The organism is Phenylobacterium glaciei (assembly GCF_016772415.1).
Taxonomy (GTDB): Bacteria; Pseudomonadota; Alphaproteobacteria; order Caulobacterales; family Caulobacteraceae; genus Phenylobacterium; species Phenylobacterium glaciei.
This window is the reverse complement of sequence record NZ_JAGSGD010000001.1, coordinates 1,748,353-1,969,118: the sequence shown is the minus strand read 5'-3', so window position 1 is coordinate 1,969,118 and position 220,766 is coordinate 1,748,353. Positions and strand designations below refer to the sequence as shown.

Genomic DNA, 220,766 nt, shown 5'->3' with positions numbered 1-220,766 from the left:
GGCGCCCGCGGGCTGTGGCGCGCCACGGGGATGAAGGACGCAGACTTCGGCAAGCCGATCATCGCGGTGGTGAACTCCTTCACCCAGTTCGTGCCGGGCCACGTGCACCTGAAGGATCTCGGCCAGCTGGTGGCCCGCGAGATCGAGCGGGCCGGCGGCGTGGCCAAGGAGTTCAACACCATCGCCGTGGATGACGGCATCGCCATGGGCCACGACGGCATGCTCTACAGCCTGCCGTCGCGCGAACTGATCGCCGACAGCGTCGAGTACATGGCCAACGCCCATTGCGTGGACGCCATGGTCTGCATCTCCAACTGCGACAAGATCACCCCGGGCATGCTGATGGCCTCCCTGCGGCTGAACATCCCCACGGTGTTCGTCTCCGGCGGGCCGATGGAGGCCGGCAAGGTGATCCTGAAGGGCAAGGAAGTGGCGCTGGACCTGGTGGACGCCATGGTCGCCGCCGCCGACGAAAGCGTCTCCGACGAGGAGGTGGCGGTCATCGAGCGGTCGGCCTGCCCGACCTGCGGCTCCTGCTCGGGGATGTTCACCGCCAATTCGATGAACTGCCTGACCGAGGCGCTGGGCCTCTCCCTGCCCGGTAACGGCTCGGTCCTGGCCACCCACGCCGACCGCGAGCGGCTGTTCCTGGAGGCCGGCCACACGGTCGTCGACATAACGCGGCGCTTCTATGAGCAGGACGACGCCAGCGTCCTGCCGCGCTCGGTGGCCAATTTCCAGGCCTTCGAGAACGCCATGAGCCTGGACATCGCCATGGGCGGCTCCACCAACACCGTCCTGCACCTGCTGGCCGCCGCCCATGAGGCGGAGGTGGACTTCACCATGGACGACATCGACCGGCTGTCGCGCCGGGTGCCCTGCCTGTCCAAGGTGGCGCCCGCCAAGGCCGACGTGCACATGGAGGACGTCCACCGCGCGGGCGGGGTCATGGCCCTGCTGGGGGAGCTGGAGCGCGGCGGCCTGCTGCACACCGACACGCCGACCGTGCACAGCGCCACCCTGGGTGAGGCCCTGGACCGCTGGGACATCGCGCGGACCACCAGCGAGAGCGTTCACACCTTCTTCAAGGCCGCCCCGGGCGGGGTGCCGACCCAGACCGCCTTCAGCCAGAGCCGCCGCTGGGATGCGCTGGACCTGGACCGCGCCAGCGGCGTGATCCGCAATGTCGAGAACGCGTTTTCCAAGGACGGCGGCCTGGCGGTGCTGAAGGGCGACCTCGCCCTCGACGGCTGCATCGTGAAGACCGCGGGCGTGGATGACAGCATCCTGGTCTTCACCGGCATGGCCCGGGTGTTCGAGAGCCAGGACGCCTCGGTCAGCGCCATCCTCACCGGCAAGATCAAGGCCGGAGACGTGGTGGTGATCCGCTACGAGGGGCCGCGCGGCGGGCCAGGCATGCAGGAGATGCTCTATCCCACCAGCTACCTGAAATCGAAGGGCCTGGGGAAGGCCTGCGCCCTGATCACCGACGGCCGGTTCTCGGGCGGCACCTCGGGCCTCTCCATCGGCCACGTCTCACCGGAAGCCGCCGAGGGCGGGCTGATCGGCCTGGTGCAGGACGGCGACCGAATCGAGATCAACATCCCGCAGCGGAGCATCCACCTGGCCGTCAGCGACGCCGTGATCGCCGAGCGTCGCGCCGCCCAGTTGGCGCGCGGATCCGAAGCCTGGACCCCGGCCGCCAAGCGTGAACGCAAGGTCTCCATGGCCCTGCGCGCCTACGCCGCCTTCACCACAAGCGCGGCGCGGGGCGCGGTGCGCGACGTGGATCAGAAGCGGTAGCTGCCGCGCCGCGGCCCGGTCACCTGGCCGCGTCCACCGGATGGGCGGCGCGCAGGCCAGCCTGCAGGCGGTTCCAGAGGTTGATGACGCCGATGGCCAGGGTGAGGTTCACCTGCTCGGCTTCGCTGAACTGGGCCTTGAGGTGCTCGAAGTCCTCGTCTGGCGCGCCGGTGTCGGCCAGCAGGGTCAGGGCCTCGGTCCAGGCCAGGGCCGCCCGCTCCCGGTCGCTGTATAGCGGAGACTCGCGCCAGGCGTTGAGCATGTGCAGGCGCATCTCGCTCTCGCCGTGGGCGCGGGCGTCGGTGACGTGCAGGTGGATGCAGAAGGCGCAGGCGTTGATCTGCGAGGCGCGCAGCTTCACCAGCTCGATGAGACTGTGCTCAAGCCCGCTGGCTGCGATGCTGGCCTCGAGGGCGGTCAGGGCCTTCAGGCCGTCGGGCATGTGCTTGAAGTGCTGCTTCACGCGAGGGGTCATGGCAGGTCTCCTTGAGGGCTTGTGGTTGAGACGAAGCGGCGAAGCTCTAAGTGACATGATGCGGGGAAAATAGTTCGGGCTGCGCCGAGGCGACCCAAAACCCACGATCTGACCGAACATCGCTCCGCCAGATCGCGCTTGCCGGACCCCGATTATGACAGTCCTATTCCGCCGTTCAGGCTTGGAGGGATTGGGATGTCGAACCCGGAAACCGGTGGCGCCTTCGCCGCCGATCGTCGCACGCTGCTGGCCGGCGGCGCGGCCGCCGCCCTGTTCACACCTGGCCTTGCGCTCGCCGCCAGCGGCGACCTGCCAGCCATCCGCAAGGCCGCCGAGGCGGGCTACGCGGCGTCGGTGAAGCGCATCCAGGACTGGATCGCCCTGCCCTCCATCGCCGCGGAGAACCGCGACATGGACAAGGGGGCTGAGTACATGATGGCGCTCGCCAAGGACGCCGGGTTCCAGCACATCGAGAAGGTCCCCACCGACGGCGCGCCGGGCGTGTTCGCCACCCTGGACGCCGGCGCCAAGCGCTGGATGGGCATCTACTTCATGTACGACGTGAAGCAGTTCGAGCCGTCCGAGTGGTCCTCCCCGCCCCTGGAGGCGCGCATCGTCGACAAGCCGGGCTTCGGCAAGGTGATCGTCGGCCGCGGCGCGGTGAACCAGAAGGGGCCGGAGGGCGCGTTCCTCGCCGCCCTGCACGCCTTGCACGCGGCGGGAAAGAAATCCCCGGTCAACCTCGTCCTGGTCTGCGAAGGCGAGGAGGAGATCGGCAGTCCACACTTCCGCCAGATCGTCACCAAGCCCAACGTTCTCGCCGCGCTCAAGACGTGCGAGGGCGTGATCATCCCGGCCGGCTGGCAGAGCCCCAGCGACGGCGGCGTCACCGTCAACCTGGGCGCCAAGGGCATCGTCGAGCTGGAGCTGGTGGCGAGCGGCGCCAAGTGGGGCCGAGGTCCCAAGACCGACATCCACTCCAGCGAGAAGGCCCGGGTCGACAGCCCGGCCTGGCGGCTGGTGCAGGCGCTCACCACCCTGGTGACGCCGGACGGCAACACGCCGGCCATCGACAACTATTTCGAGAAGGTCCGCCCGCTGACGCCCCGCGAGAAGGAGCTGATCGCCTTGGCCGGCCAGCAGCTCAACGAGGCCGAGGCCAAGAAGGCGCTGGGGGTCGAGCACTTCATCGACGACCTGCCCTGGGAGAAGACGCTTGAGCGACTGGCCTCGCAGCCGACGGTCAACATCGAGGGCCTGGTCTCGGGCTATACTGGCCCTGGCGGCAAGACCGTGCTGCCCGGCCGCGCGGTGGCCAAGATCGACCTGCGCCTGGTGCCCAACATGACGGCCGAGGACTCGGTGGCCAAGCTGCGCGCCCACCTGGATAGGCGCGGCTTTACGGACATCGAGATCAATGTCAGCGGCGGCTACGACCCCACCGAGACCGACGAGAACAGCCGGCTGATCAAGGCCGAGCTGGCCACCTACAAGCGCAACAATGTGCCGACGACCATCTATCCGCGCCTGGCGGGGTCGTGGCCGGGGGGCGACCTTCACCTCCGCGCCCGTCAGCCTGCCCGCCGGCCAGTTCGGCCTGGGTCACGGCAGCGGCGCCCATGCCCCCAACGAGTACTACGTGATCGAGAGCAGCAACCCGAAGGTTCAGGGCCTGGTGGGGTCGACCATGAGCTATGTCGACTTCCTCTACGAGATCGCCGCGGCCAGGTAGGGACCGAGAGGCGGGCTGACCTGAGGGGCGCCTTGGATCGAAGCCCGCCCTCCCCATTTAAGGCCGGAGCCGCGACCGGGCTTGGCCTCGCGGGGTCGGGCTTCTAGGGTCGCCTTAACGAAGGAGAAGATCGATGAGTCAGGAACGTGCGGTGCTGGCAGGCGGCTGCTTCTGGGGCATGCAGGATCTGATCCGCCGCTATGACGGCGTGATCTCGACCCGGGTCGGCTATTCCGGCGGCGACGTTAAGAACGCCACCTATCGCAACCACGGGACCCACGCCGAGGCCATCGAGATCACCTTCGATCCGGCGAAGATCAGCTATCGCGCTCTGCTGGAATTCTTCTTCCAGATTCACGACCCGACGACCAAGAACCGCCAGGGCAACGACATGGGCATGAGCTATCGCTCGGCGATCTACTACACCGACGAGGCGCAGAAGAAGGTGGCGCTGGACACCATCGCCGATGTCGAGGCCTCGGGCCTGTGGCCGGGCAAGGTGGTGACCGAGGTCGAGCCGGTGGGCGACTTCTGGGACGCCGAGCCGGAGCACCAGGACTACCTGGAGCGCATCCCCAACGGCTACACCTGCCACTTCGTGCGTCCAGGCTGGAAGCTGCCGGTTCGCGCCTCGGCGTGATGGTGACGATGATCGGAGACAAAGCATGACCAAGACCCTGAAGATCGACTTCGTCTCCGACGTCTCCTGTCCCTGGTGCGTGGTGGGGCTGGGCGGCCTGGAGGAGGCCCTGCGCAACGTCGGCGACCTGGTCACCGCCGACATCCACTTCCAGCCCTTCGAGCTCAATCCAAACATGCCGGCCGGCGGCCAGAACATCGTCGAGCACGTCGGCGAGAAGTACGGGGCGACCGCCGAGCAGTCGGCGGTCAACCGCGCGGCGATCCACGCGCGGGCGGCCGAGGTGGGCTTCACGATGAAGACTGGCCCCGAGAGCCGCATCTACAATACCTTCGACGCTCACCGCCTGTTGCACTGGGCGGGCATCGTCGGCGGCCAGGCGGAGCTGAAGCGCGCCCTGTTCGACGCCTATTTCACCAACGGCCAGAGCCCGGCCGACCATGACACCCTGGTGGCGGTCGCCGAGATCGCGGGCCTCGACGGCGCGCAGGCTCGCGAGGTCCTGGCGTCCGGCCGCTATGCCGACGAGGTTCGCGCGGCGGAGCGCAAGTGGCAGATGGCCGGCATTTCCGCCGTCCCCGCTGTGGTGATCAACGACCGCTACCTGATCTCCGGCGGCCAGCCCGCGGCCGCCTTCGAACAGGCCCTGCGCACCATCGCCGCGGAACTCGAACCGGCCTGACCACCGCCTCGGCGGTTGACACCCCCGGCGCCGGACGTGATGCTTCGCTAATTGGTGAAGTATTCTGTGGAGAAGCCGAATGGGCGATCTGGTCCTGACCACCTACGATTGGGTGCCCGAGATGCCGCGCGGCTATGTGCGGGACCTGCGGGTGCGTTGGGCGCTGGAAGAGGCCGGCCTGCCCTACCGCGTCGAGAGTACGCCCTTCGAGGATCGGAAGGCCGAGCACTTCGCCCACCAGCCCTTTGGCCAAGTCCCGTGGCTGACCGACGGCGACCTCTCGATCTTCGAGAGCGGCGCGATCCTGCTGCACCTCGGCGAGCTCAGCGACAGGCTGATGCCCACCGATCGGCGCGGCCGCAGCGAGACCAAGGAATGGCTGTTCGCGGCGCTGGCCTCCGTCGAGGCCGCGAGCCAGCCCTGGTCCTTCTTCATGTTCTCCGGCGACACCGAGGAAACGCCCATGCGGAAGTTCTTTGAGTCCTTCCTCATGGACCACCGCCTTCCGCGCATGGAGGCTGTGCTGGCGGACCGCGACTGGCTGGCCGGGAGCTTCTCGATCGCCGACATCCTTATGGCAGACGTGCTGCGCCTGGTGGACCGCTTCGACGGGCTGGCTAACTCTCCCGCGTGTAAGGCCTATGTCGAGCGCGCCGAGGCCCGCCCGTCCTTCATCAAGGCCCACGCCGACCAGATGACCCACTTCGCCGCGGCGGACGTTGCGAGGGGCTGAGGGCCACCTGCCTTGATTGATCGTCAGTCCGCCCTTGCAGTCCTCCGATCCACCAGCTAACACTGAACCTAATGGTTCATCATATCACAACCCAACTCGACCGCTCCTTCGCCGCGCTCTCGGACGCCACCCGACGTGGGGTCCTGGAGCAGCTCGGACGCGCGGACGCCTCGATCACGGAGCTGGCCGAGAACTTCCACATGACCCTCACAGGCATGAAGAAGCACGTCGGCGTCTTGGAGCAGGCGGGACTCGTCACCACGGAGAAGGTCGGGCGCGTGCGCACCTGCCGGCTCGGCCGCCATAGGCTCGAGGACACGGTGATGTGGATCGAAAGCTACCGCCAGCTTTGGGACGCCCGCTTCGAGGCGCTGGACGAGGTTCTTGAAGACTTGAAACGGAAGGAAAAAGCCGATGCACCGCACGAATAGCCGCACCAAGGTCGAACGGAAATCCGAGCGCGAACTCGTCGTCACGCGGAGCTTCGACGCCCCGGCGCGCCTGGTGTTCGAGGCCTGGACCCAACCTGAGCTTATGATGATGTGGTGGGCGCCGAAGTCGTCCGGCGTGCCCCTGCGGTCCTGCGAGATGGATGTGCGCGTCGGCGGCGGCTACCGCCTGGAGTTCGGGCAGGACGCCGCCAACACATTCGCCTTCTTCGGCAAGTATATCGAGGTGGTCCCGGCCTCGCGCCTCGTCTGGACCAATGACGAAAGTGAGGACGCCGCGCTCACCACGGTGACCTTCGAGGACCAGGGCGACCAGACCCTGCTGACCTTGTCCGAGCTCTACCCGTCGAAGGCGGCGCTCGACGACGCCTTCATCGGGATGGAGGGCGGAGCGCCCGAGCAGTTCGAACAACTGGACGACCTGCTGGTCAGCCTCGCCGCCTGACGTCCCGCGCGCGGCCGTCCGCTATTCCCACTCGATCGTGCCGGGCGGCTTGCTGGTGACGTCGTAGACCACGCGGTTAACGCCCCTCACCTCGTTGATGATCCGGGTGGCGCAGCGGCCGAGGACCTCCCAGGGGAATTCGAAGAAGTCGGCGGTCATGCCATCGGTGGAGGTGACGGCGCGCAAAGCCAGGACGTCCTCATAGGTGCGGGCGTCGCCCATGACGCCAACCGTCTTGACGGGCAACAGCACGGCGAAGGCCTGCCAGATCTTGTCGTAGAGGCCGGCCTTGCGGATCTCGTCGAGATAGATGGCGTCGGCCTGCTGCAGGACGGCGACCTTCTCGCGGGTGATCTCGCCGGGGATGCGGATGGCCAGGCCCGGGCCCGGGAACGGGTGACGGCCGACGAAGGCCGGGGCCAGGCCCAGCTCGACGCCCAGCGCGCGGACCTCGTCCTTGAAGAGCTCGCGCAGGGGCTCCACCAGCTTCAGCTTCATGTAGTCCGGGAGACCGCCGACATTGTGGTGGCTCTTGATCACCGCCGAGGGGCCGCCGCTGGTGGACACGCTCTCGATCACGTCGGGATAGAGGGTGCCTTGGGCCAGGAAGGCCGCGCCCTCGATCTTGGCGCTCTCCTTGTCGAACACCTCGATGAACAGGCGCCCGATGGTCTTGCGCTTGGCTTCGGGATCGCTGACGCCGGCCAGCTCGCCGAGGAACAGGTCGCCGGCGTCCACGTGGATCAGCGGGATGTTGTAGTGGTCTCGGAACAGGGTCACGACCTGCTCGGCCTCGTTGTGGCGCAGCAGGCCGGTGTCGACGAAGACGCAGGTCAGCTGTGCGCCGATGGCCTCGTGGATCAGCACGGCGGCCACCGAGGAGTCGACCCCGCCCGACAGGCCGCAGATCACCTTGCCGTCGCCGACCTGGTCGCGGATCTTGGCCACCATCTCCTGGCGGAACGACGCCATGGTCCAGTCGCCGGAGAGCCCTGCGATGCCGTGGGTGAAGTTGCGCAGCATCTGGGCGCCGCGCGGGGTGTGGGCCACCTCCGGGTGGAACTGGATGCCGTAGAAGCGGCGCGCCTCGTCGGCGATGACGGCATAGGGCGAGCCCGGCGAGGAGGCCACGACTTCGAACCCAGCCGGGATAGCGGTGATCTTGTCGCCGTGGCTCATCCAGACGGTCTCGAGATCGCCGACGTTCCCGAGGTCGGCCAGCAGGGGCGAAGCCCTTTCGATCTTGATCTCGGCGCGGCCGAACTCGCGGTGATGGCCGCCTTCGACCTTGCCGCCCAGCTCGGCGCACATGGTCATCTCGCCGTAGCAGATGCCCAGCACCGGAACGCCCAGCTCAAAGATCTTCTTGGTGACGGCGGGGCTCTCGCTCTCGTGGACGCTGGCCGGACCGCCCGACAGGATCACCGCCTTGGGGGCGAAGTCGGCCAGCATGGCCTCGACCTTGTCGTAGGGGTGGATCTCGCAGAAGACGCCGCTTTCGCGCAGGCGCCTGGCGATCAGCTGGGTCACCTGGCTGCCGAAGTCGACGATCAGGACACGTTCGTGGGTGGGGGTCATGGGGCTTTGTCGGCGAGAGGTTGGGTTCGCTCCAGCACCGCGACGAAGAAGCCGTCGGTGGCGGCGGTGGCGGGGGTCAGGCGCAGGTAGCCTTCCGGGGTGAGGCGGGCGGAGAGATGTTCGTCGGACGTGGCGGGTTTCACGGCGAAACCCTCGGTTCGGGCCAGGAAGGCTGCGACCCGATCCTCGTCCTCCTCGGGCAGGACCGAGCAGGTGACGTAGATCAGCCGGCCGCCGGGCTTCACGAAGGTGGCGCCCAGGTCCAGCACCGCGTCCTGGTCGGCCTGCCTGCGGGCGAAGGTCTCCTCGCTCAGCCGCCACTTGGTGTCGGGGTGGCGGCGCCAGGCGCCGGACCCCGAACAGGGGGCGTCGATGAACACCACGTCCATCCTGGCTTCCAAGCCGTCCAGCGGCCCTTCGTTCACCGGCGAGCGGATCTGCAGGTTGCGGACGCCCGCCCGGTCGGCGCGGCGGATGGTGTCGGCCAGCCTGCGGGCCTCGCTGTCATAGGCGTAGATTTGGCCGGTGTTGCCCATGGCGGCGGCGAGCGCGAGCGTCTTGCCCCCGCCCCCGGCGCACAGGTCCAGCACCTGGGCGCCCTTGATCTCGCCGGCGCAGGCCGCGGCGATCTGGGAGCCGAGGTCCTGCACCTCGAACCAGCCCTTGGAGAAGGCCGGAATGGTCTCCACGACGCCGGCCCGGTCGGTGGCGGCGGGCGCGGGGATGCGCAGGGCGGTGGCCAGCTCGGGCACGGCGGCGGCGTTCAGCGGTTGGGTGGCCTTGAGCGCCCGGGCCGGGTCGCTCTTCAGCGTATTGACCCGCAGGTCGATGGGCGCGCGCTCGGAGAGCGCCTCGCCTTCCCGCGCGGCGGCGTCGCCGAAGGCGCGCGCGAAGCTTATCTCCAGCCAGGCCGGATAGTCGCCGCGAACCGACGGCGGGGCCTCGGCCAGGTCACGGGGGGTTTCCAGCGTGGCGATCTCGGCCTCGGTGAGCGCGCCGTGGCCGTGGGGCTCCTCGGTGACGGCGGCGGCGATGCGGTCGACCGGCCAGTCCCATTCGTATTTCAGCACACCGAGGACGGTGGCGCGGACGCTGTCGTCCCCCATCTTCCAGGCGATGGACCGCCGCCGCCGCAGGGCGTCGAGCACGAGCCCCGCGACCCAGGCGCGGTCCTTGGAGCCGGCATAGCGGGCGTCATTGCCCCAGGACTTCAGGGCCAGGCGCGAGGGGCGGTGGCGCTCCTCGACGTCGGTGAGAACCTCGATGGCGGCCGAAAGGCGCCCGCCGTCACGCAAGGAAGATCGCCGCCACGATCATGCCGACGCCGATCATGCTGACAAACCAGACCAGGGTGCGCAGGCCGGTGATCCCGGCTGCGTAGAGGGGGACATAGAGGATGCGCGCGCCCACATAGAGCAGCCCGCCCCAAAGGGTGAGCTCGCCGGTCTTGGCCACCAGATAGGCCGCGAAGGTGGCGGCCACAAAGAAGGGGAAGGTCTCCTGGAAATTCCGGTACGCCCGGTCCAACCGCCCCGACACACCGGTGAGAACCCGGTGCTCGTCGCGAGGGCCAGCCGCCCATTTGAGGTCCTGCTCGGGATGCATCCGCGCCGCCGCGGTCGCCCACAACAGCTGCAGGATCCCGACGATGATCGCCGCGCCGATCAGGAGAAGTTCAGGGGCTGCGCTCATGGTCTTAGACGGGGCTCGTATAGTTGGGGGCCTCACGGGTCATCATGACGTCGTGGACGTGGCTTTCACGCAGGCCGGCGCCAGTGATCCGGATGAACCGGGCCTTGTCGCGGAAGGCCTGCAGGTCGGCGGCGCCGGTATAGCCCATGGCGGCCCGCAGACCGCCTACCATCTGATGCAGGATCGCGGCGATGGGACCCTTGTAGGCGACCTGGCCCTCGATGCCCTCGGGCACCAGCTTGAGGGCCGAGACCTCCTTCTGGAAGTAGCGGTCGGCCGAACCATTGGCCGTCGACATGGCGCCCAGCGAACCCATGCCGCGATAGGCCTTGTAGGAGCGGCCCTGGTACAGGAACACCTCGCCGGGCGCCTCGTCGGTGCCGGCGAAGGCCGAGCCCATCATGGCCACCTGGGCGCCCATGGCGAGCGCCTTGGCCAGGTCGCCGGAGTACTTGATGCCGCCGTCGGCGATCACCGGGACGTCGGTGCCGGTGGCGGCCCGCACGGCGTCGGCGATGGCGGTCAGCTGGGGCACGCCCACGCCGGCCACGATGCGGGTGGTGCAGATGGAGCCCGGGCCGATGCCCACCTTCACCGCGTCGGCGCCGGCGTCGATCAGGGCGCGGGCGCCTTCGTAGGTGGCGACGTTGCCGGCGACGATCTGCACGCGGTTGGTCTCGCGCTTCAGCCGGGCGACAGCGGCGCCCACATCGGCGTTGTGGCCGTGGGCGGTGTCGATGACGACGACGTCTACGCCGGCGTCCACCAGGGCCATGGAGCGCTCATAGCCCCCGTCCCCGACCGTGGAGGCCGCGCCCACCAGCAGGCGACCCTGCGCGTCCTTGGCGGCGATGGGGTGGGCCTGGGCCTTCTCCATGTCCTTGACGGTGATCAGGCCGACCGCGCGGTAGGCGTCGTCGACAACGATCAGCCGCTCGATCTTGTGCTGGCGCAGCAGGGCGCGGGCCTCGTCCTGGGTGCAGCCCTCGCGGACCGTGATCAGGTTGTCCTTGGTCATCAGCACCTTGGCCGGGACCTCGCTGGAGCCCTCGAACCGCATGTCGCGGTTGGTGAGGATGCCCACCAACTTGCCGGTGCCGGGCTCGACCACTGGGAAGCCGGAGATCTTGCGGCGCGACTTGATGGCCAGGACCTCGCTGAGCGGGGTGTCGGGGTTGATGGTCAGCGGATTGATGACCATGCCGCTCTCGTAGCGCTTCACCTCGCGGACCTGCTCGGCCTGTTCCTCAGGCGTCATGTTCCGGTGCAGCACGCCCAGACCGCCGGCCTGGGCCATGGCGATGGCCAGCCGGCTCTCGGTGACGGTGTCCATGGCCGAGGACACGAGCGGTATGTTCAGACTGATTTCGCGCGTGAACCGGGTGGTCGTATCCACCTGGCCGGGCATCACATCGGATGCGCCGGGTTCGAGCAAAACGTCGTCGAAGGTGAGCCCTTCGCGAATCTCCATTGGAGTCTCCATTTTGCGAGCCGCGTATAAGGCGTCGGGGCGGGGGTGGGCAAGGGTTGCGTCCAGAAGGGTCATGTCGCGGGCTCCTTAGTGAGGCCGAAGGTCATGGCGAACATGACCAGGCAGAGGACCGCGCCGGTCGTCAGGGCTACGGACATCAGGCTGAAGACGAAGGTGGGGGCCAGCCGCAGATCGGCGGCTATGTCGTCGCCCATCACCCCCAGCAGGTAGAAGCTGGAGGCGAAGGCGATGGTCTGGCCTGCGCCCAGGGCCAGCATGATCACGGTCTGTGGGGGCTTTCGCGCCATGACAAGTCTATGCGCCGATTGCCCCATGGCGGAAATCGACATATTGGGAAGGAGATGTTCGAAAATCTCACATCACGCCCCCTGCCCTCCCTGAACGCCCTGCGCGCCTTCGAAGCCATGGCGCGGACAGGCCGGGCGACCCTGGCAGCCGAGGAACTGCACGTCACCCACTCAGCGGTCAGCCGCCAGGTGAAGGCCCTGGAGCAGAGCCTGGGCGCGCGCCTGTTCACGGGGCCCAAGCACCGGCTGGAGCTGACCCCGGCCGGGGCGGCCCTGCTGCCGGCGCTCACCGCCGCCTTTGACCAGATCGCCGGCGCCGTGCGCCAGGTTCGCGGCGGGGCCGAGGACCTGCACATCGCGGTCAACGCCAGCATCTCGGTGAAATGGCTGATTCCGCGCCTGTCGCGGTTCACCCAGGCTCATCCCGGCGTGCGGTTGCACCTGACCGAACTCGCACCCCAGGCCGTCAGCCAGCGCGGCGCCGACGCGGTAGTGCGGCTGGTCCCCACCAGCCGGCTGGCCGATCCCCTGGCCACGGCCTTCATGCCCAGCCACCTGGGCGCGGTGCTGTCGCCGGGCCTGGCCGAGCGCTTCCCCGACGCCCTGCGCGCGCCGCGCCTCGTGGCCCAGACCCACCCGCAGGGCTGGGCGATCTGGGCGGCCCTGGCCGGGCTGGAGCTGCCGCCGTCGCCGGAGCAGCCCTTCGCCCACCTGCACTTCGCCCTCGACGCGGCGATCGCGGGCCTGGGGGTGGCGGTGCTGCCTTGGCCGCTGGTGGCCGACTATGTGAAGAGCGGGCGGCTCGTGGCGCCTTTCGGGTTCATCCCAGCGCAGAGCGGCTTCGCGCTGCTGGCCGCGCCGGGGGTGAGCAGCCGGGCGCTGGATCAGTTCCGGGGGTGGCTGAAGGCGGAGGGGGCGAAGACGCCGGAGCCGCCGAGGGGCTAGGCTTTCCAACCCAGGTCTATCATCGACGACCAGAGCACGGGCCGGGATCGCGCGCCTCGTCACCCTTTGATCGTCATGGCCGGGCTTGTCCCGGCCACCCATGATCTCCGTGATGCAGCAAGCTAATCCGGCGGGCGCCGTGCGACCTGCGGCGAGGCGGAGATCATGGGTCCCCGGGACAAGCCCGGGGATGACGATCTTTGAAATTGGAGAGACGAGAGGCCTACGGCTTCGGCAGCTTCCTGTCGGCGCGGCAGACCTTGAGGGGCTTTTGCATCACGCTGTGGATGGTGGTGATGCGCTTCGCCTTCGGGTCGGTGGTCACGCGTAGGCAGGCGCAGCCATAGCCGTAGGATGAGCCGTTGGTGACCACCCAGTCGTGCTCGCTGAGATCGGGGATGAGGTCCATGCCCGGGGCCTGATAGCCGCCCTGCATACCGATCACCCACTCCGCCGAACTGTCGGTCAGCCACCAGTTGCCGGGCGTGGGATTGGCGATCCAGCCGCAGCGCATCTCGCCGACAGGCTTCTTCGGCGCGGCCTGGGACGGCGCGCCGGCGCCCACCAAGGGCAGCAGCACCGCGAGGATTGCACCGCCGCGGCCAAGTCGATTGCCGAGTGTCATGCGCGCGCCCTTGCCTGCCCGTCGAGGCCGGCAGGAGGCAGGCGACGGGCGCCAGCTGTCAAGGCGCGCCCTAGAACAGGCCGGCGCGCTGCCCGATCACGAAGATCGCGATGATGATCGCCACCACCTGGAGGATCCAGTTCAGGGGCGAGGGAATGGGCATCTTCTGGATCGCCCAGATGGCCAGGGCGAGCAGGACGACGACGACGACGATGAGGATGAGCATGGACATGCAGCGCTAACCTCCACCGTGGGCAAAGGTTCCGCGCCGCCCCTCGACAGGCGCGACCGGCTCGCTCATGACATCGGTATTGATCCGCGTCTGGAGTGAACCCGATGACTGACGCCCCCGCCCCCTGGGACCAGGACTTCCTGCCGCCCGCGCCGCCCTGGCAGGGGGCGAGCCAGGCGTTGTTGCGGGACGGGAGCGATCCCTGGGCGAGCGCCTTCGAGGCTGATCCGGAGCATGACTTCAGTCCCAACTATGTGGATACCCGGGCCTGGTTCGACCGGCTGGAGGCGGCCTCGCCCTGGATCCGCATCGAGGTGTTCGGGACCTCGCCGGAGGGGCGGCCGATCTATGCGGTGATCGCCAGCAAGGACGGCGACAAGTTCCATCCCGGCAAGCCGGTGCTGCTGGCCCAGGCGGGCATTCACCCCGGCGAGATCGACGGCAAGGACGCCGGCATGATGCTGCTGCGCGACATCTGTTTCTATGGGAAGGAGGGTCTGCTGGACGGGGTGAACCTGATCCTGGCGCCGATCCTCAGCGTCGACGGACACGAGCGGGCCTCGCGCTATTCGCGGCCCAACCAGCGGGGCCCGCGCATCCAGGGCTGGCGCAACACCGCCACCAACCAGAACCTCAACCGCGACTACATGAAGCTGGACCAGCCGGAGATGCAGGCGGCGCGAGGGCTGATCAACAAGTACAGGCCCGACCTCTATGTGGACATCCACGTCACCGACGGCCTGGATTACCAGTACGATCTGACCTTCGGGTACAATGGCGAGGCGGCCAGCTGGTCGCGGTCGCCGGCCATCGCCACCTGGCTGGACGGCGTCTTCAAGCCGGCCATGTACGCCAGCCTGGAGGCCGAGGGGCACATCCCCGGCGAACTGGTGTTCGGGCTGGACGACGACAATCCGAAGAAGGGCTTGTCGGACGGCGGCCTCGGCGAGCGCTACTCCAACGGCTGGGGCGCAGCGGCCCATGTGCCCACCATCCTGATCGAGAACCATAGCCTCAAGCCCCACGCCCAGCGGGTGTTGGCGACCTATGTGTTCCTGGAAACCGCGCTGAAGCTGATGGCCACCGAGGGCGCGGCCCTGCGCGGCGCCATCACCGCCGACAAGGCGCTGCGGCCGGCGGAGATCCCCGCCAACTTCGTCCAGGCCAAGGCGCCGGCCCGGACGCGGAGCTTCAAGGGCATCCGGTACGACACCTATGAGAGCGCGGCCTCCGGGCGGCGCGAAATCCGCTGGCTGGGGGAGGCGGACCCGGAGCTGTGGTCCCTGCCCCACTTCCTGTCGGAGCCGACCCTGACTCTGGCGCGACCCAAGGCCTATTGGGTTCCGGGCTATCGGGCCGACCTGATCGCGCGGCTGGCGCTGCATGGCGCGGCGATGGAGCCGGTGGCGGCGCCGAAGACGGTGAGAGTCGAGATGCTGCGCCTGGCCAAGCCGGAGATCGCCACCCAGGCGGCCGAGGGTCATGTGGCGATCACGGTCAAGGAGGTGACGCCGGAGCGCCGCGACTGGACCTTCATGCCGGGTTCGGTTCGAGTGTCGACCGACCAGCCGCTGGGGGACCTTATCGTCCTGCTGCTGGAGCCGCAGTCCAGCGAGAGCTTCTTCGCGTGGGGCATGATCCCCGAGGTGCTGACCCGGGTGGAATATATCGAGGCCTACGCCATCGCGCCTTTGGCCGACCAGATGCTGGCAAGGGATGGCGCGCTGAAGGCGGAGTTCGAGGCCAAGCTGGCGTCCGATGCGAAGTTCGCGGCCAGCCCGGGGGCGCGGCTCGCCTGGTTCTACAAGCGCACGCCGTTCTACGACGACCGCTACCTGCTCTATCCGATCGGGCGGGAAGTTTAGGGGTGTCCTCCCCTAACCCGCTCGTCTCCGCTTCAGATCGTCATGGCCGGGCTTGTCCCGGCCACCCATGATCTCCGAGGTTCAGTAAGACGGCGCGGCGTGCGCCGCACGATCTGCGGGGAGACGGAGATCATGGGTCCCCGGGACAAGCCCGGGGATGACGATTGGATTTGGAGTCGGCGCTGACCCATTTTTCGCCAGTCCCGCCGTTCGCGCCCCCCTGCGAGGCTGGGGCCTCAAATTGGGGAACAGCCATGCGGCGGATCGCGATCACGGCATCAATGCTGAGCCTGCTGGCCGGCGGAGCCCTGGCCCAGAGCGGGCCGCCCACCAAGCCGTGGGACCTGCGCAAGGCCCAGGCCTTCTCCAACATCTGCCTGTCGCAGGAGACCGGGGACGCGCGCGGCCTGCGGGTGTTCCTCCAGGCGCCGGGGGCCAAGCCGCTGGTCGTCACCCAGGTGGCCGAGGGCGCGCCGATGGCGCCCCAGGCCGCCAGCGGCGCCAGCGTGACCGGGACGGCGGTGAGTTTCACCACGGCCGGCGGCGAGACCTTCCGCGGGACCCTGTCGGACAAGGCCCTGACGCTCTCCAGCAAGCGGGTCGCCAAGCTGGTCCTACATCGGCGCAGCGACGCCAAGGGCTTCCCGGTCTGCACCGGCGCGGAGGGACAATCGTGATCCGCATCCTGCTGACCGCCGCCGCCCTGTTGGCGGCAGGCTCCGCCCAGGCCCAGGCGCCGGGACAGCCAAAGCCCGCCGGCACGCGCTATGTGGACTATGCCAAGGACCCGCACTGGGTGGTGGACCCGCTCTCCAAGTGCGCCGTGTACAACACCCGCCCAGACCCAGCAATTACCGTACGCTGGGCCGGGCCGTGCGTGAATGGCATGGCCGAAGGCAAGGGGATCATCGTCTATTCCCGGAACAACCGCTTCGCCGCCAAGTACGACGGCGGGGTGAGCGGCGGGGCGCGCAACGGGCGCGGGGTCTACTACACGGCCAATTTCGACCAGCTGTCGGTCAACTGGAAGGACGGCTTGGCCGAGGGGCTGGGCGAGTGGACCTATGGCGACAAGTCGTACTTGAGGGCCAGGTTCTATCGCGGCGAGGCGCGCGGCGATGTCCTCTACCGCCAGGGGGACTGGGATTATAACGGGCCACTCAACGACGTCGGGGCGGTGACGTCCCACGGCGGCTCACCGCGTCCCGCCCGGCTGGCCAATGTCCCGTACCAGCAGCCGAGGCTGCAGAACCCTGACGGATCGCCCTTCGGATTCTAGAGCTCGATGAAAGGCTGAAAGCCGCCATAAATCATCCGCTTGCCGTCGAAGAGTTCGACGGCTTCCTCGGACTTGAGGATCGGATCGGCCATGACCTTGGCGCTGACAGCGTCACGCTGTGCGCGATCCTCATAGACGATCCAAGAAAAGATCACGACCTCATCGTCGGTGGCCTGCACCGCCCGGGGGAACGAGGTCAGCTGGCCAATGGGCACATCCTCGCCGACACATTCGACATAGGCGAGCGCGCCGTACCCCTTCCAGACCGCGCCCGCCTTGCCGGCGAAAGCCTTGTAGGCCTCGAGCTTGGCCTTGGGGACCGCGAGTACGAAACCGTCGACATAGGGCATGGAAGACTCCTGCTGTTGTCCTGACCCTAAGGACGCAGGCCGGGGAATGAAACCGACACGCCGGCGCAAATTTGAACAGATCCGCCGTCACCAAACCAAGGGTCCCGCGTTGCGCAGGCAGACCACCGCTCAGGACCCTCGACATGACCAAGCCCAAAGACGCGCCCGCGAGCGCGGACACCTCGTACGTCGGAAACGGCGGCGAGCTGCACCAGACCGCCAGCGCGCCCGAAGCCCGGATGACCACCAATTTCGGCGTGCCGCTCGCCGACGACCAGAACTCGCTGAAAGCCGGCGCGCGCGGGCCCAGCCTGCTGGAGGACTTCATCCTGCGGGAGAAGATCCAGCACTTCGACCATGAGCGCATTCCCGAGCGGATCGTGCATGCGCGCGGCTCGGCGGCGCACGGCTATTTCGAGCTGACGGAGTCGCTGGAGACATACACCCGCGCCAAGATCCTCACCGAGGTGGGGGTGAAGACCGAGCTGTTCACCCGCTTCTCCACCGTGGCCGGCGGCGCGGGGTCTGTGGACACGCCCCGCGACGTGCGCGGCTTCGCCGTGAAGTTCTACACCAAGGAGGGCAACTGGGACCTGGTGGGCAACAACATCCCGGTGTTCTTCATCCAGGACGCCATCAAGTTCCCGGACCTGATCCACGCGGTGAAGATGGAGGCCGACCGCGGCTATCCGCAGGCGGCCAGCGCCCATGACACCTTCTGGGACTTCATCGGCCTGATGCCGGAGAGCACCCACATGATCATGTGGGCCATGTCGGACCGCGCTATCCCGCGCAGCCTGCGGATGATGGAGGGCTTTGGGGTCAACACCTTCCGGCTGTTGAACGACAAGGACGAGGCGACCTTCGTCAAGTTCCACTGGCGGCCGAAGCTGGGGACCCAGTCCACCGGCTGGGACGAGGCGGTGAAGATCGCCGGCGCCGATCCGGACTACCACCGCCGCGACCTGTTCGAGGCCGTCGACTCAGGCGCCTTCCCGGAATGGGAGTTCGGGGTGCAGCTGTTGAGCCAGGCGCAGGCCGACGCCCTGCCCTTCGACATCCTGGACGCCACCAAGCTGATCCCCGAGGAGATGGTCCCCATCAAGATGATCGGGCGGATGGTGCTCGACCGGAACGTCGACAACTTCTTCGCCGAGACCGAGCAGGCCGCCTTCCTGCCCACCAACATGCCGCCTGGGATCGATGTGTCGGATGACCCGCTGCTGCAGGGCCGGCTGTTCTCCTACCAGGACACCCAGCTGTCGCGGCTGGGCTCGGTGAACTTCCACCAGCTGCCGATCAACCGCGCCAAGGGCTGCCCCTTCCAGAACTTCCAGCGCGACGGCCACATGCAGACGGAGGTCCCCGTCGGCCGGGCGAACTATGAGCCCAACAGCCTGGCGCAGGGCGGCGAACAGGGGGGTCCGCGCGAGGATCCCAAGGGCGGCTTCCGCACGGCGGCCGCGACCGACAGTGGGCCGAAGGCGCGGCTGCGGGCCGAGACCTTCGCCGACCACTACAGTCAGGCGCGGCTGTTCTACGCCTCGCAGACGCAGATCGAGCAGGCCCATCTGGCCAGCGCCCTGGTGTTCGAGCTGTCCAAGTGCAGTTTCGAGCATGTGCGGCTGCGCATCCTCGCCAACCTGCAGAACGTGGATGCGGGCCTCGCCCAGCGGGTGGCCGACGGCCTGGCCATGGACCTGCCGGCCAAGTCCGAGGCGGCGGTCAAGCCCGTGGACATGGACCTCTCGCCGGCGTTGCGGATCGTCGGCAAGTATCCCGAGACCCTGAACGGCCGGGCGGTGGGCATCCTGGTCACCGACGGCGCCGACGGCGCGCTGATCAATGCGGTGAAAAAGGCGGCGCTGGCCGAAGGCGCCAGCGTCAAGATCATCGCCCCCAAGGTGGGCGGCGTGAAGCTGAAGGACGGCAAGCTGTTGCCGGTGGACGGCCAGTTGGCGGGGACGCCCTCGGTGCTGTTCGACGCCGTGGCCCTGGTGGTGTCGGAAGCCGGTTGCGACCAGCTGCTGATGGAGAGCGCGGCGACGGACTTCGTCGCCAACGCCTTCGTGCACCTGAAGGCCATCGGCTTCACCGCCGAGGCGCAAGCCTTGCTGGACAAGGCCAATGTGGAGCCGGACGCCGGGATCGTGGACCTGGCCGAGGGCGCCGAGGCCTTTATCCCGCCGGCCCGCACCCGCCAGTGGGACCGCGAGCCGAAGGTGAGGATGCTGGCTTAGGGTTACCCTCCTCCTTTGATCGTCATGGCCGGGCTTGTCCCGGCCACCCATGATCGCCGAGGCGCAGCAAGGGTCTGCGGCGGCGTCGCACCTGCTACGGCGAGACGGTGATCATGGGTCCCCGGGACAAGCCCGGGGATGACGATTGTTGGGCGTCGTGGTGATTTACCCCATCGCCATCATCAGGCCGAAGGCGCGCATGTCGCCGGTGGTGGTGGGGGCCATCTTGTTCATGGCGTAGGCGACTGTGGTGCGCGCATCCATGTCGATGATGATCAGCGAGCCGCCATAGCCGCCCCAGTAGATGGTGTTGGGGTTGCGCATGGGGACGGTGGCGCTCGGCAGGCCGAAGCCCATGCCGAAGCGGGCCGGGCCGCCGAGGATCAGGTCGGTTCCCTCCACCTGCAGTTCCAGGGCCTTGCGGCAGCCGGCCTCGGAGAGGATGCGCTTGCCCTTGGCGACGCCGCCATTGGCCAGCAGGACATGGATCTCAGCCACCGAGCGGGCATTGCCCGTACCCCCGGCGGCGGGGATCTCGGCGCCGCGCCAGGCCCGGGTACGGGTGGCCACCGGATCGATGCCGGGATTGCGGGACATGTTGGCCACCAGCTCGGACTGCTCGCCGTCGGCGATGCCGGCGCCCGGCGGCGGCGGGATCAGGTCGGCGACGCGGGCATCCTCGCTGGCCGGCAGACCGATATGGAAGTCGGCGCCCAGGGGCTCAGCGATCTCCTGGCGGAAGACGGTCCCCAGGGACTTGCCGGTGATGCGGCGCACCACCTCGCCCACCAGGTAGCCCTGGGTCAGGGCGTGGTAGCCCGGCGCGGAGCCCGGCGTCCAATAGGGCGCCTGGGCGGCCAGCAGGGAGGTGGCCTTTTCCCAGTCGTAGAGGTCCTCGGTGGTGATCGGTTCCTTCCAGCCCGAGAGGCCGGCGGAATGGCTCATCAGGTGGCTGACCTTGACGTCGGCCTTGCCGTTGGCGGCGAACTCCGGCCAATACTTGGCGACCGGGGCTGCGAAATCGAGCTCTCCGCGGTCGGCCAGCAGCAGGGCGGTCAGCGCCGTCATGGTCTTGGTGGTGGAATAGACGTTGACGATGGTGTCGGCTTCCCAAGGCCGGGTCTTCTCCGCGTCGGCCCAGCCGCCCCAGAGGTCGACCACCGTCTCGCCGTCGACCGTGGCGCAGAAGGACGCGCCGACGTCGGCGCCGGAGGCCAGGTTGGCCTGGAAGGCCTCGCGGACCTTGGAATAGTTGTCAGCCGTGAAGCCGCGCACCGAACCGTCAGCCATTGTCGCCTCCCCTTGTTTGTTGCGGGGAAGCTTAGAGCGCGGCATCGTGGATGGGGAAGCTACTTCCGCCCCTTGAACCCGGTCGCCACCAGGTAGGTCTCGGAACTGTCCGCGCGCGAAGCCTTGGGTTTCATGTTCTTCACCTCGGTGAAGTGGTGCTTGAGGTTGGCGATGACCAGGGAGGTTTCGCCGCCCTGGAAGGCCTTGGCGATGAAGGACCCGCCGGGTTTCAGCACGCTGATGGCGAAGTCCACGCCGATCTCGATCAGGCCCATGATCCGCAGGTGGTCGGTCTTGCGGTGGCCGACGGTGTTGGGGGCCATGTCCGACAGCACGACGTCGGGGGCGCCGCCCAGCATCCTGATCAGCAGCGGGCCGCATTCAGGGTCGGTGAAGTCCATCTCGATGATCTGGGCCGGCGAGATCGGATCGACCGGTAAGAGGTCGACGCCGACGATGTTGGTGACGCCGCGCTCGACGGACACCTGGGTCCAGCCGCCGGGGGCCGCGCCCAGGTCGATGACCCGGATGCCGGGTTTCAGCAGGTGCAGGCGGTCGTCGAGCTCGGTCAGCTTATAGGCTGCGCGGGAGCGGTAGCCGTGGGCCCTGGCCTTGGCGGCGAAGGGGTCATTGACCTGGCGCGACAGCCAGGCCTGGGAGGACGGGGTCCGCATCTTGGCGGTCTTCAGGCGCGCGGGCTTGCCGCGGCCCTCTTCGGTGCCGCCCATGGGCGGCTTGACCATGCGCTTGCGGGCCGGGGGGAGTTCGTCGGTCATTCGGCGGCCTGGGGCATGGGTTTGCCGCGACGGCCGCGGCGGCGTTTGCGGCGCTTGGCGCCGCCGCTTTCGGACATCAGGGACATCAAGATGCCCTCGCGCAGGCCACGGTCAGCGACACGGACGCGGGTGCAGGGCCAGAGTTCCTGCACCGCCTGGAGGATGGCGGCGCCGGCCAGAACCAGGTCGGAGCGGTCGGGGCCAATGCAGGGCTGGTCGGCCCGCTGCTGGGCTGTGAGGCCCAGCAGCAGATTGGCGGCGCCCTCGCACTCGGCCCGCGTCATCCAGATGCCGTCGACACGGGACCGGTCATAGCGCGGCAGGCGCAGGTGCATGCCGGCCAGGCTGGTGATGGCGCCCGAGGTGCCGATCAGGTGGGCGCGGTCCTCGTCGAAGATCGGCCGCATCGGGTCGGCGTGGCGGAAGGCGGCGAGGTCGAGCTTCACCCGGTCGACCATGGCCCGGAACCAGGCCTCGGTAGGCTCCGCGCCCTCCGGGAATTGCTCGGCCAGGGTGACGACGCCGATGGGGATGGAGAGCCAGGCCTTGATGGGCAGCTTGGAGGCCACGAAGGTGCTGAGCTCGCCGCCCAGGCCCTCGCCCTTGAGGTCGACCCAGGACAGCTCGGTGGAGCCCCCGCCCACGTCCACCACCAGGGCGGCGTCGGCGCTGCGGTCCAGCAGGTTCAGGCAGCCGGCGACGGAGAGCTGGGCCTCTTCCCGCGGCGCGATGATCTGCAGGCGCAGGCCGGTCTCTTCGAAGACACGGTCGATGAATTCCTGGCCGTTCTCGGCCATGCGGCAGGCTTGCGTCGCGATGGCCTTGAGCTTGATGACCCGGCGGCGGCGGACCTTTTCGGCGCTGACCTTCAGCGCGGCCATGGCGCGTTCCATGGCGACCTCGGACAGGCGGCCGCTGGCGCTGAGCCCCTCCCCCAACCGCACGATGCGCGAATAGGCCTCCACCACCCGGAAGCTCTTGCCCGACGGCGTGGCGATCAGCAGCCTGCAGTTGTTGGTTCCGAGGTCGAGGGCGCCATAACAAGGCGCATCACTCCCCGACCTTTCCCGGCCATTCGGCATGGCGCCGGGCGCGGACGCGCTTCCAGCCTGATCGCTCATTCAGGCGCCTGGAAAGCGCGTAAACCAAGAGGGGGAAACACGCGTAGCGTGTTTCTGCGCGCCTCAGACATGGACAACCTTAAGTCCTCGCAGACACCGGTACGGGCGCCTCGTTTCAAGGCGACTGTAGCAAGACCATTCGCCTGCCGGAAGGCGCGCTCTTGAACACGGACGCGTGAGCGTTACGTTCACCTCCCAGTTAGGTACGACGGTGTAGATTCTGTTCATGGACGCTCGACTCGAAAAGCCAAACGCTGGCCACTTGCCCAACCCCGCGGCGATCGCGGACGTGCGGCTGGCCAAGTTCGCCATCGGCGATGTCGTGAAGCACCGCGTGTTCGCGTTCCGCGGCGTGATCTTCGACGTCGACCCCACCTTCGCCAATACCGAGGAGTGGTGGCAGTCGATCCCGGAGCGTATCCGGCCGCGCAAGGACCAGCCGTTCTATCACCTGCTGGCCGAGAACGATGACAACTCCTACGTCGCCTATGTCTCCGAGCAGAACCTGCTGCCCGACGAGAGCGGTGAGCCGGTGGGCCACCCGCAGGCCCCGCTGATCTTCGAATCCTTCGCCGAGGGCCACTACACCCTGCGGCCGCGCATCAGCCACTAAGGCACGGCTGGGGGCTTTTCGCGCCCGCCGACGCAAGGTTTTCGCGGGCGACCCCCGAAAAACGGCGCAGTTCGAACGGAACTTTCGGTCGATTGGCCCCATTCTGCGCTCATGAGCGCTGACGGCTTCACCCCGCCTCCGGGCGCGCGGTCCGACTGGACCATCGACCAGGACTGGGCGGCCTATACGCGCGCCGAGCACCAGGTGTGGATGACCCTCTATGAGCGGCAGTCCAGGCTGCTGCCGGGCCGGGCCTGCGACGCCTTCCTGCACGGGCTGGACGCCCTGGACCTGCATCGCGGCGGCATTCCCGACTTCGCGCGGATCAATGAGGAGATGAACCTGCTGACCGGCTGGAGCGTCGTCGCCGTGCCGGGCCTGGTTCCGGACGAGGTGTTCTTCGACCATCTGGCCAACCGCCGCTTCCCGGCCGGCCGGTTCATCCGCAAGCCCGAGCAGCTGGACTATCTGCAAGAGCCGGACGTCTTCCACGATGTGTTCGGCCACGTGCCGATGCTGACCGACCCGATCTTCGCCGATTATATGCAGGCCTACGGAGAAGGCGGCCTGCGGGCGCTGGACCGGGGCCAGTTGCACAATCTGGCCAGGCTCTATTGGTACACGGTCGAGTTCGGGCTGCTGGAGACGCCGCAGGGTTTGCGGATTTACGGCGCGGGCATCGTCTCGTCCCACGCGGAGTCGATCTTCGCCCTGGACGACCCCTCCCCCAACCGGCTGGGGTTTGATCTGGAGCGGGTGATGCGCACCCCCTACCGGATCGACGACTTCCAGCAGGTCTACTTCGTGATCCCGTCCCTGCAGGCCCTGCTGGACGCGACCCTGCAGGACTTCGGGGCGCTCTATGGGCGTCTGGCGCGGTCAGGGGATATCCCCATCGCGGCGATCGAGCCCGGGGACCAGGTGTTCACGCAGGGCACGCAGGCCTATGCGGCGGCGAAGGCCTAGCGGGGTGTACCGGGGTCTTCCTTCTCCCCTTGCGGGAGAAGGAAACGGGGTTGCTAGCGAAGGTCCTGTTCCATCAACAACCTCAGCCCCCGATCCACCTCAGCCCGCTGCTCCGGCGTGAACAGCGGGTAGCGCTTGGCGGTGCTGCTGGCGGCGGCGACCACGTCCTCGTCGGTGACGTAGATGATCTGGCCCTGGTAGGCGCCGGTCATCGGGACCGTGTGCTTCAGGTGCAGGCCTTCGAGCTGGATGGCGCAGGCCTGGAGGGTCGGGACCTCGGTGCGCATGGGGCGGAAGTCCGGCTTGCCGTTCATGCCGTCCACGAGGCGCCAGCAGACGCCGGTGTGCAACGGGGGCTTGAGCGGCTTCTCGCAGGCCGCCAGCGCCAGCAAAGCCCCGATCAGCACCCGTCTCATGCTCAGTCCCTTCTTGTCGCGCGACGGGCGCCGAAACCGGTGTCCACTTTCGGCTGTCGCGCTCAGTAGTCCTTGCGCCAGCGCACGGCGAGCTTGGCGTCGCCCTGGCTGGCCAGCTTGGAGAGAATGGACAGGTTCTTGCGGACGCGCCACTCCACCTGGGCCGAGGGGCCTTCGCGCCCGCCGCCGGTGAGTTCCAGATAGACGTCGTCAGTCAAATACTTACCGCCGGAAATTGTCATGCCGCTTTCGCCGCCGCCGCCCACCGCGAGCCGGTCTAGGCCGGCGAAGGTGCGCAGGTTGCCGATCACATCGAAGCCGCCCCCGCCCGCCAGGGACGACAGGGCCGAGGCGAGCTGAGCCGCTTCAAGGGGCGACAGCTGCGAGGCCGAGCGGCCGAACAGGACGTTGGACAGCACCTCGTCATTGGGCAGGGTGGGCGTCGACGACAGGGTGATCTCCGGCTTGGCCGCTGTGCCGCGGATGCTGACCACGGCGGTGAGCGAGGGGTCGTCGCGGGTGGCCGAAAGGCTGAGGCGGATGTCCTTGGGCGAGGTGGCCAGATAGACCACGCCACGGTCGTCGAACTCGAACCGCTTGCCGGCGAAGTCGTAGTCGCCGCGCACCACGCGGGCGACGCCGGTCAGGGCCGGACGGCTGGTGGTTCCGCCCACATGGGCGTCCAGGGACAGCTCCACGTCCAGGCCCCTGCCCCGCAGGAACACCCGGCGCGGAGCCTTGAGGGTCACGTCGAGGGCGACAGATAGCCCCGCCCGCGTGGGCGTGAGCGCCCCAGCGCCGGCCAGGTCGACGGGCTTGTTGACCTCCGTGACCTCCATGGCGACCACGCCGGAGGGCGTGGGAGTTCGGGCGGAGACATCGGCCCGGTCGAGGGTCAGGGCGCCGGCCAGCCGGACCTTGCCGTCCACGGCGCGGTCAAGGGTGACGCGACCCGAGGCGGACGCGGTCGCCTGGTCATTGTCGATCAGCCGGAAGGCCGTCAGGTCCAGCTTGAAGGTGCTGACCCCGTCCTGGCTGATCCGGCCGGACCCTGAAACGCTGCCGCCATGGCCATCCACCCCTGTCGCCAGGGAGACGTTGATGACGTTCTCGGTGAGGGTCGAGCGCACGGTGACGTTGCGAAGGGTCAGGCCGGTGGCGCCGTCGGAGAACCGGCCGTCGTCGACGGAGGCCTGGCCGGTGGTCTTCACGTCGGCGAGGGAGCCGCCGATGGTCCCCTCCATTCGCACGCGCCCCGCCAGCTCCCGCTCGCCGCCCACCAGAAGGTCCCAGAGCGGCTTGACCTCACCATCGGCGAAGAAGCGGCCGCGAATGGGCTTCTGGCGGTTGATGGCGACGCGGAACGGCGCGGCCGAGGCCTCGGCCGGCAGGACCAGGTTGGCGGTGGCCTTGAGGCCGCCGGTGTTGGTGAAGTCGGCGTCGAGGGTCATGACGCTGTCGGCCAGCCGGGCCTTGAGCACACCATCCAGGCCCTGAGAGACGTCGGAGCCCTTGGCCCGGGCGTCCTCCAGCCTGGCGTCAAGCGTCCCGTCGAGGCGGGCGCCCTTGCCGGCCAGGTTGAGGTCGGCGTCGATCTTGCCGGTGAGGTCCTCATTGAAGAGGCCCAGACCCAGCTGGCGCAGCTGGGCGCGGACTTGGGCGGTGTCCCCGGCCAGCCTGCCGTCCAGGTCGATCTCACCACCGTCAGAGGCGGCCAGGCGCAGGCGCGCGCTACGCTCGGGGCCGCCGACCTTGAAGACCGCGGTCTCCAGGGTGTGGAGGTCGCGGCGGCCGTAGCGGCCCATGCCGTCGAAGGCGATGAGGTAGCCGGGCTTGGTCCCGGTGATGACGCCCTTGCCGTTGAAGGCCCAGGGTCCGTTGCGCGAGGCGCCCTTGACGTCGGCGGCGTAGGGCAGCCGGTCCAGCGGGCCGTCGGCGGTGACGCGCGCCGTGCTGATGGCCACCTGGGACCCGGGCAGGACGGCGTTTTCGGCCCGCAGGTCGAGGCTGGCGCGGGGGCCGCCCGAGGCGTCGACGATCTTGACCGCGCCGGTCACCTGGCCGGCGGCGAGGAAGGCGCCCTTCCCGAGCGCGATCTTGAGGTCGGCCGACGACGGCGTGGACCGGCGCAGGGCCAGATCGCCCGTGGCTTTCAGGCCGCCGGCGTCGATGGCCAGGTCGGTGAGGTCCACCCCACCCTGCGGGAAGCGGAAAGCGGCCTTGGCCGCCGCCGGCCCGTACTCGCTGGCGGCCGCGAGCGTCACCAGGCCGCTGGAACCGTCGGGGCGGCGCATGAAGGTCAGGGTCATGTGCGCGGCCTTCAGCGGCAGGCGCGGCACGTCGAGGGCGTCGAAGTCAGCCAACAGGTCGGCGCGGGGCTGGCTGAGCGTGCCGGTGATGGCGCCCGCCCCCTTGGCCTTGCCGGTGATCTCCACCGGGCCGGCGCGGAACGGGCCGTCGGCGGACCAGTCGAGCTTGAACTTCAGGGCGCCGTTTTCGAGGACGCCGGCGCTGGAGGCCTTCACGGCCGCGCCGGTGAGGTCGGCGTTGGCGAGCGAGATCTTGCCGCTCTGGATATTGCCCTTGGCGGCGAGGCGCGGCGAGGCGCCCAGAAGGCGGTCGAGTTCGGCGTAGCCCGACGCGAACTTGGCGCCCTTGGCGTCGGCGGTCAGGGTCCAGGGCGTGCCGGGGCCGCCTTGGGTGGCGCTCCAGGTGGCGCTGGCCGAGCCCTTGGCGCCGGTCCTGGCGGCGGCGAGGTTGGAGACCTCAGCCTTGCCCTTGAAGTTGAGGCCGCCGATCAGGCCTCGGCCACCGCTGGCCTGGACCTTCAGGCCGGCGCCGGTGGCCTGCAGGTCGCGCAGGGACAGCCGGCCATCGGCCAGGCGCTGGGCGTCGAAGCTGGCGGCAGGCTTGGCGCCGAGGATGGCGGCGAGCAGGCCGGTCCCCGTCCCGCCCGCGCCGCTGGCCTGGCCCTTCACGCCCAGCACCCCGGCCTTGCGGGTGAGCTGGACCGGACCGCTGACGCGGTCGAGGCCGTAGGATCCGAGCTTCAGGCTGTCGATGGACACCGTGCCGACGAAGCGGGCGTCGTCGGTCGTGCCGGTGAGGATGCCCGCGGCGCGCGCCGCGCCCATCTGCGGCCCGCCGCTGATCTTGGTGAGGTTGGCGGTGTCGAGGGTGAGCGCCAGGCCCTTGGGGCCGGTGCGGCGCTCACCGAGATTGCCCTTGCCCCTGGCGACGAGGGTCAGGTTGGCCGACTGCACGCGAGCGGTCAGATCATAGAGCTTGGGCTCGGCCTTGGCGCCGGTGATGACGAACAGGGCCTGGGGTCCTAGGCGGGCCGACAGCTTGCGAGTCAGGGTCGAGGCGGTGAGGTCCAGACGGCCATTGGCCTGGCCGCCCTGAGGGGTCCAGGCGCCCTGGATCTCCAGGGGCTTGGCGGCGCCGGAGGTGGCGACGGCGGTGATCCTGCCCTGGCTTTCCTTGCCGTCGGCGCGGGCCTTCACATCGAAGGCCTGGTCGGCGGGCAGGCCCGCCGCGCCGGCCAGCGCCCCGCCCTGGGCCTCGTGGACATCGGCGACCAAGAGCAAGGGCCGGGTCTTGCCCAGGTCAAACTGCAGGTTCAGGTGGTCGCCGGCGTGCAGGACGCTGGCGGCGGAAATCTTGCCCTGCTGGCCGCCCCCGCCGCGCTGGACGTCGAGATCGCCCGTCACGTCATAGACCCCGCGCCGGTAGCTGAAGGCCGGCTGCAGCTCCAGGCGGGTCTTGATCAGGTCGATGTCGAAGGAGACCGGCAGGCCGCTGGACTTCTGCTTGGGCGTCAAGGTCGGGCGCCGCAGCAGAGTGACCTGCTCGGCCGTGATCGCCTCGGCGTGCAGTTTTCGGGTCAGGAGTTCGGCGTAACGCCAGGAAATGTCCAGGTTCCGGGCCTCCAGCCAGACGCCCTTCTCGTCAGAGATAGTCAGGCGCCGCACGTTGAAATGGCGCCAGACGTCGCCCGACAGGCCCTCGACCCGCAGCTTGCCGAAGCGGCCGAGCTTCAGGCCATTGGCGCGGGCCTCGATCAGCAGCCGGCCCTGGGGCAGCAGCACGCCGTATCGGGTGGTGAGCAGCAGGCCGCCGAACACGATGGCGATGATCGCGCAGATGGCGACGATGGCCTTGGGCAGACTGCGGCTCCTGGCGACCGCCGCCACGGCCTCTTCCACCTCGTGGACGGCCTCCTCGATGTCCGAGGGCCCGCTCAAAAGCTCTGCCCGATGCTGAGATAGATCTGGAAGGGCGCGTCGCCCTGGCGCTTCTCCAGGGGGATGGCGATGTCGGCGCGGATGGGGCCAAAGCCCAGGTCGTAGCGCACGCCGATCCCAGCGCCCACGCTGAGGTCCTTGCCGCTGGGGATCTGATCGGAGCCCACGGAGCCGGCGTCCACGAAGGCCACCACCCCCCAACGCTTGCCGATCTTCTGGCGCAGCTCCAACGAGCCCTCGAACAAGGACAGCCCGCCTTCGGGGGTGTTGTCCGACAGGCGCGGGCCGATGGCCTGGTAGGCGTAGCCGCGCACCGAGCCGCCGCCGCCGGAATAGAAGCGGCGAGAGGCCGGCACCTCGGGGATCAGGCCGCCGATGATCGAGCCCAGCTTGACGCGCGCCGCCACCACGGTGCGGCCCTTCTCGTCGAAGGGGAAGTAGATCGAACCCTGCGACTGGGCCTTCAGGTACGGCAGGGTGTCGGCGCCGGCGATCAGGGTCGGCTCCAACCGCGCCTCCACCCGCCAGCCGCGCTTGGGGTCGAGGGGATCGTCGGAGCGGTCGAGCGCCATGGCGCCCAGCACCGAGGCGGTCACCAGCTTGCGGCCCAGGGACGAGAGCGTGACCGCCTGCAGTTCCTGCGTCTCGCTGTAGTCCAGCGACCCGCCGAGCGTGACGTGGGAGGTCTTGCCAAAGCGGCGCTCGACGTCGGCGCGGACGCCGACCCCGGTCTCATCATAGGCGTCGGTGCGCACGCGGTAGAGGCCGGCCTGACCCTTCAGGGTCTGCTGGGCGCGACGCCAGTGCGGCAGGGTCAGGTCGGCGCCCAGGCGGCTGTCCACCGTCGAGGCGCGGCCGTAGTAGGAGAGCGTGTCGGCGCGGCCCAGAACGTTGTAGCGGGTCCAGCGGGCGTCGGCGCCCGCGCCTTCGCTGGTGGAATAGCTGGCCCCCAGCTCGATGGTGCGCCGCTTGCGGTCGGCGATGCTGACGATGACCGGACGCAGGCCGTCCGCCGTCGCCTTCTCCTTGCCGGCCAGGGCGACGGTGACGCTGTCATAGACCCCGGTATCCAGCAGCCGGCGCTCCAGTTCGCCCACGTCGTCGGGATCGTAGGGATCGCCCGATTTCCAGGGGGCCAGGCGGCGCAGCCAGTCTGGGTTGGTGCGGCCGGGCGTCACCAGCTCGATGCCGTCCAGGCGCACCAGTTCGCCCGAGACGATGCGGAAGGTGGGGCGGACGCTGTGGTCGGCGTGGTCGACGATCACCTGGCGCTCGGCCGAGACGACGTCGGCATAGCCGCGCTTCTGCACCGCGGCCACGATGCGGCCCTCGGCGCCCAGGACATCGGCGGCGCGGCCCGCCTGGCCATTGGCCAGTCCCATCACCGCCTCACCGGCGAGCTGCACGCCGGGCGCGGGCTCGGGGGCGATCCACTCCACCTTGGGGTCCTGGAGGGTGAAGCGTTCGCCGGGGGTGACCTTCACCACCGGCTGGGCGGGCTCAGTCTCGGTGACGTCGGCCTCCACGGCGTTGGCGTAGTAGCCCTCCGAGCGCAGCACGGCGACGGCGTCCTCGGCCGCCTCACGGGCTCGCCTACGGGCCTCGAAGCGGTTCTCGATGGGCTTGTCGGTCTCGCCGACGGCGTTGGCGATGGCGGTGCGCAGGTTGCTCGAAAGCTCGCCCTGGACGGCAGCCTTCGGCGCCGCGGCGTGCGCGGAGCTGGCCGCCCCTTGGGCGCAAAGCGCCGCTGAGGCGGCGACGGCGAAGACCAGTCGTACCAAGGTCAAGAATCCCAGTCGCCCCCGCCCTGCGGTCTATAGCGGGTCGCCTTGGCTTGTCACCCCGCCGGACACACCGAAGGTGCTTTCAACTTGATCAGAAGCCTGCCCAAATAGTGAGCAGCAACAATCGACACCGCCGCCGATTCCGAAAAGCCACCCCTTAGGTCGGGGCGCTCCCTAGGGTCGGAACCAAGGTGAACCAGAAGGATTGTTGCAAACGTGGAGTGGGGCGTGGCGACGACGAACAGATCGGACACCAACGCCATTGAGACCTCGTTCGGGGCGATCCCCTATGACGAGATGCTTACTCTGGCCGGTGAAGTCCGCTCCCACTACACGGGACTGGACGAGCGGATCGCCACCCTGGCGTCCGAGGACATGGCCGAACGCCAGCGGACGCTGGAGCGGTTCTTCCTGCTGCAGGGTATCACCTTCACCGTCTACGGGGCCGAGAGCTCCACCGAACGGATCATCCCCACCGACCTGCTGCCGCGCATCATCCCGGCCGAGGAATGGGCGACCATCGAGAAGGGCCTGACCCAGCGCCTCAAGGCGCTGAACATGTTCCTGGCCGACATCTACGGCGAACAGCAGATCCTGATGGACGGGGTGGTGCCGCGCGACCTGGTGCTGATGGCCCCCTCCTATCGCCGGGAGATGCAGAACCTCTATGTGCCGCACCAGGCCTACGCCAATGTCTGCGGCTCTGACCTGATCCGCCAGCCGGACGGCGCCTTCGCGGTGCTGGAGGACAATCTGCGGGTGCCCTCGGGCGTCTCCTACATGCTGGCCAACCGCGAGGCGTCCAAGCGGACCTTCCCCGGCACCTTCCGCGCCTCGAACGTGCGGCCCATCGACCGCTATCCCGACCTGTTGCTCTCGACCCTCAAGGGCATGGCGGCCGACTGGCGGCCCAACCCCCAGGTCGTGGTGCTGACGCCCGGCGTCTACAACTCGGCCTATTACGAGCATGCCTATCTGGCCCGACTGATGGGGGCGCCCCTGGTGGAGGGCCGCGACCTCGTGGTCCATGACAACATGGTCTACATGCGGACCACGACGGGGCTGCGCCGCATCGACGTGATCTATCGCCGGGTGGACGACGACTTCATCGACCCCCTCACCTTCCGCCGCGATTCCGGGCTGGGGGTCGCGGGCCTGTTCAACGCCTACCGGGCCGGCAATGTGGTGATCTGCAACGCGCCGGGCACCGGGGTCGCCGACGACAAGGCGGTCTACGCCTACGTCCCGGAGATCATCAAATACTACCTGGGCGAGGACGCCATCCTGCCCAATATCGAGACCTTCCTCTGCCGCGAACCGGCCCAGCTGAGCCACGTCCTGGCCAACCTGGACAAGCTGGTGGTCAAGGCCGTGGGCGCCTCTGGGGGCTACGGCATGCTGATCGGACCGCACGCCAGCGCCAAGGAGCGCAGCGATTTCGCCGACGCCCTGCGCGCCGACCCGGCCAACTACATCGCCCAGCCCACCATCCAGTTGTCCACCGCCCCCTGCCTGATCGACGGCGAGATCGACCCGAGGCACGTCGATCTGCGGCCCTTCATCCTGTCGGGGGAGAAGATCACCGTGACCCCGGGGGCGCTGACCCGCGTGGCCCTGAAGAAGGGCTCCCTGGTGGTGAACTCCAGCCAGGGCGGCGGATCGAAGGACACCTGGATCCTGGCCGGCGACACCGAGGAGGCTCAGCCATGATGCTCGCCCGGGTGGCCGACAGCCTCTACTGGATGGGGCGCTACGTGGAGCGCGCCGAGCACATGTGCCGGCTGTCGGACGTGATGCTGAACGCCACCCTGGACCGCAGCGACGCCGCCACCCAGGTGGCGCGCATCGTGTTGGCCGCCGTCGGCGACAGCGATCTTGAAAAGGCCAAGACGCCCTATGAGGCCGCCCGCGCCCTGGCGCTGGACCGCGAGGACGGCCGGTCCATCACCACCTCCATTGCCCGCGCCCGCGAGAACGCCCGGCAGGTGCGCGACCAGATCACCACCGAGACCTGGGAGCGGCTGAACCTGATCTACCTGCGGGTCACCGGGCCTGGCGCGGCCAAGGCCTTCAACGACGGCTCCTCGGCCTTCCTGCACGACATCATCGCCGACCTGCACCTGTTCCGCGGGGCGGCCGACGCCACCATGAGCCACGGCGAGGGCTGGCGGTTCCTGCTGCTGGGCATGTACCTGGAGCGGGCCCAGTTGAACGGCCGGCTGCTGGAGGTGTTCTTCGGCGACGCTCGCAAACGCCCGATCACCGACCACTTCGCGCTCACCAGCCTGCTGCGGATGAGTTGCGCCCTGGAGCCCTATCTGCGGCGCTACACCGCCGACGTGCGGCCCGAGCTGATCCTGGAATTCCTGATGTTCGATGAGGACTTCCCCCGCTCGATCCGGTTCTCCACCGCGCGCATCGAGGAACACCTCTCGGCCGCCAGCCGCTATGTGGACGCCGGTCACGCCGGGCCCGAGCGCCTGGCCGGCCGCCTGAAGGCGCGCCTGCAATATGCCGATGTCGAGAACATAGAGCTGGGCGGCGCGGGCGCCCTGCTCACCACCGTGCTGGACGAATGCGCGGCGATCCATACGGCGATCTACGACACCTTCGTCGCCTATTCCCTCGAGATGCGGTTGCCAGCCTGATGCTTTTGGAAGTGCGCCACGTCACCCAGTACCACTACGCCGCCGAGGTGCGCGAAAGCGTCATGGAGCTGTGGATGCAGCCCCAGAAGGGTGTTCGGCAACGCCTGGTGAGCTTCGAGCTGGAGCTGGACCCGCCGGCCCAGCTGTTCTCCTACGCCGACGCCTTCGGCAACGCGGTGTACCATTTCGACGTGCCCCAGCCGCACGACCGGCTGAACATCCTGGCCCGCTCGGCGGTGGAGACCCAGCCCACCACCCCCCTGCCCAACGCCCTGGACACCGGCGAGTGGGACCGGCTGAAGAGCGACTTCGTGCGCGGCGAGAACTTCGACTTCCTGCACCACCACGGCTTCGCGGTGGAGACCCAGGCGCTGAAAGCTTTCGTGGCCGAGACGGGGATCGAGCAGCTTCGGGTCCGCGATCCGCTCAGCGCCGTGCGCGAGCTGTCGACCATCATCTACCAGTCCTTCGGCTATGAGGCGGGCGTCACCGACGCCGAGAGCCCCATCGACCTGGCGCTCAAGGCCAAGCGCGGGGTTTGCCAGGACTTCGCCCACATCATGATCGCCATCTGCCGGTCGTGGGGGATCCCTGCCCGCTACGTCTCGGGCTACCTGTTCACCGATCGCAAGGGCGGCGACCGCTCCGATCCGGACGCCACCCATGCCTGGGTCGAGGTCTTCCTACCTTCTCTGCGCTGGGTCGGACTGGATCCCACCAACAATGTGGAGGCCGGCGAGCGTCACATCGCCGCCGCCGTGGGGCGCGACTACAACGACGTGCCGCCGTCGCGCGGGGTCTATAAGGGCGAGGCCGAAAGTCAGCTGGCGGTGGGCGTGTCGGTGCGGCGCGCCAAGGCGGCCCTGACCGAACCGGAGTTCATACGTGTGGCCCAGCCGTCCTTCAGCCGCGCCGGACGCCGCCGCGGCCCGCCCGGCTCCCTACAGTACGACCAGCAGCAGCAACAGCAGCAATAGCGGCTAGACCAGGCGGAACAGCGTCCATCCGAGCAGGAAGGCGCCCACCGCCACGAAGCCGACTTCCACCAGCACGGCGCGCTTAGGCGACGTCCGCAGGGTCATCAGAAATCGGAGAAGATCATCCATGCGCGGCATAACGCCGCCAATTGGTGAATCTCTCGTTAAAGTAGAAGTGACATCTCTACGCGCTAAAGACGTATGCCTTATGAGCGGTCAGGCCGAGCTTGTCGCCGTTCCTCAGACCGTCCGCGGAGTTGCGCTCGAAGGCCGCCTCGATGCGCTGGCCGCCCGGCGTTCGACCCTCGATCTGGGCCACCGGGCCCTGCAAATTGATGCGATCGATGGTGATGAAGAAGCTTTCCTGGCCGGCCGGGGCGCGGATCAGGTCATGCGGCCGGATGAAGGCGACGGCGTCGCCGTCGGCGGTCCCCTGGGCCGGCAGCGCGATCTCGTCGCCCTGGAAACGCCCGGCCCTGACATCCCCCTCCAGGCGGGTGGCCTCGCCCACGAAGCCGGCCACGAAGGCGCCGACCGGATGGTCATGGACCTCCTGCGGCGTGCCCACCTGTTCGATGACGCCGTGGTTGAGAATGGCCACGCGGTCGGCCAGCTCGAGGGCTTCTTCCTGGTCGTGGGTGACGAAGATGGTGGTGACACCGGTGGCGTCGTGGATGCGGCGTAGTTCCTTGCGGAGCGACTTGCGCACCGTGGCGTCCAGGGCGCCGAAGGGCTCGTCGAGCAACAGGACGCTGGGGCTGACGGCCAGCGCGCGGGCCAGAGCCACCCGCTGCCGCTGACCGCCGGAGAGCTGGGCTGGGTAGCGTTTGCCCAGGCCCGGCAGCTCTACGAGGGCCAGCAGGTCCTCGACGCGCTTGGTGATCTCGGCCTTGGGCGGCTTGGCCGCGCCCTTGCGGACGTCGAGGCCGAAGGCGATGTTCTTGGCCAGGGTCATGTGGCGGAACAGGGCGTACTGCTGGAAAACAAACCCCACCTGGCGCGCTGCGGCGCTGGCATAGGTCATGTCGGCGTCGTCGAACAGGATCTGGCCCTTCTCGGGGAACTCCAGGCCGGCGATGGCGCGCAGCAGGGTGGTCTTACCCGAACCCGAGGGACCGAGCAGGGCCAGCAGCTCGCCGTCGGCGATCTCAAGGCTGACGCCATTGAGGGCCGGGTAGCGGCCGAAGGTCTTCTCCACCGAGCGGATGGAAATGGTCATGGGGTCTCTTGGTCAGTGACGGGCCGGCCGCGACTGCGGCTGAACCATCTCGAGCAGGGTCTTCAGGGCGAGCGTAACGATGGCCAGGGCGCAGAGCAGGGCGGCGACGGCGAAGGCGCCGACGAAGTCATACTCGTTGTAGAGGATCTCCACATGCAACGGCATGGTGTTGGTCAGGCCGCGGATGTGACCCGAGACCACCGAGACCGCGCCGAACTCCCCCATCGCGCGCGCGTTGCAGAGCAGGACGCCGTAGAGCAGGCCCCAGCGGATATTGGGCGCCGTGACGCTCCAGAAGGTGCGCAGGCCAGACGCGCCCAACGAGACGGCCGCCTCCTCCTCGTCCACCCCCTGCTCCTGCATCAGCGGAATCAGCTCGCGGGCGATGAAGGGGAAGGTGACGAAGATGGTGGCCAGGATGATGCCGGGGATGGCGAAAATGATCTTGATGTCGTGGTCGATCAGCCAGTCGCCGAACCAGCCCTGGGCGCCGAACACCATGACGTAGATGAGGCCGGCCACGACGGGCGAGACCGAGAACGGCAGGTCGATCAGGGTGATCAGGAAGCTCTTGCCCGGGAAGTTGTGCTTGGCCACGGCCCAGGCCGCGCAGACGCCGAAGAAGGCGTTGAAGGGCACGGTGACGGCGGCGGTGATCAGGGTCAGCTTAATGGCCGAGACGGCGTCGGGGTTCTGGATCGCCTCCAGAGCCGGCCGCCAGCCCCGGCGCAGGGCCTCATAGAAGACCGAGACCATGGGCAGCAGCAGGACGAAGGCCAGGAACAGGGCCATGACGGCCAGGATCACGACCTTGACCCAGGGGGCATCCTCGGTGGCGTTGCGCGGGGTCATGCCGACCGCTCCCGCGCCCAGCCCTGGATGCCATTGATGACGAACAGCATCAGGAACGAGGCGGCCAGCATGACCACCGCGATGGTGGCGGCGCCGGCATAGTCGTACTGCTCCAGCTCGATGATGATCAGCAGCGGCGCGATCTCGGACTTGTAGGGCATGTTGCCGGCGATGAAGATCACCGAGCCGTACTCCCCGATGCCGCGCGCGAAGGCGAGCGCGAAGCCGGTCAGCCAGGCGGGCGCCAGGGCCGGCAGGATGACGCGGGTGATGGTGTCGAGGCGGTTCGCACCGAGGCTGGCGGCGGCCTCCTCCACGTCAGCCGAGAGGTCACGCATGACCGGCTCGACGGTGCGCACCACGAAAGGCAGGCCGATGAAGGTGAGCGCCACGACGACGCCGAGCGGCGTGAAGGCGATCTTCCAGCCGAGCGGCGCCACCAGCGACCCCACCCAGCCATTCTCGGCATAGAGGGCCGCCAGGGCGATACCGGCCACCGCGGTGGGCAGGGCGAAGGGAAGGTCGATCAGGGCGTTGAGCACGCCCTTGCCGGGAAACTCGTAACGGACAAGGGCCCACGCGGTGATCAGGCCGAAGACGCCGTTGATCAGGGCGGCGATGAAGGCCGCGCCGAAGGACAGGCGGTAGGCGGCCAGCGCACGCTGCGAGAAGGCGGCGTCCAGGAAGTCAGGCAGGCTCTGTTGTGTCGCCTTGAGGCCGACCGCCAGCATCGGGATCAGGACGATGGTGGAGAGCAGGGCGATGGTGACGCCCAGGCTGAGCGCAAACCCGGGAATCGCCGACCGACGCCGAATGAATGGCCGGCGCGCCACGGCGGGCGTCGTCGTCAGGGCCTTGGCGGTCATGTCGCGCTCGGAGCCTCGGGATGCACACGAAAACGCCGCGCCGCAGGAATGGCTTCACCTGCGACGCGGCGATGCCGTGGAGTTAATTCCTAGCGCCTCTATAGCCAATGTAGAATTTCTGAGTCCGGGACCTGAAAGCCTGACCACAGGCGCGAGAAAGCCCCGCCCTCATTGAAGAGGACGGGGCTCCCGACGCCACTAGGTGCGCTTAGTGCCTAGCGACCGTATCCGTTGCTCAACACCTGAGCGATCAGGCCGTTAATCAGCGAGGCGAGTACATACTCGTTACCGGCACGCATCCATTGGTAGCCAGCTGGCGGCTGGCGCAGGCCGTAACGGCGGTAGTCGCTCACATAGTAGTTGGAATTGCGATATTCCCTCGGCAGGCGTTCGCCCCGGCGCCACGAATGGCCGCCGTTGTGGTGCTGATGACCATAGGCATGGCCATAGTGGTTGCCCCGGCGATCATCCCGACGGTCATGGTAGCGATCATCGCGGTCGTCGTCGCGATCATCGCGATTGTCGTAGCGACCATCGCGGTTGTCATACCAACCGTCGCCGTACCGGCCGCTGTCGCCGTCGTCATAGCGGTCGTCCTCAGAGCCCAGTTGATACTGGTTCTGATAGTCACCGCGATACTGCGACGGCTGCGCCATGGCGGCCGTGCCGCCCAGCAGGGAGAGCGCGAGGGCGGCGGCGATTGCGCGTTTCATGGGGTGTCCTTTCACGGAGCTTCAAACCGGCTGGCTCTCGGCGTTATCCCCAAAATGCGAGTTCCGCCCTGAACCTGTTTTGAACAGGCCTGGTCATCTCCGGTTCATCCTGACGGCGAGCACGACTTGCTCCCCGCAGGGACGCGCCCTATGGTCCGCGCCGCTTCGCCCGGCGCGCTTTTGCTCGCCGCGCAAGGGCCGGTAGCTCAGTGGTAGAGCATTCGACTTTTAATCGAATGGTCGTGGGTTCGACCCCCACCCGGCCTACCAACATATCGCCGCATATGTTGGTCCTCGCCTGCAACCGGCGGGCTTTCCAAGGTGAACCCCCAAGCTCTACTATTGGAGGATGCGCACGACACTTTGCATCCTCCCGATCCTGGCCGTGCTCGGCGCCTGCACCACGGCGCCGGCCGATGGCTCGCCGGAGATCCAGACCAGTTCGGCCGCCAACCGCGAAAGCGTGCGGGGCGCGGTCGCCTCGCCGCTGCGCGACGTCAATGTGCTGCGCACCAAGATTCCCCAGGTGCTGCTGGACGCCATGGCCGATCCCTACGCCCTGCCCAATCCCGCCAACTGCGCGCGGATCACCGGCATGATCCTGCCGCTGAACGGAGCCCTGGGCGCCGACCTGGACGAGCCCGCGCAGGACGAGGACGACCTGATGGTGCGCGGCCGCGGCGCGGCCCTGGGGGCGGTGGCCGGGGCGGCCTCGGACCTGATCCCGTTCCGGGGCTGGGTGCGCAGGCTCTCCGGCGCCCAGCGGCATGACAGCCTGGTCACCGCCGCCATCAACGCCGGCGCGGTGCGGCGGGCCTATCTGAAGGGCCTGGGGGAATCACGGAACTGCAAGCTGCCGGCCCGGCCGTCGCACGATCTGGTGGAGCGCGAAGCGCCGATGCCCGAGACGCTGAAGCCCCGCTACCCGATCCGCTAAAGTCCAGGTCCAATAGGCGTCGAGCCAGGCGGCTCCTTCTCCCCTTGCGGGAGAAGGTGGCCGGTCGGAGACCGGTCGGATGAGGGGTCGCACTCCCCTCTCCGCGTATTCTGAAACACCCTAGCCCGAGAGGCCTTTCGACGCCTCATCCGACCCTGCTCCGCAGGGCCACCTTCTCCCGCAAGGGGAGAAGGAAACGGGGCATCGCGAATTCGGAACTAAACCCTACGCCTGCTGGCGGCTTTTGAAGTCCTTCCGGAACTGCTCGAACCGGCCTTCCGAAATGGCGTCGCGCATGGCCTGGGTCAGGGCCTGGAAGAAGGCGATGTTGTGCCAGGAGAGCAGGACCTGGCCGAGGATCTCCTCGGACTTCACCAGGTGGTGCAGATAGGCCTTGGAATAGTGGCTCGAGGCCGGACAGGGATTGGTCTCGTCCAGCGGGGTGTCGTCCTCGGCGAAGCGGGCGTTCTTCAGGTTGACCGAGCCCTCCCAGGTCCAGGCCTGGCCGTGGCGGCCCGAGCGGGTGGGCAGGACGCAGTCGAACATGTCCACGCCCCGGGCCACGGCCTCCACCAGGTCGATGGGCTTGCCCACCCCCATCAGATAGCGCGGCCGGTCGGCGGGCAGCATGGCAGGGGCATAGTCCAGCACCTCGCACATGGCCTCATGCCCCTCCCCGACCGCCAGGCCGCCCAGGGCGTAGCCGTCGAAGCCAGTCTCGATCAGGCGCTCAGCGGACTCGCGGCGCAGGTGCTCGAAGGTGGAGCCCTGCTGGATGCCGAACAGGGCCTGGCGGTCGCGCTCGCCGAAGGCGGCCTTGGAGCGCTGGCCCCAGCGGGCCGACAGCAGCATGGCGTCGCGCGCGCGGTTCTCCTCGGCCGGCCAGGCGACGCATTCGTCCAGCTGCATGACGATGTCGGAGCCCAGCAAATCGGCCTGAATCTCGATGGAGCGTTCCGGGGTCAGGATGTGCTTGGAGCCGTCGATATGGCTCTGGAAGGCCACAGACTGCTCGGTGACCTTGGCGATCTTCGACAGGCTCATCACCTGGAAGCCGCCGCTATCGGTGAGGATGGGTTTATCCCAGCGCATGAAGTTGTGCAGGCCGCCCAGGCGCGCCACCCGCTCGGCGCCCGGCCGCAGCATCAGGTGATAGGTGTTGCCCAGGATGATGTCGGCGCCGGTGGAGGCCACCTGATCAACGGTCAGCGCCTTGACGGTGGCCGCCGTGCCCACGGGCATGAAGGCCGGCGTGCGGATGTCGCCGCGGGCGGTCTTCAGCACCCCGGTGCGGGCCTTGCCCTGCGTGGCGGTGATCTCGAAGGGGAAGGCGCTCAAGGCTCAGCCCTCCAGAGCAGGCTCGCATCGCCGTAGGAATAGAACCGGTAGCCCGTGGCGATGGCGTGGGCGTAGGCGGCGTGCATGGCCTCATAGCCCGCGAAGGCGCAGACCAGCATGAACAGGGTCGACTTGGGCAGGTGGAAGTTGGTCATCAGGCCGTCCACCGCGCGGAAGCGGTATCCGGGGGTGATGAAGATGGCGGTTTCGGCGGCGAAGGGGCGGACGACGCCATCCTCGCCGGTGGCGCTTTCCAGCAGCCGCAGGGAGGTGGTGCCGACGCAGACGATGCGGCCGCCAGCGGCGCGCGCGGCGTTGAGGCGGGAGGCGGTTTCCTCCGTCACTTCACCGTATTCGGCGTGCATCCTGTGGTGGGCCAGGTCATCGGTCTTCACCGGCAGGAAGGTGCCGGCGCCGACGTGCAGGGTGACGAACGCGATGGCCACGCCCTTGTCCCGCAGGCGCGCCATAAGCTCGGGCGTGAAGTGCAGCCCCGCCGTGGGGGCGGCCACCGAGCCGTCGTCGCGGGCATAGACGGTCTGGTAGTCCGCGCGGTCCTGGGCATCCTCCGCGCGCTTGGCGGCGATGTAGGGCGGCAGGGGCATGGCGCCGCGCTCGGCGATGGCGGCGTCGAGGTCAGGGCCCGCGAGATCGAAGGACAGGGTCAGCTCGCCGCCCTCCCCCTTCTCGGTGATGGTGGCGTCCAACACCCCCAGCAGGCAGGCGCGATCGTTGGTCTCGCCGAAGGCCACGCGGTCGCCCACGGCCAGGCGCTTGCCGGGCTTCATGAAGGCGGTCCAGCGGCTGGGGGACAGGCGGCGGTGCAGGGTGGCCACGCAGGCCTGCTGGTGCTCGCCGCGATAGCGGGTCCCCTTCAGGCGGGCGTTGATCACCCGGGTGTCGTTCAGCACCAGGACATCGCCGGCGCGGAGCTGGTCTGGCAGGTCCGACACCCGCAGATCGGCCAGCGGCGCGCCGGGCGTGACGCGCAGCATGCGGGCGGAATCCCGGGGGCTGACCGGCCGCAGGGCGATGTTGTCGTCGGGCAGGTTGAAGTCGAAGTCGGCAAGTTGCATGGCGAGGCGTGAAGGCCACGCGCGCCTTCACGCGTCAAGCGCCAGACCATGCTAGAGGCGCTTATGCGACTGTTCCGAATCGCCGTGACCGGCCTGCTGGCCGCCCTGATGTTCGCCGAGGGCCTGGCCAGCGCCGTGGCGGCCCTGGTCGCCCAGGCTGGGCGGATCGCGCCGCGGCCCGACATGCTGGCCCACTTCGCGCCGTTCTGGCTGATCGGCGCCGCCGTGGTCGTGGCCTATGGCCTGCTGTTGGCGCCGCGCGCGATGCGGACAATCTTCCTCACCGTGGGCGGGGTGGGGGTGGTGGCCAGCACTGCGCTGATCCTGCCGGAACTGACCCGGCCCATGAGCCCCCGCGCCCCGGCCGACGCGCCTCACCAGATCAAGCTGATCCAGTTCAACGTCTGGGCCAGCAACCTCGAGATCGACCGGACGGCCCAGTGGATCGCCGACCAGGACGCCGACATCGTCATCCTTGAGGAAGCCCGCCCCGCAATCCGCGACGCGGTGCTGAAACGCCACCCCTACAACGTGGTCTGCAAGACCTGCTCGGTGGTCATCTTCAGCAAGGCCAAGGCGACGGAGACCGACGTCCCCTCGGAGGTCCAGCACGGCCCCCGGCCCTCCATGGCGCGTGCGACCTTCCAGGACGAGGCAGGCGATTACACGGTCCTGGGCCTGCACTACACCTGGCCCACCGCCGACGGGATGCAGCAGGCCCAGGGCCGCATGGTCAGCAACGTGCTGAACCGGCTGCCCAAGGAGCGGATGATCCTGACCGGAGACTTCAACTCCACCCCCTGGTCGTTCTCACGGCGGCGGGAGGACGCGATGTTCGGGCTGGAACGACGGACCAAGGCGCTGTTCTCGTGGCCCGCCTATCTGGGCGCCAAGGTCCCCTTCCCGTTCCTGCCCATCGATCATGTCTATGCCGGCAAGGGCTGGCGGACGGTGAGCGTCAAGCGTGGCCCCCGGCTGGGTTCGGACCACTATCCGGTGATCGTCACCCTGGCGCGGGCCCTCTAGAGGGCGCGGCGGGCCTTGGCCAGGTCGCGTTCGGCGGCGCGGCGGGCGTCCTCGTAGTGTTCGGTTTCGGCGGCCTCGCGAGCGTCCAGAGCGGCGCGCTGAGCGGCCATCTCGGCGATGGCCTCGTCGTGCTCGGCTTCGACGCCCGCCAGCCGGGTCTCGGCCTTCTCGATCTGGCGCAAGGCCGCCTTGGATGGGCCCTTGGTTTTGACGGTGTGGGGCAAGGCGGCAGGACGCGCGTTGCTCTTGGCCGGCCGGCGCAGCACTTCGCCCGGCTGGGCCAGGGCGGCCTTCATCAACTCGGGGTCGTCGGTTTCGTGGGCCGCGCCGTTGGCGAACAGGTCCTGGTGGGCCTCCCAGGCGGCCAGGGCCTTGGGGCGTGAACTGGCGGCGACCACATAGTCGGCCAGGCCGTCAGAGGTGACGAAGACCTTTAGCTTGGCGGCCATCCCTGCTCCCTCAGGCCAGGGAGGCGATCTCCCGGGCGATGTTGGCCCGCGCAACGTCCTCGAAGAGGGCGCGCAAGGCCGGGTCGGGATAGATAACCGGGGCGTCGAGGAAGTGTTGCATGACCTTGGCTCGGCCGACGCGCCAGGCGTCGTCGGGCACATGAGCGTATTCGGCCCGCACCTGGCGGCTATAGGCGTCGTAGTCCAGAGGCGCGGCGGCCAGGATGGTCAGGTCGATGGAGACCAGGATCTCGCCCAGGCGGTCTTCTTCCTCCACCACGTGACCGGCGGTCAGGCGGATCAGCCGGGCCACTTCCTCGCGAGCATGGAGGGAGACGTCGAAGTCGCGGAGATCGCGCTTGGCCATCTCCGCGCTCTTGGCCTCGTTGTCCGAAGCGGTCGGGTCGTAGACCGCGTCGTGCCACCAGATGGCGTAGGTCAGCACCTGGCGTTCGGAGTCCATCAGGTCGGGAACCTGATCGAGCAGCGCCAGGCACTGCTCGATATGGGTCCGCGTATGGTAGCGCCTATGCGGCTGCGCGTAGGCGGCTTCCAGGTCAGGCGTCACGCGTCAGCCGCGACCTTCATGGAGACGATCTTGCCGGGCGCGCGCGGCGGCTCACCCTTGGGCAGGCCGTCCACCAGGTCCATGCCCTCGGTCACTTCGCCCCAGACGGTGTACTGGCCGTCCAGGAATTTGGAGTCATCGAAGCAGATGAAGAACTGGCTGTTGGCCGTGTTCGGCTGATTGGTGCGGGCCATGGAGCAGACGCCGCGGACGTGGGGCTCCTTGGAGAACTCGGCGGTCAGGTTCGGCTTCTTCGAGCCGCCCGAGCCGGTGCCGGTGGGGTCGCCGCCCTGGGCCATGAAGCCCGGGATCACGCGGTGGAAGACCACGCCGTCATAGAAGCCCTCGCGGGCCAGTTCCTTGATCCGGTCAACGTGTCCGGGCGCCAGGTCCGGGCGCAGCTTGATCGTCACCGGGCCGCTTTCCAGCGTCATGATCAGGGTATTTTCGGCGTCCATTACTTCACCTCTGAGGGAATTCGAATTGCGCAGGCCGTGAAATCGGCCCCCATCTCGCCACGCACATTGGCGATCTCGGCCTTGAACCAGGCGCTCGCGGGGTCGATCACCCGAACCTTGGGGCGTTCGGCGGCGGGGATATCCGCCATTACGCGGACCTTCAACATCTTATCGGGATCGGTCACCGGTTCGCCCACCTTGATGGCGCGCACGACCTCCAGGCCGGAGATCACCCGGCCGAAGGCGGTGTAGCGCTTTTCCAGGGACGGATAGGCCTGGCGCATCAGGAAGAACTGGCTGTTGGCGCTGGCCTCGGCCTCGCCGCGGGCCATGCCGGCGACGCCGGGGCAATAGAGGCCCCAACCGGAGATCTTGCCGTCCTTGGTCATGGGCATGAGCATCGAGCTCTGGGTCATGACCGGCAGGGCGCCGATGAAGCCGATCTCGGCCACCGTCTGGTCGGCGACCTGGACGAAGGGAGTCTCAGGCCCGCGGCGGAAGGTGAACTCGGCCGCCAGGTCCGGCTTGTCGGAATTGCCCTCGCCGGTGTCCTTGGGGTCGCCGGTCTGGGCCATGAAGGCGTCGATCACCCGGAAGAAGCTGCGGCCGTCATAGAGGCCCGAGCGGGTCAGTTCCTTCACCCGGGTCACATGGCTGGGCGCGACCTGGGGGGACAGCTCCACCAGGATCCGGCCCTTGTTGGTGTCGATCACCAGGACGTTGTCGGGATCGGGCGTGCGCCAGTCGGCGGCGGCCGGCGCGCCAGGCGCCGGCGGCACGACAGGGACGGCGGGAGCCTTGGCCTTGGGCGCAGCGAGCGCGGAGCCGGCGAGCGCCAGGACCGCCGTGGAGATCAGGAGTTTGCGGATCATCGCTCACTCCTAGCTGGGCGCGGCGAAGATCGCCACCCCGTCGGCGCGTCTCAGGCCTGTCCTGCAGCCACCTTGGCCATCAGGGCGTCCTTGACGGCGGGGCTGACGAACTTGCCCACCTCGCCGCCCAGGATGGCGATTTCCTTCACCAGCTTGGACGACACCGCCTGGTGACGGGGGTCGGCCATCAGGAACACGGTCTCGATCTCGCGATCGAGCTGCTGGTTCATGGCGGTCATCTGGAATTCGTATTCGAAGTCGGCCACCGCGCGCAGGCCCCGGACGATGATGCTGGCCCCGACTTCGCGGGCGAAATGGATCAGCAGGCCCTCATAGGGCTGGACCACGATCTCGATGTCCTTGGGCAGGCTGGCGGCCAGTTCGCTCAGGATGGCGACGCGCTCTTCCAGGGTGAACAACGGCCCCTTGCCGGCGTTGATCGCCACCCCGATCACCAGCTTGTCCACCAGCTTCACGGCCCGGCCGATGATGTCGGTATGGCCATTGTGGATCGGGTCGAAGGTGCCCGGATAGATCCCGACGCGGGTGGCCATTCGCCTGTATCCCCCAACTGTTCTTGCCTTCGGCTTTGGCCGGGCGGGCTCGCGAAGGCAAGCGCTAATTGCTCGGGGCGTGACCACCTGTAGGCGCCGCCAAGGCTTGTGGCCGATGGCGAAGGGGCAGAACCTCCGGTCGGCGCGACACTAGGCGGCCATGCCGGGCGACAGATCGCCGAAATCGGAGAAGCAGAATGACACAACCCAGCCTCGACCGCCGGTTCTTGATCGGCGGACTTGCCATGGCCGGCGTCGCCGCCGTGAGCGCAGCCTCCGCGCAGACCCCGCCTGCGAGCGCCCCGGCCGCCCAACCGCTCCCCTTCGACCCGAAGGGCGTGCCGGGTCTGTCGGAGAAGCTGCTCGTCAGCCATCACGACAACAACTATGTGGGCGCCGTGAAACGGCTCGGGGCCATTCGGACAGAGTTCGCCAAGCTCGATCCAGCGGCCGCACCAGGCTTCATGCTCAACGGGTTGAAGCGCGAGGAGCTGATCGCCTGGAATTCGATGATCCTGCACGAGGTCTATTTCGCGGGCCTCACCGGCGGCGTGGCGGCCAGCCCCGCCCTGGCCCAGGCGATCGAGCGCGACTTCGGCAGCCGCGACCGGTGGGCCGCGGAGTTCGCCGGCATGGGCAAGGCCCTGGGGGGCGGGTCCGGCTGGGTCCTGCTCACCTACAGCCGGCGCGACGGGCGGCTGGTGAACACCTGGGCCGCCGACCACACCATGACCCTGGCCGACGGCGCACCGCTGCTCGCCCTCGACATGTACGAACACGCCTACCAAATGGACTACGGCGCCAAGGCCGGTGACTACGTGAACGCCGTCATGAAGGCCGTCTCCTGGGGCCACGCCAACGATGCGTTCCGTCGCGCCAGCGCGCTCTGAACTCAGGGCTTACGCGCCTGTACAGGAACGCGCGGCCACCTCGTCCAGCAAGGCCTCGATCTTCGGGGCCAAAGCCGCGCGGGCCCCCTCATACTGGCTGTTCCAGGAGGGAATGTCCCAGGCCCGCGCCCTCTCAAGTCCTGGCGCCTGGGCCGCCTCGTCGAAGGCGATGACGATGTCGGCCTGGGCGCTGTCGCCGGTTTCCAGGCGCCTCAGAGCCTCAGCAGCCGGATCGATCCCATCAGCCCGCAGGTGCGCGGCCAGGACGGGGGAGGCGTGATCCTCGGGCGTGACTCCGCGGGATTGGGCAACCACCGCCAGGCCACGCCGGGACGCCGCGTGCTTGAGGGTCTCCCGGGCGATGGCGCTCTTCACCGACCCCGCCGGACAGACGAAGAGCACCCGAGGCGGTGGGCAGGGCTTTGCCTGGGCCGCCGCGGCCGGGCGCGCCAGCAGCAGCAGGGCAAGGACCGTGGTTCTGCGGGTGACGTCGGCGGGGGATAGGATCATCGCGCTTCCTCCATACGGAGTTGCGCGGTTCTTGGGCCTGAGGGCCTAACCGGGAAACCGCTTGATCCCGATGCCCGATCCTAGCCGACCGGCCCCGACGCCGCAAACGATGCGGCGCCGGTCTGGCGGTTCTTAGACTTCGTCTAGCCCGGCTTCGATCTCGGCGTCCGGCTCCTCGCCGCCGCCCTGATCGGCCAGGCGTTCGACCGAGACGACGTGCTCGTTCTCAGCGGTGCGGAAGATGGTCACGCCCGAGGTGTTGCGGCTGATGACCCGGACCTGGGTGACCGGGGTGCGGATCAGCTGGCCCTGGTCGGTGACCAGCAGGATCTCGTCGAACTCCTCCACCGGGAAGGAGGCGGCCAGACGTCCGCCCTTGCCCTTCTTGGTGAGGTCCTGGGCCAGCAGGCCCTGCCCGCCCCGGCCGGTGCGGCGGAACTCGTAGGCCGAGGTCCGCTTGCCATAGCCTTCGGTGGAGACGGTGAGGATGAACTCCTCGGCCGCGCCCAGGGCCGCGATGCGGTCAGGCGACAGAGCCTCGTCGCCGGCCTCTTCCTCGTCGTCGGGCGCCGCGGCGTCCTCGATCTCCTCGCCCTCGCCGCTGATGGCGCGGCGCATGGCGTTGGCGTGCTTCACATAGGCCGCGCGTTCGGCGGGGGTGGCGGTCACCGAGCGCAGGACGGCCATGGAGATGACGCTGTCGCCCTCGGCCAGGCGGATGCCGCGCACGCCGGTGGATTCACGGCCGGCGAAGACCCGGACCTCTTCGGTGGCGAAGCGGATGCAGCGGCCAAGCGCCGTGGTCAGCAGGATGTCGTTGGCCTGGGCGTTACAGACACCGACGCCGATGATCTGGTCACCCTCGTCCAGCTTCATGGCGATCTTGCCGTTGCGCTTGATGCCGATGAAGTCCGACAGCTTGTTCCTGCGCACGCCGCCGGAGCGGGTGGAGAACATGACGTCGTACTGATCCCAAGTGGCCTCGTCCTCGGGCAGGGGCAGGATCGAGGTGATGCTCTCGCCGGGCTCGATGGGCAGCAGGTTCACGAAGGCCTTGCCGCGCGAGGTGGGGGTGCCTACCGGCAAGCGCCAGACCTTGAGCTGGTAGACCTTGCCCCCGGAGGAGAAGAACAGCATCGGGGTGTGGGTGTTGGCCGAGAAGACGCGGGTGACCGCATCCTCTTCCTTGGTGGACATGCCCGAGCGGCCCTTGCCGCCGCGATGCTGGGTTCGATAGGTCACCAACGGGGTGCGCTTCACATAGCCGCCGTGAGTCACGGTGATGACCATGTCCTCGCGGGCGATGAGGTCCTCGTCCTCGACGTCGGCGTCGCCGTCGACGATCTCGGTGCGGCGCGGCACGGCGAAGGCGGCGCGCACCTCCACCAGTTCCTGGCGGACCACGGCCATGATGTTGTCGCGCGACGACAGCAGGGAAAGGTGGCCCTGGATGGCGCCGGCCAGGGTCTCGGCCTCGCCGAAGATCTCGTCCCGGCCAAGGCCGGTGAGGCGCGACAGGGTGAGCGCCAGGATGGCGCGGGCCTGTTCCTCGGTCAGGCGGATCAGGCCGCCCTCTTCCAGCACGGTGCGCGGGTCGGCGATCAGATCCACCAGCGGCATCATGTCACCCGCCGGCCAGCCCTTGGCCACGATGCGCTCGCGCGCCTCAGCCGGGTCCTTGGAAGACCGGATGATGTGGATGAACTCGTCGATATTGGCCACAGCGATGGCCAGGCCCACCAAGACGTGGCCGCGGTCGCGGGCCTTGGAGAGCTCGAACTTCTCACGGCGGACGACGACTTCCTCGCGGAACTCGATGAAGGCCACGATCATCTCGCGCAGACCCATCTGCTGCGGACGGCCGCGGTTCAGGGCCAGCATGTTGACGCCGAAGGAGCTCTGCAGCGGGGTGAACCGGTAGAGCTGGTTCAGCACCACGTCGGCCGAGGCGTCGCGCTTCAGCTCGACCACCACGCGCATGCCCTGGCGGTCGCTTTCGTCGCGCAGGTCGGCGATGCCCTCGACTCGCTTCTCGCGCACCAGTTCGGCGATCCGCTCCACCAGGCCGGCCTTGTTCACCTGATAGGGGATGGCGGTGATGATGATGGCTTCGCGGTCCTTGCGGACCTCTTCGATGGCGGCCTTGCCGCGCATGATCACCGAGCCGCGGCCGGTCATCAGGGCGTTGCGGGCGCCGGTGCGGCCGATGATCTCGCCGCCGGTGGGGAAGTCGGGGCCGGGAACGATGTCCAGCAGCGCGTCGAGGCCGATCTCGGGATCGTCGACATAGGCCAGGCAGGCGTCGACGATCTCACCCAGGTTATGGGGCGGGATGTTGGTGGCCATGCCCACGGCGATGCCGCCGCCGCCGTTGACCAGCAGGTTGGGGATGCGCGACGGCAGGACGGTGGGCTCATGCTCCGAGCCGTCATAGTTGTCCTTGAAGTCGACGGTGTCCTTGTCCAGGTCGGCCAGGATCGACATGGCCGCCTTGGTCAGGCGGCACTCGGTGTAGCGCATGGCGGCCGGGGGATCGTTGTCCACCGAGCCGAAATTGCCCTGACCGTCGATCAGCAGCTGGCTCATGGAGAACGGCTGGGCCAGGCGGACCAGGGTGTCGTAGATCGCGAGGTCGCCGTGCGGGTGATACTTGCCCATCACGTCGCCGACGACGCGGGCCGACTTCACATAGGAGCGGTCGGGCGTGTGCCCCTGCTCGCTCATGGAGAACAGGATGCGGCGGTGCACCGGCTTGAGGCCATCGCGCACGTCGGGAAGGGCGCGGCTGACGATGACGCTCATGGCGTAGTCGAGGTAGGACTTCTTGAGTTCGTCCTCGATGGCGATAGGGGCGATGCCCCCGCGCCGGCCGTCGTCCGGAGGGATAGTGCTGTCGTCGCTCAAGGGGAATTTTTCGCCGTTGGAATCGGACTGGAAATCAGGTTTGGATTGTTAACATCCCAGGACCCCCGAGGCCAACCTTCGTGAGCCTGGGAAGCGCCTTTGGAGCCGCCATGAAATATGCCGTCCTCGGCCTGATCGCCAGCGTGACCGCAACGGCCGCCCTGGCCGCAACACCAACCGCCAACCTTCAGATCAATCTCAAGAATTCCACCGGTGGGTCGGCGGGAACCGTGACCCTGACCGAGGCCCCCAACGGGGTGCTGCTGCGGCTGGAGGCCAAGGGGCTGACGCCCGGCTGGCACGGGCTGCATTTCCACGAGAAGGGCGACTGTTCGGCCGCCGGCTTCACCTCCGCCGGCGCTCACGTCCACGGCAAGGCGAGCGTGGTCCACGGCCTGCTGAACCCCAACGGCAACGAGGCCGGCGACCTGCCCAACCTCTATGTCGCCGCCGACGGGACCGGGACCGCCGAGCTGTTCTCCAGCTACACCTCACTGAGCGGCGCGGGGGCCCGCCCGGCCCTGATGGATACCGACGGTTCGGCCCTGGTGATCCACGCCAACCCCGACGACCACAAGACCCAGCCGATCGGCGGCGCCGGCCCCCGGGTGGCCTGCGGGGTTATTCCGAAGGGCTGACCGTTCGCCCCCGGACGTTCGGCGCCTTGCAAGCGCGGGCGTCCGGCGGCAAAGCTCTGGCATGTCCATTGTCGTGGGCGCGCTCGCGCCGCGGTTCGTCTGCCCGACGACCAGCAATCCCCGGTTTGTCTCCGCAGCGTTCGGCGGCCGTTACATCCTGCTGGGCTTCCTGCCGACGGACGGTGAGGCCCGGCGGGAGGCCCTGGGCCGTTTGGCCGACAACCGCGCCCTGTTCGACGACGTCAAGATGTCGGCCTTCGGGGTGCTGCGCGACGAGGCGGCGATCGGGATGGCCCGCGATCAGGCGGGCCTGCGCTGGTTCCTGGACCGCGATGGGGCGGTCAGCCGGCTGTTCGAGGCCCTGACCACCGACGGCGAGGCCCGGCCCCGCTGGGTGCTGCTGGATCCCGCCGAGTGCGTTCTGGCGACCGCCGAGATCGACAAGGCCGATGCGTTGTTCGCCCTGGTGCGCGCCCTGCCCGCGCCGCAGGACCACGCCGGCGTCCCCCTGCACGCCCCGGTGCTGATCGCCCCGCGCATCTTCGACGCCGACCTCTGCCGGCGACTGATCGCCTATTACGAGGCTGACGGCGGCACGCCGTCGGGGGTGATGCGGGAGATCGACGGCAAGACTGTTGGGGTGCTGGACAACTACAAGAAGCGCCGCGACACCATGGTCACCGACCCGGAGCTGGCCCGCGAAACCCGCGACGCCCTGACCACCCGCCTGCTGCCGCAGATCCAGAAGAGCTTCCAGTTCAAGGTCGGCTTCATCGAGCGCTACATGGTCGCCTGCTACGACGCGGCGGACGGCGGCTATTTCCTGCCGCACCGGGACAACACCACGGCCGGAACGGCGCACCGGCGTTTCGCCTGTTCGATCAACCTGAACGCCGAAGAGTTCGAGGGTGGCGACCTGCGGTTCGGCGAGTTCGGACCCAAGACCTATCGCCCGCCCACCGGCGGGGCGGTGGTGTTCTCCTGCTCCCTGCTGCACGAGGCGACCCCGGTGACCAAGGGGCGGCGCTACGCCTTCCTGCCCTTCTTCTACGACCAATCGGGCGCTGAGATCCGGCAGGCGAACCTGGCGACGTTCCAGACCGAAGCGCCAGCCGAAGCCTAGGTCTTCTCCAGATCCCGCTTCAAGCTGGCCAGCAACTCCACCGCATGGGTGGCGTAGGGTGAGATCCAGCGGTCGGAGATCGCCTTCACGGGCCCCGCGTTGAGATAGTTCCAGCGGGCGCGGCCCTCGCGGCGGGCGATGATCAGCTCGGCACGCTCCAGCACGCCGATGTGCTGCATCACGGTACAACGGTCCAAGGCCCCTTCGAAGTGGGCGCAGAGCTCCCCCGTCGTGCGCGGGCCGGCCTTCAATCGGTCAAGGATTTCCCGCCGACGGCGGTCGGCCAAGGCCTTGAAGACCAGGTCATCTGCGTCATCGGTTGACATGTTATATTTTCATAACATATTGAGCGGCGAAGGCAACGGGAAGGCGCTCCCATGGACGCGAAATTCGAGGTGCAGCTTAAGATCCGTAAGCCGGTGGCTGAGGTGTTCGAGGCGGTTGTGAACCCCGCCAAACTCACCGGCTACTTCCTCCAGACCTCCAGCGGGCCGTTGGCGCAGGGGTCCACCGTGACGTGGAAGTTCGCCGAGGTCGACCAGACCTACGACGTGGTGGTGGGCCAGGTGGTCAAGGACGAGAGGATCGCCTTCGACTGGCCCTCCGACGCGCCGGGCGGCGGGACCACCCATGTGGAGATGGTCTTCAAGGTCTTGGATGCCCACAACACCATGGTCCAGATCCGCGAGGGCGGCTGGCCCGAGACGGCGGCCGGCAGCAAGGCCTCGCACGGCAACGCCGGAGGCTGGATGCACATGATGTGCTGCCTGAAGGCCTATCTCGAATACGACGTCGACCTGCGGGCCGGCGGCGCCTTCTAGGTTAGGTCCTTATGCCCTGCGCGGGCCGGCGAGCAAGATCCCAATCGGCCAGCAGGGCTGCCGCCTGCCCCTTCGAGAGCGCTGAGCGCAAGGCCTCGGCGCGTACAATATAGGCTTCGCACCACACCCGGCCGTCGACTTGGTAGAGATTAATCGCGGCGTGAAGGTTCCGGTCGGCCTTGTCCTCGTCCCCCGCCAATGCCCAGGCGATGGCGGCCTCAAAGCATTGATGATGATCGCGTCTATGCTCGACCGTTTCACGTAGGCGCGCATACCCTTCCGGGGTGGTCAGCCCTTCAAGCCAAGGCAAGGCTTCGGCCATTATCGAACTCAGAAGGACCTGGGTCGACCGCTCGGCCTCGGCGGGCGACGAGGACGGCAACCAGAGATCGCCGCCGTCGGTATCTCGTTTCAGACGAAAGCCAGGGCTCAGGGTCGGAAAGTCGTGGGCGGCCACCAGATTGGCGCAGACCGTCGTGCAGAACTGGCGATCCCCGAAAGACGATACCTGAAAATAGAGCCGATGCACGATTGGCCCATGCAGGCGCAGAAGGTCGCGACCTCGCCCCCGCACGAAACCTTCCAACCGCAGGGCCGGAAGGATGACGCGCTTCAAAGCTTTGGCCAGTTCGTCGGCCGAACGAGCCAGGGGCCTCGCGCCTAGAACGGGATCTCGTCGTCCAGGTCGGCGGAGAAGTCCTCGCGCGGGCCCGAGCTCTGGGCGCGGGGGGCGCCTGACGAGAATCCACCGCGATCGCCGCTGCTGAATCCGCCGCCCTCTTCACGTTCGGCGTCGCCGCGACCGTCCAGCATGGTGAGTTCACCCCGGAACTTCTGCAGCACCACCTCGGTGGAGAACTTCTCCACGCCCGACTGGTCGGCCCACTTGCGGGTCTGGATCGAGCCCTCGATGTAAACCTTGGAACCCTTCTTCAGGTAGTTCTCGGCGACCTTCACGAGGTTCTCGTTGAAGATCACCACCCGGTGCCACTCGGTCTTTTCCTTGCGCTCGCCCGAGCTCTTGTCGCGCCAGGTTTCCGAGGTGGCGATGCGCAGGTTGGCGACCCGGTCGCCGGAACCGAGACTGCGAATTTCAGGGTCGGCGCCCAGATTGCCGACCAGAATGACCTTGTTGACGCTGCCCGCCATGATGCTTTTCCTGTCTTTTCCGTAGATGCGGACGCTCACGCCCTGGCGCGCAAGCTAGACGAGCAGGATCAGTCGATCAAGTTAATGTTCTTGTTCCGTTCACGGCTGACACCGGACCGTCCACAGGTCATTGCCGTGGCCTTCGGTCGCGCCACCTATTGACGGGGCATGGCGCCAGGAACCGCCAAGCGTCCGTCGCCGGTGCGGACCAGGGCCACGTAGCGGTGCGCCTCCAGGGACGGGGCGGTGAAGATCCCCTCCTTCTGGAGGAAGATGAAGTTGCCCTGGTAGGCGCCGGTGATCTCGTACTGGTTGCCGCCCAGGCTGAGGAAGCGGATGCGCATGGCCTCCAGCGCGGCGGCGCAATGCTCCAGGTCGCTCTGGGCGCCCGGCAGCTTGTTGTACTTCAGCGACCCGTCCTTCTGGGGCTGGACCATGTAGCAGACGCCGACATCGCCGGGCGGGACGGTGCGTTTCGTGCAGGCCCCGAGAGCGATCAGGGCGGCGCCGAGCAGGAGAAGATTGCGAACCATGAGCTAGACTACACAGCCTGATTGCGGCGCGCGAGTGGCCTTAGCCCACTGACGGGATGGCGCAGCCGCCGCCCTGGTCCACCAGGGTGCGGAAGCTGCGGTTGTCGCCCGAAACCTCGACCTTGCCAGGGACCAGGCGCAGGGTCTGAGTCATCCAGCGGCCATAGGTGGCGCCTCCGGGGCGCTCGCAGCGGCCGGCGAACAGGGCCTGGACGCAGGAATTGAGCGACATCTCCGACGGCAGCTTGGACCAGACGTTGCCGGCATAGCGCCAACAGGTCCCGGCCGGAGCGCCCGCGGCGGGCGCGACGGGGGCGGTGGCGGCGGTCGCGGCGGAGGGGGCCAGCGGCGGCGCGGACGGTTCAACAGCCGAGGTCTGCACCGGCGGCAGCGGGGTCAGGACGGTGCCAGCGTCATCGGCGGCGGCCAGGTTGCCGCTGGAGTCGACGCCCACGTCCAGGGCGCCGGTGGCCACGCCGTTCTTCTTGGCGCATTCGGCCAGGGTGACCTCGCCGACATACTGTCCGGCCACGAAGCAGCGCAGGGGCCGGGCGGGGTCGATGCCGCCGTCGTCGGCGGTGGTGGTTTCCACCACAAGACCGCCCTGCGAGGCGGGCGGAGCGGTGTGCCGATCATTTCGGGTCTTGGAGACCATGCCGATGGCGATGCCCAGCCCGGCCAGCAGCGCCAGGGCGCCGCCGATCAGGGCCAGCACGATCCGTCGGTCATTGAACATATCCATGGCCTCTCGCTAGACCGCGCGTGTGACGGTTTCAAGCGTTCGTGATCGGGAGGGACCTAGCTGGCGCCTTTCAGGCGGTCGAGGGCGGCCTGGTAGTTGGCGATCTGGCTGGTGAGATAGGCCGGGACCTTGCCGGTGGCCTTGGCTTTCTCCGCCTTCTTCTCGGACTCCGGCATGGCGGCTTCCTTCAGGTCCTTGTAGGCGGTGCGGATCACGTTGAGGGCCGAGGCCAGCTCGGCCTTGGTGTGGGCGATGTCCTCGGTGCTGCTGAGGTTCATGTCCTTGTCCATGCCCAGGCCGTAGAAGTTCCCCTTGCCGTCCGCCGAGGTGGTCTTGCCATCCTTGCTGGTGACGGTGGCGCGCACCACGCCCTCGGGAATTCCCAGCAGGGAGAGCGCGTCCTTGCCGGTCTTGCCATAGGCGAACTCCAGGATGGTGCGCGGATTGAGCGGCTTGATCTGCAGCTTGCGTTGGCCGTCCGAGGTCACGACGCTGACGTTGGCCTGATAGTTCAGACCGCGCTTGAGCTTGGTGACCAGGGTCTCCAGGGTCTCGCCCGCATCGATGGTGATGGTCTTGAAGGGCCCGGTGGCCGCGCCGCGCACCTGGAACTGGTCCCCGGGCCGCACCGCGCTGATGGCGCCGAGCTGGACGGAGTCGGTCATGTCCATCGTGCCCTTGGGCAGGCCCAGGCGATCCAGGGCGCTGGCCCCGGAATTGTCGACGGCGATGGCGGTGGGGGTGGCGTAGCCGCCGGTTCCGCTAAACCGGCGGGTGAAGCCGGTGGCGCCGGTGTCCAGGTTCAGTTCGGTGAGGAACCCGTCCTTCTTGGCCACGGCGTCGAGGCCCGGCAGGTCGGATCCGGCCTGGCCGGTGAGGTAGACGCGGCCCTCGGAGATCGCCAGGCCCGCGACCTTTTCGTCCCCGGCCCCGCCGTAATAGGCCAGCCGGTCGCCGGCGCCGGCGGTCAGGCTGGAGGAGATCCGCGCGGCGAAGGCGTCCAGGCCGGCGGTATAGGCGCGCGTGGTGACGCCCGCCGTCAGGCTGTCGCTGCCGGCCGAGCCCGCGATCACCAGCTGGCCGCCGTCCAGGGCCAGGCCAGCGATACTGCCGCCGGCCAGGTCCCCCAGGTCCCGCGTCGCGGTCTCCGTGGCCGTCCCGCCAGACAGGTCAAAGCGGTGGAGGACGGCGCGGCCGGCCTCGTTGTTGGCCAGGACCAGGGAATTGCCGTCCACCACCAGGCCGCCGGGACGGTCGGAACCGGAGGAGCCGACGTTCTGCACAAACAGGGTCGAGACCTTGTTCTTGGCGTCGGCCTTGAAGCCCTCGATGTAGCTGTCCCAGCCACCCAGGCCGGTGGTTCCAGGCAGGCTGGATTGCGCGCGGCCGGCGACATAGACGCTGCCGTCGGCGCCGAAGGCGATGCTGGTGGCCTCGTCGTTCTGGCGCGCTCCGCGGCGCTCGGTCCACTGCTCCTGGCCGTCGGCGTCCATGACGGTGACGAAGCTGTCGGACTGGGTGGCGAAACTGCCGGTGGCGCCGGAGTTCAGAGCGCCCTCCGCCGCGCCGCTCAAGTCCCCGGTGACCTTGCCGGCGATGGCGATCTTGCCGTCGGAGGAGACCGCCAGCGCCAGGCCACTGGCGCTATTGGCCGCGCCGAGGGTGCGGGTGAACAGCAGCTTGCCGGCGGAATCGTACTTCAGAAGAGCGACGTCCTGGTCCCCCTTGATCGCCTGGCCGGCGGTGCGGTCAGTGACGTCGGCCAGCACGTAGACTGAGCCGTCCGGCGCGACCTGGGTCGCATGGACCGCGCCCACCGATTTCTCCATGTCCTTCGACCAGACCCGGCCGTCGATGAAGTTGGCCACCCCGGTCGCCTGAGGCGGCGGGGTCACGTCGGTGGTGTCGGTCTGGACCTTCAGCAGCTGGCTGGTGATCACGCCGTCCTTGGTGGTGGACTTGCCGTCCGGATCGGGGTTTCCGACGCTCTGGGCCAGATAGATGGCCGGTTCGGTCTTCGGCGCGGAGAACGTCAGGGTGTCGCCGGAGTCGATGTTGAACTTCATCGCCCACTGGTCGGGATTGACGCCGACCTTGGTGGCCTTGCCGGCGATCTGGACCATGCGGTCGCCGCCGGGGATGCGCAGGGACGAGACGCTGGTGCCCACCTCGGCGTCCCCGAGCTTGCCGTTGATATAGGCTGTCACGTTGGCCATGTTGCGCGGCGTCGCGCCCATCTCGTCGAGATCGATGGCCACGTCGTGGATGGTGTTCACGCGCTTGATGGAGATGTTGAACTTCACATCGCCCTGGAAGGCGTCGACCGGGGCGTTGACGTCCCCAGACACCAGCGGCGGGGTGGTGTAGTCGGTCTTGGCGCGGCTGACGCCCACCGTTGACTTGGCCTTGTCGGACACCGAGGCGCGGGTCAGGCGCAATTGGTCAAGGTCGAGCTGGTCGGTATAGGCGGTGATCTCGGCCAGGCCCTTGGTGAACACCGACTGGATGCGGGCCTTGTCGGCGCTGTTGACGTTCTTAGCGCTCATCTGGTCGACCACGCCGGCCAGGGTGTCGATGCCCTGGTAGAGGGCAAACAGCTTCTTGTAGTCGGCGCTGGCCCCGGCCAGGTCGAGCTTGGCGGCGCTCTCGTCCACCAGCTTGTGGCCCAGCATGGCGTTCTTGACCGCCGTGGTCATCAGGGCCGGCGTATTGGAGGCGGTCTGGGCGCCGGGCAGCCACGGCGCGCTGGGGGCGTACTTCTTCACCGCCGCGTTCGTGGCGCCAGCGGTCGTCAGGGGCGCCCCGGCGCGGCCCTGGTAGTAGTTCAGCAGAATGTTGGTGTCGAAGGTGACCGTCATGACCCGCTGCCCGCGGACGCAGATCCGCCAGCAAATCTTCGCACGCAAGGGGATGACGAGGGGTTAAGCCCCAGCGTTAAGACGCGAAAAGCCCGAGCCTTGTGGGCTCGGGCCTCAAGACGGCTCCGGGGTGGGGCCGCCAGCAATTACTTGAACAGCGACAGGATGATCTGCGGCGCCTGGTTGGCGATCGACAGCGCCTGGGCGCCGAGCTGCTGCTGGACCTGCAGGGCCTGGAGGTGGGCGCTTTCCTTGGCGACGTCGGCGTCCACCAGGTTGCCGATCCCGGCCTGCAGCACGTCGGTCAGCTTGGAGACGAACTTGTTATGGTTCTCGATCTGCTTGGCCTGGGCGCCAAGCGCGCCGAGCGCCTGGTTGACGTTGCCGATCGACACATCGAGCTGAGTCAGGGCGGTTTGAGCCAGCGTCACCGTGGTGATCGACGACGTCGCGCCCATGGTGATGATCGCCCCGCCCAGGCTCATGTCCTGGCCCGACAGGGTGATGTAGGCGTTGGCGTCGGCGTTGGCGAGGAAGCGGATCGAAGTCGTCGTGCCGTCGAGAATGTCGGCGCCATCGAAGGAGGCGTTCTGGCCGACCTGGGCGATCTGACGCAGGATCGACTTGAAATCGGCGTCCAGGGCGGTGCGCGATGAGACGTCGAGGGACGGGTCCTGAGACGAGACCACCTTCTCCTTGAGTTGCACCAGCAGGTCGGAGATGGACTCACCGGCCGCCATCGAGACTTCGGCGATGGACTGGGCTCGGTCCAGGCTCATCTTCACCGCCGCGAGGGCGCCGATATCGGCGCGCTGCCCCTGGGCGATGGACCAGACGGAGGCGTTGTCCTTGGCGGTGGCGATGGACAGGCCCGTATTGATACGGTTCTGGACGTCGCTCAGCTCGTCGTTGGTCTTGTTGAGGTTCTGCAGCGCGACGAGCGCAGACTTGTTCGTATGAACGCTGATTGACACGACCCGGCCTCCTTGGCGCGCCCGCCCCCTTCAACCGGCTCTTCTGCGAGTCGGTGGGACCGGTCTTCCTGCGCTGGAAGCTATGGAATCATGGTGTCCAGAAGGTTAACGCCCATATGCGAGCGCCTGCCGACCGGTTTCCCGGGGCAGTAATTCCTTCGGTTTCAGAGGCGGTTACCCCCTGGATCAGACCTTGGCGCGGATGACCGAGCCGGCGGCGTAGTCGTCTTCCTCACGCATCTTCAGGAGTTCTTCCCTCGGATACTGCGCCACAATGTCGCCGGTCCGCCGGTCGACTGTCTTGTAGACGTAGGTGCCGCCCTGCTCCTCGATGATCAGCCGAATATCCGCCTGGTCTTCGGCCCCTTCGGCGATCTTGACCGCGCGAGGGGCGGCTTCGGGCGCGGCGGGATGCTGATGCGATTGCTGATTGAGGTTTTGGTCGGTGATGGCCGCCAGATTTGTAGCCTTGGTTTCCATGTCTCCCTTCGTTGACGGGACTGGCCCGTGAACGTCCCTGTTTGACCGAAATCGGCGGGGAGGATGTCTTCGCCCTCCCCGCCAGGTCCGGCCGGTGACGAGGCGTTTCCGCCTCGCGCGCCTGCCCTAGCCGCGGAAGAGGCTGAGCAGACCCGAAGAGGAGCTGTTGGCGATCGAGAGCGCCTGGACACCGAGCTGCTGCTTGGTCTGCAGCGAGGTGAGGCGTGCGCTTTCCTTGGCCAGGTCGGCGTCGACGAGGTTGCCCACCCCGGCGTCGATCGAGTCCTGCAGCTTGTTGATGAAGGTCAGGTGGGCCCCGATGGACTTGGACCCCGTGCCGAGCTTCGACAGAGCGGTGGAAACGGCGCCGATGGCGGTGCCGATGGTGGTGATCATAGCGCCCGCGGTGGTCTGCGTGCCGATCGAGGACGTCGCCGTGAGGCCAGAGCCGCCGCCCAGGATGGTGCTCCCGAGAGACAGGTCCTGAGCCGAGACGGTCAGCTTGGAGCTGCCGTCGTCATTGGCCAGGGCCGCGATGGTGGTGCCGCCCGAGTTGATCATGTTCACACCGTTGAACGTCGCGTTGGAGACCGACTTGCCGATCTGGTCGCGCAGAGCCTTGAAGTCTTCGTTCAGGGCGGTCCGCGAAGCGGTGTCGAGGCTGGAGTCGGAGGCGGCCAGGGCCTTTTCCTTCATCTGCAGGAGCAGATCGGACACGGCCTCACCGCCGGCGATGGCGACATCGACGGTCGATTGCGAGCGTTGCAGGGAGTCCTTGACCGCGTTCAGGGAGCCGGAGGTCGCACGCTGGTTCTGGGCGATGGCCCAGATGGCGCCGTTGTCCTTGGCGGAAGCGATCTTCTTGCCGGTGTTGATGCGGTTCTGGACCGTCATCAAGTCGGAGTTGGTCATGTTGAGGTTTTGCAGGGCGATCATCGCCCCGACGTTGGTATTGACGCTATTCGGCATCAGAGGTGTCCTTGTTCTCAGGTCACCGGTCTGCATTTTGCTGACCGTAGGCATTTTGCCCACGTGGTTAAAAGCAAGTTTCGGGCCACCTCAGCCGGAACGCCCACGGGCTATTGGCCCGCCATAAGATATTGAAATGGTTGGATTAAACCCTTGTTAGGGACGTTTGCGCTCGGCAGGACTTGCCTACCTCAACCGCGCTTGGGCAGAAATTGCCGACCTCATGCGGCAAACGGCGCCCAGCAGTTCAAAGAGCTCGCCGGGCGGGTTCCCCCTGTGGGGGGAGGGCCCGCCCGGCGCTGCGACCAACCTAACCGCCGCGGAACAGAGACATAATCGTCTGCGGCATTTGATTGGCAATCGACAGCGCTTGGACACCGAGTTGCTGCTTCGTCTGCAGCGAGGTGAGCCTTGCGCTCTCCTTGGCGAGGTCGGCGTCGACGAGGTTGCCCACGCCGGCATCGACCGCGTCCTGTAGCTTGTTGATGAAGGTCATGTGGTTTGCGAGCGACTTGGAACCCGTGCCCAGCTTTGACAGAGCGGTCGAGACATTCGCAATGGAAGTCCCGATCGTCGTGATCATGGCGGCCGCGCCTGTTTGGGTCCCAATTGAATCCGTCGCGATCAAAGCCACAGCGCTTGTGGGCGAGCCGAGCGACATATCCTGAGCCAAGACCGTGAGCCTGGATTGCCCAGACTCATCGGCGAGGGCCGAGATCGTCACCGCGCCGCCCACACCGGCTCCGTTCAACATATTCACGCCGTTGAACGCCGCGTTGTTGACAGCTTTCTGGATCTGGTCGCGCAGGGCCATGAAGTCTTCGTTCAGGGCATTGCGCGACGCGCCGTCCAGACTGCTATCGGACGCAGCCAGAGCCTTTTCCTTCATCTGAAGCAGAAGATCCGAAACCGTTTCCCCACCAGCGATGGCGACGTCGACCGTGGACTGGCTGCGTTGCAGCGAATCCCGGACGGCGTTCAACGACCCGGACGCCGCGCGCTGGTTCTGAGCGATCGCCCAGATAGCGCCGTTGTCCTTGGCGTTAGCCACCTTCTTGCCAGTATTGATCCGGTTTTGAGTCATCGACAGATCGGAGTTGGTCGCATTGAGGTTTTGGAGCGCGATCATCGCGCCCACGTTGGTATTCACCGAATTATACGGCATTTGGGATCCTTCCATTCTGGTCGGGAGAGAGTTTGCGGCTTTTGCCTGCGGGGCGGGTTTTTCGCCTTGCCGACACTCTCGCAAGCGGCGGGCCAGTTTGGGGTCCGCGTTCACTTTTTAAGCTGCTGTTTTTATTGATTAATATGAGCGGCCACCGAAGGCCGCATTAATCATACCAGGGATGATTTGCCGCCTCGGCACGACTTGCCGGGGGGAAACTCACGACCCGGTCGGCAGGACTCGATTCTGCCTAGTGGGGCAAGCGGCCGACGACGTTGGCGCTGTTTGGCCGCGGCGCGCCCGCCTACCAGCCCAGGTCGCAGTCGCCGTGGGGGCTGTCGATGCTGGCGTCGAAGACGTTCAGGTCGCGGACAAACAGCGAGGTGCACCACTCGATCTTGTTCACCGGACCGGGGCCGTAATAGTCGATGCGGCGGAAGCCGGCGGCGCTCAGCATCCGGTAGGCGCCGTTGTACTGCCAGCGGTCGGAGTTATCGAAAACGATGATGCCGCCGGGCTTGAGATACTGGATAGCCATCCAGGCGCTGAGCGCGCGCGCCATCCCATCCACGACGATGACGTCGAAATATTCCTTCGGGAACGCCATGATCTCGGTGGCGTAGGCGATGAAGGTCTCCGAGATCAGACCGTGCATGATGTTGTGCTCGTCGCTGTGCGAGAGCGGCAGTTCCGGGGGGGCGGCGAAGAACGGGGCCACGGCGTCGATGCGCTCGGCGTCGGCGGCCTCCCCCATCTCGCGGACGATGACCGTCAGGTTCGGCTGGGCGGCGTTGGAGACGTTTTCGCCCCAGGCCTTGTCATGCTCGACACTGGTGACCGCGGCGACATTGTTGGCCCACCAGAGGGACGAGCCGCCGCAGCCGTACTCGAACACCTTGAAGTCGGGGCGGATGATCCGCTTGAGCTGGATATAGGCTGGGTAGGTGATCCAGGGGACCACGCCCTCGTTATTGCGCGGAATGCCGCCCAGGCTCGCGAACCAGCCGCGCTTCTGCAGGTAGCCCTGGGCGAAGCGGTAGATGTCGGCGTTGACCGCGGCCTGTTCGTCGATGTTCATCCGCGCGTCCCGTCAGGTGCTTGGTTTAGGCCGCGCCGCTTTTCAGCAGGCCATCGAAATAGGCGATGGTGCGAGCCAGGCCCTGTTCCAGGGCGATGGTGGGCTGCCAGTCGTCCAGCAGGGCGCGAGCCTTGGAGATGTCGGGCTGGCGCTGCTTGGGGTCGTCCGACGGCAGGGGCTGGTAGGTTATGGTGGACTTCGACCCGGTCTGGGCCACCACCATCTCGGCCAGGGCCTTGATGGTGAACTCGCCGGGATTGCCCAGGTTTATCGGGCCGGTGATCTCGTCGCCGGTGGCCATCAGCCGGATGAACCCCTCCACTAGGTCATCGACATAGCAGAACGACCGCGTCTGCAGCCCCTCGCCATAGAGGGTGATCGGCTCGCCGCGCAGGGCCTGCATGATGAAGTTCGACACCACCCGCCCGTCATTGGGATGCATGCGCGGGCCATAGGTGTTGAAGATCCGCGCCACCTTGATCTGCAGCTTGTGCTGGCGGTGGTAGTCGAAGAACAGGGTCTCGGCGCAGCGCTTGCCCTCGTCGTAGCAGGAGCGGATGCCGATGGGGTTCACATTGCCCCAGTACTCCTCCACCTGCGGATGGATGGTGGGGTCGCCATAGACCTCGCTGGTCGACGCCTGGAAGATCTTGGCCTTCCGGCGCTTGGCGAGGCCCAGCATGTTGATGGCGCCGTGCACGCTGGTCTTGGTCGTCTGCACGGGGTCGAACTGGTAGTGGATCGGCGAGGCCGGGCAGGCCAGGTTGTAGATCTCGTCCACCTCGGCGAAGAGCGGGAAGGTCACGTCGTGACGCAGCAGCTCGAAGTTGGGATTGGCCAGCAGGTGGGCCACGTTGCGCCGCGAACCTGTATAGTAGTTGTCGACGCACAGAACCTCATGGCCCGCCTCGACCAGACGTTCGCAGAGGTGGGAGCCGACAAACCCGGCGCCCCCGGTCACCAATATGCGCTTCATGTCCATCCGGTCCGCTTGGAGGCTGCGAACCTAGACTGAGTCTTCCACCCGTGGGGCGGGTGTCACTCCGCCGCGGCGCCCTCCCCGGCCCCCTCCAGGCTGGAGGTGTCGAAGCCGTGGAACAGGGACAGGAAGCGGAACGGGTTGGCCTGATAGGAGGGATACATCACGTTATTGATGTCCGACGTGGTGTCGAAATAGGCGATGTTGGGGGCGGCCCCCCGGGCCATCAGGTGGTGGCGGGCGAAGATCAGGGCCACCTGGTCGATCCAGCGGGTCACGGCGGGCTTGGCCAGCTCGCGTTCCACATAGGCGCGCAGGAAGGCCAGGAAGACCTGGGCGTCAGGCGTCGGATTCACCAGCAGCAGGTTGGCCGTCAGCCGCGAGCCTGCGTTGAAGCTGATCTCATTCTCGTTGAACATCACATCGGCCGGAGCGGCGCGGGCCAGCAGATCGGAAACGCCGCGCTGCAGGATCAGGTCGATGTCGGAGACAAAGACCGGCCGCTCCAGGCGCGCCAACAGGGTTCCCAGACGCTGGAACCGCACGCATTGGAAATGGGCCACCGGGCGGGCGATGAAGCCCTTGGGCGGGGCGTCATAGACCTTGGTGGTCACGGCTTCCGCATCGAAGTCGTCGCCGGCGAAGATCAGGCGCTCGTCGGTAATGCCCACCCGCGCGGCGATGGCCGCCAGCTCGTCCTTGCCGCCGATCACATGGATGACGATCAGGCTCGGCACGTCGGAATACTTCAGCACCGAGAGCGCGTACCAGCGGGCGTAGAGGTCCACATAGGTCTCGTCGGCGGCGGCGAAGAACACCGCCTTGACCGCTAGCCGGTCGGCGGTGGCGCGCACGCTGTCCCAGTCCATCGCCGCGCCCGTCGCCGAAACGAAGGCGAGGTCGGATTCCGGGGCGGGCGTCGGGGTCGGCGCCCTTACGGCGGCGAGATCCACCGCGTCCAGTAGCAGGCGGTAGTGCTTATACCAGCCCTCCCATTCTGACTCCGGATCCACCACCACCTGCAGGGCGCCGGCCGCGGCCAGCATGGCCTCGATCTGCGCCTCGCTCTGGGGCGTCAGCGGCCGGCAGAGGATCAGGCTGACCACGTCGTGGATGTCGCGCAGACGCAGCAGCGGGTGCATGTCGCCGGGCGCCAGGGCCGCAGCCATCTTGTCGGCGATCTCCGCCAGGGCCGGATCGGCGGGCGGCGGGGGCGGCGCGGTGCGATTGGCGGCGGCCATCACGACCTGGGCTGTCGGGTTGGTGGGATCAACCTTCAGCAGGGCGCGAGCATAGCGCTCCACCTCGCCCCAACGGCGGAGCACCTGGTTGCAGCTCATCGCAGCCGTGAGCATCGGCTCGCTGTTGGGGATCAGGGCCACCAGGGCGGCGGCGTAACGCTCGGCCTGGACGGTCTCGCCGGCCTCCAGGTGGGCGTTGAACTTGCCGATCGCCGGCATGGCTCGCTCCTGGATCTCCGACAGCAGGCTGTCGGGGTTGCCGCGGCTGAGCCGGATGGCGCGCAGGGCCTCCAGCACCTCAAGGGTGCGGTCCTGGGTCGTGTAGATCTCGATCAGGGCCCGCAGCGCCGCCTCGTCCCGGGGCCGCAGGGCCACCAGATTCTCGAAGATGGTCAGGGCGGCGTCGGTACGCCCCTCGCCGACCATCGCCTGGCCCAACTCGAACAGGGCCTGGGTCGAGGGGGTGGCGCGCTTGGCGCGGCGCTCGAACAGCACGTCGATCTGCAGCAGGCCGTTCTCGCGCACGTCGTCGAGGCGGTGGAACTCAACGATCTCGGCGCAGTGGAAACCCATGGATTCCAGCTGGGCGAACACATCCTCAGCCTTGGCGCCGCCGATGTTGTACTCGACCATCGAGACCTCAAGGAGGATGTAGTCGGCCTCGGCCAGCACGCTGGCCCCGCCCTTGAGGACGTCGACCTCGGCGCCCTGCGTGTCGATCTTGACGAAGTCGAAGCGGCGGCCGGCGAACAGGTCGTCGATCCGCACCGTCGGCACGGCCTGCTTCAGCACCTTCTCGTCGCGGAAATAGTGGGTGTCCTCGCGATAGAGCGAGACGCCTGTGGACTGCAGCCAGTCCCGGCTGAGGAACAGCTCGGCCACGCCCGCCTTGTCGGAGGCCGCCACCATGTGGCGCTCAAAGCCCAGCTTTTCCAGATCGGGTTCGCAGAAGGGGTTGGGCTCCACCAGGATCGGCGCGCAGTCGGGGAAGACCTGCAGGAATTCCGCCGTGAAGCCGCCGATATTGGCGCCGACGTCCAGCAGGGTGGCCGGCGTATAGCCCTGGGCGCGGAGCTCTTCGAGAACCTTCCGAGTCATGCGTCTTCCAGTTCAGGCACGCGTAGACGCGCGCGGATCGGTCAGTCGGCGGCGGCGCGGCGCAGGCGGGCCTGGGGTTCGGGAACCGCCGGCTCACCGTCCGTCAGGGCGATGTCCTGAGCGGTCCAGAGCCGGTTGTCGGCCACCACCGGCCGGGCCAGATGGCGGCTTGCCAGCTTGGCCTTGTAGAGACCGTGGTAATCCTCCATCGCCAGGATCTCCTGACCCTCATGATCGTGGTCGACGCCAACCTTCATGTAGACGTCCAGGTTGGTGAGGTCGGGACGCGGCAAGGCGCCCTGCTGATAGTCCACCACCATGGTCGCGTAGAGGTCCTCCAGGCTCGAGACCAGCTTCTCCATGTTGAAGAGGTCGCAGGTGTCCCGGTTGGCTTCGAGCTGGGCCTTGTAGGCGGCGATCTGAGCCCGGTCGTGACCCAGGGTCACGGCGCGCTCCACATACTCGTCGGGGCTGGCGCAGACCAGGTCCACCAGGCCCGAGGCGCGCACCAGGCTGCCGCAGACCCGGGCGGCGAAGCTGCGTCCCGACAGGGTGACCATCGGCACCCCCATCCACAGGGCGTCCGACGCGGTGGTGTGGGCGCCATAGGCGGCGGTGTCGAGGAACAGGTCGGCCAGGGGATAGCGGGCCAGGTGCAGGGAATTGTGCAGCTTGGGGGCGAAGATCAGGCGCTCGGGCGCGACCCCCTGCCCGGCCGCATAGGCCAGCAGGCGGGCGTGAGTTTCCGGGGTGCTTTCCAGCAGCCACAGCACGCTGCCCTCCACCCGCTTCAAGATGGTCAGCCAGCGTTCGAAAGTGGCGCGGCTGATCTTCTGGGCGCCGTTGAAGCAGCAGAAGACGAAGGCGTCGTCCGGCAGTCCAGCCTGCGCCCGGGTCGGACGCTCGGCCGCCACGAAACGCTTGCGGTCGTTGGGCTGGTAGCACGGCAGCCGCACCACCTTCTCGGAGTAATAGATTTCCGAACCGGGCGGCACGATCCAGCCGTCAGCGACGATGTAGTGGTGGTAGGGGCTGCCCATGGTGCCGGGATAGCCCAGCCAGTTCACCTGGATCGGGGCCGGCCGCAGGGCGAAGACGCCGGTGCGGGATTCCCGTGTGTGGCCGTTGACGTCCACCAGGATGTCGATGCCGTCCTGCGCGATCTGCGCGGCCGCCTGGGCGTCGGTCATCGGACGGATATCGGTCCAGTGCTCCACCGCGCCGCGGGTGCGCAGGGTGAGCGCGTCGACCGAGGGGATGCCGCAGTAATAGGCGAAGACCTCGACCTTGGCCTTGTCATGCAGATCCCACAGCTCGGCCATCAGATAGCCCACGGCGTGGTCGCGCAGGTCCGAGGAGATGTAGCCCACCCGCAGCCGGCGGCCCTGAACATCCACCGGCGCATGCCGGCGGTCGGAGGCGGCAAGCTCCAACGGAGAGTCGGCGGTCATCTCGACATAGCGGCTGGCCGCGGCCAGCTGCAGCAGCGGGTCGTCGGTATAGGCCGCCAGCGAGAGGGGATGGGTGTTGGTCACCTGCGTCTGGGCGTCCAGGCCCGGCAGCGGCTCGACCACCGGCCACTTGCACTGGACCAGGCGCATGGCGAGGTACTGTTCGATCACGTCGCGCTGGGTAGGATCCAGAGCCAAGGTCTCGCGCAGGATGGCCTCGGCGGCCTCGATCTTCTGGGTGTCGGCGAGGATGCGGGCCAGCTGCTTCAGGGTCGACAGTTTGTAGTCGAACCCCTGTCCGGTGATGGCGGCGACCTTCTGCAGGCCGGTCTGCCACAGCGAGATAGCCTCGTCGGGCTGGCCGTTGCGCTCCAGCACCCCGCCCAGGTTGATGTAGCCGGGCATGAATTCCGGATCGAGGGTGATGGCGGCGGTCAGGGCCTCGATGGCGCCGGCCAGATCGCCAGCCTGGGTCTGCAGGCATCCGCGGTTAAAGTGGGCGACATAGAGCTGCGGATGCTCGGGATTAAAGGCCGCCCAGATCTTGTAGAGCTGCTGGGCTTGGTCGCCCGCGCCCGTGACGCTGAGCGTGTTGGCGGTGTTGATCAGCTCCGCCAGGCCAAGGGTTCCCGCCGTGGCCTTCTGCAGCGCCGAGAGGAAGAGGTCCTGGGACATTGTGGTTTCGCGCCTGCCCTTCCAGCCGTGCCGGACCCAAGCGGCCTGCGACTCGGCCAGAGGATTCCGTCAGCCCGTTGTGGCGCCTCTGAAGCCTGGATTCCAGACCGGGGATCGGAATGCGACCATCTGCGCCGGGCTCGAAAGCCCGGCGCAGGGGTGGCGTCCGCCGCGTTTAGGTCGAGGCGACGTAGGCGGCGATCTGAGCGTCGTCCAGGCTCTGGACCTGGGTGGCGGTCATGGCGTTCAGCAAGGTCGAGTTCATGCCGGAGATGTTGGTCACCGACAATCCGTCGAGCTGGGTGGCCGTCAGGCCCGTGATCTGGGTCGTCGCCAGAGCATTGGCCTGCGTCACCGAGAAGCCGGCGACCACCGTGGCGGAGAGCGCGCCCACCTGGGTCGAGGACAGCGCCGCGAACTGGGTGTCGGCCAGATCGCCGATATCGGTAGTGGAGAGACTCTTCAGCTGGGTCGTGGTCAGCGCCTTGACCTGGGTGGTGCTCAGCGCGCCGGTCTGGGTCGCGTTCAGGGCCGAGACCCCGGTTGCGGTCAGACCCGGGATCTGAGCCGCCGTCAGACTGCCCACCTGGGTGGAGCTGAACTCGCCGATATCCGTAGAGGTCAGGCCCGAGAGCTGGGTCGTGGTCAGCCCCTTCACCTGGGTGGTGGAGAGCGCCTGGAACTGGGTGGTGTCGAGCGACGAGATGTTCGTCGCCGTCAGGGCCCCGAGTTGCGCCGCCGAAAGGGCGTTGATCTGGGTCGAGGTCAGATCCCCGAAGTCCGTCGTACTGAGGGATTTCAGCTGGGTGGTGGTGAAGCCGCCCACCTGGGTGGTGGAGATCGCCTGAACCTGGGTGGCGTCCAGGGTGGAGAGGCTGGTCTGCGACAGCACCCCGATCTGCGCCGTGGAGAGGGCCCCGATCTGCGTGGTGTTCAGGGCTCCGACATTGGTCGACGTCAAGGCCGCGAACTGGCTGGAGCTGAGGGCGCCGATCTGGGTGTCCGCGAACTCCCCGATATCCGTCGTGGAGAGGCCAGCCAGCTGGCTGGTGGTCAGCGACTTCACCTGGGTGGTGGAGAGCGCCGCCGTCTGCGTGGCGTTCAGGGCCGAGAGGCCGGTGGACGTCAGCGCGGGCAGCTGAACCGTCGTCAGGGCGCCGATCTGGGTGGCGGTGAACTCACCGATGTCGGTGGTGAAGAGGCTCTTCAGCTGGGTCGTCGTGAGACCCTTCACCTGGGTGGTGGACAGCGCCGCCGTCTGAGTGGCGTCGAGGCTCGAGAGGTTGGTGGCGCTCAGGGCCCCGACCTGGTTGGCCGACAGCGCCCCGATCTGGGTCGAGGTCAGTTCACCGAAGTCAGTGGTCGACAGGCTGGCCACCTGGCTGGTGGTCAGGGCGCCGACCTGGGTCGTGGTCAGGGCCGCCGTCTGAGTGGCGTCCAGGGCCGAGAAGGCGGTGGCGCTCAGGGCCGAGATCTGGGTGGTGGCCAGAGCGCCCAGCTGGGTGGTGTCCAGGGTCTGGATGCTGGTGGTCGAGAGCGCGGCGATCTGAGCCGCAGTCAGCCCCCCCACCTGGGTCGACGAGAGTTCGCCGATGTCGGTGGTGTCGAGGCCCTTGAGCTGGGTCGAGGTCAGGCCCTTCACCTGGGTGACCGAGATCGCCGCCACCTGGGTAGCGTTGAGGGCCGAGATGTTGGTCGCCGTCAGCGAGCCCAACTGAGTGGGCGTCAGCGCCCCCACCTGGTCACCCGAAAGCTCGCCGATGTCGGTGACGCTGAGACCCGAGAGCTGGGTCGAGGTCAGGCCCTTCACCTGGGTGGCGGAGAGCGCCGCGACCTGGGTCTGGTTCAGGGCCGAGAAGGCGCCTGCCGTCAGGGCGGAGACCTGGCTGGCGGCCAGGGCGCCGATCTGAGTCGAGGTGAACTCGCCGACATCGGTGGCCGAGAGCGCGCTGAGTTGCGTCGTCGCCAGACCCTTGACCTGGGTTGTGGAGAGCGAGCTGACCAGGGTCGCATCGAGGCTGGAGATGTTCGTGGCGGTCAGGGCCCCGAGCTGGCCGGCGGACAGCGAACCGATCTGGGTGGAGGTGAGCTCACCGAAGTCGGTGGTGCTCATCGCCTTCAGCTGGGTCGTGGTCAGGCCCGACACCTGGGTGGTGGTCAGACCGGCGGTCTGGGTGGCGTCCAGGGCCGAGAGGTTGGTGGACGAGAGCGCGCCGATCTGGGCGGCCGAGAGAGCGCCGACCTGCGTGGAGTCGAGGGCGCCGATATTGGTGGCGGTCAGGGCTCCGAGCTGGCTGCTGGTGAGCGCGCCAACCTGGGTCCCCGTCAGTTGCCGGACGTCGGTGGCGTCCAGACCCTTCAGCTGGGTTGTCGTCAGGGCCTTCACCTGGGTGGTGGTCAGGGCCGCCGTCTGAGTGGCGTCCAGGGCCGCGATGCCGGTGGAGGTCACCGCAGCGATCTGGACGGCGCTGAGCGCCGAGATCTGGGTGGAGGTGAACTCACCGATGTCGGTGGCCGAGAGCGCGCTGAGCTGGGTGGTGGCCAGACCCTTGACCTGGGTGGTCGAAAGGGCGCCGACCTGGGTAGCGTTCAGCGACGAGATGTTGGTGGCGGTGACCGCGCCAAGCTGAGCCGCCGAGAGCGAATTGATCTGGGTCGAGGTCAGTTCACCGAAGTCAGTGGTCGACAGCGCCTTCATCTGGCTGGTGGTGAGGCCGCCCACCTGGGTGGTGGTCAGGCCGCCGATCTGGGTGGCGTCGAGGCCCGACAGGCTGGTGTCGGACAGCGCCCCGATCTGGGCGGCCGATAGGGCGCCGAGCTGGGTGGTGTCCAGGCTGGCCAGGCTGGTGGAGGACAGGGCCCCGATCTGGGCCGCCGACATCGCCCCGACCTGGGTCGAGGAGAGTTCGTTGACGTCGGTGGTGTCCAGCGCCCTGACCTGGGTCGCCGAGAGCGCCTTGACCTGGGTCACCGTGATCGCCGCCACCTGAGTAGCGTTGAGGGCCGAGATGTTGGTCGCCGTCAGGGCGCCGATCTGCGAGGGCGTCAGGGCGCCGATCTGGGTGTCGGCGAATTCGCCGATGTCGGTGGTCGAGAGGCCCGCCAGCTGGCCGGTTGTGAGCGACTTCACCTGAGTGGTGGAGAGCGCCGCGGTCTGGGTGGCGTTCAGGTTCGAGACATTGGTCGCCGTCAGCGAGGCCAGTTGCGTGCCGCCCAGCGCGCCGACCTGGGTGGAGGTCAGTTCGCCGATGTCGGTGGAGGTCAGGGCAGAAAGCTGGGTGGTCGCCAGACCCTTCACCTGGGTCGTGGAGAGCGCCGCGGTCTGGGTGGCGTCGAGGCTGGAGACGTTCGTCGAGCTCAGAGCCCCGATCTGGGCCGCCGACAGCGCCCCGATCTGGGTGGAGGTCAGTTCACCGAAGTCGGTGGTGGAGAGCCCCTTCACCTGGGTGGTGGTCAGACCACCGATCTGGGTTGTGGAGAGCAGCGCCGTCTGGGTGGCGTCCAGGGCCGAGAGGCTCGCGCTGGAGAGCGAGCCGATCTGGGCCGAGGTCAGGGCCGCGATCTGGGTCGCGTCAATGGCCGCCAGGTTGGTGGAGGAGAGAGCGCCGATCTGACTGGTGGTCAGGGCGGCGATCTGGTCCCCGGAGAAGTCGCCGATGTCGGTGGTGTCCAGACCCTTCAGTTGGGTCGTGGTCAGCGCTTTCACCTGGGTGGTGGAGAGGGCCGCGGTCTGGGTGGCGTTCAAGGCCGAGATGTTGGTGGCCGTCAGCGCCGCGATCTGGCCGTTGGACAGGGCTCCGACCTGGGTGGCGGTGAACTCGCCGATGTCGGTGGCCGAGAGCGCGCTGAGCTGGGTCGTCGCCAGACCCTTGACCTGGGTTGTCGAGAGCGACGCGACCTGGGTGGCGTTCAGAGACGAGATGTTGGTGGAGGTCAGGGCGGACAGCTGATTGGCGCTGAGCGCGCCGATCTGGGTCGAGGTCAGTTCACCAAAGTCGGTGGTCGAAAGGGCCTTCAGTTGGCTGGTGGTCAGGCCGCCCACCTGGGTGGTGGTCAGGCCGCCGATCTGGGTGGCGTCCAGGCCCGACAGGCTGGTGTCGGACAGAGCGCCGATCTGGGCGGCCGAGAGGGCGCCGAGCTGGGTGGTGTCCAGGCTGGCCAGGCTGGTGGAGGACAGGGCCCCGATCTGGGCCGCCGACATCGCCCCGACCTGGGTCGAGGACAGTTCGTTGACGTCGGTGGTGTCCAGCGCCCTGACCTGGGTCGCCGAGAGCGCCTTCACCTGGGTCACGGTGATCGCCGCCACCTGAGTTGCGTTCAGGGCCGAGATGTTCGTCGCCGTCAGGGCGCCGATCTGCGAGGGCGTCAGGGCGCCGATCTGGGTGTCGGCGAACTCGCCGATGTCAGTGGTCGAGAGGCCCGCCAATTGGCCGGTGGTCAGCGATTTCACCTGGGTGGTGGAGATCGCCGCGACCTGGGTGGCGTTCAGGTTGGAGACATTGGTCGCCGTCAGCGAAGCCAGTTGAGCGCCGCCGAGCGCGCCGACCTGGGTGGAGGTCAGTTCACCGATGTCCGTCGACGTCAGAGCCGAGAGCTGGGTGGTCGCCAGGCCCTTGATCTGGGTCGTGGAGAGCGCCGCCGTCTGGGTGGCGTCGAGGCTGGAGACGTTCGTCGAGCTCAGGGCCCCGATCTGGGCCGCCGACAGCGCGCCGATCTGGGTGGAGGTCAGTTCACCGAAGTCGGTCGTGGAGAGGCCCTTCACCTGGGTGGTGGTCAGACCGCCCACCTGGGTGGTGCTGAGGCCGGCGATCTGGGTGGCGTCCAGGCCCGAGAGGCTGGTGGACGACAGGGCGCCGATCTGGCCCGCCGAGAGGGCGCCGAGCTGGGTGGTGTCCAGGCTGGCCAGGCTGGTGGAGGACAGGGCGCCGATCTGCGCCGCCGACAGAGCGCCGACCTGATCGGCCGAGAGTTCACCGATGTCGGTGGTGTCCAGCGCCTTCAGCTGGGTGGAGGTGAGCGCCTTGATCTGGGTGGTGGTGATCGCCGCCGTCTGGGTGGCGTTGAGCGCCGACAGGTTGGTGGCGGTCAGCGAGGCCAGTTGGCTGGTGGACAGGGCGCCGATCTGGGTGTCGGCGAACTCGCCGATGTCGGTGGTCGACAGACCGGCCAGCTGGCCGGTGGTCAGCGACTTCACCTGGGTGGTGGAGAGCGCCGCGGTCTGGGTGGCGTTTAGGGCCGAGATGTTGGTGGCCGAGAGCGCCGCGAGCTGGGTGCCGCCGAGCGCGCCCACCTGGGTGGTGGTCAGCTCACCGATGTCGGTGGTGGAGAGGCCCGACAGCTGGGTGGTGGCCAGCCCCTTGACCTGCGTCGTCGTCAGCGCCGCCGTCTGGGTCGCGTTGAGCGACGAGATGTTGGTGGAGGACAGCGCCCCCACCTGGGCGGCCGACAGCGCGCCGATCTGGGTCGAGGTCAGCTCACCGAAGTCGGTGGTGGAGAGCGTCTTCAGTTGGGTCGTGGTCAGGCCACCGACCTGAGTGACGCTCAGCGAGCCCGTCTGGGTGGCGTCGAGGGTCGAGAGGCTGGTGGCGGACAGGGCCCCGATCTGGGCCGCCGTCAGGGCGCCCAGCTGCGTGGAGTCCAGCGAGCCGATATTGGTGGAGGACAGGGCGGCGATCTGGGTCGTGGCCAGGGCGGCGATCTGGTCGCCGGAGAAGTCGCCGATGTCGGTGGTGTCGAGGCCCTTCAGCTGGGTGGTCGACAACGCCTTCACCTGGGTGGTGGAGAGGGCGGCGGTCTGGGTGGCGTCCAGGGTCGAGATGTGGGTGGCGGTGAGCGCGCCGATCTGGGCGTTGCTGAGCGCGCCGATCTGGGTCGCGGTGAACTCACCGATGTCGGTGTTGCTCAGGGCGCTGAGCTGAGTGGTGGCCAGGCCCTTGACCTGGGTCGTCGACAGCCCCGCCACCTGGGTGGCGTTCAGGGACGACAGGTTGGTCGAGGTCAGCGAGGCCAGTTGATTGGCGCTGAGCGCGCCGATCTGGGTCGAGGTCAGCTCACCGAAGTCGGTGGTGGAGATCGACTTGAGCTGGGTCGTCGTCAGACCCCCCACCTGGGTGGTGGTCAGGGAGGCGACCTGGGTGCCGTCGAGGCCCGAGAGGCTGGTGGACGACAGCGAACCGATCTGGGCCGCCGAGAGCGCGCCCAGCTGGGTGGAGTCCAGGCTGGCCAGGCTGGTGGAGGACAGGGCCCCGATCTGGGCCGCGGACATGGCGCCGACCTGCGTCGAGGACAGTTCGCCCACGTCGGTGGTGTCCAGCGCCTTGATCTGGCTGTCGGAGAGCGCCCGCACCTGGGTGACCGACAGGGCCGCGACCTGGGTGGCGTTGAGAGCGGAGATGTTGGTGGAGGTCAGGGCGCCGATCTGGGCGGCCGACAGGGCGCCGATCTGGGTGTCCTTCAACTCACCGATGTCGGTGGTGGTCAGGCCCGCGAGTTGGCCGGTGGTCAGGCCCTTGACTTGGGTCGTGGAGAGCGCCGCCACCTGGGTGGCGTTCAGGGCCGAGACGGCGGTGGCCGTCAGCGCGGCCAGTTGGGTTCCGGCGAGGGCGCCGACCTGGGTGGTGGTCAGTTCGCCGACGTCGGTGGTGGTCAGCGACTTCAGTTGGGTGGTGGTGAGACCGCCGAGCTGGGTGGTGGTGAGCGCCGCCGTCTGGGTGGCGTCCAAGCCCGAGATAGCGGTCGCCGAGAGCGCGCCCAGCTGGGCCGCCGACAGGGAGCCGATCTGGGTCGAGGTCAGCTCGCCGAAGTCGGTGGTCGACAGGGACTTCAGTTGGGTGGTGGTCAGGCCGCTCACCTGGGTGGTGCTCAGCGAGCCCGTCTGGGTGGCGTCGAGCGCCGACAGGCCCGCCGGGGTCAGGGCCCCGACCTGCGCCGCCGTCAGGGCGCCAACCTGGGTCGCGTTCAGGGCGGTGACCTGGGTCGTGGCCAGGACGCTGACCTGGCTGGTGGTCAGGGCGCCGATCTGGGTGGAGGAGAGCTCCCCGATATCGGTGGTGCTGAGGCCCTTCAGCTGGGTGCTGGTGAGGCCCTTGACCTGAGTGGCGCTCAGCGCCCCCACCTGGGTGGAGTCGAGGGCCGAGATGTTGGTGGCCGAAAGCGCCGCGACCTGACCGGCCGAGAGGGCGCCCACCTGGGTGGCGTCGAGCTCGCCAATGTCGGTGGTGCTGAGACCGGCGAGCTGGGTGGTGGTGACGCCCTTGATCTGCGTGGCGGAGAGGACGGAGACCTGGGTGTCGTCCAGCCCCGAGAGATTGGTGGCCGACAGCGCCCCGATCTGCGTCGAGCTGAGGACCGCGATGTGGGAGGTGTCGAGCGCACCGAGCTGGGTGGAGGTGAGCGCCTTGACCTGGGGGGCGCTGAGAACCTGAAGCTGCTCGGTATCGAAGACCACGGCTGTGTCGAAGTGCGGGATCTGCGTCGCCGACAGCCCCTTCACCTGGGTGGCTGAGAGCGCCCCGACCTGGGTGGTGTCGAGGGCCGCGATCCCAGTGGTGTTGATCGACCCGACCTGGGTCGCGCTGAGCGAGCGGATCTCCGTCTGGGAGAGACTCTGTATGACGGTGACCGATAGGGCGCCGATCTGAGCCGCCGAGAGGCTGGAAATCGCCATGTGAGCTTCCTAGTCGAGAATTTTGAGCGCGGGTTCAGATCGGTCGAAACACAACAAGTCTGGGGAGCGCGATACTACCTGGACGCGTTTCCCCGACCCCACCCACAACAGAAACACTTACCAGTGTGTTACGATGATTCTTGGCCGCAGAAGCCGTTATCCCCGGGCTCCGGAAGTGTTGGGACAGACTAGAGGGCGGGGGGCAGGTGTTTCGCCACCATCTGGTCTTCCGTAACCGGAGAGACGACTCACCCGGACCAGGCGGCGACGCGTCGGTGTAGCCCCCTCCCTGGGGTGGGTTGCGGTGGCGGCGCCACTTTCTAGCCATGCGGCAGACACAATCGGCACTCGTTACGGGGCTTGGGTTTGCGCGATCCCGGGGATGCGGCCTCCCCTCCCCTCGCGGCCCAGCCGTCGGCGCGGCGTCCGGCTCGCGCGTGAGACGGGGAACACCGCGGGGCCTCGCGCACCACCGGTCTCGGCTCGGATATCCAGGGTCACCGAAAGCCGTGGAAACACCCCCCGCGACCTTAGCGCGCAGGCCCAAGATTTACTGTGAAGGTTCACCAAAGCGCCGCCGAAACAGGGCCCTTTTCGTGGTTGGGACCGGCCTCCAGAGGCGCAGCGTCGCTTGATTCGGCTGATTCGCCGGGCGGCTCAGGCGGCCTCGGCTGCACCGCCGCTGAGACCCTGCATGATCATGCGATTGATCTCGATCAGGTCCTGGATGTCGTCCTGGCCACGGATGACCAGGCTGGTGTGCTTGCCGACCCAGATGGCCAGCGAAATGATGGAGGCGCGCAGCGTTTCGGGCAGCGCGTTTTCCGGCGCGCCACAGTCGGTGGCGAAGGCCGACCACATGCGGCGGTTCCAATCGAGCGCGTCCATGCGGCCGCCCAGATCCGAGGGATCGAGCTTGGCCGCCTCCATGAGGGCGCGCGTGACCTGGCCGAAGAGACGATACTCCGTCTCCCGGGAGGTCTCTGCCCTAGCCGCGGTCTGCTGGTACGCTCGAAGCGACATTCGTCCCCAACCTCTGATCTTCGTACTCTATGAGCTTTCGGCAGAGCATCAGCGCCTTGTAGTATTCCCGTTCCATGCAGTGCTTTGAGATCGCCACGCACTCCGACAACACGGCGGGGTTCCGAATCACGCCCATGAACTCGGTGAGGCGGTGAACGAATTCGTCGTAGTAGCGGGCGGCGCCGGTCTCATCGAGGTACATCATCATCACCGGGAAGTAGATTCGGCGCGCCGGCGTGGTGACTTCTTCTTGCTGCATGATGTCCTTCTCTCGAAGGACAGAGGCTTTGTTCTGGAGAATCAGGACTCCACGGCGGTCGCCGTTCTGGACGACTGCGCCGTTGAGCACGAATTTCTCGCCGGGTTTCAGCGACAATTTCAGCGGCACGACGCGTTTCCTCCGAACAACCTGCGCCTTAGAGACGCGAATTCCTGAACTGGCCTGCCCCGGAGGCGAAACCTTCGTTCCGGGACCTAGGACGCATAACCGCATGTAGGTTAACGACGCCTTGCGACGGGATGCGACCTATGCGGCGGAAAGTCCCGCCCCGATCCGGGCTTAGCGCCAGATTAACCATGAACGCCTGTATCTGAGCCGATATCCTGCCCTATCGACTCGAAGGACCCCGGTTCATGCCGCGTTCGGCCAAGCCCACCGCCACATCGCCGCTCGCGCTTGAGTCACGGACGGCGCCGACCCCGGCGCGGCTGTCGGCCGAGGCCATGGGATCGGGGGCCGACCGCACCGCGCTCAACAAGCTCAACGCCGCCATCGGTGAGCTGAAGGCCTTGGCGGTGCAGCCCCTGCTGCAGAGCGCGGTGAACGCCCTGCGCAAGGAAGACCACCAGCGCGGTGCCGAATGGGCGATCAAGGCCCTGGAGCAGGACGAGCGGAGCGGGTTCGCCTGGTACATGCTGGCCATCGCCCGGGAGATGGCCGGCGACTTCAAAGGCTCCATCACCTGCTACGAGGCGGCGATCGCCCTCCTCCCAGACCATGCCGAACTGGCCAACAACCTGGGCCGGCTGGCCTTCCGGCTGGGGCAGACCCCCGTGGCCGAGCAGCTGTTCCGCCACTTCCTGGCCCGCTTCCCCGACCATCCGGAAGGCGCCAACAACCTGGCCTGCGCCCTGCGTAGCCAAAGCCGGTTCGACGAGGCCATCGCGGTGCTAAAGAGCGCCCTGACCAAGGACCCCAGCCATCCGATGGTCTGGAACACCCTGGGCACCGTGATGGCCGAACAGGGCGACCCGTTGAACGCCCTGATCTTCTTCGACGAGGCTCTGCGGCAGGACGAGAGCCTGGCCAAGGCCCGCTACAACCGCGGCAACATGAAGATGGCCATCGGCGAGATCGAGGCCTCCCTCGTCGACTGCGAGGCCGCCCTGGCCCAGGTGACGCTCGAATCCGAGCGCCAGATGATGCGCCTGTCGCGCTCCACCATCCTGATCAACCTGGGCCGCATCGGCGAGGGCTGGGACGACTACGAGGCGCGGCTGCACCCCCAGTTCGCCGACTCCACCCAGTTCATCACCGACCGCCCGCTCTGGACGCCCGGCGACCACCTGACCGGCAAGTCGCTGCTGGTGATCGGCGAGCAGGGCCTGGGCGACGAGATCCTGTTCGCAAACCTGCTGCCTGACGTGGTCGAGGCCCTGGGGCCGGAGGGCAGGCTGACCATCGCTGTCGAGCCCCGACTGATACCCCTTTTCCAGCGGTCCTTCCCCACCGCAGAGGTGGGCGCCCACGCCACCTTCACCCACGAAGGGCGCTCGATGCGGACCGTGCCGTTCATGGCCGGGCGTCTGGAGAGCGTCGACCTCTGCGTCCCCATGGGCTCGCTGCTGCGCCAGTTCCGCCGCGCGGTGAGCGACTTTCCACGGCGCGAACGGTTCCTGACCGCCGATCCGGCCCGCGTGGCCCACTGGCGAGAGGTGCTGACCTCCGCGCCGGCCGGCAAGAAGGTCGGTCTGCTCTGGAAAAGCGCTGTCGCCAGCGCCGGCCGTCACCGCTTCTTCTCGCCCTTCGAACAATGGGCCCCGATCCTGGCCACACAGGGCGTCTGCTTCGTCAACCTGCAGTACGGCGACTGCGCGCAGGAGATCGAGCAGGCGCGCCGCGAGCTGGGGGTAGACATCTGGACGCCGCCCGGCATCGACCTGAAGAAGGACCTGGACGACCTGGCGGCCCTGACCTGCGCCCTCGACCTGACCGTGGGCTTCGCCAACGCCACCTCCAATATCGGCGCGGCCTGCGGTGCGCCCTGCTGGCTGATCTCCACGCCGGGCGCCTGGCCCCGCGTGGGGACCGACCACTATCCCTGGTATCCGCAGATGCGGGTCTTCCTGCCGCCGGGCTTCCAGCAATGGGACGCGGTGATGGTCGAGGTCGCCGAGGCCCTGACGCAGTTCGCCGGGTCATGACGGCGCCACCGGACACCGGCCGGTCACGCCGCGCGATCCCGCCCGTCGTCCTGACCTACGGCGTACTGGGGCTGGCGCCCTTCCTGGCGCCCCCGCTGGTCGGCCTGCTTTCACCGGATCTCTCCAGGCTGGCGGCCACCGGGCTGGCGCTCTACGGCGGCCTTATCCTCTCCTTCCTGGGCGGCGCGCGCTGGGGGATCGCGGTCGCCGAGGACCAGCCTCGGGCCTCAACCGTCACCCTGGCCATGATCCCGACCCTCGTGGGCCTGGCCCTGCTGCTGCTCCCGCCGGCGGCCCAGACGGCGAAGCTGGTGGGACTGGCCGCAGCCCTCTCCTTCCATCTGGTTTGGGACCTGCGCAGCCTGGGCCTGCCGTCCTGGTACGCCGCCCTGCGAACCCTGCTGACCGCCGGCGCCGTGGTGGGCCTGGTCGCCGGGGCGGTCCTGTTGCGGGGCTGAGATGGCGGCGAGCCTGGCCATCGTCATCGGCGGCTCCGGAGGGATTGGCCGGGCGCTTGCCCGACGTCTGGGCGACAGCCCCGCCCATGATCTGGTTCTCTCGATCTCCCGGCGGCGGCCCGAGGGCTGGGTCGACACGCCGCGCCAAGCCTGGATCGAGGCCGACATCCTGGACGAGGAGAGCCTGGCCCGCGCCGCGAAGCATGCCGCAGGCCTCGGCGCGCCGCGCCGCATCCTGGTGGCCACGGGCCAGCTTCACGGGCCGGGCCTGGCGCCGGAAAAGACCATGCGATCCCTCGACCTCGCCGCGCTCACCGCCCTGTTCGCCATCAACGCCGCGGGACCGGCCCTGGCCGCCAAGCACTTCCTGCCCCTGACGCCCCGCGACCAGCCGAGCGTCTTCGCCGCGCTCTCAGCTCGGGTCGGCAGCATCGGCGACAACCGGCTGGGTGGCTGGTACGGCTACCGCGCCTCCAAGGCGGCCCTCAATATGTTGATCCGCACCCTGGCGATCGAGCACCGGCGAACCCGACCGCTCGGCCTATGCGTGGCCCTGCACCCCGGCACGGTCGACACCGACCTCAGCGCGCCCTTTCAGGGCGGCGTGGCGGCCGAGGCCCTCTTCTCCCCGGAGCGTTCGGCGCAGGCTCTGCTGGAGGTGCTGGACACCCTTGGACCAGACGACAACGGCGGGTTCTTCGCCTGGGACGGGACGCCTATCGCCTGGTGAAAGCGGCGGAACGGGCAGGCTGGCCGGGGGTTAAGGCCAGTGTGGAACGCCCTTTCCGGGCGTCCTAGGAGTTCAGCCCATGCCCGGCCCCACCGAGTTCGAGGATACCCCTGACGGCCAGGATCGGGCCGAGGCGATGGACGAGACCAATCTCGACGACCGCGAGCAGATCGGCGAGATGCGCACGTTCGAGGAACTGGCCGAGGTGCTGGACGTCACCCATGAGCCGCAGGACGACCAAGACGACGAGCTGCTGGCCGACAATGACGACGAACCCGGCCCCGACGATGTCGAGGGTCCCTTCGTCGTGCACGCCGGCGAGAGCGACGACGACCTCGACAAGCGGATCGACGAGGGGCTGAAGGAGAGCTTTCCGGCCTCCGACCCGCTTTCGGTGACGCGGCGTGAGGATTAGCCAGAACGCCAATTAGCGCCGGGCGCGACGTTCATGCCGCTTGAATGTCGCGGCTGTCCCTTTAGGTTGGCCGCAGGTTGAAACATTTGTTCGAGCGCGAGCGTCTTTTTACGCCCGCCCCTGGGGAGCCCAATTATGAGCGAGCGTCAGCGTTTTGAAGGCACCGACAATTACGTCGCCACCGAAGACCTCAAGGTGGCCGTCAACGCCGCCATCGCGCTTGAGCGTCCGCTGCTGATCAAGGGTGAGCCCGGCACCGGCAAGACCGTCCTGGCCTTTGAGATCGCCAAGGCGCTCGGCGCCGAGATGATCACCTGGCACATCAAGTCCACCACCAAGGCGCACCAGGGCCTGTACGAGTACGACGCCGTCACCCGCCTGCGCGACAGCCAGCTGGGCGACGAGCGCGTCAAGGACGTGAAGAACTACATCAAGAAGGGCAAGCTCTGGGAGGCCTTCACCGCCGACAAGCGCCCCGTCCTGCTGATCGATGAGATCGACAAGGCCGACATCGAGTTCCCGAACGACCTGCTGCAGGAACTCGATCGGATGGAATTCTACGTCTACGAGACCAATGAGACGATCAAGGCTGAGGTCCGGCCGATCGTGATCATCACCTCCAACAACGAGAAGGAACTGCCGGACGCCTTCCTGCGCCGCTGCTTCTTCCACTACATTCGCTTCCCGGAAGCCGAGACGATGAACGAGATCGTCGAAGTCCACTATCCCGGCATCAAGCAGAAGCTGGTCGCTGAGGCCCTGCGCATCTTCTACGACATGCGCAAGGTGCCGGGCCTGAAGAAGAAGCCCTCCACGTCGGAACTGCTCGACTGGCTGAAGCTGCTGATGGTCGAGGACATCGACGCGGCGGCCCTGGCCGAGAAGGATCCCACCAAGCTGATCCCGCCGCTGCACGGCGCCTTGCTGAAGAACGAGCAGGACGTGCACCTGTTCGAGCGCCTGGCCTTCCTGGCCCGCCGCGAAGGTGCGGGTTCGCGTCCGGGTCAATAACGCTTACGACGAATTCACTCGACCAAACCGAGGGCTCCGGTCACCGTTCCATGCGAACGGGATCGGAGCCCTTTTTTGTTATGAAGACCCTGCTGTTGCTGGCCGCCTCGGCCCTGGCGCTCGCCGCCTGTCAGAGACCCGCCACCGTTTCCGCCAAACTGGACTGCCCCCACAACGAGGGCGGCTTGACCCTGGTGAGCGCCGCCGCCAACGGACAAAGCTGCATCTACCGCGAAAGCGACGGCGCGGAGGTGACCCTGACCCGCATGGCCGTGAAGGGAAGCGCCATGGCGACCCTGGCCTCGCTGGAGGCTGAGTTGAAGGCCCTCGGCGGCAAGCCCATCGGCGCCTCCAGCGCCGACAAGGCCAATTTGGCCACGGCCGGTACGTCGGCGGAAGCCGCGCGCGTCGAGGCCGAAGCCCGCGCCGACGCCAAGATCGACGCGGCCGCCGAGGCTGGCGAGGTGAAGGGTGACCACCCGACGATCCAGGCTAAGGTTGAGGATAACGAAGACGGCAGCGAGCGCACCCAGGTCGACTTCCCCGGCCTGCACATCAAGGCTGACGGCGACAAGGCCGATGTCCATGTCGGCCCCATCCACATCGACGCCGACGGCGACAACTCCACGGCCACCATCAAGCTGTACCGGGACGTCCGCCTGCGCGGCGAAGCCCTGTCGCGGGTGAAGCGCGGCATGCGCGCCACCTTCATCTATGCGGGCAGTGACCTGTCGGGCGGCTACAAATATCTGGGCTACGAGGCCTCAGGCCCCAAGACCGGGCCGATCACGGTGGCCATCGTGAAATCGACCTCCGAAAGCCAGCAAAACGACATGTACGACGACGTCAAGAAGCTGGTCCGCCGGAACGGCGGCGCTTGATCCCGGCGTCGCAAGCCGGCGCCGACCTCTTCAGACCAACGCCTTACGCATAGCCCTTCGGGTATGCGAGCCCTGCCCGTTCCCGGCGCGGCGGCTCGGCTTCGCCATGGTGCAGAGGCCAAGTTCCAGACGGTGCTTGACCGACACATATCTCGATGGCTATACATTAATCCATAGCCACGAGGTTATCGATCCGACATGACGACCGCGCAGGACGTCCTCTTCAGAACCCTCGCCGATCCCACCCGGCGGGCTCTCTTCGAACGGCTGTGCCGCGAGGGCGAACAGACCGTGGGGGCCCTGACAGCCCAGGCCGGGGTCTCGCAACCGGCCGTCTCCAAACACCTGGGGGTGCTGAGGCGGGCCGGCCTGGTGCGCGACCGCCACGAAGGCCGCCAAACCCATTACAGCGCCCAACTCGACGCTCTGGCGCCCCTGGTCGACTGGACCAGCCAGATGGCCGGGTTCTGGGAAAGCCGGTTCGATGACCTGGAAGACCTGCTGAAAAGGATGGACCAATGACCAGCGCCGCCAACGAAAGGCTTTCCGTCGTCGTCGAGCGCGAGATCGCCTATCCGCCGGAAAAGATCTGGCGCGCGCTCACCCAACCGCACCTGATCGAGGACTGGCTCATGAAGACCGACTTCAAGCCCGTCGTGGGCCACAGCTTCAAGCTCAGCGCGAACTGGGGCGCCGTAGACTGCCAGGTGCGGACGCTCGAGCCGAACAAGACGCTCTCCTATAGCTGGGACGCTATGGGTCTGGAGAGCGTGGTCACCTGGACCCTCACCCCCACCAGCACCGGGACCCATCTGCGGATGGAGCAGGTTGGCTTCCGGCCCGATCAACAGCAGGCCTACAGGGGCGCCACGGCCGGGTGGCCGCGGTTCTTCGACGGATTGGAGCAGGTGCTGGCGCGGGCCGACTAGGGTCGGTCCATGGCGCGCCTCCAGAGGAGATCGGACTTGAACACCTGGATTCGACAGGTTCACCGTTGGGTGTGCATTGCCTTCACGGCGGGCGTCACCGCCAACATCGTCGCCATCTTCGTCCTGAAGCAGGCCAAACCCAACCTGTGGGTTGGGCTCTCGGCGCTCCTGCCGCTCATCTTGCTGCTGCTCACGGGCCTGTACATGTTCGTGCTGCCCTATGCCGCCAGGTGGCGCGCCCAGCGGCCCGCCGGCGGATCGGAGTGAAAGCGATGGCGACCACGAAGGCCGATGGAGGTGATCAGACCGAGGACGAAGGAAGCACCCCCTCCCAGCTCATCGATGCGCGGATCAAGGATCTGGGCGACTGGCGCGGCGAGATGCTCGCGCGGCTCCGCGACCTCATCCGCCAGGCCGACCCCGCCGTGGTCGAGGAGTGGAAGTGGCGCGGGGTTCCGGTGTGGTCGCACGCCGGAATCATCACCACCGGCGAGACCTACAAGGCCGTGGTCAAGCTGACCTTCGCCAAAGGGGCTGCGCTGGAGGACCCATCAGGGCTCTTCAATTCCAGCCTTGAAGGTAACACCCGCCGCGCCATCGATTTCCCAGAGGGTGCGGCGGTCGACGAGGAGGCGTTGAAAACGCTGATCCGCGCCGCCGTCGCGCTCAACGCCGCGCGGCCCGCCCGCGCGGCGAAGAAACCCAGGAGCGCCTAGAGCACGATGCGATTAGATGGAATCGTCTGATCGTTTAATCGTGCTTTAGATTCAAGAGTTTAGAGCCCAATTCAGGCTTCGAGAGAAGCCATCAGGCTCTAGGCTGGCTGAACCTCGACCACCTTGTAGGTCAGCGGGCGGCCGTCCTCGTCGGCGACGGTCACATATTCGCCCACGGCGAAGCGGTGCTCGCCCAGGCGGTGGACCGGCTCGTCGTCGGCGGTGTCGTCACTGTCATAGTCGAAGAACCAGCGTGCGCCCTTCTTGGCCAGGCGGCCGTCGGTGGCGTCCTCATCCGGCTGGAACCGGCGCACCACGCATTCGGCCTTGGCCTTGGCGTAGGCCGCCTCGTCGATGTGCCCGTCAGCGGTCAGCGGCGCGGTCAGCGAATAGCCGCGGTGGTCGTCGCCACCGGCGAACTCGGTGCCGGGGTTGCGGGCAAGCCGCATGACGATGCGCGAGAGGCTCATGGCAGATACGCTTTCGATTAGTGGGAGAGGAACAGGGACGGCTGGTCAGCGGCCAGCAGCGAACGGGTGGTGCCGCCGAAAATGAACTCCTGCAGACGCGGGTGTCCGAAGGCGCCGGCCACCAGAACGTCGGCGTCGGCCTTTTTTGTGGCGTAGAGCAGCAGGGGGGCGGCGTCGCCGGAGTCCGGCAGGATATCGATGTCGGCGGCGATGTTGCGGGCCGCGAAATAGGCCTGCAGGCGCGTGGGATCAAAGCTGCGCGAGCTGGCCTTGGGGGCCGCCAGGATTACCACCCGGGACGCCTTTTCCAACAGCGGCATGGCCAGGCGCGCGGCGCGGGAGGCTTCCTTGCCGCCATCCCAGGCCACGGCGATCACGCCGCCGGTCTTGAAGCCCTCGCGGGCGATCAGCACCGGGCGCTGCTCGTCGGCCACCATCTGTTGAAAGGCTTCGGCCAGCGGGCCACGGCCGCGCGGCGGATCGTTGGTGAAGACCACCACGTCGGAAAGCCGGCTCTCGGCCGACAGCCCGGCCCAGACCGGGGTCTGCAGGGAAATGAACGCGGCCTTGGCGTAGCCGCAGGCGTCGACGGCGGCGCGCGCCTTGACCTCGCCGGCCGCGGCGGCCTCCTTCAGGGACTCCAGCGCGGTGGACTGCACCCCGCCCAGGAAGCCCTCGCCCATCCAGGGCATCACATCGGCGACATCGGCGGGGGTGTAGACACAGGCAAGCTCGGCGCCGAAGGGCTCGGCCAGCAGGGCGGCGGCCTTCACGGCGGCCTTGTCGCCCTCGCCGCCGGACAGCGGCGTCATGATTCTAGCCCAGCTCATGTGTTTCCCCTTGGCGTTGATGCACGGTGACGACGACGATGGACCTGCACATTGATCTTTCTCAAGTCCTGGTACAGGTCACGAGCTTGAGTGTGAGGGGAACGCGTCGGTGAGGAAAGGGCTCCATAAGGCCAACAAAGAACCTCGCGCCTGGCAACGCATGTTGTCGGGTCGACGTTTGGACCTGTTGGACCCTTCGCCGATGGACATCGAGATCGAGGATATCGCCCACGGCCTGGCCCGGGTGGCGCGCTGGAACGGCCAGACGATCGGCGAGCACGCCTTCTCGGTGGCCCAGCATTCCGTCGTCGTCGAAGAGATCTGCGTCCACATCCAGCCCGACCTAGAGCCGCGCTGGCGGCTGGCGGCCCTGCTGCACGACGCCTCTGAGTACGTCATAGGCGACATGATCAGTCCGTTCAAAGCCGCGCTGGGCTATGACTACAAGCTGTTCGAGGAGCGGCTGGAGCATGCGATCCATACGCGGTTCGGATTGCCGGCGAAGGTGCCGGCGGCGGTGAAGAAGCTGATCAAGCGGGCCGACCGGGCCTGCGCCTTCTTCGAGGCGACCCAACTGGCCGGGTTCGCACTGGCGGAGTCGATCGAGTTCTTCGACGCCCCGCCGGAGGGCTACGACTTGCGCATCCAACCGTTGTCGGCGGCGCAGGCGCAGCTAGGTTACGTTCAGCGTTACCAGGCGCTGTCGCAGGCCCTTGAGGCGGAGTGAGCGTGACCTTCATCATTTGCGGACTGGCCGAGGTTCCCGCCGTGATCGCCGCCCGGGCGCCGTCACACATGGTCACCCTGCTGGACCCGGCCAGCATGATCGCCACGCCCGCGGGGATCGAGGCCGCCAATCACCTGCGCCTGGGGGTCAACGACATCGCCGAGCCGATGGACGGCATGATCCCCCCCGATGAGCAGCTGGTCCACGACCTGCTGGCCTTCGGGACGACGTGGCAGGGCGACGCGCCGATGCTGATCCACTGCTGGGCGGGCATCAGCCGCTCCACCGCCAGCGCCTTCGTCCTGGCGTGCGCGCACAATCCGGACGCCGACGAGCGGGCGATGGCCCAGGTGATGCGCCGGGCCGCCCGCCACGCCTCCCCCAACCGGCGGATCATCGCCCTGGCCGACGACATCCTGGGCCGCCGCGGCCGGATGGCCGACGCCGTGGCGGCGATGGGCGACTATGACTATCAGGCGGCCCGGCCCTTCGACTTCCCGGCCCGTCATTAGGATGGACCGCGCCGTTGTCATCGGGCTCTCGGCCGTGGTGGTCGCCATCCGCGATGGTCAGGCTGTGGTGCTGACCGTGCGGCCCCAGGGGCAGCAGGCGGGCCTGCCGTTTGGCCCCTTCGACCCCGACGGCCACCGGACGTTCGAGCTGGCCCTGCGCGCCTTCGTGACCGCACAGACGCGATTTGACCTGGGCTATGTCGAGCAGCTCTACACGTTCGGCGACAAGGGCCGCGACGCCCCCCTGGCCGACATGGGGGCCGGGACCGGGGCGGCGCGGGTCATCTCGGTGGGCTATCTCGGCCTGACCCCCCAGGCCGTCGAGACCCATGCCCCCGACACCGTCTGGGCCGACTGGAGCCGGTTCTTTCCCTATGAGGACTGGCGCGAAGGTCGTCCGGCGGCCCTGACGGCGCTGGAGCCGGCCCTGCGGCAATGGGCCAAGGCCGCGTCTGGCGCGGAATCCACCCGCCGCCGCGCCGCCGCGCGCCTGCTGTTTGCTTTGGACGACGCCCCTTGGAACGAGGAGCGGGTGCTGGAGCGCTATGAGTTGCTCTACGAGGCGGGCCTGGCGCCCGAAGCCGCCCGCGACCGGGGCGAACGCGCGCCCTCCCCCGCCCTGGCCGCGGCCATGGGCGAGCCAATGTTCTCCGACCACAGGCGCATCTTGGCGACGGCCCTGTCGCGCCTGCGCGGCAAGCTGAAATACCGTCCGGTGGTGTTTGAACTGATGCCCGAGGCCTTCACCCTGTCCTTCCTGCAAAGGGCGGTGGAGGCGATCGCCGGGGTTCCGCTGCACAAGCAGAACTTCCGCCGGGCGCTGGAACGCGCCGACATGGTGGAGGGCCTGGGCCGGGTGGACACCGACACTGGCGGCAGGCCTGCGGAACTGTTCCGATTCCGCCGCGAAATTCTCGGCGCGCGGCCGGTTTCAGGGCTCAGCCTGCCCCTCCTGCGGGACTGAGGGGGCGAAACGAGCGTCAGGCCCGAGAAAGGCGCGCGTGCGTGCCCCGCCAGTGACGGCAGGCGCAGTCCGATCCCCTGCGAGGCGCGTTGGCGGTGGCGACCAGGCTGGAGACCGGCCGTCCTCTACTGCGGCCGGCGGGGCAGGGTCCTGGCGCGCTCAACACAGGCCCGCAGACCCGGGCTCAAATCCGCCCGCAAGAGGGCGGCCTTGTCGGGCTGGCCATCACCATGCTTAAGGCCCGCGTACCAGGCCGGCAGGAGGTCGTCGAGAACGCGCTTGGCTGCCTCCGGCCCCACACGCTCGGCCATGACCTCGCCGTGATAAATGACGCGGTCGGCGATCTGGTAGACCTCATCCATCAGGTTCAGATCCGCCTGGCTCGGATGGTTGTCCGGCTTGGTCAAGGAGATGAAACCGCCGAGCCTAAGCTGGCAAAGATAATCGTCCCGCAAAGCCGACACAGAGGCGTCGTCAGCAGGCTGCGCTGAGGCCGGCGCGGCCCCCCCAAGCGCCACCAGCATGGCCGCCACCACGGCCGGAAGCGTTGAATCTCTTGTCACCATCGCAAACCCCCGTTTCGCCCTTGCCGCGCCGACCCGGCGCTGATCACAGCGAAAGTTTAGGCTCATCGGGCCCGACCGTCTAATCGGAGGTCCACGCCTGGCGGCCACGCACCTTTCCGCTGGGAGCGCGAGAATCAGACGTCGCATCCGGAGACCTCCTCCTAGGCGGCGACGTCAGGCCTGTTGGGCTTTTCAAGCGACGCCTCCCACTGGGCCTTCAAGGTCGCCGAGGTCTCGCGGGAGCCGTCGGGGCTCCAGCCGGGGGGGCCGAACAGGTAGCCGCCCACCTCGCGCAGCGACCGCGAGCCGGCTAGGTCCTTGGCGATGCCGCCCCACTCGTGAAAAGCCACCCGGATAATGTTGAAGTTGCTGAGGTTCTTGACGATCCCGTAGCGTGGCTTCTCCTCGTCCAGTTCCGGCTGGAAGGTGCCGAACATCCGGTCCCAGACGATCAGGATGCCGGCATAGTTGCGGTCGAGGTAGCGCGGGTTGCGGGCGTGGTGGACGCGGTGATGGGAGGGGGTGTTGAACACCGCCTCGAACCATTTCGGCATCCGCCCGATAGCTTCTGTGTGGATCCAGAACTGGTAGACGAGGCTGACCCCCTTCTGGATGGCCAGCATGGCCGGCGGGAAGCCCAGGAAGGCCAGCGGCAGCCAAAGGGCCCAGGTGGCGGCGAGGCCTCCGGTCCAGGTCTGCCGCAGGGCGGTCGACAGGTTGTAGTGCTGAGAGGAGTGGTGGTTGACGTGGGCCGCCCACCAGAAGCGCCGCTCGTGGCTGAGCCGGTGGAACCAGTAGTAGGTGAGGTCCTCCAGGAAGAAGAGCGCCACCCAGGCCCAGATGGCGGTCATGGGAACGTCGAAGACGCGGTGGTTCCAGACCCAGATCGTGGTGGCGACCGCGACGCCGCCGGTCAGCAGACCCGCGACATTGCTGCCCAGGCCCATGGCCAGGGAGGCCATGGTGTCCTTGGTCTCATAGTGGCTCTTCACCGCCTTGAAGCGGGTGAGCGCGATTTCCAGGATGATGGTGAGGACGAAGAACGGAACCGCCACGGTGACCGGATCGAAGGGCGCGTGCAGAGGATCCATCAGGCGGCTCCCGCCGGCGGCCAGCTGTCGAAGGCCAGGCGGGCGCGGGGCGCGGCGATGTCGGCCAGGTCGAGCTTCAGCACCCCGTCGCGGAAGCTGGCGGCCACGGCCTGGGCCCAGGGGATGTGGCGGGCGGCATAGCCGTCGCCCACCTCGCACAGCACCAGGGCCGAGGCGCCAGAGCGGGCGAGCGCCCCTCGCCCATCATTGGCGACCCAGAGGCCGTCCAGGACCTTGCCGGGGAACTCGTCGGCGAACAGGGCCCGGGCGCGGGCGTCGCTGAGCGGCGACATCGGCTTGGCGATCTTGGCCCAGGCGGCCAGCGCCACCAGCAGGGCCACGGCCGCGAAGGATCCAGCGAACTGGATCGCGAATTGTTTGTCCAAAGGCGTCTTCTCCCTGCGCCGAAGGTCCGCCGTGGGCGGACCAGCGTCAAGGGGTGTGGACGTCGCGAGCTACGCCGCCAGGGCGCGCCGCAGGCAGGTGACGATCTGATCGGCGTGGTAGGGCTTGGCGACGAACTCACTGCCGTCGGGCAGGCCGCCCGAGAGATCCGCGCCGCCGGTGGTCACCAGGATGCGGACGTCGGGCCAGCGGTCGTGGACCAGTTGGGCGAGGTCGATGCCGTCAAGGGAGCCCGGCATGTTCACATCGGTGAAGACGGCGCAGATGTCGTCATGGCTGCAGAGAATTTCCAGAGCCTGGGCCGCGTCGTCGGCTTCGATGACGGCGAATCCAGCTTCTTCGAGTCCGACGGCGGCGGTGAGGCGGACCAGGATTTCGTCTTCAACCAAGAGCACTAAGGGAGCCATGGAGACGCAACCTGTGGGGTCGGGGGAAGTTCCTCGCCGGCTGGCAATCAGGTCTCGGGCGGCTGGAAGAGATAGGCCCAGGGATAGCCGTGCGGCGGGGCCTCGCCAGAGGCCACGCGCAGAAGATCGCGGCGCGCCTTGGCGCTGAGGAACTGGGCGTAGGTGATCATTTCGGCCGTCGGCAGGTCGGCCTCGGCGGGGTTGGTGTCGGGAACCTCGGTTTGCATGGCGTCACCTCTGTTGCGACATCCGCCGCGATGACCGCCATGAAGCGCCCGCCCGCCTGAATGCTCGCGGAAGCGGGCCGTTGGCTGGCGTTCAGGTTTCCCCTTCATGGGCAGGACGCCATTTTGTTCTTGTTTCGTTCGCATGAACACGAAGGATGTGGCATAGTTGCGGGCTTCCACAACTGCCTCGGAGACAGCCAGCTTGGCCGGTTTCAGTGAACGTCTGCCGGAGGACGAACGGCGGGACGGCTATGATCGCGACCAGGTCGCGGACATCTGCGCGCGGATCGAGGCCGGCGAGAGCCTGCGCAAGATCTGCAAGGAAGAGGGCATGCCCAGCCCCGCGACCCTGCATCAATGGCGGCTGCGCTATCCCCTGTTCGCCGACCTCTATGGCGCCGCCCGGGCGACCGCGCGGCGCAACCAGATCGCGGCCGACCAGGACGCCCTGCTGCGCCAGAAGCGGCGGCGCAAACATCCCTGGGGCCGTCCCGACAGCTATACCGAGGAGATCGCCGCGGAAATCTGCCGCCGCCTCGCCGAGGGCGAGAGCCTGCTGTCCATCGGCGCCTCGCGCGACATGCCGGTGGTGCAGACCATCTACAAGTGGCTGCGCAAGCATGCCGACTTCCGGCAGGACTATGCCCGCGCCCGCGAAATCCAGGCCGACGTGAAGTTCGAACTGGCCTGGGAGATCGCCCGGCACGCCGCCCCGGAGACCGAACGGGTGGCGCGGCTGCAGTTCGACGTGATCCGCTGGCAGGTGGGGCGGCTGTCGCCAAAGAAGTACGCCGAGACCGAGCCGGAGGGGATCGAGGGCTTCGACCAGGACGTCTATATCCAGATCTTTGGGGAGACGCGCGCGCAGGACACTCTGCAGCTGGTGGCGGGGCCGAGCTTCGAGGCGATGAAGGCCAAGGCGGCGCGGGAGCCGGCCGGCGGGCGCTAGGTCTGGAGTTCGAGCGCGACCGAGGCGCCAGCGGTTGAGCCCACCATCCTTCTCGCTCGTTCCGAATGTCGGCTTCTCGGAACGGGATGCCAACGTCGGCTTATTGGCCCGGACTCCAACGGTGAGAATCGACCCGGAGCGGATGTTCGGTCTCTCTGCTTTCCGGACAGGGCGCCGTGCGTTTTGGAATGTCGCTCCACATAGGTCACTGACCGATGGTACCTTCCCCATCGGTGGGCCGTAGGGGAAGCGGGTGGAGGTGCAGAATTCGGCAGAACTGCTCGTACGTGGGGCGGCCATCGGCGTCTTCCTGCTGACAGCGATCAGGATTGGCGGAGGCGGCCTCTCGCCGGCGCGGATCACGGGTGTGCTGTTCTCCTTGGCTGCGGCGGGCCACACGCTTACGCAGTTCCCCGGCGCGCTGAGCGCCTTCGGCCTGATCTCCGGCACCGCTTGGGTGCTCTCGGTTGCCGGTGCCGGCCTGTTTTGGGCTTTCGCGTTGGAATTGTTCGGCGATCATCGCCGACTAACCCCCCTGCGTTTTCTTCCCGCTCTCGCCTTGCTCGGCATCGCCGTTGTCGCACGGTTCTACTCCGCGACGCCGCGTGACCTCTGGCTGGCGCACAACTTGGGCGGCGCGGCCTTGATGGTACACGTGCTGGCCGTCATCTGGCGCGGTTGGCGAGGCGATCTCGTTGAAGCGCGTCGGCGGCTGCGTGGGCCTTTGCTCGGCCTGGCGGCGGTGTACACACTGATCTTGGCCGCCGTGCAGATTTCCGAACTGTACCTTGGCCCGGCGACGGCGCTCTCGTTCCTGGCAGCCTCCAGCCTTTTTGGCCTCAGTATCGGGAGCGGACTGGTCTTCCTTCGTGATGACCCCCAGTTGTTCGCGGTCGCCGGAGCCAAAGGATCGCCCGGTCGCGTAAACCCGCGCGATGAACCCTTGCTGCAACGCCTGATGGACGCCCTGGACAAGGACGAGGTCTGGCGCGAGGAAGGCCTAAGCATCGGCGGGTTGGCGAGCCGTCTCGGCGTCGCCGAGCACCACCTACGGCGTCTGATCAATGAAGACCTTGCCTATCGAAATTTTGCGGCGTTCCTCAACGAGCGCCGCGTGGCCGCCGCGCAGGTGGCCCTAACCGACCCTGGCAAGGCTCGCGTCGCGGTTTCGACCATCGCCTTCGAAGTCGGCTTCAGCTCTCTCGCGCCATTCAATCGCGCCTTCCGCGATATCACCGGCAAAACGCCGACGGACTGGCGCCGCGCTCAAGGCTGATCGAATTCAAACGATCCTCCTCGAATTCGACGAAGGCTCCGCTTTTTCGCGAGCGAGGAGACGCGCGGTTCGGGATTGACGCCTTCTGCCTCCAACAACACGGAGGCGTTCATGTCTAACGATGCAATTTCGGCCCTCGGGGCCAACTGGCTACAAAGCCTGTCCATCGACATTATCCGATACGCGGTCTTCGCGATCGCGACCTGGCTCGTCCTCTGGGTGCTGCTTGCGGGGGTTTTGAAACACCGAAAAATCCGTGCGAACACGCCGCCGGCCCGCCATCTAATCGGCGAGTTCTTGATCTCGCTTCGGTCGATCGCTGTCTTCTCGACGGTCGGACTTTCAATGTTCGCCCTAGAGCGGGCAGGCCATCTGCCAGGGCCGTCCTTGGCCGCGCAATGGGGCGCCGTTTGGGGCGTCGTCTCGCTCGTCCTGATGATCATCGCACAGGACACCTACTTCTACTGGACCCACAGGGTGATGCATCGGCCTAAGCTCTTCCGCACCTTCCACCGGCGGCATCATCGCTCTCACAATCCATCGCCCTTCACAGCCTACAGCTTCGACATCGCCGAGGCCGCCGTGAACGCGGCCTTCGTCCCGCTTTGGATGATCCTGGTGCCGACGATCTGGCCTGTCGTCGGGCTCTTCATGCTTCACCAGATCGCCCGGAACACCCTGGGCCACAGCGGCTACGAGCTGTTCCCTGCTGGCCGCGACGGCAAGCCGTTGCTCGGCTGGCTGACGAGCGTGACCCACCACGATCTGCACCACGAGCAGGCAGGCTGGAACTACGCCCTCTACTTCACCTGGTGGGATCGAATGATGGGCACCGAGCACCCCGAGTATTTTGCGCGCTTCGCGGCCGCAACCCGCCAGAGCCGCGCGGCTGTCGCGGCGGAGGTGGCCTGATGAGAACTCCGATCATAGGTGCCTGCCTCCCGGCGGGTATGGCTATGGAGTTGCAGGGCTTCGCCTTCAACGTCGTGCGCCGAAATCAAACCTGGCGCCGTCCTCAGGACGTGCTCACCGCAGCACAGGTGCGGTGATGCGCCGTCCAGCCTTCATCGCCAAACAGGCCCGCCATGCACACGGCCCCCTAGGACGCCTAATCGCCTTCATCATGGCTCGGGAGACCTGGAGCCAGAACCAGCGCGCCATCGCCGCCCTAGAGATCAGCAACGGGGAGAACGTGCTCGACATCGGTTGCGGCCACGGACGGAGCCTCCCCGCTCTCTCGGATTTGACGCCGGATGGGTTAGTGGTCGGCGTCGATCCTTCCGAACTCATGGTCGAGATCGCGGCCAACCGAACGAAGATGCTGATTAAGGCGTGCCGGGCGGACGTAGCCCATGCTTCGGTTGAGAACCTACCCTTCGTGGCGGGTGCCTTCGACAAAGTCCTATGCGTTCACGTCCTCTACTTCTGGCCAGACCTGTCCGACGCGTTCAAGGAGATCGCTCGGGTGCTGAAGCCGGGCGGCCTTCTGGCGCTGCTGTTCCGAACCAGCGACGGGGCGGCGACCGCGAGCTTCCCGGCCGACGTATACCTTTTCCGCTCGTGTGAAGAGGTGGCGACCATCCTCACCAAAGTCGGCTTCAGCGTGGAAGCCGTCATCAACGTCGGCGATTGCGTCCTGCTTACCGCGCGACGGTCCGGCTAGGGCCGCCTGACGCGCTATCAGACCTACTCGCTCGCCTTCTGTCAGGGTGGTAGGTTCGATGACGCGGCGCAACGTCGTCGATGTCGGATGGGCCAACATGAGCGAAAAGTCGCACTGGGAAGAGGTGTACCGGACGAAATCGCCCAATCAGGTAAGTTGGTACACACCACATCTCGACGTGTCGCTCAGGCTGATCACCGAGGCCACACCCGACAGACGCAGTGCGCTGATCGATGTTGGCGGTGGCGAAGCGACCCTGGTCGATGATCTTGTCGGCCTAGGGTACAGCGATGTCAGTGTCCTCGACATTTCGGAAGAAGCGATTGAGGTCGCGAGGGCGCGGCTCGCTGACGAGGTCGGGTCCGTGACCTGGATCGCTGGCGACATCACGAGCTGCGACTTGCCGCCCAATCGCTACGACCTTTGGCACGATAGAGCGGTCTTCCATTTTCTGACCAGCCCAGCCCAGCGTGAGGCCTACGTCAGGCAGGTTGTACGCGCAGTGAAGCCAGGCGGGCACGTCATCGTAGCCACCTTCGGCCCTGAAGGGCCGGAGAAATGCAGCGGCCTCGACGTCGTCCGCTACGGCGCTGATGACCTGCATAGTGAATTCGGAGGGCAGTTTCAGCTCCTTGAACACCTCACCGAGGTCCACGAGACGCCTTGGGGGACGCCGCAGCAATTTGTGTACTGTTTCTGCCGAAAGAGCTGATCGGCCGGCGCGCGGCCGGGCAGGCTTCCACGCCCGCTTTTAGCCGTAGGACCAAGGTCCGCTTTCCACCCTGAGCAGACATTCTTGGCGGTCAGCTCGCGGCGATCGAAGCACCCTCCCCCCGCTCGGAACAGCCGAAACGAAAACAGGGCCGCCCCATGGGGACGGCCCTGTCTCGAAATCCGATGCGGGTGAGCCCGCGTGGACTTACTTCTTCTTGGCGGGCGCGACGCCGTTGACGGCGTCCTTGAGGCCCTTGGCGGCGCGGAAGCGCACGGCCTTGGAGGCCGGGATCTTGATCGCTTCGCCGGTGGAGGGGTTGCGGCCTTCACGGGCGGCGCGGGCGCCGACGTCGAACACGCCGAGACCCGACAGGCGGACGTCGCCGCCATTGGTCAGGGCGCCCGAGACGGTGGCGACCATGGCTTCCAGCACGCGGCCAACTTCAGCCTGGGTGGTCCCGGCGGCAGTGGCGACCTGTTCGATAAATTCAGATTGGGTCATGTGACCTCCGGTTGTCTTTGTTGCGCCTCGCGTTTCCACGCAGGGGAGGCAAGGGTTTGCGCAGATTCGCGGGCTATGGCGACCTTGACGCAAGGGAAACGGGGCCGCGAGACCCCGTTTTTGGGCAAAATAGCGCGCATTCGTCGCGGTAGAGAGGCGACTGAACCCTCAGGAGGGTTAGCGGGCGTCGCGCAGGTACACCACCTGGCTGCGGCCGGAGCTGATCATATGCCCCAGCAGGAAGCCGGCGGCCGCCGCGATAGCCAGGGCGACATAGGGCTTCTCACGGACCAGGACGTCGGTGTCGCCGAAGCGTTCGACGGCGCGTTCCTTCACCTTGCCGTAGACTTCCTGGCCCTTGGCCACCACCACCTCGGTCTTGCCTTCCAGCAGGGTGCGGGCGGCGCTGAGCAGGCTGTGGGCGGCCTCATTCAGCGCGGCGGGCGCCTTGCTCACCGCATCGGCGGCTTCGTTGAGAGAGTCGGTGGCGCTGGCCTTGGCGCTCTTGGCGGAGGCGGCGATGGGATCGAGGGCGGCGGTGGCGTCGGCCAGGCCGTTCGCCGCGGTTCCGTTGGCGGAGGAGGTCATCGGGTCGGCCATGGTGCTTCTCTTCGGATAGGGGATCAGGCCCCACGAGTGGGGGGCCGGGCGCGACATCAACGATGTCGGCCCGGCCGAGGTTCCGAAGCTAGAACTTGCGCGTGTAGCCGACCGCCCAGACGTCGGCGTTCTCGCTGGAATCCTTGAAGTCGTGGCGGGTGTAGTCGACCCGCACGCCATTCTTGTCGTCCAGGAAGTACTGGCCGCCGACGCCATAGTTCCAGCTGTCGCCATCATCGGCGGCGGAGGTCCCGGCGGCGGACGCCTTGATCTTGGAATTGCCGTAGCCGACGCGGGCGAAGAGGTCGGCCTGGGGTGAGAGGGGCAGATAGCCGACGCCGTAGATGGCGGCCTGATGCTGCAGCTTCACGTCCACCGAGGTCCCGGCGACATTGACGCTGTCCTCCTTGACGCCGGCGGCCAGCTCGCCCTCGACGCCGACGTATTGGCCAAATCGGGCGCCCAAGCGGCCCTGGACGGCGCCCAGGTTCACGTCGTCGATATTGGCGTTCGCATAGCCCAGCGTACCGTAGAAGGTGGTGGGCGACAGGGCCTGGGCCGAGGCGATGGCGGGGACAGCGAGGGTCAGGGCGGTCGTTGCCGCCAGTGCGATGAGAGACTTCATAGGTTTACTCCAACTCTTGTCTTCAGCTCCCCAGCTGCTCCCCAGTCGCCCCCAAACACGGCGGTCGAAGGTCGGTTCCTAGACATCCGGCGGAAACATTGTGGCCGCCGATCAACTGTGACTCGAAGGCCACAAGTCGGCTGACGGGAGGGCCTGGCGTGCTATCAGTGTTCCCTGAAAGCGTCGGCCGGTCCGCCCGACGCGCGTACCAGGAGACGACGCCTTGCACTCAGCCGTGATCGCGGCCACCGGCCTCTACACGCCGCCCCAGAGCGTCTCGAACGCCGAGCTGGTGGAGGCCTTCAACAGCTATGTCGCCAACTTCAACACCGAGCACGCCAAGGCTATCGAGGCCGGCGAGGTCGAGGCCCTGACCCCCTCCTCCGTGGAGTTCATCGAGAAGGCCTCGGGGATCAAGTCGCGGTTCGTGGTGGACAAGGCCGGCGTCATCGACCCCGCCGTGATGACCCCGCGCATTCCCGAACGCTCCAATGACGAGCTGTCGGTCATGGCCGAGATCGGCGTGGCCGCGGCCCGCGACGCCATCGCCCGCTGGGGCAAGGACGCCAGCCAAATCGACGCGGTGATCTGCGCGGCCTCGAACATGCAGCGCGCCTATCCGGCCATGGCCATCGAGATCCAGCAGGCCCTGGGCATTGAGGGCTTCGGCTTCGACATGAATGTCGCCTGCTCCTCGGCCACCTTCGGCATCAAGACGGCGGCCGACTACATCGCCACGGGCTCGGCCCGCGCGGTGCTGGTGGTCAATCCGGAGATCACCTCGGGCCACCTGAACTTCCGCGACCGCGACAGCCACTTCATCTTTGGCGACGTGGCCACCGCCGTCATCGTCGAGCGCGAAGACCTGGCCAAGCCGGGCCAGGGCTGGGAGATCCTCGGCACGCGGCTGAAGACCCAGTTCTCCAACAATATCCGCAACAACTTCGGCTTCCTGAACCGCGCCGCGCCCGAGGGGATCGGGGCAGCCGACAAACTGTTCGTGCAGGAGGGCCGCAAGGTGTTCCGCGAAGTGGTGCCGATGGTCGCCGAGATGATCGTCGACCATGCCGGGGCGCTCGGCGTCGATCCGACCGGGCTAAAGCGCCTGTGGCTGCATCAGGCCAACATCAACATGAACGTCATGATCGGCAAGCGGGTGCTGGGCCGCGAGCCGGAGCCCGGCGAGAACGTGATCATCCTCGACACCTACGCCAACACCTCGTCGGCGGGCTCCATCATCGCCTTCCATAGCGCCAACGAGGACTTCCAGGCCGGGGACACCGGCCTGATCTGCTCCTTCGGCGCAGGCTATTCGGCCGGGACGGTGTTCGTCAGGAAGCGGTAGGCCGCAGGGCCTTGGTCCGGAACCACTTGGAGATGATCCACTTCTCGCCGGAGGTCGGTGGGGAGCCCTCGTGCAGGGTGCGGGGGTCCATCTCGCCGTCGTCGGTGACGCTGTCGAAGATCAGCGCGCCACCGGGCGGCGGCCGGAACGCGGCCTCCAGGCGCGGGAACAGGGTCGCCCCGCCCTCGAAGCCGTCGTTGAGGTAGACCAGCAGGGTGCGGACCCGCTGGCCCATGGCGGCGAGCTGACGGGCGTTCTCCGGCGTGTCGGGGATGTAGTCCATGTGCGGGCGATAGCGTTCGCCCGGCGCGTAGTGCAGCACCCCCAACCCCTCGGCGTTCTCCGGCGGCATCTCGGCGGCCTGGGCGATGCGCAGGTTCACCAACTCCAGGATGACGTCGGAATCCACCAGGCCAAAGTGCATGACACGGTTCGAACGCTCGCCCTGCACCTGCTCGGTCCCGTCATCGGTCAGCACCAGGCCGCGGCCCAGGGCGGGCTCGGCCAGCGACATGGCGTAGGAACAGATCCAGGCCGGCAGCAGGTCGGGGATCGACAGGATGCGCGGGCTCTCGTTCTCCACCACCCGGGTGACGGGGGCGGCGAAGGCCGAGAGGTCGGCGGCCGAGGCCACGGCGTCCCAGTCGCTGGGCGCGGGCGCCACGCCACGGGCGCCGAGCGCCACGATGGCGGGCTCGAAGCCGGTGATCGCCGCGGCCGACAGGGCGGCGTGGGCCAGGGCCTCATCCCCGCAGAGCAGACCCAGCTGACAGGCGGCGCGGCCGTCCCCCAGCTGCGCGGCGCGGGCCAGCCAGTAGAGGGCGCGGCCGATATTGCGCGGCGTGCCGACGGCCCCGGAATCGACGATGGCGGCCAGGTGCAGGCCGAAGGGATCACCGGCCTGGGCCGCCTGGACGATCCTTCCAACGCCGAGCTGCGGCGCCTGGGGGGTGATGTGCCCCACCAGTTGCCACAGACCCAGGCGTGAGACGGCGGGCATCCAGCCGCCGTGGGCCGCGCGGACCATCCAGTCGAGGGCCGCCTTGCCCTGGCCCTGGCTGTCCAGGGCCTCGGCCAGCGCCATCTGGGCCTCGGTGTCGCCGGCGATCGCCGCGCGGCTGGCTTCGTCGTAGGAGAGGATGCGCTGGGTCAGTAGATCGGCTCACTCTTGGGCGGATGGGCGGCCTTCCAGTCCATCGCCCTGCGGACACGGCTGCCGACGGCGGGATGGTCGTAGAACATCACTTCCTCCAGCTGGGACGGCGTGGCGGCGCGGTATTCGATGGTCTTGACCAGGGCCTTGGCCAAACCGTCCGGCTCATTGAAGTGTTCCAGCGAGAACTGGTCGGCGTCGGTCTCGACCAGGCGCGAGATCGACGAGGTGATCGGCGTGGCCAGCAGGCCCAGCACCGCGATGATGATGCCGATCACCGGGAAGCCGGCGGGGTCGGAAATGCCGGTGACGCCGGTGGCCCCGACCAACCTGGCGACCGGGGCGAACAGCCGGTCCACCAGGAAGAACAGCACCAGGGCCAGCAGGCCGAAGGACGAGGCCAGCCAGATCGAGTGCATGTGGACATAGTGGCCCATCTCGTGGCCCACGACGCCCTTCACCTCGGCGAGGTCGGCGCCCTGCTTGAACATGGTGTCGCTCATGGCCACCCGGGCGGTGCCGAACAGGCCCGAGACGTTTGCGGTGTAGCGGTTGGACTGCTTGGAGCCGTTGTAGACATAGATCTTGTCGGACGGGACGCCGTTGGCGTTGGCCATGGTCACCACGGTGTCGCGCACCGGTCCGGGAGGCGCAGGCGTGTAGGTGTTGAACAGCGGCTCGATAAACACCGGGGCCAGGACCATCAGCACCAGGAAGGCGATGGCCACCAGGCCGCCGCTCCAGGCCCACCAGGTCTTGGGCGCCTTGCGGATCACGGCGTAGACGCACATGCCCAGGATCACGGTCATGACCACCGAGATCAGCATCATGCTGACCGTCTCGCCCAGCCAGCCGCCGAAGGGCTGGTCGGTGAGGCCGTAGCTCTTCTGCCGCCACCAGTCGGCATAGGCCGACCAGGGCAGGGTCAGGACGCCCTCGATGATGACATCGGCGCCCACGATGAGGCCCGCCGCCAGCCAGGGCCGGCTCTTCTTGGCCTCGACCCAGGACCGGATCTTCACCAGCACGCCGGACTTGATCACCAGCCAGGCGACCACGACGGCCACCAGGGCGGCCCAGAGCAGCACCCAGTGGCCGCCCTGCGTATAGGCCGTGGCCTTGGCATGGGCCTCCGGCGACAGAACTGCGAGATAGGCCTGCGTCGCCGCGGCCGGATCGAATTGGGCCATGCCCCTACCCTCCCGAATAAGGGGTGGAAAAGGCCAGATAACCCCCGGCTTGTCAGGTGAAATATGTCTCATCTTCCCGACGCGCGGGCGCCGGGCGATAAAGGCCGATGATCACGATCCTCGCCATCCACGCCCATCCCGACGACATCGAGACCCTCGGCGCGGGGACCCTGGCTGTGCTGGCGGAAAAAGGGCACGCCGTGAAGATCGTCACCGTGACGGCGGGCGACTGCGGCTCCAACGAGACTGAGCCTGCCGAGACGGCGGTTATCCGCAAGGGTGAAGCCACGGCGGCCGCTGCCCTCATTGGAGCCGACTATCGCTGCGCCGACATCCCCGACCTCTGCGTGTTCAATGACGATCCCTGCCGGCGACGGGTGACGGAGATGATCCGATGGGCCGCGCCGGACATCGTCCTGACCGCCTCGCCAGTGGACTACCATCCCGACCATGAGGCGGTCAGCGTCCTGGTCCGCGACGCCTGTTTCGCCGCCTCGGTGCCAAACTACCGGACCGGTGACGCGGAGGTCCTCAAGGGTATCCCGCACCTTTACTACATGGACCCCATCGGCGGGCGCGACCGCGAGGGGGGCAAGGTGGTCCCCGACTTCGGCTGCGATGTCGGCGCCGTCTTCGCCACCAAGCAGGCCATGCTGGCCGCCCACAAGAGCCAGGACAGCTGGGTCTCAAAGCAGCACGACATCAGCGACCACCAGGCCTCGATGGAGGCCTGGACGCGCCGCCGCGGCCGCGACTTCGGCGTGCCCCTGGCCGAGGGTTTCCGCCAGTACCGGCACCATCCCTATCCGCGCACCGCTCTGTTGCAGGAGCTGCTCGCTGAATCCCTGGTGACCCTGCCCGCCACCTGACAAAAAGATCGCGCTCGCTGTCGGGCGCGTCACGCGTGGATCGTCCTTGGGACAGACCCATCGGAAACAAGTGTACTGGCCATGACCAAGCTGATGACGATGTTGCTGGCCGCGGGCGCCAGCCTGGCCTTCGCAGGACAGGCCCTGGCCGCTGGCGGCGCCTGCCCGCCCGGTGTGCCCGCCGGCATCTTCTGCGGCGAGCCCGACGCCAGCCTGGCCCCGGCCGGGACCTACAAGATGGACGAGAGCCACGTCGGCGTCATCGCCCGCGTCCGCCATATGGGCTACTCCATCAGCATCTTCCGCTTCGACAAGGCCGCCGCGACCCTGGTCTGGGACCCGGCCTCGCCCGCCAAGTCCTCGGTGAACGCCACGGTGCGGACCGGGACCGTCGGCACCAATGTGGCCGGCTTCGGCGCCGAGATTTCCGACAAGTTCCTGAACGCCAAGGCCTTCCCGACCGCCACCTTCGTCTCGACGGCCTTCCGCAAGACCGACGCCACCCACGGCCAGGTCGACGGCAACTTCACCCTGATGGGCAAGACCAAGCCGTTGACCTTCGACGTCGTCCTGGTGGGCGCCGGCAAGGGCTTCGGCAAGCCACGCATCGGCATGACCGCGACGGCGACCCTCAAGCCCGGCGACTTCGGCCTGGCCCCGGTGTTCGCCGATCCTATCGACCTGGTGATCGACACCGAGTTCGAGATGCAGCCGTAGGGCGCGCCCGCCCTCCCCGACCTGGGGAGGGAGATTGCGGCCTACAAATTCTCGATCTCGCAGCCGAGGGTCTCGGCGATCGCCTCGGCCAGGATCTTGCGGTGACAGCCGCAGTGGTCGGCCTCGTAGCAGAGCAGGGCTGTCTTGCGGTCGGCGGCGATGGCGGTGGCCCGGGCCAGTTCGAGCTGGGCGGCGGGCTCGGCCATGTGGGCCTCGAAAATCTCCGTCATCTCGCCGATTCGGCCCTTGCGCGCGGCCTCCCGGCCGGGCTTCGGCGTGCCGAGTTGGCGCAGGTGGAGGTACTCAATTCCCGCCTCCACCAGGCTGGCGGCCAGCAGGGTCTTGGAAAAGCCCGCACGGCGCGAGGCGGCCACCGCGCGGACATCGATCAGGACAGCGACCTTTGCGGCCTTCAGGCGGGCGATGACCGCGTCCTGGGTCTGGCTCTCATAGCCGATGGTGGCGAGCGGGATATGGCTGGGCATTTCCGTAAAATAGAGGCGGCTGGTCAGATGGCCAGCGGCGCTGTTGCGAAAGGGAGATCGTGACTGCGGCCCCAGCCGAGGGGTGGCGATCCGAAAGTCGCTTCCCCTGCCCATCGGCGCGGAGCAGTCTGGGACGCCGTGCGCCTGGGGGGCTTACCGTGACCACATCTACCGAGGCTGCCGGCCTGCCGGACATCGGCGCTGCGCGCGACCTGATGGGCCACCCGAGGGGGCTCTACTTCCTGAGCTTCACCGAGGTCTGGGAGCGCTTCTCGTTCTACGGGATGCAGGCCCTGCTGGTGCTCTACATGGTCGACCAGGCCCTGCGGCCCGGCCACATTGAGGCCATCGCCGGGATGGCGGCCTTCCGGGCCGGCATCGAAAGCGTGTTCGGCCCCCTGTCGATCCAGGCCCTGTCGTCGCAGATCTTCGGCCTCTACACCGCCTTCGTCTATTTCACTCCGCTGATCGGCGGTTGGATCGGCGACCAGGTGCTGGGCCAGAGGCGCACGGTGATCGCGGGCGCGGTGCTGATGGGGATCGGCCACCTGCTGATGGCCTTCGAGGCCTCCTTCCTGATCGCCTTGCTGGTGCTGATCCTCGGCGGCGGCCTGCTGAAGGGCAATATCTCGGCCCAGGTCGGCGCCCTCTATGACAAGACCGACCCGCGCCGCACGCGCGGCTTCTCGCTGTTCAACCTGGCGATCAATATCGGCGGATTCGCCGCGCCGCTCGCCTGCGGCACGGTGGGTGAACTCTATGGCTGGCATTACGGCTTCGAGCTGGCCGCCGCCGGCATGGTGGTGGGCCTGATCACCTATCTGGCGGGTAGCAAGTATCTGCCGCCGGACACCCTGACCCCGCGCGGGACGGAGAAACGTCCAGGCCTCGCGCCTGGCGACGGCAAGATCATCCTGGCCCTGGTGGCCATGCTGGTGCTGGGGACCTTCTATTCCACGGCCTATGGTCAGGAGTTCAACGTCATGACCCTCTGGTATCGAGCCACCACCGACCGGCACATCCTGGGCTTCGAGACCCCGGTGACCTGGCTACCGTCGCTGGACGGCCTGTTCATCGTCGGCTTCACGCCAATCGTCATGCGGCTGTGGGCCAATCAGGCCGCCAAGGGGACCGAGCCCAGCGACCTGGCCAAGATCGGCTGGGGCAGCGTGATGGGGGCGGCTGGCATGGGCTGCCTGATGATCGCCTCGCTGATCTTCGCGGCCGGCGGCAAGCCCAGCCTGCTGTGGAGCGTGGCCTGTTTCGCGCTGTTCGGTCTGGGCTTCATCTTCCAGTGGCCGACGACGCTTGCCCTATGTTCCCGCGCCGCCCCGGCGGCCATCGGCGGGGTGATCATGGGCGTGGCCTTCCTGACCGCCTTCGTCTCCAACTATCTCTCGGGCTGGCTGGGCGGCTTCTACGAGAAGATGACCCCGTTCAACTTCTGGGGCCTGCACGCGGCGATCAGTCTGGCCGGGGCCGTCGGAATCCTGCTGTTCATCCGGCCGCTCAACAGGATCCTTCAGCCGACGCCGAGCTGAGCCCAGATGGCGGTGGGGTCGAAATAGGGCCGGTCGGCGACGATCTGGCCACCGCCCCAGCCCTCCCCGCCTCAGCGCGGCTGAACCGGCCGGCGCACAGTGATGGTGTTGGTGGGCAGGTTGGAGAGCACCTCCAGACGCTGCAGCTCGGCCACGGCGGTCTTGATCATCTCCTCGGCCTGCGCCTCGTCGGCGGCGATGTTGCAGCCGGCCAGTTCGCCATCCTTGAAGATGGCGATGATCATCGGCAGGCCCTCGGAGGGCGCCGGATAGATCGCGCCGTGGATGCGTGCGGTCATGTCAGGGCTCCTGGGGTTCGCCGTCGAGGACGGTCAGCTTGCCGACGACGAGTTCGTCGATCTCGAGACGTTTGATGCGGCCCCGGCCAAGCGCCAGACGGCCGATGGCGAGCGACCCGATCGCAAGGGCCCCCACGGCCAGAGCGCCCACGGCGAACGCGCCCAGGGCCAATGTGCCCACCGCCCCAGCCGTCAGGGCCCTCGGGCGGACCTGCACGACGACGGGGAGCGGGCGTGATTTCCTTGTCACCGGTCCTTCTCGCGCTCGCCGATGGCGGCCTGGGCAGCGGCCAGGCGGGCGATCGGCACCCGGAAGGGCGAGCAGCTCACATAGTCGAGGCCGATCTTCTCGCAGAACTCGATGGAGGCCGGGTCGCCGCCATGCTCGCCGCAGATGCCGAGCTTGATGTCGGGGCGGGTCTTGCGGCCGCGCTCGACGGCGATGCGGATCAGGTCGCCAACGCCTTCCTGGTCGAGGGTCACGAAGGGGTCGCGCTCGAAGATGCCCTTGTCGATATAGGCGCCCAGGAAGCGGCCGCTGTCATCGCGACTGATGCCGAAGGTGGTCTGGGTCAGGTCGTTGGTGCCGAAGGAGAAGAACTCGGCGTACTGCGCCAGGTCGTCGGCGCGGATGGCGGCGCGGGGCAGCTCCACCATGGTGCCGACCCGGTAGTCGATGGTGACGCCCTTCTCGGCCATCACCTGCTGGGCGACCCGGTCGGTGAGTTCGCGCAGGAACTTCATCTCCAAGCCTTTGGAGACGAGCGGGTGCATGATCTCCGGGATCGGCGCGGCCTTGCCGGACTGAACCACCTCGATGGCGGCCTCCAGGATGGCGCGGACCTGCATCTCGTAGATCTCAGGATAGGCCACGCCCAGGCGGCAGCCGCGGTGGCCCAGCATGGGGTTCACCTCGTGCAGCTCCTTGGCGCGGGCCAGCAGCTTGGCGGCGTCCAGGCCGGTGGCCTTGGAGACCGCTTCGACGTCCTCGGCGGTGTGGGGCAGGAACTCGTGAAGCGGCGGGTCCAGCAGCCGGAAGGTGACCGGCAGGCCCTCCATGATGGAAAACAGCTGCACAAAGTCCTCGCGCTGCATGACCAGCATCTTGGCGAGCGCCTGTTCACGGCCCGGGCGGTCGTCGGCCAGGATCATCTCGCGCACGGCGGCGATGCGCACGGCGTCGAAGAACATGTGCTCGGAGCGCACCAGGCCGATGCCCTCGGCGCCGAACTGACGGGCGGCGGCGGCGTCGGTGGCGGTCTCGGCGTTGGCGCGGACCTTCAGGCGGCGGATGGCGTCGGCCCAGACCATCAGGGCGGCGAAGTCACCCGTCAGCTCCGGCTCGATCATCTGCACGGCGCCGGCCAGCACCTCGCCCTTGGAGCCATCGATGGTGATGATATCGCCGGCCTTGAAGGTGCGGTTGCGGGCCCGGAAGGTCTGGGCCGCGTCGTCGATATAGAGCTCGCTGGCGCCGGAGACGCAGGGACGCCCCATGCCGCGGGCCACCACGGCGGCGTGGCTGGTCATGCCGCCGCGCGCCGTCAGGATCGCCTTGGCCGCGTGCATGCCGTGGATGTCTTCGGGGCTGGTTTCCTCGCGGACCAGGATCACCGCCTCGCCGGCGGCGGCCATCTTCTCGGCCTCGTCGGCGTCGAACACCACCTTGCCCGTGGCCGCGCCCGGCGACGCGGGCAGGCCCGAGGTGATGATGTCGCGCGGGCTCGCCGGATCGATGGTGGGGTGCAGCAGCTGATCGAGCGACCCGGGCTCGATGCGCATCACCGCCTCTTCCTTGGTGATCAGGCCCTCATTGGCGAGATCCACCGCGACCTTCAGCGCGGCCTTGGCGGTGCGCTTGCCGTTGCGGGTCTGGAGCATGTAGAGGCGCCCCTTCTCCACGGTGAACTCGATGTCCTGCATGTCGCGATAGTGCTGTTCCAGCTTCTCGACGACGGACTTGAACTCCGCAAAGACGTCCGGGAGGGCCTCCTCCATGGACGGCGACTTCTCGCCCATCTCCTCGCGGGCGGCGCGCGTCAGGGCCTGGGGCGTGCGGATGCCGGCCACCACGTCCTCGCCCTGGGCGTTGATCAGGAACTCGCCATAGAGGCGCGCCTCGCCGGTGGACGGGTTGCGGGTGAAGGCCACGCCGGTGGCGCTGCTGTCGCCCATGTTGCCGAACACCATCGACTGGACGTTGACGGCGGTCCCCCAGCTTTCAGGGATGTCGTGCATGCGGCGGTAGAACTTGGCCCGGTCGTTCATCCAGCTGGCGAACACCGCGCTGATGGCGCCCCAAAGCTGGGCCTGCGGATCCTGTGGGAAGGGATGGCCCAGCTCACGCTCGACGGCGGCCTTGTAGGCGCTGACGACCTTCTCCCAGTCCTCGGCGGAAAGGGCGGTGTCGACGCTGACGTCGAGGCGCTCCTTCTGTTCGTCGAGGATGTCCTCGAACATGTGGTGGTCCAGATCCAGGACTACGGCGGAGTACATCTGGATGAAGCGGCGATAGCTGTCGAAGGCGAAGCGGCGGTCACCGGCCAGCTTGGCCAGGCCCTCCACGGTCTGGTCGTTGAGGCCGAGGTTCAGGACAGTGTCCATCATGCCGGGCATGGAGGCCCGGGCGCCCGAGCGCACCGAGACCAGCAGCGGGTTGGCGGCGTCGCCGAACACCTTGCCGGTGATCGCCTCGACCTTGGCCAGGCCCGCCACGACCTGTTCCTTCAGGCCTTCGGGATAGGCCTTGTCGTTGGAATAGTAGTGGACGCAGGCTTCAGTGGTGATGGTGAAGCCGGGGGGCACGGGCAGGCCCAGGGAGGACATCTCGGCGAGGTTGGCCCCCTTCCCGCCCAGCAGGTTCTTCATGGACGCGTCGCCGTCGGCGCCGCCCCCGCCAAAGGAATAGACCCAGCGCGACTTGGTCAGCGTATCGGTCGGCATCCTTGAGGTCTCCTAACCCGTCACCAGAGAGAAGTCCGCGACGCGACCCATCGCATCACGCACCTGCGCCAGAAGCCGTAGACGGTTCTCACGTTCCGCCGCGACCTCAGAGTTCACCAACACCTTCTCGAAGAAGGCGTCCACGGGCGCGCGCAGTCCCGACAGGGCACGCATCGCACCTGCGAAATCTTCATTGTGCAATGCACGCGCCACCGCGGGTTCCGCAAGGGAAATCGCCCCGATCAGGGCGGTCTCCTCCGAGGTCGCGCCGGACATGGCCACGGCCGGACCCGCAGGTAAGGGGCCCTTCTTTTCCTCGGCCTGGAGCAGTTGTCGGGCGCGCTTCTCGCCGGCCAGCAGGTTCTTGCCGTCCTCGGTCTTGAGGAAGCCATCCAGGGCCTCGACCCGGGCGACGATACGCACCAGGTCGTCGTCGCCGAGGGCGAAGACCGCGTCCACCAGGTCGTGGCGCTTGCCCTGGTCGCGCAGCACCACCTTCAGGCGGTCGGCGAAGAAGGCCATGACCTCGTCGGCCACCACGGCGTAGGGGCGGAATTCGTAGAGCACCTCGCCCTCGGGCGCCTCACCGGCCGCGGCCGAGCGGTCGAAGCGGATGTCGAAGTCCGCCTCGGTGGCCACCACATAGGGTTTGCCTTCAAGAAGCGCGTCCTCGAACTCCTCGACATAGGTCTCGAAGACCTCCGAGGGGCTGCGCGACAGCGGCCCCAGATAGCCGGTGGTCCGCTTGGTGGAGACGTAGAGGGCGCGGCCCGGATCGACGTAGCAGCGCAAGGACCGATACCAGTCGCCCACCAGCTGGCGGACGGGCGCACGCGCCTCCGAGCCCAGCAGGATGCGGATCACCCCCAGCGCCGCGCGGCGCAGGGCATAGGGGTCGCGCGACCCGGTGGGTTTCTCATTGATGGCGAAGAAAGCCGTCAGCGTGTCGAGCTTTTCGGCGAGGGCCACGGCCATGGTGACCGGGGTGTCGGGCGCCTCGTCATTGGCGCCGACCGGGCGGTAGTGGTCGCGGATGGCGTCGGCCACCACGCCGCTGATCTTTTCCTCGCGCGCGTAGTAGCCGCCCATCAGGCCCTGCAGTTCGGGGAACTCGCCGACCATGCCCGTGCCGAGATCGGCCTTGGCCAGGCGCGCGGCCAGCACCGCCTTGGCGACATCGGCGCCGACCCGCGGCGCGATGGCCTTGGCCAGGATCTCCAGCCGCTCGACCCGCTCATAGAGGCTGCCCAGCTTGGCGTGGAAGGTGACGCCCTTCAGCTTTTCGAGGCGGTCTTCCAGGCTGATCTTGCGATCCTCGTCCCAGAAGAAGCGGGCGTCCGACAGCCGGGCCGAGAGAACCTTGGCGTTGCCGGCGGCGATCACCTTGCCCCCGTCGGCGGCTTCGATATTGGCCACGGTCAGGAAGTGCGGCGCGAGCTTGCCCGTCGCCGGGTCGCGGACCGCGAAATACTTCTGGTGGGTGCGCATGGAGGTCCGGATCACCTCCGGAGGCAGGTCCAGGAACACCGGGTCCATGTCGCCCAGGATTGGGGTCGGCCATTCGGCCAGGCCCGAGACCTCGTCCAGCAGGCCCTCGTCGTCCACCAGATCGAGATTGCGCGCGAAGCACAGGGTCTTGGCGCCCTCCAGGATGCGGTCCTTGCGCTCCTCGGGGTCGAGGATCACGAAGTGCTTGGCCAGCTTCTGCGCATACTCGTCGAAGTCACGCACCTTGAAGGGCTGGGCCGAGCCCATGAAGCGGTGGCCTTCGGTGACATTGCCGCTCTCGATGCCGTCGATGGTGAACGGCACGACCTCGCCGTCGAAGACGCAGACGATGCGCTTCAGCGGGCGCACCCAGCGCAGGGTCCCCCGCCCCCAGGTCATGGACTTGGGCCAGGGGAAGTCGCGGACGATCTTGTCGACCATCTCGGCGATGATCTCGGGCGTCGGACGGCCCTGTCGGTGGATGTGGGCGAACCAGACGCCGTCCTTCTCCACCAGCTGCTCGCGGGTCAGGCCGGTGGAGCGCAGGAAGCCGTCCATGGCCTGGTCAGGGGAACCGACGCGAGGACCCTTGCGGTCCTCATGGCGGTCGCCCTGGGTCGCCGGCAAACCCTCGGCCACCAGGGTCAGGCGCCGCGGCCCGCCGAAGGACTTCACAGCCTCCGGGATCAGGCCTTCGCCCGCCAGGTGCTCGCGGGCCAGACGTTCGAAGTCGCGTGCGGCCTGGGCCTGCATGCGCGCGGGAATCTCTTCGGAGAACAGTTCGATCAGCAGCTGGGGCATCAGTGAACCGAAGGCTCGAGGGGGGTCGGCGCCAGGAGGGCTTCGGCTTCCTTACGCTGGGCGGCGCTGATGCGTGGCGCCATGGCCCGGGTGGTGAAGGCGCCGTAGAATTTCTCGTCCTTGGCATACATCCAATCGGAGATCCTCGCCGGATCGACGCGGAACTCCGCACCGGCCTTCATGGCGCGTACGTCTTCAGGATCGTTGTCCAGGCGGCCCATGATCATCGCGCCCGAATGGCTAAGAACCTCGACCCAGACATGCTCGACCCCGCCGTGGTCGGTCGGGAGCCCCACCTTGACGTAGAAGTTGGTCCTCGTCGGCTCATGCGCGTCGAACTTGGCCCAGAAGTCCGGCAAGGACCTGAGAGACTCCGCCGTGGCGGCCTTCATGACCGCGTCTTCCCCGTCGGTCCAAAGCACTTCGTCTCGCGGCGCGCAGGCAGCCATCGACGGCGCCATCGCCGACAACGCGACGACCAGGCCCAGGGTCGAAATGAAGGTCCGGCTCACGCGTTTCCCCCCTCGTTCTTCACCCACGCTTGGGCGCACATCTTGGTCAGGTCGCGGATGCGGCCGATGTAGCTTTGGCGTTCAGCCACGGCGATGGCGCCCCGCGCGTCCATCAGATTGAACAGGTGGCTGGCCTTCAGCACATGGTCGTAGGCCGGCAGGACGATGGCCTGGCCCTGCGGCCCGGTCATGGCCAGCAGGCGCGGGACCTGGATCTCCATATCCTCGAACTGGCGCTTCAGGGTCTCCACGTCATAGCCGTGGAAGTTGGCTTCCGAGTGCTGGCGCTCGTTCTCCAGGAACACCTCGCCATAGGTCTTGGGCTCGGGGCCGTCGGGATCGTTGAAGGCCAGCTCGGTGAAGTGGTCCACGCCCTGGATATACATCGCCAGGCGTTCCAGCCCATAGGTCAGCTCGCCGGCCACCGGGAAGACGTCCAGGCCGCCGACCTGCTGCATATAGGTGTACTGGCTGACCTCCATCCCGTCGCACCAAACCTCCCAGCCCAGGCCCCAGGCCCCGACGGTGGGGTTCTCCCAGTCGTCCTCGACAAAGCGGATGTCGTGCAGCCGGGTGTTGAGGCCGATGGCCTCCAGGCTGCCCAGATACAGCTCCTGCAGGTTGTCGGGGTTCGGCTTCAGGATCACCTGGTACTGGTAATAGTGCTGCAGGCGGTTGGGGTTCTCGCCGTAGCGGCCGTCGCCGGGCCGGCGCGAGGGCTGCACATAGGCCGCCCGCCAGGACTTGGGACCGAGCGCGCGCAGCACCGTGGCCGGGTGCAGGGTCCCTGCGCCGACCTCAATGTCGTGCGGCTGCAGAATCACGCAGCCCTGACGGCTCCAATAGTCGTGCAATTTCAGGATAAGGCCCTGAAATGAAAGCGGCTTGTCGGCGGGCATGTGAGCTGTTTCGCAGGCGCAAAAAAAGTCGGCGGACCATAGGGCCCGCCGACTTCCGCTTCAACCCACGTAGGGCTGAAGTGTTTAGTTACCCTTGGGGGCCGAGCGATTGCCGGCGTGCGACAGGGGCTTGTACTTCGCGCGGTTCTCCGGGGTGTCGGCGACCGGCCCGTTGGTCACCGTGGTGGTGGTGACGGTGGCGGCGGTGTCGGTCGTGGCGCCGGTGGTGGCCATCGGCGTCGTGACGCTGGTGGAGGTCGTCCCGTCGACCGAGGTTTCGGTCGTCGTGGTGCTGTCCATACTCGGCATGGGGTCACCGGCCGGGGTGGTCATGGGGGCCATGGTCGAGTCCGCGGGCTGGGTCATGGTCTGGGCGTGGGCGGCGCCGGCCATCAGAGCGGTGGCGGCGGCGGCGGCGAGCAGATGCTTGAGGTTCATGGTGGTTACTCCTGGTGGTTCCTGAAGGAATCCCGGCGACCGAAGGCCGCCGGGCAGCCCCGACTAGTTCTTCTTCGGCAAGACCTGGGTGGCCGGCAGGGTGGTCGGCTCCTTGGCCGGCGCCGGGCTCGACGACATGGCGGGCGCGGTCGCCGAGGCGGGCACGGCGGTGTTGGCGGCGGCCATGGCGCCCGGCGGCATCAGCACCTTGTCGACGACGTGGATGATGCCGTTGGTAGCCATGATGTCGGCCTGAACGATGTCGGCGTCATTGACCTTCAGCCTCGCCCCGCCCGACAGCTCGACGGACGGACCGGCCACAGTGGCGGCCTTACGGGTCGCGCCCTTGAACTCGCTGGACGGCACCTTGGCGTTGATGACGTGGTAGATCAGCACCTTCTGAAGCTGGGCCTTGTTCTCGGGCAGCATCAGCTTGTCGAGTTCGCCCGCCGGCAGGGCCGCGAAGGCCGCGTCCGTGGGGGCGAACACCGTCAGGTTCTTGTTGTCCTTCAGCAGGGTGGTGAGGTTCGTGGCCTCAGCAGCCTTCAGAAAGGTGGTGAACTGGCCCGAGGCCTTGGCGGTCGCAACGATATCGCCGGCGGCGACAACCTTGGTGGCTGAGGCGGCCGCAACGTCGCTGGTCGCGGCCGGGGCGGGCGTGGCGGTCGTCGATTTCGCCGTAGATTCGGCGGCGGCAGGGGCCTTGGCGGCCTTGGTGGCGGTCTGGGCCTGGGCGGCGCCGGCCAGCAGGGCCAGGGCGGCGGTCGTGGTCAGAATGCGGTTCAGATACATCGTATCCTCGTGACGGGGTGAATGGAGCCCCCACTCGCCGAGCCTTGAGAGAAGTTCGGCCTGTCGGGCTCAACAGCGCGCGGCGGCGCCTGCGGTTGCCCTGATCACGGGTTCGTGAAGGACCGTGATCCCCCGTCTTCGGACCCCAGCTTCACAACGCGAATGCGTATTGTGGAGGCGCATTCTGCGCAACGAATGAACAATGACCAGGGGATATGCCCGAAAAGCAGGCGCCCAAGGTCTTTTCCTTGATCAGAAGTTACCGGGCGTCCGCCGTCGCCTGCGTGTCTCGATAGCGTCGCCTTGCCGTCGAGGGGGCTGAACTCGCGACGGGTCGGGAATTCACCACGGGCGTGCCGATCTTTGGGGCTGCGCAGGAGCGAGCGATGAAACTGATCATGGCGATCGTCAAACCCTTCAAGCTGGACGATGTGCGCGAAGCGCTGGTCGCCGCCGGCGTCGAGGGGCTGACGGTCTCGGAAGTTAAGGGCTACGGCCGGCAGAAGGGGCAGACGGAAATCTACCGGGGCGCTGAGTACCAGGTGAACTTCGTTCCCAAGGTGAAACTGGAAGCCGTGGTCGACGACAGCGCCGCGGCCAAGGCCGTGGAAGCCGTCAAGGCCGCCGCCGCCACCGGCAAGATCGGCGACGGGAAGATCTTCGTCCTCAATGTCGAGGACGCGGTTCGCATTCGGACCGGCGAGTCCGGCACTGCGGCGCTTTAGAGCGCAGCACGAACTCATCGGGACAAGGGGATAGCACATGAAAACATTCGGATTTAAGCGGCTGGCGGGCCTGTTGGCCGCCGCCACCCTGGTCGGGGCGCCGCTGGCGCTTCCGGCCTTCGCGCAGGACGCACCCGCCGCAGAGGCCGCCGCGCCCGCGCCGGAAGCCGCGGCTCCGGCGCCTGAAGCGGCGCCCGCCGCTGAGGAAGCCGCGCCGGCAGCCGCCGAGGCCGCCGCGCCTGCGAAGCCGCTGATGGCTCACCAGGTGAAGCTGGAGCTAGACGGCTCCGGCGCGGCCTGGATTCTGACCTCAACGGCCCTGGTCCTGATGATGACCATTCCGGGCCTGGCGCTGTTCTACGGGGGCATGGTCCGCCGCAAGAACGTCATCGCCACGGTCGCCCAATCCTTCGCCGTCACCTGCGTGGTGACGATCGTCTGGATGGCCATCACCTACGGCATGTCCTTCGGGGTCAACCCGGACGAGACCCTGAACAAGTACATCGGCTCCTTCGATGTGCTGTTCCTCAACGGCGTCACCACCGAGACGGCCTTCTCCGCCGCCAAGGGGCTCCCGGAGATGCTGTGGATCGTCTACCAGATGACCTTCGCCATCATCACCCCGGCCCTCATCGCCGGCGCCTTCGCCGAGCGCCTGAAGTTCTCGGCCCTCCTGCTCTTCACCACCTTGTGGGCGATCTTCGTCTACGCCCCCATCTGCCACTGGGTCTGGGGCGGCGGCTGGCTCTCGGGCGCTGGCGTCCTCGACTTCGCGGGCGGCACTGTCGTTCACATCAATGCGGGCGTCGCCGGCCTGATGTGCGCCTTGGTCCTCGGCAAGCGTAAGGGCTACGGCGCCGAGAACATGGCTCCGCACAACCTGGTCTTCACCATGATCGGCGCGAGCCTGCTGTGGGTCGGCTGGTTCGGCTTCAACGCCGGTTCGGAATGGGCTGCCGACGGCATCGCCTCGGCCGCCATGCTCAACACCCAGATCGCGGCCGCCGCGGCCGCCCTGGCCTGGATGCTCGTCGAGTGGGTTGAGCGCAAGAAGCCCGGCATGCTGGGCCTGGCCTCGGGCGCGGTGGCGGGTCTCGTCGCCATCACCCCGGCCGCCGGCTTCGTGAACCCGCAGGGCGCCCTGATCATCGGCATCGTCGGCGGCGCGGCGGCATACGTCGGCGCGGTCTGGCTGAAGCGCCTGCTGAAGTACGACGACAGCTTGGACGCCTTCGGCGTGCACGGGATCGCTGGCATCGCCGGCGCCCTGCTCACCGGCGTACTGGCCGACCCGGCCATCAACAGCCTGGGCGAAGGCGCCAGCCTCATGAAGCAGGTCCTCGGGATCAGCGCGACCATCGTTTGGTCGGGCGTGGTCACCCTGATAATCCTCTTCATCTGCAAGTTCACCACCGGCCTGCGGGTCTCGGAAGAGGGCGAAGTCGAGGGTCTGGACCTGTCGCTGCATGGCGAAGCCCTGCACGAATAGTCCACGTCACTTCCACGCGTTGGGAACGGGGGTCCTTCGGGGCCCCCGTTTTCGTTTGGAGCTAGCGCCAGTCGGCCCGGGTGATGGCGTACTCCACCTCCCCCTGCTCCGCGCCCGGCAGGGGATCGGCCCACGCCAGGTGGAAAGTCCGCAGAAAGCGCAGGCCGGCCTTCTCCATGACGCGCCGCGAGCCGGTGTTCACCGCCATGGTCTGGGCATGGACGCGGGCAAGACCCAACTCCCCGAAGGCCAGATTCACCAGGGCTCGGGCCGCCTCGGCGGCATAGCCCTGCCCCCAGGCCGACCGCAGCAGCCGATAGCCAAGCTCGGCCCCATCGCCCTCCAGCCGAAGCGACGCCCAGCCGACGAAGGCGTCCGACCCCTTGTCGCGAAGAGTCCAGGTGCGCCGCTTCAGGAGTTCGGGGAGGCTCTCACGCTCCACCACCTCACGGGTCTCGCCCACCCCGGTGATGAAGGCCATCACCTGGTGATCGCCGTGCAGGGTGACCAGGTGCTCGAGGTCGTCCTGTGTCAGGGTGCGCAGACGCAGACGCGCGGTCTCCACCGCTACCCCCAGGGACCGCCGAGGCGGCAGCGCTGGACCCACCAGTCGGGTTTCATGGCCATGATGCGCTCGGCCAGGCTCTCGGCCTCCACCTCGCTCTGGCACAGGGCGAAGCAGGTAGCGCCGGAGCCGGACATGCGGGCGATCAGGGCCTCGGGTTCATCGGAGAGGGTGGCCAGGACGTCGCCGATGGCCGGGGCCAGGGCCACGGCCGCCGCCTCCAGGTCGTTGCGGGTGGTGGCCAGCCAGCCAGCCAGTTCCTCGACGCTCTCGAAGGCCTCGGGCATGGGCGGCGGTTCGACGTCACCGAAGATCCCGGCGGCGTCGAAGGCAGCGTAGACGGCGGGCGTCGAGACCGAGACGCCCGGATTGACCAGCACAGCCTCCAGGACTGGCAGGCCGGGCGCGGGCGAGAGCCGCTCTCCCCGCCCCTGGGCCAGCACCGGACGGCCCCAGAGGCAGGCCGCGCCGTCGGCGCCAAGGCCGGCGGCGACGGACTCCAGCTCGGCATCGTCCAGGCGCGGGGTCATGTGCTCTCGCAGGAGGCGCAGGGCCGCGCCGGCGTCGCTGGAGCCGCCACCGAGCCCCGCGGCCACCGGCAGGCGCTTGTCCAGGGTGAAGGCGCTCAGCGCCTGGGGTCCGCGGGCCTTGGCCAGCAGGGCGCGGGCGGCGCGCAGGACCAGGTTGTCGCCCTCCCCCGCCAGCTGGTCGGCGAAGGGGCCGCGCACCTTGACCACAAGGGCGTCGCCCTCGTGCAGGCTGACCCGGTCGCCGGCGTCGGCGAAGACCATCAGGCTGCAGAGCGGGTGATAGCCGTCGACGCCCGGCGCGCCGACGTGCAGGAACAGGTTGATCTTGGCAGGCGCCAGGGTGTCGCCGGCCACCCGCCTACTGCCCGGCGACGCGGGGGCTCTGGGCCGGCCCCGTGGGGCCGAGGCCCGAGGCCAGCTTGGTTTCCGCCTCGGTCTTGGTCTTGGCGTCGGGGTTGAGGGTCAGGACCCGCTTCCACTGGAACGCCGCCTCGGCGCGGCGGCCGATACGCCAGTAGGCGTCGCCCAGGTGGTTGTTGATGTCGGGGTCGCCGGCCTCCAGCTCGATGGCTTCCTCAAGCTTCTCGACGGCCTTCTTGTAGTCGCCCAGGCGATAATAGGCCCAGCCGAGGCTGTCGATCATGGCGCCCGACTTGGGATTCGACGCCACGGCCCGCTGCACCATGGCCAGGGCCTCGGGCAGATGCTCGCCGCGGTCGATCCAGGAATAGCCGAGATAGTTCAGCAGCTCGCTGTCGTCGGGACGAATCTTCAGGGCGGCGCGCAGGTCGGTCTCACCGTCGGCCCAGCGGCCTGAGCGGTCATAGGCGACGCCGCGGGCGTAGAGCAGGCGCCAGTCGCCGGGACGCGCGGCCAGGACCTGCGTCAGGATCACCGCGGACTCTGCGAACTGCTCGTTGACCCGCAGCATATCGGCCAGCGTCACCTTGGCGTCGAGATCCCCGGAGGCGGCAGCCTCGCGGGCCATCTTCAGCGCCGTCTCGCTGTCCTTGGCGTTCTGGTAGCTCCAGGCTAGCTTGGAGCGGGCCGCCGCATATTCCGCCGAGCCCGGCTTGGGCTTGGAGAAGGCGTCGCGGGCGGAGTCGATGTCGCCGGCGGTCTCCATCAAGCCGCCGACCATCAGCCAGGCTTCGTTGCGGTTGGGGTCCAGCCGCAGGGCCAGGCGCAGATAAACGAGGCCGATCTGGTCCTGGTTGGCGGCCAGCATGCTGGCGGCCGGCGCCATCAAAGCCTGGGCCGCACCCTGGCGCAGAGTGAGCATCGGCGGCGCGCCCTTGCCGGTCGCGGCGCGGGCCTTGGCGGCCAGCAGGGTGGTGTTGGAAGGCTCGGCGGCCAGACCCTTGTCGTAGACGGCCACGGCGTCCAGGCGCTTGCCCCGGCGCTCCAGGAAACCGCCATAAGCCAGCAGGACCATGTCGCCGGGATTTTCGCCCGCGGTCAGCGCCTTGAAGTCGGTCTCGGCCTCGTCATAGCGCTTGGCCCGCTCAAAGAGGTTGGCCTGGCCCAGCAGGCCGAAATACTCGACCACCTTGTCGTTGCGCAGCTCGGGCCGCACCGTCGCGCCCTCGGCGTCGCCGGCCATGGCCGAGGCCCAGGGGGACAGCAGGGCCGCCGCGCCCTTGTGCGGGAAGCCCATGCCCTCCGGCGCCAGCAGCCCCTTGGCCGCCTTGCCCTGGTTGTTGGCCATGGCCTCGACGGCCTGGACCATCCGACCCAGTCGCTTGGAGGCCTCCGAGGACTCCGCGCCGGTGGGCGCCAGGGCCGCGGCCTTGGTGATGTCGCCGGCCATGACCGCGGCGGTGAAGGCCCGCTCGGAGATCAGTTCGTCTTCCCCGCCCCCGGCCTGGGCCTGCTCGAAGTAAGCCGCCGCCTGGGCTCCGCGCCCGTCGTTCAGCGCGCCCTGGCCCGCCAGGAACAGCCCATAGGACGACCCGCCCAGGTCATCGAGACTGGCGAGATCGTCGCCCGGCTTGGTGGCGCAGGCGGCCAGGAGAACGAGAGGGGCGACGCAGACGAGCAGTTTACGCATGGGGTCGAACCTCACCGCTTTCCCTCCGCGCCGCAAGCGTGGCCGAGGGCCACGCGCCGATTTGCCCTACATATTCGGGTAGTTCGGCCCGTCTCCGCCCTGCGGCGTCGTCCAGTTGATGTTCTGCGACGGGTCCTTGATATCGCAGGTCTTGCAGTGGACGCAGTTCTGGAAGTTGATCTGGAACTTCGGGTTCTGGCCGGCCTCGTCGTAGAGCACCTCGTAGACGCCCGCCGGGCAGTAGAGCCGCGCGGGCTCGCCGAAGCGAGGCAGGTTCACGTCGATCGGAACCGTCGGGTCCTTCAGCTTCAGGTGGGCCGGCTGGTTCTCGTCGTGGTTCGTGGCCGACAGGAACACGCTCGACAGCTTGTCGAAGCTGAACACGTTGTCGGGCTTGGGATAGACGATCGGCTTGTAGTCCTTGGCCAGGCCGGTCGACTCGGCGTCGGTCTTGTCGTGCTTGAGCGTGCCGAAGAACGAGAACCCGCCGGTCAGATGGGTGACCCACATGTCGAACATGCCGACCGCGCCGCCGAAGAAGGTGCCCAGCTTGCCTAACAGCGGCTTGGCGTTGCGAACAACCTTCAGCTCCTTGGCGACCCAACTGTTGTCGAAAGCGGCCTGATACTCGACCAGTTCGTCGCCGGCGCGGCCCGCGGCCAGGGCCTTGAAGGCCTCCTCGGCGGCCATCATGCCGGTCTTCATGGCGTTGTGGCTGCCCTTGATGCGCGGCACGTTGACGAAACCGGCCGAGCAGCCGATCAGCGCGCCGCCGGGGAAGGTCAGTTTGGGGATCGACTGATAGCCGCCCTCGGTGATGGCCCGCGCGCCGTACGAGATGCGGCGTCCGCCCTCGAGATGCGGCTTGACCGACGGGTGGTGCTTGAACCGCTGGAACTCGTCGAACGGCGATAGCCAAGGGTTCTTGTAGTTCAGGTGCGTCACATAGCCGATCGACACGTAGTTATCGCCGAAGTGGTACATGAAGCTGCCGCCGCCGGTCTTGTCGTCCAGCGGCCAACCGGTGGTGTGCTCGGCCAGGCCCGGCTGATGCTTCTCGGGCGGCACCTGCCACAGTTCCTTGATGCCGATCCCGTATTTCTGCGGCGACTTACCGACCGACAGGGCAAACCTTGCGATCAGTTGCTTGCTCAGGGAGCCGCGCACGCCCTCGGCCATGAACACGTACTTGCCGTGCAGTTCCATGCCGGGCTGATAGTCGGCGGTGGGCTGGCCGTCCTTGCCGATGCCGACCACGCCCACGACGACGCCCTTCAGCGAACCGTCGTCGTTCCAGACCATCTCGGAAGCGGCGAAGCCCGGATAGATTTCTACGCCCAGTTCCTCGGCCTTGCCCGCCAGCCAGCGGCAGACATTACCAAGCGAGGCGATATAGCAGCCGTGATTGTGCATGAACGGCGGCAGGGCGAACATCGGCAGCGACAATTCGCCCTGCGGACCCAGGATCAGGAACCGGTCTTTGGTCACCGGCGTTTCGAGCGGCGCGTCGCCCTGCCTCCAGTCCGGGAAAAGTTCGTCCATAGCCTTGGGATCGATCACCGCGCCCGACAGGATGTGGGCGCCGACCTCGGAGCCCTTTTCCAGGACCGCGACGGTGATTTCCGTGCCCGCGGCTTCGGCCAGCTGCTTGAGGCGGATGGCGGCCGACAGGCCCGAGGGGCCGGCGCCGACGATCACCACGTCGTACTCCATGGCCTCGCGTTCGATGACGTCGCTCATGATCCCCGTAGCTCCTCTGGGCCGCGCGTCAGGGGGTCCCCTCCCCTTGCGCCACGCGGCGTTGATCCGTTCGCCGACTTATCGGAAGCTTGCCGGTCGCCGGTCAAGGGTGAACTCCGTCGCAACAACGATTACAAGGACGCATGAACCCCGCCTCGCGTGACATCGCCGCCGAAAGCCTGCTCGCCTTCTGGGCCGAGGCCGGCGTCGACGCCATGCTGCTGGACGAGCCCTTCGACCGCATCGAGGCCGGCAAGATCGCCCCGATCCGTCTGCCGGAGAAGCCGGCAGCCGCGCCGATCGCGATCCGCGCTGCCCCCGCTGCTGGCCCCGACGTGTCCCAGGCCGTCGCCGAAGCCAGGCGCCTGGCCGCCGCCGCGCCTACCCTGGAGGCTCTGAAGGCCGCCATCGAGGCCTTCGACGGCTGTCCGCTGAAGTTCGAGGGCGCGGCGCGCCAGTCAGTCTTCTATCGCGGCTCAATCACCGCCCCCCTGATGGTGATCGGCGAAGGTCCGGGCCAGGAAGAGGACGCTCAGGGCGCGCCCTTCGTCGGCCGGGCCGGGCAGCTTCTCGACAGGATGTTCGCCGCCGCCGGCCTCACCGACCAGGTGTTCATCACCAACTCGGTGTTCTGGCGTCCGCCGGGCAACCGCAACCCGTCGCCGGGCGAGCAACGAGTCTGCGCGCCCTTCCTGGAGCGCGCCATCCAGCTGCTGAAGCCGCGCATGCTGCTGCTGGTGGGCGGGCCGTCTTCGAAGGCCATGCTGAAGCGCGAGGAAGGCATCCTGTCTCTGCGCGGGCGCTGGTTCGAATGGAAATCAGAGGACGGGGCCGTCGAGCTGCCGGCCATGCCCACCCTGCACCCGGCTTTCCTGCTGCGGCAGCCGGGGGCCAAGAAAAAGGCGTGGAGTGACTTGCTGACGCTCACCGAACGCCTGAATCGGCCAGAACGTCCTTAACCGGACCTCCTGCGACGCGAACGCACTTTCTCTTCATCAATAAGGGTTCTAAACGTCTCCGGTCATTGAGAAATAGGGTCACGCCAGACCAGCGAAGACGCGGCGGTGTGAAAGTGGGCATGACGCAGACCAAGCGCGTGCGGATCGCGGCCCTGGCCCTGATCTGCGCCACGATCGCGGGAAAGGCGCTGGCCGGCAGCCCGCAAGTGCTGACGCCCGCCGACGCCCAGAGCTACGCCCGGGCCTTCGAGTCCGTCGATCGCGGCGACTTCATCGACGCCACCATGCAGACCCTGGAGATCAGCGACCCCTCGCTCTCCGGCTACATCACCTATCGCGGCCTGATGCACCCGACGGCGCACAAGTCGAACTTCGACGAGCTGTCGGGCTGGCTGTCGCGCTATGCCGACCTCCCGGTGGCCGAGCGCATCTATACCCTGGCCAGCAAGCGCAAGACGCCCGACCTCGCCGCCCCCACCGTGCCCGGCCTGATCGGGACCGACTGGAGCAAGATCGAGCTGGTGGCGCCCGGCTCCGGCGGCCCCTTCGACGCCGACAACGCCCGCCTGGCCCGCGAGGCCTTCTATTCCGGCGACTCCAAGCGCGCCCTCGACCTGGCCCGCGCCGTGGGCGAGCGCTGGATCGCCGGCATGGCCGCCTACCGCCTCCGCCGCTACGACCAGGCCGAGGCGGAACTCTCGAAGCTGGCCCAAGACACCGAGGAAGACATCTGGGTCCGGGCCGGCGGCGCCTATTGGGCGGCCCGCGCGGCCGAGGCCGGCGGAAATCCCGACCGGGCGGCGACCTACCTGCGCCAGGCGGCCGGTTCGCCCCAGACGTTCTACGGCATGATCGCCGAGCGCCAGGTGGCCCTGCGTGGCCTGGGCCCCGCCCTGCCGCTGTCAGAGGCCCAGGCCTACCAGCCCCGCGCCCGCAACGTCATCAAGGCCTCCTATGGCGGCCCCACCGCCGACGTGACCCGCATGATGCGCGACGACGTCCGCGCGCACCGCGCCGCCGCCCTGGCCCAGATCGGCCGCGTGCCGGAAGCCGCCCAGGAGCTGCGCGCAGGCCTGGCGCTGGCTGCGACCGCCCAGGACCGTGACCACTGGATGAAGCTGGCCGCCGTGATCAATGAGGGCCTGGCCCAGGACATGGCCGCCGCCGGACCCGCCCGCCGCCGGGGCGAGCCTGACTATCCGACCCCGAACCTGAACCCCCGCGAGGGCTTCAAGGTCAGCAAGGCCCTAGTCTACGCCATAGTGCGCCAGGAGAGTCGGTTCAATCCGGGCGTGGTCTCGCCCGCCGGCGCCGTGGGCCTGATGCAGCTGATGCCCGACGCCGCGGCCCACGCCACCGGCAACGCCCGGCTGCGCGACGACATGAGCCCGCTGTTCGACCCCGGCTTCAACCTCAAGGTCGGCCAGGACTATCTCGGCTGGCTGATGGGCGAAGGGGTCGGCTACGACATCCTGCGCACCGTGGCGGCCTATAACGGCGGACCTGGCACCCTGCAGAAGACCGCCCAGATGCTGGGCGACGACGACGAGAGCCTGATGGTCATCGAGTGCATGCCGGCGCTGGAGACCCGCAACTACGTCGAACGCGTCATGGCCGCCTACTGGACCTATCAGAAGAAGTTCGGCCAGGAGTCGCGCACCCTCGACGCGCTCGCCACCGGCGAGAAGTACATCGACGCCCGCTGGGACGCGCCACAGCCCGCCCCGACCCTGATCAAGGCCGACGCCTCCGACGATGAGGACGCCGCCGCCAAGGTCCCGGCCAAGACCGACAAGAAGGCCAAGCGCGGCAAGCGCGGCTAAGGCCTCGCTTCGTCCTCAATCTACGACTAGCTCTGTGCGACGCGGCCAACGCCGACACGTCCACGGAGACCGACTTGAGCGACGCCCCCCGCAAACGCCTGCCCCTGCGCTTCCTGACCCTGGCCGAGATCGTCGGCGTGGTGGCGGTGGTGGTGGCCGTCCTCGGCTATTGGGACAGCCACCGCGAGCGCACCCAGGAAGCGCGCGAGAAGGCCCTGGCCGCCCGCGAACGCCAGGTCGAGGCCCGCGCCAACACCCTGAAGCAAGCCTTCCTGATGACCGGCGCGCCGGAGGGTTCGGGCGACCGCATCCGGCTGTCGTCCCTGCGCGACGAACAGGTGATCCAGACCCAGACCATCTGGTTCCCCAAGGATATCCGCGCCGCCAGCGTCGAGACCACCGGTAATCCGCGCCTGGAGGTGAGCTGGATCGAGGACGGCCTGCGCAAGGCCAGGACCAAGGAGGGCCGCGTGCCGGTGGGGGTGCTCACCGTCTTCATCGAGGACGGCCAGACCAAGACCGACCGGGCCGTCTATCAGGTGGGCTACAGCCTGCACGCCCGCACCCTGCGCAAGGCCAAGGTGGAGCTGGACGGCCTGTCGCTGGCGCGGCGCGGCGTCACCGGGGACCTGCAGGCCGCCGCCGACAACCTCTGGACGGCGCGCTAGTTACTTCAGGGTCGCCAGCCGCCCGAACTGGCGGCGCAGGCCCGCGAGGTCGGCGTTCGGCGCCAAGTTGCCCAGCTCGCTCTTGCGCACCAGCAGGCCCCAGGGGCTGGGCTTCAGCCGGTCTATCAGCCAGCCGCCGTCGCTCTGCCCTTTCAGCCCCGCCGACCGCCCCTGCTTGATCCCACGAGCCACCCGCTCGGCCCAGTCGTGGGTCAGGCGGATCTCTGGCGGCAGCAGCAGGATCCAGTCCTGCTTGGCGCGCTTCATGGCCGAGGCGATCCCGTCGGTGACCACCTCCACGCCCGCGTCGTCGCAGATCATCAGGGTGGGATCGGTGGAGCCCTCATCGGCCGCCATCACCTCGCGCACCAGCCCGTCCACCGCCGCCGGCACCAGGACCGGCAGCAGGTCCTGCAGGTGCGTCGACGAATTGAAGGTCGGGATGATCACGCTGAGCATGGCGCCAAAAGCGATGCGTCGGGCGCGGTGGTCAAGCCGTCGCCGCCGCCTGGCGCCGCCAGCTCGTGAATAGTTCTTGTTTTGTTCTACCGCGTGCGCTTGGATGAGGCCATGTCCACCTTCACCCAGCAGGTCCACCCTCCCCCGCAGGTCCGCGGACGCGGCGCGCGCACCAACGCCTCGGGCCGATACGAGGCCCAGGCCCGCGAGGCCTTTGACGACGGCTGGACCCCCGACGACGTCGACCCCGTGAAGCTGAAGACCACCCTGACCGCCGAAAAGGCCCGGGTGATCATCTCCAGGAACACCAGCCCCGACGTCGGTTTCAGCCGGTCGATCAATCCCTATCGGGGCTGCGAGCACGGCTGCATCTACTGCTACGCCCGGCCGGCCCACGCCTATATGGGCCTGTCGCCGGGCCTGGATTTCGAGAGCAAGCTGTTCTTCAAGCCGGAGGCGGCGAGCCTTCTTGAGGCCGAGCTGTCCAAGCCGCGCTACCAACCCATCGCCATCCACATCGGTGGCAACACCGATCCCTACCAGCCGCAGGAACGCACCCTGCGCATCACCCGGTCGATCATCGAGGTTATGGCGCGGTTCCAGCATCCGTTCTCGATCATCACCAAGTCGGCCCTGATCCTGCGCGACCTGGACCTGCTGGCGCCGTTGGCGCAGGCCAATCTGGTGCGGGTGGCGATCTCGGTCACCACCTTGGACCGCAAGCTGGCCCGCAGCATGGAGCCCCGCGCCGCCACGCCCGAGAAGCGGATCGCCGCCATCAAGGGGCTGGCCGACGCCGGGGTGCCGGTGATCGTCATGTTCGCGCCGGCCATCCCCGGCCTCAACGACCACGAGATGGAGGCGGTGCTGGAGCGCGCGGGTCAGGCCGGCGCGAAGGGCGCGGGCTATGTCGCCCTGCGCCTGCCCCTGGAGATCAAGGACCTGTTCCGGGAATGGTTGGCCACCGACCATCCCGACCGGGCCAGCCGCGTCATGTCCCTGGTGCGCCAGATGCGCGGCGGCAAGGACTACGACGCCGATTGGGCGACCCGGATGAAGGGCCAGGGGCCGCTGGCCGACCTCATGCGGGTGCGCTTCCAGGCCGCCCGCAAACGCTACGGCCTGGACTTCTCCTTCGACGGGCTGGACCTCGACAAGTTCAAGGTCCCCGCCAGGGCGGGCGACCAGGGTGACCTGTTCAGCTAGCGCGTGAAGACCCCCACCAGCTCGACGTGGGGCGACCAGAGGAACTGATCCACCGGCAGGACGCGGTCCAGGCTGAAGCCCGCATCGATCAGCACCCGGGCGTCGCGGGCGAAGGTGGCCGGGTTGCAGGAAACGCCGATCACCTTGGAGACGCTGGAGGCCGCGATCTCGGCGGTCTGCTCCAGGGCTCCGGCGCGTGGCGGGTCGAACAGCACGGTGTCGATCTTCTTGAACTCCACCGCCAGGACCGGCCGGCGCGCCAGATCCCGCGTCTCGGCGGTGATGCCCTTCAGCCCCGGCGCGGTGGCGATGGCCGAGCTCAGTGCCCGGATGGCCGGCGCATGGCCATCGGCGGCATAGACGGGAGCGATCTGCGCCAGGCGGAAGGTGAAGGTGCCCACGCCGCAATAGAGGTCGGCGATCCGTTCGGCGCCGTCGGCCTGCGCCACCGCGAAGGCGGCCATGGCCGCCTCGGCGGCGGGCACAGCCTGCAGGAAAGCCCCGGCCGGCAGGGCGACGATGGCGGGTCCCACGCGGACCAGGGGCTGGCGCGCGCCATACTGCACCTCGCCGTCCATGGTCACGCGGGCGAAGTCGACCTCTGAGGCGATCTGGCCCAGCTGCATGCGGGCGTCGGCGGAAAGACCGCCGCCGCTCTTGCGCTCCACCCCGGTGATCTCGATGTCGAGGCCTTCGGAGGTGACGGTGACGTGCAGGGTGGGCGCCGACTTCGGGTGCTGTAGCAGCGGCGCGGCCAGGCGGCGCAGGGCCGGCAGGGCGGCCTCGATCTTCGGATCGGCGATGGGGCAGACGGAGATGTCGATGACATCCCAGGACTTGCGGCCCTTGTAGCCCAGGCGGGCCTGTCCACGGGAGCCTGGCCGGGCGTGCAGGGCCACCCGGCGGCGCGACGCCGGCGGTGCGGCGAAGGGCGCCAGGAGCTCAGTCTCGATGCGCTGCAGGGCCAGGGTCTTGCGCAGCCGATCAACTTTCCAGTCGAGATAGGCGCGGTGGTCCCAGTGCTGCAGCGCGCAGCCGCCGCAGACGCCGAAGTGCGGACAGGGGGGCGTCACCCGATCAGGGCTGGCGACCAGCACGGCGTCCAGCTCCCGGCGCTCGCCGCCACCCGTGGCGCGCACAGTCTCGCCGGGCAGGGTGAAGGGCACGTAGATCGGCCCCGGCGCGACGCCGTCGCCCTCCCCGCCAATGGTTTCGATCACCACCTCGACAGGCGGACCCGACGGCTTGGGGGGTTCGGGGCGGCGGTTGGAACTTCGCATGACAGGGATCATTTACGGTTTGGGGTCGGATGGTAGCTTCACCATACGCACCGGGAGTCGGGAGAACGGTCGTTTGTGTCTGTTCAAGACCCGTTCAGGTTCGATCCGTCAAACCTCATCTCCGAAAGCGGGGCCCCGGCGCCGCCGGAGCCTACGAAGGAAAAGACCATGAAGCGTACGTTCGCCATCGCCGCCGCCGCCGCCGTCCTGGCCACCAGCCTGGCGGTACCGCAGTTCGCCGCGGCGCAATCCACCCGGTCGTACGGCTCGGGCGACATCTGCCGTGAGGCCCGCCGTGACTCCGGCCACAAGGGCGCGATTGTCGGTGGTGTCCTGGGCGCCGTGTTGGGCTCGCAGGTCGCCGGCCATGGCGCCAAGACCGAAGGCGCCGTGCTCGGCGGCGTGGTCGGCGCGGCCGCCGGCAACCAGGTCGGCCGCAATCGCATCAACTGCAAGGGCTATCCCCGTCGCGTCGCCCAATCGTCCTACAGCCGCAACAACTGCCAGTGGGTCAGCGAGTCCTATGGCGGCCGGGACCACAGTTTCGAAGTTTGCCGTGGGCGCGATGGCGTCTGGCGGCCGAGCGGCCGCTCGTAAGAGCAAGCACTGACCTTTCATCAAATCCCTGAGGGGGACCATTCCAATGACCAAGATCTTCGCCAAGTCCGCCCTGGCCGGTGTCGCCGGCATCATGGCGCTCAGCGCCGCCGCCGCGATCCCGAGCTTCGCCTCGGCCCAGTCCGGCTACTACGGCCAGAGCTATAGCCAGGGCTACGGCCAGGGCTACGGCAATGGCTATTACGATCCCTGCCGCCGGTCCTCCTCCAACCGCAGCACCACCGGCGGCCTGATCGGCGCGCTCGCCGGCGCCGCCATCGGCTCCAACGTGGCGGCCCGCAATGCGCGGACCGAGGGCGCGGTGCTGGGCGGCCTGGTGGGCGCTGTGGCCGGCTCCAAGATCGGCAAGGACTCCGCGGCCTGCACTTCCAACCGCCAGAGCGGCTACTACGGGAACAGCCAGTACGGCTCCAACGGCGGCTACTACGGCGGGTCCAACGGCTACTATGGCCAGTCCACCGGCTACTACGGCGGCAGCAACTACGACAATGGTTATGCCGACCGCACCTACGACTACGACCGCACGGGATACTACAACGAGCAGGCCTATGACCGGCGTGGCAACAGCTACAACGTCTCGACCCGACGCGGTCTCGGCGCCGATGGCTGCACCCTGGCCGAAAGCCCGATCTACCTGCCCGACGGCCGTGTCCAGAAGCGCTTCGTGCGCGTCTGCCAGGACGGCCAGGGCCGCTATCAGGTCGTCGACTAAGACCTGAGCGACTGAGATCGACGAAGCCGTCCGGTTATGCCGGGCGGCTTTTTCGTGCGTGCAGCAGGTATTCGGAATTGCCGTCGCCGCCCTGGATCGGGCTGTCGGCGGTGTCGCGCACGATCCAGCCCGAGGCGGTCAGGAAGCTGGCGACGTCGGCGAGCGCGCGGGCCCGGGCCTGGGCATCGCGGACGATGCCGCCCTTCCCCACATGATCCGGCCCCACCTCGAACTGCGGCTTCACCAGGGCGATGAGGTCGGCGTCCGGCGCGGCCAGGGCCAGGGCGGCCGGCAGCACCTTGGCCAGGCCGATAAAGCTGGCGTCGCAGACCACGAGTTGCGGCGGCTCGGGGATCAGCTCGGTGGTCAGGGTGCGGGCGTCCACGCCCTCCAGGACCGTGACACGGGGATCGGCGGCGAGTTCGGGGTGCAGCTGCCCTCGGCCCACATCGACCGCGTAGACCCGGCTCGCGCCACGCTCCAGGCAGACCTCGGTGAACCCGCCGGTGGAGGCGCCGACATCCAGCACCACACGGCCTTCGACCGCGACCGGCCACAGTTCCAGGGCATGGACCAGCTTCAGCGCGCCACGCCCCACATAGGGATGGGCCGCCTGGGCGGTCAGCGCGCAGTCCTCCTCCAGGGCTTCGGAGGCCTTGGCGACGACCTTGCCGTCCGCAGTGACCCCGCCCGCGGCGATGGCCGCCTGGGCCTTGGCGCGGCTGTCGGCCAAGCCGCGCGTCACCAGCAGCAGATCGGCGCGGACCTTGGCCACTACAAAAACCCGCTCACCCCGGCGAAGGCCGGGGCCCAGATCATAAGGCTCCGAGTTGCCGGAGAGGTCGCCTCATGATCCGCCAGCGAGATCTGGCGCTCTACGACCTGGGTCCCGGCCTTCGCCGGGATGAGCGGCTGAGAGCCCATGCCAAGTCAGGCGGTCGCCGCGTCCTCTTCGAACAGCTTCTTCAGCTCGTTCTTGAGGATCTTGCCATTGGCGTTGCGCGGCAGGGTCTCATGCCAGAACTTCACCTTCACCGGCACCTTGAAGGCCGCCAGGTGCTCGGCCACGTGGGCGCGCAGTTCGGCCTCGGTGGCGGTCGCGCCGGGCTTGAGGGTGACCACGGCGCCGGGTTCCTCACCGAGCGTCCGGTGGACGATGCCGACGACGGCGGCGTCCATCACCGCAGGGTGGTCGTAGAGGACGTTCTCGACCTCGATGCAGTAGATGTTCTCACCGCCGCGGATCAGCATGTCCTTGGCCCGGTCGATGATGAAGCAGAAGCCCTCCTCATCCACCCGCGCCAGGTCGCCGGTGCGCACCCAGCCATCAACGAAGGTCTGGGCGGTAGCCTCGGGCTTGTTCCAGTAGCCCTTCACGATCTGAGGGCCATTGGCCCAGAGCTCACCCACGACGTTGGGCGTCAGCACGGTCACGCCGTCGGCGGGATCGCGAATCTGCAGTTCGCTGACCGGCACGGCGGGACCGCAGCTGTCGGGGCGATTGGCGTAGTCCTCGGCGCCGTGAGTGGTGACCGTGGCGCAGGTCTCGGTCATGCCCCAGCCATTGCCGGCGGCCGACTTGGGGAAGGTTTCCTTGATCTTGCGCACCAGTTCCGGCGCCGAGGGCGCGCCGCCATAGGCCACGCTCTCCAGGGACGACAGGTCGTACTTTTCGCGCAAGGGATGCTCGATCAGTTGCCAGGCGATGGTGGGCACGCCGCCGGCCGACTGAATCTTCTCGCGCTCGATCAGCTCGAAGGCGCGGATCACGTCCCACTTGTGCATCATCACCAGCTTGGCGCCGCCGATCAGCGACGGGTTCAGCACGGCGAAACAGCCTGTGGCGTGGAAGAACGGCACCGAGATCAGCGAAGATCGCTGCGGCGCGCTGGGATCGGGCGCCGGCGCGGTTTCGCCCCGGCGCAGGAAGGCGCGCGCGCCAGAAGCCGCGCCGGCCATGATGTTGGAATTGACCGCGCGGTGGGTGGCCAGCGCCCCCTTCGGCTTACCGGTGGTGCCCGAGGTGTAGAAGATGGTGGCGTCGTCGTCGGTGTCGATCTCCGCGGGCGGGATCGGCTGGTTGGGCAGCTTGATCCAGTCGTTGGCCGCGCCGATCACGGTCTCCAGCTTGGTCACCTGCGGATGGGCGATCTCGTCGATCTCACGGCTGACATAGATGCGCTGCAGGTCGGGGCAGTTGGGCAGGTGCTCCACCAGGCGGCCGTAGCTGCCGGTGTCCAGGATGGCGAACCTGGAGCCCGAGTCCGTCAGGCCGTATTCCAGCTCAGGCCCGGTCCACCAGGCGTTCAGCGGGGTGACGATCGCGCCCATTGAGGCGGCCGCATAGAAGGCCACCGGCCATTCCGGCAGGTTGCGCATGATGATGGCGACCCGGTCGCCCTTCTTCAGGCCCTGGGCCTGGAGCTCCAGGGCGAACCTGGCCACCGCGCGGTAGAAGGCCTCGTAGGTGACCCGCTCGTCCTCATAGACCAGGAACACCTTGTCGCCGTGGATGCGGCCGGCCTCGACGACCGAGCGCAGGGTGGGCGGCAGGTTCTTCCAGGTCTTGGTCTTGATCCCGCGAATGACCACCTCCTCGACCTCCGCCGCCGAGCCCGGCGCGGTGATCAGGGCATTGGCCTGGGCGATGGACATGGCGGGCCAGCCGGCCGGCGTCGCATCCTGGGTCATGAGCTTTCTCCACTAAGGTGCGCGGCTTGATCCCGCCGCGTCGTCCTAGGTGAACAACCATAACCTAAGGGCGGACGCAAACGTCCGTTGGGAGAACGCCGTCACCCCTGAGGGGCGCTGCTCCAGGCGGGGCCCGACACGGTCAGGGCCTCGACGCCCAGGTCCGTCATCGCCGCGATCTCCTCCGCCGTCGCCACGCCCCAGACGCCCACGGCCAGGCCCAGGGCCTTGGCCTCGGCCACCCGCTCGGGGGTGATATCGGAGATGTGCGGCGACCATTCGCGGCCGCCATGGGCCTGGATGGCCCGCAACTCCGAGCCGCCGTGATGGCGGGGATCGCAGCCGTCGACCCAGGGAGAGTCGCCATTGGCCAGCAGCCTGACCTTGGGCTTCATGGCGTCGGGCACGGTGAGATGGGCGGTCGCCATGTCAGGGGCCTTGGCCGCGAGATCGCGCAGCACCGACCAGTCGAAGGCGATGATCTTGCTGGCGGCCGTCCAGTCGGCGGCGCGCAGGTCGCGCAGCACGGCGTCCAGCAGGGCCACGGGATCGGCGGACTCCCGGTAGTCGGCCGGATCGGTCTTGATCTCGACGAACAATTTGCGGCGGGGACCGGGCGCCTGGGCCAGGGCGGTCAGCAGCTCCGGCAGGGTCGGCATGAAGACGCCGTCCATTCCCGGCCTGTCCGGATAGCGCCGGGCATAGGACGAGCCCGGCTTCGGGCGACCCAGGTCGTAGGCCTTCAGCTCGGCCAGACTGGCGTCCCGCAGCAACGGTCCGGGAGTGTCGAGGAACGCCCCGCCCAGTCGGCTATGATCGGCGGCGATGCGATAGTCGTGGTGGGCCACCACATGGCCGTCGGCGGTCAGGTGGACGTCGATCTCCACCCCGTCCAGCGGCGCGGCGTTGCACCCAAGCAACCCCTCGATGGAGTTGGCCGGCCAGACGCCGTAGCCCGTGGCGCCGGCGATGATCTGGGGTGAGGACATGGGACGCTCCACAGAAGATTCGACAGGCTTATGCCGCTGGGATGTCGCCCTCGCGACAGGCGGTCAGACGACCGCCTGCAGCCTCGCCAGCGCGCCTTCCAGCTTGATCTTGGCGGCTTCGGATTCGGCGAGGCGCTCGCGGTTCTCCTCGACCACCTCCTCCTTGGCGTTGGCGACGAAGGCCGGGTTGCCGAGCTTCTTCATCACATGGGCCATGTCGCTGGCGTGGGTGGCGATCTCCTTGGCCAGGCGCGCCTTCTCCGCCTCCAAATCGATGAACTCGGCCACCGGCAGGGCGAAGGTGACGCCCTGCACCACGAAGGGGATGGCCCCCTGCGGCGCGGTGTCGGCGATCTGCACCTCAGAGGCCCGCAGCAGCTGGGCCACGATGGCCCCATTGGCCTCCAGCACGGCGCGCTGGGCGGCGGTGGCCTCCAGCACCAGCAGCGGCGGACGCGCCGAACCGGGCACGTTCAGCTCGGCCCGCACGGAGCGGCCCTCGGTGATGGCGGCCACGATCAGGCCGATCTCGGCCTCGGACTTGGGGTCCACCAGGCTGGCCGGCAGGTCCGGCCACTGGGCGGAGATCAGCATGCCTTCATCGCGCGCGGCGCCCAGGTCGGCGGTCTGGGACCACAGCTCCTCGGTCAGGAACGGCATGATCGGGTGCAGCAGCTTCAGGATCACGTCGAGCGCCCAGGCGGCGGTGGCCTGGGTCTCGGCCTTGGCGGCCGCGTCCTCGCCCTTCAGAAGGGGCTTGGAGAGCTCGACGTACCAGTCGCAGTAGGTGTTCCAGATGAAGCGGTAAAGCGCGTTGGCCGCCCCGTCGAAACCGCAGGAGGCGATCGCCTCGGTGACCGCCTGAGCGGTCTTCTGCGTCTCGCCGACGATCCAGCGGTTCAGGGGGTTGGTCACCGCCGCGGGGTCAAAGCGCTCTGCACGGACGCATCCGTTGAACTGGCAGAAGTTGGCGGCGTTCCACAGCTTGGTGCCGAAATTCCGATACCCCTCAATGCGTTGAGTCGAGAGCTTGATGTCGCGACCCTGCCCCGACATGGCGGTCAGGGTGAAGCGCAGCGGGTCGGCGCCGTACTGGTCCACCAGGTCCAGCGGGTCCATGACATTGCCCTTGGACTTGGACATCTTGGCGCCCGAGGCGTCCCGGACCAGGGCGTTGAAGAACACCCGCTTGAACGGGACCTGCCCCGTGAAGTGGAGGCCCATCATCATCATCCGGGCGACCCAGTAGAAGATGATGTCGAAGCCGGTCACCAGGGTGTTGGTGGGGTAGAAGCGCGCCAGGTCGGCGGTCTCCTCCGGCCAGCCCAGGGTGGAGAAGGGCCACAGGCCCGAGGAGAACCAGGTGTCCAGAACGTCTTCGTCCTGGCTCAGGGGTTCGTCGCGGCCGTAGAACTCACGCGCGGCGGCGCGGGCGGCCTCCTCGGTCTCCTCGACGAAGATCTTGCCCTGCGGCCCGTACCAGGCCGGGATGCGGTGCCCCCACCAGAGCTGGCGCGAGACGCACCACGGCTCGATGTTGCGCATCCACTCGTAGTAGGTCTTCTCCCAGGTCTTGGGCTCGAGGACGGTGCGCCCCTCCTCCACCGCCTTGATCGCGGGGCCGGCCAGGGTCTTGGCGTCGACGTACCACTGGTCGGTCAGGTAGGGCTCGACCACGGAGCCTGAACGATCCCCGTGCGGGACGGCATGGCGGGTCTTCTCCACCTCGCGCAGCAGCCCCAGTTCCTCGAAGGCGGCGATCACCTTCTTGCGGGCCACGAAACGGTCCAGGCCCTGATAATCGGCGGGGCCGTTCTCGTTGATCTTCGCATCCGGGGTCAGGATGTTGATCTGCGGCAGATTGTGGCGCTTGCCGACCTGGAAGTCGTTGAAGTCGTGGGCCGGCGTGATCTTCACCGCGCCCGAGCCCTTTTCAGGGTCGGCATACTCGTCGGCGATGATCGGGATCGGCCGGCCCACGATCGGCAGGTGCACGGCCTTGCCGATCAGGTGCTTGTAGCGCTCGTCTGTGGGGTGCACCGCGACGGCGGTGTCGCCCAGCATGGTCTCGGGCCGGGTGGTCGCCACGACGATCTCGCCTGAGCCATCCTCCAGCGGATAGGCGAAGTGCCAGAAGTGACCGTCCACCTCCTTCTGCTCGACCTCAAGGTCGGAGATGGCGGTCTGCAGGGCCGGGTCCCAGTTCACCAGCCGCTTGTCGCGGTAGATCAGCTTCTGCTTGTGCAGGGTGACGAACACCTTGCGGACGGCGGCGCTCAGGCCCTCGTCCAGGGTGAAGCGCTCGCGGCTCCAATCGCAGGAGGCGCCCAGGCGGCGCAGCTGGTTGGTGATGGTCCCGCCGCTTTCAGCCTTCCATTCCCAGACCTTGGCGACGAAGTCCTCGCGGCCCATGTCGCGGCGGCTCTGGTTGCCGGCGGCGGCCAGCTGGCGCTCCACCACCATCTGGGTGGCGATGCCCGCGTGGTCGGTGCCGGGCAGCCACAGGGCCGCCTTGCCGCGCATGCGCTCGAAGCGGATCAGCACGTCCTGAAGGGTGTTGTTCAGCGCATGCCCGATGTGCAGCGAGCCCGTCACGTTGGGCGGCGGGATCACGATGGAGAACGGCTCGGCGGCCGGGTCCGAGATCGGGGCGAACGCGCCCGAGCTCTCCCACGTCGCATAGAGGCGAGGTTCGGCGGTTTTCGGATCGAAGGTTTTTTCAAGCATGCTGGCTGCGGTGCATATACGGGCAGGACCGGTGTCGCAAATCTACGACTCCCCAAACCCCACAATCGTCATCCCCGCGCTTGTCCCGGGGACCCATGATCTCCGTCGTCGTCCAGATCGCCAAAGCGGAACCGCATAATGCGGTCTTCGCCATGGAGATCATGGATGGCCGGGACAAGCCCGGCCATGACGATCAATGGAAGTGGATTGGATTTATACTCGGCCGCCGCGCGCGATGCGCTCGACTTCCGACTGGACGGTGTCCTGCACGATGCGCGGCAGGTTGTCGTCCAGCCACTGCTTGAGCAGGGGGCGCAGCAGTTCTCGCACCACGTCTTCCAGGGTGCGGCCGTCGCGCGGCATCAGAATCTGCGAGGACAGGTGGCCGAAGGCGGCGGCGGCGGCGGCGGCGGCGGGATCGCCCACCAGGCCGGCGCCGGGGCCAACGTCGGGCGCGTCATCGGCCCAGGCGGTAGGCGCGGGCGGCGGAGTATAGGCCGGCTCGGGGGCGGCGGCGGCATAGACGTCGATGTCGCCGTGGGTCTCGACCCTCTCGGTCAGCTCCAGGACGCCGTCATCCTCCTCGGGCTCCTCCTCGGGCGGGATAGGAATCTCTTCGGAGACGACCTCTTCCGCCGGCTCCTCAGCAGGCGCGGCCTCGGCCCCCGGCGCGTCATCTTCTGAGATGATGCGGCGGATAGAGGCGAGGATCTCCTCCATTGTCGGTTCTTGAGAGGTCTGGTCAGACATTTTGAGCCGTCGCTGGAGCGAAGAGAGAATCCATCAGCGCCAGCCTAGGCGCGACGGACTGATCCTGCAATTTCCACCAAGCTGCGCAAGGGCGGATTCGCGTCGCAGGCGAAAGGTCGCGCTTCCGTCGGGCAACGCCGCCGCCTATTGGCCGGCAGGGGCCGGCCTGGGGGCGGGCTTTTCCACCGGCTTGGGCGTGAACACCGAATCGACGATGGCGATCGGCTCCTCCCACGGCACCCAGCCCCAGGTGATGCGCAGCTTGCCGAAGTTGGCCTTCGGATCGTAGTGCGCCACATTGGGCGTCAGGTAGCTGGCCTGCAGGTGGCCCATCTGGGCCAACACGCTGGCGGCGGCGACATACTCGTCGTGACGGGCGCTGACCTGGGCCAGTTCGGCCGAGCGCAGCTCCTGCTCGGCGTTCAGCACATCCAGGGTGGTGCGCAGGCCCACCTGCTGCTCCTGGCGGGTGCCTTCGGCCGCGATGCGCGCGGCGCGCACCTGGGTGTTGGTGGAGCCGATATTGGCGCGGGCGGCGGTAAGTTGGCTCCAGGCCTGGGTCAGGTTCTGCAGCACCACGCGCCGGGCGGTCTCGACCCCGATGCGGTCGACATTGTTGCGCTCGATGGTCTGGCGCACCCGCGAGCTGGTCAGGCCGCCGCTGAACAGCGGCAGGGTGAAGGTCGCTCCGCCGGTGACGTTGCGGGAATAGAGATCGGTGTCGAGGGGGCTGGCTCCGCCGGTATAGCCTAGGCGGGCGGTCAGACCGATGGTCGGCATGCGCTCGGCGCGAGCGCCGGCGACGCGGGCCTTGCTGGCCTGTTCGGTGTACTGGGCGGCGCGGATCTGGGCGTTGTCCACCTGAGCGGTGTCGAAGGCCTGGTCCACCGAGGCCGGCAGCAGCGCGGCCAGGGACGGCTCCGGCGCCAGGTCACCGGGGCTCTGACCCACGGCGGCGACATAGTTGGCGCGGCTGATGGCCAGCTGGGCCTCTGATGACTGGAACAGCGACACGGCCGCGGCGAGGCGGGATTCCGACTGGGCGACGTCGGTGCGGGTGATTTCGCCCACGTCAAAGCGGGCCTTGGATTCCTCCAGCTGGCGCTCCAGCACGCGAACGTTCTCCTGCCGGATGCGCAGGGCTTCCTGGTCGCGGCGGGTGTCCACATAGGCGGTGATGACCGTGCCCAGCACCTGGGTCTCGACCCGGCGAAGGTTCTCACGACCGGTCAGGATGTCGGCCTCTGCGGCGGACACCGCGGCGGCGACCCGGCCGCCGGTATAGAGGGGCTGGTTCAGCGACAGGGCGGCGCTGCCCGAATTGGCTTCCCGAATGCCCGAGCCCGCGGCGTCAGGAACACCGTCGCCGTTGGTGTCGATGCTCAGCCCACGCGCCGCGGCGGGCGTACGGATTTCCTGGTAGCTGGCGCTGGCCGAGGCGGTCAACGAGGGCCGGTAGCCTGACCGGGCCTGGACATAGTTTTCGTCCAGGGCGCGTTGGCTGGCCCGCTGGGCCTGCAGGGTCGGGTTGGAGTCGTAGGCAAGCGCGATCGCGTCGGCCAGGGTCTCGGCGGCGGCGGGACCCGCGGCCAGGCCGCAAATCAGGCCCGCGCTGCAGACCGCGGCGAGTAAACCTCCGCGACGGCTATTGAACATGCTTATCCCCGAAATCGACGTAAGATATCGGAGCCTATATGGCCGCCGAATTGAGATCACGCCAGAGGGCGCAACCTTAAGCTTTTTTCACACCCAGATTTCGCGGGTGTTTCAGGCGATCAGAAGGCGAAGCCGTGTTGCGCTTCGAAGCCGGCCAGCATCGGCGGCGTGGCGTCGAACACCGTGCGCCGGCCGATCTCGTCGTCAGCCCGCACATAGAGGGCGGCCTTGCCCACCGGACCGTCGCGCTCCACCACCGCCAGGCGGCCGCCCGGGGCCAGCGCCTTGAGCCAGGCTTCCGGCGCGCGGGAGACGGCGCCCTCGACGACGATCAGGTCGTAGTTGGAGCCCGGCACGGTCTTCAGGTCGCCGTCGTCGAGGCGGTCGACGACCACCTCCAGCGCTTCCAGGATCGCGGCGGCGTAAGGCGCGGCGATGGCCAGGGCGCGTTCGCCGGCCACGGGCTTGGCCATCTGCAGCAGCTTGGCCACGTCGCGGGGCTTCAGCAGCGAGCGGCCCGGCGCGTACTCCACCGGCCCGTCGGTATAGGCCAGGTAGCCCTTGCCGGCGGGAACGAAGTCCTCACGCGGGATGACGCGCATGGCGTCGTGGATGCGGATGTCGGTGACGTCGCTGGGACGCACCTGGCTCTCCACCATGTTCGAACGGGCTTCGGCGAGATCGGCCATGATTCCCCAAACCGGAAATAGCAATTTGCGCGCTTATAGGTCCGCCCTTAACCCGAACGCAATGCGACCCTGCGACAGACGTTGCCCGAGGCGGGGCGTTCTGTTAGCCATCCGCCCTTCCAAACACCCGGCGTGTTCAAAAACGTCGCGGCGGCCTGATGGCGGAGTGGTTACGCAGCGGACTGCAAATCCGTGCACCCCGGTTCGATTCCGGGTCAGGCCTCCAAACTTTCCCGTCACCTAGAACAGTGAATGTGTTGGTCGCTGCAGGCTGCCTGCTCGTTTCTAGAGATCATCTGTCATCAACGACCGACCACGGGAGCGTAAGCAGGTCGCTCTGCCGCTGGCCGGCCCCCGCGACCAGTGTGTGATGCGCTCAGCCCCATGATCAGTGGCGAAGAGCGCGCCTCGACTTCGGTTTTGAGCCTAGGCGTGTTGCGAGCTATCAAGGCGCGATGTTGGATGTTTCTGAACTTGAGGCGGCTTGCTATGCCCGGACCGGCGACCGCGTCGTAGCCGTCCTCAGGATTCTCGAAGGGCTCATCACTGCGCGGGAACTGTCCGACCCTGACCAAATCCGGGGTTATACCCGGCTGGCCGCCGCTGTGGGCGCGGTCCTGGCGGACCCGGCCGTTCAACCGACGCCCGACGAAATGGCCAGTCTGATCTTCGCGCAGGGGCCGATGAGCAACCTGTTTCGAGCCAGCGCCTTCGGCGGTTCGGATCACTTGCGAGCGCTGCTGTCCGACCAGCTCCTGTCATTGCTCTCGATCGACTCAGAGTCGCCGATGGATATCGGCGAGAGGCTGGAGAAGGCCGGGCCGCTTGCCCTGCTGGTCGCACTGACCGCCGTCGCGACCGTACCCCTGCTGACGGCGCAGGGAGAGGAACGGCGTGAGGACGCCCTCGCCCGGATCGCCGCGGGCGATCTCGGCCAAATCCCGGCCAAGCTGAGCAGCCTAAGCCTGGCCAGCAACGGGTGGATGCTTTGCAGCTACGCCTTCGACGCCGAGAAGCATGACATCAAGCAGGTCCTGAACCGCGCGTTCCGTGACCTTCTGGTCCGTCTGTCGATGTCGGCTGCGCCCCTCAGCCCGCGAGCGCCTCTCAAGGACCGCCCCACCCTGGTGTTCTGCGCCGAGGTGATCCACTCGACACACGTCCAGTACCGCTACTACGGCCAGTACCTCCGGCAGCTACGCACGCGCTTCCGCCTGGTGTTGATCGCGCCCGAACTGCACGCAGACCCGGCCGTACGATCCTTGTTCGACGAGGTCGTGGTGTTCACCGAAACGCCGAAGGGCGAGCATCTCAACGTGATCCTGGCCGCGATCAAGCGCGCCCAGCCCGACATCCTGTTCTGGCCAAGTCTCGGCATGAGCCATTGGGGGCCGCTGATCGGCAATCTCCGCCTCGCGCCAATCCAGGTGGTCGCCATCGGCCACCCCGCGTCCACCTTCATTCCGGAGATCGACTACATGATCCTGGAAGAAGGTTTCGTCGATGAGCCGGAGGTGTTCAGCGAGCGCTTGATCCTGCTGCCCGATGAGGCGCTGCGGCTCGAGCCGTCGCCGTCCTACAGGCCGGTTCGCCCGAATTTGCGACCCACCGCCGATCCGGTCCGGATCGCCTTGCCCTGCAATATGATCAAGCTGAACCCGACCTTTGTCGCCCTGCTCGCGCGGTTACGGGAACGGGCCGCCTCTGGCGGGCGGGTCATCGAGTACCATGTCTTCCCCAACGCCTCGGCGCTCCAGGTCGCCGCCTTCAAAGCCGTCAACGACCTCCGCCTGGGCGATCCCATCATTCACGGCAAGATGTCGCCCAACGCCTATCTCGAACGGCTGAATGACTGTGACATTGCCCTCAGTCCCTATCCCTTCGGCGGGTTCCACAGCGTGATCGACTGCCTGCGTCAGGGCCTTCCCGTGGTCGCCATGGACGCGCCAGGCAATCCCGTGAAAACCGACCGCATGCTTCTGAGGTTGCTCGGTATGCCTGCATGGCTGGTCGCGACCACCGAGGCGGCCTACGAGGAGGCGGCGCTGCGGATTGTCATGGACGACGACCTGCGGGTCGAGCTTGGTGAACAGGCGCTCGCCGCGCGGATCGACGAACAGCTGTTCGCCGTTGGCGATCGTCCAATCCGAAGTGAGGTGGCTGACGCCATGTGGGCTCTTTATCAACATCACGAGGCGATCCAGGCCAATCCGGCCCGGGTGTTCACGTCGCGCGAGCTCGCGGCGCTTTGACCGCAAAACAACCCCACTTCGTCGCCGCGCCGTGTCCTGTCTGCGCGCACAGCGTGGCGGTGCCGTTCTTTGACGGCGGCCAGCAGCCGCTGGCGACGCTTGGCTGGCCGGCCTCGGCCTCCGAGGCGATGGCCATGGAACGCCTTCCGCACGACTTCGTGCAGTGCCCGGTCTGCACGCACGTCTGGAACCGCAGCTTCCGCTATGACGCCGTTCCCTATCGGGACAGCCCCAATCGCATGTTCAACAACGGAGTGATCTGGCAGGGTCACCTCGCGGATAGCTGCGACCGGCTCGTTCGCCGGATGCCGCCACACCCGACCTTGGTGGAGATCGGCTGTGGCGAAGGGCATTTCCTGCGGGCCCTGGCCAAGGCCTCCGGCGGCGACGCGAGGATCCTTGGATTCGACCCAAGCACCCACCCGGAAACCGGGCAGGGCTTCGAATTCCATGCCCGCCTCTTCGAACCCCTCGCTGATGTGGTCCGGTACGCCCCCGACGCGATCGTCATTCGCCATGTGATCGAACACTTGACCGACCCGGCGGCGCTGATTGAAGCGCTGGCCTGGGGCGCGTCGCAGCTGGACAAGCCCTGCTGGCTGTTCGCGGAGTCGCCCTGCATTGATCGTGTGTTCGCCACCGGCCGGCTCGCAGATTTCTTCTACGAACACACCTCCCACTTCACGACGAACTCCTTTCGGACGCTCATGGCGCGAGCGGGAGAAGTCTTCGAGCTGGCGCATGGCTATGATGGAGAGGTGGTCTACGCCCTGGTGAAGCTCGGCGTTCCGGCCGCAATCGCAGCCCAGGCTCAGGCGGCCGAGCGCTTCATGGCCGAGAGCCAAGATCACCGCGTCGCTATTCGTCGGCAGATCGATGACCTTGCGGCGGGCGATCGCTCAATCGTTGTCTGGGGCGGAACCGGCAAGGGCGCCGCCTTCATGCATCAGTTCGGGCTGGACGCTGAACGATTCCCCCTTGTCGTGGATTCCGATCCCTCGAAGGTCGGAACCTTCGTCCCCGGTACGGGTCAGCCAATACAGTTTCGCGATGTCTTGAAGGCTCGCCCCCCCGAAGTCGTGATCATCCCGATGCAGTGGCGGGCCGCGGACATCGTGCGAGAGATGGAAACACAGGGGATATCGGCGGCCCTGATCCTGATCGAACACAACGGTCGCCTCATCGACTTCAACCGCGAACGGCATCCGTATCGATGATGCGGCCCATAGATGTGCGCCGTTCCCCATCATCGGAGTCATGCCGGGCGACCAGCGCGCGCTGGAGAATCGCCCACCCCGGTTCGATTCCGGGTCAGGCCTCCAAACTTTCCCGGAACGTGATGACTAGTGCGCCAGCACCGAGGACTTGGGTCCCGTGACCTTGGCGACGCGCAGGGCGGTGACCTGCGCCGGCTGCACCGGCTTGCCCTTGTTGCCCCATGAGGAGCGGACGTAGGTCAGGACCTTGGCGATCTCCAGGTCGCTCAGGTCGGCACCAAAAGCCGGCATGCCGCCCCTCCCCTTCAGAACCCGGGTGACGGGCTCCTTGGGGTCGCCCTGGGCCACCTTGCTGCCGGCCAGGGCCGGGAAGGCCCCGGGAATGCCCTTGCCGGTCAACTGATGACAGGCCGAGCAGTTGTCGGCGAACAGCTCCTTGCCGTCGGGGGCGGCGAAGGCGGGAGCCGCGCACAGGACAAGGACCGCTGCCAGCGGGATCGTAAGACGCATCGGTAGAACTCCGGTCAGGCCGCTTGGGCGCGTTTGTGCAGCTTGGCGATCTGCTGCCAGGCGCTTTCGATCCCCCCGGCCTGCCAGCCGGTCAGATAGGATAGGTGTTCGCCGGCCAGGTACAGCCGGCCGTCGGGTTCGCAGAGGATCGGATAGGCGTCGCGGCGGCCTTCCTCGCTCCACTCGGCCCAGCCCCCGAGGTTGTGCTCGATCCGGTGCCAGGCGGCGGAGAACGAGGTCTCCACGTTCTGCGCATATTCCGGGAAGGCCACCTGCCCGCCCTGGGCCGCGAGCTCCTGCCGGGCCTTGGGGCTCAGCGCGCTGACCTTGGCCGCCGAGGCGCCGAAGTTGTAGTAGCCCAGCAGCACGCCCTTCTGGCTCTGATAGCCGGTGGACGGCACGGTGATCGTGTTGATCTCCGGGTTGTCGGTGTAGACGTGGCCGCCGTAGATGAAGTGCTTCTCTTCCCAGAAGCGGGTCTTCATCTGCAGGCCGATCTTGCCCACCAGGGCATAGGAGACCGCGCCGATCGCCGCCTTGAACTTGGGCGACACACCCATGTCCATCTGGCGCAGCACCGACAGCGGAATGGTGCAGATGCAGTAGTCGGCGCTCAGGGTCTCGACCTTGCCGTCGGGACCGGAGACCGTGACCTCCACGCCCTTCTCGTTCTGGCGATACTTCTTCACCAGGGTCGAATAGCGGATCAGCTGGCCGACATGGCGTTCGAAGCCCTTGGCCACCTGGTCCATGCCGCCGACCGGCTGGAACATGGTCCGCTGCTGCTCGTAGCCGGCGACCGAGGTCAGGGTCCGCCAGGCGTTGGAATGCAGGACGTCGGTCAGCGGATAGGGGGTCGATTCCTTGCCCGGGCCAGGAACCATGCCGGGGCCCGGATTGACGTCATAGCCGCGACCGTCCGTGCCCTTGTAGGCCAGGTCGGCGGTCAGGTAGCCCTCGTGGGTCAGGTAGGCGAGGAACTTCTCGCGGTCATCGGCGGTCATCTGCTGGTCGAGCGCACCCTGCTTGACCTGCTTGGCCAGGATCTCGGCGGCCGAGCCACGGGCGTCGGCGGCGATCTGGCCCTTGCGGATGGCCTTGCCGGCCAGGGGGCCCGTGCCCTTGGTCATGGCCACGTAGGAGGCGTCGTTGTCGTTGACGAACATCTCCAGCGGCACGTTGAAAAGCTTGGTGTAATGCAGGGTCGAGCGGTGGTGGTAAGGGATCCGCCACGGGCCGTGGTTGATATAGAGCCCGTCGTCGAAATCGCACTCTTGGGTCTCGCCGCCCAGCTCGGTCAGCTTGAAGCCCTTGCGCGCGGTCTGGCAGCGGCCGCCGGCGAAGGCGCGGGCCTCGATCACGGTGACCTCGTAGCCGGCCTTGGACAGTTCATAGGCGCTGGTCATGCCCGCGACGCCGGCGCCCAGGACGATGACCTTCTTGCCCTTGCCGCCCGCGCCGAGCTCCGGCGGAGCCGCGTTGGCCGAGGCGATGTCGAAGCCCAGAGCGGTCATGCCGGCCATCAGCAGGGCCGAACCGCCCATGCCGCCCAGGCTCTCCAGGAAGCTGCGGCGCGACAGGCCGCTCCCGTTCATCAGGTCCCGATTCATCACTTAATCCCCGCGCGATACTGTTGGCGGGCAAGGGAGCGGCACGGGGTGGGGGTTACAATCGCCATTCTGACAATACCCATATGAGCGTACGAAAAGTGTCCGACCGTGCCTAATGCGTGGGCGGTGGACGGTGGTTTCGGGCGCCGGGCGAATAATTGCGCGGCGAAGCGCCACGTTTAGCGGCCGTGGAAGTCCGCCGGCCGCTTTTCCAGGAACGACGTCATCCCCTCCCGGAAGTCCCCCGTCCGGATCAGTTGCAGGAACTGCAGATAGACGTGGTGGACGTGGTCATTGAACGTTTCGTTCAGGCCCATGCGCATCAGCCGCTTGGCCGATTGCACCGCCAGCGGCGCATTGGCGGCGATCTCGTCGGCCAGCTTGCGCGCTTCGGTCATCAGCTCGGCGTCCGGGACGACATGGGTCGCCAGGCCCATCTCCAGACTCTCGGCGGCGGAGAGCGTGCGGCCGGTGAAGATCAGCTCGGCGGCCTTGGACCAGCCGATCAGGCGGGGCAGGAACCAGGTGCCGCCCGATTCCGGCACGATGCCGCGCTTGACGAAGGCGGCGGCCAACTTGGCGCCCTGGGCCATCATGCGGATGTCGCAGCCCAGCGCGGTGTCCAGGCCATAGCCGGCAGCCGCGCCGTTCAGGGCGCAGATGGTCGGCTTGTTCATGTTGAAGATCACTGTCGGCGGGGCGGTCTTCAGATCCAGGTCGACGGAGATGCTGCTGACCTGGGATTCCGAGCCGATGCCCGAGCCCTGGGTCGCGCTGACCAGGTCGAGGCCGGCGCAGAACGCCCTGCCCGTCCCGGTCAGGATGACGCAGCGCACCTCCGGATCGGCGTCGGCCTGCAGCAGCAGCTTCGACAGCAGCGACAGCATGGGGCCAGAGATGGTGTTCAGCCGCTCGGGCCGGTTCAGGGTGATGATGGCGACGCCGCCCGCGACGTCATAGAGCACCTCGTCCGACTGATCGGCGCGCGCCTGGGCGAGAGTTTCACTCATCCGCCATCTCCCACTTGTCTGTTTTATCGTTGGGGACAGCTAAGGACCGTTGTGGGTCCGATGCAAGGGCTATGGCGGGCGACGCCGCACCCGCCATCCGCCCGTCAGAAGAACAGCTTGCGGACCGTCAGTTTCACCGAGCGACCCACCGGGTCGAGCAGGTCGGGCTGGTAGCTGATCGGGGTCACGCCGGTTCCGTCGCGCACCTCCTGGCGGCTGTCGAACAGGTTGTCGATGGAGAGCGTCGCCCGCGCCCCGCGCAGCCACGGGTGATCGCGCGCGATGGGTTGCGCGCCCAGGTCGGCGAACAGCCGCAGGTTCACCGTGGTCTGGTCGGAAAACTCCAGATCGTCGGCGGTCGGGCCGCCCTCGACCCGGGTGGCGGCCTGCCAGTTGGCGTTCAGCGCCGCCCCCAGGCCTCCCTTGGTGTAGTTGGCCTGCACGTCCACCTGATGGCGGGGCGAGCCGCCGCCGGAGCCGATGGCGGCCCCATCCAGCAGGTCCAGCTCCGGTAGGCCGGGACGGATCAGGATGTCATCTCGGAACGCCACCGTGTGATAGACGCCCAACTGGAAGACGCCGCCGCGGGGACCGCCGCCGCCGAAGCCACCAAAGCCGCCGCCCGGACCGCCCCGGCCGCCACCGCCACCGCCACGGTACCCGCCGCCCGGCCCCATGCCCGGAGGCGGAGGACCGTCCGGCCCAGGCGCACCGCCCTCAGGCCCCGTCTGGCCACCCGGGGCGGGCTGACCCGCAGCGCCCTTCGCCCGCGCGCCCTGGACGCCGTCGCGGGTGCGCTCGGCGTCGCGGAAGCGCTGGCGCATCGCCGCCATCTGCTCGGGCGTGGGCTGAGGTCCGACATTGCGCGAATAGGTGAAGCCCCAGCGCAGCTCGTCGCGCGACTCACGCGCGAAGTTCACCGGGCGGGCGTCGATCTGCACCAGCCGGCCGCTGGCGTCGCGGATGAAGCGTTCCGGGAACGCCGCCTCCACCTGCGTCGAGGCCGAGGGGAAGGACGCCACCGTGTCCTCGGTGCGGCTGGAGACGTAGTTGGCCTGGAAGGTCAGGTTGGTCTTGGTGAAGGGGGTGTAGGTGACCCCCAGCTTGAGAACCTCGCGCTGGCCGCCGGTCAGGTTGGGCGCGCCGCCGCTCACCCGGATCACGTCGGCCGTCTCGCCGCGGGTCAGGTCGAACACCCGCACGCCCGGCGTCGCCACCACGGGGTCGCCCAGCTGATTGATGGTGGGCGCCTGGTCGGTGCGGCTGACCGAGGCCAGCAGGCGCAGCGGCTTGACCGGCATCCAGTTGAGCCCCGCCCCCACTGTCTCCAGGTCGCCGTAGTCCGACAGGTGCTGGTAGCCGAAATTGATGTTGCTGGAGAGCTTGCCGATGGTCTCGCCGAAGCCCTCGCCGGCCCGGGTTATGGGCACGTCGAAACTGGCCTGTAGCTGGCCGATGTTGCGGGTGAGGTCGGTGTTGGTGTTGACCCCGGCGCGCAGGGCCTCGCTCTCCAGCTCGGTGGTCGAGACGCGGCCCGTCAGGGTCGCGCCAACATGGCCGGCGGGCAGGTCCAGGAAGGCCCGGTTCAGCACGATGTCGGACTGGGCCGAGGTGGTCACCGACCTGGTGAGGTCGGTAGAGGCCACGGCGCCCAGGGCGCGGTCGTTGAAGGACTTGGCCACATTGCGCGACACCCCGCCGGTATAGGACCACTGCCAGCCGGCATAGGCGCCGCTCATGGCGCCGGCCAGGCTGGCGTTGTCGGCGGTGGAGCGCCGGGTCAGGGCCTCGGTTGAGAATGGCGACAGGCCGAGCTTGGATTCGGTGTCGGTGGATTCGTAGGTTCCGTTGAGGGTCCCCGACACGCCATTGCCCAGAGGCCGGGCGTAGACGCCGTTGAACACCACATTGGTGGTGTCGGGCTGCAGGCTCCGGTAGGGGCTGGCGCCGATCACGTCACGGTCGCTCTCCAGGATCGGATCGGTCTTGGTGGCCTTGGCGTCCAGGGTCAGGCGTTGGCCGCGTTGGATGCGCAGATAGGCGGCGTGCCCGGCCACCGTCGATCCGGCGGACCCCTGGGTCGGGGCCTGGACCGAGCCCTCCGCCAGCTTGGCGCGGAAGCGCTGGCGCAGGACCATGTTCACCACCTTCTGTTCGGCGGGATAGCCGTACTTCAGCGACACCTCCTCGGGCAGGATCTCCACCCGGGCGATGGCCTCGGTGGGCAGGTCGCGGATCTCGGCGAATCCGGAGGCCCGAGCGCCGTTGATCAGCACCACCGGGCGACCGCCGCCCTGGCCGCTGCCGGTCTGGGGCGCCAGGGCGGTCAGCAGCTCCGAGACGCTGGCGGCCCCATAGGCCCGGATCTCCCGGGCCGAGAGGGTGACCTCAGGGGTGATGTCGCCCGCCACCGAGCCCCGCAGGGTGCGCGCCCCGGCCACCACCACAAGTTCCTCGACCTCGGTCTCGTCGTCGAGCGCGGGGTTGAGCGCCGCCGCGGGGGCCTTGGCCGTCTGGGCCTGGGCCGCGCCAGTGCTCAAGGCGATTGCGGCCGTGCCGGCGAGCAGTCGAAGGACGGCCGCGGCGCGGTTGGGGGCGGGGGAGGAATTCAAAGCTTTGACCCTGTGCAGAGAAGAGGTGGCATCGTTCCGGGCCAAGAGCTCTGTTCGACCTGAACGGGCGGTGAGCACGAGATCCGCCGTTTTTTCGGCGCGCGATATGACCGGGCGATGTCGTCGCCGTAACGACGCCTGTAATACGCGCAACCTCCGCCGGGGCTGCTTCACGATGGGTTTCTCTCCCAGGAGTGGACGGGGGTGAGACGATCCGACATCAAGTGCGTTTACTGCGGGTGGTTAGCGGACCCGGCGTCGTCGTGATAATCCCCCCGCAACGCCACCCGCGGGTGGCCATGTTCTGGAAATTCGTTCCGCGTCAGAAGGGGCACAGATGAGTAGGGTGCTTGTTATCGGCGCTGGCGGCGTGGGCTCTGTCGCCGTCCACAAGATGGCCATGAGCCAAGACGTCTTCTCGCACATCACGCTGGCCAGCCGCCGGCGCAGCAAGTGCGACGCCATCGCGGCCTCGGTCAAACAGCGCACCGGCGTGACCATCGACACCGCCGAGTTGGACGCCGACGATATCGCGGCGACCACGGCGCTGATCAAGGCCGTGAAGCCTGGCCTCGTGGTCAATCTCGCCCTGCCCTATCAGGACCTGGCGATCATGGAGGCGTGCCTGGCGGCCGGGGTGAACTATCTCGACACCGCCAACTACGAGCCGCGTGACCAGGCCAAGTTCGAATACAGCTGGCAGTGGGCCTATCAGGAGCGGTTCAAGGCCGCCGGCCTGATGGCCCTGCTGGGTTGCGGCTTCGATCCCGGCGTGACCTCGGTCTTCACCACCTATGTCGCCAAGCGCCTGCTGGACGGCATCGAGACCCTGGACATCCTCGACTGCAACGGCGGCGACCACGGCCACCCCTTCGCCACCAACTTCAATCCCGAGATCAACATCCGCGAAGTGACCGCGCCCTCGCGGCACTGGGAGAACGGGTCGTGGGTGGAAGGGCCGCCCCTGGCCCAGAAACAGACCTTCGACTTCGATCAGGTCGGCCCGCGCAACATGTACCTGATGTACCACGAGGAGCTGGAGTCGCTGGTCCGGTTCTATCCGGAGATCAGCCGCATCCGCTTCTGGATGACCTTCGGAGATTCCTATCTCAAGCACCTGGAAGTGCTCACCAATATCGGCATGACCCGCATCGATCCGGTCATGTTCGAGGGCCGCGAAATCATCCCCCTGCAGTTCCTGAAAGCGCTGTTGCCCGAGCCGGCCTCCCTGGGCCCGGTCACCAAGGGCAAGACCAATATCGGCGTCATCGCCACGGGCACGAAGGGTGGCGCAGAGAAGACCGTCTACGTCCTCAACATCTGCGACCATGAGGAAGCCTATGCCGAGACCGGCAACCAGGCGGTCAGCTACACCACCGGGGTTCCGGCCATGATCGGCGCGGCCCTGATGCTCACCGGCCAATGGACGGGCGCAGGCGTGTTCAACATGGAGCAGCTCGATCCCGACCCGTTCATGGACATGCTGAACCGGCACGGGCTGCCCTGGCAGGTCAAGGACCTGGCCGCCCCCCTGGCCTTCTGAGCCCATGCAAACCCAGGCCGGCGATCCCGGCGCGTTTTCCCGGTTCGACCTGGCCCGTGTCCCCTCCCCCTGCTTCGTCGTCGACGAGGCGGCGGTGCGGCGCAACCTGGCCACCCTGAAGGACGTCGGCGACCGCAGCGGCGCACGGGTGCTGCTGGCGCTGAAGGCCTTCTCCATGTGGGCTCTGGCCGACGTGGTGGGGGAGTACCTGGACGGCGTCTGCGCCTCGGGCCTGTGGGAGGCGCGGCTGGCCCGCGAGCACTATCGCGGCGAGCTGACCACCTATTCGCCGGCCTACAAGGCCGGCGACCTGCCGGAGATCCTGCATCTCTCCGACACGGTGATCTTCAACTCACCGGATCAGATCGCCCGGTTCGCCGGTGAGATCGCCAAGGCCCGCGCCGACGGCGAGGTGTTCGAGATCGGCCTGCGCCTCAACCCCGAGCACAGCGAAGCCGAGGTCGCCAAGTACGACCCCTGCCAGACCGGCTCGCGGCTTGGCTTCCCGGTCTCCCAGCTGCGACCGGAACACCTCGACGGCGTCGACGGCCTGCACCTCCACGCCCTCTGCGAGCAGGGCTTCGAACCCCTGCACCGCATCTGGAAATCCCTGCAGCCGAAGCTCGAAGCGATCCTGCCGAAACTGAAATGGCTGAACCTCGGCGGCGGCCACCACATCACCCGCGCGGATTACGACACCGAGGCCCTGGTGACCCTGCTGCGCCAGATCCACACCCAGTACGGCGTCGAGGTCTATCTGGAACCTGGCGAGGCCATCGCGCTCGACACCGGCATCCTGGTGGGCGAGATTCTCGACACCTTCGAGAACGCGATCCCCGTCGCCGTCACCGACATCTCGGCCACCTGCCACATGCCCGACGTCATCGAGGCGCCTTACCGCCCGGCGATGCTGGGCGAGGCCGAGACCGGTGTCGCCACCCGCCTGGGAGGCCCCTCCTGCCTGGCCGGCGACATCATCGGCGACTACGTGTTCGCGAGCGCGCCCGCGCCCGGCGACCGCATCGCCTTCCTCGACCAGGCTCACTATTCGATGGTCAAGACCAACACCTTCAACGGCGTCCCCCTGCCGGCCATCGCGCTCTGGAACAGCGACACCGACGCCCTGCGCCTGGTGCGCCAGTTCGACTACGCCGACTTCCGCGACCGGCTGTCCTGACGGCTACCGCCCCGCGGGCTGGACAGTCATCTCGACGGCGATCCGATCCCCCGCCGTCACATTGGCCTTCTTCCGGACCGCCGCCTTCAGGGGCAGGTAGTAGGTGCCGTCCTTGGCGAACATGGCGGTGGTGAAGGTCACGCCGTTCAGCTGGACCTCCACCGGGATCATGCCCCAGCCGTAGGTGACCCCCTTGGAGATGCGCCGCACCTCCTCGGCCTCCGGGGCCGGCAGCGGGGCGTAGAAGAAGGGCGACGGGCCGCGCCAATAGATGACCTCGGCCTCGAAGCTGAACTCCATCCCTACAGCCCCGTCCGCACCTGGAACAGTTCCGGGAAGAATGAGCCCTCCAGGGCCTTGGCCAGGTAGCTGGCGCCCGACGAGCCCCCGGTGCCGGGCTTGAAACCGATGATGCGTTCCACGGTCTTCAGGTGGGCGAAGCGCCATTGCTGGAAGCGGAACTCCAGGTCCACCAGTTTCTCGGCCAGTTCGTAGAGGTCCCAGTACTGTTCAGGGTCGCGGTAGACCACGGCCCAGGCCGCCACGATGGCCGGGTCGGCGACGTGGACCTCCGACCAGTCCCGCTCGGCCGGCACGTCGAACCCGCGCCGCTTCAAAAGCCGCACGCACTCGTCATAGAGGCTGGCGGCGGCCAGCGCCGCGGCCAGGTCGGCGTGGGCGGCCGTGCCCTCGTGGACCGCCAGCATCGCCGCGTCCTTGGCCCCCATCAGGAACTCCAGCATCCGGTACTGGTGCGACTGGAAGCCCGAGCTCTGGCCCAGGTGCGGGCGGATGGCGTGGTATTCGCTCGGCGTCATGGTGGCCAGCACGTCCCAGGACTGGATCAGCTGGCCCTGGATGCGGCTGACCCGGCTGATCATCTTGAAGGCGGGGCCGAGGTCGTCCCGGGCGATCTGCTCACGCGCCGCCGCCAGCTCGTGGATCGACAGCTTCAGCCACAGTTCCGAGGCCTGGTGGATGACGATGAACAGCAACTCGTCATGCTCGTCCGAGCGCGGCCGCTGGGCGCTGAGGATCTGGTCCAGCGCCAGGTAGTCAGCGTAGCTGATGTCGGGCCGGGTGTGGATCGGCTCGCTCATGTCACCGCCGCCACCTGGTTGAAGCGGGGCTCCCGCCATTCCTCGCGGGCCATCACCTGGACGAGGTGTTCGACGGCGTCCCAGACATCGACATAGCGCGCATAGAGCGGGGTCAAGCCGAACCGCAGCACGTCGGGCGCCCGGAAATCCCCCACCACGCCGCGGGCGATCAGGGCCTGGACGATGGGGTAGCCGTTGGGATGGGTCAGGGACACCTGGCTGCCGCGCTTGGCGGAGTCGCGGGGACAGGCGACGCCGAGACCCGGGCAGCGCTCTTCCACCAGATCCAGGAACAGGTCGCCGAGCGCCCGGGACTTGGCGCGCAGGGCCGACATCGCCACGCCGTCGAAGGCGGTGAGCGCCGCCTCCAGGGCGGTCAGCCCCAGGACCGAGGGCGTGCCGCACAGGGCGCGCAGCATCCCCTGCCCCGGCACGTAATCGTCACTGAAGGCGAAGGGCGCCGCGTGGCCCATCCAGCCGGTCAGCGGGCTCTGGAAGTCCGCCTGATGCCGCCGCGCCACGAACGCGAAGGCCGGCGCCCCGGGGCCGCCGTTCAGGTACTTGTAGCCGCAGCCGACGGCGAGGTCGGCGTTCGCGCCGTTTAGGTCCACCTCCAGGGCGCCGGCGCTGTGGCTGAGGTCCCAGAGCGCCAGGGCCCCGACCTCGTGCGCCCACGTGGTCAGCGCCTTCATGTCGTGCAGTTGCCCGGTCTTGTAGTGCGCGTGGGTCAGCAGCAGCAGGGCGACGCTGTCGTCCAGGGCGTCGGGCAAGCCGCCTGGCTCCACCAGCCGCAACTCGATCCCCGGCATGAACTGGCCCAGACCCTGCAGGATGTAGAGGTCGGTGGGAAAGTTGCCGGGCTCGCTGAGAATGACCTTGCGCCCGGGCCGCAGGGCCATCGCGCCCGCCGCCAGCTTGAAGAGGTTCACCGAGGTGGAGTCCGCGGCGATCACCTCGTCCGGGGCGGCCCCAATCAGGGCGGCGATCCTGGCGCCCACCCGGCTGGGCAGGTCGATCCAGTTGGCGTCGTTCCAGGAGCGGATCAGGCCCCTGCCCCACTCGGCCTCGACGGCTTCAGCCAGCCGGCCCTTCACGGCCTTGGGCAGGGCGCCCAGGGAGTTGCCGTCCAGATAGATCAGCCCCTCCTCCAGCTCGAACAGGTCGCGCCGCGACGCCAGGGGATCGGCGCGGTCGAGCGCGAGGGCCTCTTCGCGGGTCATCGGGCCGACGAATAGTTGGGCTGGTCGATGGCCACCTGACCCTGGGCGTTGGCGCGCAGGGCGGCCAGCAGACCGGGCGTCTGCGCGTCCAGCTCGCCGGCCTGAAGTTTGGCGCAAAGCTCAGCAGTCAGCTCGGCATGACCACCGCCATGACCCAGCAGGCCCGACATCCGCTCCACGGCGTCGGCCTCGGCGGCGGGACCCAGGGTCAGCTCGCGCTGCACCACCCCCAGGACATTGACCGCCACCCGGGCCAGGAAGGCGTCGCGGGGCGCCAGCGCCGGGCGGATGGTGTCGATCCAGCGGGCCACGGCCTCCACCAGTTCCTCGGTGCGTGGATGGGTGATCACAGGCCGGCCTCCAGCAGGTTGGCGAGATCGATCTCGGTCTCCGAGACCCGGCGGCCGATCATCGGCCGCTCCACCGAGCTCTCGGCCCCGGCGGCGTAGCTGGAATACATCATCAGGCACATGACGCCCCACTTCAGCGACCCCAGGGCCTGCCAGTAGCGCACGCGGGACAGATCCACCGGAACCCCGCCCGCCTGCGCATATCCCGCCAGCAGGTCGGCATAGTCGCCGAACCCGCCCACCGGCTTGTCGCTGCGCCCGAAGCGCCAGGAATTGACGCACAGCCAGCCCAGGTCCTCGGCCGGATCCCCCAGGTGGGAAAGCTCCCAGTCCAGAACCGCCGCGACACCTGTGTCAGGGCTGATCATCAGGTTCCCATTGCGGAAGTCCCCGTGCAGCAGCACGTCGGCCACCGGCGTGGGCGTGTGTTTCTTCAGGTGCTGGAAGGCCAGTTCCAGGATCGGCCGCTGGGCGCCCGACTGGCGATAGACCTGCTCGTAGCGGTCGAGTTCCTCGGCGGCGTCCGACCGCTTCAGCGGGATGCCCTTGGGTGAGGCTGAGTGGATCTGGGCCAGGATCTGGCCGCACTGCCGGGCGAGCCCAGGACGAACCTTCTCAAAGCGCGGATCGGTGACGATCTTGCGGCCCAGGGCCTCGCCGCCGATGCGGGCGGTGATGTGCGCCTCGCCGATCCCATCCTCCGGCTCGCACAGCCGGATCAGCGGCGCGACGGGCGCACCGACCTTGGCGGCGGCCTGGATCAGGGCGGCCTCGGTGGCCAGGGAGGTGGAGCGCGAGGTCTCCTCGTCGAAGGGCCCAGGACGCCGGCGCAGGATCATCTCGCGTGGCCCGACGTCACCCGTCAGGGTAAAGGCCCAGGTCTCCATGCTCGCGCCGCCCGACAGGCGTTGGACGGCCTCGACGCCCGTCCCCCCGAGGGTCGGCGCCAGGCGCGCAAGCGCTTGTGCGATATCGACTTCCATGACGTGGCGGAACCTCAAGCTGACTCAGGCTTGACGATCTGCGGCCCTCAGGGTCGGCTTGTAAATCGCCAAAATGATCGGCCACCCGGTTCCAAAAACAGGCCGAAGGGAAACGCCATGGACTTCAACCTGCCCCCCGAACTCGTCGCCTATCTGGCGGAGCTGGACAGCTTCATCGAGGCCAAGATCAAGCCGCTTGAGCAGCGCGACGACAACATGCGCTACTTCGACCACCGCCGCGAATACGAGCGCACCGACTGGGACGCCGGCGGCCTGCCGAAGAAGGAATGGGAGGAATTGCTGGGCCAGGCCCGCAAGCTGGCCGACGAGGCCGGGCACCTGCGCTACGCCTGGCCGCCGGAGATGGGCGGCAAGGGTGGCTCCAACCTCGACATGGCGGTGATCCGCGAGCACCTGGCCGCCCGGGGCCTGGGTCTGCACAACGACCTGCAGAACGAACACTCCATCGTCGGCAACAACCCCTTCATCCTGATGTTCAAGGAGTTCGCCACCAACGCCCAGTACGAGCGCGACGGCGCGAACCTGCTGGCCGGCAAGATGCGCACGGGCTTTGGCCTCACCGAGCCGCAGCATGGCTCCGACGCCACCTGGATGGACACCACCGCGGTGCGCCAGGACAAGGACGGTCAGCCCGGCTGGCTGATCCAGGGCGAAAAGATGTGGACGACCGGCATGCACGTGGCGACCCACGTCATGGTCTTCGCCCGCACGAGCGGCAAGGACGGCGACGCCACCGGCATCACCTGCTTCATCGTCCCGGCCGACACCCCCGGCGTGAAGGTCGAGGAGTACCTCTGGACCTTCAACATGCCCACCGACCACCCCCGGGTCAGCTTCACCGAGGTCTGGGTGCCGGAGGACAGCTACTGGGGCCAGATCGATCGCGGCCTGGGCCTGGGCCAGAGCTTCGTGCACCAGAACCGCATCCGCCAGGCGGCCTCGTCCCTGGGCGCGGCGGTCTACTGCATCGAGGAGAGCGTGAAATACGCCCGCCAGCGCAAACCCTTCGGCAAGCCCCTGGCCGACAACCAGGCCATCCAGTGGCCTCTCGTCGAGCTGGCCACCCAGTGCGAGATGCTGCGCTGGCTGATCCGCAAGACCGCCTGGGACATGGACCACATGGAGCACAAGGAGATCGAGCGGCAGATCTCCGACAAGGTCTCGATGTGTAACTACTGGGCCAACCGCCTGGTCTGCGAGGCCGCCGACCGGGCCATGCAGGTGCACGGCGGCATCGGCTATTCGCGGCACAAGCCCTTCGAGCATATCTACCGCCACCACCGCCGCTACCGGATCACCGAGGGCGCCGAGGAAATCCAGATCCGCAAGGTCGCCGCCTTCCTGTTCGGCTTCCTGGGGCCGAAGAAGAAGGTCTATGCCGAACTGGGGCTCTAGCCCTGCGGCGTCCACCAGGGCTCGCCGGTCTCCTGGGACAGGCGAGCCAGGTGCTGCATGATGCTCATGCTGCCGGCGAAGTGCAGGAAGTAGGCCTTGGAGAGCTCGTTCCTCAGGTGATTGATCAGCCGGGGCATGTCCGGGTGCTCGACGGTCTCGATGTCGGCGAAGTCAAGAAAGCGGCGCTCGTGGATCACCCAGTTGAAGCGCGGGGTGATGGGGGTCAGCAGTCCGCGCCGCGCGATCTCCCGCGACAGGCCCGGCTGCTCGTAGAGGCGTGAGGCCGACTCCGTGGCGTAGATCTCCTTGAGCAGGGCGTTGTGGTGTTGCGGGCTCATCACCAGCACCCCGGTGTTGAGCATCGGGGCGCCCTCCCCGTCGATCTCGGATTCGGCGTAGCCGTTGTCCTCGGTGAAGCGCCAGGCCAGCGGCGCCAGCTGCGGGTCCACCGTCACATTGTGCAGGCGCTCGAAATAGATGTGCTTTTCGGCTTCGGAGAACTGAGCGCCGGAGATCGAGGCGCCGATCTTCGTGGGGTCCGGAACCTCGCGCAGGATGTTGGGGGCGTCGCCCGCGATGACGATGTCGGCGTCGATCCAGACGATGCGGTCGTAGGCGGCCGACCAGGGCTGATCCAGCACCAGCAGCTTCTGCCAGGCCGGCGACCGCGCCTGGCCGCGCGGCGACATGTCGGGCCGGTGAGCGATGCCGATCAGGTCGAAACCGTGCCGGTCGGCATAGGCCTGCCAGTTGGACTGGCACATGACCCGCCACACCTGCTCATAGGTCTCCCCCACCAGGACCGTGACGATGGCCTGGCGGTGCGCCGGCGCCACCTCGTCGGCGGGAGACGCCAGGAAGAACATCAGCTGGCGGCGATCTCGTGGGCCAGGACGGCAGGGACCTTGGTCTGGTCGGGCGCCGTCAGGTCGGTTCCTTCGGGGCCGGTGATGGGCCTGGCCTCGGTCCAGGTCGCGCCGGCGTCGGTGGTGTCATAGCGGAACCAGGCCAGCGGCTTGCCCTCGCGCTCGGCCTTGGCCACCAGCCCGCCCTTGCCCTTGGCGTCCAGGGACAGGCTGACGAACTCCGGATGCTCGGCGGGCGCGTTCAGCCCCTCCGGCGAGGCCAGGCCGACGCAGGTCAGGGCGCCGCCGCCAACGGGCAGCAGGGTGATCCCCAGGGGCCCACCGCCCTCGCGGGTCACCTTGGTGATCAGGTAGACGCCCGCCGCCCCGTAGCGCACGGCCTGCACCTGCGAGATGGGATCAAGCATATAGCCGGCCCAGCCGGCGCCGGACTTGCGGAACACCGTGGCGCCCGTCGCCCCACCCACCACCACCGGCCCCGGGAAGCCGGCCGGCGAGACGACGAAGGCCTCGGGGGCCTCCACCAGGAGCCGGCGCATGTTCTGGTCGAACAGCGCGGGCGCTGAACAGTCCCACTCGCCCTCGTGGGTGCTCAGCGCCTCGCGGGCGGCGTCCTGCTGCGCCTGGGTCAGGGCTGCGATCGCAGGGGTCGGCGGCGGGGCGGGCTTCTGGCACGCAGTCAGAGCCAGAGCGGCGGCCAGGGCGATCAGCGGCAGGCGCATGGGCGATCCTTTATCCGTAGAGGCGATCCATCACCGCCGGCAGCCTGTCGGGCAGGCCCAGCAGCGGGCCGGAAGATAGCAGCAGGACGATCTCGTCGCCCTTCAGATGGGAAAGGGATCCGATCACCGCGTCCGCGCTGGTGGGCCCCTCCACGGGGACGCCGGCCTGATAGACCCGCTCCAGGATCTCGGCGTGGGTGGACTGGTGATGGGTCTGCGCGCCATGGCCCGGCGGCGGGATCAGCAGCACACGGGACACCCCCGCGAACACCGTGTCGTACCAGGCGAGCGCATCCTTGCTGCGCCAGGAGAAGGTGTGGGGTTCGAACACCACGATCAGCGGCCGCTCGGGATAGTGCAGCTGCAGGGCGTCGATGGCCGAGCGGGCCTTTTCGTAAGACGAGCCGAAGCCCTCGATCAGCGGGACCTTCGAGGTCTTGGTCAGACGGTCCAGCCGGCGGCGGATGCCCTCGAAGCTGGCCAGGCCTTGAGCCAGGTCGGCCTCGCTCACCAGATGACGCTCCAGCAGGAAGGCCGAAACCCCGACGATGTTCTCGATGTTGTGGGCGCCCAGCAGGGTGGTGGTGAGCGCGATGCGCTCCCCGTCCGGGCGCACCAGTTTGAAGCTGGTGGTCTCGCCATAGGCCACATCCTCGCTGAACCAGCCGTCGCAGGGGACGGTGTCGTACCAGACCACGTGAGCGTCGGTTTCGGCGGCGATCTTGTGCACGGCGGAGTGGTCGCGGGCCACCATCAGCCCGCCCTTGGGCAGGTCGTGCATCAGCGCGATGAACGGCGCCTCGTAGTCGTGGAAGGTCGGGAAGACGTTGACGTGGTCGTGGATCAGCGAGGTCAACAGCAGGTGGCGCGGGTGGTACAGGGCGAACTTGGACCGGGTGTCGCCATTGCCGACGATGTACTCGTCCCCCTCCAGCACGATCTCGTGGCGAGTCCCCCAGTGGCCGGTGGCCGGCAGGGAGGGCGAGATGGCGCCGATCATCCAGCCCGAGTCGTGGCCGGCCTCGCGCAGGATGTGGGCCATCAGCGCCGTGCAGGTGGATTTCCCGAAGGAGCCGGCCACCACGATGTTCTCGCGATGCGCTGTCTGCTCTCCCACCAGTTCGGCGAAGGTGGTGATGCGCACGCCGCGCGCCCGGGCGGCCGCCACCTCGACATTATCGTCGCCCCCCAGCTTGGCGCTGGTTCCCAGCACCAGGACGTCGAGGCCGTTGGGCAGGTTGGCGACGTCAAAATGGTAAGTCACCGGGAAGCCCAGCCCCGCCACATAGGTGGACATCGGGGGGAAGACGTCTTCGTCGGAGCCGGAGACCTCGTGGCCCGCGTCGCGCATCATCAGCGCCACCGCGCTCATGCCCGCTCCGGCTATGCCCGTAAAATGAATGCGCATGCGATTCCGCCTGAGACCGGCCGTGAGTTAACCGAGGCCGCCCGCCCCCGTCGAGGGCGCCTGGGGAACTTCCAGTTAAGACCTGATTAACCATAAGAGCCGACTCTGCAGTGGTCTTCCTTGAAGACACCCCACCATCACCACTTCACAGCCCGGCTTCGGCCGGGCTCTTTTTTTGGCTCAGCCCCGGATTGGCTTGGCGGCCCCGGCGTCAAGGCGCGCAGGCTCCTGGCAAAATCGCGTGTGGAGGATGCGCCATGGCCAAGGCCCCGACCGGCTTCAAGACCCGTCTGGAACCCCAGGACGAGTTCACCCACGATCCGGGTGACGTCAAAAACTACAACGAAAGCATGTACTTCAACGTCTTCGATCCGAAGACCAAGACCGGCGGCTGGTTCCGCATCGGCAACCGCGCCAACGAGCATTACGCCGAGATGACCATCTGCCTGTACCTGCCCGACGGGCGGGTGGGCTTCATGTTCGCCAGGCCCGCCATCACCGACAATTCGGAGATGAACGCCGGGGGACTCAAGGTCGAGGTGGTCGAGCCCTTCAAGCACCTCAAGGTGACCTATTCGGGCAAGGCGCTGATTCTGGAGCGGCCCCATGAGATGGCCGACCCGAAAAAGGCCTTCCGTGACAATCCGTCCCTCCCCTGCACCATCACCCTCGATTACGAGGGCGTCTCGCCCATGTACGGCGGCGAGACGGTCCGCGAGGACGGGGTGGCCATCGAGATCGATCCCGAGAAGTCCTTCGCCAAGGCCCACTACGAACAGCACTGTTCGGCCAAGGGCGTCTTCACCATCGGCGACGAGCGGTTCGAGATCGAGGGCTACGGCCTGCGCGACAAGTCCTGGGGCCCGCGTCACTGGCAGGCCATCGACTGGTATCGCTGGTGCCCGATGAACTTCGGCCGCGACTTCGGGATGATGCTGTCGGTGATCGGCGACGGCAAGGGCGGCGCGCGCCAGGGCGGCATGGTGTTCGAAGGCGGCGCCTACGACCTGATCTCCGAGTGCGTGATCGATAGCGACTGGGACGAGCGCGGCTACCAGACCGCCCTGCGCGCCAAGGTGAAGACCCACGGCGGCAAGAGCTACGAGGTGACCGGCAAGGTCATGTCCCTGATCCCCCTGCGCAACCGCCGCACCACGCCCGAGGGTCAGGAGCTGCAGACCCGCATCACCGAGGGGATGACCGAATACCGCTGCGGCGACCTCGTGGGCTATGGCCTCAGCGAGTACCTGGACCAGATCGTCGACGGCCAGCCGAACGGCAAAGCCGCAGGGTACTAAAAGAGGGCTCAGACCGACTTGCACCGACGCGCGGGCCATCGTATACGCCCGCCTCCAACGGTGATCCCGGATAGCTCAGCTGGTAGAGCAGTCGGCTGTTAACCGACTTGTCGCAGGTTCGAGTCCTGCTCCGGGAGCCATTGGAAATCGGGACCTTCGAGGTCCCGCGTCACCCACATTGTCAGTCTTCGACGGAACCGCCGCCGCGCGCCGGCTTTCCCTGGATTCAAGCGGAGCCATGACATGACCACAAGACCCCTGGGACGCAGCCTGGCCGTCGTGCTGGCCGTCGTCGCCGCCATCGCCATTCCCGCGATCCAGATGACCCAGCACATAGGGCTGTCGGCCGCCGAGTTCTCCGGCCAGGGCGACCAGACCCTGCGGGCCGCCGGCTACGCCTTTTCCATCTGGGGCCTGATCTATTTCGGCCTGGCCGCCTACGCGATCTATCAGCTGACCGTGGCTCCCGAGACGCCAACCCTGGGCGCCGTCGCCTGGCCGTCCGTCGTGACCATCGCCGGCTGCGGCGCCTGGATCCTGGCCTCGGCCTTCAATCAACAGTGGCTGAGCGTGGCGATCATCGTGATCTCGGCGGCCACCATGGTGGCGGGGCTGATGCGCGCGCGGGCCGACGCACCCACCCCGGCCTTCCGCGACAGGCTGCTGATCGTCTGGCCACTGTCGCTGCTCGCCGGCTGGCTGACCATCGCCTCGGCCATCAACATCCTGACGGTGCTGACCGCCCAAGGCGTCATCGGCCCAGACCTGCCCTGGGCCTTGATCGGCGTCGCCGCGGTGCTGTTGGTGGGCGGCTTCGTCGGCTGGCGGCTCGCCTCTGCGGTCTACCTGGTTCCGATCATCTGGGGCCTGGCCGGCGTCTATGTCGCCGAGCAGGCCGACAAGCCCAGCGCCGCCTGGCTGGCGGCCGGCGCGGCCCTGCTGCTGGCGGTGGAAGCCCTGCGCCTCGCGCGCCGCCGCTAGGCCGCCACCCGGCCGAACACACCAACAATCGTCATCCCCGGGCTTGTCCCGGGGACCCATGATCTCCGCCTCCCGGCAGGCCGCGCGGCAGAAGCCCCGGACGCTTGCTGAACCCCGGAGATCATGGGTGGCCGGGACAAGCCCGGCCATGACGATCGAGATCGAAGAGCGCTAGGCCGCCACCCGGCCGAACCGCTGGCGGTATTCGCCGGGCGTGATCCCCACCCGCTTCTGGAAGGCGCGGTGCAGGCCGTCCAGGCTGCCGAAGCCTGACCGCTCCCCCACGCGCGCCAGGGGCCAGTCGGAGGTCTCCAGCAGGGCCTTGGCCCGGTCGACCCGGGCGATCTCCACGAAGGCGGCGGGCGTGGTCCCGATCTCTTTCTGGAAGACGCGGGAGAAGGTTCGCTCGCTCATGCCGCTGCGCCGGGCCAGTTCCGGCAGACTGAGGTCGCCCGCCGGATCGCCGGTGATCTGCGCCACCAGAGTGCGCAGCTTCGGCGTCGCAGCCGCCTGCACCCCCAGGCCCGCGCTGAACTGGGTCTGACCGCCGGGGCGGCGCATGAACAGCACCAGGTTGCGCGCCACAGCCAGGGCCACCTCGGCGCCCAGGTCGGCCTCCACCAGGGCCAGGCAGAGGTCGATCCCCGCCGTCACCCCGGCCGAGGTGTAGAAGGGCGGATCGGCCACGAAGATGGCGTCCGGCTCCAGCCGCACCGCCGGGCGGAAGGCCCGCATGGCGTCGCAGGAGTCCCAGTGGGTGGTGGCCCGGCGGCCGTCCAACAGCCCGGCCTCGGCCAAGACGAAGGCGCCCGAGCACACGCTGCCGATCCGGCGCACGCTCTCGCGGCGCGCCTGCAGCCACTCCACCAGCCCGCTGCCGCGCATGGAGAGCAGGCCCGCCTCGTCGCCGCCCGCCACCAGCACGGTGTCCAGACCGTCAGGCAGGTCTGCGACAGCCACGAACCCCGCCAGCCGCAGGCCGGAATTGCAGGTGATCTCCCCGCCCTCCAGCGACGCCAGGAGGATGTTGTAGGCCGGCGCGCCGGCGTAGCGGTTGGCCATGGAGAACACCTCCAGCGGCCCGACGAGATCGAGGGACTGGGCGCCGTCATAGCCGATGAGAGCGATGTTTCGGAGAGGGAGCGGGGCTGAGGTCATGGCGTAATTTGCGATACTAATGACATTTTCGCCAGAACTTTCGACGCCTAAAGTCGCTTCATCAACCACCCGATGAAGGACACCTGTGATGACCAACCCCTGCTCCAACGACAACTGCAGCTGCCAGCCCTGCGCCTGCGGCCCCACCTGCGCCTGCGGCGAGACTTGCGCCTGCAACGCCCCCAGCCAGGCCAGCGCCCCGGCCTCCGCCACCGACGCGAACTGATATGCGCACCCTCGTCCTCGCCGCGGCGGCCAGCGCCGCGACCCTCGCCTTCCTGCACCCGGTCGCGCCCTTGGCGGCGACGGGGCCGAGCGTGGCGCTCATCGCCCCCGACGGTCTGACCCTTCCCGCCCCCAAGGCGGGTCGGGCCAGGCCGCTGGTGGTGGTCCTGGCCGATAGCGCCGGCGCCGAGACCACCGACTTCACCATCCCCTATGGCGTCCTGAAGGAGTCCGGCGTCGCCGAGGTCCGCAGCGTCGCCACCGGCGCGGGTTCCATCAAGCTGAGGCCAAGCCTCAGGGTCCTGGCCGACCAGACCACCGCCCAGTTCGACAGGGCCGAACCCGCCGGCGCCGACATCATCATCGTGCCCGCCCAGGTGAAACCCAAGAGCCCGGAGCTGGCCGCCTGGCTGCGCGCCCAGGCCGCCAAGGGGGCCACCATCGTCTCGATCTGCGAAGGCGCCCGGGTGCTGGCCAACGCCGGCCTGCTGCACGACCGCCGGGCCACCACCCACTGGTCGGCGCTGAAGGGCCTGACCAAGGCCTATCCCGACACCACCTGGGTCCGCGACCGCCGCTATGTCCAGGATGGCGCGGTCATCTCCACCACCGGGGTCTCAGCCTCCATCCCCGCGTCGCTCGCCCTAGTGGAGGCCATCGCCGGCCGCGCCGCGGCCCAGGCCACCGCCGACCGGATCGGCGTGCGCGAGTGGGGCGTTGAGCATCGCACGGCCGACTTCCAGGTGACGGGCGCCGACTATCGCCACGCTGTCGCCTCGCTCGCCGCCTTCTGGACCCATGAAGCCGTGGAGGCGCCCATCACCGATGGCGCCGACGAGGTGGCCCTGGCCCTGCGCGCCGACACCTGGTCGCGCAGCTACCGCACCAAGGTGGTCACCACCCGGGTCGGTCTCGCCCCCGTCCGCTCACGCCACGGCCTGACCATCCTGCCCGACGCCGAGCCGCAGGCGGGCCGCTATGTCCTGCCGGTCCAACCGGGTCCGGCCGCCGCCCAGATCGACGCGAACCTGGCGGCGATGAGCAAACGCTATGGCCCGGAGGCCGCGCGGCTGGCGAAACTGGGATTGGAGTACGACCCGCCGAAGGCGGTCGCGCGCTAACCGAACGTCGCCATCGCGATCTTGGTCAGCCAGACCGCGAGCAGGGTCAGCAGGGTCCCGGTGAGGAGTCCACGCGCGAAGGAGCCGTGGCGCTCCCACCAGACTCGCCGCGCCCGAAACCGCTGAGCGCGATCAATCCGTCGTTTCTGCATCGCCATGCGCGCGTCTCTGCGCCTCGAACGAGTCCGCCGCAAGACCCGATCCGGACCTTTGATAGGCGCCGCGCCTCAGGCCTGTGGATGGTGTCCCACCCGACCCACAAAGTCGGAATGGGATTCAAACTCGCCGAACTCGGCGATCTGAGGCGCCAGGGTCGCGAGATCGGCGATCCAGCGCTCGGCGTCGGCGAAGCGGTCGCGGCGGTTGAAGCGCAGGGTCCGCCCGATCATGGCGCGGTAGAGCAGGCTCGCCGCCAAGGGATAGCGTCCTTCGAGGGCCAGGGCCGCGGCTTCCAGTCCGTCGTAGTCGTCGCCGTCGATCTCGTGGCTGCGGGCGAGCACCAGGGCCGAGGCCTGGCTGAGCGCCGGCCAGGCCAGGAAGAAGCGCAGGGCGGCGGGGAAACTCTTGAAGCCGGCCACGAAGGCCAGGGCCCTGTCCTCGGCCACCACGTCGTCGAAGTCGGGCAGGCGCTTGAGATAGGCGCGCAGCCGGTCGGCCGACAGCCGCTGCTCGAAGGCGGTCCAGCGTACGGCCTGGGCGGCCTCGGTCTGGCCGTCGGCCTCGAGCGCGTCGAGATAGGCGTCCTCCCAGGCTTTCAGGCTAGGCGCCGAGGCCACCACCCGGGCCTGGGAGCGGGCCAGGTCGGCGAAGGCGGGCGGGGCCGAACGCTTGAGGGCGGCGAGCGCGTCGGCCGGCCGACCGGCGGCGGTCAGGCGGCTGGCGATCTGGGCGCCCGTCCAGGGTTGCAGCGCTTCGCTGGCGGTGATGGTGGCGATGAAGCCGTCCACGTCGCCTTGCGCGTCGGCGAGCGCCTGGACAGCGGCGCGCAGCGCGGGTTTGGGCCGTCCGCGCCGGGCGATGGCGGCCTCCAGCAGCAGCCGCAGCCGGGCGATCCCCTCGGCGTCCAGGGCCGGCAGCAGGATCTCCACCAGGCGGACGAAGATCTCGTCCTCGTCGGTCTCCAGGGCCTGGAAGGCGCGGTCGGCCAGGGCCGTGGTCGAACCCTTGGCGGCGACGGCGATGGGCCCGAGGTCCTCGACGGCGCCCAGGAACACCGCCTCCACCTCGCCCTTCTCGTCCTTGGTCAGGCGCAGCACGCCCTCGGCCATGTCGAGAAACCGCCAGAGGAACTCCAGCGCCAGGGCCGGCTTCTGCTGCGCCATCTTGCCGGTGATCATCGCCCGCTGCAGCGACAGGTCGCGGACGAACTCCTTGTACTTGCGCCAGTGGACGCGCGAGCGGCGCGTCTCGATGGCCGCCAGCCGCTTGCCGATCTCGGTGGCCAGGTCCTCAGGCCCGACCTCGCCCGCCAGCTCCATGCGCAGGCGGCGCTTGATGGTGGGCTGGGCCTCGGCCACCTCCACCAGAATCTCGGCCAGCCGCGCGGCGCCCAGGTCGGCCAGATTGGCGGCCGTGACGGTCTTGCGGGATCCGGGACGCTTCAAGCTAAACTCCGAGCGCGGCGCAACCGCATCTATCCTGTAACGCTATGCTGACTCGCTCGCTCAAGCGCCCGGAGAGAAAATGCCGATAGATCAACTCGAAGCCGAAGCCATCGTGGCCTCCCGCCCGTGGTGGTATCATCGCTTCGAGATCTTCCCGGGCGTGGTCACCCCTGGCGTCTACGATCCCAGCGGCACCCTGGAGATGCTGGACCTGCCCGCCGACATGACCGGCATGAGCGTCCTGGAGATCGGCCCGGCCGACGGCTACTTCACCAAGGTGCTCACCGCGCGGGGCGCCAGCGTCACCGCCGTCGACTACGCCGCCAAGGACTTCTACGGTTTCGCGGCCATGGAGAGGCTGGCCGAGCGGCCCTTCAAGTTCATCCGGGCCAATGTCTATGAACTGGACACCCTGCCCATCGAGCCCTTCGACGTGGTGATCTGCCTGGGCGTGCTCTACCACCTGCCTGACATGTGCAAGGCGCTCTGGTCCCTGCGCCAGTTCACCAAGAGCCGCCTGATCCTGGAGACCCTGGTCAGCCGCAAGCACGAGGACGAGCCCTTCGCCGAGTACCTGCCGGCCGACTCCAACAACGCCGACTACACCAACTTCTGGGCGCCCAATCCCAAGTGCTGCGAGATGATGCTGGCCGACGCCGGCTTCATCGTGGAGTCCAGCTGGATCAACGACAGCCGCGGCATGTTCCACTGCGCCGTCCACCCTGAGGAATGGGCCACCAAGAAGATGCGGGTGGCGTACGACTACCTGACGGTCTGACTTCATGACCTGACGCGTAATCGCGTCGCCGCCGCCGAGGGCTCACCTTTCCCGCATCAACACGGGGAAGATCGATGAACCGACGCAGCATCCTGGCGCTTGGCGCCACAGCGACCGTCCTGCCGCTCCAGGCCCAGGCCGCCAAGCCCAGACCTCACCGGGCCGTCCAGGTCGTCGCCCGCGACGGCACGCGGCTCTTCCATCGCGACTGGGGCGACGGCGCGCCGATGGTCTTCATGGCCGGATGGACCTTGACCTCCGAGGCCTGGGCCTATCAGGCCGCCGATCTTTCGGACCAGGGGGTGCGCTGCATCGCCTATGATCGCCGGGGTCATGGCCGGTCGGCGGATCCTGGCAGGGGCTACGACATCGACACCCTGGCCGACGACCTGGACTCGGTGCTCACCGCCCTGGACCTGACCGGCGTGACCATCGTGGCCCACTCCATGGCCTCGGGCGAGATCACTCGCTACCTGACGCGGCATGGGCAGGGCCGGATCGCGCGGGTCGTGTACCTGGCGCCCACCACGCCCTTCCTGACCCGGACCGCGGACAATCCGCAGGGCGCGCCGGCGGCCTATTTCGAACAGGCGCGCAAGACCTGGAAGACCGACTTTCCCCGGTGGCTGGACGACAACACCGACCCCTTCGTCACATCGCAGACCTCGGCGGGCATGAAGGACTGGATCAAGTCGATCATGCTCACCTGCTCGATGCAGGCGCTGGTGGAATGCAACAAGGCGATGGTCGGCACGGACTTCCGCCAGGAGTTGACGAGGCTCGCCGTCCCCTGCCTGGTGATCCAGGGCGACAAGGACATGTCCGCGCCCCTGGCCCTGACCGGCCGGCGCACTGCCGAGCTGATCCCGGGTGCGAAGCTGGTGGTCTATGAGGGCGCCCCGCACGGGCTGTTCATCACCCACATGGATCGCCTCAACGCCGACCTGCTGGCCTATGCGCGGAGTTAGCCGAACTTGGCCGGGTCGGGGCCGATGCGGCCGTCGGCGGCGTCCAGGGCCGCGATGGCCGCCATGTCCGCCGCATCCAGGCTGAAGCCGAAGACGTCGAGGTTCGACACGATCCGCGCCGGGGTCACCGACTTGGGGATCACGGTGAGGCCCAGGTCGACGTGCCAGCGGATGATCACCTGGGCCGGGGTCTTGCCGTGCTTGGCGGCGATGCCGGCGATCACCGGGTCGTCCAGCAGCTTGCCCTGTCCGAGCGGGCTCCAGGAGGTGGTGACGATGGCCTTCTCGGCGAGGAAGGCGCGCAGCTCGCCTTGCTGGAAGCGCGGATGCAGTTCGATCTGGTTGGCGGCGGGCGTGACGCCGGTCTCGCCGATGATCCGCTCCAGGTGTGGAATGGCGAAGTTGGAGACGCCGATGGACTTGGCGCGGCCCTCTTCGCGCAGGCGGACCAGGGCCTTCCAGCTATCGAGATAGAGGTCCTGGGTCGGGGCCGGCCAGTGGATCAGGTAAAGATCCACATAGTCCATGCCGAGCCGCTGCAGGCTCTTGTCGAAGGCCGCCAGCGCCGCGTCATAGCCCTGGTTCTCGTTCCACAGCTTGGTGGTGATGAAGAGCTTGTCGCGGGCAACGCCCGAACGCTTCACGCCCTCCCCGACCCCGGGCTCGTTGCGATAGGCCGAGGCGGTGTCGATGGCCAGGTAGCCGGCGTCGAGCGCCGTGGCCACGGTGTCGGCTGTGGTGTCGGCCGGGCTCTGCCAGACGCCGAGGCCCACCTGGGGCATGGGCCGGCCGTCATTGAGCTTCAGGAAGGTCTGGGCAGTCATCGGAGAAACTCCGGCGGAATGGCGTGGCGACTACATAGGCCACCACGCGCCAGGGCCAAGCCCCGCCCGGCTGTTATTCCGCCGTCACCAGGCGCCGACGTTGGGCATGGAGAGCCAGGGCTCGGCCGGCGCTTTGGACGGGCCCGCCTGCAGCAGCTCCACCGAGATGCCGTCGGGCGAGCGGACAAAGGCCATATGGCCGTCGCGGGGCGGCCGATTGATGGTCACCCCGCCGGCCTGCAGCCGGGCGCAGGTCTCGTAGATGTCGTCCACCGCATAGGCCAGGTGGCCGAAGTTGCGGCCGCCCTGATAGTCCTCGGGATCCCAGTTGTAGGTCAGTTCCACGGTGGGGGCGCGGTCGCTCTTGGCCAGCTCCTCGTCACCGGGGGCGCACAGGAAGACCAGGGTGAAGCGGCCCATTTTGTTCTCCGCCCGGGAGACCTCCTTCAGACCCAGCTTGTCGCAGTAAAAGGCCAGCGACGCATCGAGGTCGGCCACGCGGACCATGGTGTGGAGGTATTTCATCGAACCGCTCTCTCTAAATTCAATCCAGGGTAGGCGCTGAAACTCGGCTGTCTCACCGGGCATGGCGTGCCGCGATCCTGCGGCTTCGCGGGCACAATATGCGGCCATACAACATCCTGTCCGCGATTTCATTTGCGCTCGCAGAACGGTGGCATCAAAAGCCGCTGCAACCTATCTACATAGGACTGGGGCGAGCGACCGATTCATATGCGGTCGCCCAATGACTGCTGCGCTCGGGGAAACGGCTGTATGCGCGTAAAATCTTCTTACCTGTTTGCCGGCGGCCTCCTTCTTGTCGTTGCGCTGTTCTTCATCGTCGGCTCCCTGTTTGGCGGCGACAAGAAGAAGGCCGAAGCCAAGCCCGCGCCGGCCTCCGCCCTGCCCTCCGTCCAGGTTGTCCTGACGCCGGAAAGCCAGCACGCCTACGACGTGGTCATCCGCGGCCGTACGGAATCGGCGCGCACCGTGGTGGTGAAGTCGGAGTCGGCCGGGACCGTGGCCTCGACCCCGTCCACCGAGGGCAGCTATGTTCAGAAGGGCGCCGTGCTCTGCCGCCTGAACGTCGACGCCCGCCAGGCCAGCCTGGACCAGGCCCGCGCCAACCTGCGCTCGCGCCAGCTGAGCCAGCAGGCCTCGGTGGAACTGGCCAAGAAGGGCTTCCGTTCCCAGACCCAGGTCCTGCAGGACCAGGCCAACCTCGACAATGCCTCGGCCCTCGTCCGCCAGGCCGAGATCGGCGTCGAGCAGATGAATATCCGCGCGCCCTTCTCCGGCGTCTTCGACAAGCGCGAGGCCGAGGTCGGCACTTACTTGGCGCCCGGCCAGGCCTGTGGCGCCATGATCGAGCTGAACCCGCTGCTGGTGGTGGGCGACCTGCCCGAGAGCGAGGCCGGAAAACTGCGTGTCGGCGCCCCCGCCTCGGCGGTGCTGCTGTCGGGCCAGAGCCTGAGCGGCCGCGTCCGCTACGTCTCGCGCGACGCCGACCCGCAGACCCGCACCTATCATGTGGAGGTCGCCGTCGCGAACCCGAGCATGAGCGTCCGCTCGGGGCTCTCGGCCACGGTGAAAATCTCCGCCGGCGCCGGCCCTGCCCACCAGGTGCCGGTCTCGTCCCTGGTTCTGGACGCCGCCGGACGTCAGGGCGTGCGTTATGTCCTGCCGACCAACCAGGTGGCCTTCGCCCCCGTCACGGTGATCGAGGAAGACCCCGGCGGCGTCTGGGTTTCGGGCCTCGCGGGTCCCGTGCGCATCATCACCGTCGGTCAATCCTATGTGGCTGAAGGTCAAAAGGTTCGGGTCGCCACCGCGCGCTAAGCGCCGGCGCCCCTGGAGACAAAGACGATGATCGGACCCTTGATCGACGGCGCGATTAAACGGCGCAAGGTCGTGCTGGGCGTCACCCTGATCGCCAGCATTTTCGGCTTCATGGCCTACAACGCGATGCCGCGGGAATCGAACCCCGACATCACCATCCCCTTCGTGTCCGTGGTGGTTCCCTATCCGGGGGTCAGCCCCGAGGACGCCGAGCGGCTGCTGGTCAAGCCGATGGAGACCGAACTCCAGAGCCTCGAAGGCATCAAGCAGATGAACGCGGTCGCCCGCCAGGGCGTGGCGATCGTCAACCTGGAGTTCGAGGCCGACTTCAACAAAGACAAGGTCATGGAGGACGTCCGGGCCAAGGTCGATCTGGCGCGCGGCAAATTCCCGCCGGACGCCGAGGAACCGATCATCGAGGAAGCCAACTTCTCTGGCGACCCCGTCATCGGCATCGTGCTGTCGGGGGCCGCGCCCGAGCGCGAACTGGTGCGCATCTCGCGCGACCTGCAGGACCGCCTGGAGACCGTGCCCGGCGTGCTGGAGGCCAGCCTCAGCGGCGGCCGCGAGGAGTTCCTCGAGGTCACCATCGATCCGGTCCGCATGGAGGCCTATAACGTCACCACCGGCGAGCTCGCCCAGGTGATCGGCCGCAACAACCAGCTGGTCCCGGCCGGCGACCTGCGCTCCGGCGCCGGCAAGTTCGCGGTCAAGGTGCCGGGCGTGGTGGAAAAGCCCTCCGACATCCTATCCCTGCCGATCAAGAAGAACGGCGACCGCCTGATCACCATCGGTGACATTGGCGACGTGCGGCGCACCTTCAAGGAAGCCAGCTTCATCAGCCGCTTCAACGGCCAGCCCGCCTATTCCCTGGACGTCTCCAAGCGCTCCGGCGCCAACGTCCTGGAGACCGTGAAAAAGGTCCGCGCCGTCGTTGTCGAGGAGCAGAAGCGTTGGCCCGAGACGGTCAAGGTCTCCTACATCTTCGATGAAAGCGACTTCATCGGCCGCACTCTCATCGTGCTGGAAAGCGGCCTGATGTCGGCGACCCTGCTGGTGATGATGATCATCGTCGCCAGTCTCGGAATCCGTCAGGGCCTGATGGTGGGCCTGGCGATCCCGGCCTGCTTCATGCTGGCCTTCCTGATGCTCAACGCCCTGCACATCACCCTCAACCAGATGGTGATGTTCGGCCTGGTGCTGGCGGTCGGGATATTGGTCGACGGCGGCATCGTGGTGGTGGAGTACGCCGACCGGAAGATGGCTGAGGGCATGGCCAAGGGCGAGGCCTTCGCCGCCGCCGGCAAGCGCATGTTCTGGCCGGTGCTGAATGGCACCCTGACCACGCTCTGCGCCTTCCTGCCCTTCATGTTCTGGAACTCGATCCCCGGCAAGTTCATGAGTTTCCTGCCGCTGACCCTGTTCTTCGTGCTGGGCGCCTCGATCTTCGTGGCCCTGATCTTCACACCGGCCCTGGGCTCCATCGTCGCCCGCAAGGCGGCCGTCGACGCCGAGCACCTGGCCGAGATCGAGAAGTCCGAGCGCGGCGATCCGCGCGAGATGAGCGGCTTCATGGGCTGGTATGCCCGCAATATCAGCTTCCTGGGCCAGCATCCCTTCCGGGTGATGTTCGCGACCCTGGTGATCATCGTCGGCGTCTTCTACTGGTTCGGCCACACCAAGCACCGCACCGAGTTCTTCCTCGACCAGGATCCGGAATTCGTGAACGTCTACGTCAAGGCGCGGGGCAACATGTCGCCCGAGGCTCAGGACGTGCTGGTGAGCCAGGTCGAGCGCAGGCTGCAGAACATCAAGGGCATCAACTCGATCTATGTCCGCAGCGGCAGCGGCGGCGGCGGCGGCGGCGGCCCCAACGGCCCGCCCAACGACACCATCGGCCGCATCTCGCTGGACTTCGACGACTATGAAGACCGCAAGGCCCTGGGTCTGCGCGGCAAGGACATCGCCACCGAGATCCGCAAGCGCGTGGCCGATGTGCCGGGCATGCAGATCGAGGTGCGGGAGCCACAGGGCGGGCCGCCCACCGGCAAGGACATCCAGGTCCAGCTGCGCGGTAACAACCCCGCCGAGCTCAACAAGGTGGCCAACATGGTCAAGGCCAAGCTCGCCACTGACCCCCAGCTCATCGAACTGGAAGACAACCGCACCTCGCCGGGTATCGAGTGGAACCTGACGGTCGACCGTGAGGCCGCCGGCCGCTACGGCGTCGACGTGCTCACCGTCGGCCAGGCGATCCAATACACCACCGGCGGCGTGCTGGTGGGCCGCTTCCGTCCCGACGACGCCGAGGACGAGCTGGACATCCGGGTGCGCTTCACCCCCGAAGGCCGCAACGTGGCCGCCTTCGAGACCATGAAGATTCCCACGGCCCAGGGCCCCGTCCCCGCAAGCTACTTCATCAAGCGCGTCCCGGCCCAGCAGGTGACCAGCATCCAGCGCCGCGACAGCCAGCGCCTGGTGCTGATCCAGGCCAACACCATGGAAGGCGTGGCCGCCAACCAGAAGATCACGGAGTTGAAGAGTTGGCTGGAGAAGGCCCCCATCGACTCATCCGTCCGCTGGAAGTTCACCGGCGCCGACGAAGAGGGGCAGAAGGCGGCGATCTTCTTCGCCACCGCCATGTCGGCCTCGCTGTTCATGATGGGCATCATTCTGCTGTGGCAGTTCAATAGCTTCTATGGCGTGCTGGTGACCCTGTCGGCGGTGGCGCTGTCGACCGTGGGCGTGCTGCTGGGGGTGCAGATCAACCTGCTGCACACCTTCGACTACATCTCGGTGATCATGCTGGGCACCGGTATCGTGGCGCTCGCGGGCGTCGTGGTGGGCCACAACATCGTGCTGGTGGACACCTACTACCAGCTGCGGCGATCGGGCTACGAAGCCGACGACGCCGCCGTGCGCGCCGCCACCCAGCGGTTCCGCCCGGTGATGCTCACCACCCTGGTGACCGTGGTCGGCCTGCTGCCCCTGATGTTCCAGATCCACCCGAACTTCCACAACGCCCATATCGAGTACAAGGCGCCGGGGTCGGAGTGGTGGGTGCAGCTCTCGGGCGCCGTGGTCTGGGGCCTGTCCTTCGCCACCCTGCTGACCCTGATCCTGACGCCGGTCCTGCTGGCCGCCCCGAAGATCTTCGCCCGCCGCTTCAGCTGGCTCTGGGCCCACACCCTGGGCCGGGGTCGGCCGCCGCGCGACCGCAAGCTGGTCTTCAGCGACGACGTGCCAAAGGCCGCGGAGTAAATATTAGGATCGTCATCCCCGGGCTTGTCCCGGGGACCCATGATCTCCGCCCCGCCGCAGGGCGAGCGACGCCGCCGCAGAGTCTTGCTGCGCCACGGAGATCATGGGTGGCCGGGACAAGCCCGGCCATGACGATCAAGTTGGTGGCTTAGCGCTCCAGATACGCCTTGGTCAGCGCCTGATAGGTCTCCATCGGCGGCGACTCCGGGAGCTCGGCCGGCGTACTCACCCGCGGCATCGGCCCTCCCAGGGCAGGTCGGGTTGGCGCATCACCTACTCTCTCAAGGTTCGAACAGGCTGTCGTCGACGGGCTTGCGCTTGGGCGCCTTGCGCGGCCGCACGAACATCACCCCGGGATAGCCCTTCAGCGGCGCCATGGCCTCGCCGCGCCAGGTCCAGTCGGCCATCTGCGCGACGCCGCCATGGTAGCGGGGTTCGCGGCCCGTCCGTTCCGCGAACAGGGCGCGGGGGATGTTGACCATCTTGGGCGACCGGGACCGCTCGTAGAACAGCGGCGTGCCGCAGCGGGCGCAGAAGCTGCGCGCCGTCTTGAGCTCCGGGTCCTCGTAGCGGCTGATGTGCCCCTCGCCGGCCAGGATGCGGAACCGGCTGCGCCAGCTCCCCACATAGGTGGCGTAGGCCGCCCCCTGGGCATGGCGGCTGGCGGTTGAATGATCATGCCAGGCCCAGACCGCCGGCACGTCGATCTCCAGCCTGACCGCCCCGCACACGCACCGGCCCTCCGACTGGACGGCGGAGGCCTTGGGTTTTGGCGCGGCGGGCTTTCGCATCTCGTTCCTCCTATCCACCAGATCGTCATCCCCGGGCTTGTCCCGGGGACCCATGATCTCTGTCCATCCGCAGATCGCGCGGCGCCCGCCGTGGATGCCTGCTGAACCAAGGAGATCATGGGTGGCCGGGACAAGCCCGGCCATGACGGCCAGATTTCAGTGCTCCCGCGTCTGCCGCCGCCACAGCGCCGCATATTCCCCGGCCTTCTCCAGCAGTTCCGAGTGGGTCCCACGCTCCACGATCTTGCCCCGCCGCAGCACCACGATCTGGTCGGCGTCGACGATGGTCGACAGCCGGTGGGCCACCACCAGGGTGGTGCGTCCCGCCCTCACCTTGCGCAGCGTCGCCTGGATCGCCTCTTCGGTGCGGCCGTCGAGGGCGCTGGTGGCCTCGTCGAGGATCAGCACCCGGGGATTGGCCAGCAGGGCGCGCGCGATGCCCACCCGCTGGCGCTCGCCGCCCGACAGCTTCAGGCCGCGCTCGCCGACCATGGTGGACATGCCATTGGGCAGGCCGTCGATGAAGGCCCCCAGCTCGGCGTCTTCGGCGGCCTTGCGCACCTCGTCGGGGGTGGCGTCGGGGCGGGCGAAACCGATGTTGGCGTAGACGGTGTCGTTGAACAGGGCCACGTCCTGGGGCACCAGGGCCACGGCGCGGCGCAGCGAGGCCTGACGGACCTGGCGCAGGTCCATCCCGTCGAGGGTCACCCGGCCCGCCTGCGGATCGATCAGCCGCAAGGCCAGCCGCACCGCCGTGGTCTTGCCGGCGCCCGAGGGCCCGACGATGGCCGTGGTGGTGCCGGGCGGGGCCACAAAGCTCACCTCGCGCAGGCCGGTGGAGCGCGCGTCGTGCTGGAAAGTGACGGCGTCGAAGACCACCTCGGCGCCATGCACCGCCGAGGGCGGCAGGTCGCCGGCGTCCGGCGCGTCGACGATGTCGGGCTTGAGCGCCGTCAGGCTGACCATCTGCTCCATGTCGATGAAGGCCTGGCGGATTTCTCGGTAGTTGAACCCCAGCATGTTCAGCGGCTGATAGATGCCGGTCAGCAGCAGGATGGCGGTGGTCACGTCGCCGATCCGCATGCGGCCCTGGATCACCTCCAGCCCCGCCAGCACGGTCATCAGCGCCAGGCCGATGTTCAGGATCACCGACTGGATGCCGTTCAGGAGCGACAGCGAGGTGTTGGCCTTCACCGAGGCCACCACATAGTCGCCCATGGCGCCCTCGTACTGGCGTACGGTGCGGGTCTCCGACCCGAAGGTCTTGACCGTCTCGTAGTTCAGCATGGCGTCCACCGAGAGCCCCGCCGAGCGGCTGTCGGCCTCGTTCAGCTCGCGCCGGTGGCTCAGCCGCCAATCGGTGATGCGGAAGGTGACCACCGTGTAGATGACGATGGTGGCGAACGTCGTCGCCGCGAACCGCCAGTCCAGCCGCAGCACCATCACCACCAGGGCCATCACCAGCTCGACCGCCGTCGGGCCCAGGTTGAACACCACGCTGCGGATCAGGAAGTCAGTGGAGCGCGAGCCGCGGTCGATGATGCGGGCCAGCATCCCGGTCTGCTTGGACTGGTGGAAATCCAGGGATAGGGCGAGCGCGTGGGCGAAGGTCTCCACCGCCGCCTTGGCCATGGTGGACTGCGACACCGTGGTGAACACCGCGTCGCGCACATAGGGGGCGCAGGCCGAGACCAGCCGCAGGGCCGCGAAGGCCAGGGCCAGGGCCACGAAGTCGGCGCCGATGGCCACAGCCGAGCCGGCCGCCGGCGACAGGGTGTTGATGGCGTCCCCCAGCATCACCGGGGCGGTGACGCCCGCCAGCTTGCCGACGAAGACCATGACCAGGGAGACGGGCAGCCGCCAGGCCAGGCCCTTGGCGCCCGAGCGCATGACAAGCCGCCAGAGGTCGGCCATCGAGGCCCAGAAACTGAACTTCACCGCCGGGTCCGAGACCGCCCCAGGCGTTGCGAACCGCCGGACACCGCCGGCGTTCATGAATGACACGTGGAAAATGCTCCGCCTAAATACCTGAATTTATTTGATGATCACTGTAGATTGCACGCCGCCTCCCGGCGTCATCCAGTCCACCCGCAAACCTGCGGCCGTGCTGCTGCTTCGAAAAGGTCCCTCCGCCAAGGGCGCGGCGGGCGAGGTGTCGATTGTCGCCGAATTTTCGGCGCCGTCGTTGAAAATCTTGATGGTGTGGACGCCGGGGCTCAGCGGCTGGGTCAGCGAGATCGCAAAGCGGCCCTCGGCGCTGGCCCGTCCGTCGGCGCTCTGGCGGCCATCGGCGCGCACGGTGATCGCCGTCCCGGCCTGGGCCACGCCCGAGACGACGGCGGCCCCCTCCCGGTCGAAATCGAACGCGGTGATGGCCGGCGCGGCCACCGCGCCGACGCGGATCGCCCCGGCCCCGGCCCGCAGCTGATAGGCCAGGTCCTGCGGAGTGAGCAGCAGATAGCCCTGGGCCTGGATGGTGCGCTTGCCCTGGATGGTGGACAGCCCGAACAGACGCGGCGAGGGCGACGGCGCCATGGTCAACCGCCAGAGCCCCTTGCCGTCCGCCGCCGCCGAGAGGCTCGCCCCGTCCGGACTGGCCAGCCGCACGGGCGCGCCCGCCGGCGCCGAGCCCGTCAGGATCACGCCCGCCGCCGTAGTCTCAATGCGGGTCACCATGGGGGGGGTGACATAGCCGGCCTCCGCCGCCGGCTCCTTCTTGGGGGCGATCGGCACGCGCGGCGCCTGCGCCCCACAGGCGCTCAGCAGCAGGGCTGCGACGATAGGAATCGGGACACGGACCACGGCTTGCTTGAAACTCCCTCGTCCAGACCCTAGCTAAACCACCCCGCGCGCCAGAAACTGTCAGCAGCGCGACCTTGAGTCCTTTTCCGGAGCTTACCGCCCATGGGGCAAGACCTCGCCCCCCTTTCGAGCGCCTGCGTGTTCTGCGGCTCGTCCGACCTCGCCGATCCGCAGTTGCTGGCCGACGCGGCTCAACTGGGCCGTGACCTGGCGGCCGCCAAGCTGAAGCTGATCTATGGCGGCGGCGGCGTCGGCCTGATGGGCGCCTGCGCCATCGCCGCCCACGAGGCCGGCGGCGAGGTGCTGGGCATCATCCCCCACTTCCTGAAGGTCCGAGAGCGCCGCCTGGACGTGGTGGAGACCATCGTCGTCTCCTCCATGCATGAGCGCAAACAGATCATGTTCGAGCGCTCCGACAGCTTCATCGTCCTGCCGGGCGGCATCGGCACCCTGGAGGAGATCGTTGAGCTGCTGTCGTGGCGACGCCTCGACCTGCACGCCAAGCCGGTGGTCTTCTACAGCCCGAACGGCTTCTGGGAGCCGCTCTATGCGCTTTTCAAGCACACGGTGGACAACAAGCTGACGCCGGCGGAGTTCATGGACAGCTGGATCTCCGTCGACCGCGTCGCCGACATCATCCCGGCGCTGAGCGGCGTGCGTCCCACCGAGCCGATCCCGGAGAGCGTCGTCGCCTCGATGACCTGAGGAACTAGCCAATCCCTCACGGAATTGGCTAGGCTCCATCGACCGTTCAGTGGGAGCGCCCATGTTCAGCAAACGCCAGGCCCCGTCCGCCCGCGACAGCGGCTTTGACCTCCTGCAGCACGAGATGGCCGGCGAGGCCGCCGCCGCCCTGGGCCGCATCGGCGGCAAGATGGAAGCCGCCCTGGCCGCCCTGCGCGCCCACGACGCCGGCGAGGACCAGACGGAACCCCGCGACGTCCTGCTCAAGGCCGCGGCGCGGGCCACCTGGATGTTCTTCGTCCAGCGCGAGTCGCTTGGCCTGCGCGACCAGCGCCCGGTCATCGCCCACCACCAGATCCCCCGGGAAGTCCTGCTGCGGCTGGGGGCGTCCTAGAGCGCCTTGCTCATGTTCACCCGCACCGAGTCGCCGATCGGCTCCTCGCTGTCGATGCGATAGCCTAGGCGGCTGTAGAGCCTGATGTTCTCCTCGAACCTCTGGTTGGTGTAGAGCCAGATGCGGCCGTGGCCGAGCCCGCGTGCGACCACCTCGGCCTGGGCCATCAGCCGGGTCCCTAGCCCCTGCCCCTGATGGCTCGGAGACACCGCCACGTTCTCCACCAGCAACTGGTCGCCCTCGTCGAGGGTCTCGATCAGGGCCGCCAGTTCGCCCGCCACGTACAGCAGATCGAAGCGGTGCTTGCGCACGGCGGCCTCATAGTCGGCCAGCATCGGCTTAGGCTCGCGGCCGATCAGCGGCACCCACTTGGCATAGGCCGCCCGCGTCAGGTCGCGGATCGCCGTGGCATCGTCCGGGACGGCGGTGCGAAGGGTGCTCTGGCTCATCTGCAACTCCCCCTCTCCCACCTGTGGGAGAGGAAAAGAGCGTCCCTACTTCTTCTGACCGCGCGCCAGGGCCGCCTTGGCGTCGGCCAGGTTCTGCGCCCGGGCCAGGCTCTCGTTGACGGCATTGTCGGGGGCGGGCGCCAGACGCTGGGCCTGGCGGTAGAGGCTCAGCGCCTTGCCGTAGTCTCCGGCGCTCTCGGCGCAGACCCCCAGGTCGTAGACGGTGTCCAGGTTCCCGGGCTGGGCCGCGTTGATGCTGGCCCAGGCCTGGCAGGCCGAGCCCATGTCGCCGCTGGAAGCGGCCTTGGCCGCGGCGGTGAACTGCGCCTTCAGGACATCGCTCAGCCCCACGCCCTTGGTCTTCAGGGTGGCTGACAGGGTGGTGTTGTAGGGGGCGATGTCGCGGCGGATGTCGCCGAGGATGTCGCGCTGGGCGTCGGTCACCATCGCCAGGTCGCCCGTGGACGGCGACTCGTTTCCGCACCACGAGGTGTTGCGGCTGGCCCGCTTCTGGGCGGAATAGACCACCCGGCCGCTGGCCACGCTCACCAGGCTGGGGGTCACGATCAGATCGACGTTCCGGCGCCAGCAAGGGATGGGGAAGGACTTGTATTCCTTGCACTTGTCACCGTCCCAACGCACGCAGCGGCTCTCGCTGCCCTGGTAGGACGAGGTGTTGAAGTCGGTGCCCACCGTGCCCAGGATCACCCCCTGCGCGCCCACCGAGCGGCCATAGCCCGCCGCGGCGCCGGGATTGCTGGGACCGCCGGTGGCCACCACGTTGAAATAGGGCCGGCCGTCGAAGGTGGCGGAGAACAGTTCGGCCTGCAGGGCCGACTGAAACTCGCGCCCGCCATAGCCGTCGAAGTCGGCGACGGCTATGTTGCGGATATTGGCCGTCTCGGCATAGCGCGCCGGGAAGCGGGCGCTGATATCGACGGTGGTGGCGCAAGCGCTCAACACCATCATCAAACCGGCGCAAACCGCCAGCCGACCGATCAGACGCAAACCCATGGCCGTCCCTCCACCCAGAATGGGGGCAACAGTAACAGCCAAGCTTGAAACCGCAATCCAGAGTCGAGACGGCGACCTACTTCGTCACTGCGTCCCTAAACCCATTCACGATGGGATAGCGCCGATCGCGGCCAAACGCGCGGGGCCCGATCTTCACCCCCGGCGCGGCCTGACGGCGCTTGTATTCGGAATTGTAGAGCAGCCGCTGCACCCGCTCGACCGTCTCGGGCGCGTGGCCACGGCTGACGATCTCGTCGAGGGTCGCCTCCTCCTCCACCAGCCCATGCAGGATGGCGTCGAGTTCGGCGTATTCGGGCAGGCTGTCCTGGTCCTTCTGGTCGGGCCGCAGCTCGGCCGAGGGCGCCTTGGTAAGGATCCGCTCGGGGATCGGCGAGACCGCCACGCCGTAGGGGTCGTTGGCGTTGCGCCAAGCGCAGACCTCATAGACCTGGGTCTTGTACAGGTCCTTCAGCACGTTGTAGCCGCCGCACATGTCGCCGTAGAGGGTGGCGTAGCCCACCGCCATCTCGCTCTTGTTGCCGGTGGTCAGCAGCATGGAGCCCAGCTTGTTGGACAGCGCCATCAGGGCCAGGCCCCGGGTGCGCGCCTGGATGTTCTCCTCGGTCAGGTCGGGCGCCCGGTTCTCATAGAGCGGGGTCAGCATCTGCGCGAAGGCGTCCACCGCCGGCGAGATGGCGATCTCATCCAGCCGCACCCCCAGCCGCGCCGCGCAGCCGGCCGCATCGTCCAGGCTGTCCTGGCTGGTGTAGCGCGACGGCAGCATGAAGCAGCGGACCCGGTCGGGACCCAGGGCGTCGGCGGCCACCACCGCGACGATGGCCGAATCAACCCCGCCGGAAAGTCCAAGCAAAACACCGGGGAATCCCGACTTGTTCACGTAGTCTCTCAGGCCCAGCACCATGGCCCGGTAGACCTCCTCGGGCCCCGAGACCCAGTCGTCCATCGGCGCCTCGACGCAGACCCAGACCCCGTCGTCGGCCTTTTCCCAGACGGTCAGGGCCAGCGCCTCCTCGAACATCGGCAGACGCATGACCAACTGCCCGGTCGCCGACAGGGCGAAGGAGCCGCCGTCGAACACCAGCTCGTCCTGGCCGCCCACCTCGTTGACATAGACCATCGGCAGGCCGGTCTCGGCGACCCGGGCGCTGGCCACCCCCATCCGCTCGGTGTCGGCCAGCCGGCGGAACGGCGAGCCGTTGGGCACCAGCAGGATCTCGGCGCCCTGGGCCTTCAGGTCGGCGCAGACACCCGCCGCCCAGATGTCCTCGCAGACCGGGACCCCCAGCTTGACGCCCTTCCACTCGAACACCGACGGGCCGAGGCCGGGCTCGAACACCCGCTTCTCGTCGAACACGCCGTAGTTGGGCAGGTCACACTTGAAGGCCACGCCCTTCACTTCGCCATCGGCCAGGAAGGCCAGGGCGTTCCGGGGCTTGCGACCAGGGCCTTCGGCGGGCCAGATCAGCCCCACCAGGGCCGCGCAGCTATCCTTGGTGACGAGCGCCAGCCGCTCGACCGCAGCCTTGCCGGCGGCCCACAGGGCAGGCTTCAGGGCCAGGTCCTCCGGCGGATAGCCGGTGAGGAACAGCTCGGAAAACAGCGCGATGTCCGCCCCGGCCGCGTGGGCCTCAGCTATGCGCTCACGGGCAAGTTTTTCATTGGCGGCGATGGCCCCGACCGTGGGGTTGGCCTGGATGGCGGCGATGACGAGACGATGGGTCATGCTTCGTCATGTAGCCGCGCCGCCCGCCCCTCGCCACCCCGGAAACTCAAGCTCCGTCAGCGAACGCAAGGCCGACGCATCCCTCCGCTCATCCCGGCGAAGGTCGGCGCGCCAGCCCGCTACGCCCCCGGGTGCAGGCCGGGCGCTTCCTGGCCTGTGCGGGACACGTATTCTGTATAGCCGCCGTCGTATCGATGGACGCCTTCCGGCGTCAGTTCCAGCACCCGGTTTGACAGCGCCGCCAGGAAATGGCGGTCGTGGCTGACGAAGAGCATCGTGCCCTCAAAGTCCGCCAGAGCCGCGACCAGCATCTCCTTGGTCGCCATGTCGAGGTGGTTGGTGGGCTCGTCGAGCACCAGCAGGTTCGGCGGATCGAACAGCATCTTGGCCATGACCAGGCGCGCCTTCTCGCCGCCGGACAGGACGCGGCAGGGCTTTTCCACGTCATCGCCGGAGAAGCCGAAACATCCCGCCAAGGTGCGCAACGAACCCTGCCCCGCCTGAGGGAACGCGCCATCCAGAGACTCGAAGATGGTCTCTTCGCCGTCCAGCAGGTCCATGGAGTGCTGGGCGAAATAGCCCATCCTCACGCTGGCCCCGATGCCGACCGTGCCCTGGTCAGGCGCCGTCGCGCCGGCCACGAGCTTCAACAGCGTCGACTTGCCGGCGCCGTTCGCGCCCAGGACGCACCAGCGCTCCTTGCGGCGCACCAGCAGATCGAGGCCCTCATAGATCGGCTGGTCGCCGTAGCCCTTATGGACATTGCGCAGGCTGATCACGTCGTCACCCGACCGAGGCGGGCTCCGAAACTCGAACTGGACCGACTGGCGACGCCGCGGCGCCTCGACGCGTTCGATCTTGTCGAGCTTCTTGACCCGGCTCTGGACCTGGGCGGCGTGGCTGGCGCGCGCCTTGAACTTCTCGATGAACTTGATTTCCTTGGCCAGCATGGCCTGCTGGCGCTCGTACTGCGCCTGGCGTTGCTGTTCACCGAGCGCGCGCTGCTGATCGTAGAAGTCCAGATCGCCCGCATAGGTGATGAGCGAACCGCCGTCGATCTCCACCACCTTGCCGATGATGCGGTTCATGAACGCGCGGTCGTGCGACGTCATCAGCAGCGCGCCGTCGTAGGTCTTGAGGAACGCCTCAAGCCAGATCAGGCTTTCCAGGTCGAGGTGGTTGCTGGGCTCGTCCAGCAGCATACCGTCGGGCCGCATAAGCAGGATGCGGGCCAGCGCCACGCGCATCTTCCAGCCGCCCGACAGCAGGCCGACGTCGCCGTCCATGCGCTCCTGGCTGAAGCTCAGGCCCGCCAGCACCTCGCGGGCGCGGGCGTCCAGGGCATAGCCGTCCAGTTCCTGGAAGCGCTCCATCACCTCGCCGTAGCGCTCCATGGTGGCGTCCAGCTGATCGGCCTGGTCCGGATCGACCATGGCGGCTTCGAGGCTTGCCATTTCGGTGGCCAGGGCGCTGACGGGCCCGACGCCATCCATCACCACGGCGACCGCGCTCTGGCCCGACATCTCGCCGACATCCTGGCTGAAATAGCCGATGGTCATGCCAGGATCGATCACGACGAGCCCGTCGTCGGGCTGCTCCTGACCGGTGATCATGCGGAACAGCGTCGTCTTGCCGGCGCCGTTCGGACCGACCAGTCCGACCTTCTCGCCCTTCTGGACCCCCATCGAGGCTTCGATGAACAGGATCTGGTGGCCGTTTTGCTTGGAAATATTGTCGAGGCGGATCATGCGCGGTCTGCTAGCCCGGCTCGGTGGCGAAGGCCAGCCTCAGGGCCACCCGGGAATTCGTCGCGTCCAGAAAACCATTCACGTCATCCCGGCCGCAGCGAAGCGGAGAGCCGGGACCCAGGGGCCAAGCCCGTCACCTGGGTCCCGGGTCTCCCCTACGGGTCGCCCAGGATGACGGTCTTATTCTGACAGCGGAGTGCGCCCTCTCATCCGGCGCGTCAAACCGCATCCCCTCTCCGCACGGAAGACGGGGCAGCCCAACCCGAACCTCGAACAGCTAGTCGTCGCGGTGAACGCGTTCCCGGCGCTCGTGGCGTTCCTGCGCCTCGAGGCTGAGCGTCGCGGTCGGCCGCGCGTCGAGACGGGCGATGCCGATCGGCTCGCCGGTGTCTTCGCAATAGCCGTAGGAGCCATCGGCGATGCGGCGCAGGGCTTCGTCGATCTTGGAGATCAACTTACGCTGGCGATCGCGGGTCCGCAGTTCCAGGGATCGGTCGGTTTCCGACGTCGCCCGGTCCGCGAGATCCGGATGGTTCTCGGTTTCGCTCTGCAGGTGGACGAGCGTCTCGCGGGATTCCCGCAGGATGTCGTCTTTCCACGCTTGGAGCTTCTGCTTGAAATACTCAAGCTGACGCTCATTCATGAAGGGCTCGTCCTCGGAAGGAAGATAACCCGGCTTGTCAGCCATGACTGCGGCTGTGGTCATTTACGCCTCACGCCCCCTGGAGTACCGCCCCTTAAGACACGCTGGGCGCTTATACCAAAACGATTTAACGATTCAACGCGGCTCGCGCGTCGCGCACCATTAAGCCGCACGTTTCGCGCATTCGAGCTTGGCCAGCTCTACCGCGGCCCGGGTTTCAATCTCGTCAAGAACCCCTTCCAGGCGAGTATCCTCGGTAGCTTCCCGCTCATCGCGGATGGCGGAACGCAGGGCATCCAGCTTGCTTTCCGACATGTCGCCAGACAGCAGGCCCAGTTTCACCTCGTCCAGCACGTCCAGCAGGCGGCCGGCCCGGCGCACCGCGCGGCGGCGGCGTTCCAGCGGTCCGCCCATCTCCTGCAACGCTAGGATGGCGTCCACGTTCATGACGCCCGAGAGGCCCGTGGCGCGGGCGGCCTGGACCGGGGCCGAGGCCGCGCCGGCGGTCGGCAGGCGGAAACCCTGCCCATCTGCGCCGCGGGGCTTTGACGCCCCGTTCGCCGATCCCACGCCGCTTGTTCCGTTGACCTTCATGGGTGAGTCGAACTCTTGACCTGACGTTTCGCCCTCAGTCATCGGCCCGGCATGCTTAGGGTATGGTTAATGCCGGGCAACTTCTGCCGCCACGGCGCCGTCTGCCGCGCGGCGCGAATCGACAACCCCTGGAATCATTAGGGTTTTCACCGGGTCCGGCTGGCACGTCCGTCGCATAGGCAAGGACGAGTTCTTTCCGTCTGTTCGCCCCCGGGGTTCCATGCGTCGACCGCTTCGCCTCTTCAGCGCCGTCCTGATGGCCACCGCCCTCGCCGCCGGCCCGTCCTTCGCCAAGTCGCGGATCAAGGACATCGTGGAGTTCGAGGGCGTCCGCGAGAACATGCTGGTGGGCTACGGCCTGGTCGTCGGTCTGAACGGCACGGGCGACAGCCTGCGCAACGCTCCCTTCACCAAGCAGAGCCTGGAAGCCATGCTGGAGCGTCTGGGGGTCAACACCCGCGACGCCAACCTCAACACCAAGAACGTGGCCGCCGTCATGGTCACCGCCAAGCTGCCGGCCTTCGTGGCCACCGGCTCCCCCATCGACGCCAGCGTCTCGGCCCTGGGCGACGCCAAGAGCCTGCAGGGCGGCACCCTGCTGGTCACCCCCCTGCTGGGCGCCGACGGCCAGGCCTACGCCGTGGGTCAGGGCACGGTGCAGACCGGGTCGGTCTCGGCCGGCGGGGCCTCGGGCTCCTCGATCTCCAAGGGCGTGCCCACCGCCGGCCGCATCGCCTCAGGCGCCATCGTCGAACGCGAGATCGGCTTCCAGCTGGCCAGCATGAGCCAGCTGCGCATGACCCTGCGCAATCCCGACTTCACCACCGCCAAGCGCATCGCCGACGTGATCAACGCCAAGTACCCGGGCTGCGCGCGGGCCGACAATCCCACCATCGTGACGATCCAGCCCAACGAGGGCGCCAACATGGTGGGCTTCATCTCGCAGATCGAGAACCTCAGCGTCGAGCCCGACGACGCCGCCAAGGTGGTGATCGACGAAGTGGCCGGCGTGGTGGTGATGGGCGACAACGTCCGCATCTCCACCGTGGCCATCGCCCAGGGCAACCTGACCATCAACGTCCAGGAGAGCCCGGCGGTCAGCCAGCCCGCCCCCTTCAGCCAGGGCCAGACCACCGTGGTGCCCCAGTCCAACGTCTCGGTCGACGAGGAGAAGGGCAAGAAGCTGATCACCCTGAAGGAGGGCGCCTCGCTCGCCACCCTGGTGGCCGGCCTCAACGCGCTCGGGGTCACGCCCCGCGACATGATCTCCATCCTGCAGGCCATCAAGGCCGCGGGCGCCCTGCAAGCCGACATCGAGGTCATGTGATGGCCGACATCGCCGCCCCCGCGCTCAACCTCACCCCCCCTGCCCCCGCGCCGATGAGCGCGGCGGAAATGGCCAAGCGCGGCCAGATCGCCAAGACCGCCAAGGACTTCGAGAGCTCGTTCCTGTCGGTCATGCTGGGTCAGATGATGAAGGACGTGAAGGTCTCCGAACCGTTCAGCGGCGGCCAGGGCGAGGACGCCTTCAAGTCCTTCATGAACGAGGCCATGGCCAAGCAGGTCGTGAAGTCCGGCGGGCTCGGCATCGCCGACGACGTCGCCAAGGAAATGCTGAAGCTTCAAGGTCTGAGTTAGGAATTACACGATGGCCCTTTCCGCTCTGGACGCCGCCGACCGCGTCGAACAACTGGTGATCCTCACCGAGCGCCTCACTGAGCTTGTGGCCCTGGAGGCCCAGGCCTTCGAGCAGCAGCGCCCGCAGGAGGCCATGGCCTACATCGAGGAAACCTCTCGCCTGGCCAATATCTACCGCCACGAGTCGGCCCGGGTCCGCGCCAACCCGGCCATGGTGGCCTCGGCCCCCCTGGCCCAGCGCACCCGGCTGATCCGCGCCACCGAGGCCTTCGACAGCGTGCTGGCCCGCCAGGGCCGCGCGCTCGACGCCGCCCGCACGGTCACCGAGGGCCTGGTCCGCACCATCGCCAACGAGGTCGCCGCCCAGCGCACCACCGGCTCCGGCTACGGCCTCAAGGGCGCTCCCTCGGCCCCCGGCTCGGCCACCAGCATCACCCTGAACAAGCGCGCCTGATCCGCAACACCGCCGAGCGCCTCGTCCTCGCGCCACGAGAACTTGACCGCGAAAGTGACGCCCGCGTCATGATAGACCTTGCCGAACGCTGTTCAGACGGCGAGACCTGGGGTTAACAGGTCTCCAAAGGCTTGGCCAAAGCGAGGAACACCCCATGAGCGAGAGCGCCACCCTGGACGCCGCCACCGTCAAGACCGCCCGCGACGAGGTCTATGCCCTGCCGCTCGAGAGCCTGAACGTGGCCAACTCGGCCCTGTTCAAGAACGACGCCATCTGGCCCTACTTCGAGCGCCTGCGCGCCGAGGATCCCGTCCACTGGCAGCCGGCCAGCGACTTCGAGCCCCACTGGGCGGTCACCCGCTACAACGACATCATGGCGGTCGACACCAATCACGCGGTGTTCTCCTCCGAGGGCGGCATCAGCCTCGGCCCCAGCGAAGAGATGATCGCCAAGCTGGTGGCCAGCGGCGCCCAGATGACCGGCGGCGCCTTCGGCGGTCCCACCGGCGGTCCCACCATGTTCATCGCCATGGACCCGCCCAAGCACGACGAGCAGCGCAAGACCGTCAGCCCGGCGGTCTCGCCGCACAATCTGAAGATCATGGAGCCGCTGATCCGCGAGCGCGCCGGGATGATCCTCGACAGCCTGCCGATCGGCGAGGCCTTCGACTGGGTCGACAAGGTCTCCATGGAACTGACGGCCATGACCCTGGCCACCCTGTTTGGCATGCCGCAGGAGGACCGCCGCAAGCTGACCCGCTGGTCGGACACCGTGATGTCGCGTCCCGGCGACGGCGTCATCGACACCTGGGAGGAAAAGCGCGCCGAGATGGGCGCCTATGCCGGCTACTTCCTCAACCTGTGGAACGAGCGCAAGGCCAACCCCATCGACGGCGACATGGTCTCCATGCTGGCCCACGGCGAGGCCACCAAGGACATGAACCAGTTCGAGTATCTGGGGAACATCATCCTGCTGACCATCGGCGGCAACGACACCACCCGCAACACCATCTCGGGTTCGGTCTACGCCCTGAACAAGCACCCCGACCAGTACGCCAAGCTGCGCGCCAACCCTGACCTGATCCCCTCGATGGTGTCGGAAACCATCCGCTGGCAGACCCCGCTGGCCCACATGAAGCGCATCGCGACCCAGGACTTCGAACTGGGCGGCAAGATGATCAAGAAGGGCGACAATGTCGTCATGTGGTACGTCTCGGGCAACCGGGACGATAGCGTCATCGAGAACCCCAACGCCTACATCATCGACCGCGACCGCGCCCGCCAGCACCTGTCCTTCGGCTTCGGCGTCCACCGCTGCGTCGGCAACCGCCTGGCCGAGCTGCAGCTGAAGATCATCTGGGAAGAGATCCTGGCGCGCTTCCCCGACATCCAGGTCCTCGAAGAACCCACGCGCGTCCCCTCCACCTTCGTGAAGGGCTACAAGTCCATGCAGGTGATGATCCCGCGCCGGCTCTAGGCGCGCGCTCGGCCTTCAGAACAACCACCGCTCATCCCGGCGAAGGCCGGGACCCAGATTCATCCAGAGCGGCTGGAGCGTGTCCCTAACTGAGTCCGGACCTCTCGTGAGATCGGAGGGGGTTTCACCTGGGTCCCGGCCTTCGCCGGGATGAGCGGATGTGCCAGTAAGGGATGCCGGAGATTCCGGTGACACCTACCCGCCCGGCAGCCCGCTGAGCGCCGAGGCCACCGCCTCCAGCACCGCGCCCGAAAGCGGCAGCAAGGGGCGCGGCGGATCGCCGGCGGAGAGCTCGAGCAGCGCGCTGATGGCGTAGCTGACCCGCAGGCCGCCGTGCGCCCGGCACAGGGACCACAGGGGCTGGAACGCCGCGTCCAGCCTGGCGGCTTCCTGCGCCTCGCCACGCCGCGCGGCGCCGGCCAGGGCCACCATCGGCGCGGGCAGGATCCCGGCGACGCCGCTGTAGAAGGCGTCGGCCCCAGCCAGCAGGGCGGGCGCCGTGCCCCAGTCGGCGCTGTAGCCGATCTTGAAGTCCTCCGCCGTCGCCGCGCGCAGCCGCGCCAAGTCTGCCCCGACGTCGCCGTCCTTGGGCAGCGGCATCTTCACCGCGGCGACGGTGGCCAGCCGCGAAAGCCGGCCCAGCAGGTCGTCGTCAAGCACGACATGGGTCGTGGTGGGATTGTTGTAGACGCAGATCGGCAGGCCGGTCGCCTCGGCCACCGCCGCGTAGTGCCCGAACACCTCCGTCGGGGTCGGCGGCGTGTAGGAAACCGCCGCCAGCAGCAGGCCGTCGGCGCCGCGCGCCTCGGCGTCGCGGGCCAGCGCGATCGCCCCGTCGGTCCGCAGCGTCCCGACGCCGACGATCAGCGGCGTGCGGCCGGCCACCGCCTCCACCGCCGCGGCCACCGCGCGGCGGCGCTCCGACGGCTCCAGATAGGCATAGATGCCGGTGCTGCCCAGCAGTCCGATGGAGTCCACGCCGGCCGCCACCAGGCGCTCCAGCAGCGCGCCCAGCGCCTCGACATCCACGACGCCGTCGGCGCTGGCCGGAGTGAGCGGAAAGGCCGACAGGCCCTGGAAGATGCTTCGATCCATGGCCCGTGAATATACGAGCCGGCGCCCGCTTCCCACCCCAGCGGGTTCCGATCCGCGAACCGACCTCAGAGATCGCCGACCAGGGCCGAGGCCAGCCCGACATAGGTCGCCGGCGTCAGCGCCAGCAGGCGGGCCTTGGCCGCCTCGCCGATATCCAGACCGCGCACGAACGCCGCCAGCTCCGGCCCGCCGACCCGGCGCCCACGGGTGAGCTCCTTCAGCAGGGCGTAGGGGTCGGTGATCTGCGAGCGGCCCGCCGTGATCTCGGCGCGCACCACCGTCTGGATCGCCTCGCCCAGCACTTCCCAGTTGGCGTCCAGGTCGGCGTCCAGCACCTCCTGCGCCAGCGACACCTCGCCCAGCCCGCGCTGCAGGTTGTCCAGGGCCAGCAGGGAGTGGCCGAGCGCCACCCCGATATTGCGCTGGGTGGTGGAGTCGGTGAGATCGCGCTGCAGGCGCGAGGTCACCAGGGTCTGGGCCAGGGTGGCCAGCAGGCCGCCGGAGATCTCCAGATTGGCCTCGGCGTTCTCGAACCGGATCGGGTTGATCTTGTGCGGCATGGTCGAGGAGCCGGTCGCCCCGGCCACCGGGATCTGCGCGAAATAGCCCATCGAGATGTAGGTCCACATGTCGGTGGCCAGATTGTGCAGGATGCCGCCCGCGTGCCGGACGCGGTCGTACAGCTCCACCTGCCAGTCGTGGGACTCGATCTGGGTGGTGAGGGGATTGAAGCCGACGTCGAGGGACTCGATAAAGGCGCGCGTCAGGGCCAGCCAGTCGACGTCCGGCTCAGCGGCCAGGTGCGCGCCCCAGGTGCCCGTGGCGCCGGAAAACTTCGCCAGGTACTCCGAGCCTTCGATCTGCCGGGCGACCCGTTGCAGCCGCCAGGCGAATACGCCGATCTCCTTGCCCATCGTGGTGGGGGTGGCCGGCTGGCCGTGGGTGTGGGCCAGCATCGGGGCGTCCCGGTGCGCCGCGGCCAGGGCGCTGAGCATCTGCGTCACCGCCTGCAGCTTGGGCAGCCACACCCGCGTCACCGCCCGCTTGACGGTCAGGGCATAGGCCGTGGAATTGATGTCCTCGCTGGTGCAGGCGAAGTGGGTCAGCTCGGCCACCGCGCCCAGGCCCAGCTGCTCCAGCCGGTCGCGGACCAGGTACTCCACCGCCTTGACGTCATGGCGGGTGATCGCTTCGCGCTTGGCCAGCCAGTCGATCTCGGCCTGGCCGAACTCGGTATAGAGGGCCCGCAGCCGCGCCTTGTCGGCCTCGCTCACCGGCGAGGCGCCGAACAGCGAGCGGTCGGTGAGCGCGATCAGCCACTCCACCTCGACCTCGACCCGGGCGCGGTTGAGCCCGGCCTCCGAGAGGTAGTCCGAAAGCTCGGAGACCGCGGCGAAGTAGCGGCCATCCAGCGGGCTGAGCGGTTGAGGCGGCAGAGAGGTCACGGGAACTCCGGGAAAAGATCACCCCGCGGACCGGTCGCGGGCTCGACCCCCATATACACGGCGCGCGCCGGAAAGTGACCCAAAGCAACCGCGTCGAAAGACAGCTTGAGTTGTCGTCGCCCTCCCCGCGTGACGCCGGAAGGCGCGGTCGTTCAAGCGACCTCGGGCAATGTCCGCTTGCCGTCGCCACGTCACAGGCCGCTGACGACCCGTTGCAGAAATTTGCAGGGTCCGGCTCCGGGTAGCTGCCCTCGTTTTGGCCGCCGATCGACGAGGATGATGGGAGCGCGGGAAGGGTCAAGTTCGGCTTGTAACCGTTCGGCGCCATCGCAACTCGAGGCCTGGGCATCTTGGAGGGGGGCCCCTTGGCGGAGCTTATGGCCAAGGTGCGCGTTGGAGATAGTGCGACCTACCACCAGGCGCATCGTTCTTGTCGGTCCCACGCCACGCTGCAGCAGAGCTCCACATTCCCAAGCATGTGCATCGTCCAGTTTCCTGCTCCCGAAAAGGTAGTCCCATGTTGTCGCTGAAGTCCCTCACCGCTGTCGCCGCCTTCGCCGTAGCGCTGTCGCCGGCTCCCGGAGCTCTAGCGCAGACCAGCAATCAAGACCGCTTTGGACAAGTGCTTGAGGCGTTGCTGGGCCAAGGGAGCTCGCTGGACGCTCGGTGGCAGCGTGGCGAGAGGCCGCTGAGCGAAGCTCAGAGTCAATTTCAGGCGCGGCTCGATAGCGATGTCCGATCCGGCGCACTGACTACAGTTTCCGCGAACCGTCTGAGAGCGGACTTTTCGAACCTCGTCATGCTAGAGAATCAGTATGCCGTTGATGGGCGTTTCACGGCACAGGAACGCGCAGACCTGGCCGAACGCTATGGCGCCATCACACAGCGGCTCGGCCAGCCCGGTGAGGCTGGAGACGATACCGGCCCGAGCGTTGCTGAAGGTCGGGCGGACTTCGAAGCGAGGGTAAACGCCGCCGTCGCAGCCAGACGCATCACACGCACCCAGGCGACGCGTTTGCGCGCGGACTACGTGGCCTTGATCCAGCTTGAAGCGGCAAGCGCACGAGATGGCATAAGCGCCAGAGAGCGGGAAGACCTCGATGCGCGTCTAGACGCCCTGGACGAGCGCCTTGGCGACGGTCCTCAGGCTCAAACCCAGGCGATAAGCCCGCGAGCCCGTCTGGCTGATATCCTTGCTGTGGTGGCCGCCAATGAACGATCGGGCGCCATCACCCGGCCAGAGGCATTGGACATCCGTGAGGCGCACGGCGATCTCGCCCACCTCGAAATCGCTTACGGTCGCTCGGCGGTGTCCGCCGAAGACAGCGCCTATCTGCTGCGCCGGATCAGCGAGCTAGAAGCGCGAGCCCGCATAAATCGGCGGTGACATCCGATGACGAACTCGTCGCCGAGTTTACAGTCAAGGATGGGGACGCGTTCACGCTGAGGCGAAGCGATTGAGGAGGGATCAAGAACCTGGCTCCACAACCGATAGCTCACGTCGGGATCGGCTGCCTTTGGGCGGAAGGCTGAGTTTGGCCGAACCGTATCCGCTTCGCTCCTAGTCGTCGTTGGCAAAGTCCGGATTCGGGCTTGAGCATCTTCGCTTGGCAACGGCACGTTCGCGGCGCGGACCCAACGGGCACAATCGACCCTTAGCCGACGCTTGGGATGTCCGCTCGTGGGCGGTGGGATTAGAACAGGTTGGGACTACCGATACGGGTCCTAGCCGGTTCACGCGGGAGCCTACACCGGCACCGAGACGTGTTTGCCGCCGAATACCGCCTGCCAGTTCTCGATCTCGCTGACCACAATATCGTCGGTGGCGTGGGCGAGTTCACTGACACGGCCGTAGTCGAGGGCGGCATCAGGAGCTGCCAGTAGCAGGCGAATGCGGGAATGGACGGCGTCAAGCTTTTCGGCGCTGACCTGAGAAATGGCCGAGAACCGCTCAAAATCGCCGAAATAGCGAATGCCCGCCACCGCCGCGCCGAAGGTCGGCAGCATCACCGCAAGCCAGGTCGAGGCGTTAGAAATGGCATGGGGGACGGCCTCGGAGACAAGCTTAAGGGCCGCCGCACCCTCCAGAGCAAGATAGAGGGCCACCACCGCCACGGCTAACGTGAACAGAATTTCCGATAGCCGGTCGAGATTATGCTGGGCGGCGGCCAGACGCGCGGCCTTGTCCCGGTGATAGTCTCGTTGACTGGTCACGTGGTCGTCCAGCAGGGCGCCGAGCGCCAATCGCAGATAGGACGGCGTGATGGCGACCGCCGGCAGGCCGACCTCGCGCAGGGCTCTTCTGGCATACCACTCCGGCCAGGATGTCTCCGCACCACGGGGCCAACGGCCCGCCGCTCGCGCCGCGCCGAGCAGTAGCAGCATGGGGCCCTGGCGCAGATATTCCGCCGCCCGCCGCGTCTCGAACCAGCGGCCGTGCCAGCGGGCCTTCTGGCCCACCAAGGTGATGCCGACGATGGCACAGAGCAGGCCGAACTCGAAAATCTCGAACAGCCACTTCCACTGGGGCGCGTCCAGAGCTAGCCACGCCAGTCCGCCGACGATGGCGAGGGGTGACATGATAAAGCTCGCCATCATGCCGCCGCGATAGGTGTCGGACAGATACGCCGACACCCCGTCGGTCCAGGAAAACCGGCGCAGGACGGCCGCTTCCAGTCTGTCGGCAAAGCTTCCGTCCAGGCCCGGCAGCGCGCGTGCATGGGCCAGCATGGGGGCAGCACTCCCCGCCGCGATGGCGTCCGGAGTTTCATAGGTCTGCCTCAGGCTGCGCAGACGGCCCTTCCAGCTGTCAGCGCCGAACAGCGCCTCGATGCGGCGATAGCCGTGAGCCAGTGGCCGGCTGCGCCCAGGCCAGCGTTCGTGGGTCAGCGCCGCAATACCGCCGGGCGCCGTAGCGCCACGCTTACGATGGCGGGGCTCGGCGGGACGAAGAGCGTCGGCGACCAGACTGGCTAGGGCGGCGTCGCGACCGTCCTCGACCTCGCCTAGCGCGGCAAGGCCGGCGAGCGATTCCGGGGCCCGCAGAATACGCCAGGCCTCCGGTTGCCGGGCGTCGATCCAGATCACTGGACAGCCCAGGTCGAGCGCCGTGCCGATGGTGTGGCCGGTGCCGCCGACGAAGGTCTGGGTCGCGCCGTCCCAGATGCCGATGACGATATCCGACTGCTCCACCAGCACGCGGCCGGCCAGCGCCACCCTCTCGCAACAGGCCGACGCAAAGGCCTGGGCCTTGGGCACGTGGGTCGGCGCTTCGGCTGAGGCCAGGAACAACTCGGTGATCACTTCGTCCCGCTCAGCCAGTTCGAAACATTGGGCTGCCTCGGCCAGGCCCGCGATGGCAGCGGCGCGTGCGCGGGTGGCGGGACTGGCCCGTCCCCTACCCGTCAACAAAGCCGCGGCTTCGCCGCCGCTCGCCGGCCGGGCGTTGATGGCGGCGTTCAGGATCCGGCCAAAGGGCAAAGGCGCGACGAGCTCCCACCCTCGCGCGAGCGCCGCCCCCGCCGCCAGCTGATCGGCGCCGTCGGCGAGCAGCGAATGCATGCGGGCGGTCGCCACGACGTCCAGCGCCTTGCATTGGCCGGCCACAGCGGTCGCGACGGCATCGAGAATCTGATCCAGCACAGCCTGAATCCGAGCACGATTGGCCGCGAAGGCGGCATTGTCCTCCCGGTGCCCCGTGACCCCGAGATTGAGCCTGGCGGTAGGAGGTGCAGGGGCCAGGGTCAGAACGCGAACTCCAGCACGGCATCGGCGAAGAACTCACGGGACTCCACGAACGTCACGCTGCAATCGACATAGGCGCTTGCTTTCCGAAACGGCGCATCGTCGCTTTGATACGAAAATCGTCGTTCGCCGCCGGGCGCAGGAAATGGGTGTGCTGATAGACCGCGCCCTTGCCGGGCCGAGCAGTAGTTTCGGTCGCAATCGACGCCGCCGTATCTATCGCCGCCATGAGCGCTTGTCCGCACACCGCGCCAGAGAAGAACCTCAGCCGGTCGTTCATCGGCAGGCGAATCGAGCAGAAACCCTCCCGCACCACGAAATCCGTGAACCCCATCTCCTTGATCGAGGGCGCGAACACCCAGTCGAACGCCGCATGTACGGTATAGTGAGTGATGGGGAATAGGCCTTCAGGCGGTGTTGTCATGCGACGAACTTGTCCTTCGGGTAGTCGCGATACTTCTCACACTCACCCTTGAAGTCGTAGGGGACGGTCTCGGCGCAGTCGGGCCATTGCTGAGTTTCGTGCCAGTACTCGACCAGTCCCAGTCGCGCGCACAACTTCACGAAGCGGGGATTGGCGCGCAGCTGAGTATAGGCGGCGGGGAAAACCATGTGACTGCGATAAGCGTTGATGCCCAGCGTATCGCCGGGCTCGCCCGCAGGGCCAAGTTTCGCGGCATCCAGGACGTCGAACGCCTCGTCGGCGAAGCCTAGTTCCGCAGGCCACACCAAGGCGACGTGATCCAGGTGGCCCGTTTTCGCCACCCGGTTCTTCACCATGTCCAGGATGATGCGCCGGGTTTCTGGCGTCGGAGATCGCAGCAGCCCCACCACACCGATAACGGTCGAATGCTCGCGCAGGGGGAACTGTTCCAGGCGCTGTGGATCGAGCAAGGCGTCGACGGCCGCCCAGTCCTGCTGGTGGGCGCAGGCCAGGATTAGGAGTGCCGCCGTGTGATGATTGTCAGGCCAGAACTGCAGGTGAACCTCCATCGCCGCGCGCCCTTCGGCGAACTGGCCAGCTCTCCACAAGCTCTGAACGTAAAGGGCGTCGGCGACTGAGTTCTTGGGGTCGAGATCACGCAGGCGGCGCGATGCTTTGACCGCCTCACGGTTTCTTCCGACGCCTTCGAGATGATACCCTAAGCCGAACTGGGCGTTGGCCGAGTTCGTGCCAATCTCGCTGACTCGCCGCATGATCTTTTCCTGCGCCAGGTAGTCGCCAAATGGATCGCACATGGCCCAATTGGCGTCTGCCCCCATCACACTGTCCGGATCGAGCGCCAAGCATCGGGCAAGCTCGGCTTCAGCCAGGGCCCTGTGCCTCGCGCGGCCGGCATACGGCAACAGCGTGATTGTAGCCATCCGGGCGTGGGCAAGGCTTGCCCACCCATCTGCGAAGTCAGGCGCCAAGCGCGTCACAGTCTCCAATGTCGCGATGTTGCGGGCAGCCTCTGCGGGATCGGGGCTGGAGCTCTTGGCGCGCAGGTAGAGGTCGTAGGCGATCGGATCGATCGCGGAGGTCTTTCGCGGAAGGAACGCCGTATTCAGCGCCTTGGCGATGGCCTCCGAGATTTCATCCTGGACGGCGAAGATGTCATCGAGACTACGGTCGAACTTGTCAGACCATACGGTCGTCTGGCTGTTGGTCTCGGTCAGGTGAGCGGCGATGCGCACCTTGGCGCCCGCCCGTCGTATGGAACCGTCAAGTATGTGGGTGGCGTTCAAGACCTGGGCCGCCTTCGGCTTATCGAGGCCGCGGAACTGGAAACTGGAGGTGCGGCCTATGACCTTCAGCGTCGATCCCTGAGTGATCCGGCCGAGAATGTCTTCTGACACCCCGTCAGAGAAAAAGGCCATCTCCGCGTCGCTGGACAGGTTGTCGAACGGCAGCACGGCCAGCAGGGTCTCACGCGGCGGCGCTGGGTCGGGGACGATCTCGGCCAGCGTCTGGGCCGCCGCGAAAGCCGCCCCGTTTCGCTCAACCAAGCGACGAACGTCGGCGACGAAGCCCTGCCAGACCCGATCTTCCGCGCCGCCCTGCCAATGCGCCAACTCAGCGGTCTGAGTAAGCTCGAACATGAGCGGCCGCTCGCATGGTTCGATCATACAAGGGACGAGGGTCTTGTTACGGTCGGCCAGGGTGGCCTCGGCCCGCACCCACCGCGACATCACCGAACGCGGCGACCATAGCACCACCACAGCCCTGGCCATGCGAAGCGCCGTCTCGGTCACCTCATCATAGGCCTCGCCCGACTTCAGCGTCGCATCCCACCAGACGTCAAAGCCCTGCCCCGCAAACGCCTCTGCGAACCGGCGGGCGACGGCCTGATCCTCGCGGCTATAAGATAGGAAGATGTCGGGCAGCGGACGTCCCCAGTCCTGAACGCAAGACGAATACCGGATGCCTAAGCCGAGGTCGATGCCGGTGCTTGATGGCGACAACCCTTTAGGTCCGCTCCCCACCCGTCTCAGACATCGAGAGGGTCCGCTTTGCGGCGGGCTCTCGGGCGGTTAGCTTACTGGCGATACACCCAGCCAGCAGAGGTCAAACCGCCTTTTGGCCAAGGCTCGCCTTTGTCCTGGCGAGCTGGGCTTTCTTCAACGCTGCAATGACGGTCTTCAGCTCCGCCTTTACCGCGACGCGCCGCCGCCAGGGGCGCCATGAGTCTTTCGGGCCCACCGGGTCGCCGATGTGGAACGTCGCCACCAGCGTGGCCAACGGCTTTAACGGCACGGCAGGGATTGGGCGAAGCCGGCAGTGACCCTCGGCGCGGAGCCGTTCGATGGCAGGACCAATGCCGCCGGCGATCCGGACGGTTTCGTCAAACACCGCATCGCCGCAGCCCAGCCAGTGCGAAATCAGCCGGGTGCGCATGGCGCGGATCGCGGCGCGAGACTGTGTCCGGTTTGACCCCATGGGCTCGATCGACAGATCACATTCGGTGTCGAGACCAAGGGAGCGGTTGTTGATGTTGGCCGATCCAATCCGCAGCAGGACGTCGTCTATGATGGCGAGCTTGGCGTGGACGATAATGGTGCGGCCAAGGGTCGTGACCGGGCTGTAAATGCGAAAGCGCCCATGTTCATCGGCCGCCGTCAGCCGCTTGATGAAGAACGACCGGGTCCGGTCCATGGTCATTTGGTCAAAGTAGCTCGGCGCGTGCTCGGTTGAGACAAGCACAACCTCAGGACCGTCAGGCTCGGCTAGCCTTTGGGCGAGCGCCTCGGCGATGACAGAGGACGTGAAGTACTGGTTCTCGAGGTAGATGCACGACTTCGCCGCCGCGATGGACGCCAGGTAGAGGGCTTCGATTTCACGCACCTGTGGCGCCTTGCGCCAGGCCGACGCCGCCCGAGAGATGCCGACCCGAACGTCTCGGAATTGTGGGATGACCCCCTCAGGCCAGGGATCGGTTTCAGGTGGGACGTCAGGTCGTGGCAGGCGTTCGTCCGTCGCTCGAAACCACCGGTCTCGAAAGAGCTCGCCCAGGGCTCCCGCAGCGCGTCCGTCGACCGCGCTCATGACCTCATGGCGTGGGGCGAAACATGGCGGTGCGCCAGGCTTGGCGGCCCGGCGAAGGTTATCGTCCTCGTGATCGCAGGTATCCCATCGATCCGGACCGAAATCGCAGCCCCCACAGAAGGCGACCGCGTCATCCACCACAACGACCTTTTGATGATGGCTGGCGCCGACCGGCAGCCTGCCGTCGAGGTGGTAGCCGATCGTCGTGCCCCGAAACTCCTTGGCCGCGCGCTGAGGATAGAAATCCTGTGTCACCGCGATCGGCAGTGCGGCTTTCCAGCAAAGAATGCGGATGTCGAGTTCAGGGCGCTTGAGGGCTGTGGCCTTCAAGAATTCAGCGATGCGGCTATTGTCGGCGTCGGCGCAATCGATCTGAGGCTCGAAGGCGGTCATAGGGTGGAAGGCCCAGCCCAACACATGCACCGAGCGCGTGGCCTTGGAGATGGCCGACATCACCGCTGAGAAATAGTCTTCCACGTCGACGAACACGGCGGCTCGGGGGGTTGTCTCCGTACGCCAGCAAGTGGTTCCCGGCTTTAACAACATGCGCAGTCTCCCGTGGCGGCTTGCGGCGGAGCCCGCAAGTTTGATCAATATTTCCGCGCACAACCCGTCCGCGCCTGCCTCAACGCAAAGCTATGCTTGAGGCTCCGTCGGCCGGCAGGTCACGACGCGCCACGGCGTCTCTCAGAGGGCGCGGAACCCCCCGACGTCGGCGACGCGCCAGGAGCAGACGTTAAGAGGCCGCCGGAGACTCGCCGTTTAGGCCTGCCGGGCCAGGGCGCCGGGAAGGGAGAGTTTCGGCCGAGATCCCAACGGGAAAAACGACCCTGAGCAGACTCTCGACGTTGTCTGCGCCATGTTGTTCCGGGAAAGCGGAAACAGGAAGTTCAGTGCCAGAAGAGCCCACGCCTTTGCCTCAGGACGCCTTTAGGCCCTTCCAGACAGCCGTCGTCCCTGGAGTCGATGGCTTGCATCGCGCGATGCGGTCGATCCTCGATACCGAGCTTAGCGCCGGTTCGACGATCCTGGTTGTGGGCGCTGGTGGAGGACGCGAGCTTCAGACCCTTGGCGCGTCGCCAGCCAACTACCGCCTGGTAGGTGTTGATCCCTCTGCCGAGTTGCTCAGCTTGGCCAAGGCCTATGTCGCCGCGGACCACCTTGATCTGAGAACGACCCTGGTGGAGGGCGTCGTGGACAACCTCACAGAGGATCCAGTGTTTGACGCGGCGACGGCCCTCTTCGTGATGCACTTTCTGCCGGACGACGGGTCCAAGCTAGGTTTCCTCACCAGCATCCGTAAGCGGCTCAAGCCTGGCGCACCCTATATCCACGTCGATGTCTGCTTCGACAATGCCGCTATGTATGAGCGAATGGAGCACGCCTATGCGAGGCACGCCATATTGGGCGGCTTAGCCCCTGACGCAGCCGCTGACGTGGCGTCCAAAGTCGGCGCCATGCCTATCGTCTCCGAAACCGTCATCCGTGAGCGCCTGACGCAGAGTGGCTTCAAGATTGTTGCGCCGTTCTATCGAGGGCTTTGGTACGCCGGCTGGTGGGCCGAGGCCCAATAGGACGTCACGTCCGCTCACCACCCATCGCGGTCACTCCGGGAGTCCGGTCTCAGCCGCTCCAGAGGGCTTGAAACGGCGTTGAGAAGCCGCGACCCTCCCCCCTCGGAAGGACGTCGCACCATGACCTTGCCGCACCGCCCCAGCGCCGTGATCTTCGACATGGACGGCCTGCTGTTCGATACCGAGGCGCTTTGGCAGGAGGGTCTCCTGGCGGCCGCCGCCGAGGCGGGGCACGCGATTCCGGCCGAGGTCTATGATCAGTCCATCGGCGTACGCCGCTCGCAATGCGGGCCCCTGTTCCGCGCTCACTTCGGCGACGATTTCCGCTTCGAGGATTTCCACGCCGACTGGCGACGCCACTTCTGGCTCGTGGCCGAGAACAGGCCCGCGATGAAGCCCGGGGTCCCTGAGCTGCTGGACCTCCTGGACCAGCTGCGCCTGCCGCGCGCCATCGCCACCTCGTCGTCGCGGCCGACCGTCGAGCGTCACCTGACCGCCCACGGCCTGACCGATCGGTTCGACGCGATCATCTGCCGGGGCGACTACGAGACCGGCAAACCCGCGCCCGATCCGTTCCTGAAGGCCGCCGAGCGGCTGGGCGTCGCGCCGCGCCTCTGTCTGGCCCTCGAAGACTCGCACATCGGCGTCCGTTCGGCGGCGGCGGCCGGCATGATGACCGTGATGGTCCCCGACCTGCTCGAGCCCACGCCGGAGCTTGCCGCCCTGGGCATCGTTGTCGCGGGTAACCTGCATGAGGTCCGCGATCTGGTCCTGGCTGCTCCCTAGGGTTTGGACTCAATTGCGCGACCAGCTAACTGCGTCCTTCTCCCCTTGCGGGGTCGGGAGCGGGGCCGAGACCGGTCGGATGACGGGTCAAGCGCCGCTCTCAGAATGATAGCCGTCATCCCGGGCGACCCGCAGGGGAGACCCGGGACCCAGGGGGATTGGTTGTGGCCCCTGGGTCCCGGCTCTCCGCTTCGCTGCGGCCGGGATGACGCAGGGGGTTTGCCGGATAGGCCTTTCGACCCCTCATCCGACCCTGCTCCGCAGGGCCACCCGCAAGGGGAGAAGGAAAACCGAGGGCAAATTCATTGCGCGCGAGCCCTAGGGTTTGGAACGCTCGTCGAAATAGCGGACGTCGGGTTCGTCGCGGTCCCAATCGGCCCGCGACCCGCAGAACAGGTGCGTGCGGACGCCCTTGCCGAGCGGCGTATCGAGGGTGCCCGCCGTCACATAGACATTCGTCGCGTCCGTCTCGGCCGGCAGCGGCGTGCCGCAGGTCTGGCAGCGGGTGATCGGGTATCCCGAAGGCCGGGCGAAGGTGACGCCGTGATCCTCTCCCCTCACCCAGCGAAAGCGATCCCGCGGCACGATCAGGATAGCGTTGCCCACCGAACCCGACGCCTTGCGGCACAGCGAACAGTGGCACATCCAGACGCCGTCGAGCTCACCCTCGATCTCATAGGCCCTGGCCCCGCAAAGGCAGCTGCCGGTCAGAACGGTCATGGGCTTCCTCCCCAGACCGCCCCTGTTCTTCGGGGCGGCCCGCACCTGGCAGAGGAGCTTGAGGCGCGCCGGAATGCAACGCCTGGGCGGCCTCAGGCGACGCCCAGCTTCCCGCGCTCGCCGTCGCGGGACGTGGCCAGCTCCTCGGGCGTCAAGAACTCGGCGAGGTCGGCGGCCTCGTAGAACGGCCGTATCTCGATCTCGCTCTGGCCCGGCATGAAATTGGGATAGCGCCGCACCCAGGCCACGGCCTCCTCCATGTCCTTGACCTGCCAGATCGAGAAGCCGGCCACCAGGTCGCGGGTCTCGGGAAACGGCCCTTCGGTGATCGTGCGCTCGGCGCCTTCGCAGACGATGCGCCTAGCCTGACCGCTGTTCTGCAGCCCGGCGGCGGCCACGAAGACGCCGGCCTCCACCAAGGCGTCGTTGAACCGGTCCATCGCCGCGAACGCCTCGGCCGTGGGCGGCGCGGCGTCTCCGCTGGTCTCAGAGGCCTTCCCGAACACCATGACCCGCATCGCCTGTCTCCCTGTTTCGCCCCGCCCGCTTGGCGGCGCATCAGGATGACGAACGGGCTTGGCGCGAGCCGACATCGGCGCTGGAAACTTGTTCGCCCGCGCCCCCCCGCGTTACGGTGACCCATAGGTCGGAGCCAGCCGGCCACCAGTTGGGAGCGAGACATGATCCAGGGACCCGTCACCGGCGGCGCGCACGGCTGGGCGTTCAACCGCCCGCTCATCGACCTGGCCGCCAAGGGCTTCGTCGAAGAGGAGTTCTTCCTGACCGGGGACGCCAACCTCTACACCCCGGTTCCCGGCGCCGAGCTCGGCCGCGACGGCAAGTGGGCCGTTCAGCCCAAGGGCAAGGTCGCCTTCAAGACCCGCTTCCTGGTCTACCGCCCCGCCGACCCGGCGACGTTCAACGGCACGGTGGTGGTCTGCTGGAACAACGTCACCGCCGGTTATGAGCTGTTCTTCGGCGAAGGCCCCGAGGTGCTGGAGGACGGCTACGCCTATGTCTGCGCCACGGTGCAGAAGGTGGGCGTCCACGGCTTCGAGGACAATCCCCAGGGCCTGGCCGCCTGGGACGCCGAGCGCTACGGGACCTTGAGCATCCCCACCGATGACGCCTCCTACGACATCTTCTCCCAGGTCGCCCGCGCCGTGGGCCCGGGTCGCGACACCTCGGTGGACCCGATGGGCGGGCTGGCGGTGAAGCAGGTCATCGGCCTGGGCGCCTCCCAGTCGGCCGGGCGCCTGTCGACCTATATCAACGCCGTCCATCCCCTGCCTGCGGAACAGGGCGGTCACGCCTTCGACGGCTACATGCTGCAAATCTATTTCGGCAGCGGCACGGCCATCGAGGGCAGCGATCCCCCGGTCCGCGTCGCCCCCGGGAACGCGCGGCCGCTGCCCCGCGGCCAGAACCTGATCCGCGACGACCTCGATGTCCCGGCGATGATCGTCAACACCGAGCTGGAGGCCAAGGCCTGCCTGAAGGTGCGCCAGCCCGACACCGAGCGCTTCCGCACCTGGGAGGCCGCCGGCCTCACCCACGTCTCCTACCAGGCCCAGCTGACCCGCAATGAGAAGTTCCAGCGTGATTTCGGCACGACGCCGGCCGCGCCCTCGGAGCAGATGAACCGCATCTACCTGCAGCCCTTCTACGACGCAGCCCTGCACCACATGAACCGCTGGGTGAGCGGCGGCGCCCCACCCCCCAGCCAGCCGCTGATCGAGTTCACCGAGGACGGCCAGGTGATCCGCGACGCCCATGGTGTCGCCAAGGGCGGCGCCCGCCTGCCCCAGGCTGCGGCCCCCGTCGCCATGAACAGCGCCACCCCGGTCACAGACGACTTCGCCGGCCGTCTGAGGGGCTCCAACAAGCCCTTCGACGCGGCCAAGCTCGACGCCCTCTACGGCGACGAGGCCGGCTACCTGTCGAGCTTCCGAAAGGCCGCCGACAGCGCGGTCGCGGCCGGTGTCCTCATGCCCCGCGACGTCGAACCGGCAGTCGCCGAGGCGGCGCAGGAATACCGGCGGGCGCGGGAGGTCACGGCGCGCGAACCTGCGGCGGCGGGCTGAGGGGAGCCCCCGGGCCTAACCGCCGCGCGCCACAGGGGCGGCCACCTCGTTGCGGCGCAGGAAGGACGGGGTCCAGGGCGGGTCGTAGAACCAGGCGGTGGGCGGCCCTGTGACCCGCCAGCCCTGACCGGCCAGGGCCTGCGTCAGCTGGCCGGTGCGGCGCTCTACCGCGCGTCCGCTCCGAGAGCCGGAGAACCGCAGGACCGCGTAGTCCTGGGCCGGCAGCTCGACGATCGTGACCTTGTCGCTGGTGGGGACCGGCAGGGTCTCGCGGGTGTAGCGGGCCGGCATGATGAACTGCACCTTCCAGGAGGCGGGCCCGTCGGCGGTCTGCACCACCGGGGCGGTCATGGCGATGGACTGGGACCGGCCCGCCGCGCTCTGGGCCACCGGCGCGGTCATGGCGATGGAGGCCTTGGTGGTGTTGGCGCCGAAGATGTAGCCCGCCACCGCCTCGAACCCGGCGCTGCGGGCCGCTGTGGCCGAGCCGGAGACCGTGGCCTGGGCCGCCAGCCGGGGCCCGTAGTGGCGGATCTCCACCTTTCCGAGCCGCTCCACCAGCGTGTAGCGGGGCTGTTCGGTCCCCGCGCGGATCCCCACCAGGGCGCCCAGTCCGCCCAGGATCGCGGCCCCCAGTTCCCACACATTGGCCATCGGCTCATCTCCTCGTCTGTGACGCCTATGCGGCGGCTTCGACCGCGGATGCGCGGGGCGCCTGCACCAGGTCCCCATAGGCCCTCCAGCTGGCCAGGCCCAGCCAGGGGAAGACGATCACCAGGGCCAGGAAGCCGGTCAGCACGGTGGAGAGCGTCAGGACCGCGATCAGCAGGGCCCAGACGATCATCGGCCCGAAATTCTCCGCCACGGTGCGGAAGCTGGTGATGGTGGCCACGAAGACGCTGGTCTCCTGGTCGAGCAGCATGGGGGCGGAGACCACCACCAGGCTGTAGGTCAGGAAGGCGATCGCCCCGCCGATCAGTGAACCGGCGATCAGCATGCCGTGCCCCTCGGGGGTGGTCAGCGCGAACCGCACCAGGGTCTCCACCGTGCGGTAGATGACCCAGGTCGACAGGCCGTAGACGATCTGGGCGATCTGCAGCCAGAAGAAGAACATCATCAGCAGGGCCAGGCCCAGGATGGCGACGTCGGACGACAGCGCCCGGGGCACGAACAACATGCGTGCGAGGGTCGGGCGCTCGCCGCGGGCCAGCAGGGAACCGGCCTCGTACAGACCCATGGCCAGCATCGGCGCCACGAAAACGAAGCCACAGGTGAGCGCGAACACCCAGAAGGCCCCGCCGGTGGCCACGAAGCTCAGGCTGATCCAGAGGCTGAAGGCCGCGAGCGCCAGGCCGTAGGCCAGCAGCGGCGGCCAGGCCCGCCACAGATCGCCCCAGGCGCCCCGCAGCCAGCGGAACGGCGCGCCCACGCCGATCCTGTTCACGCGCGGCAGCCCGCCCGATGACCCCATGGTTCCCTCCCAGGCCGGCCACGTCGTTGCGCGCCGGCGCCGCCAGGATCAGCTGCGGTCGGCCCGTCCGCCTTGCGCCAGATCAAGCCGGTCCGCTAGGCCAGCCCCGCCATGACGATCAGCCGCGCCACGGCTAGGGCTCGCCGGTCTCGTCGCCGATGGCGTCCTTCACCAGCTGGCGCCAGGTCGGGTCGGTGTCGTCCACCAGGTCGACGTCGTCCAGCAGGGCCACGCCGCCGCCGCCGTCGGGGAACACCAGGCCCAGCACCTCCATGGTCTCGCCATCCTCGGTGTCGTGGACCTCGGCCTGGACGGCGATGGCCGCCTGCTCTCCGTCGTCGCTCCACCAGATCAGCGGCTGCGGCAGCGGCATCTGCAGCACCCGCGCGTTGCTGGTGTCGGCCAGGGCGAAGATCGCCGCCTTGGCCTGGACGTCCTCCAGGGTCGCGACGCCCGACGCAAACGCCTTCAGCCGCCCCCAGTCGTCGACGTCATAGCCGCCCTCGTCGTCGTCGCTCATGGTCACCATCCAGATCGTCATCCCCGGGCTTGTCCCGGGGACCCATGATCTCCGTCTGGCCACAGATCGCACAGGCGTCACCGCCTCGCCAACCCACCACCCCGGAGATCATGGGTGGCCGGGACAAGCCCGGCCATGACGAAAGGAGGGGGAATCAAAACACTTGTTTGAACCCACCCCTTGGGTCTAGCCTGAGGCTATCGCCGGGCTGTTCCGGCGGACGCGTTCTCAGGGCGGGGTGAAAGTCCCCACCGGCGGTAATGCCGACCGACCTCGCAAGGGGAAACGTCGGACGAGCCCGCGGGCGCCTGTGGGGCCTTAGGCCACGCAGGGACAGCAGACACCGGTGTGATCCCGGGGCCGACGGTTAGAGTCCGGTTATGAGAACCACTGTTGATGGGTCGCCACGCCTCCGCGCGTGGACCTAACGATCCGTCGTCAGTGTGCCTCCCTGAGTCGTGGTTGAACCACCTTAGGGAACCGACCATGACCCAAACCACCCAGACCCAAGTCACCTACGAAGTCCCCACCGCGAACGGCGCCTATCGCCCCGCCCGCATCGCCTTCGTGCAGTCCTCCTGGCACCACGCCATCGTCGACCAGGCCCGCAAGGGCTTCCTGGCGCAGATGGCCAAGCTGGGCTTCCCCGAGCACATGATCGATGTGTTCGAGACGCCGGGCGCCTTCGAGATCCCCCTTCACGCCCAGACGCTCGCCAAGACCACCAAGTACGCCGCCGTCGTCGGCTGCGCCCTGGTGGTGGACGGCGGCATCTACCGCCACGAGTTTGTCGCCGAGACGGTGGTCTCGGCCCTCATGCAGGTGCAGCTGAAGACCGAGGTGCCGATGTTCTCGGTGATCCTCACCCCCCATCACTTCCACGAGCACGACATCCACCAGAAATTCTTCGCCGAGCACTTCGTCCAGAAGGGCGCCGAGGCCGCCATCGCCTGCGCCAAGACCCTCGAAGGGTTGCAACGCGTCACGGCGGCGGCGTGATGGAGGCGCCCACAGGGTTCGAACCCCATTATCGGAAAAGCCCCCTCACCGACCCGTGGGAGCCGCTCTACAGCCGCAAAACCGACGGCGCCGTGGTCCTGGGCCTGGAGGTCACCGCCGCCCACACCAACAGCCGCGGCTTCGTCCACGGCGGCCTGATCAGCGCGCTGGCCGACAACGCCATGGGCCTGTCCTGCGGCCATCGGCTGGGGGACGGCGCCCGCCTGGTGACGGTGAACCTCACCCTGGACTTCCTGGCCTCGGCCCAGGTCGGCCAGTGGCTGGAGTTCGACACCATCTTCGTCAAACCCGGCGGCAGCCTCTGCTTCGCCCAGGCCTTCGTCACCGCCGACGGCGAGCCCTGCGCCCGGGCCAACGCGGTGTTCAAGGTGGTGCGCAAGGTGAACTGACCCTCCCCCAACAACCGTCATCCCCGGGCTTGTCCCGGGGACCTATGATCTCCGCCTCCCCGCAGATCGCGCGGCCCACGCCCAGCCATCTTGCTGGGCCACAGAGATCATGGGTGGCCGGGACAAAGCCCGGCCATGACGGTCGGATGGGTTGTCATTTTCGTCGGGTTTGCAAAGCTCAACCATGCACACCGAGGGCTCAAACGCCGTCTACATCCTGGCGAGCCGCAAGCACGGCACACTCTACATCGGCGTCACCAGCAACCTGATCCAGCGGGTCGGCGAACATCGCGACGGCCTGCGCCCGGGGTTCACCACGACCTACGGCGTGAAACGCCTGGTCTGGTACGAGCAGTTCGACGGCATCGCCGAAGCCATCCAGCGCGAGACGTCGCTGAAGAAATACCGGCGAGACTGGAAGATCAACCTGATCGAGACGGCGAACCCCAACTGGGAAGACCTTTATGAGAGCCTGTTCGCCGAGCCCAGGGGTCCGCTGAGCCCGTAGCTAACCCCCCTGATCGTCATGGCCGGCCTTGTGCCGGCCCCCCATGATCTCCGTGATCCAGCAAGCCGCCACGTCGCCGCCGCGCGACGTGACCCCCAACTCACCCTCAGACCGTCATGGCCGGGCTTGTCCCGGCCACCCATGATCTCCGAGAGTCAGCAAGCATCCCTGGCGCCCGCCGCGCGACCTGACGCCCACCTTCCCCTCAGACCGTCATGGCCGGCCTCGTGCCGGCCACCCATGATCTCCGAGGTTCAGCAAGCCGCCACGGCGCCGCCGCGCGACCTACGGCGAGACGGAGATCATGGGTCCCCGGGACAAGCCCGGGGATGACGAATCTAGGGGATGATGGATTAGGGGAGAAGGACGAGAGCCCCTACTTCGCCTCCAGCTTATCCTGCGTCTTGGTCTCGAAGTCGCTCGCCTCATGCCGCTCCCGCAGCTGGCTCGACGGCTCCCCGAACGTCCGGTTCACCATCCGGCCGCGCTGCACCGCCGGCCGCTCGGCGATCGCGTCGGTCCAGCGGATGACGTTCTTGTAGCTGGCCACGTCCAGGAACTCGCCGGCCTCATACAGCACGCCCTTGGCCATGCCGCCGTACCAGGGCCAGATGGCCATGTCGGCGATGGTGTACTCAGCCCCGCCGACGTACTCGGCCTCGGCAAGCCTCCGGTCCAGCACGTCCATCTGCCGCTTCACCTCCATGGCGTAGCGGTTGATGGCGTATTCGATCTTCATCGGCGCATAGGCGTAGAAGTGCCCGAACCCACCGCCCAGGAACGGCGCAGAGCCCATCAGCCACATCAGCCAGGACAGGCACTCGGCCCGGGCCGCCGGCTCGGTCGGCAGGAAGGCGTTGCCGAATTTTTCGGCGAGGTGGATCAGGATCGCCCCACTCTCGAACACCCGGATCGGCTCGGGCCCCGAGCGGTCCAACAGGGCCGGGATCTTGGAATTGGGATTGATGTCGACGAAGCCCGAACTGAACTGGTCCCCGGCCCCGATATTGATCAGCCAGGCGTCGTACTCGGCGCCGGTGTGCCCCAGCGCCAGCAACTCCTCCAGCATGATGGTCACCTTCACCCCGTTGGGGGTGCCCAGCGAATAGAGCTGCATCGGATGGCGCCCCACCGGCAGCACCTTCTCGGCCGTCGGTCCCGCGATCGGCCGATTGATCGCCGCAAACCGCCCCCCGCTCTCCTTGTCCCAGGTCCACACCTTGGGCGGCTCATAGGTCTCGGGGAAATTGGTCATTGTCGTGCCCTCCCAGGCGGATCGCGGTCGCGAGTTGCGTAGACAGTGCGATGTGGGGAGGGCTAGGCCAATAGGGAAGCCTTGAGAGCGACGGTCCTCGGCGTGGCGCTGATCCGAAATTGCGGCGGCGTGTTAACCCATCGGCCCAACGACTCGCTTCAGGCTCAGCATCAACCTTGGGACAGCTGTTGCGTTGTGCTCAAACTAGGTGAAGGAGGGAATCACGATGAGCGTTTTGCGAGACGACATCGCCGCCTTCGATCGCATGCGAACCGACCTCGAGGCCGAGCACAGGAACGAATGGGTGGTGTTCCACCACGGCGAATTTGTGGACGCCTTCCCTGATTTCGAAGCCGCCGCCTCCACGGCGGTCGACCGCTTTGGTGTGGGGCCATACTTGATCCGCCAGGTCGGCGCCCCACCGATCCAGCTTCCCGGCGGCATGATCTTCACCCCGGCGCACGTCCTTGGCGCAAGCGGGGTTTAAGACCGGCAAGGCCGGCTCCGGCCCGGCCGACCTCCTGTTGCAGTTGGGGCCGACCCTGTTGGTGGACATCGGATTGAAACCCCGATCCAGCGCAGGCGAACCTCCGGATTTGCAACTCAAGAAGGTCAAGGCGCTGATCGACACGGGCGCGGGCGGCGACTGCATTGATGACGGCCTGGCGCGGTCGCTCGGTTTGCCCATCACCGACGAAGGCGAGATCAGCGGCATAGGCGGCAAGCATCGCGCCTTTATCTACACCGCTCGCATCTATGTCCGGGATCTGGACCGCCTGCTCTTCCAACCTTTCACCGGAGTGAAGCTCGCCGAAGGTGAGCAATGGCATCGCGTCATCCTGGGGCGCGCCTTCTTGCGCCCGTATCGGATGACCTACGACGGCGCCACGGGACAGGTAGAGATCGGTTGAACCCGGAGCGGCTCTCACACCGCCGCCAACACCTCCGCCGCCGTCCGGACGCAGGCCGCCAGCCCCTGCGCCCACTCCGGCGGCGCAGTCACCCAGACCTGGCCGCCCAGCACCAGGTTGAGGATCAGGTCGACCATCAGCCGACGTCCTTCAGCATCTTCTCCACCGAGGCCAGCCGGGCGTGGACGTCCGCCAGGGTGGCGGACATGGCGTCCAGCGCCGTGGCGGTCTGCGCCTGGGCGGCGACAGCCTTCTCGGCGGTGAGGCGGTAGGCGTTGTCCTCGGCCACCCGGGCGCGGGCCTGGGCGACGATGGCGAAGTAGCGCATGGCGAAGACGCCAAGGATGGTCCCGAGGACCAGGCTGATGCTGATGAAGAACACGTGCTCGGACATGGGGTCTCTCTAGCTCTCGGATTTGGGGGTCAGGCTGGCCGCCGCGATGGCGATGGCTGCCGGGGTCAGGGTCAGGGCGAAGTCGGCCGCCTCGAAATAGTTCAGCGCCTTGCCGTCAGCCGACAGCTCCAGCTGGCTGGTGACGAGGCCCGCCTCCTCCAGCTTGGCCAGGTGCAGGTGCAACAGCGGCCGGCTGATGCCGATCTCGCGGGCCAGCTGGCTCACATACCGCCGCCCGCCCTGGTGCAGGGCCGCGACGATGCGCAGCCGATGCGGATTGGCCAGCGCCGACAGCTGGGCCAGCAGGTCGTCTCCCGAAGTGGGTAGGCTCTCTTTCATGTGTAAGTATTATCTGACGCATGTCAGGGAGTCAACGGGAAGTTCCTCACGCCCAGATTTTCGTCATCCCCGGGCTTGTCCCGGGGACCCATGATCTCCGCCTCCCCGCAGGTCGCGCGGCATCGGCCACGGATCCTTGCTGAACGACGGAGATCATGGGTGGCCGGGACAAGCCCGGCCATGACGATCAAAGGGAAAGGTCGTCACTCAAAACCCTCACCCTTCCCTCTCACCCTGAAGGGGCGAGGGGCGATCACCTCCAAGGCGTCGCAACGCCCCCTTGCCAACCGCCGTTCTCTCAGCCACCTTTCCCGGACCAAAGGGAAGACCCCGAGATATGAGTACCGGCTGCACTGCGGGCTGAACGCCCCACCGCACACGTCGCGCCACACCGCGCGGCCCGTCCGACACATCTCGACCCCCGGTAAATCATGGCCTTTCTGCGCAATGACGCGATCAATCGCGTCAACCTGCATTCCGGCGTCCAGGCCCTGGCCCAGGGCGCTGGCTCCATCTTCTTCTTCGTCCTCTTACTGAAGGCCGGCGTCTCGGTTCCCCACGCCCTGCTGGCCCAGGCCGCCATCGTCACCGGCCGCTTCATCCTGCGGCCGCTGGCCCTGCCGGTCGCCATCCGGTTCGGGCTCAAGCCCCTGCTGATCGCCGGGACCCTGATGCTGGCCCTGCGCTTCCCCCTGCTGGCCGAGGTCCACGGCGTGGACGCCGCCCTCCTGGCCCTGCTGGCCGTCACCGCCATCGCCGAGCTGACCTATCACCTGACCTACAACACCTATTTCGCCATGCTGGGGGACGCCGAGCATCGCGGCCATCAGGTCGCCGCGCGGGAGGCCTTCATCGCCGTGCTCAGCATCGCCTCGCCCCTGCTGGGGACCTGGGCCCTGTTGACCCTGGGACCGCGCTGGGCCTTCGCGGGGATCGCCGTGGTCCAGGCCCTGGCCGTCCTGCCCCTGCTGGGCCTGCCCAACATGGCGGTGATCCCCCACGCGCCCGGCGCCCTGCGCGCCGCGCGGCTGGCCTTCGCCATGATCGTGGTCGATGGCTGGTTCGACGCCTGCTACTTCTTCGTCTGGGAGATCGCGCTGTTCCTGTCGCTCGGCGAGAGTATCGCCGCCTATGGCGGGGCCATGGCCCTGGCCGGCCTGGTGGGCGCGGGCTTCGGCCTCTGGGTCGGCCGCCATGTGGACGGCGGCGGCGGCCGCCGCGCGGTGGCGATCGCCTATTGCGTGGCCGTCGCCCTGGTGATCCTGAAAGCCGCCAGCCTGCCCACCCCCTGGCTGGCCGTCGCCGCCCACGCGCTCGGCGCCGTGCTCCTGCCCCTGCTGCTGCCGCCGCTCGGCGCCGCGGCCTACAACCTCGCCAAGGCGTCCCCCTGCCCCTTCCGCTTCCACATGGCGACGGAAGGCGGCTGGGACATCGGCTGCGCCGGGGCCTGTGTCACCGCCGCGGGGTTGGTGAGCCTGGGGGCCCCGATGAGCGTCCCGATCCTGCTGGCCCTACCCGCGGTAGCGGCCGGGTTCGCGCTGCTGTGGCGGTATTTCGGATCTCTTCCTTCTCCCCTTGCGGGAGAAGGTGGCCCTGCGGAGCAGGGTCGGATGAGGGGTCGATAGGCCTGCTAGGCAAACCCATTCCGTCATCCCGGACGCCGGCAGGCGATCCGGGACCCAGGGGCCAAGCGCACCGCCCCTGGGTCCCGGCTCTCCGCTGCGCTACGGCCGGGATGACGTCTATTTTTCTGAGAACGGAGCGCCACCCCTCATCCGTCGCGCCCTCGCGCGACACCTTCTCCCGCAAGGGGAGAAGGACCCAAGGTGACCTCCCTTTCCACCCCGATCGCCTCCAGGAAATCCCGGTCGTGGCTCACCACCAGGATCGCCCCGTCGTAGCCCCGCAGCGCCGCCTCGATGGCGGCCAGCGAGTCCAGGTCCAGGTGGTTGCTGGGCTCGTCCAGGATCAACAGCTGCGGCGGCTGCGCGGCGCACAGCACGCAGGCCAGGGCCGCCCGCAGCCGCTCCCCACCACTGAGCGAGCCCACCGCCTTGTCTCCGGCCACATTGCGGAACAGGAACCGCGCCAGGGCCGCTCGGGCCGCGTTGTCGGTGGCCGTCGGATTGAGCCGCCGGAACGCCGCCACCAGGGTCTCGTCGTCCCGCAGCATGGCCGTCTTCTGGTCCAGCAGCGCCGCCCGCACCCCCAGGCTCACCCGCCCGGACGCTGGCGCAAGCTCGCCGGTCGCCAGCGCGATCAGCGTCGTCTTGCCCGACCCATTGGAGCCCGTCACCGCCACCCGCTCGGCCCCGGTCATCCGCAGGTCGAAGGCCAGAACCGGCCCGCCCGGATGGGCGAAGGTCACGTCCTCGAAGGCCAGCACCCCCTTGCCCGCCGCCAACCCGGAACTCGGCAGTTCGAAGGCCAGTCGCCGCAGCCGCTCCACCTTCGCCTGAGCCTCGGCCAGCTCGGCGCCGGCCTGCTCGGCCAGCTTCTCCGCAAGCCGGCCCTCGCGGGCGCCGGAGTTTTCCGCCCGCTCGGCCATGGCGCCGAGCACGATCTTCGGCGCGCTGCCCGAGGCGCCGAAGCGCTTGCCGGCGGCGTCGCGCCGCGCCTTCTTTTCCCGGGCGTCCTGGGCCTCCCGCGCCACCCGGGCCACCGTCCGTTCGGCGCTGGCCAGGCCCTGCTCGGCGGCGGCCTCCTCCTGCGCCTTGCGCTCCAGGTAGAGGTCGTAGTTCCCGCCATAGACCTTGGCGCCCAGGCCCGACAGTTCGACGATCCGGTCCATCTCCCGCAGCAGCCCCCGGTCGTGGCTGACCACGATGGCGCCGCCCTTCCAGCCGTGCAGCAGCCGGGCCACCATGGCGCGGGCCCCGGCGTCGAGATTGTTGGTGGGTTCGTCCAGCGCGATCAGGTCGGGGGCTTGGATGAGCAGCCCGGCCAGGGCCAGCCGCGTCGCCTCCCCGCCGCTCAGGGTGGCGGCGTCGCGGTCCACATGTTGGCCGGCCAGGCCCACCGCCGCGAGCGCCTGCTCAATGCGGGACTCCAAGTCCCACAAGGCGTTGGCGAAGTCGTCGTCAGTACCCCGTGACTCCTCGATGCGCACTTGTCGGTCAATGTCGGCCCGCACCCCCAGCAGGTCGGCGACGGTGGCCCCCGCCGGCGGGCTCATCGCCTGCCGCAGGACCCCGATCTTGCCGCGCACCGCGACCGACCCGGCGGCCGGCGCCAGCTCGCCAAGCATCAGCCGCAGCAGCGTGGTCTTGCCCACGCCGTTGCGTCCCACCAGGCCGGTGCGTTCGGCTCCGAAGGCGAGGTTCAGATTGTCGAAAAGGCTTACGCCGTCAGGCGTTGCGTACGAAAGACGCTCGAGTGTCAGATGGGCGGGCATGGGCGACCTTGGGGGCATGGACGTTGCGGACGGGGTGGCGTTCGCTCAGCATGCGCATGGTCGTCAGGCTCCTTCTGAAGGGTCCGATATAGGCCCCGCCCCGGTCTCGCGCAATCCGGACCCGGCATCTCCGCACCCCCTTGAGCGGCGCGCGGAAAGGCCCGACTCCTCCCTCCATGACCACCGACATGTCCGACCTCGACCGCTATGGCTGCGCCCTCCTGCCGGCCCTCCTGACGCCGGCCGCCTGCCGCGATCTGGCCGGCCTCTATGGTGATGAGGCGGGCTTCCGCAGCCGGGTGGTGATGGGGCGCCACGGCTTTGGCCAGGGCGAGTACCGCTACTTCAGCTACCCCCTGCCGGGCGCCGTCCAGGCCCTGCGCGAGGCCCTCTATCCGCAGCTGGTAGAGGTGGCCAACCGCTGGAACGAGACCCTGGGGATCGCGGTCCGCTACCCCTTGCAGCACCAGGAATACCTGGCCCGCTGCCACGCCGCCGGCCAGGTCCGCCCGACCCCGCTGCTGCTCCAGTACGGTCCCGGCGACTACAACTGCCTGCACCAGGACCTCTACGGCGAGCACGTCTTCCCCCTGCAGGTCGCCGTCCTGCTGTCCGACCCCGGGACCGACTTTACCGGCGGTGAATTTGTCCTGACAGAACAACGGCCTCGCATGCAGTCTCGCGCCGAGGTCGTGCCGCTCCGGCAGGGCGACGCCGTGGTCTTCGCCGTCCACCACCGTCCCGTCCAGGGGACCCGCGGTGCCTACCGGGTGAGCATGCGCCACGGCGTCAGCCGCCTGCGCAGCGGCCAGCGCCATACCCTGGGGATCATCTTCCACGACGCGGCTTGAGCCTTGCCTTGAGGCCGAGATAGGCGAACGCTCTCCCCCTCAGTTGGGGAGTTCCGCCTTGCACCGTTTGACCCTACCGCTTGCGATCCTGCTCGCGTCCAGCGCCCTGCCCGCCCTCGCCGCCACCCCGGACCAGGAGGCCCACAAGGCGGCCATCGTGCTGGACACCCACTTCGACACCCCGGCCAACTTCCACCGCCCCGGCTGGGACATCATGGACCGCCACTCGTTCAAGGCCGACGGCAGCCAGGTGGACTATCCGCGCATGGTGGACGGCGGGGTCGACGGCGGCTTCTTCGCCATCTTCACCCCCCAGGGTCCGCGCACCCCGGAGGGCGACGCCAAGTCCCGCGACGCGGCCCTGCTGCGGGCCGTGGAGATCCACGAGATGGTGGCCAAGCACGGCGCCCAGTTCGTGCTCGCCACCCGGGCCGAGGAGGCCGCGCCGATCGTGGCGGCCGGCAAGAAGGTGGTCTTCATGAGCATGGAGAACAGCCAGCCGGTGGAGGCTGACCTCACCCTGATGCAGACCTTCTACACCCTTGGTGTGCGGATGATGGGGCCCATCCACTTCCTCAACAACGACCTGGGGGACTCCTCCACCGACCCCAAGGGCCTGGAGTGGCACGGCCTCAGTCCCAAGGGGAAAGCCTTCGTCGCCGAGGCCAATCGGCTTGGCATCGTGCTGGACGCCAGCCATGCGTCGGACGACGTGCTGGACCAGATGCTGGAGCTCTCGACGACCCCGATCATCCTGTCGCACTCAGGCCTGGACGCCGTCTTCGACAACCCCCGCAACATCGATGATGCGCGGCTCAAGGCCCTGGCCGCCAAGGGCGGGGTGATCCAGATCAACGCCTTCTCCAACTACATGGTCCCGACGCCCAAGATCCCCGAGCGCGAGGCCGCCATGGCCGACCTGATGAAGTCGGTGGGCGCCACCGGCCGCGACATGACGGCCGAGCAGCGCAAGGCCTTCCTGGACGGCCGCAAGGCCATCGACGCCAAGTGGCCGGTGCCCCGCGCCAACCTCGACGACTACATGAAGCACATGCTGCACGCCATCGAGGTGGCCGGGATCGACCACGTCGGCGTCTCCGGCGACTTCGACGGCGGCGGCGGCATCGCGGGCCTGGAGGACGTCACCGACTACCCCAGGATCACCGAGCGCCTGATGGCCGCCGGCTACTCCACGGAAGACGTCGCCAAGGTCTGGGGCGGCAACGCCCTGCGTGTCCTCAAGGCCGCCGCCGACGGCCGGACGGCCAAATAGCGGGGCTTGCCTGACGCGGGGACCAGGCGTCCACATACCCCCGAGGGCTGGCGTTGGACCGGCCACAAGGGAGACGCGCATGGACCTGGGCCTCAAGGACAAGACCATCTTCGTGGCCGGCGCCAGCCGCGGCATCGGGCTGGGGATCGTGGAGGCCTGCCTGGCGGAGGGCGCCAAGGTGGCGATCACCGCCCGCGGCGCCGAGGCCCTGGAGGAGACCCGCGCCCGGCTCGCCGCCCAGTATGGCGCGGACAAGCTCTGGGCGATGTCCGGCGACATGCGCGACACCGCCACCATCGAGAAGGCCCTGGCCGGGGCGGAGGCGGCGCTTGGCCCCATCTTTGGCGCCGTGGCCAATGTCGGCCTCCACCCCTGCCCGCCCGGCACGGAGGTGGATGACGACACCTGGGACGCGGGCTTCTCGCAGAACCTGGGCTCGGCCTGGCGGCTGGCGCGGGGCGCCTACCGGATGATGGCCCCACGCGGCGAGGGCGCGATCCTGTTCATCAGCTCCATCGCCGGCCTCGGCGCGCTGGGGACGCCGCTGACCTACGGCACGGCCAAGGCGGCGATGAACCACCTGGCCAAGGAGCTGGCCAAGATCACCGGCCCCAGCGGCGTGCGGGTCAACGCCATCGCGCCGGGCAACATCGTCTTCCCCGGCGGCGACTGGGAGCAGCGTTCCCAGGGTCCCCGCGCGGCGGCCTGGACCCGCTGGCTGGAGCGCGAGGTGCCGATGAAGCGGTTCGGCAGGCCGGAGGAAATCGGCTCGGCCGCCGCCTTCCTGCTGAGCCCGCAGGCCAGCTTCGTGCACGGCGCGGTGCTGCCGGTGGACGGCGGACAGACCCGATGACCTACGAACACCTGGACCTCCGCGTCGACGGCGACGTCATCTGGGCCACCATGAACCGGCCCGAGCGTCTGAACGCCCTGAACCGCAAGCTGGTGGAGGAACTGCGGGACTTCTTCGTCGGCCTCTATTGGCGGCGCGATGTCCGCGTCGTGGTGCTCTGCGGCGCCGGCGGGGCCTTCTGCGCCGGCCTCGACCTGAAGGAGCGGTCGGGCTCCAATACGGACGGCAAGCGCTCGGTGGGGGCCGGCCTCACCGGCCAGCGGCAGATCAGCGAGATCGTCATCGCCATGCGCCGCTGCCCGCAGCCGATCATCGCCTGCGTCGACGGCGCGGCCAGCGGCGGCGGCTTCGCCCTGGCCCTGGCCTCCGATGTTCGGATCGCCACCCCGCGCACCCGAATGAACGCCGCCTTCATCCGCATCGGCCTGTCGGCCTGCGATATCGGGGTCAGCTACTTCCTGCCGCGCATGGTGGGCAGTTCGGTGGCCGCCGAATACATGCTGACCGGCCGCTTCATCGACGCCGAGCGGGCCTATCAACTCGGCCTGGTCAGCCGCGTTGTCGCCCCCGAAGCCCTGGAGGCGGAAGGCGCCGCCTTCGCCAAGGACATGCTCAACGCCACGCCGCTCGGCCTGCGCCTCACCAAGGAGGCCCTGAATCACGCCATCGACGCCAACGGCCTGGAGGCGGTGATCGCCATGGAGGACCGCAACCAGATCCTCTGCGCCCAGGATGACGATTTCGGCGAAGGCGTCCGCGCCTTCCTGGAAAAGCGGTAGCCGGTCTATGAACGCCGGGAAAGCTGATTGCTGCTGACAGATTCTGGCAGTTGGCGCGTTAGACTCCGCGGGCGACCACGGAGGCCTGGGAGCCGGTGTCCCTGCGACATTTGTTCCCAGATTGTTCCCATGTTATCCGTGAGTCCGTTCACTACATTAAGCGGTCCCGCCGACACCCACGGCGGGTGATGGGCGTTTCAGGACAACATGGCCGAACAGCTGAACTTCATCCGCGTGCGCGGCGCGCGTGAGCACAATCTGAAGAACGTCAACGTGGATATCCCGCGCGGCGAGCTGGTGGTGATCACCGGGCTGTCGGGCTCGGGCAAGAGCTCGCTGGCCTTCGACACCATCTACGCCGAGGGCCAGCGGCGCTATGTCGAGAGCCTGTCGGCCTATGCGCGCCAGTTCCTGGAGCTGATGTCCAAGCCCGACGTGGACCTGATCGAGGGCCTGAGCCCCGCCATCTCCATCGAGCAGAAGACCACCAGCCGCAATCCGCGCTCCACCGTCGGCACGGTCACCGAGATCCACGACTATATGCGCCTGCTGTGGGCTCGCGTCGGCGTGCCCTATTCGCCAGCCACCGGCCTGCCCATCGAGAGCCAGACCGTCTCCATGATGGTCGACAAGCTGGTGGCCCTGCCTGAGGGCGAGCGCCTCTACCTGCTGGCCCCGGTGATCCGCGGCCGTAAGGGTGAGTACCGCAAGGAGATCGCCGAATGGCAGCGGGCCGGCTTCCAGCGGCTGAAGATCGACGGCGAGTTCTTCCCCATCGAGGACGCGCCCGTCCTGGACAAGAAGTTCAAGCACGACATCGACATCGTGGTGGACCGGCTGGTGACCAAGGCCGGCCTCGAGGGCCGCTACGCCGACAGCCTGGAGACTGCGCTCAAGCTCGCCGACGGCATCGCCGTGGCCGAGTGGGCCGACAAGGCCGAGGGCGAGACCGAGCCCCGCCGCCTGCTGTTCTCCGAGAAGTTCGCCTGCCCGGTCTCCGGCTTCACCATCAGCGAAATCGAGCCGCGGCTGTTCTCGTTCAACAACCCCTATGGCGCCTGCCCGGTCTGCGACGGTCTGGGGATGAAGCTGGCCTTCGACGCCGACACCATCGTGCCCGACAAGGACAAGTCCCTGCACAAGGGCGCCATCGCGCCCTGGTCCAAGGGCCCCTCGCCTCTCTACACCCAGACCCTGCAGGCCCTGTCGCGCCACTACGGCTTCTCGATGGACGAGCCGTTCTGGAAACTGCCCGAGCAGGCCAAGAAGGTCGTCCTCTACGGATCGGGGACCGACAAGATCAAGTTCATCTATGACGACAACGCCCGGAAGTACGAGGTCAACAAGACCTTCGAAGGCGTGCTGCCGAACCTGGAACGCCGCTGGCGGGAAACCGATAGCTCCTGGGTGCGCGAGGAGCTGGGCCGCTACCAGTCGGAAACCCCCTGCGAAGCCTGCGAGGGCTATCGCCTGAAGCCGGAAAGCCTGGCGGTGAAGATCGCCGGCCAGCATGTCGGCCAGGTCTCGCGCCTGTCGATCCGCCACGCCGAGGAATGGTTCACCGCGCTGGAGACCAGCCTCACCGCCAAACAGATGGAGATCGCCCGCCGCATCCTCAAGGAGATCAATGATCGCCTGCGGTTCCTGGTGAACGTCGGCCTGGACTACCTGAACCTCAGCCGCGCCTCGGGCACCCTGTCGGGTGGCGAAAGCCAGCGCATCCGCCTGGCCAGCCAGATCGGCTCGGGCCTCACCGGCGTGCTCTATGTGCTGGACGAACCGTCGATCGGCCTGCACCAGCGCGACAACACCCGCCTGCTCACCAGCCTCAAGGGCCTGCGCGACCTCGGCAACTCGGTGCTGGTGGTGGAGCATGACGAGGAGGCGATCATGACCGCTGACTACGTCATCGACATGGGCCCGGCCGCCGGCATCCATGGCGGCAACATCATCGCCGAGGGCACCGCCGCCCAGGTGATGGCCAACCCGAAAAGCATCACCGGCCAATACCTGTCGGGCGTCCGCGAGATCGAGGTGCCGCAGGATCGCCGCCCGATCTCCAAGAAGAAGGTGCTGCGGGTCGTCGGCGCCACCGGCAACAACCTGAAGAATGTGACGGGCGAGATCCCGGCTGGGACCTTCACCTGCATCACCGGGGTGTCGGGGGGCGGCAAGTCCACCTTCACCATCGAGACCCTGTACAAGGCCGCGGCGCGCAGGTTGCACAACGCCTCGGACGCGCCGGCGCCCCACGACCGGATCGAGGGGCTGGAGATGTTCGACAAGGTCATCGACATCGACCAGTCGCCCATCGGCCGCACGCCGCGCTCCAACCCGGCCACCTATACCGGCGCCTTCCAGCCGATCCGCGACTGGTTCGCCGGCCTGCCAGAGTCCAAGGCCCGCGGCTATGGGCCGGGCCGGTTCAGCTTCAACGTCAAGGGCGGCCGCTGCGAGGCCTGCCAGGGCGACGGGCTGATCAAGATCGAGATGCACTTCCTGCCCGACGTCTACGTCACCTGCGATGTCTGCCACGGCAAGCGCTACAACCGCGAGACCCTCGAGGTGCTGTTCAAGGGCAAGTCGATCTCCGACGTCCTGGACATGACCGTCGAGGAGGCCGCCGACTTCTTCAAGGCGGTGCCGCCGGTGCGCGACAAGATGGATACGCTGAAGAAGGTGGGCCTGGGCTACGTCCAGGTCGGCCAGTCGGCGACGACGCTCTCGGGCGGCGAGGCCCAGCGGGTGAAGCTGTCCAAGGAGCTGTCGCGCAAGGCCACCGGCAAGACCCTCTACATCCTCGATGAGCCCACCACGGGCCTGCACTTCGAGGACGTGAAGAAGCTGTTGGAGGTGCTCCACGAGCTGGCCGACCAGGGCAACACCATGGTGGTCATCGAGCACAATCTCGACGTCGTGAAGACCGCCGACTGGATCGTCGACTTCGGTCCCGAGGGCGGCGACGGCGGCGGCGAGATCGTGGCCCAGGGCACCCCGGAACAGGTGGCCGCCAATTCCAACAGCTGGACCGGCCGCTACCTCGCCGAGGTCCTCAAGCGCCACGAGGACCGCCGCAAGGCCCGGGTGAAGAAGCTGGTCAACGCCTAGCGAAAACCTCCCTCCCCTGCATGGGGAGGGAGTAGAAGCTCTTCCCTCAAACAGCCGTTCGAAATAGCGTCGCTCCATTGTTTTGATCATTGGAGTCGACCCATGAAGCTATACGGCGCGCCGAACCCGGCCCCCAATCCCCGCCGCGTGCGCATCTTCCTGGCCGAGAAGGGCATCGACCTGCCCGAGACGCCGGTCAACATGATGAAGCGCGAACACAAGAGCCCTGAATTCCGCGCCAAGAACTCCATGGGGCAACTTCCCACGCTGGAGCTGGACGACGGCACGACCATCTCCGAAACCGTCGCCATCTGTCGCTATCTGGACGAGATCAATCCCGAGCCGCCGCTGTTCGGGACGACGGCGGTGGAGAAGGCCCTGGTGGACCAGTGGATCCGTCGGATCGAGTTCACCGTGATGACGCCGGTGGGCATGTACTGGCGCCACTTCCACCCGCGCACAGCGGCTCTGCTGACCCAGTTCAAGGACTTCGGCGAGAGCAACGCCGAGACCTACAAGGGCGCGCAGAAGTACCTGGATCGTGAGCTCGAGGGTCACCAGTTCGTGGTGGGCGACACCTACACGATGGCCGACATCTGCCTGCTCTCCACCGTCGACTTCGCCGGCTGGATCGGCCTGCCGATGGAGGCGGGGTTCGCGAACCTGAAGGCCTGGCACGACCGGGTCACCGCCCGGCCCAGCAGCGCCGCCTAACCCCTTGTCGTCATGGCCGGGCTTGTCCCGGCCACCCATGATCTCCGAGCATCAGCAAGCGCCCACGGCGTCCGCCGCGCGATCTGCGGACAGACGGAGATCATGGGTCCCCAGGACAAGCCCGGGGATGACGATCTAGGAAGTTGCGGCTCAGCCCCGCGGAGCGCCCGTCAGTTCGCGGTAGGCCTCGGCCAGGGGCGAATAGATCATCACCACCTGCAGGATCGGCAGCAGCAGCTGCACCATAAGGGTGGCGATGAAAGCCACGATGGCCAGGGGCGCGAGGTTGGCGGGGTTGGAGATCGCCTCGTTGCCGCCGGCGATGGCGACCGTGGCGTAGCTGATGATCGAAAACAGCAGCCAGACCATGATGTAGAAGATGATGGCCAGGATGGTCATCCCGAACAGGCTCCAGAAGTGGCCCTTGGTGAGCCGCCAGGAGTCGAGGATGGCGATGCGATGCTCGGCGAAGGTCATGGGCGTGGCCAACAACAGCCGCACCCCGGCCCAGATCATCGCCACGGCCAGGGCCAGGCTGACCAGCACACCGAAAGGCCCGCCCAGCTTGGCCGCGCCGAAGGTCAGCACCAGGAACAGCACCCCCACCGAAAACAGGGCCAGGTTCACCACGGTCAGCCGCAGTTCGTCGGCGCCGAGCCGCAGGTGGGCGATGCCCTTTTCCGACGGCCGCAGGGCCAGGCGGTAGATGCCGCCCATCAGCACCGACAGCAGGAAGATCGAGATGACGATGATGGCCAGGAAGGCGACCTGGTGCTGGCGCAGGACCGCGCCATAGGCGCCCGCGTCGCCGGACTCCAGCCCGCCCTTCTGCACGAACTTGATGAAGTCGGGGCCGAGCGCGGTGACCATGATCATGGCGATCACCATGATCCCAAGGAAGTAGACCAGGCTCCAGGCCAGGATCGTCCCCGGCCGCTCGCGCGTAATTCTGAAGCCTTCCAGCGCCGAGTCGCTCGGCGAAAACTTGGTCATGTCTGTCCTCTGGCCGCCCGTGTGAACGTTCAAACGAGTCGGCCGTCCCTTTGGCTGCGATCTTTGCGGTTGCGGCTCTCGCGCCGCAAGGCCTCCCTCGCGATCCGCGCCAATCGTTGCTACTTAGCCACGCATGAGCATCAAGATTGACCCAGTCCATGTGATCGGCGGCGGCCTCGCCGGTTCGGAAGCCGCCTGGCAGATCGCCCAGGCCGGCGTGCCGGTGATCCTGCACGAGATGCGCCCCGTGCGCGGCACCGACGCCCACCACACCGACGGCCTGGCTGAGCTGGTCTGTTCGAACTCCTTCCGGGCCGACGACTGGACCGGCAACGCCGTGGGCCTGCTGCACGCCGAGATGCGGCGGCTGGACTCCATCATCATGTCCTGCGGCGACGCCCACCAGGTGCCGGCCGGGGGCGCCCTGGCCGTGGACCGCGACGGCTTCTCCCAGGCGGTCACCGCCCGGCTGGAGGCCCACCCCAACGTCACCATCGCGCGTGAGGAAGTGGCCGGCCTGCCGCCCACCGTCTGGGACAGCGTGATCGTGGCCACCGGCCCCCTCACCTCGCCGGCCCTGTCGGCGGCGATCCTGACGCTCACCGGCGAAGGCGAGCTGTCGTTCTTCGACGCCATCGCCCCCATCGTGAACTTCGAGTCCATCGACATGGGCGTGGCCTGGCGTCAGTCGCGCTACGACAAGGAAGGCCCCGGCGGCGACGCGGCGGCCTATATCAACTGCCCGCTCGACAAGGATCAGTACGAGGCCTTCATCGACGCCCTGCTGGAAGGACCGAAGAGCGAATTCAAGGACTGGGAGAACGTCCCCTATTTCGACGGCTGCCTGCCCATCGAGGTGATGGCCGAGCGCGGCCGCGAGACCCTGCGCCACGGCCCCATGAAGCCCGTCGGCCTGACCAACGAACACAATCCGCAGGAGAAGGCCTACGCCATCGTCCAGTTGCGCCAGGACAATGCGCTGGGCACGCTGTGGAACATGGTGGGGTTCCAGACCAAGCTGAAGCACGGCGCCCAGAGCGACATCTTCCGCACGATCCCGGGCCTGGAGAAGGCGGTGTTCGCGCGCCTCGGCGGCCTGCACCGCAACACCTTCCTCAACAGTCCCAAGCTGCTGGATGCGCAACTGCGCCTGAAGCTGCAGCCGCGCCTGCGGTTCGCCGGCCAGGTCACCGGGGTCGAAGGCTACGTCGAGAGCGCGGCCATGGGCCTGCTGGCCGGCCGCCTGGCCGCCGCCGAACGTCTGGGGGCGCCCATTGAGGCGCCGCCGGCCACTACGGCCCTGGGCGCCCTGGTGGGTCACATCACCGGCGGCCACCTGGAGGGCGGCAAGGGCAGCTTCCAGCCGATGAACATCAACTACGGCCTGCTGCCGCCGGTCGAAGGCATCGCCAAGCGCGATGAGGCCGGCCGCCGGCTGGGCGCCAAGGAGAAGAGCCGCGGCAAAAAACTGGCGGTGGGCGAGCGCGCCCTGGCCGACCTGGAGACCTGGGTCACCGGCGGAACCAGGATCGCCGCAGAATAGGCCTCAGACCTTGCCGCGCGCCACGGCCAGGAACAGGCGCAGGCAGGTCTCCAGTTCCGAGGGCTTGCGGCCGTTGGCGCGGGTGCGCGCGAGCGTCGCGTGGGCGATAGCCGGGAAGGCCGGGACCGACAGGCCGGCGGCGTCCTTGAGCGCCCGCTCCAGGATCGGCCCCACATCAGGCCCCGCGAGACCCGCCGTGCCGATCAGCCGCCCAATGGCCCAGGCGCGGCCACCGGCCAGGGCCCTACCCTCATCGGCATCGGGATCCAGCATCTTCGCCGCCAGGATCGCGGCGTTTCCCGCCGTGCCGTCGGCCCATTCCAGGGCCTCCCCCAGCTTCATGGGCTCGGCGCTTAGCTCGCGATAGCGGGCGTCGATCATCGCCTCCAGGCGGGGCCGCTGCAGGCCGTGGCGGCCGATGGCGGCGGCGAGCGCGAGCGCCGTGGGATGCTTGCGCACCGTGCGCCCCTCGAACACCTCGTCCAGCACCTCGTTCCACCAGGTCAGGCGGATCTCGCCCATCAGCGGGTTGGAGGCGACGCGGGGCGCGCGGGCCAACTCATGGTCGAAGGCATAGAGGGCGATGACGTCGGCGCGGGCCTGGGCGTCTGAAATGAACCGGCTGGACAGCCAGCGGTCGGGATCGACGCGGCCCACCAGGGCGTCGAGGTCGTTCGGATCGTGGGCGTCATCTTCGGACATGGGGTTCGCAAAAGCAAAAGGCCCGCCGGTTGGGGCGGGCCTTCCGATTGTACCTGCTCCTCGGGGTTAGCCGAAGATGGTCTGGCTCATGGTCATGGTGACCAGCATCGGGATCGACAGCAG

214 protein-coding genes, 3 tRNA genes and 1 riboswitch (2 of these 218 only partly in view) are annotated in these 220,766 nt (G+C 67.8%); of the genes, 92 read left to right on the top strand and 125 right to left on the bottom strand.

Features of this window, described 5'->3' with window-relative positions:
• Positions 1 to 1,803: the 3' portion of a dihydroxy-acid dehydratase gene (gene ilvD / locus JKL49_RS09530; RefSeq protein ID WP_215339970.1), read on the top strand. Its footprint begins 48 nt before the window's first position; the window shows 1,803 of its 1,851 coding nt (coding positions 49-1,851); its start codon lies off the left edge, out of view; the stop codon is at positions 1,801 to 1,803.
• A gap of 19 nt (positions 1,804 to 1,822) precedes the next feature.
• Here the strand turns inward: ilvD and JKL49_RS09525 are convergent, their stop codons facing one another.
• Positions 1,823 to 2,278: a carboxymuconolactone decarboxylase family protein gene (locus JKL49_RS09525; protein WP_215339969.1), complete on the bottom strand. Its 456-nt coding sequence runs from the start codon at positions 2,276 to 2,278 to the stop codon at positions 1,823 to 1,825.
• Between the two features lie 195 nt (positions 2,279 to 2,473).
• Here JKL49_RS09525 and JKL49_RS09520 point away from each other — a divergent pair, with 195 nt between their 5' ends.
• The 6 genes from JKL49_RS09520 (at position 2,474) to JKL49_RS09495 (ending at position 6,959) form a co-directional block, all read left to right on the top strand.
• Entirely contained in the window at positions 2,474 to 4,117 is a 1,644-nt protein-coding gene (locus JKL49_RS09520) for a M20/M25/M40 family metallo-hydrolase (RefSeq protein ID WP_215339968.1), read from the top strand.
• Positions 4,118 to 4,143: 26 nt separating this feature from the next.
• Positions 4,144 to 4,650: a peptide-methionine (S)-S-oxide reductase MsrA gene (gene msrA / locus JKL49_RS09515; protein WP_215339967.1), complete on the top strand. Its 507-nt coding sequence runs from the start codon at positions 4,144 to 4,146 to the stop codon at positions 4,648 to 4,650.
• 25 nt (positions 4,651 to 4,675) lie between these two features.
• Positions 4,676 to 5,332, top strand: a complete 657-nt coding sequence (locus tag JKL49_RS09510) for a DsbA family oxidoreductase (protein ID WP_215339966.1) — start codon at positions 4,676 to 4,678, stop codon at positions 5,330 to 5,332.
• A 79-nt stretch (positions 5,333 to 5,411) separates the two neighbouring features.
• Positions 5,412 to 6,065 (top strand): glutathione S-transferase family protein, encoded by a 654-nt coding sequence (locus tag JKL49_RS09505; protein ID WP_215339965.1) that lies wholly within the window; start codon positions 5,412 to 5,414, stop codon positions 6,063 to 6,065.
• A 71-nt stretch (positions 6,066 to 6,136) separates the two neighbouring features.
• The gene (locus JKL49_RS09500) at positions 6,137 to 6,496 is read left to right on the top strand and encodes an ArsR/SmtB family transcription factor (protein WP_215339964.1); all 360 of its coding nucleotides are present in this window, start codon (positions 6,137 to 6,139) and stop codon (positions 6,494 to 6,496) included.
• A complete protein-coding gene (locus tag JKL49_RS09495) occupies positions 6,480 to 6,959 on the top strand; it encodes an SRPBCC family protein (RefSeq protein WP_215339963.1) in 480 nt (159 codons plus the stop codon). The genes JKL49_RS09500 and JKL49_RS09495 overlap by 17 nt, the downstream gene beginning before the upstream one ends.
• A gap of 21 nt (positions 6,960 to 6,980) precedes the next feature.
• Here JKL49_RS09495 and guaA read toward each other — a convergent pair whose 3' ends face one another.
• From guaA to JKL49_RS09470, 5 genes are all read right to left on the bottom strand, one after another.
• The gene (gene guaA, locus JKL49_RS09490) at positions 6,981 to 8,537 is read right to left on the bottom strand and encodes a glutamine-hydrolyzing GMP synthase (RefSeq protein WP_215339962.1); all 1,557 of its coding nucleotides are present in this window, start codon (positions 8,535 to 8,537) and stop codon (positions 6,981 to 6,983) included.
• Positions 8,534 to 9,832 carry an RsmB/NOP family class I SAM-dependent RNA methyltransferase gene (locus tag JKL49_RS09485; protein ID WP_215339961.1) on the bottom strand — a complete coding sequence of 433 codons (1,299 nt, stop codon included), beginning with the start codon at positions 9,830 to 9,832 and terminating at the stop codon, positions 8,534 to 8,536. Before JKL49_RS09485 ends, guaA begins: the two co-directional genes overlap by 4 nt.
• A complete protein-coding gene (locus JKL49_RS09480; protein WP_215339960.1) occupies positions 9,825 to 10,229 on the bottom strand; it encodes an MAPEG family protein in 405 nt (134 codons plus the stop codon). The genes JKL49_RS09485 and JKL49_RS09480 overlap by 8 nt, the downstream gene beginning before the upstream one ends.
• A 4-nt stretch (positions 10,230 to 10,233) precedes the next feature.
• On the bottom strand, positions 10,234 to 11,700 hold the full coding sequence (gene guaB / locus JKL49_RS09475; protein WP_215339959.1) for an IMP dehydrogenase: 1,467 nt from the start codon (positions 11,698 to 11,700) through the stop codon (positions 10,234 to 10,236).
• Between the two features lie 71 nt (positions 11,701 to 11,771).
• Positions 11,772 to 12,008, bottom strand: coding sequence for a hypothetical protein (locus JKL49_RS09470; protein WP_215339958.1), 237 nt, complete (start codon positions 12,006 to 12,008; stop codon positions 11,772 to 11,774).
• A gap of 54 nt (positions 12,009 to 12,062) precedes the next feature.
• Between JKL49_RS09470 and JKL49_RS09465 the strand changes: the two genes are divergently transcribed.
• Entirely contained in the window at positions 12,063 to 12,953 is an 891-nt protein-coding gene (locus JKL49_RS09465) for a LysR substrate-binding domain-containing protein (protein ID WP_215339957.1), read from the top strand.
• A gap of 223 nt (positions 12,954 to 13,176) precedes the next feature.
• Here the strand turns inward: JKL49_RS09465 and JKL49_RS09460 are convergent, their stop codons facing one another.
• On the bottom strand, positions 13,177 to 13,578 hold the full coding sequence (locus tag JKL49_RS09460; protein WP_215339956.1) for a DUF4087 domain-containing protein: 402 nt from the start codon (positions 13,576 to 13,578) through the stop codon (positions 13,177 to 13,179).
• Between the two features lie 70 nt (positions 13,579 to 13,648).
• Positions 13,649 to 13,810 (bottom strand): hypothetical protein, encoded by a 162-nt coding sequence (locus tag JKL49_RS09455; RefSeq protein WP_215339955.1) that lies wholly within the window; start codon positions 13,808 to 13,810, stop codon positions 13,649 to 13,651.
• A 104-nt stretch (positions 13,811 to 13,914) separates the two neighbouring features.
• Here JKL49_RS09455 and JKL49_RS09450 point away from each other — a divergent pair, with 104 nt between their 5' ends.
• The 3 genes from JKL49_RS09450 (at position 13,915) to JKL49_RS09440 (ending at position 16,954) form a co-directional block, all read left to right on the top strand.
• A complete protein-coding gene (locus tag JKL49_RS09450) occupies positions 13,915 to 15,675 on the top strand; it encodes a M14 family metallopeptidase (RefSeq protein WP_215339954.1) in 1,761 nt (586 codons plus the stop codon).
• 254 nt (positions 15,676 to 15,929) lie between these two features.
• A complete protein-coding gene (locus JKL49_RS09445) occupies positions 15,930 to 16,352 on the top strand; it encodes a hypothetical protein (protein WP_215339953.1) in 423 nt (140 codons plus the stop codon).
• Positions 16,349 to 16,954, top strand: coding sequence for an MORN repeat-containing protein (locus tag JKL49_RS09440; protein WP_215339952.1), 606 nt, complete (start codon positions 16,349 to 16,351; stop codon positions 16,952 to 16,954). Before JKL49_RS09445 ends, JKL49_RS09440 begins: the two co-directional genes overlap by 4 nt.
• Here JKL49_RS09440 and JKL49_RS09435 read toward each other — a convergent pair.
• The gene (locus JKL49_RS09435; RefSeq protein WP_215339951.1) at positions 16,951 to 17,304 is read right to left on the bottom strand and encodes a DUF1428 domain-containing protein; all 354 of its coding nucleotides are present in this window, start codon (positions 17,302 to 17,304) and stop codon (positions 16,951 to 16,953) included. The two genes, JKL49_RS09440 and JKL49_RS09435, sit on opposite strands and share 4 nt — an antisense overlap.
• Before the next feature lie 143 nt (positions 17,305 to 17,447).
• Between JKL49_RS09435 and JKL49_RS09430 the strand changes: the two genes are divergently transcribed.
• On the top strand, positions 17,448 to 19,544 hold the full coding sequence (locus JKL49_RS09430; protein WP_215339950.1) for a catalase: 2,097 nt from the start codon (positions 17,448 to 17,450) through the stop codon (positions 19,542 to 19,544).
• Positions 19,545 to 19,709: 165 nt separating this feature from the next.
• On the opposite strand, the gene JKL49_RS09425 is transcribed toward JKL49_RS09430, so the two are convergent.
• The 3 genes from JKL49_RS09425 to JKL49_RS09415 are packed head-to-tail and all read right to left on the bottom strand — an operon-like array spanning position 19,710 to position 22,731.
• Complete coding sequence (locus JKL49_RS09425; protein ID WP_215339949.1) at positions 19,710 to 20,834, bottom strand: serine hydrolase domain-containing protein; 1,125 nt, start codon at positions 20,832 to 20,834, stop codon at positions 19,710 to 19,712.
• Positions 20,835 to 20,893: 59 nt separating this feature from the next.
• Positions 20,894 to 21,610, bottom strand: coding sequence for an RlmE family RNA methyltransferase (locus JKL49_RS09420; protein ID WP_215339948.1), 717 nt, complete (start codon positions 21,608 to 21,610; stop codon positions 20,894 to 20,896).
• The gene (locus tag JKL49_RS09415) at positions 21,607 to 22,731 is read right to left on the bottom strand and encodes a Ppx/GppA phosphatase family protein (RefSeq protein WP_215339947.1); all 1,125 of its coding nucleotides are present in this window, start codon (positions 22,729 to 22,731) and stop codon (positions 21,607 to 21,609) included. The genes JKL49_RS09420 and JKL49_RS09415 overlap by 4 nt, the downstream gene beginning before the upstream one ends.
• Before the next feature lie 226 nt (positions 22,732 to 22,957).
• Here JKL49_RS09415 and hspQ point away from each other — a divergent pair, with 226 nt between their 5' ends.
• Positions 22,958 to 23,344 carry a heat shock protein HspQ gene (gene hspQ / locus JKL49_RS09410; RefSeq protein WP_215339946.1) on the top strand — a complete coding sequence of 129 codons (387 nt, stop codon included), beginning with the start codon at positions 22,958 to 22,960 and terminating at the stop codon, positions 23,342 to 23,344.
• Between the two features lie 111 nt (positions 23,345 to 23,455).
• Entirely contained in the window at positions 23,456 to 24,310 is an 855-nt protein-coding gene (gene phhA / locus JKL49_RS09405) for a phenylalanine 4-monooxygenase (protein ID WP_215339945.1), read from the top strand.
• A gap of 53 nt (positions 24,311 to 24,363) precedes the next feature.
• Here phhA and JKL49_RS09400 read toward each other — a convergent pair whose 3' ends face one another.
• From JKL49_RS09400 to JKL49_RS09390, 3 genes are all read right to left on the bottom strand, one after another.
• Positions 24,364 to 24,726, bottom strand: coding sequence for a hypothetical protein (locus tag JKL49_RS09400; RefSeq protein ID WP_215339944.1), 363 nt, complete (start codon positions 24,724 to 24,726; stop codon positions 24,364 to 24,366).
• Between the two features lie 62 nt (positions 24,727 to 24,788).
• Positions 24,789 to 28,973: a translocation/assembly module TamB domain-containing protein gene (locus JKL49_RS09395; protein ID WP_249778065.1), complete on the bottom strand. Its 4,185-nt coding sequence runs from the start codon at positions 28,971 to 28,973 to the stop codon at positions 24,789 to 24,791.
• Positions 28,970 to 30,754: an autotransporter assembly complex protein TamA gene (locus JKL49_RS09390; RefSeq protein ID WP_249778064.1), complete on the bottom strand. Its 1,785-nt coding sequence runs from the start codon at positions 30,752 to 30,754 to the stop codon at positions 28,970 to 28,972. Before JKL49_RS09390 ends, JKL49_RS09395 begins: the two co-directional genes overlap by 4 nt.
• A 300-nt stretch (positions 30,755 to 31,054) precedes the next feature.
• Here JKL49_RS09390 and JKL49_RS09385 point away from each other — a divergent pair, with 300 nt between their 5' ends.
• The 3 genes from JKL49_RS09385 to JKL49_RS09375 are packed head-to-tail and all read left to right on the top strand — an operon-like array spanning position 31,055 to position 34,382.
• Positions 31,055 to 32,467 carry a circularly permuted type 2 ATP-grasp protein gene (locus tag JKL49_RS09385; RefSeq protein ID WP_215342753.1) on the top strand — a complete coding sequence of 471 codons (1,413 nt, stop codon included), beginning with the start codon at positions 31,055 to 31,057 and terminating at the stop codon, positions 32,465 to 32,467.
• Entirely contained in the window at positions 32,464 to 33,405 is a 942-nt protein-coding gene (locus tag JKL49_RS09380) for an alpha-E domain-containing protein (RefSeq protein ID WP_215339943.1), read from the top strand. The genes JKL49_RS09385 and JKL49_RS09380 overlap by 4 nt, the downstream gene beginning before the upstream one ends.
• The gene (locus JKL49_RS09375; protein WP_215339942.1) at positions 33,405 to 34,382 is read left to right on the top strand and encodes a transglutaminase family protein; all 978 of its coding nucleotides are present in this window, start codon (positions 33,405 to 33,407) and stop codon (positions 34,380 to 34,382) included. Before JKL49_RS09380 ends, JKL49_RS09375 begins: the two co-directional genes overlap by 1 nt.
• A 3-nt stretch (positions 34,383 to 34,385) precedes the next feature.
• Here JKL49_RS09375 and JKL49_RS21190 read toward each other — a convergent pair whose 3' ends face one another.
• The 5 genes from JKL49_RS21190 to JKL49_RS09355 all read right to left on the bottom strand — a co-directional run bounded on the left by JKL49_RS21190 (position 34,386) and on the right by JKL49_RS09355 (position 38,032).
• Complete coding sequence (locus tag JKL49_RS21190; RefSeq protein ID WP_283816632.1) at positions 34,386 to 34,511, bottom strand: hypothetical protein; 126 nt, start codon at positions 34,509 to 34,511, stop codon at positions 34,386 to 34,388.
• A 55-nt stretch (positions 34,512 to 34,566) separates the two neighbouring features.
• Positions 34,567 to 35,601, bottom strand: a complete 1,035-nt coding sequence (locus JKL49_RS09370; protein ID WP_215339941.1) for a sulfate/molybdate ABC transporter ATP-binding protein — start codon at positions 35,599 to 35,601, stop codon at positions 34,567 to 34,569.
• Between the two features lie 12 nt (positions 35,602 to 35,613).
• Positions 35,614 to 36,453, bottom strand: a complete 840-nt coding sequence (cysW, locus tag JKL49_RS09365; protein WP_215339940.1) for a sulfate ABC transporter permease subunit CysW — start codon at positions 36,451 to 36,453, stop codon at positions 35,614 to 35,616.
• Complete coding sequence (gene cysT / locus JKL49_RS09360; RefSeq protein ID WP_215339939.1) at positions 36,450 to 37,319, bottom strand: sulfate ABC transporter permease subunit CysT; 870 nt, start codon at positions 37,317 to 37,319, stop codon at positions 36,450 to 36,452. The genes cysW and cysT overlap by 4 nt, the downstream gene beginning before the upstream one ends.
• A gap of 215 nt (positions 37,320 to 37,534) precedes the next feature.
• Positions 37,535 to 38,032: an RcnB family protein gene (locus JKL49_RS09355; RefSeq protein ID WP_215339938.1), complete on the bottom strand. Its 498-nt coding sequence runs from the start codon at positions 38,030 to 38,032 to the stop codon at positions 37,535 to 37,537.
• Positions 38,033 to 38,227: 195 nt separating this feature from the next.
• On the opposite strand from JKL49_RS09355, the gene JKL49_RS09350 reads away from it, so the two are divergent.
• Together JKL49_RS09350 and JKL49_RS09345 are read left to right on the top strand one after the other, a co-directional pair.
• Positions 38,228 to 38,302, top strand: a tRNA-Lys gene (locus tag JKL49_RS09350).
• Positions 38,303 to 38,381: 79 nt separating this feature from the next.
• The gene (locus JKL49_RS09345; RefSeq protein ID WP_215339937.1) at positions 38,382 to 38,969 is read left to right on the top strand and encodes a hypothetical protein; all 588 of its coding nucleotides are present in this window, start codon (positions 38,382 to 38,384) and stop codon (positions 38,967 to 38,969) included.
• 225 nt (positions 38,970 to 39,194) lie between these two features.
• On the opposite strand, the gene tgt is transcribed toward JKL49_RS09345, so the two are convergent.
• Positions 39,195 to 40,307 carry a tRNA guanosine(34) transglycosylase Tgt gene (gene tgt / locus JKL49_RS09340; protein ID WP_215339936.1) on the bottom strand — a complete coding sequence of 371 codons (1,113 nt, stop codon included), beginning with the start codon at positions 40,305 to 40,307 and terminating at the stop codon, positions 39,195 to 39,197.
• The gene (gene queA, locus JKL49_RS09335) at positions 40,304 to 41,383 is read right to left on the bottom strand and encodes a tRNA preQ1(34) S-adenosylmethionine ribosyltransferase-isomerase QueA (RefSeq protein ID WP_215339935.1); all 1,080 of its coding nucleotides are present in this window, start codon (positions 41,381 to 41,383) and stop codon (positions 40,304 to 40,306) included. Before queA ends, tgt begins: the two co-directional genes overlap by 4 nt.
• Positions 41,384 to 41,446: 63 nt before the next feature.
• Here queA and JKL49_RS09330 point away from each other — a divergent pair, with 63 nt between their 5' ends.
• The gene (locus JKL49_RS09330; protein WP_215339934.1) at positions 41,447 to 42,409 is read left to right on the top strand and encodes an endonuclease/exonuclease/phosphatase family protein; all 963 of its coding nucleotides are present in this window, start codon (positions 41,447 to 41,449) and stop codon (positions 42,407 to 42,409) included.
• Here the strand turns inward: JKL49_RS09330 and JKL49_RS09325 are convergent.
• Genes JKL49_RS09325 through coaD form a run of 5 tightly spaced genes read right to left on the bottom strand, consistent with a single transcriptional unit; the run spans position 42,406 to position 45,310 of the window.
• The gene (locus tag JKL49_RS09325) at positions 42,406 to 42,858 is read right to left on the bottom strand and encodes a hypothetical protein (RefSeq protein ID WP_215339933.1); all 453 of its coding nucleotides are present in this window, start codon (positions 42,856 to 42,858) and stop codon (positions 42,406 to 42,408) included. The two genes, JKL49_RS09330 and JKL49_RS09325, sit on opposite strands and share 4 nt — an antisense overlap.
• Before the next feature lie 10 nt (positions 42,859 to 42,868).
• Entirely contained in the window at positions 42,869 to 43,426 is a 558-nt protein-coding gene (locus tag JKL49_RS09320) for an HD domain-containing protein (protein WP_215339932.1), read from the bottom strand.
• Positions 43,423 to 43,884 carry a peptidylprolyl isomerase gene (locus tag JKL49_RS09315; protein WP_215339931.1) on the bottom strand — a complete coding sequence of 154 codons (462 nt, stop codon included), beginning with the start codon at positions 43,882 to 43,884 and terminating at the stop codon, positions 43,423 to 43,425. The genes JKL49_RS09320 and JKL49_RS09315 overlap by 4 nt, the downstream gene beginning before the upstream one ends.
• The gene (locus JKL49_RS09310; RefSeq protein WP_215339930.1) at positions 43,884 to 44,756 is read right to left on the bottom strand and encodes a peptidylprolyl isomerase; all 873 of its coding nucleotides are present in this window, start codon (positions 44,754 to 44,756) and stop codon (positions 43,884 to 43,886) included. Before JKL49_RS09310 ends, JKL49_RS09315 begins: the two co-directional genes overlap by 1 nt.
• 50 nt (positions 44,757 to 44,806) lie before the next feature.
• Positions 44,807 to 45,310 (bottom strand): pantetheine-phosphate adenylyltransferase, encoded by a 504-nt coding sequence (coaD, locus tag JKL49_RS09305; RefSeq protein ID WP_215339929.1) that lies wholly within the window; start codon positions 45,308 to 45,310, stop codon positions 44,807 to 44,809.
• A gap of 197 nt (positions 45,311 to 45,507) precedes the next feature.
• Between coaD and JKL49_RS09300 the strand changes: the two genes are divergently transcribed.
• Entirely contained in the window at positions 45,508 to 46,200 is a 693-nt protein-coding gene (locus JKL49_RS09300; protein WP_215339928.1) for a superoxide dismutase, read from the top strand.
• A gap of 9 nt (positions 46,201 to 46,209) precedes the next feature.
• Here JKL49_RS09300 and JKL49_RS09295 read toward each other — a convergent pair whose 3' ends face one another.
• Entirely contained in the window at positions 46,210 to 46,710 is a 501-nt protein-coding gene (locus JKL49_RS09295) for an arsenate reductase/protein-tyrosine-phosphatase family protein (RefSeq protein WP_215339927.1), read from the bottom strand.
• Between the two features lie 132 nt (positions 46,711 to 46,842).
• On the bottom strand, positions 46,843 to 49,614 hold the full coding sequence (gene gyrA / locus JKL49_RS09290) for a DNA gyrase subunit A (RefSeq protein WP_215339926.1): 2,772 nt from the start codon (positions 49,612 to 49,614) through the stop codon (positions 46,843 to 46,845).
• A gap of 110 nt (positions 49,615 to 49,724) precedes the next feature.
• On the opposite strand from gyrA, the gene sodC reads away from it, so the two are divergent.
• Together sodC and JKL49_RS09280 are read left to right on the top strand one after the other, a co-directional pair.
• Positions 49,725 to 50,252, top strand: a complete 528-nt coding sequence (gene sodC, locus JKL49_RS09285) for a superoxide dismutase[Cu-Zn] (RefSeq protein WP_215339925.1) — start codon at positions 49,725 to 49,727, stop codon at positions 50,250 to 50,252.
• Between the two features lie 61 nt (positions 50,253 to 50,313).
• Positions 50,314 to 51,375, top strand: a complete 1,062-nt coding sequence (locus JKL49_RS09280) for a 2OG-Fe(II) oxygenase (RefSeq protein WP_215339924.1) — start codon at positions 50,314 to 50,316, stop codon at positions 51,373 to 51,375.
• On the opposite strand, the gene JKL49_RS09275 is transcribed toward JKL49_RS09280, so the two are convergent.
• Entirely contained in the window at positions 51,372 to 51,701 is a 330-nt protein-coding gene (locus JKL49_RS09275; RefSeq protein WP_215339923.1) for an ArsR/SmtB family transcription factor, read from the bottom strand. The two genes, JKL49_RS09280 and JKL49_RS09275, sit on opposite strands and share 4 nt — an antisense overlap.
• Before the next feature lie 51 nt (positions 51,702 to 51,752).
• Here JKL49_RS09275 and JKL49_RS09270 point away from each other — a divergent pair, with 51 nt between their 5' ends.
• Positions 51,753 to 52,196: an SRPBCC domain-containing protein gene (locus JKL49_RS09270; RefSeq protein ID WP_215339922.1), complete on the top strand. Its 444-nt coding sequence runs from the start codon at positions 51,753 to 51,755 to the stop codon at positions 52,194 to 52,196.
• A gap of 1 nt (position 52,197) precedes the next feature.
• On the opposite strand, the gene JKL49_RS09265 is transcribed toward JKL49_RS09270, so the two are convergent.
• The 16 genes from JKL49_RS09265 to flbT form a co-directional block, all read right to left on the bottom strand.
• On the bottom strand, positions 52,198 to 52,812 hold the full coding sequence (locus JKL49_RS09265; protein ID WP_215339921.1) for a DUF4304 domain-containing protein: 615 nt from the start codon (positions 52,810 to 52,812) through the stop codon (positions 52,198 to 52,200).
• A 44-nt stretch (positions 52,813 to 52,856) separates the two neighbouring features.
• Positions 52,857 to 53,345, bottom strand: a complete 489-nt coding sequence (gene ssb / locus JKL49_RS09260) for a single-stranded DNA-binding protein (protein WP_215339920.1) — start codon at positions 53,343 to 53,345, stop codon at positions 52,857 to 52,859.
• A gap of 155 nt (positions 53,346 to 53,500) precedes the next feature.
• A complete protein-coding gene (locus JKL49_RS09255) occupies positions 53,501 to 53,878 on the bottom strand; it encodes a hypothetical protein (protein WP_215339919.1) in 378 nt (125 codons plus the stop codon).
• Positions 53,879 to 53,918: 40 nt separating this feature from the next.
• Entirely contained in the window at positions 53,919 to 54,620 is a 702-nt protein-coding gene (locus JKL49_RS09250; RefSeq protein WP_215339918.1) for a hypothetical protein, read from the bottom strand.
• A 56-nt stretch (positions 54,621 to 54,676) separates the two neighbouring features.
• The gene (locus JKL49_RS09245; RefSeq protein WP_215339917.1) at positions 54,677 to 57,478 is read right to left on the bottom strand and encodes an autotransporter outer membrane beta-barrel domain-containing protein; all 2,802 of its coding nucleotides are present in this window, start codon (positions 57,476 to 57,478) and stop codon (positions 54,677 to 54,679) included.
• A gap of 146 nt (positions 57,479 to 57,624) precedes the next feature.
• Positions 57,625 to 58,452 (bottom strand): flagellin, encoded by an 828-nt coding sequence (locus tag JKL49_RS09240; protein ID WP_215339916.1) that lies wholly within the window; start codon positions 58,450 to 58,452, stop codon positions 57,625 to 57,627.
• A 186-nt stretch (positions 58,453 to 58,638) separates the two neighbouring features.
• Positions 58,639 to 58,932, bottom strand: a complete 294-nt coding sequence (locus JKL49_RS20930) for a flagellar protein FlaG (protein WP_215906624.1) — start codon at positions 58,930 to 58,932, stop codon at positions 58,639 to 58,641.
• A gap of 126 nt (positions 58,933 to 59,058) precedes the next feature.
• A complete protein-coding gene (locus tag JKL49_RS09230; RefSeq protein WP_215342749.1) occupies positions 59,059 to 59,904 on the bottom strand; it encodes a flagellin in 846 nt (281 codons plus the stop codon).
• A 307-nt stretch (positions 59,905 to 60,211) separates the two neighbouring features.
• Entirely contained in the window at positions 60,212 to 61,066 is an 855-nt protein-coding gene (locus JKL49_RS09225) for a flagellin N-terminal helical domain-containing protein (protein WP_215339915.1), read from the bottom strand.
• Between the two features lie 304 nt (positions 61,067 to 61,370).
• Entirely contained in the window at positions 61,371 to 62,144 is a 774-nt protein-coding gene (locus tag JKL49_RS09220; protein WP_215339914.1) for a class I SAM-dependent methyltransferase, read from the bottom strand.
• Positions 62,145 to 62,169: 25 nt separating this feature from the next.
• On the bottom strand, positions 62,170 to 63,126 hold the full coding sequence (locus tag JKL49_RS09215; protein ID WP_215339913.1) for a UDP-glucuronic acid decarboxylase family protein: 957 nt from the start codon (positions 63,124 to 63,126) through the stop codon (positions 62,170 to 62,172).
• 56 nt (positions 63,127 to 63,182) lie between these two features.
• Positions 63,183 to 65,462: an FkbM family methyltransferase gene (locus JKL49_RS09210; RefSeq protein ID WP_215339912.1), complete on the bottom strand. Its 2,280-nt coding sequence runs from the start codon at positions 65,460 to 65,462 to the stop codon at positions 63,183 to 63,185.
• 41 nt (positions 65,463 to 65,503) lie between these two features.
• Positions 65,504 to 67,588, bottom strand: a complete 2,085-nt coding sequence (locus tag JKL49_RS09205) for an O-linked N-acetylglucosamine transferase, SPINDLY family protein (protein WP_215339911.1) — start codon at positions 67,586 to 67,588, stop codon at positions 65,504 to 65,506.
• Positions 67,589 to 67,763: 175 nt separating this feature from the next.
• The gene (locus JKL49_RS09200) at positions 67,764 to 75,254 is read right to left on the bottom strand and encodes an ice nucleation protein (RefSeq protein ID WP_215339910.1); all 7,491 of its coding nucleotides are present in this window, start codon (positions 75,252 to 75,254) and stop codon (positions 67,764 to 67,766) included.
• 657 nt (positions 75,255 to 75,911) lie between these two features.
• A complete protein-coding gene (flaF, locus tag JKL49_RS09195; RefSeq protein WP_215339909.1) occupies positions 75,912 to 76,277 on the bottom strand; it encodes a flagellar biosynthesis regulator FlaF in 366 nt (121 codons plus the stop codon).
• The gene (gene flbT, locus JKL49_RS09190; protein WP_215339908.1) at positions 76,243 to 76,665 is read right to left on the bottom strand and encodes a flagellar biosynthesis repressor FlbT; all 423 of its coding nucleotides are present in this window, start codon (positions 76,663 to 76,665) and stop codon (positions 76,243 to 76,245) included. The genes flaF and flbT overlap by 35 nt, the downstream gene beginning before the upstream one ends.
• A 245-nt stretch (positions 76,666 to 76,910) precedes the next feature.
• Here flbT and JKL49_RS09185 point away from each other — a divergent pair, with 245 nt between their 5' ends.
• The 10 genes from JKL49_RS09185 (at position 76,911) to JKL49_RS09140 (ending at position 83,841) form a co-directional block, all read left to right on the top strand.
• Positions 76,911 to 78,701, top strand: a complete 1,791-nt coding sequence (locus tag JKL49_RS09185) for a tetratricopeptide repeat protein (protein WP_215339907.1) — start codon at positions 76,911 to 76,913, stop codon at positions 78,699 to 78,701.
• Positions 78,698 to 79,159 carry a DUF3429 domain-containing protein gene (locus tag JKL49_RS09180; protein WP_215339906.1) on the top strand — a complete coding sequence of 154 codons (462 nt, stop codon included), beginning with the start codon at positions 78,698 to 78,700 and terminating at the stop codon, positions 79,157 to 79,159. The genes JKL49_RS09185 and JKL49_RS09180 overlap by 4 nt, the downstream gene beginning before the upstream one ends.
• A gap of 1 nt (position 79,160) precedes the next feature.
• A complete protein-coding gene (locus tag JKL49_RS09175) occupies positions 79,161 to 79,889 on the top strand; it encodes an SDR family NAD(P)-dependent oxidoreductase (RefSeq protein WP_215339905.1) in 729 nt (242 codons plus the stop codon).
• 79 nt (positions 79,890 to 79,968) lie between these two features.
• Positions 79,969 to 80,304, top strand: coding sequence for a hypothetical protein (locus tag JKL49_RS09170; protein WP_215339904.1), 336 nt, complete (start codon positions 79,969 to 79,971; stop codon positions 80,302 to 80,304).
• Between the two features lie 135 nt (positions 80,305 to 80,439).
• A complete protein-coding gene (locus JKL49_RS09165) occupies positions 80,440 to 81,315 on the top strand; it encodes an AAA family ATPase (RefSeq protein WP_215339903.1) in 876 nt (291 codons plus the stop codon).
• Between the two features lie 80 nt (positions 81,316 to 81,395).
• A complete protein-coding gene (locus JKL49_RS09160) occupies positions 81,396 to 82,196 on the top strand; it encodes a hypothetical protein (protein WP_215339902.1) in 801 nt (266 codons plus the stop codon).
• Positions 82,197 to 82,394: 198 nt separating this feature from the next.
• Entirely contained in the window at positions 82,395 to 82,718 is a 324-nt protein-coding gene (locus JKL49_RS09155) for an ArsR/SmtB family transcription factor (RefSeq protein ID WP_215339901.1), read from the top strand.
• Positions 82,715 to 83,125: an SRPBCC family protein gene (locus JKL49_RS09150; RefSeq protein WP_215339900.1), complete on the top strand. Its 411-nt coding sequence runs from the start codon at positions 82,715 to 82,717 to the stop codon at positions 83,123 to 83,125. The genes JKL49_RS09155 and JKL49_RS09150 overlap by 4 nt, the downstream gene beginning before the upstream one ends.
• Positions 83,126 to 83,161: 36 nt before the next feature.
• A complete protein-coding gene (locus tag JKL49_RS09145; protein ID WP_249778062.1) occupies positions 83,162 to 83,392 on the top strand; it encodes a hypothetical protein in 231 nt (76 codons plus the stop codon).
• 5 nt (positions 83,393 to 83,397) lie between these two features.
• Positions 83,398 to 83,841 (top strand): DUF1801 domain-containing protein, encoded by a 444-nt coding sequence (locus JKL49_RS09140; protein ID WP_215339898.1) that lies wholly within the window; start codon positions 83,398 to 83,400, stop codon positions 83,839 to 83,841.
• Between the two features lie 98 nt (positions 83,842 to 83,939).
• On the opposite strand, the gene JKL49_RS09135 is transcribed toward JKL49_RS09140, so the two are convergent.
• Both JKL49_RS09135 and JKL49_RS09130 read right to left on the bottom strand, forming a co-directional pair.
• A complete protein-coding gene (locus JKL49_RS09135) occupies positions 83,940 to 84,311 on the bottom strand; it encodes a hypothetical protein (RefSeq protein ID WP_215339897.1) in 372 nt (123 codons plus the stop codon).
• Between the two features lie 17 nt (positions 84,312 to 84,328).
• Complete coding sequence (locus JKL49_RS09130; RefSeq protein ID WP_215339896.1) at positions 84,329 to 85,141, bottom strand: universal stress protein; 813 nt, start codon at positions 85,139 to 85,141, stop codon at positions 84,329 to 84,331.
• Between the two features lie 109 nt (positions 85,142 to 85,250).
• Between JKL49_RS09130 and JKL49_RS09125 the strand changes: the two genes are divergently transcribed.
• Genes JKL49_RS09125 through JKL49_RS09115 form a run of 3 tightly spaced genes read left to right on the top strand, consistent with a single transcriptional unit; the run spans position 85,251 to position 87,344 of the window.
• A complete protein-coding gene (locus tag JKL49_RS09125) occupies positions 85,251 to 85,868 on the top strand; it encodes a YfbR-like 5'-deoxynucleotidase (RefSeq protein ID WP_215339895.1) in 618 nt (205 codons plus the stop codon).
• A gap of 2 nt (positions 85,869 to 85,870) precedes the next feature.
• A complete protein-coding gene (locus JKL49_RS09120; RefSeq protein WP_215339894.1) occupies positions 85,871 to 86,380 on the top strand; it encodes a tyrosine phosphatase family protein in 510 nt (169 codons plus the stop codon).
• A gap of 1 nt (position 86,381) precedes the next feature.
• Positions 86,382 to 87,344 carry an NUDIX hydrolase gene (locus tag JKL49_RS09115; RefSeq protein ID WP_249778061.1) on the top strand — a complete coding sequence of 321 codons (963 nt, stop codon included), beginning with the start codon at positions 86,382 to 86,384 and terminating at the stop codon, positions 87,342 to 87,344.
• 125 nt (positions 87,345 to 87,469) lie between these two features.
• On the opposite strand, the gene JKL49_RS09110 is transcribed toward JKL49_RS09115, so the two are convergent.
• The 5 genes from JKL49_RS09110 to JKL49_RS09090 form a co-directional block, all read right to left on the bottom strand.
• The gene (locus JKL49_RS09110; protein ID WP_215339892.1) at positions 87,470 to 87,868 is read right to left on the bottom strand and encodes a hypothetical protein; all 399 of its coding nucleotides are present in this window, start codon (positions 87,866 to 87,868) and stop codon (positions 87,470 to 87,472) included.
• A gap of 203 nt (positions 87,869 to 88,071) precedes the next feature.
• Positions 88,072 to 89,001 (bottom strand): sterol desaturase family protein, encoded by a 930-nt coding sequence (locus tag JKL49_RS09105; RefSeq protein ID WP_215339891.1) that lies wholly within the window; start codon positions 88,999 to 89,001, stop codon positions 88,072 to 88,074.
• Positions 89,001 to 89,387, bottom strand: a complete 387-nt coding sequence (locus tag JKL49_RS09100; protein ID WP_215339890.1) for a hypothetical protein — start codon at positions 89,385 to 89,387, stop codon at positions 89,001 to 89,003. Before JKL49_RS09100 ends, JKL49_RS09105 begins: the two co-directional genes overlap by 1 nt.
• Positions 89,388 to 89,456: 69 nt before the next feature.
• Positions 89,457 to 89,813, bottom strand: coding sequence for a response regulator (locus JKL49_RS09095; protein WP_215339889.1), 357 nt, complete (start codon positions 89,811 to 89,813; stop codon positions 89,457 to 89,459).
• A 47-nt stretch (positions 89,814 to 89,860) separates the two neighbouring features.
• The gene (locus JKL49_RS09090; RefSeq protein WP_215339888.1) at positions 89,861 to 90,040 is read right to left on the bottom strand and encodes a hypothetical protein; all 180 of its coding nucleotides are present in this window, start codon (positions 90,038 to 90,040) and stop codon (positions 89,861 to 89,863) included.
• Positions 90,041 to 90,242: 202 nt separating this feature from the next.
• On the opposite strand from JKL49_RS09090, the gene JKL49_RS09085 reads away from it, so the two are divergent.
• The 5 genes from JKL49_RS09085 to JKL49_RS09065 all read left to right on the top strand — a co-directional run bounded on the left by JKL49_RS09085 (position 90,243) and on the right by JKL49_RS09065 (position 94,640).
• The gene (locus tag JKL49_RS09085) at positions 90,243 to 90,989 is read left to right on the top strand and encodes a terminase small subunit-like protein (RefSeq protein ID WP_215339887.1); all 747 of its coding nucleotides are present in this window, start codon (positions 90,243 to 90,245) and stop codon (positions 90,987 to 90,989) included.
• A 253-nt stretch (positions 90,990 to 91,242) separates the two neighbouring features.
• A complete protein-coding gene (locus JKL49_RS21305; protein ID WP_215339886.1) occupies positions 91,243 to 92,265 on the top strand; it encodes a helix-turn-helix domain-containing protein in 1,023 nt (340 codons plus the stop codon).
• A gap of 111 nt (positions 92,266 to 92,376) precedes the next feature.
• Complete coding sequence (locus JKL49_RS09075) at positions 92,377 to 93,177, top strand: sterol desaturase family protein (protein ID WP_215339885.1); 801 nt, start codon at positions 92,377 to 92,379, stop codon at positions 93,175 to 93,177.
• Between the two features lie 136 nt (positions 93,178 to 93,313).
• Entirely contained in the window at positions 93,314 to 93,928 is a 615-nt protein-coding gene (locus JKL49_RS09070) for a class I SAM-dependent methyltransferase (protein ID WP_215339884.1), read from the top strand.
• 97 nt (positions 93,929 to 94,025) lie between these two features.
• A complete protein-coding gene (locus tag JKL49_RS09065) occupies positions 94,026 to 94,640 on the top strand; it encodes a class I SAM-dependent methyltransferase (RefSeq protein ID WP_215339883.1) in 615 nt (204 codons plus the stop codon).
• A gap of 207 nt (positions 94,641 to 94,847) precedes the next feature.
• On the opposite strand, the gene JKL49_RS09060 is transcribed toward JKL49_RS09065, so the two are convergent.
• From JKL49_RS09060 to JKL49_RS09050, 3 genes are all read right to left on the bottom strand, one after another.
• Complete coding sequence (locus JKL49_RS09060; RefSeq protein ID WP_488225847.1) at positions 94,848 to 95,183, bottom strand: HU family DNA-binding protein; 336 nt, start codon at positions 95,181 to 95,183, stop codon at positions 94,848 to 94,850.
• Positions 95,184 to 95,321: 138 nt separating this feature from the next.
• Entirely contained in the window at positions 95,322 to 95,744 is a 423-nt protein-coding gene (locus tag JKL49_RS09055) for a glycine zipper domain-containing protein (RefSeq protein ID WP_215339881.1), read from the bottom strand.
• An 88-nt stretch (positions 95,745 to 95,832) separates the two neighbouring features.
• Positions 95,833 to 96,369: a porin family protein gene (locus tag JKL49_RS09050; protein WP_215339880.1), complete on the bottom strand. Its 537-nt coding sequence runs from the start codon at positions 96,367 to 96,369 to the stop codon at positions 95,833 to 95,835.
• 223 nt (positions 96,370 to 96,592) lie between these two features.
• On the opposite strand from JKL49_RS09050, the gene JKL49_RS09045 reads away from it, so the two are divergent.
• Positions 96,593 to 97,714, top strand: a complete 1,122-nt coding sequence (locus tag JKL49_RS09045) for a beta-ketoacyl-ACP synthase III (protein ID WP_215339879.1) — start codon at positions 96,593 to 96,595, stop codon at positions 97,712 to 97,714.
• On the opposite strand, the gene JKL49_RS09040 is transcribed toward JKL49_RS09045, so the two are convergent.
• Positions 97,701 to 98,798, bottom strand: coding sequence for a 2OG-Fe(II) oxygenase (locus tag JKL49_RS09040; RefSeq protein WP_215339878.1), 1,098 nt, complete (start codon positions 98,796 to 98,798; stop codon positions 97,701 to 97,703). The two genes, JKL49_RS09045 and JKL49_RS09040, sit on opposite strands and share 14 nt — an antisense overlap.
• A 65-nt stretch (positions 98,799 to 98,863) precedes the next feature.
• Positions 98,864 to 100,057: a M48 family metalloprotease gene (locus JKL49_RS09035; protein ID WP_215339877.1), complete on the bottom strand. Its 1,194-nt coding sequence runs from the start codon at positions 100,055 to 100,057 to the stop codon at positions 98,864 to 98,866.
• A 107-nt stretch (positions 100,058 to 100,164) separates the two neighbouring features.
• Here JKL49_RS09035 and JKL49_RS09030 point away from each other — a divergent pair, with 107 nt between their 5' ends.
• Positions 100,165 to 100,926 (top strand): PIG-L deacetylase family protein, encoded by a 762-nt coding sequence (locus JKL49_RS09030; protein ID WP_215339876.1) that lies wholly within the window; start codon positions 100,165 to 100,167, stop codon positions 100,924 to 100,926.
• Between the two features lie 81 nt (positions 100,927 to 101,007).
• Entirely contained in the window at positions 101,008 to 101,643 is a 636-nt protein-coding gene (locus JKL49_RS09025) for a YceI family protein (RefSeq protein WP_215339875.1), read from the top strand.
• Between the two features lie 41 nt (positions 101,644 to 101,684).
• Here the strand turns inward: JKL49_RS09025 and JKL49_RS09020 are convergent, their stop codons facing one another.
• On the bottom strand, positions 101,685 to 102,128 hold the full coding sequence (locus tag JKL49_RS09020) for a DUF488 domain-containing protein (protein ID WP_215906457.1): 444 nt from the start codon (positions 102,126 to 102,128) through the stop codon (positions 101,685 to 101,687).
• A gap of 158 nt (positions 102,129 to 102,286) precedes the next feature.
• Between JKL49_RS09020 and JKL49_RS09015 the strand changes: the two genes are divergently transcribed.
• Positions 102,287 to 103,669 carry a peptide MFS transporter gene (locus tag JKL49_RS09015; protein ID WP_215339874.1) on the top strand — a complete coding sequence of 461 codons (1,383 nt, stop codon included), beginning with the start codon at positions 102,287 to 102,289 and terminating at the stop codon, positions 103,667 to 103,669.
• A 71-nt stretch (positions 103,670 to 103,740) separates the two neighbouring features.
• On the opposite strand, the gene JKL49_RS09010 is transcribed toward JKL49_RS09015, so the two are convergent.
• The 8 genes from JKL49_RS09010 to JKL49_RS08975 all read right to left on the bottom strand — a co-directional run bounded on the left by JKL49_RS09010 (position 103,741) and on the right by JKL49_RS08975 (position 111,841).
• On the bottom strand, positions 103,741 to 103,968 hold the full coding sequence (locus tag JKL49_RS09010) for a hypothetical protein (RefSeq protein WP_215339873.1): 228 nt from the start codon (positions 103,966 to 103,968) through the stop codon (positions 103,741 to 103,743).
• A 1-nt stretch (position 103,969) separates the two neighbouring features.
• On the bottom strand, positions 103,970 to 104,218 hold the full coding sequence (locus tag JKL49_RS09005) for a hypothetical protein (RefSeq protein WP_215342889.1): 249 nt from the start codon (positions 104,216 to 104,218) through the stop codon (positions 103,970 to 103,972).
• A complete protein-coding gene (gene ppdK / locus JKL49_RS09000) occupies positions 104,215 to 106,911 on the bottom strand; it encodes a pyruvate, phosphate dikinase (RefSeq protein WP_215339872.1) in 2,697 nt (898 codons plus the stop codon). Before ppdK ends, JKL49_RS09005 begins: the two co-directional genes overlap by 4 nt.
• Positions 106,912 to 106,923: 12 nt before the next feature.
• Positions 106,924 to 109,200, bottom strand: a complete 2,277-nt coding sequence (gene glyS / locus JKL49_RS08995) for a glycine--tRNA ligase subunit beta (protein WP_215339871.1) — start codon at positions 109,198 to 109,200, stop codon at positions 106,924 to 106,926.
• On the bottom strand, positions 109,200 to 109,712 hold the full coding sequence (locus JKL49_RS08990) for a YegJ family protein (RefSeq protein WP_215339870.1): 513 nt from the start codon (positions 109,710 to 109,712) through the stop codon (positions 109,200 to 109,202). Before JKL49_RS08990 ends, glyS begins: the two co-directional genes overlap by 1 nt.
• Positions 109,709 to 110,611, bottom strand: coding sequence for a glycine--tRNA ligase subunit alpha (locus tag JKL49_RS08985; protein WP_215339869.1), 903 nt, complete (start codon positions 110,609 to 110,611; stop codon positions 109,709 to 109,711). Before JKL49_RS08985 ends, JKL49_RS08990 begins: the two co-directional genes overlap by 4 nt.
• Before the next feature lie 84 nt (positions 110,612 to 110,695).
• The gene (locus JKL49_RS08980) at positions 110,696 to 111,049 is read right to left on the bottom strand and encodes a hypothetical protein (RefSeq protein ID WP_215339868.1); all 354 of its coding nucleotides are present in this window, start codon (positions 111,047 to 111,049) and stop codon (positions 110,696 to 110,698) included.
• Between the two features lie 63 nt (positions 111,050 to 111,112).
• On the bottom strand, positions 111,113 to 111,841 hold the full coding sequence (locus JKL49_RS08975) for a fasciclin domain-containing protein (protein ID WP_215339867.1): 729 nt from the start codon (positions 111,839 to 111,841) through the stop codon (positions 111,113 to 111,115).
• Positions 111,842 to 112,227: 386 nt separating this feature from the next.
• On the opposite strand from JKL49_RS08975, the gene JKL49_RS08970 reads away from it, so the two are divergent.
• Positions 112,228 to 112,566 (top strand): P-II family nitrogen regulator, encoded by a 339-nt coding sequence (locus JKL49_RS08970; RefSeq protein ID WP_215339866.1) that lies wholly within the window; start codon positions 112,228 to 112,230, stop codon positions 112,564 to 112,566.
• Between the two features lie 37 nt (positions 112,567 to 112,603).
• A complete protein-coding gene (locus JKL49_RS08965; protein ID WP_215339865.1) occupies positions 112,604 to 114,055 on the top strand; it encodes an ammonium transporter in 1,452 nt (483 codons plus the stop codon).
• Between the two features lie 61 nt (positions 114,056 to 114,116).
• Here the strand turns inward: JKL49_RS08965 and JKL49_RS08960 are convergent, their stop codons facing one another.
• The 4 genes from JKL49_RS08960 to JKL49_RS08945 form a co-directional block, all read right to left on the bottom strand.
• Complete coding sequence (locus JKL49_RS08960) at positions 114,117 to 114,620, bottom strand: GNAT family N-acetyltransferase (protein WP_215339864.1); 504 nt, start codon at positions 114,618 to 114,620, stop codon at positions 114,117 to 114,119.
• Between the two features lie 2 nt (positions 114,621 to 114,622).
• On the bottom strand, positions 114,623 to 115,504 hold the full coding sequence (locus JKL49_RS08955) for a 4-(cytidine 5'-diphospho)-2-C-methyl-D-erythritol kinase (RefSeq protein WP_215339863.1): 882 nt from the start codon (positions 115,502 to 115,504) through the stop codon (positions 114,623 to 114,625).
• Between the two features lie 4 nt (positions 115,505 to 115,508).
• Positions 115,509 to 117,200 carry a tetratricopeptide repeat protein gene (locus tag JKL49_RS08950; RefSeq protein WP_215339862.1) on the bottom strand — a complete coding sequence of 564 codons (1,692 nt, stop codon included), beginning with the start codon at positions 117,198 to 117,200 and terminating at the stop codon, positions 115,509 to 115,511.
• Positions 117,201 to 117,266: 66 nt separating this feature from the next.
• Positions 117,267 to 118,940 carry an electron transfer flavoprotein-ubiquinone oxidoreductase gene (locus tag JKL49_RS08945; RefSeq protein WP_215339861.1) on the bottom strand — a complete coding sequence of 558 codons (1,674 nt, stop codon included), beginning with the start codon at positions 118,938 to 118,940 and terminating at the stop codon, positions 117,267 to 117,269.
• A gap of 143 nt (positions 118,941 to 119,083) precedes the next feature.
• On the opposite strand from JKL49_RS08945, the gene JKL49_RS08940 reads away from it, so the two are divergent.
• The 3 genes from JKL49_RS08940 to JKL49_RS08930 all read left to right on the top strand — a co-directional run bounded on the left by JKL49_RS08940 (position 119,084) and on the right by JKL49_RS08930 (position 122,390).
• Positions 119,084 to 119,899 (top strand): uracil-DNA glycosylase, encoded by an 816-nt coding sequence (locus tag JKL49_RS08940; protein WP_215339860.1) that lies wholly within the window; start codon positions 119,084 to 119,086, stop codon positions 119,897 to 119,899.
• 119 nt (positions 119,900 to 120,018) lie between these two features.
• Positions 120,019 to 121,722: a lytic transglycosylase domain-containing protein gene (locus JKL49_RS08935; RefSeq protein WP_215339859.1), complete on the top strand. Its 1,704-nt coding sequence runs from the start codon at positions 120,019 to 120,021 to the stop codon at positions 121,720 to 121,722.
• 74 nt (positions 121,723 to 121,796) lie between these two features.
• Complete coding sequence (locus JKL49_RS08930) at positions 121,797 to 122,390, top strand: hypothetical protein (protein ID WP_215339858.1); 594 nt, start codon at positions 121,797 to 121,799, stop codon at positions 122,388 to 122,390.
• Here JKL49_RS08930 and JKL49_RS08925 read toward each other — a convergent pair whose 3' ends face one another.
• Positions 122,391 to 122,849 carry a glycosyltransferase family protein gene (locus JKL49_RS08925; protein ID WP_215339857.1) on the bottom strand — a complete coding sequence of 153 codons (459 nt, stop codon included), beginning with the start codon at positions 122,847 to 122,849 and terminating at the stop codon, positions 122,391 to 122,393.
• 111 nt (positions 122,850 to 122,960) lie between these two features.
• On the opposite strand from JKL49_RS08925, the gene JKL49_RS08920 reads away from it, so the two are divergent.
• The gene (locus tag JKL49_RS08920) at positions 122,961 to 124,055 is read left to right on the top strand and encodes a PA0069 family radical SAM protein (RefSeq protein ID WP_215339856.1); all 1,095 of its coding nucleotides are present in this window, start codon (positions 122,961 to 122,963) and stop codon (positions 124,053 to 124,055) included.
• On the opposite strand, the gene JKL49_RS08915 is transcribed toward JKL49_RS08920, so the two are convergent.
• Complete coding sequence (locus JKL49_RS08915) at positions 124,052 to 125,335, bottom strand: class I SAM-dependent RNA methyltransferase (RefSeq protein ID WP_215339855.1); 1,284 nt, start codon at positions 125,333 to 125,335, stop codon at positions 124,052 to 124,054. The two genes, JKL49_RS08920 and JKL49_RS08915, sit on opposite strands and share 4 nt — an antisense overlap.
• 168 nt (positions 125,336 to 125,503) lie before the next feature.
• On the opposite strand from JKL49_RS08915, the gene JKL49_RS08910 reads away from it, so the two are divergent.
• Together JKL49_RS08910 and JKL49_RS08905 are read left to right on the top strand one after the other, a co-directional pair.
• A complete protein-coding gene (locus JKL49_RS08910; RefSeq protein WP_215339854.1) occupies positions 125,504 to 125,932 on the top strand; it encodes a glycine zipper 2TM domain-containing protein in 429 nt (142 codons plus the stop codon).
• 46 nt (positions 125,933 to 125,978) lie between these two features.
• The gene (locus JKL49_RS08905) at positions 125,979 to 126,665 is read left to right on the top strand and encodes a glycine zipper 2TM domain-containing protein (RefSeq protein ID WP_215339853.1); all 687 of its coding nucleotides are present in this window, start codon (positions 125,979 to 125,981) and stop codon (positions 126,663 to 126,665) included.
• Positions 126,666 to 126,699: 34 nt separating this feature from the next.
• On the opposite strand, the gene JKL49_RS08900 is transcribed toward JKL49_RS08905, so the two are convergent.
• From JKL49_RS08900 to JKL49_RS08870, 7 genes are all read right to left on the bottom strand, one after another.
• Entirely contained in the window at positions 126,700 to 127,440 is a 741-nt protein-coding gene (locus tag JKL49_RS08900) for a TlyA family RNA methyltransferase (protein ID WP_215339852.1), read from the bottom strand.
• Positions 127,441 to 127,595: 155 nt separating this feature from the next.
• Complete coding sequence (locus JKL49_RS08895) at positions 127,596 to 129,356, bottom strand: class I adenylate-forming enzyme family protein (RefSeq protein WP_215339851.1); 1,761 nt, start codon at positions 129,354 to 129,356, stop codon at positions 127,596 to 127,598.
• A 101-nt stretch (positions 129,357 to 129,457) separates the two neighbouring features.
• On the bottom strand, positions 129,458 to 130,345 hold the full coding sequence (locus JKL49_RS08890; RefSeq protein WP_215339850.1) for a glycerophosphodiester phosphodiesterase family protein: 888 nt from the start codon (positions 130,343 to 130,345) through the stop codon (positions 129,458 to 129,460).
• Between the two features lie 63 nt (positions 130,346 to 130,408).
• On the bottom strand, positions 130,409 to 133,072 hold the full coding sequence (locus JKL49_RS08885; RefSeq protein ID WP_215339849.1) for a valine--tRNA ligase: 2,664 nt from the start codon (positions 133,070 to 133,072) through the stop codon (positions 130,409 to 130,411).
• Between the two features lie 213 nt (positions 133,073 to 133,285).
• The gene (locus JKL49_RS08880; protein ID WP_215339848.1) at positions 133,286 to 133,822 is read right to left on the bottom strand and encodes a DUF2497 domain-containing protein; all 537 of its coding nucleotides are present in this window, start codon (positions 133,820 to 133,822) and stop codon (positions 133,286 to 133,288) included.
• A gap of 144 nt (positions 133,823 to 133,966) precedes the next feature.
• On the bottom strand, positions 133,967 to 135,478 hold the full coding sequence (locus tag JKL49_RS08875) for a TolC family outer membrane protein (protein WP_215339847.1): 1,512 nt from the start codon (positions 135,476 to 135,478) through the stop codon (positions 133,967 to 133,969).
• 119 nt (positions 135,479 to 135,597) lie between these two features.
• Complete coding sequence (locus JKL49_RS08870) at positions 135,598 to 136,167, bottom strand: protein-L-isoaspartate O-methyltransferase family protein (RefSeq protein WP_215906456.1); 570 nt, start codon at positions 136,165 to 136,167, stop codon at positions 135,598 to 135,600.
• A 152-nt stretch (positions 136,168 to 136,319) separates the two neighbouring features.
• Between JKL49_RS08870 and JKL49_RS08865 the strand changes: the two genes are divergently transcribed.
• From JKL49_RS08865 to JKL49_RS08855, 3 genes are all read left to right on the top strand, one after another.
• Positions 136,320 to 136,393: transfer RNA gene (locus JKL49_RS08865), tRNA-Cys, on the top strand.
• Positions 136,394 to 136,622: 229 nt separating this feature from the next.
• Positions 136,623 to 138,419: a tetratricopeptide repeat protein gene (locus tag JKL49_RS08860; protein WP_215339846.1), complete on the top strand. Its 1,797-nt coding sequence runs from the start codon at positions 136,623 to 136,625 to the stop codon at positions 138,417 to 138,419.
• Positions 138,420 to 138,472: 53 nt separating this feature from the next.
• Positions 138,473 to 139,636 carry a class I SAM-dependent methyltransferase gene (locus tag JKL49_RS08855; protein WP_215339845.1) on the top strand — a complete coding sequence of 388 codons (1,164 nt, stop codon included), beginning with the start codon at positions 138,473 to 138,475 and terminating at the stop codon, positions 139,634 to 139,636.
• A gap of 126 nt (positions 139,637 to 139,762) precedes the next feature.
• Here the strand turns inward: JKL49_RS08855 and JKL49_RS08850 are convergent, their stop codons facing one another.
• The 4 genes from JKL49_RS08850 to JKL49_RS08835 all read right to left on the bottom strand — a co-directional run bounded on the left by JKL49_RS08850 (position 139,763) and on the right by JKL49_RS08835 (position 145,378).
• Positions 139,763 to 140,146 (bottom strand): c-type cytochrome, encoded by a 384-nt coding sequence (locus JKL49_RS08850; RefSeq protein ID WP_215339844.1) that lies wholly within the window; start codon positions 140,144 to 140,146, stop codon positions 139,763 to 139,765.
• Positions 140,147 to 140,160: 14 nt separating this feature from the next.
• The gene (locus JKL49_RS08845) at positions 140,161 to 141,756 is read right to left on the bottom strand and encodes a flavin monoamine oxidase family protein (RefSeq protein WP_249778060.1); all 1,596 of its coding nucleotides are present in this window, start codon (positions 141,754 to 141,756) and stop codon (positions 140,161 to 140,163) included.
• Between the two features lie 179 nt (positions 141,757 to 141,935).
• Positions 141,936 to 142,766: an enoyl-CoA hydratase/isomerase family protein gene (locus JKL49_RS08840; RefSeq protein WP_215339843.1), complete on the bottom strand. Its 831-nt coding sequence runs from the start codon at positions 142,764 to 142,766 to the stop codon at positions 141,936 to 141,938.
• A gap of 104 nt (positions 142,767 to 142,870) precedes the next feature.
• Entirely contained in the window at positions 142,871 to 145,378 is a 2,508-nt protein-coding gene (locus tag JKL49_RS08835) for a TonB-dependent receptor (protein WP_215339842.1), read from the bottom strand.
• 337 nt (positions 145,379 to 145,715) lie between these two features.
• Here JKL49_RS08835 and JKL49_RS08830 point away from each other — a divergent pair, with 337 nt between their 5' ends.
• Together JKL49_RS08830 and JKL49_RS08825 are read left to right on the top strand one after the other, a co-directional pair.
• Entirely contained in the window at positions 145,716 to 146,921 is a 1,206-nt protein-coding gene (locus tag JKL49_RS08830; protein WP_215339841.1) for a saccharopine dehydrogenase family protein, read from the top strand.
• Between the two features lie 4 nt (positions 146,922 to 146,925).
• Positions 146,926 to 148,098: a carboxynorspermidine decarboxylase gene (locus tag JKL49_RS08825; protein ID WP_215339840.1), complete on the top strand. Its 1,173-nt coding sequence runs from the start codon at positions 146,926 to 146,928 to the stop codon at positions 148,096 to 148,098.
• A 3-nt stretch (positions 148,099 to 148,101) separates the two neighbouring features.
• Here the strand turns inward: JKL49_RS08825 and JKL49_RS08820 are convergent, their stop codons facing one another.
• From JKL49_RS08820 to JKL49_RS08800, 5 genes are read right to left on the bottom strand one after another with little or no spacing between them, the layout of a single operon-like run.
• Positions 148,102 to 148,398: a DUF1905 domain-containing protein gene (locus tag JKL49_RS08820; protein WP_215339839.1), complete on the bottom strand. Its 297-nt coding sequence runs from the start codon at positions 148,396 to 148,398 to the stop codon at positions 148,102 to 148,104.
• Positions 148,399 to 148,400: 2 nt separating this feature from the next.
• Entirely contained in the window at positions 148,401 to 149,198 is a 798-nt protein-coding gene (locus tag JKL49_RS08815; protein ID WP_215339838.1) for a tryptophan 2,3-dioxygenase, read from the bottom strand.
• Positions 149,195 to 150,418, bottom strand: a complete 1,224-nt coding sequence (gene kynU / locus JKL49_RS08810; protein WP_215339837.1) for a kynureninase — start codon at positions 150,416 to 150,418, stop codon at positions 149,195 to 149,197. The genes JKL49_RS08815 and kynU overlap by 4 nt, the downstream gene beginning before the upstream one ends.
• Complete coding sequence (locus tag JKL49_RS08805) at positions 150,415 to 150,768, bottom strand: DUF6285 domain-containing protein (protein ID WP_215339836.1); 354 nt, start codon at positions 150,766 to 150,768, stop codon at positions 150,415 to 150,417. The genes kynU and JKL49_RS08805 overlap by 4 nt, the downstream gene beginning before the upstream one ends.
• Positions 150,765 to 151,751, bottom strand: coding sequence for a phosphotransferase family protein (locus tag JKL49_RS08800; RefSeq protein ID WP_215339835.1), 987 nt, complete (start codon positions 151,749 to 151,751; stop codon positions 150,765 to 150,767). Before JKL49_RS08800 ends, JKL49_RS08805 begins: the two co-directional genes overlap by 4 nt.
• 117 nt (positions 151,752 to 151,868) lie before the next feature.
• Here JKL49_RS08800 and JKL49_RS08795 point away from each other — a divergent pair, with 117 nt between their 5' ends.
• Complete coding sequence (locus JKL49_RS08795) at positions 151,869 to 153,167, top strand: acyl-CoA dehydrogenase family protein (RefSeq protein ID WP_215339834.1); 1,299 nt, start codon at positions 151,869 to 151,871, stop codon at positions 153,165 to 153,167.
• On the opposite strand, the gene JKL49_RS08790 is transcribed toward JKL49_RS08795, so the two are convergent.
• The 3 genes from JKL49_RS08790 to JKL49_RS08780 are packed head-to-tail and all read right to left on the bottom strand — an operon-like array spanning position 153,164 to position 156,163.
• Positions 153,164 to 154,033: a hypothetical protein gene (locus JKL49_RS08790; protein WP_215339833.1), complete on the bottom strand. Its 870-nt coding sequence runs from the start codon at positions 154,031 to 154,033 to the stop codon at positions 153,164 to 153,166. The genes JKL49_RS08795 and JKL49_RS08790 overlap by 4 nt on opposite strands.
• On the bottom strand, positions 154,033 to 154,755 hold the full coding sequence (locus tag JKL49_RS08785; RefSeq protein ID WP_215339832.1) for a hypothetical protein: 723 nt from the start codon (positions 154,753 to 154,755) through the stop codon (positions 154,033 to 154,035). Before JKL49_RS08785 ends, JKL49_RS08790 begins: the two co-directional genes overlap by 1 nt.
• A gap of 10 nt (positions 154,756 to 154,765) precedes the next feature.
• Entirely contained in the window at positions 154,766 to 156,163 is a 1,398-nt protein-coding gene (locus JKL49_RS08780; protein ID WP_215339831.1) for a Mur ligase family protein, read from the bottom strand.
• A 257-nt stretch (positions 156,164 to 156,420) separates the two neighbouring features.
• Between JKL49_RS08780 and JKL49_RS08775 the strand changes: the two genes are divergently transcribed.
• The 3 genes from JKL49_RS08775 to JKL49_RS08765 all read left to right on the top strand — a co-directional run bounded on the left by JKL49_RS08775 (position 156,421) and on the right by JKL49_RS08765 (position 158,442).
• Positions 156,421 to 157,461, top strand: coding sequence for a DUF7064 domain-containing protein (locus tag JKL49_RS08775; RefSeq protein WP_215339830.1), 1,041 nt, complete (start codon positions 156,421 to 156,423; stop codon positions 157,459 to 157,461).
• Positions 157,462 to 157,525: 64 nt separating this feature from the next.
• A tRNA-Asn gene (locus JKL49_RS08770) sits at positions 157,526 to 157,601 on the top strand.
• Between the two features lie 103 nt (positions 157,602 to 157,704).
• A complete protein-coding gene (locus JKL49_RS08765) occupies positions 157,705 to 158,442 on the top strand; it encodes a hypothetical protein (protein WP_215339829.1) in 738 nt (245 codons plus the stop codon).
• 171 nt (positions 158,443 to 158,613) lie between these two features.
• Here the strand turns inward: JKL49_RS08765 and JKL49_RS08760 are convergent, their stop codons facing one another.
• Positions 158,614 to 159,600, bottom strand: a complete 987-nt coding sequence (locus tag JKL49_RS08760) for a GlxA family transcriptional regulator (protein ID WP_215339828.1) — start codon at positions 159,598 to 159,600, stop codon at positions 158,614 to 158,616.
• Between the two features lie 88 nt (positions 159,601 to 159,688).
• On the opposite strand from JKL49_RS08760, the gene JKL49_RS08755 reads away from it, so the two are divergent.
• Both JKL49_RS08755 and JKL49_RS08750 read left to right on the top strand, forming a co-directional pair.
• On the top strand, positions 159,689 to 159,826 hold the full coding sequence (locus tag JKL49_RS08755; protein WP_215339827.1) for a hypothetical protein: 138 nt from the start codon (positions 159,689 to 159,691) through the stop codon (positions 159,824 to 159,826).
• A gap of 1 nt (position 159,827) precedes the next feature.
• Positions 159,828 to 160,946 (top strand): DJ-1/PfpI family protein, encoded by a 1,119-nt coding sequence (locus tag JKL49_RS08750; RefSeq protein ID WP_215339826.1) that lies wholly within the window; start codon positions 159,828 to 159,830, stop codon positions 160,944 to 160,946.
• Here JKL49_RS08750 and JKL49_RS08745 read toward each other — a convergent pair.
• Together JKL49_RS08745 and JKL49_RS08740 are read right to left on the bottom strand one after the other, a co-directional pair.
• A complete protein-coding gene (locus JKL49_RS08745) occupies positions 160,943 to 161,104 on the bottom strand; it encodes a hypothetical protein (RefSeq protein WP_215339825.1) in 162 nt (53 codons plus the stop codon). The two genes, JKL49_RS08750 and JKL49_RS08745, sit on opposite strands and share 4 nt — an antisense overlap.
• A gap of 69 nt (positions 161,105 to 161,173) precedes the next feature.
• Complete coding sequence (locus tag JKL49_RS08740; RefSeq protein ID WP_215339824.1) at positions 161,174 to 162,550, bottom strand: DUF6880 family protein; 1,377 nt, start codon at positions 162,548 to 162,550, stop codon at positions 161,174 to 161,176.
• Between the two features lie 79 nt (positions 162,551 to 162,629).
• On the opposite strand from JKL49_RS08740, the gene JKL49_RS08735 reads away from it, so the two are divergent.
• On the top strand, positions 162,630 to 163,328 hold the full coding sequence (locus tag JKL49_RS08735) for a class I SAM-dependent methyltransferase (RefSeq protein WP_215339823.1): 699 nt from the start codon (positions 162,630 to 162,632) through the stop codon (positions 163,326 to 163,328).
• Between the two features lie 74 nt (positions 163,329 to 163,402).
• Positions 163,403 to 164,296 carry an alpha/beta fold hydrolase gene (locus JKL49_RS08730; RefSeq protein WP_215339822.1) on the top strand — a complete coding sequence of 298 codons (894 nt, stop codon included), beginning with the start codon at positions 163,403 to 163,405 and terminating at the stop codon, positions 164,294 to 164,296.
• Here JKL49_RS08730 and JKL49_RS08725 read toward each other — a convergent pair.
• Entirely contained in the window at positions 164,293 to 165,120 is an 828-nt protein-coding gene (locus tag JKL49_RS08725; protein WP_215339821.1) for an aldo/keto reductase, read from the bottom strand. The genes JKL49_RS08730 and JKL49_RS08725 overlap by 4 nt on opposite strands.
• An 84-nt stretch (positions 165,121 to 165,204) precedes the next feature.
• Positions 165,205 to 165,645 (bottom strand): VOC family protein, encoded by a 441-nt coding sequence (locus JKL49_RS08720; protein WP_215339820.1) that lies wholly within the window; start codon positions 165,643 to 165,645, stop codon positions 165,205 to 165,207.
• 249 nt (positions 165,646 to 165,894) lie between these two features.
• Between JKL49_RS08720 and JKL49_RS08715 the strand changes: the two genes are divergently transcribed.
• Positions 165,895 to 166,959 carry an efflux RND transporter periplasmic adaptor subunit gene (locus JKL49_RS08715; protein WP_215339819.1) on the top strand — a complete coding sequence of 355 codons (1,065 nt, stop codon included), beginning with the start codon at positions 165,895 to 165,897 and terminating at the stop codon, positions 166,957 to 166,959.
• A 27-nt stretch (positions 166,960 to 166,986) separates the two neighbouring features.
• On the top strand, positions 166,987 to 170,220 hold the full coding sequence (locus JKL49_RS08710; RefSeq protein WP_215339818.1) for an efflux RND transporter permease subunit: 3,234 nt from the start codon (positions 166,987 to 166,989) through the stop codon (positions 170,218 to 170,220).
• A gap of 281 nt (positions 170,221 to 170,501) precedes the next feature.
• Here the strand turns inward: JKL49_RS08710 and JKL49_RS08705 are convergent, their stop codons facing one another.
• The 3 genes from JKL49_RS08705 to JKL49_RS08695 form a co-directional block, all read right to left on the bottom strand.
• Positions 170,502 to 171,011, bottom strand: a complete 510-nt coding sequence (locus JKL49_RS08705) for a GFA family protein (protein ID WP_215339817.1) — start codon at positions 171,009 to 171,011, stop codon at positions 170,502 to 170,504.
• Between the two features lie 156 nt (positions 171,012 to 171,167).
• Entirely contained in the window at positions 171,168 to 173,006 is a 1,839-nt protein-coding gene (locus tag JKL49_RS08700; protein WP_215342742.1) for an ABCB family ABC transporter ATP-binding protein/permease, read from the bottom strand.
• 39 nt (positions 173,007 to 173,045) lie between these two features.
• On the bottom strand, positions 173,046 to 173,813 hold the full coding sequence (locus JKL49_RS08695) for an Ig-like domain-containing protein (protein ID WP_215339816.1): 768 nt from the start codon (positions 173,811 to 173,813) through the stop codon (positions 173,046 to 173,048).
• A 102-nt stretch (positions 173,814 to 173,915) separates the two neighbouring features.
• Between JKL49_RS08695 and JKL49_RS08690 the strand changes: the two genes are divergently transcribed.
• A complete protein-coding gene (locus JKL49_RS08690; protein ID WP_215339815.1) occupies positions 173,916 to 174,518 on the top strand; it encodes an LOG family protein in 603 nt (200 codons plus the stop codon).
• A 61-nt stretch (positions 174,519 to 174,579) separates the two neighbouring features.
• Complete coding sequence (locus JKL49_RS08685; protein ID WP_215339814.1) at positions 174,580 to 174,891, top strand: DUF6665 family protein; 312 nt, start codon at positions 174,580 to 174,582, stop codon at positions 174,889 to 174,891.
• On the opposite strand, the gene JKL49_RS08680 is transcribed toward JKL49_RS08685, so the two are convergent.
• The 6 genes from JKL49_RS08680 to fliX all read right to left on the bottom strand — a co-directional run bounded on the left by JKL49_RS08680 (position 174,888) and on the right by fliX (position 181,083).
• Positions 174,888 to 175,340, bottom strand: coding sequence for a GNAT family N-acetyltransferase (locus JKL49_RS08680; RefSeq protein WP_215339813.1), 453 nt, complete (start codon positions 175,338 to 175,340; stop codon positions 174,888 to 174,890). The genes JKL49_RS08685 and JKL49_RS08680 overlap by 4 nt on opposite strands.
• Before the next feature lie 45 nt (positions 175,341 to 175,385).
• Positions 175,386 to 176,354 (bottom strand): tetratricopeptide repeat protein, encoded by a 969-nt coding sequence (locus JKL49_RS08675; RefSeq protein ID WP_215339812.1) that lies wholly within the window; start codon positions 176,352 to 176,354, stop codon positions 175,386 to 175,388.
• A 76-nt stretch (positions 176,355 to 176,430) separates the two neighbouring features.
• Complete coding sequence (locus JKL49_RS08670; protein WP_215339811.1) at positions 176,431 to 178,098, bottom strand: NAD+ synthase; 1,668 nt, start codon at positions 178,096 to 178,098, stop codon at positions 176,431 to 176,433.
• A gap of 119 nt (positions 178,099 to 178,217) precedes the next feature.
• Complete coding sequence (locus JKL49_RS08665) at positions 178,218 to 179,846, bottom strand: ABC-F family ATP-binding cassette domain-containing protein (RefSeq protein WP_215339810.1); 1,629 nt, start codon at positions 179,844 to 179,846, stop codon at positions 178,218 to 178,220.
• 277 nt (positions 179,847 to 180,123) lie between these two features.
• Complete coding sequence (dksA, locus tag JKL49_RS08660; protein WP_215339809.1) at positions 180,124 to 180,552, bottom strand: RNA polymerase-binding protein DksA; 429 nt, start codon at positions 180,550 to 180,552, stop codon at positions 180,124 to 180,126.
• 99 nt (positions 180,553 to 180,651) lie between these two features.
• Entirely contained in the window at positions 180,652 to 181,083 is a 432-nt protein-coding gene (fliX, locus tag JKL49_RS08655) for a flagellar assembly regulator FliX (protein ID WP_215339808.1), read from the bottom strand.
• 220 nt (positions 181,084 to 181,303) lie between these two features.
• On the opposite strand from fliX, the gene JKL49_RS08650 reads away from it, so the two are divergent.
• The 4 genes from JKL49_RS08650 to JKL49_RS08635 all read left to right on the top strand — a co-directional run bounded on the left by JKL49_RS08650 (position 181,304) and on the right by JKL49_RS08635 (position 184,652).
• On the top strand, positions 181,304 to 182,410 hold the full coding sequence (locus tag JKL49_RS08650; protein WP_215339807.1) for a flagellar basal body P-ring protein FlgI: 1,107 nt from the start codon (positions 181,304 to 181,306) through the stop codon (positions 182,408 to 182,410).
• A complete protein-coding gene (locus tag JKL49_RS08645; protein ID WP_215339806.1) occupies positions 182,410 to 182,721 on the top strand; it encodes a rod-binding protein in 312 nt (103 codons plus the stop codon). The genes JKL49_RS08650 and JKL49_RS08645 overlap by 1 nt, the downstream gene beginning before the upstream one ends.
• Before the next feature lie 10 nt (positions 182,722 to 182,731).
• Positions 182,732 to 183,175, top strand: a complete 444-nt coding sequence (locus tag JKL49_RS08640; protein ID WP_215339805.1) for a flagellar basal body protein — start codon at positions 182,732 to 182,734, stop codon at positions 183,173 to 183,175.
• Between the two features lie 154 nt (positions 183,176 to 183,329).
• Positions 183,330 to 184,652: a cytochrome P450 gene (locus JKL49_RS08635; RefSeq protein ID WP_215339804.1), complete on the top strand. Its 1,323-nt coding sequence runs from the start codon at positions 183,330 to 183,332 to the stop codon at positions 184,650 to 184,652.
• 195 nt (positions 184,653 to 184,847) lie between these two features.
• On the opposite strand, the gene JKL49_RS08630 is transcribed toward JKL49_RS08635, so the two are convergent.
• Both JKL49_RS08630 and purB read right to left on the bottom strand, forming a co-directional pair.
• Positions 184,848 to 185,747, bottom strand: a complete 900-nt coding sequence (locus JKL49_RS08630) for a dihydrodipicolinate synthase family protein (RefSeq protein ID WP_215339803.1) — start codon at positions 185,745 to 185,747, stop codon at positions 184,848 to 184,850.
• A gap of 65 nt (positions 185,748 to 185,812) precedes the next feature.
• Complete coding sequence (purB, locus tag JKL49_RS08625) at positions 185,813 to 187,192, bottom strand: adenylosuccinate lyase (RefSeq protein ID WP_215339802.1); 1,380 nt, start codon at positions 187,190 to 187,192, stop codon at positions 185,813 to 185,815.
• A 517-nt stretch (positions 187,193 to 187,709) separates the two neighbouring features.
• Here purB and JKL49_RS08620 point away from each other — a divergent pair.
• On the top strand, positions 187,710 to 188,579 hold the full coding sequence (locus JKL49_RS08620) for a hypothetical protein (RefSeq protein WP_215339801.1): 870 nt from the start codon (positions 187,710 to 187,712) through the stop codon (positions 188,577 to 188,579).
• 359 nt (positions 188,580 to 188,938) lie between these two features.
• Here JKL49_RS08620 and JKL49_RS08615 read toward each other — a convergent pair whose 3' ends face one another.
• The 4 genes from JKL49_RS08615 to JKL49_RS08600 all read right to left on the bottom strand — a co-directional run bounded on the left by JKL49_RS08615 (position 188,939) and on the right by JKL49_RS08600 (position 194,951).
• Positions 188,939 to 190,834, bottom strand: a complete 1,896-nt coding sequence (locus JKL49_RS08615) for a hypothetical protein (RefSeq protein WP_215339800.1) — start codon at positions 190,832 to 190,834, stop codon at positions 188,939 to 188,941.
• Positions 190,835 to 190,991: 157 nt separating this feature from the next.
• Positions 190,992 to 191,360, bottom strand: coding sequence for a PaaI family thioesterase (locus JKL49_RS08610; protein WP_215339799.1), 369 nt, complete (start codon positions 191,358 to 191,360; stop codon positions 190,992 to 190,994).
• Positions 191,357 to 193,381, bottom strand: coding sequence for a TIR domain-containing protein (locus JKL49_RS08605; RefSeq protein ID WP_215339798.1), 2,025 nt, complete (start codon positions 193,379 to 193,381; stop codon positions 191,357 to 191,359). Before JKL49_RS08605 ends, JKL49_RS08610 begins: the two co-directional genes overlap by 4 nt.
• Positions 193,382 to 193,484: 103 nt before the next feature.
• Positions 193,485 to 194,951, bottom strand: a complete 1,467-nt coding sequence (locus JKL49_RS08600) for a phospholipase D-like domain-containing protein (RefSeq protein ID WP_215339797.1) — start codon at positions 194,949 to 194,951, stop codon at positions 193,485 to 193,487.
• A gap of 482 nt (positions 194,952 to 195,433) precedes the next feature.
• Between JKL49_RS08600 and JKL49_RS08595 the strand changes: the two genes are divergently transcribed.
• Complete coding sequence (locus JKL49_RS08595; protein WP_215339796.1) at positions 195,434 to 196,036, top strand: class I SAM-dependent methyltransferase; 603 nt, start codon at positions 195,434 to 195,436, stop codon at positions 196,034 to 196,036.
• 120 nt (positions 196,037 to 196,156) lie between these two features.
• Positions 196,157 to 196,822, top strand: a complete 666-nt coding sequence (locus JKL49_RS08590) for an HAD family hydrolase (protein WP_215339795.1) — start codon at positions 196,157 to 196,159, stop codon at positions 196,820 to 196,822.
• A 318-nt stretch (positions 196,823 to 197,140) separates the two neighbouring features.
• On the opposite strand, the gene JKL49_RS08585 is transcribed toward JKL49_RS08590, so the two are convergent.
• Together JKL49_RS08585 and JKL49_RS08580 are read right to left on the bottom strand one after the other, a co-directional pair.
• Positions 197,141 to 197,542 (bottom strand): GFA family protein, encoded by a 402-nt coding sequence (locus JKL49_RS08585; RefSeq protein WP_215339794.1) that lies wholly within the window; start codon positions 197,540 to 197,542, stop codon positions 197,141 to 197,143.
• 92 nt (positions 197,543 to 197,634) lie between these two features.
• Entirely contained in the window at positions 197,635 to 198,060 is a 426-nt protein-coding gene (locus JKL49_RS08580; protein ID WP_215339793.1) for a YciI family protein, read from the bottom strand.
• Positions 198,061 to 198,222: 162 nt separating this feature from the next.
• Between JKL49_RS08580 and JKL49_RS08575 the strand changes: the two genes are divergently transcribed.
• On the top strand, positions 198,223 to 199,626 hold the full coding sequence (locus JKL49_RS08575) for an alpha/beta hydrolase domain-containing protein (RefSeq protein ID WP_215339792.1): 1,404 nt from the start codon (positions 198,223 to 198,225) through the stop codon (positions 199,624 to 199,626).
• Positions 199,627 to 199,641: 15 nt separating this feature from the next.
• Here JKL49_RS08575 and JKL49_RS08570 read toward each other — a convergent pair whose 3' ends face one another.
• The 3 genes from JKL49_RS08570 to JKL49_RS08560 form a co-directional block, all read right to left on the bottom strand.
• Positions 199,642 to 200,280 (bottom strand): SOUL family heme-binding protein, encoded by a 639-nt coding sequence (locus JKL49_RS08570; RefSeq protein ID WP_215339791.1) that lies wholly within the window; start codon positions 200,278 to 200,280, stop codon positions 199,642 to 199,644.
• A 25-nt stretch (positions 200,281 to 200,305) separates the two neighbouring features.
• Entirely contained in the window at positions 200,306 to 201,097 is a 792-nt protein-coding gene (locus tag JKL49_RS08565) for a DUF2189 domain-containing protein (RefSeq protein ID WP_215339790.1), read from the bottom strand.
• Between the two features lie 133 nt (positions 201,098 to 201,230).
• On the bottom strand, positions 201,231 to 201,617 hold the full coding sequence (locus tag JKL49_RS08560; RefSeq protein WP_249778059.1) for a hypothetical protein: 387 nt from the start codon (positions 201,615 to 201,617) through the stop codon (positions 201,231 to 201,233).
• Between the two features lie 220 nt (positions 201,618 to 201,837).
• Positions 201,838 to 202,009: riboswitch (FMN riboswitch) on the top strand.
• Positions 202,010 to 202,103: 94 nt separating this feature from the next.
• On the opposite strand from JKL49_RS08560, the gene JKL49_RS08555 reads away from it, so the two are divergent.
• The 3 genes from JKL49_RS08555 to JKL49_RS08545 all read left to right on the top strand — a co-directional run bounded on the left by JKL49_RS08555 (position 202,104) and on the right by JKL49_RS08545 (position 203,534).
• Positions 202,104 to 202,616, top strand: a complete 513-nt coding sequence (locus JKL49_RS08555) for a 6,7-dimethyl-8-ribityllumazine synthase (RefSeq protein ID WP_215339789.1) — start codon at positions 202,104 to 202,106, stop codon at positions 202,614 to 202,616.
• The gene (locus JKL49_RS08550) at positions 202,616 to 203,026 is read left to right on the top strand and encodes a PaaI family thioesterase (RefSeq protein WP_215339788.1); all 411 of its coding nucleotides are present in this window, start codon (positions 202,616 to 202,618) and stop codon (positions 203,024 to 203,026) included. The genes JKL49_RS08555 and JKL49_RS08550 overlap by 1 nt, the downstream gene beginning before the upstream one ends.
• Positions 203,027 to 203,210: 184 nt before the next feature.
• Positions 203,211 to 203,534 carry a GIY-YIG nuclease family protein gene (locus JKL49_RS08545; protein ID WP_215339787.1) on the top strand — a complete coding sequence of 108 codons (324 nt, stop codon included), beginning with the start codon at positions 203,211 to 203,213 and terminating at the stop codon, positions 203,532 to 203,534.
• Between the two features lie 376 nt (positions 203,535 to 203,910).
• Here JKL49_RS08545 and yghU read toward each other — a convergent pair whose 3' ends face one another.
• Positions 203,911 to 204,789: a glutathione-dependent disulfide-bond oxidoreductase gene (yghU, locus tag JKL49_RS08540; protein ID WP_215339786.1), complete on the bottom strand. Its 879-nt coding sequence runs from the start codon at positions 204,787 to 204,789 to the stop codon at positions 203,911 to 203,913.
• A gap of 226 nt (positions 204,790 to 205,015) precedes the next feature.
• Here yghU and JKL49_RS08535 point away from each other — a divergent pair, with 226 nt between their 5' ends.
• Both JKL49_RS08535 and JKL49_RS08530 read left to right on the top strand, forming a co-directional pair.
• Complete coding sequence (locus JKL49_RS08535) at positions 205,016 to 205,276, top strand: hypothetical protein (protein WP_215339785.1); 261 nt, start codon at positions 205,016 to 205,018, stop codon at positions 205,274 to 205,276.
• Positions 205,257 to 205,700 carry a pepsin/retropepsin-like aspartic protease family protein gene (locus tag JKL49_RS08530; protein WP_215339784.1) on the top strand — a complete coding sequence of 148 codons (444 nt, stop codon included), beginning with the start codon at positions 205,257 to 205,259 and terminating at the stop codon, positions 205,698 to 205,700. Before JKL49_RS08535 ends, JKL49_RS08530 begins: the two co-directional genes overlap by 20 nt.
• Before the next feature lie 14 nt (positions 205,701 to 205,714).
• Here JKL49_RS08530 and JKL49_RS21185 read toward each other — a convergent pair whose 3' ends face one another.
• The 3 genes from JKL49_RS21185 to JKL49_RS08520 are packed head-to-tail and all read right to left on the bottom strand — an operon-like array spanning position 205,715 to position 206,433.
• On the bottom strand, positions 205,715 to 205,837 hold the full coding sequence (locus tag JKL49_RS21185) for a hypothetical protein (RefSeq protein WP_283816631.1): 123 nt from the start codon (positions 205,835 to 205,837) through the stop codon (positions 205,715 to 205,717).
• Complete coding sequence (locus JKL49_RS08525; RefSeq protein WP_215339783.1) at positions 205,837 to 206,094, bottom strand: hypothetical protein; 258 nt, start codon at positions 206,092 to 206,094, stop codon at positions 205,837 to 205,839. Before JKL49_RS08525 ends, JKL49_RS21185 begins: the two co-directional genes overlap by 1 nt.
• A gap of 9 nt (positions 206,095 to 206,103) precedes the next feature.
• Positions 206,104 to 206,433, bottom strand: a complete 330-nt coding sequence (locus JKL49_RS08520) for an ArsR/SmtB family transcription factor (RefSeq protein WP_215339782.1) — start codon at positions 206,431 to 206,433, stop codon at positions 206,104 to 206,106.
• A gap of 431 nt (positions 206,434 to 206,864) precedes the next feature.
• On the opposite strand from JKL49_RS08520, the gene JKL49_RS08515 reads away from it, so the two are divergent.
• Entirely contained in the window at positions 206,865 to 208,058 is a 1,194-nt protein-coding gene (locus tag JKL49_RS08515) for an MFS transporter (RefSeq protein WP_215339781.1), read from the top strand.
• Positions 208,059 to 208,204: 146 nt separating this feature from the next.
• Here JKL49_RS08515 and JKL49_RS08510 read toward each other — a convergent pair whose 3' ends face one another.
• Positions 208,205 to 209,827 (bottom strand): ABC-F family ATP-binding cassette domain-containing protein, encoded by a 1,623-nt coding sequence (locus tag JKL49_RS08510; RefSeq protein WP_215339780.1) that lies wholly within the window; start codon positions 209,825 to 209,827, stop codon positions 208,205 to 208,207.
• A 176-nt stretch (positions 209,828 to 210,003) separates the two neighbouring features.
• On the opposite strand from JKL49_RS08510, the gene JKL49_RS08505 reads away from it, so the two are divergent.
• The 6 genes from JKL49_RS08505 to JKL49_RS08480 all read left to right on the top strand — a co-directional run bounded on the left by JKL49_RS08505 (position 210,004) and on the right by JKL49_RS08480 (position 217,405).
• Positions 210,004 to 210,678 (top strand): 2OG-Fe(II) oxygenase, encoded by a 675-nt coding sequence (locus JKL49_RS08505; protein ID WP_215339779.1) that lies wholly within the window; start codon positions 210,004 to 210,006, stop codon positions 210,676 to 210,678.
• Between the two features lie 58 nt (positions 210,679 to 210,736).
• On the top strand, positions 210,737 to 211,951 hold the full coding sequence (locus JKL49_RS08500; RefSeq protein ID WP_249778058.1) for a dipeptidase: 1,215 nt from the start codon (positions 210,737 to 210,739) through the stop codon (positions 211,949 to 211,951).
• 79 nt (positions 211,952 to 212,030) lie between these two features.
• Entirely contained in the window at positions 212,031 to 212,804 is a 774-nt protein-coding gene (locus JKL49_RS08495) for an SDR family NAD(P)-dependent oxidoreductase (protein WP_215339778.1), read from the top strand.
• Entirely contained in the window at positions 212,801 to 213,583 is a 783-nt protein-coding gene (locus JKL49_RS08490; protein WP_215339777.1) for an enoyl-CoA hydratase/isomerase family protein, read from the top strand. Before JKL49_RS08495 ends, JKL49_RS08490 begins: the two co-directional genes overlap by 4 nt.
• A 207-nt stretch (positions 213,584 to 213,790) precedes the next feature.
• Complete coding sequence (gene uvrA / locus JKL49_RS08485) at positions 213,791 to 216,691, top strand: excinuclease ABC subunit UvrA (RefSeq protein WP_215339776.1); 2,901 nt, start codon at positions 213,791 to 213,793, stop codon at positions 216,689 to 216,691.
• Positions 216,692 to 216,793: 102 nt separating this feature from the next.
• On the top strand, positions 216,794 to 217,405 hold the full coding sequence (locus JKL49_RS08480; RefSeq protein ID WP_215339775.1) for a glutathione S-transferase family protein: 612 nt from the start codon (positions 216,794 to 216,796) through the stop codon (positions 217,403 to 217,405).
• Positions 217,406 to 217,555: 150 nt separating this feature from the next.
• Here the strand turns inward: JKL49_RS08480 and JKL49_RS08475 are convergent, their stop codons facing one another.
• Positions 217,556 to 218,398 (bottom strand): hypothetical protein, encoded by an 843-nt coding sequence (locus tag JKL49_RS08475; protein ID WP_215339774.1) that lies wholly within the window; start codon positions 218,396 to 218,398, stop codon positions 217,556 to 217,558.
• Between the two features lie 133 nt (positions 218,399 to 218,531).
• Here JKL49_RS08475 and trmFO point away from each other — a divergent pair, with 133 nt between their 5' ends.
• Entirely contained in the window at positions 218,532 to 219,941 is a 1,410-nt protein-coding gene (gene trmFO / locus JKL49_RS08470; RefSeq protein WP_215339773.1) for a methylenetetrahydrofolate--tRNA-(uracil(54)-C(5))-methyltransferase (FADH(2)-oxidizing) TrmFO, read from the top strand.
• 3 nt (positions 219,942 to 219,944) lie between these two features.
• Here trmFO and JKL49_RS08465 read toward each other — a convergent pair whose 3' ends face one another.
• Complete coding sequence (locus JKL49_RS08465) at positions 219,945 to 220,643, bottom strand: squalene/phytoene synthase family protein (protein WP_215339772.1); 699 nt, start codon at positions 220,641 to 220,643, stop codon at positions 219,945 to 219,947.
• A 66-nt stretch (positions 220,644 to 220,709) separates the two neighbouring features.
• Positions 220,710 to 220,766 carry the end of a urate hydroxylase PuuD gene (locus JKL49_RS08460; protein ID WP_215339771.1) on the bottom strand. 549 nt of this gene lie beyond the right edge of the window, so only the last 57 of its 606 coding nucleotides appear in the window; the start codon falls outside the window, past its right edge; it ends in the stop codon at positions 220,710 to 220,712.

Bases quoted from the DNA above. Each gene is read 5' to 3' on its own strand.
- JKL49_RS08890 (WP_215339850.1), bottom strand. From the start codon at position 130,345: ATGTCCTCACCCCAGATCATCGCCGGCGCCACGGGCTACGGCGTCTGG.
- JKL49_RS08700 (WP_215342742.1), bottom strand. From the start codon at position 173,006: ATGAACGCCGGCGGTGTCCGGCGGTTCGCAACGCCTGGGGCGGTCTCG.
- JKL49_RS08645 (WP_215339806.1), top strand. From the start codon at position 182,410: ATGGCCGACATCGCCGCCCCCGCGCTCAACCTCACCCCCCCTGCCCCC.
- JKL49_RS09040 (WP_215339878.1), bottom strand. From the start codon at position 98,798: ATGGCGCTGGCCGAGGCCCTGGACAGCCAGGGCCAGGGCAAGGCGGCC.
- JKL49_RS08935 (WP_215339859.1), top strand. From the start codon at position 120,019: ATGACGCAGACCAAGCGCGTGCGGATCGCGGCCCTGGCCCTGATCTGC.
- JKL49_RS08940 (WP_215339860.1), top strand. From the start codon at position 119,084: ATGAACCCCGCCTCGCGTGACATCGCCGCCGAAAGCCTGCTCGCCTTC.
- JKL49_RS08970 (WP_215339866.1), top strand. From the start codon at position 112,228: ATGAAACTGATCATGGCGATCGTCAAACCCTTCAAGCTGGACGATGTG.
- hspQ (WP_215339946.1), top strand. From the start codon at position 22,958: ATGGACGCTCGACTCGAAAAGCCAAACGCTGGCCACTTGCCCAACCCC.
- JKL49_RS08860 (WP_215339846.1), top strand. From the start codon at position 136,623: ATGTTGGATGTTTCTGAACTTGAGGCGGCTTGCTATGCCCGGACCGGC.
- JKL49_RS08850 (WP_215339844.1), bottom strand. From the start codon at position 140,146: ATGCGTCTTACGATCCCGCTGGCAGCGGTCCTTGTCCTGTGCGCGGCT.
- JKL49_RS09055 (WP_215339881.1), bottom strand. From the start codon at position 95,744: ATGGCCGACCCGATGACCTCCTCCGCCAACGGAACCGCGGCGAACGGC.
- uvrA (WP_215339776.1), top strand. From the start codon at position 213,791: ATGGCCGAACAGCTGAACTTCATCCGCGTGCGCGGCGCGCGTGAGCAC.
- JKL49_RS09050 (WP_215339880.1), bottom strand. From the start codon at position 96,369: ATGAAGTCTCTCATCGCACTGGCGGCAACGACCGCCCTGACCCTCGCT.
- JKL49_RS08945 (WP_215339861.1), bottom strand. From the start codon at position 118,940: ATGAGCGACGTCATCGAACGCGAGGCCATGGAGTACGACGTGGTGATC.
- JKL49_RS08750 (WP_215339826.1), top strand. From the start codon at position 159,828: ATGCGCACCCTCGTCCTCGCCGCGGCGGCCAGCGCCGCGACCCTCGCC.
- JKL49_RS09380 (WP_215339943.1), top strand. From the start codon at position 32,464: ATGATGCTCGCCCGGGTGGCCGACAGCCTCTACTGGATGGGGCGCTAC.
- JKL49_RS09525 (WP_215339969.1), bottom strand. From the start codon at position 2,278: ATGACCCCTCGCGTGAAGCAGCACTTCAAGCACATGCCCGACGGCCTG.
- JKL49_RS21190 (WP_283816632.1), bottom strand. From the start codon at position 34,511: ATGGATGATCTTCTCCGATTTCTGATGACCCTGCGGACGTCGCCTAAG.
- JKL49_RS09105 (WP_215339891.1), bottom strand. From the start codon at position 89,001: ATGGATCCTCTGCACGCGCCCTTCGATCCGGTCACCGTGGCGGTTCCG.
- flaF (WP_215339909.1), bottom strand. From the start codon at position 76,277: ATGTCGCTTCGAGCGTACCAGCAGACCGCGGCTAGGGCAGAGACCTCC.
- JKL49_RS09220 (WP_215339914.1), bottom strand. From the start codon at position 62,144: ATGAACATCGACGAACAGGCCGCGGTCAACGCCGACATCTACCGCTTC.
- JKL49_RS09155 (WP_215339901.1), top strand. From the start codon at position 82,395: ATGACGACCGCGCAGGACGTCCTCTTCAGAACCCTCGCCGATCCCACC.
- JKL49_RS09470 (WP_215339958.1), bottom strand. From the start codon at position 12,008: ATGGCGCGAAAGCCCCCACAGACCGTGATCATGCTGGCCCTGGGCGCA.
- JKL49_RS08840 (WP_215339843.1), bottom strand. From the start codon at position 142,766: ATGAGTGAAACTCTCGCCCAGGCGCGCGCCGATCAGTCGGACGAGGTG.
- JKL49_RS21185 (WP_283816631.1), bottom strand. From the start codon at position 205,837: ATGGTCGACCTGATCCTCAACCTGGTGCTGGGCGGCCAGGTCTGGGTG.
- JKL49_RS08525 (WP_215339783.1), bottom strand. From the start codon at position 206,094: ATGTCCGAGCACGTGTTCTTCATCAGCATCAGCCTGGTCCTCGGGACC.
- JKL49_RS08790 (WP_215339833.1), bottom strand. From the start codon at position 154,033: ATGTTCTTCCTGGCGTCTCCCGCCGACGAGGTGGCGCCGGCGCACCGC.
- JKL49_RS09480 (WP_215339960.1), bottom strand. From the start codon at position 10,229: ATGAGCGCAGCCCCTGAACTTCTCCTGATCGGCGCGGCGATCATCGTC.
- JKL49_RS09400 (WP_215339944.1), bottom strand. From the start codon at position 24,726: ATGAGACGGGTGCTGATCGGGGCTTTGCTGGCGCTGGCGGCCTGCGAG.
- JKL49_RS08885 (WP_215339849.1), bottom strand. From the start codon at position 133,072: ATGCTTGAAAAAACCTTCGATCCGAAAACCGCCGAACCTCGCCTCTAT.
- JKL49_RS09325 (WP_215339933.1), bottom strand. From the start codon at position 42,858: ATGGCCGCCAAGCTAAAGGTCTTCGTCACCTCTGACGGCCTGGCCGAC.
- JKL49_RS08870 (WP_215906456.1), bottom strand. From the start codon at position 136,167: ATGGCCGATCTCGCCGAAGCCCGTTCGAACATGGTGGAGAGCCAGGTG.
- JKL49_RS08725 (WP_215339821.1), bottom strand. From the start codon at position 165,120: ATGACTGCCCAGACCTTCCTGAAGCTCAATGACGGCCGGCCCATGCCC.
- JKL49_RS08565 (WP_215339790.1), bottom strand. From the start codon at position 201,097: ATGGGGTCATCGGGCGGGCTGCCGCGCGTGAACAGGATCGGCGTGGGC.
- JKL49_RS08550 (WP_215339788.1), top strand. From the start codon at position 202,616: ATGGAGGCGCCCACAGGGTTCGAACCCCATTATCGGAAAAGCCCCCTC.
- JKL49_RS09370 (WP_215339941.1), bottom strand. From the start codon at position 35,601: ATGACCATTTCCATCCGCTCGGTGGAGAAGACCTTCGGCCGCTACCCG.
- JKL49_RS09130 (WP_215339896.1), bottom strand. From the start codon at position 85,141: ATGAGCTGGGCTAGAATCATGACGCCGCTGTCCGGCGGCGAGGGCGAC.
- JKL49_RS08875 (WP_215339847.1), bottom strand. From the start codon at position 135,478: ATGTTCAATAGCCGTCGCGGAGGTTTACTCGCCGCGGTCTGCAGCGCG.
- JKL49_RS08475 (WP_215339774.1), bottom strand. From the start codon at position 218,398: ATGACCAAGTTTTCGCCGAGCGACTCGGCGCTGGAAGGCTTCAGAATT.
- JKL49_RS09355 (WP_215339938.1), bottom strand. From the start codon at position 38,032: ATGAAACGCGCAATCGCCGCCGCCCTCGCGCTCTCCCTGCTGGGCGGC.
- JKL49_RS08495 (WP_215339778.1), top strand. From the start codon at position 212,031: ATGGACCTGGGCCTCAAGGACAAGACCATCTTCGTGGCCGGCGCCAGC.
- JKL49_RS09010 (WP_215339873.1), bottom strand. From the start codon at position 103,968: ATGACCGCACGCATCCACGGCGCGATCTATCCGGCGCCCTCCGAGGGC.
- JKL49_RS08690 (WP_215339815.1), top strand. From the start codon at position 173,916: ATGGGGCAAGACCTCGCCCCCCTTTCGAGCGCCTGCGTGTTCTGCGGC.
- JKL49_RS08545 (WP_215339787.1), top strand. From the start codon at position 203,211: ATGCACACCGAGGGCTCAAACGCCGTCTACATCCTGGCGAGCCGCAAG.
- JKL49_RS09140 (WP_215339898.1), top strand. From the start codon at position 83,398: ATGGCGACCACGAAGGCCGATGGAGGTGATCAGACCGAGGACGAAGGA.
- JKL49_RS09165 (WP_215339903.1), top strand. From the start codon at position 80,440: ATGAGCGAGCGTCAGCGTTTTGAAGGCACCGACAATTACGTCGCCACC.
- JKL49_RS08765 (WP_215339829.1), top strand. From the start codon at position 157,705: ATGACCACAAGACCCCTGGGACGCAGCCTGGCCGTCGTGCTGGCCGTC.
- JKL49_RS09425 (WP_215339949.1), bottom strand. From the start codon at position 20,834: ATGGCTGACGGTTCGGTGCGCGGCTTCACGGCTGACAACTATTCCAAG.
- JKL49_RS09170 (WP_215339904.1), top strand. From the start codon at position 79,969: ATGCCCGGCCCCACCGAGTTCGAGGATACCCCTGACGGCCAGGATCGG.
- JKL49_RS09270 (WP_215339922.1), top strand. From the start codon at position 51,753: ATGGACGCGAAATTCGAGGTGCAGCTTAAGATCCGTAAGCCGGTGGCT.
- JKL49_RS08465 (WP_215339772.1), bottom strand. From the start codon at position 220,643: ATGTCCGAAGATGACGCCCACGATCCGAACGACCTCGACGCCCTGGTG.
- JKL49_RS08760 (WP_215339828.1), bottom strand. From the start codon at position 159,600: ATGACCTCAGCCCCGCTCCCTCTCCGAAACATCGCTCTCATCGGCTAT.
- JKL49_RS08950 (WP_215339862.1), bottom strand. From the start codon at position 117,200: ATGCGTAAACTGCTCGTCTGCGTCGCCCCTCTCGTTCTCCTGGCCGCC.
- coaD (WP_215339929.1), bottom strand. From the start codon at position 45,310: ATGGCCACCCGCGTCGGGATCTATCCGGGCACCTTCGACCCGATCCAC.
- JKL49_RS08685 (WP_215339814.1), top strand. From the start codon at position 174,580: ATGTTCAGCAAACGCCAGGCCCCGTCCGCCCGCGACAGCGGCTTTGAC.
- JKL49_RS08520 (WP_215339782.1), bottom strand. From the start codon at position 206,433: ATGAAAGAGAGCCTACCCACTTCGGGAGACGACCTGCTGGCCCAGCTG.
- JKL49_RS08560 (WP_249778059.1), bottom strand. From the start codon at position 201,617: ATGAGCGACGACGACGAGGGCGGCTATGACGTCGACGACTGGGGGCGG.
- JKL49_RS08895 (WP_215339851.1), bottom strand. From the start codon at position 129,356: ATGACCCAGGATGCGACGCCGGCCGGCTGGCCCGCCATGTCCATCGCC.
- JKL49_RS20930 (WP_215906624.1), bottom strand. From the start codon at position 58,932: ATGGAAACCAAGGCTACAAATCTGGCGGCCATCACCGACCAAAACCTC.
- JKL49_RS09250 (WP_215339918.1), bottom strand. From the start codon at position 54,620: ATGGATATGTTCAATGACCGACGGATCGTGCTGGCCCTGATCGGCGGC.
- JKL49_RS09065 (WP_215339883.1), top strand. From the start codon at position 94,026: ATGAGCGAAAAGTCGCACTGGGAAGAGGTGTACCGGACGAAATCGCCC.
- msrA (WP_215339967.1), top strand. From the start codon at position 4,144: ATGAGTCAGGAACGTGCGGTGCTGGCAGGCGGCTGCTTCTGGGGCATG.
- JKL49_RS09225 (WP_215339915.1), bottom strand. From the start codon at position 61,066: ATGCCGTATAATTCGGTGAATACCAACGTGGGCGCGATGATCGCGCTC.
- fliX (WP_215339808.1), bottom strand. From the start codon at position 181,083: ATGAAGGTCAACGGAACAAGCGGCGTGGGATCGGCGAACGGGGCGTCA.
- JKL49_RS08915 (WP_215339855.1), bottom strand. From the start codon at position 125,335: ATGCGAAGTTCCAACCGCCGCCCCGAACCCCCCAAGCCGTCGGGTCCG.
- JKL49_RS08480 (WP_215339775.1), top strand. From the start codon at position 216,794: ATGAAGCTATACGGCGCGCCGAACCCGGCCCCCAATCCCCGCCGCGTG.
- JKL49_RS08505 (WP_215339779.1), top strand. From the start codon at position 210,004: ATGACCACCGACATGTCCGACCTCGACCGCTATGGCTGCGCCCTCCTG.
- JKL49_RS08610 (WP_215339799.1), bottom strand. From the start codon at position 191,360: ATGACAACACCGCCTGAAGGCCTATTCCCCATCACTCACTATACCGTA.
- JKL49_RS08980 (WP_215339868.1), bottom strand. From the start codon at position 111,049: ATGAACCTCAAGCATCTGCTCGCCGCCGCCGCCGCCACCGCTCTGATG.
- JKL49_RS08570 (WP_215339791.1), bottom strand. From the start codon at position 200,280: ATGGCCAATGTGTGGGAACTGGGGGCCGCGATCCTGGGCGGACTGGGC.
- JKL49_RS09200 (WP_215339910.1), bottom strand. From the start codon at position 75,254: ATGGCGATTTCCAGCCTCTCGGCGGCTCAGATCGGCGCCCTATCGGTC.
- JKL49_RS08555 (WP_215339789.1), top strand. From the start codon at position 202,104: ATGACCCAAACCACCCAGACCCAAGTCACCTACGAAGTCCCCACCGCG.
- JKL49_RS09245 (WP_215339917.1), bottom strand. From the start codon at position 57,478: ATGACGGTCACCTTCGACACCAACATTCTGCTGAACTACTACCAGGGC.
- JKL49_RS09500 (WP_215339964.1), top strand. From the start codon at position 6,137: ATGGTTCATCATATCACAACCCAACTCGACCGCTCCTTCGCCGCGCTC.
- JKL49_RS08785 (WP_215339832.1), bottom strand. From the start codon at position 154,755: ATGCGCCTGCCGCTGATCGCCCTGGCCGCCGCTCTGGCTCTGACTGCG.
- JKL49_RS09150 (WP_215339900.1), top strand. From the start codon at position 82,715: ATGACCAGCGCCGCCAACGAAAGGCTTTCCGTCGTCGTCGAGCGCGAG.
- JKL49_RS09075 (WP_215339885.1), top strand. From the start codon at position 92,377: ATGTCTAACGATGCAATTTCGGCCCTCGGGGCCAACTGGCTACAAAGC.
- dksA (WP_215339809.1), bottom strand. From the start codon at position 180,552: ATGACCACAGCCGCAGTCATGGCTGACAAGCCGGGTTATCTTCCTTCC.
- JKL49_RS09375 (WP_215339942.1), top strand. From the start codon at position 33,405: ATGCTTTTGGAAGTGCGCCACGTCACCCAGTACCACTACGCCGCCGAG.
- JKL49_RS08830 (WP_215339841.1), top strand. From the start codon at position 145,716: ATGAGTAGGGTGCTTGTTATCGGCGCTGGCGGCGTGGGCTCTGTCGCC.
- JKL49_RS08965 (WP_215339865.1), top strand. From the start codon at position 112,604: ATGAAAACATTCGGATTTAAGCGGCTGGCGGGCCTGTTGGCCGCCGCC.
- sodC (WP_215339925.1), top strand. From the start codon at position 49,725: ATGAAATATGCCGTCCTCGGCCTGATCGCCAGCGTGACCGCAACGGCC.
- cysT (WP_215339939.1), bottom strand. From the start codon at position 37,319: ATGACCGCCAAGGCCCTGACGACGACGCCCGCCGTGGCGCGCCGGCCA.
- JKL49_RS09315 (WP_215339931.1), bottom strand. From the start codon at position 43,884: ATGGACGCCGAAAATACCCTGATCATGACGCTGGAAAGCGGCCCGGTG.
- JKL49_RS09210 (WP_215339912.1), bottom strand. From the start codon at position 65,462: ATGACTCGGAAGGTTCTCGAAGAGCTCCGCGCCCAGGGCTATACGCCG.
- JKL49_RS09135 (WP_215339897.1), bottom strand. From the start codon at position 84,311: ATGAGCCTCTCGCGCATCGTCATGCGGCTTGCCCGCAACCCCGGCACC.
- JKL49_RS09520 (WP_215339968.1), top strand. From the start codon at position 2,474: ATGTCGAACCCGGAAACCGGTGGCGCCTTCGCCGCCGATCGTCGCACG.
- ssb (WP_215339920.1), bottom strand. From the start codon at position 53,345: ATGGCGGGCAGCGTCAACAAGGTCATTCTGGTCGGCAATCTGGGCGCC.
- trmFO (WP_215339773.1), top strand. From the start codon at position 218,532: ATGAGCATCAAGATTGACCCAGTCCATGTGATCGGCGGCGGCCTCGCC.
- JKL49_RS08825 (WP_215339840.1), top strand. From the start codon at position 146,926: ATGCAAACCCAGGCCGGCGATCCCGGCGCGTTTTCCCGGTTCGACCTG.
- JKL49_RS09505 (WP_215339965.1), top strand. From the start codon at position 5,412: ATGGGCGATCTGGTCCTGACCACCTACGATTGGGTGCCCGAGATGCCG.
- JKL49_RS08620 (WP_215339801.1), top strand. From the start codon at position 187,710: ATGTTGTCGCTGAAGTCCCTCACCGCTGTCGCCGCCTTCGCCGTAGCG.
- JKL49_RS08775 (WP_215339830.1), top strand. From the start codon at position 156,421: ATGGCCAAGGCCCCGACCGGCTTCAAGACCCGTCTGGAACCCCAGGAC.
- phhA (WP_215339945.1), top strand. From the start codon at position 23,456: ATGAGCGCTGACGGCTTCACCCCGCCTCCGGGCGCGCGGTCCGACTGG.
- JKL49_RS08910 (WP_215339854.1), top strand. From the start codon at position 125,504: ATGAAGCGTACGTTCGCCATCGCCGCCGCCGCCGCCGTCCTGGCCACC.
- JKL49_RS08730 (WP_215339822.1), top strand. From the start codon at position 163,403: ATGAACCGACGCAGCATCCTGGCGCTTGGCGCCACAGCGACCGTCCTG.
- JKL49_RS09385 (WP_215342753.1), top strand. From the start codon at position 31,055: ATGCTTACTCTGGCCGGTGAAGTCCGCTCCCACTACACGGGACTGGAC.
- JKL49_RS09070 (WP_215339884.1), top strand. From the start codon at position 93,314: ATGCGCCGTCCAGCCTTCATCGCCAAACAGGCCCGCCATGCACACGGC.
- JKL49_RS08675 (WP_215339812.1), bottom strand. From the start codon at position 176,354: ATGGGTTTGCGTCTGATCGGTCGGCTGGCGGTTTGCGCCGGTTTGATG.
- JKL49_RS09445 (WP_215339953.1), top strand. From the start codon at position 15,930: ATGCGGCGGATCGCGATCACGGCATCAATGCTGAGCCTGCTGGCCGGC.
- JKL49_RS09180 (WP_215339906.1), top strand. From the start codon at position 78,698: ATGACGGCGCCACCGGACACCGGCCGGTCACGCCGCGCGATCCCGCCC.
- JKL49_RS09035 (WP_215339877.1), bottom strand. From the start codon at position 100,057: ATGGCCCAATTCGATCCGGCCGCGGCGACGCAGGCCTATCTCGCAGTT.
- JKL49_RS09300 (WP_215339928.1), top strand. From the start codon at position 45,508: ATGACACAACCCAGCCTCGACCGCCGGTTCTTGATCGGCGGACTTGCC.
- JKL49_RS09110 (WP_215339892.1), bottom strand. From the start codon at position 87,868: ATGCTGGTGGCGCTTGGGGGGGCCGCGCCGGCCTCAGCGCAGCCTGCT.
- JKL49_RS08745 (WP_215339825.1), bottom strand. From the start codon at position 161,104: ATGGCGATGCAGAAACGACGGATTGATCGCGCTCAGCGGTTTCGGGCG.
- JKL49_RS09450 (WP_215339954.1), top strand. From the start codon at position 13,915: ATGACTGACGCCCCCGCCCCCTGGGACCAGGACTTCCTGCCGCCCGCG.
- JKL49_RS08515 (WP_215339781.1), top strand. From the start codon at position 206,865: ATGGCCTTTCTGCGCAATGACGCGATCAATCGCGTCAACCTGCATTCC.
- JKL49_RS08780 (WP_215339831.1), bottom strand. From the start codon at position 156,163: ATGCGCATTCATTTTACGGGCATAGCCGGAGCGGGCATGAGCGCGGTG.
- ppdK (WP_215339872.1), bottom strand. From the start codon at position 106,911: ATGCCGACCGATACGCTGACCAAGTCGCGCTGGGTCTATTCCTTTGGC.
- JKL49_RS08590 (WP_215339795.1), top strand. From the start codon at position 196,157: ATGACCTTGCCGCACCGCCCCAGCGCCGTGATCTTCGACATGGACGGC.
- JKL49_RS08585 (WP_215339794.1), bottom strand. From the start codon at position 197,542: ATGACCGTTCTGACCGGCAGCTGCCTTTGCGGGGCCAGGGCCTATGAG.
- JKL49_RS09175 (WP_215339905.1), top strand. From the start codon at position 79,161: ATGGCGGCGAGCCTGGCCATCGTCATCGGCGGCTCCGGAGGGATTGGC.
- JKL49_RS09430 (WP_215339950.1), top strand. From the start codon at position 17,448: ATGACCAAGCCCAAAGACGCGCCCGCGAGCGCGGACACCTCGTACGTC.
- JKL49_RS09310 (WP_215339930.1), bottom strand. From the start codon at position 44,756: ATGATCCGCAAACTCCTGATCTCCACGGCGGTCCTGGCGCTCGCCGGC.
- JKL49_RS09415 (WP_215339947.1), bottom strand. From the start codon at position 22,731: ATGAGCGATCAGGCTGGAAGCGCGTCCGCGCCCGGCGCCATGCCGAAT.
- JKL49_RS09330 (WP_215339934.1), top strand. From the start codon at position 41,447: ATGCGACTGTTCCGAATCGCCGTGACCGGCCTGCTGGCCGCCCTGATG.
- JKL49_RS08845 (WP_249778060.1), bottom strand. From the start codon at position 141,756: ATGAATCGGGACCTGATGAACGGGAGCGGCCTGTCGCGCCGCAGCTTC.
- JKL49_RS08650 (WP_215339807.1), top strand. From the start codon at position 181,304: ATGCGTCGACCGCTTCGCCTCTTCAGCGCCGTCCTGATGGCCACCGCC.
- JKL49_RS08905 (WP_215339853.1), top strand. From the start codon at position 125,979: ATGACCAAGATCTTCGCCAAGTCCGCCCTGGCCGGTGTCGCCGGCATC.
- JKL49_RS09460 (WP_215339956.1), bottom strand. From the start codon at position 13,578: ATGACACTCGGCAATCGACTTGGCCGCGGCGGTGCAATCCTCGCGGTG.
- JKL49_RS08720 (WP_215339820.1), bottom strand. From the start codon at position 165,645: ATGAAATACCTCCACACCATGGTCCGCGTGGCCGACCTCGATGCGTCG.
- JKL49_RS08705 (WP_215339817.1), bottom strand. From the start codon at position 171,011: ATGCGAAAGCCCGCCGCGCCAAAACCCAAGGCCTCCGCCGTCCAGTCG.
- JKL49_RS09160 (WP_215339902.1), top strand. From the start codon at position 81,396: ATGAAGACCCTGCTGTTGCTGGCCGCCTCGGCCCTGGCGCTCGCCGCC.
- JKL49_RS09275 (WP_215339923.1), bottom strand. From the start codon at position 51,701: ATGTCAACCGATGACGCAGATGACCTGGTCTTCAAGGCCTTGGCCGAC.
- JKL49_RS08670 (WP_215339811.1), bottom strand. From the start codon at position 178,098: ATGACCCATCGTCTCGTCATCGCCGCCATCCAGGCCAACCCCACGGTC.
- JKL49_RS08975 (WP_215339867.1), bottom strand. From the start codon at position 111,841: ATGTATCTGAACCGCATTCTGACCACGACCGCCGCCCTGGCCCTGCTG.
- kynU (WP_215339837.1), bottom strand. From the start codon at position 150,418: ATGACCCGCGAAGAGGCCCTCGCGCTCGACCGCGCCGATCCCCTGGCG.
- JKL49_RS09025 (WP_215339875.1), top strand. From the start codon at position 101,008: ATGACCAAGCTGATGACGATGTTGCTGGCCGCGGGCGCCAGCCTGGCC.
- JKL49_RS08490 (WP_215339777.1), top strand. From the start codon at position 212,801: ATGACCTACGAACACCTGGACCTCCGCGTCGACGGCGACGTCATCTGG.
- queA (WP_215339935.1), bottom strand. From the start codon at position 41,383: ATGCAACTTGCCGACTTCGACTTCAACCTGCCCGACGACAACATCGCC.
- JKL49_RS09020 (WP_215906457.1), bottom strand. From the start codon at position 102,128: ATGCCCAGCCATATCCCGCTCGCCACCATCGGCTATGAGAGCCAGACC.
- JKL49_RS09280 (WP_215339924.1), top strand. From the start codon at position 50,314: ATGTCCATTGTCGTGGGCGCGCTCGCGCCGCGGTTCGTCTGCCCGACG.
- JKL49_RS09095 (WP_215339889.1), bottom strand. From the start codon at position 89,813: ATGGCTCCCTTAGTGCTCTTGGTTGAAGACGAAATCCTGGTCCGCCTC.
- JKL49_RS09295 (WP_215339927.1), bottom strand. From the start codon at position 46,710: ATGATCCTATCCCCCGCCGACGTCACCCGCAGAACCACGGTCCTTGCC.
- JKL49_RS08640 (WP_215339805.1), top strand. From the start codon at position 182,732: ATGGCCCTTTCCGCTCTGGACGCCGCCGACCGCGTCGAACAACTGGTG.
- JKL49_RS09495 (WP_215339963.1), top strand. From the start codon at position 6,480: ATGCACCGCACGAATAGCCGCACCAAGGTCGAACGGAAATCCGAGCGC.
- JKL49_RS08510 (WP_215339780.1), bottom strand. From the start codon at position 209,827: ATGCCCGCCCATCTGACACTCGAGCGTCTTTCGTACGCAACGCCTGAC.
- JKL49_RS09435 (WP_215339951.1), bottom strand. From the start codon at position 17,304: ATGCCCTATGTCGACGGTTTCGTACTCGCGGTCCCCAAGGCCAAGCTC.
- JKL49_RS09345 (WP_215339937.1), top strand. From the start codon at position 38,382: ATGCGCACGACACTTTGCATCCTCCCGATCCTGGCCGTGCTCGGCGCC.
- guaA (WP_215339962.1), bottom strand. From the start codon at position 8,537: ATGACCCCCACCCACGAACGTGTCCTGATCGTCGACTTCGGCAGCCAG.
- JKL49_RS08795 (WP_215339834.1), top strand. From the start codon at position 151,869: ATGGACTTCAACCTGCCCCCCGAACTCGTCGCCTATCTGGCGGAGCTG.
- JKL49_RS08680 (WP_215339813.1), bottom strand. From the start codon at position 175,340: ATGAGCCAGAGCACCCTTCGCACCGCCGTCCCGGACGATGCCACGGCG.
- JKL49_RS08815 (WP_215339838.1), bottom strand. From the start codon at position 149,198: ATGAGCGAGCCGATCCACACCCGGCCCGACATCAGCTACGCTGACTAC.
- JKL49_RS09255 (WP_215339919.1), bottom strand. From the start codon at position 53,878: ATGGTTCGCAATCTTCTCCTGCTCGGCGCCGCCCTGATCGCTCTCGGG.
- JKL49_RS09465 (WP_215339957.1), top strand. From the start codon at position 12,063: ATGTTCGAAAATCTCACATCACGCCCCCTGCCCTCCCTGAACGCCCTG.
- JKL49_RS09455 (WP_215339955.1), bottom strand. From the start codon at position 13,810: ATGTCCATGCTCATCCTCATCGTCGTCGTCGTCGTCCTGCTCGCCCTG.
- JKL49_RS08535 (WP_215339785.1), top strand. From the start codon at position 205,016: ATGAGCGTTTTGCGAGACGACATCGCCGCCTTCGATCGCATGCGAACC.
- cysW (WP_215339940.1), bottom strand. From the start codon at position 36,453: ATGACCCCGCGCAACGCCACCGAGGATGCCCCCTGGGTCAAGGTCGTG.
- JKL49_RS08735 (WP_215339823.1), top strand. From the start codon at position 162,630: ATGCCGATAGATCAACTCGAAGCCGAAGCCATCGTGGCCTCCCGCCCG.
- JKL49_RS08880 (WP_215339848.1), bottom strand. From the start codon at position 133,822: ATGTCTGACCAGACCTCTCAAGAACCGACAATGGAGGAGATCCTCGCC.
- JKL49_RS08715 (WP_215339819.1), top strand. From the start codon at position 165,895: ATGCGCGTAAAATCTTCTTACCTGTTTGCCGGCGGCCTCCTTCTTGTC.
- JKL49_RS08635 (WP_215339804.1), top strand. From the start codon at position 183,330: ATGAGCGAGAGCGCCACCCTGGACGCCGCCACCGTCAAGACCGCCCGC.
- JKL49_RS09510 (WP_215339966.1), top strand. From the start codon at position 4,676: ATGACCAAGACCCTGAAGATCGACTTCGTCTCCGACGTCTCCTGTCCC.
- JKL49_RS08710 (WP_215339818.1), top strand. From the start codon at position 166,987: ATGATCGGACCCTTGATCGACGGCGCGATTAAACGGCGCAAGGTCGTG.
- JKL49_RS08820 (WP_215339839.1), bottom strand. From the start codon at position 148,398: ATGGAGTTCAGCTTCGAGGCCGAGGTCATCTATTGGCGCGGCCCGTCG.
- JKL49_RS08755 (WP_215339827.1), top strand. From the start codon at position 159,689: ATGACCAACCCCTGCTCCAACGACAACTGCAGCTGCCAGCCCTGCGCC.
- JKL49_RS08580 (WP_215339793.1), bottom strand. From the start codon at position 198,060: ATGCGGGTCATGGTGTTCGGGAAGGCCTCTGAGACCAGCGGAGACGCC.
- JKL49_RS09115 (WP_249778061.1), top strand. From the start codon at position 86,382: ATGGACCGCGCCGTTGTCATCGGGCTCTCGGCCGTGGTGGTCGCCATC.
- guaB (WP_215339959.1), bottom strand. From the start codon at position 11,700: ATGGAGATTCGCGAAGGGCTCACCTTCGACGACGTTTTGCTCGAACCC.
- JKL49_RS08800 (WP_215339835.1), bottom strand. From the start codon at position 151,751: ATGGAAGTCGATATCGCACAAGCGCTTGCGCGCCTGGCGCCGACCCTC.
- yghU (WP_215339786.1), bottom strand. From the start codon at position 204,789: ATGACCAATTTCCCCGAGACCTATGAGCCGCCCAAGGTGTGGACCTGG.
- JKL49_RS09205 (WP_215339911.1), bottom strand. From the start codon at position 67,588: ATGTCCCAGGACCTCTTCCTCTCGGCGCTGCAGAAGGCCACGGCGGGA.
- JKL49_RS08630 (WP_215339803.1), bottom strand. From the start codon at position 185,747: ATGGATCGAAGCATCTTCCAGGGCCTGTCGGCCTTTCCGCTCACTCCG.
- JKL49_RS08920 (WP_215339856.1), top strand. From the start codon at position 122,961: ATGTCCACCTTCACCCAGCAGGTCCACCCTCCCCCGCAGGTCCGCGGA.
- JKL49_RS09420 (WP_215339948.1), bottom strand. From the start codon at position 21,610: ATGACCGACGAACTCCCCCCGGCCCGCAAGCGCATGGTCAAGCCGCCC.
- JKL49_RS09185 (WP_215339907.1), top strand. From the start codon at position 76,911: ATGCCGCGTTCGGCCAAGCCCACCGCCACATCGCCGCTCGCGCTTGAG.
- glyS (WP_215339871.1), bottom strand. From the start codon at position 109,200: ATGCCCCAGCTGCTGATCGAACTGTTCTCCGAAGAGATTCCCGCGCGC.
- JKL49_RS09030 (WP_215339876.1), top strand. From the start codon at position 100,165: ATGATCACGATCCTCGCCATCCACGCCCATCCCGACGACATCGAGACC.
- JKL49_RS08925 (WP_215339857.1), bottom strand. From the start codon at position 122,849: ATGCTCAGCGTGATCATCCCGACCTTCAATTCGTCGACGCACCTGCAG.
- JKL49_RS08575 (WP_215339792.1), top strand. From the start codon at position 198,223: ATGATCCAGGGACCCGTCACCGGCGGCGCGCACGGCTGGGCGTTCAAC.
- JKL49_RS08665 (WP_215339810.1), bottom strand. From the start codon at position 179,846: ATGATCCGCCTCGACAATATTTCCAAGCAAAACGGCCACCAGATCCTG.
- JKL49_RS09215 (WP_215339913.1), bottom strand. From the start codon at position 63,126: ATGGACATGAAGCGCATATTGGTGACCGGGGGCGCCGGGTTTGTCGGC.
- JKL49_RS09090 (WP_215339888.1), bottom strand. From the start codon at position 90,040: ATGCAAACCGAGGTTCCCGACACCAACCCCGCCGAGGCCGACCTGCCG.
- JKL49_RS08985 (WP_215339869.1), bottom strand. From the start codon at position 110,611: ATGCCCGCCGACAAGCCGCTTTCATTTCAGGGCCTTATCCTGAAATTG.